The 207,311-nt window shown below is 58.7% G+C and carries 190 protein-coding genes, 5 tRNA genes, 2 pseudogenes and 1 riboswitch (1 of these 198 only partly in view); of the genes and pseudogenes, 84 read left to right on the plus strand and 113 right to left on the minus strand.

All coding sequences use genetic code 11. The features are described 5' to 3' along the window. The 22 genes from flhF to WA928_RS05645 all read right to left on the minus strand — a co-directional run. On the minus strand, positions 1 to 601 hold the 5' end (the start) of the coding sequence (flhF, locus tag WA928_RS05540) for a flagellar biosynthesis protein FlhF (RefSeq protein WP_424300595.1). It extends 1,733 nt beyond the left edge of the window; only the first 601 of its 2,334 coding nucleotides appear in the window; it begins with the start codon at positions 599 to 601; the stop codon falls past the left edge of the window. Beyond that, positions 598 to 2,712, minus strand: a complete 2,115-nt coding sequence (flhA, locus tag WA928_RS05545; RefSeq protein WP_424300598.1) for a flagellar biosynthesis protein FlhA — start codon at positions 2,710 to 2,712, stop codon at positions 598 to 600. Before flhA ends, flhF begins: the two co-directional genes overlap by 4 nt. Continuing rightward, positions 2,709 to 3,872: a flagellar biosynthesis protein FlhB gene (flhB, locus tag WA928_RS05550; protein WP_424300601.1), complete on the minus strand. Its 1,164-nt coding sequence runs from the start codon at positions 3,870 to 3,872 to the stop codon at positions 2,709 to 2,711. The genes flhA and flhB overlap by 4 nt, the downstream gene beginning before the upstream one ends. A 94-nt stretch (positions 3,873 to 3,966) precedes the next feature. Further along, the gene (locus tag WA928_RS05555) at positions 3,967 to 5,520 is read right to left on the minus strand and encodes a methyl-accepting chemotaxis protein (RefSeq protein WP_424300604.1); all 1,554 of its coding nucleotides are present in this window, start codon (positions 5,518 to 5,520) and stop codon (positions 3,967 to 3,969) included. Between the two features lie 112 nt (positions 5,521 to 5,632). Further along, a complete protein-coding gene (gene cheZ, locus WA928_RS05560; RefSeq protein ID WP_424300607.1) occupies positions 5,633 to 6,280 on the minus strand; it encodes a protein phosphatase CheZ in 648 nt (215 codons plus the stop codon). Between the two features lie 10 nt (positions 6,281 to 6,290). Continuing rightward, entirely contained in the window at positions 6,291 to 6,674 is a 384-nt protein-coding gene (gene cheY, locus WA928_RS05565; protein WP_424300610.1) for a chemotaxis response regulator CheY, read from the minus strand. 53 nt (positions 6,675 to 6,727) lie between these two features. Continuing rightward, complete coding sequence (locus tag WA928_RS05570) at positions 6,728 to 7,795, minus strand: protein-glutamate methylesterase/protein-glutamine glutaminase (RefSeq protein WP_424301163.1); 1,068 nt, start codon at positions 7,793 to 7,795, stop codon at positions 6,728 to 6,730. Between the two features lie 19 nt (positions 7,796 to 7,814). Continuing rightward, positions 7,815 to 8,660: a CheR family methyltransferase gene (locus WA928_RS05575; RefSeq protein WP_424300613.1), complete on the minus strand. Its 846-nt coding sequence runs from the start codon at positions 8,658 to 8,660 to the stop codon at positions 7,815 to 7,817. A gap of 15 nt (positions 8,661 to 8,675) precedes the next feature. Next, positions 8,676 to 10,400, minus strand: a complete 1,725-nt coding sequence (locus WA928_RS05580) for a methyl-accepting chemotaxis protein (protein WP_424300616.1) — start codon at positions 10,398 to 10,400, stop codon at positions 8,676 to 8,678. A gap of 42 nt (positions 10,401 to 10,442) precedes the next feature. Continuing rightward, the gene (locus WA928_RS05585; RefSeq protein ID WP_424300619.1) at positions 10,443 to 10,940 is read right to left on the minus strand and encodes a chemotaxis protein CheW; all 498 of its coding nucleotides are present in this window, start codon (positions 10,938 to 10,940) and stop codon (positions 10,443 to 10,445) included. A 27-nt stretch (positions 10,941 to 10,967) separates the two neighbouring features. Further along, positions 10,968 to 13,043, minus strand: coding sequence for a chemotaxis protein CheA (gene cheA, locus WA928_RS05590; protein WP_424300622.1), 2,076 nt, complete (start codon positions 13,041 to 13,043; stop codon positions 10,968 to 10,970). A gap of 14 nt (positions 13,044 to 13,057) precedes the next feature. Continuing rightward, on the minus strand, positions 13,058 to 14,176 hold the full coding sequence (gene motB / locus WA928_RS05595) for a flagellar motor protein MotB (RefSeq protein WP_424300625.1): 1,119 nt from the start codon (positions 14,174 to 14,176) through the stop codon (positions 13,058 to 13,060). A gap of 15 nt (positions 14,177 to 14,191) precedes the next feature. Continuing rightward, positions 14,192 to 15,061: a flagellar motor stator protein MotA gene (gene motA, locus WA928_RS05600; protein WP_424300628.1), complete on the minus strand. Its 870-nt coding sequence runs from the start codon at positions 15,059 to 15,061 to the stop codon at positions 14,192 to 14,194. Between the two features lie 94 nt (positions 15,062 to 15,155). Beyond that, positions 15,156 to 15,740 (minus strand): flagellar transcriptional regulator FlhC, encoded by a 585-nt coding sequence (gene flhC / locus WA928_RS05605; protein ID WP_424300631.1) that lies wholly within the window; start codon positions 15,738 to 15,740, stop codon positions 15,156 to 15,158. 3 nt (positions 15,741 to 15,743) lie between these two features. Next, complete coding sequence (flhD, locus tag WA928_RS05610) at positions 15,744 to 16,064, minus strand: flagellar transcriptional regulator FlhD (RefSeq protein WP_424300634.1); 321 nt, start codon at positions 16,062 to 16,064, stop codon at positions 15,744 to 15,746. Between the two features lie 264 nt (positions 16,065 to 16,328). Next, on the minus strand, positions 16,329 to 17,939 hold the full coding sequence (locus WA928_RS05615; protein WP_424300637.1) for an FAD-dependent oxidoreductase: 1,611 nt from the start codon (positions 17,937 to 17,939) through the stop codon (positions 16,329 to 16,331). A 13-nt stretch (positions 17,940 to 17,952) separates the two neighbouring features. Further along, on the minus strand, positions 17,953 to 19,686 hold the full coding sequence (locus WA928_RS05620) for an ABC transporter substrate-binding protein (protein WP_424300640.1): 1,734 nt from the start codon (positions 19,684 to 19,686) through the stop codon (positions 17,953 to 17,955). A gap of 119 nt (positions 19,687 to 19,805) precedes the next feature. Beyond that, complete coding sequence (locus WA928_RS05625) at positions 19,806 to 20,114, minus strand: DUF2160 domain-containing protein (protein WP_350383347.1); 309 nt, start codon at positions 20,112 to 20,114, stop codon at positions 19,806 to 19,808. 11 nt (positions 20,115 to 20,125) lie between these two features. Beyond that, positions 20,126 to 20,944 (minus strand): carbohydrate ABC transporter permease, encoded by an 819-nt coding sequence (locus tag WA928_RS05630; RefSeq protein ID WP_424300645.1) that lies wholly within the window; start codon positions 20,942 to 20,944, stop codon positions 20,126 to 20,128. Further along, a complete protein-coding gene (locus tag WA928_RS05635) occupies positions 20,937 to 21,830 on the minus strand; it encodes a carbohydrate ABC transporter permease (protein WP_424300648.1) in 894 nt (297 codons plus the stop codon). The genes WA928_RS05630 and WA928_RS05635 overlap by 8 nt, the downstream gene beginning before the upstream one ends. Further along, positions 21,827 to 22,906: an ABC transporter ATP-binding protein gene (locus WA928_RS05640; protein ID WP_424300651.1), complete on the minus strand. Its 1,080-nt coding sequence runs from the start codon at positions 22,904 to 22,906 to the stop codon at positions 21,827 to 21,829. The genes WA928_RS05635 and WA928_RS05640 overlap by 4 nt, the downstream gene beginning before the upstream one ends. Continuing rightward, positions 22,893 to 23,972, minus strand: coding sequence for an ABC transporter ATP-binding protein (locus WA928_RS05645; protein ID WP_424300654.1), 1,080 nt, complete (start codon positions 23,970 to 23,972; stop codon positions 22,893 to 22,895). Before WA928_RS05645 ends, WA928_RS05640 begins: the two co-directional genes overlap by 14 nt. A gap of 133 nt (positions 23,973 to 24,105) precedes the next feature. Here WA928_RS05645 and WA928_RS05650 point away from each other — a divergent pair, with 133 nt between their 5' ends. From WA928_RS05650 to WA928_RS05670, 5 genes are all read left to right on the plus strand, one after another. Continuing rightward, positions 24,106 to 24,882 carry a DeoR/GlpR family DNA-binding transcription regulator gene (locus WA928_RS05650; protein WP_424300657.1) on the plus strand — a complete coding sequence of 259 codons (777 nt, stop codon included), beginning with the start codon at positions 24,106 to 24,108 and terminating at the stop codon, positions 24,880 to 24,882. Continuing rightward, complete coding sequence (gene glpK, locus WA928_RS05655) at positions 24,879 to 26,372, plus strand: glycerol kinase GlpK (RefSeq protein WP_424300660.1); 1,494 nt, start codon at positions 24,879 to 24,881, stop codon at positions 26,370 to 26,372. Before WA928_RS05650 ends, glpK begins: the two co-directional genes overlap by 4 nt. 73 nt (positions 26,373 to 26,445) lie before the next feature. Continuing rightward, positions 26,446 to 26,919: a TM2 domain-containing protein gene (locus WA928_RS05660; RefSeq protein ID WP_424300663.1), complete on the plus strand. Its 474-nt coding sequence runs from the start codon at positions 26,446 to 26,448 to the stop codon at positions 26,917 to 26,919. Positions 26,920 to 26,976: 57 nt separating this feature from the next. Continuing rightward, entirely contained in the window at positions 26,977 to 27,759 is a 783-nt protein-coding gene (locus tag WA928_RS05665; RefSeq protein ID WP_424300666.1) for a lipoyl protein ligase domain-containing protein, read from the plus strand. A 90-nt stretch (positions 27,760 to 27,849) separates the two neighbouring features. Further along, positions 27,850 to 27,942: riboswitch (TPP riboswitch) on the plus strand. A gap of 54 nt (positions 27,943 to 27,996) precedes the next feature. Continuing rightward, on the plus strand, positions 27,997 to 29,310 hold the full coding sequence (locus tag WA928_RS05670; protein WP_424300669.1) for a purine-cytosine permease family protein: 1,314 nt from the start codon (positions 27,997 to 27,999) through the stop codon (positions 29,308 to 29,310). An 88-nt stretch (positions 29,311 to 29,398) separates the two neighbouring features. Here the strand turns inward: WA928_RS05670 and WA928_RS05675 are convergent, their stop codons facing one another. Beyond that, positions 29,399 to 31,675, minus strand: coding sequence for a nitric-oxide reductase large subunit (locus tag WA928_RS05675; RefSeq protein ID WP_424300672.1), 2,277 nt, complete (start codon positions 31,673 to 31,675; stop codon positions 29,399 to 29,401). A 193-nt stretch (positions 31,676 to 31,868) separates the two neighbouring features. Between WA928_RS05675 and norR the strand changes: the two genes are divergently transcribed. The 3 genes from norR to WA928_RS05690 all read left to right on the plus strand — a co-directional run bounded on the left by norR (position 31,869) and on the right by WA928_RS05690 (position 35,844). Beyond that, complete coding sequence (norR, locus tag WA928_RS05680; RefSeq protein WP_424300675.1) at positions 31,869 to 33,455, plus strand: nitric oxide reductase transcriptional regulator NorR; 1,587 nt, start codon at positions 31,869 to 31,871, stop codon at positions 33,453 to 33,455. 149 nt (positions 33,456 to 33,604) lie between these two features. Then, positions 33,605 to 35,392: an ABC transporter ATP-binding protein/permease gene (locus WA928_RS05685; protein WP_424300678.1), complete on the plus strand. Its 1,788-nt coding sequence runs from the start codon at positions 33,605 to 33,607 to the stop codon at positions 35,390 to 35,392. Between the two features lie 65 nt (positions 35,393 to 35,457). Beyond that, positions 35,458 to 35,844: a SirB2 family protein gene (locus WA928_RS05690; protein ID WP_424300681.1), complete on the plus strand. Its 387-nt coding sequence runs from the start codon at positions 35,458 to 35,460 to the stop codon at positions 35,842 to 35,844. A gap of 35 nt (positions 35,845 to 35,879) precedes the next feature. Here WA928_RS05690 and WA928_RS05695 read toward each other — a convergent pair whose 3' ends face one another. Continuing rightward, complete coding sequence (locus WA928_RS05695; RefSeq protein ID WP_424300684.1) at positions 35,880 to 36,947, minus strand: YeiH family protein; 1,068 nt, start codon at positions 36,945 to 36,947, stop codon at positions 35,880 to 35,882. A 133-nt stretch (positions 36,948 to 37,080) separates the two neighbouring features. Here WA928_RS05695 and WA928_RS05700 point away from each other — a divergent pair, with 133 nt between their 5' ends. Together WA928_RS05700 and WA928_RS05705 are read left to right on the plus strand one after the other, a co-directional pair. Continuing rightward, positions 37,081 to 37,974 carry a LysR family transcriptional regulator gene (locus tag WA928_RS05700; RefSeq protein ID WP_424300687.1) on the plus strand — a complete coding sequence of 298 codons (894 nt, stop codon included), beginning with the start codon at positions 37,081 to 37,083 and terminating at the stop codon, positions 37,972 to 37,974. Further along, positions 37,967 to 39,163 carry a DUF3734 domain-containing protein gene (locus WA928_RS05705; protein ID WP_424300690.1) on the plus strand — a complete coding sequence of 399 codons (1,197 nt, stop codon included), beginning with the start codon at positions 37,967 to 37,969 and terminating at the stop codon, positions 39,161 to 39,163. Before WA928_RS05700 ends, WA928_RS05705 begins: the two co-directional genes overlap by 8 nt. Positions 39,164 to 39,200: 37 nt before the next feature. Here WA928_RS05705 and WA928_RS05710 read toward each other — a convergent pair whose 3' ends face one another. Next, on the minus strand, positions 39,201 to 40,154 hold the full coding sequence (locus WA928_RS05710) for a DMT family transporter (protein ID WP_424300693.1): 954 nt from the start codon (positions 40,152 to 40,154) through the stop codon (positions 39,201 to 39,203). Between the two features lie 43 nt (positions 40,155 to 40,197). On the opposite strand from WA928_RS05710, the gene WA928_RS05715 reads away from it, so the two are divergent. From WA928_RS05715 to WA928_RS05730, 4 genes are all read left to right on the plus strand, one after another. Next, on the plus strand, positions 40,198 to 40,746 hold the full coding sequence (locus WA928_RS05715) for a MarR family winged helix-turn-helix transcriptional regulator (RefSeq protein WP_424300696.1): 549 nt from the start codon (positions 40,198 to 40,200) through the stop codon (positions 40,744 to 40,746). Between the two features lie 93 nt (positions 40,747 to 40,839). Further along, positions 40,840 to 42,285, plus strand: a complete 1,446-nt coding sequence (locus WA928_RS05720) for an efflux transporter outer membrane subunit (RefSeq protein WP_424300699.1) — start codon at positions 40,840 to 40,842, stop codon at positions 42,283 to 42,285. 12 nt (positions 42,286 to 42,297) lie between these two features. Then, positions 42,298 to 43,515: an HlyD family efflux transporter periplasmic adaptor subunit gene (locus WA928_RS05725; protein WP_424300702.1), complete on the plus strand. Its 1,218-nt coding sequence runs from the start codon at positions 42,298 to 42,300 to the stop codon at positions 43,513 to 43,515. Then, positions 43,512 to 45,116 carry a DHA2 family efflux MFS transporter permease subunit gene (locus tag WA928_RS05730; protein WP_424300705.1) on the plus strand — a complete coding sequence of 535 codons (1,605 nt, stop codon included), beginning with the start codon at positions 43,512 to 43,514 and terminating at the stop codon, positions 45,114 to 45,116. Before WA928_RS05725 ends, WA928_RS05730 begins: the two co-directional genes overlap by 4 nt. Before the next feature lie 14 nt (positions 45,117 to 45,130). Here WA928_RS05730 and WA928_RS05735 read toward each other — a convergent pair whose 3' ends face one another. Both WA928_RS05735 and WA928_RS05740 read right to left on the minus strand, forming a co-directional pair. Next, positions 45,131 to 45,955, minus strand: a complete 825-nt coding sequence (locus WA928_RS05735; protein ID WP_424300708.1) for a thioesterase family protein — start codon at positions 45,953 to 45,955, stop codon at positions 45,131 to 45,133. Positions 45,956 to 46,085: 130 nt separating this feature from the next. Beyond that, a tRNA-Thr gene (locus WA928_RS05740) sits at positions 46,086 to 46,161 on the minus strand. A 92-nt stretch (positions 46,162 to 46,253) separates the two neighbouring features. Here WA928_RS05740 and WA928_RS05745 point away from each other — a divergent pair. Further along, a complete protein-coding gene (locus WA928_RS05745; protein ID WP_424301166.1) occupies positions 46,254 to 46,622 on the plus strand; it encodes an MAPEG family protein in 369 nt (122 codons plus the stop codon). On the opposite strand, the gene WA928_RS05750 is transcribed toward WA928_RS05745, so the two are convergent. From WA928_RS05750 to WA928_RS05760, 3 genes are all read right to left on the minus strand, one after another. After that, on the minus strand, positions 46,563 to 47,717 hold the full coding sequence (locus WA928_RS05750; RefSeq protein WP_424300711.1) for an AI-2E family transporter: 1,155 nt from the start codon (positions 47,715 to 47,717) through the stop codon (positions 46,563 to 46,565). The genes WA928_RS05745 and WA928_RS05750 overlap by 60 nt on opposite strands. A 77-nt stretch (positions 47,718 to 47,794) precedes the next feature. Then, a complete protein-coding gene (locus WA928_RS05755; protein ID WP_424300714.1) occupies positions 47,795 to 49,024 on the minus strand; it encodes a DUF3422 domain-containing protein in 1,230 nt (409 codons plus the stop codon). Between the two features lie 57 nt (positions 49,025 to 49,081). Then, complete coding sequence (locus tag WA928_RS05760) at positions 49,082 to 49,627, minus strand: DUF488 family protein (RefSeq protein WP_424300717.1); 546 nt, start codon at positions 49,625 to 49,627, stop codon at positions 49,082 to 49,084. Positions 49,628 to 49,755: 128 nt separating this feature from the next. On the opposite strand from WA928_RS05760, the gene WA928_RS05765 reads away from it, so the two are divergent. Next, positions 49,756 to 50,139: an RNA-binding S4 domain-containing protein gene (locus WA928_RS05765; protein WP_424300720.1), complete on the plus strand. Its 384-nt coding sequence runs from the start codon at positions 49,756 to 49,758 to the stop codon at positions 50,137 to 50,139. An 86-nt stretch (positions 50,140 to 50,225) separates the two neighbouring features. Next, positions 50,226 to 50,301, plus strand: a tRNA-Asn gene (locus tag WA928_RS05770). Positions 50,302 to 50,823: 522 nt separating this feature from the next. Here WA928_RS05770 and WA928_RS05775 read toward each other — a convergent pair. Next, positions 50,824 to 51,732 carry a LysR substrate-binding domain-containing protein gene (locus tag WA928_RS05775; protein WP_424301169.1) on the minus strand — a complete coding sequence of 303 codons (909 nt, stop codon included), beginning with the start codon at positions 51,730 to 51,732 and terminating at the stop codon, positions 50,824 to 50,826. Between the two features lie 122 nt (positions 51,733 to 51,854). Here WA928_RS05775 and WA928_RS05780 point away from each other — a divergent pair, with 122 nt between their 5' ends. Then, complete coding sequence (locus tag WA928_RS05780; RefSeq protein WP_424301172.1) at positions 51,855 to 51,995, plus strand: heme-binding protein; 141 nt, start codon at positions 51,855 to 51,857, stop codon at positions 51,993 to 51,995. Here the strand turns inward: WA928_RS05780 and WA928_RS05785 are convergent. The 3 genes from WA928_RS05785 to WA928_RS05795 all read right to left on the minus strand — a co-directional run bounded on the left by WA928_RS05785 (position 51,992) and on the right by WA928_RS05795 (position 54,440). After that, a complete protein-coding gene (locus tag WA928_RS05785; RefSeq protein WP_424300723.1) occupies positions 51,992 to 52,687 on the minus strand; it encodes a glutathione S-transferase N-terminal domain-containing protein in 696 nt (231 codons plus the stop codon). The genes WA928_RS05780 and WA928_RS05785 overlap by 4 nt on opposite strands. A gap of 25 nt (positions 52,688 to 52,712) precedes the next feature. Next, positions 52,713 to 53,219 (minus strand): YkgB family protein, encoded by a 507-nt coding sequence (locus WA928_RS05790; RefSeq protein ID WP_424300726.1) that lies wholly within the window; start codon positions 53,217 to 53,219, stop codon positions 52,713 to 52,715. 264 nt (positions 53,220 to 53,483) lie between these two features. Continuing rightward, positions 53,484 to 54,440 (minus strand): cupin domain-containing protein, encoded by a 957-nt coding sequence (locus WA928_RS05795; protein WP_424300729.1) that lies wholly within the window; start codon positions 54,438 to 54,440, stop codon positions 53,484 to 53,486. Positions 54,441 to 55,105: 665 nt separating this feature from the next. Between WA928_RS05795 and WA928_RS05800 the strand changes: the two genes are divergently transcribed. Continuing rightward, positions 55,106 to 55,660 (plus strand): cytochrome b, encoded by a 555-nt coding sequence (locus tag WA928_RS05800; protein ID WP_424300732.1) that lies wholly within the window; start codon positions 55,106 to 55,108, stop codon positions 55,658 to 55,660. Between the two features lie 251 nt (positions 55,661 to 55,911). Here WA928_RS05800 and WA928_RS05805 read toward each other — a convergent pair whose 3' ends face one another. From WA928_RS05805 to WA928_RS05845, 9 genes are all read right to left on the minus strand, one after another. Next, on the minus strand, positions 55,912 to 56,997 hold the full coding sequence (locus WA928_RS05805) for a YeeE/YedE thiosulfate transporter family protein (RefSeq protein ID WP_424300735.1): 1,086 nt from the start codon (positions 56,995 to 56,997) through the stop codon (positions 55,912 to 55,914). Between the two features lie 15 nt (positions 56,998 to 57,012). Further along, complete coding sequence (locus WA928_RS05810; RefSeq protein WP_424300738.1) at positions 57,013 to 57,954, minus strand: sulfurtransferase; 942 nt, start codon at positions 57,952 to 57,954, stop codon at positions 57,013 to 57,015. 85 nt (positions 57,955 to 58,039) lie between these two features. Next, the gene (locus WA928_RS05815; protein ID WP_424300741.1) at positions 58,040 to 58,942 is read right to left on the minus strand and encodes a carbohydrate kinase family protein; all 903 of its coding nucleotides are present in this window, start codon (positions 58,940 to 58,942) and stop codon (positions 58,040 to 58,042) included. A gap of 71 nt (positions 58,943 to 59,013) precedes the next feature. Beyond that, positions 59,014 to 59,856 carry a glutathione-dependent disulfide-bond oxidoreductase gene (gene yghU / locus WA928_RS05820; protein WP_424300744.1) on the minus strand — a complete coding sequence of 281 codons (843 nt, stop codon included), beginning with the start codon at positions 59,854 to 59,856 and terminating at the stop codon, positions 59,014 to 59,016. A 44-nt stretch (positions 59,857 to 59,900) separates the two neighbouring features. Further along, positions 59,901 to 60,119: a SlyX family protein gene (locus tag WA928_RS05825; RefSeq protein ID WP_424300747.1), complete on the minus strand. Its 219-nt coding sequence runs from the start codon at positions 60,117 to 60,119 to the stop codon at positions 59,901 to 59,903. Positions 60,120 to 60,137: 18 nt separating this feature from the next. Then, positions 60,138 to 61,412 (minus strand): M20/M25/M40 family metallo-hydrolase, encoded by a 1,275-nt coding sequence (locus WA928_RS05830; protein ID WP_424300750.1) that lies wholly within the window; start codon positions 61,410 to 61,412, stop codon positions 60,138 to 60,140. A gap of 13 nt (positions 61,413 to 61,425) precedes the next feature. Further along, positions 61,426 to 62,466: an allantoicase gene (alc, locus tag WA928_RS05835; protein WP_424300753.1), complete on the minus strand. Its 1,041-nt coding sequence runs from the start codon at positions 62,464 to 62,466 to the stop codon at positions 61,426 to 61,428. 86 nt (positions 62,467 to 62,552) lie between these two features. Beyond that, positions 62,553 to 63,482, minus strand: a complete 930-nt coding sequence (puuE, locus tag WA928_RS05840; RefSeq protein WP_424300756.1) for an allantoinase PuuE — start codon at positions 63,480 to 63,482, stop codon at positions 62,553 to 62,555. 49 nt (positions 63,483 to 63,531) lie between these two features. After that, positions 63,532 to 64,290 carry a GntR family transcriptional regulator gene (locus WA928_RS05845; protein WP_424300759.1) on the minus strand — a complete coding sequence of 253 codons (759 nt, stop codon included), beginning with the start codon at positions 64,288 to 64,290 and terminating at the stop codon, positions 63,532 to 63,534. 278 nt (positions 64,291 to 64,568) lie between these two features. On the opposite strand from WA928_RS05845, the gene uraH reads away from it, so the two are divergent. Continuing rightward, positions 64,569 to 64,922 (plus strand): hydroxyisourate hydrolase, encoded by a 354-nt coding sequence (uraH, locus tag WA928_RS05850; RefSeq protein ID WP_424300762.1) that lies wholly within the window; start codon positions 64,569 to 64,571, stop codon positions 64,920 to 64,922. Between the two features lie 54 nt (positions 64,923 to 64,976). Continuing rightward, positions 64,977 to 66,227, plus strand: a complete 1,251-nt coding sequence (locus WA928_RS05855; protein ID WP_424300765.1) for a urate hydroxylase PuuD — start codon at positions 64,977 to 64,979, stop codon at positions 66,225 to 66,227. An 81-nt stretch (positions 66,228 to 66,308) separates the two neighbouring features. Here the strand turns inward: WA928_RS05855 and WA928_RS05860 are convergent, their stop codons facing one another. The 13 genes from WA928_RS05860 to WA928_RS05920 form a co-directional block, all read right to left on the minus strand. Then, the gene (locus WA928_RS05860) at positions 66,309 to 67,385 is read right to left on the minus strand and encodes a hypothetical protein (RefSeq protein ID WP_424300768.1); all 1,077 of its coding nucleotides are present in this window, start codon (positions 67,383 to 67,385) and stop codon (positions 66,309 to 66,311) included. Between the two features lie 61 nt (positions 67,386 to 67,446). Next, the gene (locus WA928_RS05865; RefSeq protein ID WP_424300771.1) at positions 67,447 to 68,034 is read right to left on the minus strand and encodes a type 4 pilus major pilin; all 588 of its coding nucleotides are present in this window, start codon (positions 68,032 to 68,034) and stop codon (positions 67,447 to 67,449) included. 40 nt (positions 68,035 to 68,074) lie between these two features. Further along, positions 68,075 to 69,199, minus strand: a complete 1,125-nt coding sequence (locus WA928_RS05870) for a hypothetical protein (RefSeq protein WP_424300775.1) — start codon at positions 69,197 to 69,199, stop codon at positions 68,075 to 68,077. Next, positions 69,187 to 70,887 (minus strand): ATPase, T2SS/T4P/T4SS family, encoded by a 1,701-nt coding sequence (locus WA928_RS05875; protein ID WP_424300778.1) that lies wholly within the window; start codon positions 70,885 to 70,887, stop codon positions 69,187 to 69,189. Before WA928_RS05875 ends, WA928_RS05870 begins: the two co-directional genes overlap by 13 nt. Then, positions 70,884 to 71,393 (minus strand): hypothetical protein, encoded by a 510-nt coding sequence (locus tag WA928_RS05880; protein WP_424300781.1) that lies wholly within the window; start codon positions 71,391 to 71,393, stop codon positions 70,884 to 70,886. Before WA928_RS05880 ends, WA928_RS05875 begins: the two co-directional genes overlap by 4 nt. After that, positions 71,377 to 72,630 (minus strand): hypothetical protein, encoded by a 1,254-nt coding sequence (locus WA928_RS05885; RefSeq protein WP_424300784.1) that lies wholly within the window; start codon positions 72,628 to 72,630, stop codon positions 71,377 to 71,379. The genes WA928_RS05880 and WA928_RS05885 overlap by 17 nt, the downstream gene beginning before the upstream one ends. A 3-nt stretch (positions 72,631 to 72,633) precedes the next feature. Next, positions 72,634 to 74,220, minus strand: a complete 1,587-nt coding sequence (locus WA928_RS05890; RefSeq protein WP_424300787.1) for a hypothetical protein — start codon at positions 74,218 to 74,220, stop codon at positions 72,634 to 72,636. After that, positions 74,220 to 75,152, minus strand: a complete 933-nt coding sequence (locus WA928_RS05895) for a TcpQ domain-containing protein (protein WP_424300790.1) — start codon at positions 75,150 to 75,152, stop codon at positions 74,220 to 74,222. Before WA928_RS05895 ends, WA928_RS05890 begins: the two co-directional genes overlap by 1 nt. Positions 75,153 to 75,288: 136 nt before the next feature. After that, positions 75,289 to 76,602 (minus strand): extracellular solute-binding protein, encoded by a 1,314-nt coding sequence (locus WA928_RS05900; RefSeq protein ID WP_424300793.1) that lies wholly within the window; start codon positions 76,600 to 76,602, stop codon positions 75,289 to 75,291. Positions 76,603 to 76,608: 6 nt separating this feature from the next. Next, complete coding sequence (locus WA928_RS05905; protein WP_424300796.1) at positions 76,609 to 77,862, minus strand: D-amino acid dehydrogenase; 1,254 nt, start codon at positions 77,860 to 77,862, stop codon at positions 76,609 to 76,611. After that, positions 77,859 to 78,902, minus strand: coding sequence for a CDP-6-deoxy-delta-3,4-glucoseen reductase (locus WA928_RS05910; protein WP_424300799.1), 1,044 nt, complete (start codon positions 78,900 to 78,902; stop codon positions 77,859 to 77,861). Before WA928_RS05910 ends, WA928_RS05905 begins: the two co-directional genes overlap by 4 nt. 54 nt (positions 78,903 to 78,956) lie before the next feature. Then, positions 78,957 to 81,266 (minus strand): DNA topoisomerase IV subunit A, encoded by a 2,310-nt coding sequence (gene parC / locus WA928_RS05915; protein WP_424300802.1) that lies wholly within the window; start codon positions 81,264 to 81,266, stop codon positions 78,957 to 78,959. Between the two features lie 9 nt (positions 81,267 to 81,275). After that, entirely contained in the window at positions 81,276 to 83,237 is a 1,962-nt protein-coding gene (locus tag WA928_RS05920) for a DNA topoisomerase IV subunit B (RefSeq protein WP_424300805.1), read from the minus strand. A gap of 156 nt (positions 83,238 to 83,393) precedes the next feature. Here WA928_RS05920 and trxA point away from each other — a divergent pair, with 156 nt between their 5' ends. The 3 genes from trxA to gdhA all read left to right on the plus strand — a co-directional run bounded on the left by trxA (position 83,394) and on the right by gdhA (position 86,427). Next, the gene (gene trxA / locus WA928_RS05925) at positions 83,394 to 83,720 is read left to right on the plus strand and encodes a thioredoxin TrxA (RefSeq protein WP_424301174.1); all 327 of its coding nucleotides are present in this window, start codon (positions 83,394 to 83,396) and stop codon (positions 83,718 to 83,720) included. 96 nt (positions 83,721 to 83,816) lie between these two features. Next, positions 83,817 to 85,073: a transcription termination factor Rho gene (gene rho, locus WA928_RS05930; protein ID WP_424300808.1), complete on the plus strand. Its 1,257-nt coding sequence runs from the start codon at positions 83,817 to 83,819 to the stop codon at positions 85,071 to 85,073. A 13-nt stretch (positions 85,074 to 85,086) separates the two neighbouring features. Then, entirely contained in the window at positions 85,087 to 86,427 is a 1,341-nt protein-coding gene (gdhA, locus tag WA928_RS05935) for an NADP-specific glutamate dehydrogenase (RefSeq protein ID WP_424300811.1), read from the plus strand. Positions 86,428 to 86,532: 105 nt separating this feature from the next. Here the strand turns inward: gdhA and rocF are convergent, their stop codons facing one another. Next, entirely contained in the window at positions 86,533 to 87,456 is a 924-nt protein-coding gene (gene rocF / locus WA928_RS05940) for an arginase (protein WP_424300814.1), read from the minus strand. 63 nt (positions 87,457 to 87,519) lie between these two features. After that, positions 87,520 to 88,605, minus strand: coding sequence for an ornithine cyclodeaminase (locus tag WA928_RS05945; protein WP_424300817.1), 1,086 nt, complete (start codon positions 88,603 to 88,605; stop codon positions 87,520 to 87,522). A 155-nt stretch (positions 88,606 to 88,760) separates the two neighbouring features. Between WA928_RS05945 and WA928_RS05950 the strand changes: the two genes are divergently transcribed. Then, positions 88,761 to 89,186: an Lrp/AsnC family transcriptional regulator gene (locus WA928_RS05950; RefSeq protein ID WP_424300819.1), complete on the plus strand. Its 426-nt coding sequence runs from the start codon at positions 88,761 to 88,763 to the stop codon at positions 89,184 to 89,186. On the opposite strand, the gene WA928_RS05955 is transcribed toward WA928_RS05950, so the two are convergent. After that, positions 89,128 to 92,760 (minus strand): YhdP family protein, encoded by a 3,633-nt coding sequence (locus tag WA928_RS05955; RefSeq protein ID WP_424300822.1) that lies wholly within the window; start codon positions 92,758 to 92,760, stop codon positions 89,128 to 89,130. The genes WA928_RS05950 and WA928_RS05955 overlap by 59 nt on opposite strands. Positions 92,761 to 92,839: 79 nt before the next feature. Here WA928_RS05955 and glnE point away from each other — a divergent pair, with 79 nt between their 5' ends. Beyond that, complete coding sequence (gene glnE, locus WA928_RS05960) at positions 92,840 to 95,593, plus strand: bifunctional [glutamate--ammonia ligase]-adenylyl-L-tyrosine phosphorylase/[glutamate--ammonia-ligase] adenylyltransferase (protein WP_424300825.1); 2,754 nt, start codon at positions 92,840 to 92,842, stop codon at positions 95,591 to 95,593. A 280-nt stretch (positions 95,594 to 95,873) separates the two neighbouring features. Here the strand turns inward: glnE and clpB are convergent, their stop codons facing one another. Further along, positions 95,874 to 98,465 (minus strand): ATP-dependent chaperone ClpB, encoded by a 2,592-nt coding sequence (gene clpB / locus WA928_RS05965; RefSeq protein WP_424300828.1) that lies wholly within the window; start codon positions 98,463 to 98,465, stop codon positions 95,874 to 95,876. Between the two features lie 304 nt (positions 98,466 to 98,769). On the opposite strand from clpB, the gene WA928_RS05970 reads away from it, so the two are divergent. The 4 genes from WA928_RS05970 (at position 98,770) to WA928_RS05985 (ending at position 100,709) form a co-directional block, all read left to right on the plus strand. Further along, positions 98,770 to 99,924 (plus strand): cytochrome P450, encoded by a 1,155-nt coding sequence (locus tag WA928_RS05970; RefSeq protein ID WP_350381607.1) that lies wholly within the window; start codon positions 98,770 to 98,772, stop codon positions 99,922 to 99,924. Between the two features lie 17 nt (positions 99,925 to 99,941). Then, entirely contained in the window at positions 99,942 to 100,145 is a 204-nt protein-coding gene (locus WA928_RS05975; protein WP_350381605.1) for an oxidoreductase-like domain-containing protein, read from the plus strand. A 99-nt stretch (positions 100,146 to 100,244) separates the two neighbouring features. Further along, positions 100,245 to 100,484, plus strand: coding sequence for a DUF2249 domain-containing protein (locus WA928_RS05980; protein ID WP_350381751.1), 240 nt, complete (start codon positions 100,245 to 100,247; stop codon positions 100,482 to 100,484). 69 nt (positions 100,485 to 100,553) lie between these two features. Then, positions 100,554 to 100,709: a hypothetical protein gene (locus WA928_RS05985; protein WP_424300833.1), complete on the plus strand. Its 156-nt coding sequence runs from the start codon at positions 100,554 to 100,556 to the stop codon at positions 100,707 to 100,709. A gap of 140 nt (positions 100,710 to 100,849) precedes the next feature. Here WA928_RS05985 and WA928_RS05990 read toward each other — a convergent pair whose 3' ends face one another. From WA928_RS05990 to WA928_RS06010, 5 genes are all read right to left on the minus strand, one after another. Further along, complete coding sequence (locus WA928_RS05990) at positions 100,850 to 101,443, minus strand: sarcosine oxidase subunit gamma (RefSeq protein WP_417277020.1); 594 nt, start codon at positions 101,441 to 101,443, stop codon at positions 100,850 to 100,852. Continuing rightward, positions 101,433 to 104,432: a sarcosine oxidase subunit alpha family protein gene (locus WA928_RS05995; protein ID WP_417277021.1), complete on the minus strand. Its 3,000-nt coding sequence runs from the start codon at positions 104,430 to 104,432 to the stop codon at positions 101,433 to 101,435. Before WA928_RS05995 ends, WA928_RS05990 begins: the two co-directional genes overlap by 11 nt. Next, a complete protein-coding gene (locus WA928_RS06000; RefSeq protein WP_417277022.1) occupies positions 104,429 to 104,728 on the minus strand; it encodes a sarcosine oxidase subunit delta in 300 nt (99 codons plus the stop codon). The genes WA928_RS05995 and WA928_RS06000 overlap by 4 nt, the downstream gene beginning before the upstream one ends. Before the next feature lie 10 nt (positions 104,729 to 104,738). Beyond that, positions 104,739 to 105,986, minus strand: coding sequence for a sarcosine oxidase subunit beta family protein (locus tag WA928_RS06005; RefSeq protein WP_417277023.1), 1,248 nt, complete (start codon positions 105,984 to 105,986; stop codon positions 104,739 to 104,741). A gap of 115 nt (positions 105,987 to 106,101) precedes the next feature. Then, a complete protein-coding gene (locus WA928_RS06010; RefSeq protein ID WP_417251841.1) occupies positions 106,102 to 107,154 on the minus strand; it encodes a GlxA family transcriptional regulator in 1,053 nt (350 codons plus the stop codon). A gap of 141 nt (positions 107,155 to 107,295) precedes the next feature. Here WA928_RS06010 and purU point away from each other — a divergent pair, with 141 nt between their 5' ends. After that, positions 107,296 to 108,183 carry a formyltetrahydrofolate deformylase gene (purU, locus tag WA928_RS06015; protein ID WP_424300838.1) on the plus strand — a complete coding sequence of 296 codons (888 nt, stop codon included), beginning with the start codon at positions 107,296 to 107,298 and terminating at the stop codon, positions 108,181 to 108,183. A gap of 59 nt (positions 108,184 to 108,242) precedes the next feature. Here the strand turns inward: purU and WA928_RS06020 are convergent, their stop codons facing one another. The 11 genes from WA928_RS06020 to WA928_RS06070 form a co-directional block, all read right to left on the minus strand. Continuing rightward, the gene (locus WA928_RS06020; RefSeq protein WP_424300841.1) at positions 108,243 to 109,010 is read right to left on the minus strand and encodes a creatininase; all 768 of its coding nucleotides are present in this window, start codon (positions 109,008 to 109,010) and stop codon (positions 108,243 to 108,245) included. Between the two features lie 11 nt (positions 109,011 to 109,021). Beyond that, on the minus strand, positions 109,022 to 110,392 hold the full coding sequence (locus WA928_RS06025) for a cytosine permease (protein ID WP_424300844.1): 1,371 nt from the start codon (positions 110,390 to 110,392) through the stop codon (positions 109,022 to 109,024). A 185-nt stretch (positions 110,393 to 110,577) separates the two neighbouring features. Beyond that, positions 110,578 to 111,669: an ABC transporter ATP-binding protein gene (locus tag WA928_RS06030; RefSeq protein ID WP_424300847.1), complete on the minus strand. Its 1,092-nt coding sequence runs from the start codon at positions 111,667 to 111,669 to the stop codon at positions 110,578 to 110,580. Positions 111,670 to 111,673: 4 nt separating this feature from the next. Then, entirely contained in the window at positions 111,674 to 112,498 is an 825-nt protein-coding gene (locus WA928_RS06035; RefSeq protein WP_345798363.1) for an ABC transporter permease, read from the minus strand. Next, positions 112,495 to 113,403, minus strand: a complete 909-nt coding sequence (locus WA928_RS06040; protein ID WP_424300851.1) for an ABC transporter permease — start codon at positions 113,401 to 113,403, stop codon at positions 112,495 to 112,497. The genes WA928_RS06035 and WA928_RS06040 overlap by 4 nt, the downstream gene beginning before the upstream one ends. 170 nt (positions 113,404 to 113,573) lie before the next feature. Continuing rightward, positions 113,574 to 114,710: a polyamine ABC transporter substrate-binding protein gene (locus WA928_RS06045; protein WP_424300854.1), complete on the minus strand. Its 1,137-nt coding sequence runs from the start codon at positions 114,708 to 114,710 to the stop codon at positions 113,574 to 113,576. Positions 114,711 to 114,956: 246 nt separating this feature from the next. Next, a complete protein-coding gene (gene alr, locus WA928_RS06050; RefSeq protein WP_424300857.1) occupies positions 114,957 to 116,069 on the minus strand; it encodes an alanine racemase in 1,113 nt (370 codons plus the stop codon). Continuing rightward, entirely contained in the window at positions 116,041 to 117,372 is a 1,332-nt protein-coding gene (locus WA928_RS06055) for a D-serine ammonia-lyase (protein WP_424300860.1), read from the minus strand. The genes alr and WA928_RS06055 overlap by 29 nt, the downstream gene beginning before the upstream one ends. Next, complete coding sequence (folE2, locus tag WA928_RS06060) at positions 117,369 to 118,190, minus strand: GTP cyclohydrolase FolE2 (protein WP_424300863.1); 822 nt, start codon at positions 118,188 to 118,190, stop codon at positions 117,369 to 117,371. The genes WA928_RS06055 and folE2 overlap by 4 nt, the downstream gene beginning before the upstream one ends. A gap of 39 nt (positions 118,191 to 118,229) precedes the next feature. Continuing rightward, on the minus strand, positions 118,230 to 119,543 hold the full coding sequence (locus tag WA928_RS06065; RefSeq protein WP_424300866.1) for an MFS transporter: 1,314 nt from the start codon (positions 119,541 to 119,543) through the stop codon (positions 118,230 to 118,232). A gap of 157 nt (positions 119,544 to 119,700) precedes the next feature. Beyond that, positions 119,701 to 120,909: a M24 family metallopeptidase gene (locus tag WA928_RS06070; protein ID WP_424301177.1), complete on the minus strand. Its 1,209-nt coding sequence runs from the start codon at positions 120,907 to 120,909 to the stop codon at positions 119,701 to 119,703. 261 nt (positions 120,910 to 121,170) lie between these two features. On the opposite strand from WA928_RS06070, the gene WA928_RS06075 reads away from it, so the two are divergent. The 5 genes from WA928_RS06075 (at position 121,171) to WA928_RS06095 (ending at position 126,671) form a co-directional block, all read left to right on the plus strand. After that, positions 121,171 to 122,214, plus strand: coding sequence for a GlxA family transcriptional regulator (locus WA928_RS06075; protein ID WP_424300869.1), 1,044 nt, complete (start codon positions 121,171 to 121,173; stop codon positions 122,212 to 122,214). A 202-nt stretch (positions 122,215 to 122,416) separates the two neighbouring features. Next, positions 122,417 to 123,691 carry a serine hydroxymethyltransferase gene (gene glyA / locus WA928_RS06080; RefSeq protein ID WP_424300872.1) on the plus strand — a complete coding sequence of 425 codons (1,275 nt, stop codon included), beginning with the start codon at positions 122,417 to 122,419 and terminating at the stop codon, positions 123,689 to 123,691. Positions 123,692 to 123,698: 7 nt separating this feature from the next. Continuing rightward, positions 123,699 to 124,958, plus strand: coding sequence for an MFS transporter (locus tag WA928_RS06085; protein WP_424300875.1), 1,260 nt, complete (start codon positions 123,699 to 123,701; stop codon positions 124,956 to 124,958). 154 nt (positions 124,959 to 125,112) lie between these two features. After that, positions 125,113 to 125,334 (plus strand): DUF2249 domain-containing protein, encoded by a 222-nt coding sequence (locus tag WA928_RS06090; RefSeq protein WP_424300878.1) that lies wholly within the window; start codon positions 125,113 to 125,115, stop codon positions 125,332 to 125,334. A gap of 2 nt (positions 125,335 to 125,336) precedes the next feature. Further along, positions 125,337 to 126,671 (plus strand): hypothetical protein, encoded by a 1,335-nt coding sequence (locus tag WA928_RS06095; RefSeq protein ID WP_424300881.1) that lies wholly within the window; start codon positions 125,337 to 125,339, stop codon positions 126,669 to 126,671. Here the strand turns inward: WA928_RS06095 and WA928_RS06100 are convergent. Beyond that, on the minus strand, positions 126,659 to 127,309 hold the full coding sequence (locus tag WA928_RS06100) for a Crp/Fnr family transcriptional regulator (RefSeq protein ID WP_424300884.1): 651 nt from the start codon (positions 127,307 to 127,309) through the stop codon (positions 126,659 to 126,661). The genes WA928_RS06095 and WA928_RS06100 overlap by 13 nt on opposite strands. A gap of 69 nt (positions 127,310 to 127,378) precedes the next feature. Between WA928_RS06100 and WA928_RS06105 the strand changes: the two genes are divergently transcribed. Further along, a complete protein-coding gene (locus WA928_RS06105; protein WP_424300887.1) occupies positions 127,379 to 127,744 on the plus strand; it encodes a YbaN family protein in 366 nt (121 codons plus the stop codon). Here WA928_RS06105 and hemN read toward each other — a convergent pair. After that, entirely contained in the window at positions 127,736 to 129,196 is a 1,461-nt protein-coding gene (gene hemN / locus WA928_RS06110) for an oxygen-independent coproporphyrinogen III oxidase (RefSeq protein ID WP_424300890.1), read from the minus strand. The two genes, WA928_RS06105 and hemN, sit on opposite strands and share 9 nt — an antisense overlap. A 174-nt stretch (positions 129,197 to 129,370) precedes the next feature. Here hemN and WA928_RS06115 point away from each other — a divergent pair, with 174 nt between their 5' ends. From WA928_RS06115 to WA928_RS06145, 7 genes are all read left to right on the plus strand, one after another. Then, on the plus strand, positions 129,371 to 132,277 hold the full coding sequence (locus WA928_RS06115; RefSeq protein ID WP_424300893.1) for a monovalent cation/H+ antiporter subunit A: 2,907 nt from the start codon (positions 129,371 to 129,373) through the stop codon (positions 132,275 to 132,277). A gap of 2 nt (positions 132,278 to 132,279) precedes the next feature. After that, a complete protein-coding gene (locus WA928_RS06120; RefSeq protein WP_424300896.1) occupies positions 132,280 to 132,621 on the plus strand; it encodes a Na+/H+ antiporter subunit C in 342 nt (113 codons plus the stop codon). Then, a complete protein-coding gene (locus WA928_RS06125) occupies positions 132,618 to 134,243 on the plus strand; it encodes a monovalent cation/H+ antiporter subunit D (RefSeq protein WP_424300898.1) in 1,626 nt (541 codons plus the stop codon). The genes WA928_RS06120 and WA928_RS06125 overlap by 4 nt, the downstream gene beginning before the upstream one ends. Further along, positions 134,240 to 134,731 (plus strand): Na+/H+ antiporter subunit E, encoded by a 492-nt coding sequence (locus WA928_RS06130; protein ID WP_424300901.1) that lies wholly within the window; start codon positions 134,240 to 134,242, stop codon positions 134,729 to 134,731. The genes WA928_RS06125 and WA928_RS06130 overlap by 4 nt, the downstream gene beginning before the upstream one ends. Beyond that, positions 134,728 to 135,012 (plus strand): K+/H+ antiporter subunit F, encoded by a 285-nt coding sequence (locus WA928_RS06135; protein WP_350381553.1) that lies wholly within the window; start codon positions 134,728 to 134,730, stop codon positions 135,010 to 135,012. Before WA928_RS06130 ends, WA928_RS06135 begins: the two co-directional genes overlap by 4 nt. Further along, positions 135,009 to 135,350, plus strand: coding sequence for a monovalent cation/H(+) antiporter subunit G (gene mnhG, locus WA928_RS06140; RefSeq protein ID WP_424300904.1), 342 nt, complete (start codon positions 135,009 to 135,011; stop codon positions 135,348 to 135,350). The genes WA928_RS06135 and mnhG overlap by 4 nt, the downstream gene beginning before the upstream one ends. A gap of 104 nt (positions 135,351 to 135,454) precedes the next feature. Then, entirely contained in the window at positions 135,455 to 135,916 is a 462-nt protein-coding gene (locus WA928_RS06145) for a hypothetical protein (protein WP_424300907.1), read from the plus strand. A gap of 69 nt (positions 135,917 to 135,985) precedes the next feature. Here the strand turns inward: WA928_RS06145 and WA928_RS06150 are convergent, their stop codons facing one another. The 11 genes from WA928_RS06150 to rnr form a co-directional block, all read right to left on the minus strand. Next, on the minus strand, positions 135,986 to 137,875 hold the full coding sequence (locus tag WA928_RS06150) for a potassium transporter Kup (RefSeq protein WP_424300910.1): 1,890 nt from the start codon (positions 137,873 to 137,875) through the stop codon (positions 135,986 to 135,988). 2 nt (positions 137,876 to 137,877) lie between these two features. Next, positions 137,878 to 138,936, minus strand: coding sequence for a sensor histidine kinase (locus WA928_RS06155; RefSeq protein WP_424301180.1), 1,059 nt, complete (start codon positions 138,934 to 138,936; stop codon positions 137,878 to 137,880). 61 nt (positions 138,937 to 138,997) lie between these two features. Next, a complete protein-coding gene (locus tag WA928_RS06160) occupies positions 138,998 to 139,672 on the minus strand; it encodes a response regulator (RefSeq protein WP_424300913.1) in 675 nt (224 codons plus the stop codon). A gap of 93 nt (positions 139,673 to 139,765) precedes the next feature. Further along, positions 139,766 to 140,224 (minus strand): ExbD/TolR family protein, encoded by a 459-nt coding sequence (locus WA928_RS06165; protein ID WP_424300916.1) that lies wholly within the window; start codon positions 140,222 to 140,224, stop codon positions 139,766 to 139,768. A gap of 2 nt (positions 140,225 to 140,226) precedes the next feature. Next, positions 140,227 to 141,102, minus strand: a complete 876-nt coding sequence (locus tag WA928_RS06170; protein WP_424301183.1) for a MotA/TolQ/ExbB proton channel family protein — start codon at positions 141,100 to 141,102, stop codon at positions 140,227 to 140,229. A gap of 46 nt (positions 141,103 to 141,148) precedes the next feature. Next, positions 141,149 to 142,069, minus strand: coding sequence for an energy transducer TonB (locus tag WA928_RS06175; protein ID WP_424300919.1), 921 nt, complete (start codon positions 142,067 to 142,069; stop codon positions 141,149 to 141,151). Between the two features lie 210 nt (positions 142,070 to 142,279). Continuing rightward, positions 142,280 to 142,355 (minus strand) — tRNA-Val (locus tag WA928_RS06180). Positions 142,356 to 142,488: 133 nt separating this feature from the next. Continuing rightward, the gene (locus WA928_RS06185; protein ID WP_269495036.1) at positions 142,489 to 142,761 is read right to left on the minus strand and encodes an HU family DNA-binding protein; all 273 of its coding nucleotides are present in this window, start codon (positions 142,759 to 142,761) and stop codon (positions 142,489 to 142,491) included. A gap of 257 nt (positions 142,762 to 143,018) precedes the next feature. Then, entirely contained in the window at positions 143,019 to 144,263 is a 1,245-nt protein-coding gene (locus WA928_RS06190) for a cystathionine gamma-synthase family protein (protein ID WP_424300922.1), read from the minus strand. 31 nt (positions 144,264 to 144,294) lie between these two features. Beyond that, the gene (gene rlmB / locus WA928_RS06195) at positions 144,295 to 145,044 is read right to left on the minus strand and encodes a 23S rRNA (guanosine(2251)-2'-O)-methyltransferase RlmB (RefSeq protein WP_424300925.1); all 750 of its coding nucleotides are present in this window, start codon (positions 145,042 to 145,044) and stop codon (positions 144,295 to 144,297) included. Positions 145,045 to 145,094: 50 nt separating this feature from the next. After that, complete coding sequence (gene rnr, locus WA928_RS06200; protein ID WP_424300928.1) at positions 145,095 to 147,539, minus strand: ribonuclease R; 2,445 nt, start codon at positions 147,537 to 147,539, stop codon at positions 145,095 to 145,097. Positions 147,540 to 147,650: 111 nt separating this feature from the next. Between rnr and WA928_RS06205 the strand changes: the two genes are divergently transcribed. The 7 genes from WA928_RS06205 (at position 147,651) to WA928_RS06235 (ending at position 152,770) form a co-directional block, all read left to right on the plus strand. After that, a tRNA-Leu gene (locus tag WA928_RS06205) sits at positions 147,651 to 147,735 on the plus strand. Between the two features lie 122 nt (positions 147,736 to 147,857). Continuing rightward, positions 147,858 to 148,964, plus strand: coding sequence for a tRNA 2-selenouridine(34) synthase MnmH (gene mnmH, locus WA928_RS06210; protein ID WP_424300931.1), 1,107 nt, complete (start codon positions 147,858 to 147,860; stop codon positions 148,962 to 148,964). Between the two features lie 30 nt (positions 148,965 to 148,994). Beyond that, positions 148,995 to 150,056, plus strand: coding sequence for a selenide, water dikinase SelD (selD, locus tag WA928_RS06215; protein ID WP_424300934.1), 1,062 nt, complete (start codon positions 148,995 to 148,997; stop codon positions 150,054 to 150,056). 28 nt (positions 150,057 to 150,084) lie between these two features. Then, positions 150,085 to 151,596 carry a helicase HerA-like domain-containing protein gene (locus WA928_RS06220; RefSeq protein ID WP_424300937.1) on the plus strand — a complete coding sequence of 504 codons (1,512 nt, stop codon included), beginning with the start codon at positions 150,085 to 150,087 and terminating at the stop codon, positions 151,594 to 151,596. 60 nt (positions 151,597 to 151,656) lie between these two features. Then, the gene (locus WA928_RS06225; RefSeq protein ID WP_424300940.1) at positions 151,657 to 152,232 is read left to right on the plus strand and encodes a DNA-3-methyladenine glycosylase I; all 576 of its coding nucleotides are present in this window, start codon (positions 151,657 to 151,659) and stop codon (positions 152,230 to 152,232) included. Further along, on the plus strand, positions 152,229 to 152,639 hold the full coding sequence (locus WA928_RS06230; protein ID WP_424300943.1) for a DUF3293 domain-containing protein: 411 nt from the start codon (positions 152,229 to 152,231) through the stop codon (positions 152,637 to 152,639). The genes WA928_RS06225 and WA928_RS06230 overlap by 4 nt, the downstream gene beginning before the upstream one ends. A 54-nt stretch (positions 152,640 to 152,693) precedes the next feature. Continuing rightward, positions 152,694 to 152,770 (plus strand) — tRNA-Met (locus WA928_RS06235). Between the two features lie 46 nt (positions 152,771 to 152,816). Here WA928_RS06235 and WA928_RS06240 read toward each other — a convergent pair. Together WA928_RS06240 and msrP are read right to left on the minus strand one after the other, a co-directional pair. After that, positions 152,817 to 153,455, minus strand: a complete 639-nt coding sequence (locus WA928_RS06240; RefSeq protein WP_424300946.1) for a sulfite oxidase heme-binding subunit YedZ — start codon at positions 153,453 to 153,455, stop codon at positions 152,817 to 152,819. Between the two features lie 25 nt (positions 153,456 to 153,480). Then, positions 153,481 to 154,446 carry a protein-methionine-sulfoxide reductase catalytic subunit MsrP gene (gene msrP, locus WA928_RS06245; protein ID WP_424300949.1) on the minus strand — a complete coding sequence of 322 codons (966 nt, stop codon included), beginning with the start codon at positions 154,444 to 154,446 and terminating at the stop codon, positions 153,481 to 153,483. Between the two features lie 181 nt (positions 154,447 to 154,627). Here msrP and WA928_RS06250 point away from each other — a divergent pair, with 181 nt between their 5' ends. Further along, positions 154,628 to 156,199 (plus strand): sensor domain-containing diguanylate cyclase, encoded by a 1,572-nt coding sequence (locus WA928_RS06250; protein ID WP_424300952.1) that lies wholly within the window; start codon positions 154,628 to 154,630, stop codon positions 156,197 to 156,199. Between the two features lie 209 nt (positions 156,200 to 156,408). Here WA928_RS06250 and WA928_RS06255 read toward each other — a convergent pair whose 3' ends face one another. Next, a complete protein-coding gene (locus WA928_RS06255; RefSeq protein WP_424300955.1) occupies positions 156,409 to 157,326 on the minus strand; it encodes a M14 family metallopeptidase in 918 nt (305 codons plus the stop codon). 228 nt (positions 157,327 to 157,554) lie between these two features. Between WA928_RS06255 and WA928_RS06260 the strand changes: the two genes are divergently transcribed. The 3 genes from WA928_RS06260 (at position 157,555) to WA928_RS06270 (ending at position 161,295) form a co-directional block, all read left to right on the plus strand. Continuing rightward, on the plus strand, positions 157,555 to 157,806 hold the full coding sequence (locus tag WA928_RS06260) for a hypothetical protein (protein WP_350381425.1): 252 nt from the start codon (positions 157,555 to 157,557) through the stop codon (positions 157,804 to 157,806). Positions 157,807 to 157,912: 106 nt separating this feature from the next. Next, entirely contained in the window at positions 157,913 to 159,553 is a 1,641-nt protein-coding gene (locus tag WA928_RS06265) for an FMN-binding glutamate synthase family protein (RefSeq protein ID WP_424300959.1), read from the plus strand. Positions 159,554 to 159,666: 113 nt separating this feature from the next. Then, a complete protein-coding gene (locus WA928_RS06270) occupies positions 159,667 to 161,295 on the plus strand; it encodes a phospholipase D family protein (protein WP_424300962.1) in 1,629 nt (542 codons plus the stop codon). Between the two features lie 53 nt (positions 161,296 to 161,348). Here the strand turns inward: WA928_RS06270 and WA928_RS06275 are convergent, their stop codons facing one another. Continuing rightward, positions 161,349 to 162,401 (minus strand): NAD(P)-dependent alcohol dehydrogenase, encoded by a 1,053-nt coding sequence (locus tag WA928_RS06275; protein WP_424300965.1) that lies wholly within the window; start codon positions 162,399 to 162,401, stop codon positions 161,349 to 161,351. A 150-nt stretch (positions 162,402 to 162,551) separates the two neighbouring features. On the opposite strand from WA928_RS06275, the gene WA928_RS06280 reads away from it, so the two are divergent. The 6 genes from WA928_RS06280 to fhuB all read left to right on the plus strand — a co-directional run bounded on the left by WA928_RS06280 (position 162,552) and on the right by fhuB (position 170,096). Further along, a complete protein-coding gene (locus WA928_RS06280) occupies positions 162,552 to 163,505 on the plus strand; it encodes a helix-turn-helix transcriptional regulator (RefSeq protein WP_424300968.1) in 954 nt (317 codons plus the stop codon). A 112-nt stretch (positions 163,506 to 163,617) separates the two neighbouring features. Next, positions 163,618 to 165,759: a TonB-dependent siderophore receptor gene (locus WA928_RS06285; protein ID WP_424300971.1), complete on the plus strand. Its 2,142-nt coding sequence runs from the start codon at positions 163,618 to 163,620 to the stop codon at positions 165,757 to 165,759. Then, positions 165,759 to 166,499: a siderophore-iron reductase FhuF gene (fhuF, locus tag WA928_RS06290; protein ID WP_350381411.1), complete on the plus strand. Its 741-nt coding sequence runs from the start codon at positions 165,759 to 165,761 to the stop codon at positions 166,497 to 166,499. Before WA928_RS06285 ends, fhuF begins: the two co-directional genes overlap by 1 nt. Then, a complete protein-coding gene (locus tag WA928_RS06295; protein WP_350381409.1) occupies positions 166,492 to 167,259 on the plus strand; it encodes an ABC transporter ATP-binding protein in 768 nt (255 codons plus the stop codon). The genes fhuF and WA928_RS06295 overlap by 8 nt, the downstream gene beginning before the upstream one ends. Before the next feature lie 3 nt (positions 167,260 to 167,262). After that, the gene (locus WA928_RS06300) at positions 167,263 to 168,123 is read left to right on the plus strand and encodes an ABC transporter substrate-binding protein (protein ID WP_424300975.1); all 861 of its coding nucleotides are present in this window, start codon (positions 167,263 to 167,265) and stop codon (positions 168,121 to 168,123) included. Then, a complete protein-coding gene (gene fhuB, locus WA928_RS06305) occupies positions 168,120 to 170,096 on the plus strand; it encodes a Fe(3+)-hydroxamate ABC transporter permease FhuB (RefSeq protein WP_424300978.1) in 1,977 nt (658 codons plus the stop codon). The genes WA928_RS06300 and fhuB overlap by 4 nt, the downstream gene beginning before the upstream one ends. Positions 170,097 to 170,168: 72 nt before the next feature. Here the strand turns inward: fhuB and WA928_RS06310 are convergent, their stop codons facing one another. Then, positions 170,169 to 171,314: a mandelate racemase/muconate lactonizing enzyme family protein gene (locus WA928_RS06310; protein ID WP_424300981.1), complete on the minus strand. Its 1,146-nt coding sequence runs from the start codon at positions 171,312 to 171,314 to the stop codon at positions 170,169 to 170,171. Between the two features lie 62 nt (positions 171,315 to 171,376). After that, positions 171,377 to 172,090, minus strand: a complete 714-nt coding sequence (locus WA928_RS06315) for a GntR family transcriptional regulator (RefSeq protein ID WP_424300984.1) — start codon at positions 172,088 to 172,090, stop codon at positions 171,377 to 171,379. Positions 172,091 to 172,240: 150 nt separating this feature from the next. On the opposite strand from WA928_RS06315, the gene WA928_RS06320 reads away from it, so the two are divergent. After that, positions 172,241 to 173,686, plus strand: coding sequence for an NAD-dependent succinate-semialdehyde dehydrogenase (locus tag WA928_RS06320; RefSeq protein ID WP_424300987.1), 1,446 nt, complete (start codon positions 172,241 to 172,243; stop codon positions 173,684 to 173,686). A 5-nt stretch (positions 173,687 to 173,691) separates the two neighbouring features. Here WA928_RS06320 and WA928_RS06325 read toward each other — a convergent pair whose 3' ends face one another. Together WA928_RS06325 and WA928_RS06330 are read right to left on the minus strand one after the other, a co-directional pair. Beyond that, positions 173,692 to 174,633 carry an N-carbamoyl-D-amino-acid hydrolase gene (locus tag WA928_RS06325; RefSeq protein ID WP_424300990.1) on the minus strand — a complete coding sequence of 314 codons (942 nt, stop codon included), beginning with the start codon at positions 174,631 to 174,633 and terminating at the stop codon, positions 173,692 to 173,694. 109 nt (positions 174,634 to 174,742) lie between these two features. Further along, entirely contained in the window at positions 174,743 to 175,417 is a 675-nt protein-coding gene (locus tag WA928_RS06330) for an aspartate/glutamate racemase family protein (RefSeq protein WP_424300993.1), read from the minus strand. Positions 175,418 to 175,521: 104 nt separating this feature from the next. On the opposite strand from WA928_RS06330, the gene WA928_RS06335 reads away from it, so the two are divergent. After that, the gene (locus tag WA928_RS06335) at positions 175,522 to 176,412 is read left to right on the plus strand and encodes a LysR family transcriptional regulator (RefSeq protein ID WP_424300996.1); all 891 of its coding nucleotides are present in this window, start codon (positions 175,522 to 175,524) and stop codon (positions 176,410 to 176,412) included. Here WA928_RS06335 and WA928_RS06340 read toward each other — a convergent pair whose 3' ends face one another. Genes WA928_RS06340 through hydA form a run of 5 tightly spaced genes read right to left on the minus strand, consistent with a single transcriptional unit; the run spans position 176,413 to position 180,923 of the window. Next, complete coding sequence (locus tag WA928_RS06340) at positions 176,413 to 177,093, minus strand: amino acid ABC transporter permease (protein ID WP_350381391.1); 681 nt, start codon at positions 177,091 to 177,093, stop codon at positions 176,413 to 176,415. It abuts the gene before it with no gap. 11 nt (positions 177,094 to 177,104) lie between these two features. Then, positions 177,105 to 177,782: an amino acid ABC transporter permease gene (locus WA928_RS06345; RefSeq protein ID WP_350381389.1), complete on the minus strand. Its 678-nt coding sequence runs from the start codon at positions 177,780 to 177,782 to the stop codon at positions 177,105 to 177,107. Positions 177,783 to 177,791: 9 nt separating this feature from the next. Continuing rightward, positions 177,792 to 178,577 (minus strand): amino acid ABC transporter ATP-binding protein, encoded by a 786-nt coding sequence (locus WA928_RS06350; RefSeq protein ID WP_424301000.1) that lies wholly within the window; start codon positions 178,575 to 178,577, stop codon positions 177,792 to 177,794. Between the two features lie 10 nt (positions 178,578 to 178,587). Further along, the gene (locus tag WA928_RS06355; RefSeq protein ID WP_424301003.1) at positions 178,588 to 179,442 is read right to left on the minus strand and encodes a transporter substrate-binding domain-containing protein; all 855 of its coding nucleotides are present in this window, start codon (positions 179,440 to 179,442) and stop codon (positions 178,588 to 178,590) included. Between the two features lie 26 nt (positions 179,443 to 179,468). After that, the gene (hydA, locus tag WA928_RS06360; RefSeq protein ID WP_424301006.1) at positions 179,469 to 180,923 is read right to left on the minus strand and encodes a dihydropyrimidinase; all 1,455 of its coding nucleotides are present in this window, start codon (positions 180,921 to 180,923) and stop codon (positions 179,469 to 179,471) included. 152 nt (positions 180,924 to 181,075) lie between these two features. Here hydA and WA928_RS06365 point away from each other — a divergent pair, with 152 nt between their 5' ends. Further along, positions 181,076 to 181,396, plus strand: a complete 321-nt coding sequence (locus WA928_RS06365) for a type II toxin-antitoxin system PrlF family antitoxin (RefSeq protein ID WP_424301186.1) — start codon at positions 181,076 to 181,078, stop codon at positions 181,394 to 181,396. Next, positions 181,393 to 181,818, plus strand: coding sequence for a type II toxin-antitoxin system YhaV family toxin (locus WA928_RS06370; RefSeq protein ID WP_424301009.1), 426 nt, complete (start codon positions 181,393 to 181,395; stop codon positions 181,816 to 181,818). Before WA928_RS06365 ends, WA928_RS06370 begins: the two co-directional genes overlap by 4 nt. Here the strand turns inward: WA928_RS06370 and WA928_RS06375 are convergent. Continuing rightward, entirely contained in the window at positions 181,756 to 182,052 is a 297-nt protein-coding gene (locus WA928_RS06375; RefSeq protein ID WP_350381375.1) for an ArsR/SmtB family transcription factor, read from the minus strand. The two genes, WA928_RS06370 and WA928_RS06375, sit on opposite strands and share 63 nt — an antisense overlap. 98 nt (positions 182,053 to 182,150) lie before the next feature. Here WA928_RS06375 and WA928_RS06380 point away from each other — a divergent pair, with 98 nt between their 5' ends. Next, positions 182,151 to 183,239 (plus strand): NADH:flavin oxidoreductase/NADH oxidase, encoded by a 1,089-nt coding sequence (locus tag WA928_RS06380; protein WP_424301014.1) that lies wholly within the window; start codon positions 182,151 to 182,153, stop codon positions 183,237 to 183,239. A gap of 62 nt (positions 183,240 to 183,301) precedes the next feature. On the opposite strand, the gene WA928_RS06385 is transcribed toward WA928_RS06380, so the two are convergent. Further along, positions 183,302 to 183,619 (minus strand): DUF4148 domain-containing protein, encoded by a 318-nt coding sequence (locus WA928_RS06385; protein ID WP_424301017.1) that lies wholly within the window; start codon positions 183,617 to 183,619, stop codon positions 183,302 to 183,304. Between the two features lie 394 nt (positions 183,620 to 184,013). Between WA928_RS06385 and WA928_RS06390 the strand changes: the two genes are divergently transcribed. Then, complete coding sequence (locus WA928_RS06390) at positions 184,014 to 186,206, plus strand: OsmC domain/YcaO domain-containing protein (RefSeq protein WP_424301020.1); 2,193 nt, start codon at positions 184,014 to 184,016, stop codon at positions 186,204 to 186,206. 90 nt (positions 186,207 to 186,296) lie between these two features. Here the strand turns inward: WA928_RS06390 and WA928_RS06395 are convergent, their stop codons facing one another. From WA928_RS06395 to WA928_RS06420, 6 genes are all read right to left on the minus strand, one after another. Then, positions 186,297 to 187,664, minus strand: coding sequence for a four-carbon acid sugar kinase family protein (locus tag WA928_RS06395; RefSeq protein WP_424301023.1), 1,368 nt, complete (start codon positions 187,662 to 187,664; stop codon positions 186,297 to 186,299). After that, positions 187,654 to 188,919 carry a ribulose-bisphosphate carboxylase large subunit family protein gene (locus tag WA928_RS06400; protein ID WP_424301026.1) on the minus strand — a complete coding sequence of 422 codons (1,266 nt, stop codon included), beginning with the start codon at positions 188,917 to 188,919 and terminating at the stop codon, positions 187,654 to 187,656. The genes WA928_RS06395 and WA928_RS06400 overlap by 11 nt, the downstream gene beginning before the upstream one ends. A gap of 7 nt (positions 188,920 to 188,926) precedes the next feature. Continuing rightward, positions 188,927 to 189,466, minus strand: coding sequence for a VOC family protein (locus WA928_RS06405; RefSeq protein WP_424301029.1), 540 nt, complete (start codon positions 189,464 to 189,466; stop codon positions 188,927 to 188,929). Positions 189,467 to 189,510: 44 nt separating this feature from the next. Next, the gene (locus WA928_RS06410) at positions 189,511 to 190,791 is read right to left on the minus strand and encodes a TRAP transporter large permease (protein WP_424301032.1); all 1,281 of its coding nucleotides are present in this window, start codon (positions 190,789 to 190,791) and stop codon (positions 189,511 to 189,513) included. Beyond that, positions 190,788 to 191,330 carry a TRAP transporter small permease gene (locus WA928_RS06415; protein ID WP_424301035.1) on the minus strand — a complete coding sequence of 181 codons (543 nt, stop codon included), beginning with the start codon at positions 191,328 to 191,330 and terminating at the stop codon, positions 190,788 to 190,790. The genes WA928_RS06410 and WA928_RS06415 overlap by 4 nt, the downstream gene beginning before the upstream one ends. Before the next feature lie 72 nt (positions 191,331 to 191,402). Then, the gene (locus WA928_RS06420; protein ID WP_424301037.1) at positions 191,403 to 192,416 is read right to left on the minus strand and encodes a TRAP transporter substrate-binding protein; all 1,014 of its coding nucleotides are present in this window, start codon (positions 192,414 to 192,416) and stop codon (positions 191,403 to 191,405) included. Positions 192,417 to 192,533: 117 nt separating this feature from the next. On the opposite strand from WA928_RS06420, the gene WA928_RS06425 reads away from it, so the two are divergent. Further along, a complete protein-coding gene (locus WA928_RS06425; protein ID WP_424301040.1) occupies positions 192,534 to 193,580 on the plus strand; it encodes a LacI family DNA-binding transcriptional regulator in 1,047 nt (348 codons plus the stop codon). Between the two features lie 46 nt (positions 193,581 to 193,626). Here WA928_RS06425 and WA928_RS06430 read toward each other — a convergent pair whose 3' ends face one another. After that, complete coding sequence (locus tag WA928_RS06430; protein WP_424301043.1) at positions 193,627 to 194,085, minus strand: YaiI/YqxD family protein; 459 nt, start codon at positions 194,083 to 194,085, stop codon at positions 193,627 to 193,629. A 3-nt stretch (positions 194,086 to 194,088) separates the two neighbouring features. Beyond that, positions 194,089 to 194,355 (minus strand): hypothetical protein, encoded by a 267-nt coding sequence (locus tag WA928_RS06435; RefSeq protein ID WP_417251916.1) that lies wholly within the window; start codon positions 194,353 to 194,355, stop codon positions 194,089 to 194,091. Between the two features lie 268 nt (positions 194,356 to 194,623). Here WA928_RS06435 and WA928_RS06440 point away from each other — a divergent pair, with 268 nt between their 5' ends. The 9 genes from WA928_RS06440 (at position 194,624) to WA928_RS06480 (ending at position 201,572) form a co-directional block, all read left to right on the plus strand. Then, complete coding sequence (locus WA928_RS06440; protein ID WP_424301046.1) at positions 194,624 to 195,478, plus strand: M23 family metallopeptidase; 855 nt, start codon at positions 194,624 to 194,626, stop codon at positions 195,476 to 195,478. A 72-nt stretch (positions 195,479 to 195,550) separates the two neighbouring features. Continuing rightward, positions 195,551 to 196,228, plus strand: a complete 678-nt coding sequence (locus tag WA928_RS06445; RefSeq protein ID WP_424301049.1) for a type 1 glutamine amidotransferase domain-containing protein — start codon at positions 195,551 to 195,553, stop codon at positions 196,226 to 196,228. Positions 196,229 to 196,527: 299 nt separating this feature from the next. After that, on the plus strand, positions 196,528 to 196,923 hold the full coding sequence (locus WA928_RS06450) for a type IV secretion system DNA-binding domain-containing protein (RefSeq protein WP_424301052.1): 396 nt from the start codon (positions 196,528 to 196,530) through the stop codon (positions 196,921 to 196,923). 40 nt (positions 196,924 to 196,963) lie between these two features. Further along, complete coding sequence (locus WA928_RS06455; RefSeq protein ID WP_424301055.1) at positions 196,964 to 198,256, plus strand: hypothetical protein; 1,293 nt, start codon at positions 196,964 to 196,966, stop codon at positions 198,254 to 198,256. A 122-nt stretch (positions 198,257 to 198,378) separates the two neighbouring features. Then, positions 198,379 to 199,005 (plus strand): tyrosine-type recombinase/integrase, encoded by a 627-nt coding sequence (locus tag WA928_RS06460; RefSeq protein WP_424301058.1) that lies wholly within the window; start codon positions 198,379 to 198,381, stop codon positions 199,003 to 199,005. 175 nt (positions 199,006 to 199,180) lie between these two features. Continuing rightward, a complete protein-coding gene (locus WA928_RS06465; RefSeq protein ID WP_424301061.1) occupies positions 199,181 to 199,738 on the plus strand; it encodes a hypothetical protein in 558 nt (185 codons plus the stop codon). Further along, positions 199,725 to 200,264, plus strand: a complete 540-nt coding sequence (locus WA928_RS06470; protein WP_424301064.1) for a hypothetical protein — start codon at positions 199,725 to 199,727, stop codon at positions 200,262 to 200,264. The genes WA928_RS06465 and WA928_RS06470 overlap by 14 nt, the downstream gene beginning before the upstream one ends. Before the next feature lie 322 nt (positions 200,265 to 200,586). Beyond that, positions 200,587 to 201,231 carry a hypothetical protein gene (locus WA928_RS06475; protein WP_424301067.1) on the plus strand — a complete coding sequence of 215 codons (645 nt, stop codon included), beginning with the start codon at positions 200,587 to 200,589 and terminating at the stop codon, positions 201,229 to 201,231. Further along, the gene (locus tag WA928_RS06480; protein WP_424301070.1) at positions 201,228 to 201,572 is read left to right on the plus strand and encodes a GrlR family regulatory protein; all 345 of its coding nucleotides are present in this window, start codon (positions 201,228 to 201,230) and stop codon (positions 201,570 to 201,572) included. The genes WA928_RS06475 and WA928_RS06480 overlap by 4 nt, the downstream gene beginning before the upstream one ends. Positions 201,573 to 201,809: 237 nt before the next feature. Here WA928_RS06480 and WA928_RS06485 read toward each other — a convergent pair whose 3' ends face one another. Next, positions 201,810 to 202,841: a hypothetical protein gene (locus WA928_RS06485; RefSeq protein ID WP_424301073.1), complete on the minus strand. Its 1,032-nt coding sequence runs from the start codon at positions 202,839 to 202,841 to the stop codon at positions 201,810 to 201,812. Positions 202,842 to 203,493: 652 nt separating this feature from the next. Between WA928_RS06485 and WA928_RS06490 the strand changes: the two genes are divergently transcribed. The 7 genes and pseudogenes from WA928_RS06490 to WA928_RS06520 form a co-directional block, all read left to right on the plus strand. Next, positions 203,494 to 204,129, plus strand: coding sequence for a relaxase domain-containing protein (locus WA928_RS06490; RefSeq protein ID WP_424301189.1), 636 nt, complete (start codon positions 203,494 to 203,496; stop codon positions 204,127 to 204,129). 80 nt (positions 204,130 to 204,209) lie between these two features. Further along, on the plus strand, positions 204,210 to 204,806 hold the full coding sequence (locus WA928_RS06495) for a DUF6088 family protein (protein ID WP_424301076.1): 597 nt from the start codon (positions 204,210 to 204,212) through the stop codon (positions 204,804 to 204,806). Continuing rightward, entirely contained in the window at positions 204,799 to 205,395 is a 597-nt protein-coding gene (locus tag WA928_RS06500) for a nucleotidyl transferase AbiEii/AbiGii toxin family protein (protein ID WP_424301079.1), read from the plus strand. Before WA928_RS06495 ends, WA928_RS06500 begins: the two co-directional genes overlap by 8 nt. 53 nt (positions 205,396 to 205,448) lie before the next feature. Next, complete coding sequence (locus WA928_RS06505) at positions 205,449 to 206,123, plus strand: hypothetical protein (protein ID WP_424301082.1); 675 nt, start codon at positions 205,449 to 205,451, stop codon at positions 206,121 to 206,123. A 60-nt stretch (positions 206,124 to 206,183) separates the two neighbouring features. Further along, a pseudogene (locus WA928_RS06510) lies at positions 206,184 to 206,386 on the plus strand (type II toxin-antitoxin system RelE/ParE family toxin). Continuing rightward, complete coding sequence (locus tag WA928_RS06515) at positions 206,370 to 206,672, plus strand: helix-turn-helix domain-containing protein (protein WP_424301085.1); 303 nt, start codon at positions 206,370 to 206,372, stop codon at positions 206,670 to 206,672. Before WA928_RS06510 ends, WA928_RS06515 begins: the two are co-directional and overlap by 17 nt. 308 nt (positions 206,673 to 206,980) lie before the next feature. Beyond that, positions 206,981 to 207,199, plus strand: a pseudogene (locus tag WA928_RS06520) (integrase); the annotation flags it as partial. Positions 207,200 to 207,311 lie beyond the last annotated feature (112 nt).

Here is a 207,311-nt window from a genome sequence, read left to right on the forward strand (position 1 = left end):
TGCGACGGACACAGCGCGCAGCCAGTTTGGCGATCGTGGTTGTCTTGCCCACGCCGGTAGGCCCTACCAGCGCCAGCGCCAGGCCTGGCTTCCATAGCTGATCTTCAGACGCCAGCACCGGCAGATGCTTGATGAGCTCGGCGCGTGCCCACTGCACAGCGGCACGCACGCCCGAGAACTCGGGCATGGTTTTCAGCATTGCGCGTAAAAGCGTGGTGCTAAAGCCAAACCTCAGCAAATTTTGAAACAATGTGACGGCATGGGGCGAGCGCCGTAGCTGATTGCCCCACAGCAACTCATCAAAGCGGCTTTCGAGTGAACTTTTAAGCTCATCGATGGCCCCGCTGAGAGGCATGGCAGGATCCTGAGATGCAGGCCCTGGCACCGGGGATGCTGGTGTCGGTGTTTGCGGCGCAGATGCAGAAGGTGCCGGTATCGCTGCCTGATCATCTTCAGCCAGCAAGGTTTGGTCGGTGGCAAGAATCTCAACACCGCCATTGACACGCTTATTGGAAATGATCAGGGCTTCAGAACCCAGGGCAAGCCGAACCTGACGCATGGCCTCTCGGTTGGTTGCCCCAAAGAAGCGGCTGATGTTCACGTCGCAGTCCCTCCGATAACGGCCGTGACCCGAATCATACGCTCTTCAGGGATCTCGGCACTGGAGAGCACCGCCATATGCGGCAGGTGATGGCGCAAGAACCGCGACAGGGACGCACGCAACATGGGCGGGACAACCAATACCGGTGCATCACCACGGTCTTCCTGTTCGTGCACCAGGCGTTGGGTTTCGACCAACAGGTTTTCTGCCAGGCCGGGCTCGAGTGCGCCACTGCTGCCGATAGCCTGCGTCAGCACCCGCTCAAGCCGCGCATCCAGCCCCATCACCCGGAGTTCTTCTTCCCCCGAGAACCAATGCTGCACGATAGCGCGGCCCAGGCCTACTCGAACTTGCGCCAGGAGCTCGTCCAGGTTTGGCCCGGTACCCGCAGGATTGGCAGATGCCAGCCGCGGCGCGTGCTCGGTGACCACTTCGAGAATGGTGCGCATATCGCGGATAGGCACGTCTTCGTCCAGAAGGCTGCGCAGCAGATTTTGCAGCTGCGGCAGCGTAATGGTTTTGGGCACGAGATCTTCGACCAGCTTGGGTACCTCGCGCGCCACGTGATCAAGCAATTGCTGGGTTTCCTGCCGCCCCAGCAGCTTGGCCCCATAGCGATGCATCAGATGATTTAGATGCGTGGCCACCACTGTAGCTGCATCTACCACAGTATATCCATGCACCTGGGCTTCATCGCGCAGGGACGCATCAATCCAGACTGCCGGCAGCCCAAAGGCAGGATCTTTGGTGGCCGTGCCTGCCACCGTGCCCGTGACACCACCGGGGTCGATGGCCAACCACTGTCCCAACTGGGCAACCCCCCGGCCGATTTCGACGCCGAAGAGCAGAATCCGGTAGTCGGTTGGCTTGATCTCGAGATTGTCACGGATATGCACGACGGGCGGCAAAAAGCCCATCTCGCCGGCAAATTTTTTGCGCAGGCTACGAATACGGTGCAGAAGCTCGCCACTTTGCTGATGATCCACCAGCGAAATCAAACGGTAGCCTACTTCAAGCCCCAATGGATCTACCGGCGAGACATCATCCCAACTGGCCTCGGACGCAGCAGCCACCGCGGCAGCCTGCTCGCGATCAGGTTGACTGGCAGAAGCCGCCAGCGCCTTTTGCTGTCGCTGATAAATGGCCCAGCCGCCCCCCGCCATAATGGCTGCCAGCAGCAAAAAGGCCACATGCGGCATATTGGGAATCAAGCCCATCAGGGTGAGGATCGCAGCGGTGATAAACAGGACATTGGGATTGGCAAACAGCTGACCCAGCATCTGCTGGCCGACGTCCTGGTCGGTGGCAACCCGCGACACCACCACACCGGCTGCGGTTGAAATCACCAGCGCCGGAATCTGGGCCACCAGGCCATCACCAATGGTAAGCAGCGTATAAACACTGCCCGCATCCGACACAGACATATCGTGCTGGGCAACACCCACGATAAGGCCGCCGATGATGTTGATGACCATGATCAACAAACCCGCCACCGCATCGCCGCGCACAAATTTGCTGGCACCATCCATGGCGCCATAGAACTCGGCCTCCTGGGAGACTTCGGCCCGTCGGGCACGCGCATCATCTTCGCCAATCAGCCCTGCATTCAGATCGGCATCGATGGCCATTTGCTTGCCCGGCATGGCATCCAGGGTAAACCGGGCGCCCACCTCAGCGATACGGCCGGCACCTTTGGTGATCACAATGAAATTGATGATCACCAGAATGATGAATACGATGATCCCCACGGCAAAATTGCCGCCCACCAGAAAGTGGCCAAAGGCTTCGATGACGTGCCCCGCCGCTGCTGGGCCCTGATGGCCGTTGAGCAGCACCACGCGCGTGGACGCCACATTGAGGGACAGCCTGAGCAGCGTGGCAAACAGCAAAACCGATGGAAACGCTGCAAAATCAAGCGGCTTGCGAGTAAACATCGCCACCAGCAAGATCATCACAGACAAGGAAATATTGAAAGTGAACAATAGATCAAGGATGAACGGCGGCAACGGCAAAATCATCATGGCCAGAACCATGAGGATCAGAATCGGGCCGGCCAGCAGTCGGGCTTGCCCAAAGCCTTGGGTTTTCAGGAAATCCAGGAAGTTGTTCATGAAGCGAATGCGTGTGCCGCGTTAGAAGAGTGCTGCGGATCGAGGTCAGGTGGAACCGGCAGACTTTGAGGAGCTTCAGGGAGTGTACCCGAGCCATGTTGCCAAGTGCGCACCTGATAGACCCATGCGAGAACCTCGGCCACCGCTGCATACAGCGCTGCCGGAATTTCCCGATCGAGATCGACGTGATGATACAGGGCTCGGGCCAAGGGGGGGGCCTCCAGAAGTGCAACGTTGTTTTCTTGGGCCAGTTGCCGGATCTGGGCGGCAATCAGACCGGCCCCTTTGGCCACGACCGTTGGCGCACCACCCTGGCCTTCGCTGTAGCGCAAAGCAACCGCGTAATGTGTCGGATTGGTAACCACCACGTCCGCCTCGGGTACGGCAGTCATCATGCGCCGCCGCGCCATCGAGCGTTGCTGCTGACGGATGCGGCCTTTGACATGTGGATCCCCCTCGCTTTCCTTGTTCTCTTGTTTGACATCATCACGAGACATACGCAGCTGTTTGGCGTGGTTCCAGAGCTGCCATGGGACGTCAATCAGCACCAGAATCACCAAGGACGAGGCCACCCAGAGACACGTCAACGCCACTAGCGACAGGCCCTGGGCCAGTGCATCACTGACCGACATATGGGTGAGTGCCAGCATGTCCGGCAAATACGCCCAGATCACCTTGATGGCAACGATGCCGATCAACGCCGCCTTGGCCAATGTTTTCAGGAGCTCAACTGCGGTTTGCGCCTCAACAAACCGCTTCAGGCCCTTTAGGGGATTCATCCGCTCGAACTTGGGCTCGAGCGCCTTGGGCGAGAGCAAAAAGCCCCCCAGGGCAACCGATGAAAATATCCCAACCACCATCAACAAAACAAAAACCGGCAAGAGAATCAGCAAGGCCTGCCAGGCGGAGGTCGCCGCCACATTTAACATGACCTGCGGATCCCGGACGACTCCCGGATCAAACCAGAGCCCGTTGTGCAAGACACCTTGCAAGACACGAAAATAGGTGTCGCCCAGGAACCATAGGGTGCCAATCCCTGCCACCAGCGCCAAAAAAGTACCCAGCTCTCGCGAACGCGCAACCTGCCCTTCCTCGCGCGCCTTTTCAAGGCGCCGGGGAGAGGCGGGTTCGGTTTTTTCGAGATCGCTATCCTCAGCCATGCGGGCGGGTGTCCGGCGATATTAAGTGAGCCTGAATTGTACTGGACGGGCAAACCCGCAAAATCGCAAAGCTAGATGCAATAGCCGTGGCAATTCAAAGGCTTGCCAGTTGTTGTGTTTCGGTGGCCGGCTGAGTAAGCGCCTGCAGCTGTTGTTCGAAGCGCTGATAATCCAGGCCGATACGCACCGCCCCCCAGCGTGTCCCAGCAAGTTCGACCGGCAAGGAGACATCGGTGATGATCTCGCCCGTATCGCGCATATATGTTTGGCACAACACCCCTGCGCGGTTGCGGATTGCCCCCTGGCTGATCTGATCATCAAACAGGCGCTTGTCCCGGCAATGGGCAGTATCGTGCTCGACATTACCAGTTGGGGGTTGGGCGTAGCGGCGATTATGCGTGGGCGCATAACCATTCATGTCGATCAGAATGGCGTATGAGCCATGTGGAATCTGCTGCAGGATATCGTCCAGAATTTCTTGCAGTGCACGGTCGATCTTGCCGTCGTAGGCCACACGGTAACGTGGCGGCTGGCTACCGGGGATCTGTTGATACGCCTTATCAAACACATCCACGCCCTCGCCCCGCGAGCGGCGCAGCAGTGCCAATGAGCGGTTGCGCAGCTGGCCCAGGATAGCCTCAAGCTGATCAAAAGGCGTGCCACCGGTACGCCATGCCGCCAGCATCTCCTGGAGGTTTTCTGTCTGATTGCGCACCCCGTGCACCTGCTCGCGCATAGACTGCATCCGTTGGCGCAGTACAGCGCTGTGATCGGCGATGAGCTCAATCGAGGCACTCATGGACTGATTGGTATCGTTTACCTGAGACACTTGGTGTGTCACATCCTCGAGTTGCGAGCCGACCTGGCCAAGCTCACGCACAAGACTGGTAAATTGTCCGGCAAAATCACCCACAAGCTGGTCGGATGCCTGCATATCGGCGTAAATCACCTTGCTTTGCTTTTCGGAGTCGGACACCAGGCCAAGGATCTCACCCGTTTGCTGAACGATCTCGCCAGTGGCGGAATTGACGCGCTCGGCCAGCTTGCCGACTTCGGTAGCAACCACGGCAAATCCCTGCCCTGCCTTACCCGCCCGGGCGGCCTCTACCCCGGCGTTTAATGCCAGCAGATGGGTTTGCAAAGCGATATCTTTGATGAGGCGGCTTGTGTCTTCGACAGAACGCGCCCGTTGACTGAGCTGGACAACCACTTGGGAAAACACCTGCATGCGTTCGGTCACCCGTGTGACGCGCTGCTGCAGGTCAGACAACTGTTGCTGCGTGGTTTGCAGGCTCCCAAGTTGCGTGCGGAACACCCCGGCGGCCTGGGAGACCGTATCGGCGGTTTGTTGAGACAGCCCGGAAATCTGCACACCTTGCGCAGAAAGATTTTCGGCCTCGGAGGCTTGCGCCTGTGCCATGGTTTCGCAGGCCTGGGTATGGGCCTGCAGGCGTGCCGCATTGATGGCAATACGGATGCTGGATTGCCGCATGGTGATCAGGCGCTCGCGCAGCCTGGATAGAAACCGGCTGACAGGCCATGCGAGAGGATTGAGCGTCCAGGCGCGGTCGTCCAGAGTTGCCCGCCCGCGGCGCAACTGCCTTAATAAACGACCTAAACCCAGAAACCGCGTGCGTTGTGTAATCATGTCTACCCCCAAAAGCAGCCTGTTGATCGGCTGTCAGTGATAAGGTGTCCATACTCTGGGCCATCTGGGGCACGGACACCGTAACGATACCAAGCGGAACCCCTGCAATCCCCTAAAAGCCCAGGCTGGATAAAAGGTCATCCACCTGATCTTGATTGGTGACGACATCGGCCTTGCCCTGCGCGTTGACCACGGGCCCGTTGAGCAGGTTTTGGGTTTCTTCGCGCCTCTCGAGCGGTGCGTTATCGATCAGAACCTGTACAAGCTCTGTTTCGATGGCGCCAATGACTCCCAGCATTTTCATGATCACCTGGCCGGTGAGATCCTGAAAATCCTGGGCCATGATGATTTCCAGCAGATTGTTTTGCGAGGCCTGGGTTTTCTCGGGCACCAACTTCAGAAACGTCCGGGTGTCATCCACCAGCACACGCGCCTGGTCGAGTTCGACAGGGTGATCAAACCAGTCTTGCCAACGCACATCCAGCGCTTTGGCATCGCTGCCCATGGACTCCTGCCATGGCTGCGTCTGCTCGGCGGCATTGAGCACACGATTGGCGGCCTGCTCGGTCATCTGGGCAACATAGTGCAAACGGTCGCGCGCATCAGGAATGGCATGCGCCGCATCCTTGATCGCCTGATCCAGGCCCAGCTCCCGCATGTTCTCACGCAACGATCGGGTAAGCTGCGCAATCCGGTGAATGAGGTCAGACTGAACTGCCTGTGGATCCAATGCTTCGGGGGATGTTTGTTCTTCTGCCATGATGCCCCCCTTACAGCTTCTCGAAGATTTTGTTGAGTTTTTCTTCTAGAGTGGCAGCAGTAAATGGCTTGACCACATAGCCGCTGGCACCGGCCTGTGCCGCCGCAATGATGTTTTCTTTTTTGGCCTCGGCCGTCACCATCAGCACGGGTAAGCTGGCCAGATTGGGGTCAGCACGAACATTTTGCAGCATGGTCAGACCGTCCATGTTGGGCATGTTCCAGTCGGAGACCACAAACTCGAAGCCCCCATTTCGCAGCTTCTCAAGCCCCTGCACACCATCTTCGGCTTCATCAACATTTTCGTATCCCAGATCCTTGAGGAGGTTCTTGATGATGCGGCGCATCGTCGGAAAGTCGTCAACGATCAGGATTTTTAGGGTTTTTTGGACCACGGATGGTTCTCCAATCAATCAGGCAGAAAACAAGGGCGGACAACCGCCAATTTTTATACGCGGTTTCCATAGGAACCGGCACTCTTCAAAATCAGCTCGCTGATACTGTCCAGAGGCACAGCCTCCTCGGCGGCACCAATCAGCAAAGCCTCTCGGGGCATTCCAAACACAATACAACTGGCTTCATCCTGAGCAAACGTACGGGCACCAGCCTGGCGCATCGCCAACAAGCCCTGGGCGCCGTCTTTTCCCATACCGGTGAGGATAACGCCGACTGCATTTTTGCCGGCCACCTGGGCACCCGAATGAAACAGGACATCCACCGAGGGGCGGTGACGGTTCACCGGCTCGGAGAATTCGAGCTCGATCACATAATTGGCGCCACTGCGGGCAAGTTTCATGTGGGCGATGCCGCCCGGGGCTAAATAGACATGCCCGGGCAGCACGCGCTGGCCGTCTTCAGCTTCGTGGACATGCACGGCACAAAGGCCATCCAGGCGCTGCACAAACGACTTGGTAAAACCGGCCGGCATGTGCTGGGTGATCAAGATGGCGGGGCTATTGGCAGGCAAGGGCTCCAGCACGCGCCGAATGGCTTCCGTGCCACCTGTGGATGAGCCAATCAGGATCAGCTTCTCGGTGGTGGCAAAATGGGCGGACAATCGGGGGCGTGGCGTGCGCGCACCCGACTGAAGCGCATGCGGCCGTATACGCGCGTGCGCAGCCGCCCGGATTTTATCGGCAATCAGATCGCCGTATTCCATCAAGCCATCACGCAAACCCAGCTTTGGCTTGGTGACAAAATCGACAGCCCCCAGCTCGAGTGCACGCAGGGTGACTTCGGAGTTGCGCTCGGTGAGCGACGACACCATCACCACGGGCATCGGGCGCAAACGCATCAGGCGCTCGAGGAAATCGAGCCCGTCCATGCGCGGCATTTCGACGTCCAGGGTCAGGACATCCGGATTATGCTGTTTGATCAGTTCTCGCGCAATGAGCGGATCAGGCGCAGTGGCCACGACTTCGAGGTCTGGCTGCGCATTGATGATCTCTGTCATCAGGCTGCGCACCAGTGCCGAGTCGTCGACACACAAGACACGGATTTTTTTGGATTCTGCCATGGCAACAATAAAACGAAAATCAGGCAAGTGCGTAGACTGTTTGACCCTGCAAACGCCAGATATCCGTGAGATAGGTAAAGTTTTCGGAGTGCCCTGCAAACATCAGGCCACCTGGCTTCACCAGACGGGCAAAGCGCTCAAGGATACGGGCTTGTGTCGCCTTATCAAAGTAAATCATCGTATTGCGACAAAAAATAGCGTCAAATTTTTGACTGACCGGCCAACTTGGGGACACCAGGTTGAGCTCCTCAAAAGTAACCATGTTACGGATCACCGGCTTGACCATCGCCATACCCGACTGCCGGCCTGTCCCACGCAAGAAATAGCGCCGGAGAAACTCGGGCGGTACGGGCTTGATACGATCCAGGGTGTAAACACCCTTTTTTGCCTGGGAAAGAATCTGGGTATCAATATCGGTGGCCAGCACCGAAATGCCAGTGTCGTTCTGGCCACAGGCATCGTGCAGCGTCATGGCCAGAGTATAGGGCTCTTCGCCGCTGGATGATGCACAGCACCAGACATTGATCGGCTTGCGCCGCTTACGAACAAACTCGGCCAGAATCTGAAAATGATGCTGTTCGCGAAAGAATGCCGTGTGATTGATGGTGAACGCATTAACGAAATGACCCCACTCATCGGCCTGGGGATTGTGCTCAAGGAAGTTCAGGTAGTCGCGAACCGATCCCAGACCCGCATGATGCGCGCGCAAACCCAGGGTACGGGTAGCCATGTCCCTTTTGTGCTCACCCAGCACAATACCGGCCCGATGGTGCAACAGATCCACTGCGCGCGTCAGATCCTGCCCGTCTGCTTTAGGTAATGCGGGCGAGGAAAAATAACCGACGGACGAAGAGTCGTGGATCATATTATTGGCAAACCATCAACTCTGTTGCAGTGCAAGAGACGGGCGTAGCTGCGGCGTATAGCCCAACTGGCCGCCGTGGACATCGATCACATCACCGCCTTTGGAGATCTGGAAAACCGATACGGCTGCCCCCAGGTTCTCGGCTTGTTCCTGCAGCGAACCCGCTGCACTGGCGGCCTCTTGGACCAGGGCAGCATTTTGCTGCACCACCTGATCCATATCAGTGACTGCAGTATTGATCTGGCCGATCCCTTCGGACTGCTCGCGAGATGCCGCCGAGATCTCGTTCATGATGGCAGTGACGCCCTGCACAGAGCGCACGACTTCTTCCATGATGCGCCCGGCATCCTGGGCGCGTTCTGAACCCTGGCGCACGCGAACCACTGAATCGTCAATCAGGCCTTTGATTTCTTTGGCTGCCTGAGCGCTGCGTTGTGCCAAAGATCGCACCTCGCCTGCCACCACGGCAAAGCCCTTGCCCTGCTCTCCGGCCCGGGCGGCTTCGACAGCCGCGTTAAGTGCCAGAATATTGGTTTGAAATGCAATACCGTCAATTACGCTAACAATATCTGCCATTTTGCTGGAACTATCTGTAATCCCCGCCATCGTCTCTGCCACACTACTAACAGCCTCGCCTCCGCGCAGGGCCACGTCCGCCGCACTTTTGGCCAACTGGTCGGCCTGTGCCGCATTGTCGGCGTTCTGCCGGACGGTACTGGCCAACTGCTCCATACTGGCAGCGGTTTCCTGCAAGGATGCTGCCTGTTGCTCGGTACGGCTGCTGAGGTCGGTGTTACCGGCAAAGATTTCTTGTGAACCAACACGGATTTCGCCCACGCCACTGCGCACCTGTGCCACCATGCGCGCCAGGCCTTCCTGCATCCTTTGCATGGCCAGGTACAGCACCCCAATCTCGTTGCGCGAAGGCACATCAATGGGCGCAGTCAGGTCTCCAGCGGCGATGCGATCAAAGTGCTGGCCCGCCAAATGTAAGGGACGAAGCACCACGCGCACCAAAAATACGTAGGCCAGGAACGCTGCAAGCAGTGCCACCACCATCGACACCCCGACAACGATCATGACCCACTGCAGGTGCTGGTCTTCGGTTTGAAGCGCCCGATTGGCCTCGGCAGCCTGATTTTGCTTTAAAGCCGTGTATGTCTCATCCAGCTTCTGGGCAAGAGGGTCGATCTGGTTTTTTTGCAGCTGGGCGTACTCATCCACACTACCCGCTTTCAGTTTTGCCATGGCTGCCGGCACAGCAACCTCGATCAATTGCTTGAAAGTCTGGCTAACTTTCTGATACCCGCTGCCTTGCCCCAGATACAGCTGGGCTGATCCATCAAACAGGCCCAAGGTTTCAGCAGCACGGTTAAGCGCCGCCTCAGACAGGCTCAGAAATCGACGGGTTTCGTCACTGAACGTAGATGCGCTGTCCTGATCGCCGGCATTCCAGTTGGACAGAATCGCATTATTGGTGAGATCGCTGTTGACAACCACACTGGCCAGCGTCCGTCCCATCAGAACCTGGGCCTGTTGATACTGCCCATAGGCATCATCAAGAATGGAGATGGTTTCCTGACCACGGGTAATCGATTTAAGGGCGTCGTTGTTCATTTTTAATGACAGCACCCCCAGCAAGGCGCCCGACACCAGCATGACAAAGAAAAAGACGAGCACCAGAACCAGGCTGGTGCGAACTTTGAGTGCGCTTACGCGGCGCTTTTTATCGGACAACATGGAATTGAGACCCCTGGGGCATAAGCAATAACAGAATGTGAATCAAGCGACTGCGCTCTCGACCAGCGCCATTTCTTCGCTGGACATGAGTTTTTCGATATCAACCAAAATCAGCATGCGATCACCCACCGTGCCGATACCGGTAAGGTGCTCGGTGGAAAAAGCAGAACCAAACTGGGGCGCCGCACTGATCTGGGAGGACTGCAAGATCAGCACATCAGACACGCCGTCCACCACCACACCAACCACACGCGACCCAATATTGAGAATCACCACCACTGTTTGTGCGGTGTACTGGACATCTTCCATATTGAATTTCATGCGCAGATCGACGATGGGAACGATGACACCGCGCAGATTGGTAACCCCCTTGATGAAGGACGGCACATTGGCGATGCGCGTGACCGTTTGGCTATCGTAGCCACGAATCTCTTGTACCCTCAGGATATCGATTCCATATTCTTGCTGTGCCAGCGTAAAAATGAGGAATTCTTTCCCTTGGGTTTCAGCTGCGTCTGGCTTAGTGTCTGTCAGGTTCATAAGGCCTCCGTTGCAGAGAGTTTGGAGTTAGACGGTGGCAGCCGAACGCATGGTGCTGGCTGCCCGACGCAAGGCAAAAACATCCACAATCAGGGCGACGCTGCCGTCACCCAGAATAGTAGCGGCCGAAATCCCCGGCACCTTGCGATAGTTTGTTTCGAGATTCTTGACCACCACCTGATGCTGCCCAATGAGATGATCCACCATCAAGGCAAACCGCTGATCTTCGGCCTGGAGGATGACCGCAATGGCCTTGGTGAGATCCGTCTCGGCATTGGCCACATTAAAGGTCTCGTGCAGGGCCACAACCGGCAGGTATTCGCCACGCACATGAAGCATTTGCTCGGTGTCAGAGATGCGGTGAATCTGCTCTTCACTGGCTTGCATGGATTCTGTGACATGCGAAAGAGGCAATATGAAGGTTTCTTCGCCCACCTTGACCGACATGCCGTCCAAAATCGCCAAGGTAAGTGGCAACACGATACGAGTGGTGGTGCCCTGTCCCTTGCGTGAAGACAGCTGTACGTGGCCACCCATGCTCTGGATATTACGACGCACTACATCCATGCCTACGCCGCGTCCGGAAATATCGGTCACTTTGTCTGCTGTTGAAAACCCTGGTGCGAAAATCAGTTGCCAGAGGTCGTCATCGGGCGTGGCATCCGACACCGGGAAGCCCTGGGCAATGGCTTTCTTGAGAATTCTTTCGCGGCTCAGCCCGGCACCGTCATCAATTACATCGATGATGATCTGGCCGCCGTTGTGCTGTGCAGACAATATCAGCGTGCCTTCAGGATCCTTATCTTGGGCCATACGGGCCTCAGGTGTCTCGATACCATGATCCAGACTGTTGCGCACCAGATGCGTAAGGGGATCAATAATGCGTTCGATCAGGCTCTTGTCGAGCTCGGTGGCCTGACCCTTGGTGACCAGCTTGATCTGCTTGCCCAGCTTATGCGCGTTTTCGCGCACAACCCGAGGAAACCGGCTGAATACATAGTCCATGGGCATCATGCGGATCGACATGACGGATTCCTGGAGGTCACGGGCGTTACGCTCGAGCTGCTCGATACCATTAAGCAGGCGATCGTGTAGAACCGGATCGAGCGACTGGGATGTTTGCACCAGCATGGCCTGAGTGATCACGAGCTCGCCCACCAGGTTGATGATCTGATCGACTTTTTCGACGCCGACCCGAATGGTGCCGCTTTCTTTTTTGGCCTTGTGCGTCGCAGATTTTCCGGAGCCAACCGGCTGGTCGAGGTGGTGGTCTGCAGGGCTGGAATCGTCGGCTGTCTCGGTATCGGCGGGCGGCTCTGCCGCACTTGCCGATGCATCAGATGCCTGCATCGGCGCTGCCGGCGGCGTGGTGACGCCAGGCAGTGCCTCGTGTGCCACATCCACTTGATCCGCGTTGACAATGAAGCAGCACACGGCTTCGAGGTCGGAGGCAGCTGTCGTGGTTTGGAGCCACAGGGCAAGATGACCATCCTGCTGCTCGCGGTGCAAGATGGTGCCCATCAAGGCCATCTCGTTACACAGGGGTTCGATATCCTTATCCTGAATCTGATGGATGCGTACCCGTACGGGCAGGTTGCCCTGCGTACCTGCAGATGCCGGTGCTGGTTTGGCCGGCACAGGGGCAACGGCAGCCGCAACTGGCGCGGCAGCGGCAGCTGCAGCCGCAGGTGCACTGCCTTGTTCGTGCTCAAGCGCCAACTGGCGCAATTGTGCACAAATCCGCTCGTAAGCCTGCTGGTCAGGTTTTTCAGAACCGCGATACGCAGCCACTTGATCGGTCAGCACGTCTTTGGTCTCCAAAAACAAATCAATCATGTCCTGACGCAGCGCGAGCTCACCATGGCGGATGAGGTCTAGAAGATTTTCAAGCAGGTGTGTCGTTTTGGCGAGCTCTTCGAAACAGCCAAACGTACCTGCCCCGCCCTTGATGGAATGCGCCGCCCGGAAGATACCGTTCAGGTCGTCAGAATCGGGGGCGCTGAGGTCCAGCCTCAGCAGCAGTTGCTCCATGTTGGCCAGCAACTCATCGGCTTCGTCAAAAAACGTGTCATAGAATTCGCTGAGATCCACGCCTGTACCCATGTCTATCTCCAAGCTTATTGACTGGCAGCCGGGGCGGATGTCGCCGCCGGCTGGCCGGAAGGTTGGCTCAAGCCAGGCACATCGGCGCCCGGCTGAGATGGTGCATTATCAGTGCCGACACTGGCTGCGCCTGCCGCCGGTGGTGCCACGTTACCCGGTACCACTGCGGGTGCCTGCGTGGCAGGTTCTGTGGCCACCCCAGGCTGACTGCCGGCACCGGAGGGCTGGCTGTCATTGGTGCTTGGGTGGCTAAGCTCTTCGAGCATGGCCCGAATCCGGGCGCCGCTGGCACCAGCGGTATTTTGGCGATCGATGCGGCGCTCTGCACTGCGATTGAGCACCAGGATGCTGATGCGGCGATTGACTGCCGCCATCGGATCGTCTTCGATCAGATTGACGGTGTCACTGAGACCCAGGATCCGCTTAACCTTTTTTTCGACCAGTCCGCCAGCCACGAGCTCCCGCCGGGCGGCATTGGCCCGATCGGCGGAAAGCTCCCAGTTGCTGTAGCTACGATCACCAGAGGCATACTGCATGGCATCGGTATGCCCGGACAAGGAGATCGAATTGGGGAGCTGATTGATGGGCGGCGCCAGTTCGCGCAGGATATCGCGCATGTACGGCTGCACCCGGGCACTGCCTGTGGCAAACATTGGACGATTTTGCTGGTCGAGGATCTGGATGCGCAAACCATCGGGCGTCATGTCCAGCAACAGTTGCGGGCGAAACTGCTTTAGCACCGGGTTGTTTTCGATCAGATTCTCGAGTTGCTGCTTGAGGTTTTCGAGGTTTTCGAGATCAGCCAGATCACCCGCATCCTGATCGGCCGTGGCAGCGGGGGGCTTGGGACTGACATTGGGAATCACACTGGGCTGCCCACCCGGGATTGCCGATTTGCTGGTATCCAGGTTGGGGCCTCCGGTGACTGCCGTCATCAGAGGCATACGGAAATATTCGGCAATGCCTTGAAGCTCAGTTTTCGGGATCAGCAACAACAGCCACATCACCAAGAAAAACGCCATCATGGCCGTCATGAAATCAGCATATGCGATTTTCCAACTGCCCCCATGATGACTTTCGCCGTAAGCACGCTTACGGCGAACGACAACCCGTCCGGTGTCCTGTTTGGCCATTCTCCCGCCCCTCGCCTACTTGGCGGCCTGGCTCTTGGCCTGGCGCACGTGAGCTTCGAGTTCAGTAAAGGTAGGACGCACCGTGGAGAACAGGATCTTGCGGCCGAACTCAACAGCCAGGGGTGGTGGATAACCGTTCATGCTGGCCAGCAACGTGACCTTGATGCATTCAAGCACCTTGATGGCCGCCACTGACTGACGCTCGACGGCAGCTGCGAAAGGCGCTGCAAAACCGTAAGACAGCAAAATCCCCAAAAAGGTACCCACCATCGCCTTGGCGATGAGGTCTGCCAGCACAGCAGGTGGTTGGTCGACAGAAGCCAGCGCGTGCACCACACCCAAAACGGCCGCCACGATGCCGAACGCCGGCAGGCTGTCAGCCACAGCACGTACGGCATTGATGGGTGTGTTGTGTTCGCTGTGCAAGGCTTCGATTTCCTGATCCATCAGGGTTTCGATCTCGAAGGGGTTCATGTTGCCGCTAATCATGATCCGCAGATAGTCAGTGAGAAACTCCATCAGCTTGGCGTCTTTCTGGATCTGGGGAAACTGCGCGAACACCGCACTGGATTTCGGATCTTCAATGTCCGATTCGATGGACATCAGGCCATCGCGCCGGGCCTTGTTGAGCAGGGTATACAGCAGTGCCAGCAGCTCCATGTAGAGCGTCTTGCCATAGGGATTGCGTTTGAGTGCCTTGGGGATCGCTTCGATCAGCAGCTTGATGGAGGCGCCATTGCTGCCACCCACGTAGGCACCCAGTGCGCAGCCGCCTATGAGAAGGAACTCGAATGGCTGGTAGAGTGCGCCCAGATGACCGCCCACGCCGATGAAGCTGGCAAATACCCCAACCAGGACAATCAGATACCCTAGAACAATAAACACGTGCGCGCGCCTTGAAAGTCGTCAGAATTTTGTTAATGTTCGCCTGATTTCAGGCATTCAAAAGCATGGTTCAACAGGCCTTTTTGTCTGTAAATCACTCGTCTGACTGCAAAGATGCCGCTGCACGTCGTGCCGCTTTGCGTCGTGCGCTGGTTTTACCCGCCCTTGGAGGCGGCTTGCACACGGCACACACGAAGCCAGCTTCGGGGTCGTGCGCATGGGCTACAAACTGCCCACGGCACTGCTGACAGCAGGACAACTGCACCAGACCGCTTTCGAAAAAACGCACCAGCATCCAGGCCCGGGTAAAACTCAATACAGGCTCGTCTGGCAGGGGCTCGCCAGGCTGCAGGCCTGCCGAGGATTGCTCTAGGTAGAGCCGGTATGCCTGCACCAGCGCATACGCCTTGCGTGCCGGCGTAAAGGCGTCGAGATAACGATAGGTGTTGTAGAACAGGCTGGAATGGATATTGGGCAGCCAGGTCATGAACCAGTCGACGGAAAAAGGCAGCATCCCCTTAGGAGGCGAGGCCCCTTTGACTTCGCGATACAGCCGGGCCAGGCGGTCGTAGCTGAGCGAGGTTTCCGCCTGCAACACCTGAAGCCGTGCTCCAAGACGAATCATGTCGGTAGCCAACAGAATGTCGTCGGCCTCGCGAGAAACGCTTTTACTGCTCATGGATCAGGCGGAGATGGGTTCCTGACGGCTCATCAGGATAGTTGAATGTGCCTGCTGCAACACGCCACCAAGCACCTCGTGGGTAAGCGAATTAAGGAGTTGGGCATCATTGAGGCGAAACGCGCACAGCACTGAGTTGGACCCTGCCAGTTTGACGATTTGCGCAGGAGAGAGGCTTAGCACGATTTCTGCAACATCTTGATCGAAGCCAAGCCGAAACATCCCTGCTGCGAGGTTATCGCGCAAAAGACGCTGGGCCAGCATCAGGTAGGACAGATTGACCTCACGAATGTCGTTAAGCAGCGCAGAATCAAGATCGGACATGTTATCCCTTAGATGTAACTTAATGTCTGGAAACCCCTGCAGCAATGGATGCAGCGGGTGCAGAAGTTGAGATTTGTCACATGTTATCAAGTTACAAAGATCAAATTAAGACATAAAAGAAACAATTTCATGCACTTTTTACATGGACAGACAGAGTATACCGTTAAATGAGCGTATTTTTGGCGCTAATTTTCTACTTAGAAATACTAATGTTGACTTTTAATTATTTCTTTTATTAACAAAAGTTGACAGATACATTTGGATTTAAGTAGGAACCCGCTTATATTGCGCCGCAAGCGCAAGAAAAGCATCCAAATTACCATCCGAGCGAATTTCTTGCTGCAGAATTGCTGAAACCCGAGGCGCCACCTGAGCCGCTAATGTGGCGTCAAGAAACAACATCCTGTGGCGCCGAGCCAACACATCCGCAACCGTCTGCGCGTACTCATAGCGCGCAGCATAACGCACCATGGCCTCGGTTAAGCCCAGGCCCAGCTCGATATCGGCCCCTGGCAAGGCCTGCACAGCTGCAGCCTCGGTGCCATAGCACTGCAGGCCCGGAGATGCCCCCAACGACGGCCAGGGCTGCTGCCTGTCGGGTGCACCCAACAGCGCAAACCGCGCAGTCTGGCATTTGGGCAATGGGTTGAGCAGGCCTGCTTGCACACAGTGCTGCAAGACATCCTCAGCCATAGCACGGTAGGTTGTCCACTTGCCACCGGTGACTGTAACCAGCCCCGAAGGACTGACGCGAACGGTGTGTTCTCTACTGATTGATTTGGTGCTTCCGGCATCGGCATCCGGACGCACCAGTGGGCGCAAGCCCACCCAGACGCTGCGCACATCCGCCGCCTGCGGTGCACGGGCCAGCACATGGGCGGATTCTCTAAGAATAAAGGCAGCTTCTTCTGCCAGCGCATGCGGTTCGCGCTCGACATGATCCCGAGGTGTATCGGTGGTACCTAATATGACATGACCCAGCCAGGGCACGGCAAACAGCACCCGGCCATCCCGCGTGTGCGGTACCAGCAAGGCATGATCAGAAGGTAAAAACGAACGATCGACCACCAAGTGGACACCCTGGCTGGGTGCCACCATAGGCCGCACCCGCTGGCCGCGTGCTGCGTCGTCCAGTTGCCGGAGGGCATCTACCCAGACACCCGTGGCATTAATGACGCAGCGTGCGCGCACCTGCCCTTCGAGGGGCTGATCAGAGGCCGCCAACCCGTCTTTCCAGCGTACGCCACAGATACGCCCGTCCTCGTGGAGAATATCCACAGCCGGACAATAATTGACCAGCAAGGCGCCTTGCGCAGCGGCGGTGCGGGCCAGTGTGAGCGCCAGACGCGCATCATCAAACTGGCCGTCCCAATATTTGACGCCGCCGTACAGATGCTGTGCATTGACCCCCGGCAATTGCGCCAGGGTGCTGGATTTACCCAACCAGCGGGTCTTGCCCAGGCTCGCAGCACCTGCCAGGGCGTCGTACATTTTTAGCCCGATACCATAAAACGGCACTTCCCAGGGGCGATAGGCAGGCATGATGAACGCCAGCGGCTGAGCCAGGTGAGGTGCATTGTTGAGTAGCGCACGGCGCTCGTGCAATGCCTCGCGCACCAACCCGATATTGCCCTGAGCCAGGTAGCGCACGCCCCCATGCACCAATTTGGTGGCGCGCGAAGACGTGCCGCCTGCAAAATCGTGCGACTCGAGCAGCAACACGGACAGCCCGCGCAAGCGGGCGTCCAGTGCCACCCCCAGCCCACTGGCCCCGCCGCCAATGACAACCAGATCAACTGCCTCGAGGGAGACAAGCTCGGCTAGCAGTTGAGCCCGGTTGGTGACAGCCGGCGACGGGACAGTGGTTTGAGACATGACATCCATACCCTTAACGGACGCGACCTTCCTTCCAGGCCTGCAACAATGAATCGTAGGAAACCGTTTCAGGTTTCGGGCTTTCATTGGCCAACTTCTTCCAGGGGGCGTGATCGTCGCTGAGCCACTTGGACGGATCGCTCTTGGGATTGAGCTTGGGGGTGCAACGTTTCATCCCGGCACGCTCGAGACGGGCCATGACCTTGTCCATATCAGTGGCGAGGTTATCCATAGCCTGCTGAGGCGTTTTCTCGCCGGCAATGGCCTGCGAGATGTTGCGCCACCACAACTGGGCCAGCTTGGGGTAATCCGGCACGTTGGTGCCCGTGGGTGTCCAGGCCACCCGCGCAGGGCTGCGATAGAACTCAATCAGGCCGCCATAACGGTTGGCGTTCTTGGTGAAGAAATCGCTACGGATATCGCTGTCGCGAATAAATGTCAGGCCCTTGATGGATTTTTTGAGCGAGGTGGTTTTGGCCGTCACAAACTGCGCATACAGCCAGGCAGCTGCCACCTTATCGGGATCATGATCCTTGAAGAACGTCCAGGAACCCACATCCTGATAGCCGTTTTGCATCCCCTCTTTCCAGTAAGGGCCATGCGGCGCAGGTGCCATTCGCCACTTGGGCGAACCGTCTTCGTTGACAACCGGCAAGCCCTTTTTGGTCATGTCGGCAGTAAAGGCTGTGTACCAGAAGATCTGCTGGGCGATTTCACCCTGGGCAGGCACCGGGCCCGACTCGGAGAACGTCATGCCCATGGCTTCTTTGGGCGCGTAGCTTTTCATCCAGTCGATGTACTTGGTCAGTGCGTATACAGCGGCCGGCGAGTTGGTGGCCCCGCCACGCGCCACGGATGCGCCAACCGGGGTGCAGTTATCGTCCGCGACACGGATACCCCATTCGTCAACCGGCAAGCCGTTGGGCGTGCCTTTGTCGGCCGAGCCCGCCATCGACAACCAGGCGTCTGTGAAGCGCCAGCCCAGGGAAGGGTCTTTCTTGCCGTAATCCATATGGCCATAAATAGGCTTGCCATCAATGGTTTTCACATCATCAGTAAAGAACTTGGCAATGTCTTCGTATGCCGACCAGGTGATGGGCACGCCGAGATCGTATCCATATTTGGCCTTGAATTTCTCTTTGAGGTCAGGCCGGTTGAAGAGGTCGTAGCGGAACCAGTACAGATTAGCAAACTGCTGGTCGGGCAGCTGATACATATTGCCGTCCGGCGCCGTGGTGAACGACGTACCAATGAAATCCTTGAGATCAAGCCCGGGGTTGGTGAACTCTTTGCCCGCACCTTTCATATAGTCGGTCAGCGACAGCACTTCACCATAGCGATAGTGCATCCCGATGAGGTCGGAGTCGGAGATCCAGCCATCGTAAATGGATTTGCCAGACAACATCGACGTTTGCAGCTTTTCGACCACATCCCCTTCTTGGATGAGGTCGTGGTTGACCTTGATGCCGGTGATTTCCTCGAAGGCCTTGGCAAGCACCTTGGACTCGTATTCGTGGGTGGTCAGGGTTTCGGAGACCACGTTGATCTCGTTGACCCCTTTGGCTTTGAGTTTGGCAGCCGCATCAATAAACCACTGCATCTCTGCTTTTTGCTGGTCTTTATTCAGCGTCGATGGCTGAAACTCGGTGTTGATCCACTTCTCGGCTTCGGCCATGCCGGCCCATGCGGCCTGGCTGCCCAGGGCGCAGGCCATAGCCAGCGCCACTGCAGTGTAGCGAAATCTCATATTGCTCTCCTCAGGTTTTATCGTGTCTGCCCCGATACTTTGATCCGGTGCCGCTGCGGGGCACAGCAAGACACCAGGCAACAGCCGGGACACTACCCGACTGCCCTTTGGTTTTTGATTTATCCCTTGCGCATGATGAATACCAGCACCACCATGGAGATGACGAAACTGATCCATACGGAAGGCTCGGCCTGCAAGGAGAACCAGTTTTCCCATTGTTCGCCCAAGCCCAAAAAGCCCAGATTGATGTATGCGGCAACCAGCAAACCGATGAACAAACGATCACCGCGTGTGGTAGCCATGGGCAAAAAGCCCTTGCGCAATACATTGGGTGACTTGATCTCCCAAATTGTCATGCCCGTCAGCAGCAGTACCACGCAAATAAAAAACACGGCAGTGGGCACTGTCCAGACCATCCAGTCAAGCATCTTGCACCCCCTTAAACGCGACCCATTGCGAAGCCTTTCGCAATGTAATGACGAACAAACCAGATCACGATGGCGCCCGGCACAATGGTGAGCGTGCCGGCAGCTGCCAGCGTCGCCCAGTCCATCCCGGACGCTGACACCGTGCGCGTCATAATCGCGGCAATCGGCTTGGCATCCACGCTGGTGAGTGTCCGTGCCAGCAAAAGCTCGACCCAGCTGAACATGAAACAGAAAAATGCCGCCACGCCGACACCCGATTTAATGAGCGGCAGGAAAATCGTGATGAAAAATCGTGGAAAGCTGTAGCCATCGATATATGCTGTTTCATCGATCTCGCGCGGAATGCCGCTCATGAAGCCCTCCAGGATCCACACAGCCAGCGGCACGTTGAACAGGAGATGCGCCAGGGCAACTGCCCAATAGGTATCCAGCAGCCCCAGCGTTGCATACAGCTGGAAAAAGGGCAGTAGAAACACTGCTGGCGGCGTCATGCGATTGGTGAGCAGCCAGAAGAACACGTGCTTGTCGCCCAAAAATGAGTATCGGGAGAACGCGTACGCGGCAGGCAAGGCCACCGAAATGGCCATCACCATATTAAGCAGGACATAAGCCAGGCTATTGACGTAGCCCATATACCAGGAGGGATCTGTGAGTATGGTGCGGTAGTTGGCCAAGGTGAATTCTCGTGGAAAGATCGAGAACTCGGCCAGGATGCCCTGGTTGGTTTTGAAGCTCATGACTACCATCCAGTAGACAGGAACCAGAGCAAACAACAGATACAGCAGCAAAAACACCGTGCGCTTGCGCGGCAACCAAACGGGTTTAGTCATGATGAACCTCGCGGCTGCCGGTGCCCACGCGCAGCATCCAGTTATACAGAACAAAGCAGAACAGCAGAATAATCAGGAAGTAAATCAGCGAGAACGCCGCTGCCGGCCCCATATCAAACTGACCAATCGCTTTTTGCGTAAGGTACTGGCTTAAAAAAGTAGTGGAGTTGCCCGGGCCACCGCCCGTCAGGACAAAAGGCTCGGTGTAGATCATGAAGCTGTCCATAAAACGCAGCAGCACGGCAATCATCAGCACCCCGCGCAGCTTGGGCAGCTGGATGTACCGAAACACCGCCCACTTGCTTGCGCCATCAATACTGGCCGCCTGATAGTAGGCCTCGGGGATGGATTGCAAACCGGCATATGCCAGCAGCGCCACCAGGGGTGTCCAGTGCCAGACATCCATCAGCAACACGGTCAGCCAGGCCTGAACCGGGTTGCCCACATAGCTATAGTCGATGCCCAATTGCGTCAATGCCCAGCCAAACAGGCCAATATCGGTGCGCCCGAAAATCTGCCAGATGGTCCCCACGACGTTCCAGGGGATGAGCAGCGACAAAGAGATAATGACCAGCACAGCCGAGGCCCGCCACCCCTTGGCCGGCATGGACAGGGCCAGCATCACACCCAGTGGCAGCTCGATCGCCAGCACAGCCCCTGAAAACATCAGCTGGCGCCAGAGCGCAGCGTGCAGGTCTTCGTCGCGCATGATGCTGGCAAACCATTCGGTACCCACAAACACCGCCTGATTTGGGCCCAGGATATCCTGCACCGAATAATTGACAACGGTCATCAGGGGGATGATGGCCGAAAACGACACACAGACAATCACAGGCAGAATCAGCCACCAGGCCTTTTGATTGACAGGTTTTGTGATGGTACTCATGGGATGAGTTCCTCGTTTTGGTAGAAACACGTGTGCGCATCCAGCAGCGCCACATGAATGTCGGAGCCTGCAGCGGGTACTGGCGCGTCTACAGGCAAATGAGCCTTGATGTCGAGGCCCTGTACTTGAGCGCTGAGCAACTGGCTGGTACCCAGATGGCGCACCCACTGCACAGTGGCAGGCACGGTATCTGCCGCAGGCTGTGCATGCACCTGCAGGTACTCGGGCCGGATACCCAGCGTGAGTGGCCCTTCTGGCAACGACAAGGCCTGAGCGCCCTGAAGGGCCTGCTGACCAAGCCACAGAGAGCGGTCTGCCCGGCACTGCACGGGCAGAAGATTCATGCCAGGTGAGCCAATGAAATGTCCTACAAACGTGTGCCGCGGGCGCTCGAAGAGATCTGCCGGCGTACCCTGCTGAACGACACGGCCGCGAGCCATGACCAAAACCTGGTCGGCAAATGTCATGGCCTCTACTTGGTCGTGGGTGACATAAATGAGTGTGAGGCCAAGCTCGTGGTGAATCTCTTTTAGCTTGCGGCGCAGCTCCCATTTGAGGTGGGGATCGATCACGGTGAGAGGCTCGTCGAACAGGACAGCCGACACATCCGGCCGAACCAGACCACGCCCCAAAGAGATTTTTTGCTTGGCATCTGCAGCCAGATTGGCGGCACGTTGATCCAGAAACGCAGACAGGTCGAGCATTTCGGCGACCTGCCCCACCCGCTGCTTGATTTGCTGTGCAGGCACCCTGCGATTGCGCAAAGGAAACGCGAGGTTTTCACCTACCGTCATAGTGTCGTAGATCACGGGAAACTGAAACACCTGAGCGATATTGCGTTGCTGGGGCGTATCCCGGGTACGATCGACACCATCAAACTGAACCGTGCCATGCGAGGCGGTAACCAAGCCGGAAATAATATTGAGCATGGTGGTTTTGCCGCAACCCGAGGGGCCCAGCAAAGCATAGGCGCCACCATTCTCAAAACAGATTTTCAGCGGCAACAGCGCGTAGTCGGCATCAGAGTGCACGACCTTCTGGTAGCTATGCGCCAGGTCGAGATCAATGCGAGCCATGATTAACCTCCGGTGCGCGCAGCAGGGATCCGTCCTGGGCAAACAAAAATACGCGCCGACTGGAAAAATGCAGGGTCAGCATGTCGCCCAAGTGGTAATGACTGACCCCCGGCACCTGGGCAATCATGGCTCCGACGGGCGTATCGACATGGACGTAGGTGGCCGAGCCGGAAATTTCGGCTAGCTGCACTTGACCTTGCAGCTGGCAATCAGCCCCTTGCGAATGAAAGGACAGATCGGCTGCACGCAGGCCCAGCGTAACTGGGCCTGGTGCCACTGGCGCATCCAGCGCAACTGACAAGGCGGTATCGCCCACTACCCGGACAACCCCGGCTTCGGTCTGTGCAGACAGGAAGTTCATGGGAGGATCACTGAAGGCGCGGGCGGCCCGAATGGACACCGGATGGTTAAAGACATCAATGGTGGGGCCATACTGCAAAACCTCGCCCTCATCCAAAATGGCGGTATACCCCCCAAGCAGCAGCGCCTCGCCGGGCTCGGTGGTGGCGTACACCACGGTAGAGCGTCCCTGCGTAAACATCACCCCAAGCTCTTCGCGCAAATCCTCGCGCAACTTGTAATCCAGATTGACCAGTGGCTCGTCGAGCAACATCAGAGGCGCATCTTTGGCTAAGGCTCGGGCCAAGGCCACCCGCTGCTGCTGGCCACCAGAGAGCTCGGCCGGCAGGCGTTGGAGGAATTCTTCGATGTGCAGCGTGCGTGCGATCTCCTGGACGCGGGCCTGAATATCGTGCTGTCCACGCAAGCGCATAGGCGAGGCGATATTGCCCGCGACTGTCATGGAGGGGTAATTGATGAACTGCTGATACACCATGGCAATATTTCGGTGGCGCACCGGCACGCCGGTGACGTCGGCACCATCCACTTTTATCTGACCCGACGAGGGTTCATCAAGCCCCGCCATGATGCGCATCAGACTGGTTTTACCAGCACGGGTAGACCCCAACAACACGGTCAGGGCGGATTCCTGCAAGGTGAAATCCAGGGGATACAACCAGGTTTCTGCACCCACCTGCTTGCTCACCCCAGCCAGTTCTAGCTGCATGAAAACCCTCTCTGTATGTTTCTATTTTGAGCATTATTGTTCGTTTCTTATTCGTATGCCGCTAGTAAAAACCCTAGGGTCGGTTCTTTTTTTTTCGTTGTACATTCGTTCTGTTCATATTTCGGCGAACACCATGAGTCTTAATCCGCGGCAGATCCGGCTGCTCAAGCAACTGCACCTCAATGGCGCCTGCAGTCTAGAAGATCTCGCCCGGCATCTGCAGGTAACGGTACAAACTGTCCGGCGGGATGTGCAGCGGCTGGCAGAAACCAACCAATTGGTCAGGTTTCATGGTGGCGCACGCTTGCCTGCCTCTACCACCGAAAACATCGCCTACCGGCAACGGGCGCAATTGCATGCAAACGAAAAACAACGCATCGCGCAGGCCATTGCACGCGAAATCCCCAACGACTGTTCATTGATGATCAACATCGGCACCACCACCGAGGCGATCGCCCAGGCACTCAGCGGCCATACGGGGCTGCGCATCATCACCAACAATGTCAATGTGGTGCACACTCTGGGACATCAGCCTGGCTGTGAGGTTCTTCTGGCTGGCGGCACCGTACGGCCGCGTGATCTGGCCATCGTGGGAGAAGCCACGGTAGAGTTCATCCGCCAGTTTCGGGTGGATATCGCTCTGATGGGCATTTCAGGCATCGAAGACGACGGCACCCTGCGCGACTACGATTATCGTGAAGTCAAAGTATCCCAAGCCATCATGCAGTCGGCCCACGAAGTCTGGATGGCCTGCGACACCAGCAAGTTCAATCGTCCGGCCATGGTGCGGCTGGGCAATCTATCCCAGATTGACCGTCTGTTTACTGGTGCAACACCACCTGAGCCCTTTCCGGCCCTGCTGAAAGAAGCGCACGTCGACTGTGTCATTGCACCCGAGGACCAAGCATGACTTACCTGATTGCCCTGGATCAGGGCACCTCCAGTACCCGCAGCATTGTGTTCGATCACAAGGGTCGCATCGTGGGCCTTGCCCAACGCGAATTTACCCAACACTATCCCCAGCCGGGATGGGTGGAGCACGATGCCATGGAAATCTGGCACACGCAGCGCGACACCCTGCGCGAGGCGGTAAACCGGGCGGGTATTTCGGCCCGCGAGATTCATGCCATCGGCATTACCAATCAACGCGAAACCACGGTGGTCTGGGACAAAAAAACCGGGCAACCGATTCACCACGCCATTGTCTGGCAAGACCGGCGGGCAGAACCCACTTGTGTCCAGTTGCGCAGCCAGGGCCTTGAGCCCACCATCCTGCAGCGCACAGGCCTGCGTATCGACGCCTATTTTTCAGCCACCAAACTGAAGTGGATTCTGGATAATGTGCCAGGTGCCCGCCAGCGCGCAGAAGCCGGCGAGCTATTGTTTGGCACCGTGGACAGCTGGCTGATCTGGCAGCTTACCAGCGGCCAGCACCATCTCACCGACGTCAGCAACGCGGCACGCACGATGCTGATGGACATCCACCGCAATGCCTGGGATACCGAGCTGCTGGACGCCCTGGAGATTCCAGCGGCAATGATGCCGCATATCCTGCCGTCTTCGGCTGACTTCGGCACTATCGACACAAACATTCTGGATCATCCAGTCCCTATCTGCGGGGTCGCGGGCGACCAGCAAAGCGCGCTGTTTGGCCAGGCCTGCTTTAAACCTGGCATGGTTAAAAACACTTATGGCACAGGATGCTTCATGTTGATGCACACAGGCACGCAGTTTCAGGTGTCCGAAAACGGCCTGGTAACCACCAGCGCAGCACAGCCCGACTCCCAGGCAGCCTATGCCCTGGAGGGCAGCGTATTTGTAGGCGGCGCAGTCGTGCAATGGCTGCGCGACGGCCTGCGGGCATTTAGCCGCAGCAGCGACATCGAAGCCATGGCGGGCAGTGTCAGCGACTCTGGTGGCGTCATGCTGGTGCCCGCGTTTACCGGGCTGGGCGCCCCCTGGTGGGATCCCGACGCACGCGGCACAATCACAGGCCTGACGCGTGGCACAACGATGGCACACATTGCCCGGGCGGCTCTGGAAAGCATCGCCTATCAAAGCGCTGCCCTGCTGCATGCCATGAGCCGCGACGCACAACAGGCCGGTGTGGGCACCTTGCAGGCGCTAAGGGTGGATGGCGGCGCCTGCGTCAACGACCTGCTGATGCAGTTCCAGGCAGATCTCCTGGGGATCCCCGTACAACGCCCCACCATGGTAGAAACCACAGCACTGGGTTCCGCCTTTTTGGCCGGGCTGCAATCGGGCCTGTACGCCAATCTGGACGAACTCGAATCCCTGTGGCGGATCGAGCGCCAGTTTGACCCAATCATGCCACGCGACGAAGCACAAGAGCGGCTGGCCCAATGGGATCATGCGATCCGCCAGACCATGGCCCGCTAAGCAACCGGTATCCCTTAGAATGGCAGCATAGCCGGTGGCCGCTGCCATCCTCCTCCAGGACACTATCGGTCTCATGTTTAAAAAAATCACCCTGATCATCGCCATTTTTGTGGTGATTCTGCTGGCCCTCAGCTTTGGCGAAGCAGCCTTTGGCCAAGTCTTTGCCTGGATCTCCCGGCTGACAGGCCTATTGATCCACAACTTTGGCGATCTCTTTGCCGCGATCGGCACCTATCTGCGGGCGCACACGGGCAAGGTGCTACTGGCGCTGCTGCTCACGATTCCCGTAAGCCTCTGGATCCTGCGATCGCATCGCGACACGCTCGGGCGCCCCACCTCGCAACGGCGCATTGCGATTTTCCTGGCCATCTTTTTGGGCTGGCTGGGGGCACACCGATTTTTTCTCGGGCAAGTGGGCTGGGGGATCGGCTTTCTGTTTATCACCTGGATTTTCATCCCGCTGGCTGCTGTCCTGGGGCTGATTGACGCCGCGCGCTATTTGTTCATGGACGACGAGACCTTCGCAGCCACCCAGTTGCACGCCTGATGTTCTCGGGCGCGCTGTCTTTTTTGCAGCAACCCTTTTTGCCGACAGCCTGTGCTGATGCCCTCACCTGACACACTCCCCTATCAGTTGATGGATCTGGGGGCCTGCCCGCACGGCGGGCCGCTGGCCGACGCACATCTGCTGCAAGCAGCTGCGCAGCACCCCGTGGCCTGTCTCTGGAGCGCACCACAGTGCTTGGTAGTACCCCGCACTTATGCGGCAAAACCCGGCTTTGCCCAGGCGCAACAAACCATGAATGCGCAGGGATGGCCGGTCTATGTCCGCCAATCGGGCGGCGGTGTCGTCCCGCAAGGAGCGGGTATCCTGAACCTGAGTCTGGCCCGATTATTTTCTGGCCGCCCCCTGGATCACTCGGAAGATTTTTATCAGCAATTGTGCAGCATCATTGCCAGTGCCCTGCTGTTTTTTGGCATCGAAGCCCGTGCGCAGGCGGTAGAAGGCTCGTTTTGTGACGGCCGTTTTAATCTGGCCGTAGGTAACCCGGCAAAGAAAATAGCGGGTACCGCGCAGTGGTGGCGCCGCCAGACCCCTGCCAGTGGCGCGCCTGTCGCCGGCACGACGCCATCAGAGCAACATATCGGGCTGGTGCATGCACTGATCCTGCTGGATTGCGACACCGACACCGCCACCCGCCAGGCCAACGCCCTCGAAGAAGCGCTGGGCAGCACACGACGCTACCGGGCTGACCGCATTGTGTCCCTGGATACGCTGATTCCCCCCGAGAATCGCGCGCAATTTCAAGACCGGTTTCGCACCCGCTTGATACAGTGCATTCCCGGTGGCGGCATACGCCTATCCCAGGAATCCCCCATCAGCTGACGCAGGCGGCCTGTAGCGCCCACCAATCGGCGGCAACCCTTGCCGCAGGCAGGCTGCGCACCTACAATCAATATCGTTTTACCCATTTTCGAGCCTCGCTAGGGGTGCCGCTTTGGCGGCTGAGACAGTCCCTTCGAACCTGATTGAGATCATCCTCGCGCAGGAAAGCAGCTCGCCATGGCGATGGCCTGCCGTCGCACGCGCCTGCTACCTGCATATTGCATGTACAGGCACACCATGAATCCACATCCAGCCGCTTCAGCCCCTACCCCCACACACAAACCGGCCCCTACCGAGCCAGAGTTCAGTGCATCACCACAACGCGTATTTGGCTGGCACGATCACCTGGCCCTTTGGTTCAGCCTGGGCGTCGGTTTGCTGGTGATCCAGGTAGGTGCCTACCTGGTGCCGGCACTGGGTCTGCAGGCAGCACTGATTGCCGTGATTACCGGCTCCATCCTGGGTGCTGGGCTGCTGGCCTGGGTCGCCCGCCTGGGCTGCGACAGCGGACTATCCAGTGCCGGTCTGATTCAGTCGGTGTACGGCAACCGGTTTGCGCGCCTGCCCATTTTGCTGAATGTCGTGCAACTGTTGGGCTGGGCAACATTCGAGCTGGTGATCATGCGCGACGGCACCCGGGCGATCGGCCAGGATGCCTTGGGCATTGATCTGGGCCTGGTCTGGCCCACCCTGTTCTGGGGCATCCTGATCCTGCTGCTCTTGCGCGGCTCGATGTTGACCCTGGTTCGCCGTGTAGTCAGCCGCATCGGCCTACCGCTGGTCATCTTGTCTCTTATCTGGCTCACCATCCAGTTTTCACTGAAGCTGGACAGCGCGACCCTACAGGCATGGTGGCATCGTGGAGGAGACGGCAGCATGAACGGCTTCCAGGCACTGGATCTTGTGATTGCCATGCCGGTATCCTGGCTGCCGCTGGTGGCCGACTACGCGCGGCACGGGCGCAGCAATCGCGGTACTGTGGCCGGCACCTGGCTGGGCTACACCGTGGCAAACATCTGGTGCTACATGCTGGGGGTTCTGGTCATCACCATCACCGGGCCGGATACCGACATGGTCAGTGCCCTGCTGATGGCCCAGGGCGGCCTGCTGGCACTGGCCCTGATTTTGGTGGACGAGCTCGACAATACTTATGGCGACCTTTATTCGGGCTCAGTGTCCAGCCAGAGCCTGGTTCCGGCGCTTAGCGTAAAAACCTGGGGCAGCGTGCTGGCAATTGCGGCCATGGTGTTGGCCATGGTGCTGCCTATGCACTCACTCGAGCCGTTTTTACTGACACTCAGCTCTGTGTTTGTGCCTCTTTTTGGCACCATCCTGGGCTGCCGGGGGCTTTGGACTTACCCAGCCGCAGGCAGTCATACGGGCCATCCCGTGGCCCCAGCGCTGATCTGGCTGTTGGGAATTGCCTGCTTTCATGCGCTGGCCCAATGGGCCCCGGATTACGGCAGCGCGCTACCTACACTGTTTCTGACGTTTACCCTGGGCGCGATATCAGCCTGGCGTGGCGCACAACCCTCCCCGGCCATTCGCTGATTCTGATCCGTCCATAAAAAAGCCCGCCCCTTTCGGGGCGGGCTGCACCAGGCTCCGTTTCGGACACCCAGTGCTGCAAGGACAATAATCAGGTGCGTTGCGCGGCCAGCGAACCGTCAGCAGCGGGTGCAGCACGGGTACCCCACAAGGCGGTAACCACCTGCCACATCACACCCAGGCCCCCAACGATGAAGACCACGTCACCAAACGTACGAGCCCAACGCAGGGTTTGCATAATGTCTTGCTGCATGAAGGTTTCGCTGCGAGCCCACCAGGTGCCCACGCTGACGCTGGCATAGAACTGCATCAGGCCAATCGGCAGCAGGCTCAGGGTGATCATCATCACCAGGCCGATGTTCATGCACCAGAAAGCGGTGTTCATCAGGCTGTCATTGAACTGCATGGTTGGGCGCACATAGCGCAACACGAACAGCGTGAAGCCCAGGGCGAGGAAGCCATATACCCCGAACAGTGCGGCATGCGCATGCACGGCTGTGGTGTTCAGGCCCTGGATGTAGTAGAGCGCAACCGGCGGATTGACCATGAAGCCAAAGACACCCGCGCCAAACATGTTCCAGAAGGCCACGCAGACAAAGAACTTGAGCGGCCAGCGAAGGTTTTCCATCCAGGGCGCACGAGCCTTGAGGCGCCAGTTCTCCCAGGCTTCGTAACCCAACACCACCAGCGGTACGACTTCGAGCGCACTGAAGGCGGCACCAATGGCCATGATGGGGGTGGTGGTACCCGAGAAATACAGGTGGTGCATGGTGCCCGGTGTACCGCCCAGCATGAACAGAATGGCGGAAGCCAGGCTGGCCGTGGTGGCGCTGCGCTTGGAGACCAGCCCCATGGTGGAGAAGATAAAGGCAAGTGCAGCCGTGGCGAACACTTCGAAGAAGCCTTCGACCCACAGGTGAACCACCCACCAGCGCCAGTACTCCATGATAGTGATGTGCGTTCTTTCGCCATAGGCCAGGCCCGCACCGTAGAACAGACCGATACACACCACAGATGCACTGAACAGCGCCAGCAGGTTTTTATCGCCCTTTTGGCGCAGCGCAGGGATGATGCCACGCAGCATCAGGACCAGCCAGAACACAATACCCAGGAACTTGCCAATCTGCCACAAGCGGCCGAGCTCGACGTACTCGTAGCCTTGGTGCCCCAGCCAGAAATTCAGGTTTTGCGGCAAAAGATGGGCAATGGCAGCAAAATTACCGGTAAACGACCCGACCACAACCAGAATCAAGGCCCAAAAGAGGATATCGACACCGAGTTTCTGATACTTGGGATCTTTACCACCATTGAGGATCGGAGCCAAAAACAGGCCGGCGGCCAGGAACCCCGTGGCGATCCAGAACAAGGCTGCCTGAATGTGCCAGGTACGTACCAGCGAGTACGGCAGCCATTCGGAAACATTGATGCCATAGAAGGTTTGGCCTTCGACGGTGTAGTGCGCCGTGAAACCACCGATGAAAATCTGCGTGACAAACAGGGCAACCACCAGGAAGAGATACTTGCCCAATGCACGCTGAGACGGGGTCAGTGCCATCTGGGCAATGGGGTCGCGTGCCGGTGCGGGGGTTTCCTCTTCTTCCTTGCGGGTAAACGCCCACGTCCAGACCAGCAAGCCCACACCCGCGATCAGAATGATCACGCTCAGGATCGACCAGATGATGTTCTCCGGTGTCGGAACGTTATCGATCAGGGGTTCGTGCGGCCAGTTGTTGGTATAAGTGGCAGTACTATCGGGGCGATCCGTGGATGCCGCCCAGGCTGTCCAGAAAAAGAAATTTGCCAGCCGCGCCCGCGCTTCAGGCGAGGGCAACGTGGCTTCTTTCATGGCGAAGTGCACCCGGCTTTCTCTTAGGGCAGGATCATCACCAAACAGCTTGTCGTAGTAGGCTGCTGTTTGCTCGATGGCCTGAATCCGGCGATTGGACAACGTCACGGCGCCACTGGCTGCATCGTAAGTATTTTTACGATATTCCGCCTTCAAATGACGCTCAAGCACCGCCTGGCGGTCGGCATCCAGCTGCTGATACCCCAAACCAAATTGATCCTTGGCAGCCAGATCCAGCCAGGCAGTCAACTCGCGGTGCAACCAGTCGGCCGTCCAGTCGGGTGCCTGATAGGCGCCATGGCCCAAAATAGATCCGACAGTCATGCCCCCGGCACTTTGCCAGGCCACCTGACCGTCCAGGATTTGCTCTTCAGTCATGATGACCCGGCCGTCAGCACTGACAACCTGAGCAGGAATGGGAGGCGCCTGATTGTAGACTTCTTTACCCATCCATCCAAGGACACCGAAGGCCACGACCAGCACGCCGATCAATGACCACCATAGTTTTTTATACTCACGCATCCTGCGCTCCTTCTGCAGCTGTGAGGGACTTAAAAATTACGCCGGATGGCGCTCCCGTTTCACTTCATTTGTCATCAAGCAATAAGCGTGCCAAGTCTTAAACCTAGGGAAAACACTGATCCACATCAAATGCGGTGAAATTGACCCTATTAATCAGGGTGGAAATCACCCTAAAATGGTTAAAATGACCCTCATGGAACACCAACTACTGAAAGACCTTAGCCAGGAACTCCCTGACGGCGTCCGTCTGGAGCGTGCCGCCAGTGCCATCCGCCAGGCGTTTGTGTGCGATGCCGTAGGGCTGCTGTCACTGGATCAGCACGACACCCTGCATATGGTGGCGGCGTCCGGCCTGGCCCATGAAGCACTTGGGCGCCGGTTTGTCGTGGGGCAGCATCCCCGCTTTGCCGCCATCCTGTCACGCCACGAACCCACCTGGTTTGAACCAGGCAGCCTGCTGCCCGACCCCTACGACGGCTTATTGGACGACCGCAAGGGCTCGCCGCTGCCCGTACATGATTGTCTTGGGGTGCCGCTATACCGGGACCCCGATCGCGCCTGGGGCATCCTGACCCTGGATGCACTGACCACTGGGACTTTCGACGAGGCCGCCCGGGCCCGCCTGCAGCAGTTGGTGCTGACCTTACAGGCGGCCATCCGCGTCACCGAGATGGAGCGTGAAAATCGGCGCCTGCGCCAATTAGGTACCTCACAACAAGGGATCGAGCGCATCGGAGAAACCACCGAGATCCTGGGACACAGCGAGGCGATCCAGTCTTTGTTGCACGAATTGGATCTGGTGGCAGACTCGGATCTGCCTATCCTGCTGCTGGGCGAAACAGGGGTAGGCAAAGAGCTGTTTGCACGCCGGCTGCATCGGCACTCCCGGCGCAGTCGCCAGCCGATGGTGCAGGTGAATTGCGCAGCGCTGCCGGAATCTCTGGCTGAAAGCGAGCTGTTTGGCCACGTGAAGGGGGCGTTTTCGGGTGCGACCTCTGACCGCCCCGGCCGCTTTGAAGCCGCCCAGGGAGGCACCCTGTTTCTGGACGAAGTGGGTGAGCTGCCGCTGAGCCTGCAGGCCAAGCTGTTGCGGGTATTGCAAAACGGGGAGATCCAGCGGCTGGGCACAGACCAAACCATCAAAACCGATGTCCGCGTCATCGCAGCCACCAACCGCAATTTAAAAGCCAATACCCAGGCCGGGCTGTTTCGGGCGGATCTCTATCACCGGCTGTCGGTATACCCGATCCCCATCCCCCCTCTGCGAGATCGCGACCGCGACATCCTGATATTGGCAGGACATTTTCTCGAATTCAATCGCGCACGGCTGGGATTGCGTGGTGTCCGACTGTCCTTCGGTGCCGAACGCGCCTTGCAGCAATACCCTTGGCCGGGCAACGTCCGGGAGCTGGAGCACGTCATCAGCCGCGCTGCCCTGAAGATGCTCAGCCGTGGGGCCTCACGTGATCAGGTGCTCACCATCGAGGCGGAACTGCTGGATCTGGATATCCCAGCGGAGGACAACACACCGGATGACACGCAAACACCGGGCATATCGTCCAGTGCCGCTGACCAAACAAGCACGGCCGCCCCGCGATCACTCGCCGAGATACCACCCTTAAAGCAGACAGTGGAGGCATGCGAGCGTCACGCAATCCACGAAGCACTGGGCGTGGCTGGACAGAACTGGGCGCAGGCGGCCAAGGCACTGGGTTTGGATGCCAGCAACCTGCATAAACGTGCCAAGCGCCTGGGCCTTAAAAAAGGTTTGGGAGAGTAAAACCACAAGCCCTCCCTCTTTTTAAGCACAATAAGCGCGAGAGACTGAATCAGCGGAAACCTTTTTGCTTACTGGGGCTCCAACTTCATTAAAATGCCTCCACCCCGTGCATGCCGCGCGGACTCCATTTCTCCGAGGATTGCCCACTCATGACATGGCAACAAACGCTGCTGGAAAGCGGCATATGGCTAGCCAAAGCCTATGTACTCACCATTCTGGCAGGCGCGGCGGGAATCTGGTGCCTGCGACGCTTTACCCGTTGGGGCGAGCAATTCTGGCAACTGAGTGCAGATTTCTTCTCGCCCCGGCGCAACTGGCGACCATTGGCGGGGGTTGCGCTGATTTTGCTGCTTACCCTGGGTGCCGTGAGGGTGGATGTACTGTTTTCCAACTGGTACAACACGATGTACAGTGCCCTGCAGGCCCTGGATCAACCGGCTTTCTGGGCGGCCATGCTGCTGTTTGCCTTGCTGGCGGCCGTGCACGTGGTGCGCTCATTGGTGGATTTTTATGTCCAGCAGGCATTTGTGGTTCACTGGCGGGAATGGCTCAACGAGCGCCTGCTGAGCCGCTGGCTTGACCAGCAAGCCTATTACCGGTCGCAATCACTCAGCCATCTGGCCGACAACCCGGATCAGCGGATCCAGCAAGACATCACGGCCTTTGCCAACACCTCCATGACACTGGCGGTTGGCCTCATTAACGCCACGGTATCCACCATCGCCTTTACCCTGATTCTCTGGAACCTCTCTGGCCCCATGACGGTGCTGGGCTACGAGATTCCGCGAGCCATGGTGTTTTTGGTTTTTATCTATGTATTTTTGGCTACCGTGCTGGCCATCTGGATCGGCAAGCCGCTCATCCGGCTTAATTTCTTGAACGAGAAACTGAACGCCGACTACCGTTACGCACTGGTGCGCGTACGTGAATACGCCGAGAGCATCGCGTTTTATCGCGGCGAGCGTGTCGAGGGGCGCACCCTGAGACACTGGTTTGCTGAAGTCATCGGCAACGCCTGGGACATTATTTATCGGTCGTTGAAATTTTTAGGGTTTAACTTTGTTGTGACCCAAACCGCCGTCGTGTTTCCTTTCATCATCCAGGCAACGCGGTTTTTTACCAAGCAGATCAGCCTGGGCGACCTCATCCAGACCGCACAGGCGTTTGGCCAACTACAAACCAATCTATCGTTTTTCCGCAATGTGTATGACAGCTTTGCGACGTACCGCGCCACGCTGGATCGTCTGACCGGTTTTGATGCCACCATCGATGCCGCCCGCCAGATGCATCTGCCAGACACCCGCGAAGACGGCAGCCGTCTGGCCTTGCACCAGCTTACCGTGCGTCGGCCTGACGGCTACGCCCTGCTCAAGGATCTCAACCTTGATGTTCAGCCCGAGAAGCCCATCCTGATTCGCGGACCGTCCGGCTCCGGCAAAACCACCTTGCTGCGCACCATTGCAGGCATCTGGCCATATGGCTCCGGGGAAATCACCCGGCCGCAGGCGTCTGCATTGTTCTTGGCGCAGAAACCGTATCTGCCGCTAGGCACGCTGCGGGCTGCCCTGCACTACCCAACTCCGGTTGATCAGGTACCGGCAGGCCAGGACGAAGCCGTACTGGATCTGGTGCAATTAGGACACTTGCGCGATCAACTGGACGTCGAAGACGACTGGACTCGGATTTTGTCGCTAGGTGAGCAGCAGCGCCTGGCCTTTGGCCGCCTGCTGATTGCACGCCCGGACGCTGCATTTCTGGACGAGGCCACCTCGGCCATGGACGAGGGACTGGAAGACGCCATGTATCGTCTGCTGCGCGAACAATTGCCCCATACCCGCCTGCTTAGCGTTGGGCACCGAAGCACCTTGCGCCGGCACCACGGGATGGAACTTGTACTGCAAGGCAAGGACGGCGGCTGGCAGCTGACCCCGATCTGATCCGCGGGCCTGCTACCATGCCTGCTGTTATCCAGGTTCACTTCACCCTTTAGACGCATCTGACTATGTACGACTACTATTTCCCCATCAAGCACCTGCATGTCACTGCAGTCACTCTCAGCATCATCCTGTTTGTGGTGCGCGCGTATTGGTCAGTGACCGAATCGGCGCTGCTGCAGCTGCGCTGGGTACGCATCCTGCCCCATATCGTAGACTCCGTCCTGCTTGTCTGCGGGGTTATCCTTGCGGCCATGATCGGCCCCAATCAACCCTGGATCCTGACCAAGATCGTGCTGTTGATTGCTTATATTGGCGTCGGCACCATCGCCATCAAACGCGGCAAAACACCGCACAAACGTGGCCAGGCAGCCTTGATTGCAATTGCCATCTTTGCCTATATCGTGGGGGTGGCTCTCACAAAAGACTCGGCCTCATGGTTCTCGATGCTGTAAGGAGCCGATAGCAGAACCCCAGCGTGGTGCAGGCCTCAAAGCGCCTGCATCAGCCACTGCACCGCCAGACTGCTGGCGGCAACGGCCATCCACACGCCCAGCCCCAGCAGCAACGGCCGCAGCCCCGCCAATGCCATCTGACGCAAGTCGGACAACAGCCCGATCGCGGTGAGGGCCATGATGATCAGGAACTGCGAGGCCAGGTGCAGGGGCTCGATCAGCCAGGCAGGCACCCACCCCAGGGTGCGCACGCCGGCAGCCACCAGAAACCACACGATAAACCACGGAAAAATCCGCACAATCGACACCTGCGTCTGCGTATGATGCGCGCGCCAGGCTGTCCAGACCGCCAGCACAATACACACCGGAATAATCAGGGTGGCCCGCGTGAGCTTGACGATGGTGGCCATATCGCCAGCCGAGGTGCTGTAACTGTACCCGGCGGCCACCACAGACGAAGTGTCGTTGATTGCCGTGCCTGCCCACAGGCCAAAGCCGGCATCCGAGAGGCCCATCCAGTGCCCCAAAGGCGGAAACACCAGCACAGCCAGAATATTGAACAGAAAAATGGTGGAAATCGACAGCGCTGTGTCTTTTTGATCAGACTGGATAATCGGCGCCACCGCAGCGATGGCCGAGCCCCCACAGATGGCGGTGCCCACACCAATCAAAACTTTGAGGTGGCTGCCCAGGCCCAACCAGCTACCCAGACTCCAGGCAGCCAGGAAAGCCACGCTGAGGGTGATCAGCGTGACGGCCAAAGATGACGCGCCGGTGGCCAGCACCTGACCAAGGCTGAGGCCAAATCCCAGGCCGATAATCGACCATTTGAGAATCTGCCGGCTGCTGTACCCGATGCCTGGCAGGCACAAGGGAGACACCCCTACCATATTGCGCCACGCAATGCCCAGCAAGATCCCCATCACCGGCCCACCAATCAGCGGAAACCACTTGCCCAGTTGCCAGGCCAGCAAGCCCAGGGCACCCGACAGCGCAATACCGTACCAGAGCGAGGGTACGCGCGGCCGGCCCTCGGTGGCTTTAGCTGCGGCGCTGGCACCCACGACGGGAAGCGGACAAGGAACAGCGGAGATTGGCAACATACCAGGCACACATCCAGGCAAAGTCTGATGGGAGCCATTCTAAATACATCCAAGCTATAAATAAATTAAGTATTGGTGACTATACCAATCAATAAAATTGATGTAATAAGCAAAACGCCGTACACTTTTGAACATGATTGGACTCAGTCTTCGCCAGCTGGAAGTCTTTGACGCAGTGGCCACCCTGGGCAGCGTGCGGCGGGCTGCCGAAACCCTGCACCTGACGCAACCTGCCGTCAGTATGGCGCTGGCCGAACTCGAGCGCCAACTGGGCAACACCCTGTTCGACCGCGAGCGTGGCCGCCTGCATCTGAACGCACAGGGGGCAGAACAATTGCCCCTGGCCCGGGAAATTCTTGAGCGCCTGCACGACATGTTGCGCCGCCACCCGGATACCCAGGGCGCCTTGCACGGCACCTTGCGCGTGGGGGCCAGCAACACAGTGGGCAACTATCTGGTCGGGGAACTTCTCGGCCCGATTGTTGCCCAACATCCCATGGTTTCCCTGCATCTCACAGTAGACAATACCCGTACCATCACCCGCCAACTTCTGGAGCATCATCTGGACGTTGCCTGCGTGGAGGGCCCTGTGCACCATGCGCAACTGGAGACCTTTCGCTGGCGCAGTGATGCACTGGTGGTGTGTGCCGCGCCGTCGCATCCACTGGCGCAGCGGCGCCGGCTGCACCCCACTGATTTTGCGGGCGTACACTGGATTTTGCGCGAACGTGGCTCTGCCACCCGCAGCCTCACCGAGCAGGCACTCACTGCCCTGCCCCCGGGCCGCATCCTGCTGGAGCTCGGCCAGATCGAGGCCATCAAACAAGCGGTGATCGCAGGCCTGGGGGTAGCCTGTCTGCCACAGGCAGCCACCCAGGATGCCGCAGACACGGGGCGGCTGAAAATTCTGCCCACGCCGTTTCTCAGTCTCGACCGGCAGCTGTCACTGGTGTTGCATAAAAGCCGTTACCGCGGCTCTTTGATCGACGCATTCATGAATTCTCTAGAGGGATCACCCCATGGCTGAAACCAAACCCAACAACCTGTCCAAATCACTGGAAGCCTATAAGGTCAGGGCGCTGGTTCTGCAAGGCGGTGGCGCGCTGGGAGCCTATCAGGCAGGCGTTTTTGAAGGTCTGAACGAAGCCGGGATGGATCTGACGGATCTGGCCGGAATCTCCATCGGAGCGCTCAATATCGCCATCATCGCCGGCAACCCGCCCGAAAAGCGGGTAGAGCGACTACACGAGTTTTGGGACACAATTTGCCAGCCCTATCTGGGCCCTGGCGCCAATCCGCTGGTAGAACAAAGCCTTTTTGGCGTCAACGATATGGCCCGCCAGTTTTTAGGTGCCCTGCACGCAGGCAGCGCCCTGGTGCTGGGCCAAAAAGGGTTTTTTCATCCACGGTTTCCGCCCGCAGCCTTGTCAGCCAGCCTGGATCCTTCATGCGTAGGACACTACGACACACGCCCCCTGAAAAGCACCTTGGAAACCTTGTGTGATTTTGACCGCATCAACGACACCGGCCTGCATGTCTCAGTGGGTGCCGTCAATGTCCGCACCGGCAACTTTGCGTTTTTTGACAACCGCAAGATACGGTTGCAGGCCGAGCATTTCATGGCGTCCGGTGCACTCCCCCCGGCATTTCCAGCCATCGAGATCGACGGCGAATACTACTGGGATGGCGGCCTGGTCTCCAACACCCCGCTGGCCCAGGTACTAAAACAAAGACCCGAGCGCGACTCTCTGGTGTTTCAGGTGGATCTGTGGTCTGCCCGCGGGCCGGTGCCACGCAATATCAGCGAAATCAGCGACCGGGTGCAGGACATCCGGTACTCCAGCCGCACCCGGATGGTGACGGACGAGATGCGGGCGCACCGCAAAATGCAACGGCTGCTGCGCAGCGTACTTGAACAAGTACCTGCGAAAACCCGTGAAAAGGATGCTGCCTGCCGCCAGGCTGCCGAGCTGGCCTGCGGGGCACGCAGCAATATTATTCACCTGATCTACCGCGACAAATCATACGAACAGCATTTTCGGGATTTTCAGTTTGGCCCCGCCACCATGCGTGAACACTGGGCCAGCGGTCTACTGGATATTCGCAACACATTGGCGCATCCACAGTACCTGGCCATGCCCGACAACGCCGCAGGGTTTATCACGCACGACATCCACCGCACCGAGATCGAAGAAGCCATGGCCGCAAAACAATAAGCATCGCGGCGGCAGGGAGCCGCCCGCCGAGCCTCGCTTAGGCGCCTTTGACGCTGCGCGTGGCGCCCTGCCCAGCCACAGTTGCCGGGCGGCGGCCCAGCACCACGGCCGCGGCTGCCACCAGCACAGTACCCGCCACCTGCAGCGTCGTAATGGGCTCTCCCAGGAAAGCCCACGCCAGAAACAAAATGGACACCGGGCCCAGCAAACCCAATTGTGCCGTGAGAGGTGCACCAATCCGGGCCACCGACCACATGATCATGAAGGTGGGAATCACGGTATTGACGGTGGCGTGAATCAGGGACAAACCATACACAGGCCACGGCTGATCAAGGCCTTCGAGCCCTTTGACACCAAAGAAATGCACCATAGTGACGCCGGCAGAAACGGTCATCGCATAGGCAACCAGGCGTGTGGCCGTAACGCGCTCGATGAGCTCTCCGGAACCGATCAGATACATGGCATACGAGAACGCGGCGCCCAGCACACAGGCCGAGCCCAAAATGACGTGCTCGCCCGCGATTGAAAGATCTGCCCAAAACACCAGGGCGACCCCCGCGTAGGCCAGTGCCATGGCCAACCATTGCCGCTGAGAAATAGGCTTCTTGAGAAAAGCCGCCGAGATCAGGAGCACAAACGTCGGGGCCAGAAACAGAATCAGGCGCTCAAGCCCGGCTGAAATATACTGCAGGCCCAGAAAATCCAGGAAACTGGACAGATAGTAGCCAATAAAACCCAACACAAAAATACGCCAGACATCTCGTGCGCCGAGACGGGCAATCTGGCCCTGCCGCGCTTTTTTTGCCTGAAACCATGCAACAAGCGCAAAAAACGGCAAGGCCAGCAGCATCCGAAAGCCAATCACGTCCAGCGCGTCTACCCCGTGGAGATACAGCAGCTTGGCAACAATTGCCTTGGCAGAAAATAAGACAGCACCCAGACCGGCCAGCACAAAGCCAACCCAAAACATGCGGCGCGACAGCTCGGGCATAATTTAATTGCCTAGTCAGATATTGATGAGGTAAAATTCTAGCATGTCAGTGCCTTCCAATTCGCCCACACCATCCACCAACCCGATGGCCCAGGGCACCTCCAGCTGCTTTTACTCCGACCGGTTTGGCGACCTCAACGCCGACCGCAACGTGGGTCTGCTGATTCGGCAACTGCATATTCTGTTTCACCGCATCATCGATCTACGCACCGCGCCGCTTGGCCTCACAGCCAACCAATGGCGCCCTTTGCTGCTGATCGAGCACAAGGGGATGGATACCCCGGCCGAGCTTGCCCGCGCCATGAATGTTGATTCGGGTGCCATCACCCGGATGCTGGACCGTCTGGAAGCCAAGAAATTTGTACGGCGAGAGCGCTGCGACACAGACCGCCGGGTGGTTAAAATCAGCGTCACCGACGAAGGCCTGGCATTATCCAAGCAAGTGACTCCCATCATTGCCGATGTGCTGAACCTGCACCTGCAAGGCTTCTCAGAGGACGAAATCCGCATGCTGCTGGCATTGCTCAAGCGCATGATCACCAACGGCGAGCAAGCGCTGCTGCCGGCAGATACACCCCCTTCCGCTAAATAATACCTATCACTTTTGACCAGTTTCCGGTCTTTTTCCGATATAATTGCCTAGTCAGATAATGATCCTATCAACTACTTTAAGCTTGCTGTCAGCATGAAGCCGTTTATCTCCCTTATTCTGGTGTTGTCCCTGGCGGCCTGCGCGCCGATGACGCCCCAACCGCCAGAGATTCAGGCACTTACCGCCGAACACCTCGACCTGCGGGCCAGCCCCGCCCTCCAGTGGCCCACCGAACACTGGTGGTCGCGCTACAAAGACCCTCAGCTCGACCACCTGATCGATCAGGCGTTGTCGGCCAATCCATCACTGCAGCAAGCCGCCGCCCGCGTGCGCAGCGCCCAGGCCGCCGCACGCGGCGCACGAGCAGTGCAATGGCCACAAGTCAACGCAGCCTACCACCTGACGCGCGAACGCCTGAGTGAACACTACATTTATCCCCCTCCATTGGCCGGCTCATATCAGTCGGATACGGCGCTGACATTGCAGCTGGACTTCGACCTGGATCTGTGGGGCAAGCAAAAGGCATTGGCCACTGCTGCCCGGCAGCGCGCCGATGCAGCTGAGGCATCCCGCCAGCAGGCGCACACCATACTGATATCGGCAGTCGCCCAGGGGTATTTTCAGCTGCAGGATGCACGTGCCCAGGCCGAGACCATCGAGTCCATCGTCACCAAGCTGAAAGACGCCCTGCATATCACGCAAGACCGTTACAAAAACGGTCTGGGCACCCAGGTGGATGTCGATCAGGCGGATTCTGCTGTTTCATCCGCCCAGGTGCAGCTAAGCCAGGCGCGCAACAACGTCGAGCTGCTGCATCACCAGCTGGCTGCCCTGCTGGGGCTGTCGCCCAGGCAACTGCCGGCACTCTCGGCACAAACCTATGCCCCACTACCCCAGACAACACTGGATGATATGCCCCTGGCTCTGCTGGGGCGCAGGGCTGATGTCGTGGCTGCACGTCTGCAGGCAGAAGCCGCAGGCGCAGAAGTCTCTGCCGCAAAGGCGGATTTCCTGCCCAACATCAGTTTGTCTGCCGCAGCAGGCTACTTGTCTTTGGGCATGGATAAGCTGTTTCTTGGCGGCAGCAAAAACTATAGTGCCGGCCCCGTCATCACGCTGCCAGTGTTCCATGCGGGTGCACTCAACGCCCAACTGCAGGGCCAACGAGCAGCACGCGATGCCGCCATCGCCCAGTACAACCAGACCGTACTGAACGCCATCCGTGAAGTAGCCGATGCCAGCAGCTCGATTCGCTCGTTGCGTGAGCAGATTGGCCACCAAGAGGCCAGTTTAAAGGCCATCACATCCGCCTACGATGTTGCACTGGAACGCTATCGCGGTGGTTTGGGCAATTTTGTACAGGTGCTGACCGCACAAAGCGAAGCCCTGAAGCAGGCCGTGCAAACCACTGACCTGCACGCCCGCGCCTATCTCCTCGATGTCCAGCTGGCCACCGCCCTGGGCGGTGGATACCAGCAGCCAGAGGCTGCCTCTGACAGCAACACCGCAACCCCTTCCCAGCCCCATTCCCGCGATTAATTCTTGGCTATCATGACTGCACAAAGCTCCCAATCCAGGCCAACACGCCAGCGCCTGTTGCTCATCGCCACCGTCGTCTTTATTGTTGTTGCACTGCTATACGGCGCCTGGTGGATGATTTTTGCATCGCACTACGAATCCACCGACGATGCCTACGTACACGGCAATCTGGTGCCTATCAGCACCCAGATCCCGGGCACGGTTGTCTCCATCGACGCCGACGACACCCAAACCATCCAGCAAGGAAAACCATTGCTTGTGCTGGACGACAGTGACACCCGGATTGCGTTAGCTCAGGCGCAGGCCGCTCTGGCCCAGACGGTACGCCACACGCAAACCTTGTTTGTCCAAAACGACGCACTGGCCGCCAATGTAGATGTGGGCGAAGCCAATGTGGAGCAGGCGCAAACCCTGCTGCACAAGGCACAAAATGATTTGAAGCGGCGCAGCGCACTGCGTCAGTCGGGCGGGGTAAGCGGCGAAGAAATCCTGCACGCCCAAGTGGCCGTCAAATCTGCCCAGGCCAGTGTTGCACAAGCGCGGGCCGGGCTGGCAGCGTCCAAAGCCAAGCTTGCCACCAACCAGGCGCTGACGCGTGGCAGCAGTGTCGCCACCCATCCAGATGTGCAGCAGGCCGCCGATCAGGTGCGCCAGGCATGGCTGGCCCAGCAGCGCACACACATATTCGCCCCCGTGGGCGGCATGGTTGCGCAGCGCTCGGTGCAACTGGGACAACGGGTACAGCCTGGAGCCACACTGATGACCATTGTGCCACTTGACCGCCTGTGGGTAGAAGCCAACTTCAAGGAAAATCAGCTGCACGGGATGCAGCCTGGTCAACGTGTCACTCTGGTGTCCGATTTGTACGGCAGCGACGTCACCTACCACGGCACCATCGAGGGGGTATCTGCCGGTAGCGGTGGCGCCTTTGCATTGCTGCCCGCCCAAAATGCCAGCGGCAACTGGATCAAAGTTATCCAGCGCCTGCCGGTGCGTATTCAGCTCGATCCCGAGGAACTTGAAAAGCATCCTCTGCGTGTAGGCTTGTCGATGACCGCCGAGGTGGATCTCACTCCGGTCAAGACCGCGCAAGATTCAGAGACCCGCCCGGCATCCACCACACAGGCCCGGCCAGCAGCAACACGGCTAAGCACGCAGATCTACGACCATGATCCTGCTGAAGTCGACGCCCTCATCCAGAAGATCATTCAGGAAAATCTGGCCTCATGAGCAACGCCACCACGGCCAACTCGGCCGCAACACCACCGGCCAAGCCTACACCTGCCCCCCCGGACGCTGGCTACGCGCCACTGGAAGGCAGCGCCCGCACGTTTGGCACCATCGCAGTATCCGCTGCAGTGTTCATGAACGTGCTGGACTCTTCCATCGCCAATGTATCCATCCCGACCATTGCCGGCAATCTGGGGGTGAGCACCACCCAGGGCACCTGGGTGATTACCTCGTTTGCTGTCGCAAACGCCATCACCGTTCCACTGACAGGCTGGCTGACCCAGTACTTTGGTCAAGTGCGCCTGTTCGTCATCTCCACGCTGTTGTTTGTCTTGAGCTCCTGGCTATGCGGCTTTGCCTGGTCGTTTGAATCTCTGGTTTTTTTCCGCGTGCTGCAAGGCGCAGTGGCGGGGCCCATGATTCCGCTGTCGCAATCCCTGATGCTGGCCAGTTACCCACGGGCCAAGGCCGGCATGGCACTGGCCTTATGGTCGATGACCATATTGGTGGGGCCCATTGCCGGCCCCTTGCTGGGCGGCTGGATATCCGACAATTATTCATGGTCCTGGATCTTTTATATCAATGTGCCCGTAGGCCTGCTGGCTGCATGGGGCTCCTGGCAGGTGTACAAAACACGTGAATCCAAGCGCATCCGCCTGCCCATCGACCGCATGGGCCTGTGCCTGCTGGTGGTCTGGGTGGGGGCCCTGCAGATCATGCTGGACAAGGGCAAGGATCTGGACTGGTTTGCCAGCCCGTTGATCGGCATTTTGGCCGTGATCTCGGTGGTGGCGTTTGTCTATTTTGTGATCTGGGAACTGACCGCCGCCCACCCGGTGGTGGATCTGACCCTGTTTGCAGAACGCAACTTTACCTCTGGCACGATTGCGCTTTCCATTGCCTATGGCCTGTTCTTTGGCACAGTGGTGTTGCTGCCCCTGTGGCTGCAAAACACCATGGGATACACAGCCACCTGGGCAGGTGTAGCGGCCGCACCTGTGGGGATACTGGCGATCATCTTCTCACCCATTGTCGGCAAACTGCTGGCCCGCCACGACCCTCGCATCATCGCTACGGTAGCCTTTTTGATTTTCTCGCTGATCAGCTACATGAGAGCGCAGTACAACACCAATGTTGATCTCTTTGGCGTCATGCTGCCGACCTTTATCCAGGGCGCTGCGATGGCAACGTTCTTTATCCCGCTGACCACCATCTCACTCTCGGGGTTGCGGCCAGACCGCATCCCGGCAGCGGCAGGCCTGACCAATTTTGTACGGCTGGTGTGTGGTGCCTTCGGGACCTCCATCACCACCACGCTTTGGGACAATCGGGCGATCATGCACCATGCCCACATGACCGAAGTGGCCAGGCCGGGAGAACCTGCGTTTGACCACATAATGAACGGGCTGAACAACATGGGCATAGACACCCAGCATGGGGCAGCCCTGCTGGATCAAGTGATCAACCAGCAGGCGTATACGATGTCGGCCACCGATTTCTTCTATATATCGACATTTATTTTCTTGCTACTGATCGGCCTGATCTGGCTGGCCAGACCCAAGACATCCGACCACGGGACAGCGGCAGGCGGCGCCCACTAGGTCACAGCAAACCGCTAGGGTGCGCCGGTACCCTGGCGCCGCACCGTAAGACTTTGTGCCGCCGTGCCCACCGGGCCATGGATGTCGCTAAGCACCGAGAAGGTCTCGCCCAAGCCTGAGGGCCCAAATGCCACACGGGTGTCAAACCCAACCCAACCCGCCTGAGGTGGGCGCACAAAGTGGATGGTGAGATCGACATTGGCAAAAAACACCTGTCGCGGATCCTGGCGAACGGCCAGGCCATTGGCAGTGTCGATCAGCTTGACGAAGCCGGCCACAGGAGGATCTGATTCTCCGGCCACCAGCGGAAAGGGCGTGCGCAGCCAGGTGCTTGCCCGACCTGCCCGAGCATCCGCAGCCTGCCGTGCCTCGAGCGAGGCAATATAGCCCCCATCCCAAATGGACGAAAACGCCAATGCAGGCATTGCATCGGGAGGGGGCAGGCTGGCCCATTCGGTGCCCTGCACGGCCTGGGTATCCGAAGCGCACAGGCGCCACACCCGGGCATGGATGCTGGTTTGGCCGCCATGCATCATCCGCGCCTCGATAAGCTCGATGGAACGCCCCGGACGCACCATGTTCACGTCGATGGTGAATGGGCCCGAATGGATCACACCCAGCACATCAAACGACACCCGGGAGATGAGCTTGTCACTGGGCAGTTGACGCTCAATCTCTGCCAACACCAGGCCCGAGGCCGGTGACAGATGTTGCTCTCCGGGCTGCCAGGCCCCCTGGGCGTGCAGCGTAGACACCAGTTGATCGCCATCGCGGACGTAGAAAGCGTCGGGATATGGCGTGTTGTCGTGACCAAGATGTCGATTGATGGCGTTAGGCATGCCGGGAGTATAGAGGCATTAGGAGGGCTGCTGCCACCGGTTCAGAGCCAAATATGAATCACCAACGCCTGCAATATCTGTAAAAACAAAAACGCCAACCGCAAGGGCTGGCGTAAATGCTTGAGTTAATTGGTGCCGGCTAGAGGAGTCGAACCCCCGACCTTCTCATTACGAATGAGCTGCTCTACCAACTGAGCTAAGCCGGCCGTGGTGCCAACAGGCAAACCACTAAAGGTGGGCACTAACCCACCAAAGCCAGCTATTATACATGGAATTTTCTGAGCAAATGGGTGGCGTAATGGGGTTGATTCCGGGTCTGATGATTGTAGCGGCGGCGCTGCCATATGCGGCTGCAATGGCTGCCAAAGCGGGTGGCCGGCAGTTTGACAACAACAACCCGCGCCCCTGGCTGGCAGCCCAGCAAGGGTGGCGCGCCAGGGCCAATGCTGCACAAACTAATCTGTTTGAAGGCCTGCCGTTTTTTTACGCGGCTGTCTTGTATGCCCTGTACGTACAAGTGCCCGCCACACACATTGCCACCTTGATGGGCGTCTGGATATTTTTGCGGATTTTGTTCATCCTGGCCTATATCCTGGGACGAGGCACCTTAAGATCCATCCTCTGGGGCGCTTCGCTGCTGGTCAATATCGCGATCGTACTGTCCTGAATCGCCAAAGGGTGTATCCGTACCGGCACCACGATCTTGCTGGATCATGGCCACCTCCTCGGGAAACAGCCCCCAGCATGACATGAACAGGGCTGCAAACAGAGGCCCGATGACAAAGCCGTTTAGCCCAAACACCGACAAGCCGCCCAGGGTGGAGATCAACACGACATAATCCGGCAGCTTGGTATCTTTGCCCACCAGGACAGGGCGCAACAGATTATCGATCAGGCCGATCACCACCACGCCAAAGAGCGTGAGGATCACGCCCTCCCACCAGGCGCCGGTAACCAGAAAATAAATCGCCACTGGAGCCCAGATAAGCGAGGCGCCCACTGCCGGCAGCAAGGACAGAAACGCCATCAGCACACCCCAGAACAAAGACCCCTGGATGCCCAAAAACGTAAACATCAAGCCGCCCAGCAAACCTTGGGTGGCGGCAATCACGATATTGCCTTTGACGGTGGCACGCACCACCGTGGCAAATTTCTGAAACAGCTTATGGCGATGCTCATCCTGCAGCGGAATAAGCCGTTTGAGCGCCGGCACCATCGAAGGGCCGTCACGCAACAAGAAAAACAGCAAGTAAAGCATGACACCCAGGCCCACCACAAACTGGAAGGTGTTCTGGCCTATGTTGACTGCCTGCTTGGCCAGAAATTGGCTGCCCTGCAGCGCCCCGGCAGAGAGTTTCTCGCGAATGCTGAAAAGGTCGCCCAAACCAAAGGAATCCAGCCAGCCATGCACCCACGGCGGCAAGGAGGTGACGATCTGTTCGTAGTAATGCCCCAGATTGAGCTGGCCGGAGTTGATACGGGTGTACAAGCCGGCCACTTCGTTGGCCAGCGCTCCGGCAATGAATATCAACGGCAAAATGACAATCAAGGTGATGCAAAGCACGGTGATGAAAGAGGCCAGCCCGGGGCGTTTACCGCCCAGGCGCCGCAGCAGCCAGCGATGCAAGGGATTGAAAATGACCGCCAGCACGCCTCCCCAGAAAATCGCTGCATAAAACGGCAGCAAAATACTGATGAAAGCGACGCTGACCGTAACCAGCAAAAGCAAAAAACTGCGGAAGTGAAGCGTATTGGTGTGCATGGATATCCTGAGCGGATGAGTCTGGTGGGTGACCCAAGACAGGCGGATAAATCAGTGCGCCGGTGCGTGAAGACTGATCAGTGCCGTCTGGCGTTGCGAATTCGGTAGGCAATTGCACCAATGATCACCGTACCAACCGGGATGCCGGTAATCAGTGCCATGCGGGGCGACCATTCCAGGCCCAGCGTCAGCAAGCCCTGGTACAGCAGCTTAAACAAGCTGAACAGATAATAGCTGATTGCGATGATCGACAGCCCTTCGACCGCCTTCTGAATCTTGATCTGGGTGTCGGCACGGGTGCTGAGACTTTGCAGAATCTGGCTGTTTTGTTCTTCCATCTCTACTTGCACGCGCGCCTGCAGCAGATTGCCCAGATGGGCCACATCCTGCCCAATACGCGTCAGACGTTGGTCGGTGGAGTGACAGTACCGCACGGTGGGCCGAAACCGTTGCTCGATGAAGGTACCCAATTGCTGGCAATCGCCTGTGCGGCTCTCGTGCAGCTCCGCGATGCGGTCGAAAACCAACTGCGAATATGCCTGGGTGGCACTGAAGCGCAGACGGGTACGCGACTGGGTTTGCGTAACACGCGCCGACAGCTGGGTAATGCGTTTAAGCAGAGGACGGATATCATGCGCCTCAGCCGTGGCATTATCGTCGGATAAGGCGACAAGCTCGGTTTCGTAGTGCCTGAGCTCGGTGCTGAGTGATCGCGCCAGAGGTAGGGTCAGCGAAGCCATCAGACGGTAGGTTTCCACTTCCAGCAGGCGGCGCACCATGCGGCCCAAGCGCCGGCCATCCAACTGGCGGTTAAGCACCAGCATGCGGTTGAGCCCATTGCCATTTAAACGCAGATCGCTCCAGACCGTCGCCTTGCCCTCATCCAGCAAAGAGCCCACCGGATCATGAAAACCGTAGGCGTCAAGATCGCCACTCCAGGAGTCTTCTGATTCTACACAAACCTGATCGGCGTTTATGAGTAAGCTAGCATGTGCTTCGGCTACCTCAGCCAGTGCCGCAGGCAAGGCGGGCCAGGCGCTGGCATGTACACCTGGGCTTACCAGGGTAAGCGTCAGAAACTCGGTGTGCTGCTCCCACTTGAGGACAGCATCACCCACGGGAAACTCGCCTTGTGGCTGGGAGGGGTCGGCCAGTGCCACATGCCGATCGCACAGCGTGCGGATAATGGCTTGCGTGGAGTCATTTTCATCCAGAAACGCCAGATGAAAGACCTGTGCCGGGGCCTCGAAATACATCGAAGGCCGGGCGTGCAGTTCATTGTGCAGGGCGTTACGGTGCAGATGCATGCGTCCTCGTTCTGGGAGCGGGGCTGAAAAAGAGATTTAGTGTATCCAAAAAATGCGTCAATCCGTGGTGGATTCTGTGGGTGGATAGACGACGTTACCGTTTTGTTGCACCTTGACACCCTGGGTGAGCGTGGCTTTGTCGACATGACCCGCCCCCATGATGTGCCACACGCTTACCTGGCGAGCGATCAGGTAATCGCTGACAATCCGCCGGTGACAACGCCACCACACGGCTTCCGAGCACATGATCGCGCAGCGCTGGGCACCGGCCCGCGCCAGCAGCATCTCCAGCCCCTGATGAAAGTCAGGGGTAAGGGCGTAGTCGGCATAGTGATGAAAACTGTCGTTTTCCCAAAAACCGTTCACTTCGCTGGCAACGGTTTTTGATTTTCCACGCAGGCCGCCTAAGGCCTCCAGATGTTCATAATCGATACCATAGGGGGCCAGGGACGCTGGCAAGGTGTCGCGGTTAAACTGGGGGTTGGTGCGCGAGCGCGGTACTGTCCGGATATCCACCAGACGCTCTATCCCGCTGGCCTGCAGCAGCGCTATAAACGCCGGCAGCGGATGCGTCGAGTGGCCGATGGTGTAAATCGTCGTCATGGATCCTGTCCAGTGCTCCAATGACTTCATGGTAGCGCTGATCATAGGGCAGTTGGTTTGCCAGAATGTGACGCCGTGGCGCAGGCTGGGGTCACCCGTCGTTCACACACCACTACCCAGGAAAACAGATGGATAAAATCCGACTCGACAAATGGCTGTGGGCTGCCAGGTTTTATAAAACCCGCAGCTTGGCTGCCCACGAAATCGCAGCTGGCCGCATCCAGGTAAATGGCCAGATCATTGCCAAGCCTGCGCGCGAGGTGGCGGCCGGAGACCGAATCCTGATACGCAAGGTAAGCCAGCGCATCGAGGTTGAGGTACTGGCCGTGAGCGGTGTGCGCGGCCCCGCACCCCAGGCAGCCCTTTTGTACCAGGAAACCCCCGATAGCGCTCTAGCCCGCGAGCGTGCCGCCGAGCAACGGCGCCTGGCGCCAGAGCCTGCGCATGACCTCACAGCCGGGCGTCCCACCAAGCGGGATCGCCGCTTGATCGACCTGGCGCGGGGACGATAGGCGCCTGCGGCGCAAGGCCCATTTTTAACGTTGCTTGCGTTTGTGTCGCAGACAAAATTTGTGCTATAGTTTCGCTTCTTCGCAGTTCCCCGATAGCTCAGTCGGTAGAGCGACGGACTGTTAATCCGCAGGTCCCAGGTTCGAGCCCTGGTCGGGGAGCCAAGAAACACAAGGGTTTCGAATGATTTCGAAGCCCTTTGTTTTTATCGATATGTGCCGGTTTATGTGCCGTTGACGCATATCCAGTAGTTTTGTGCCCGCCTTAGCGCGGGCTTTTTGCTTCAGAAAACCATACATAGGCCTTCACCACCTTATCAGTATGCTCGCGGCGATATCCGCTGGAATACTTCGTTTCCCGCCTGTGGTGTCGCATCGCGCTTCTCCGGCGTGGCCGAAACCGATGTGGCAACATCACCGTTCCTGAGTGACGTGGCGGATCACACAAGCAAACCCGGCCGCTCAGCTTGGCGTCGGGTTCCGATACGCAATCTCACGCAACGCTGCCGTTAGCCTAGATGCCGCAGTGACATACGTCGGTGGATTCCGAACCGGCGACACGAAAACCGGAAATCTGGGAGTGACAGACATCACTCCGTACGAGATCAACGACGTGTGGCGCACGCGCCTGGCCGTGCCGGTGGCCGCGGCCAACTCACCACCCAAGTCGCTATGCAGGTCAGAACCTCATGAGGGATCGGCCAATAATGTGGTGCAACGCTCCTTCAGAAAGGCATGCATTGCGTTGATTGCCGGCGTTAGCTGCGAACGGTGAGCGCAGATCAGGTGCAAGGGCGCGGGCTCGCAACGCGCCGACGGAAACAGCTCCACCAGCCGCCCTGCTTTCAGATCGTTGATAAGATCAAGCCGTGATTTGTAGACTATCCCCTCACCAGCGACGGCCCAGCGCCGAACGACGTCAGCATCGTCACTGACGCGATTTCCTGTAACGGCCACTGTACGTTCGCCTCCCGGCAGGGTAAAGCGCCAGCGTTCATGGATCTGCTCGCTCCATACATATCGAAGGCAATTGTGCTGCCGTAAGTCATCGGGCTTGACGGGTGCTCCATGCCGCGCGATGTAGGACGGTGCAGCACACAATGCGCGCCGGTTTTCTCTCGCCAGAGTCAAGGCCAGCAGTGACGAATCCGGTAGTTCTCCGTAGCGCACGACAGCATCGAGCGGTGCGCGGATGAGGTCGGCTGAGCGGTCACTTATTTTCAGGTGCAGCGACAGGCCAGGGTACAAGTGCTGGAATTCATCCAGCCACGGCAGCAGAAGATTACGCCCAAAGTCGGACGGAGCCGACAGCCGAAGCGGGCCGGACAGTCCGTGTCGTGCGTTTGCCAAGGCATATTCGCCCTGTATCTGAGCGTCCACCAAGAGCCGTGCATGCGGCAGGTAGCGTTCACCGGCTTCTGATAGCTGCATGCTGCGCGTGGAACGCGTAAACAGCCGGGTGTGCAGCGCTTTTTCGAGCCGTTGTACCGAAGCGCTGGCTTGCCCGGGCGCGATGTTTAGCTGGCGTGCCGCTTCCGAAAAGCTTCCGGCATCCGCTGCGCGTACAAAAATCTGAACATCATCAAGCCGGATCATTTTCGTCGATTCGCAGAAAGTATTTTGGTTTTTATGTAGTTTATCTGTGAATCCAGAAAAAATATCATGGAGTCCTCGTATCTCCAAGGCCGTGCTCTTCTGACAGCCTGTCAACTTCCGCCATCACCGATGCAGGAGGCCATCTGCGCGTTTTCGAACGTGCAGACGCTGCCCCCTTTCTGACTGTAGACGTTGCGACCGACAAGGCCCGGACTGCCACCTCGTTTGGCACACCCACACTAACGTTGCAAACCGTACGCTAGGCCGCTGTTACTTCCAGCCCGCGCTGCACCGCTGGACGCGCAAGGCCACGATCAAGCCACGCCTGCACATGAGAAAAGCGGTCGAAGCCGACGAGCTCACGCGCTTCGTAGAAGCCGATGAGGTTGCGTACCCAGCCGAGCAGCGAAATATCGGCGATGCTGTAGTCTGTACCCATCACCCAGTCGCGGCCCGTAAGCCGCTCGTCGAGAACACCGAGCAGCCGCGCTGATTCAGTTACGTAGCGGTTGAGTGGACGCTTGTCTTCGTAGGATTTGCCGGCAAATTTATTGAAAAAGCCTACCTGGCCAAACATCGGCCCAACACCGCCCATCTGCCACATCAACCACTGAATCGTTTCATAGCGCGTGTTGGGATCGGTAGAAAGGAGCTGCCCGGTCTTGTCAGCGAGATAGATCAGAATCGCTCCCGACTCGAACAACACCAGCGGCCGGCCACTTGGTCCATCGGGATCGTAGATCGCTGGAATCTTGCCATTGGGGTTGGCCGCTAGGAAAGCTGGATCATGGCTTTCGTTGGCCATGATGTCGATGCGATGCGGCTCATAGACGAGACCCGTCTCCTCCAGCATGATACCGACCTTCACCCCGTTGGGCGTAGGTAAGGAGAAGAGCTGAAGCCGATCAGGGTACTGTGCTGGCCAGCGCGTAAAAATTGGATGATTGAGCGTCATTTGCTTCCTTTTTGACTGGTCCACCTCATCGCTCCTGAGCGTCGGGCCACGAACCCTTGACAGACGCCAGAAGAAGAGAAAGCGATGCAGCCAGCAGAACAAGATCTTTAAGAAGAAACTGGCCAGGCATGGCTGAAATGGCCGGAAATCCACCAGCCGTCGCTTCCGCTACACCGGGCGTGCTCAGGAAGAAGGTGAGCGTGATCAGGTAGGTTGCAGCCGACATCGCTGCTCCCAATGCGGAAAAAACAGGTTGGAAAGCGCCAAGAATCAGCGCTCCTGCGGTCGACAGTTCAAGCACACCGATCACGTAACTTGCCCCCTGAACCCCAAATAAGGCGTGCAACCAGCTCATGATGGGGCTGTTGGCAATGAACGGAGCGATACCGTTGGCTTCGTAGACAGTGAATTTCATTCCGCCAAACCAAAGAAAGATAATAACCAGAGCCCATCTAAGCAGGGCAAGACTAGTGAGTGATCCAACACTTTTTTCAGCAATTTGTAGACAAAATTGATTTGCACGAGCGGTCATTTTGCGTGTCCCATTCAAGTTGGAGGTGTCTTTTCTTACTCGACGGGAGGAATGTCGACGTTGGCACCGCTGCCGCAGTTGAAGGTATCAGCGGTGGTGCTAGTGGCGGACTTGATGGTGGGTATAGTGATACGGCTCATGATGCAGCTCCTTCATCGGGTAGTTAAGAGCCTGTACTTTATGCCCATCAAACGCCAACTTCGAGACCAGATTTACTCAATAAAATGCTTAAAAGGATCAAAACGGCACGACGGCTTACCGCTGCTACTGATCCTCATGCACCAGGCGGCGCCACTGCCCCGGCGTCATCCCCATTCTGTCGGCAAACACGCGCCGAAATGCCGACACAGATTGATACCCGACAGATTCGGCGACCGCCTCGGTGGTCATCGTTGGCTTTTTTAGCTTGTTGGCGGCCAGGCCCATCCGAATGTCGGTCAACAGTTCGACGGCTGAGCGCCCCAGCTTATCTTGAAAATGCCGCATGAAGGTCGCGCGCGACATACTGCACAAATCAGCCAGATCAAGCAGGTTCCAGGATCGTGCCGGATCGGCAAACATGGCTGAAATAGCCGGAGCCAGTCGGGGATGGCCGGCCAGCGCCAACAAGCCCGCGGGAGCCTGCTCGGATTCGCTTGCCGCTCGCAGTACCAGTGTGAACAGCGCCGAGGAAAGCGCATCAAGGATGGCGCGTCCGCCCACGTTGTCGCCAACAGACTCCATACGCATCAGCCCCACAAGATTGGCCAGATGGCTGGAAGCAGAACGGATGCCGTCTTCATCCTGGTTGTCCGTAGACCGCACCACCAGATCCGTGGGCAGGTAATCGCGAAGCAGCCGATCATGAGGCGACCCGATGAAAAACCGGCCGCACAACATGTCCAGATGCTCGCCCTGGCTGTCGTTCTCGCTGAGTATCCACCCAGCAGAACCTTGTCGATTTTGGGTAAGCCCCGGCGTCTGGCCGCTACCATCGTGCAGCACGTGCGCTGCCCCGTCAGGCAGCAACACGATATCACCGCCGACCAGTTCTCTGGTCTTCCCGGTTTCCGGATCCTCGAGAATAGCCCGGCCCTTGAGCACGACATGGTAAGGAATCTCGTGCGTTGCTGACTTACCCCAGGCCACACGCCATGGCACACCGTAGACGCAACGGGCCTCCAACTGTCCAGTGACAGTGATTATTTTCAGAAGCTGGCTCAGCCAATCGACTTGGGGCATAGGAGGCCAGGCCTTACCGGCCCCGCGCCGAGCCCCTGCCCGTAGGCATGCGGCTATGAACTGACTTCGAGTTTTTGGCCCCTGAATGGCCGCCCATGCCAGGCCAGCGCGCTGGCTTCATTGGGGCTTTGGGGCCTGCCGGCTTCTCAGCCTCGGGTTTGATGTCAACTTGCGCACCGCCTTTCTTTTCCATGGTAATTCATCCTGATCACTGTACAGCTGCATTTTGCGGCCAACGTGACAGCATAGGACAGATATCAAAATAAAGCTTCTTATCTCTTTGACTTGGCCAACAACCCGCTGTCGGGCACGGTTACGTGCTGTAGCGCCTTGCTCAGCAACCTGAGGCAAAATAGCCACGTCCTAAATGAGGCTGTCATGAAAAGAATACTTTCGGTTTGCGCACTGGTCGCCCTGCTTTCCGCCTGTGCGGTGTACACCCCTCGCGGGTCTGTCGTGGTTGATCCCGACCCAGGCTACGGACATGGGGGTTTCTGCCCCCCAGGCCAGGCCATGAAAGGCAATTGCTAAACATTAAAAAGGGCTGGTGGCACTGGCCGCCCAGCACGCCAACAGCCCGCCACACCCCCGGCAGCATGCATTCATCGCAGGTTCATGATTCCGCGCCTATGATGACATCCATCCTATGACACCAAGGCCACAGAATGAGCACGCCGGACTCCCGATACCATCCTTTAATGATGACGATGCATTGGCTGACGCTGGTGCTGCTGATCGCCGTATATGCCCTGATCGAGTTGCGCGGCTGGGTACCCAAAGCCGACCCCTTGCACGACGCCATGAAATCCTGGCACAACATCCTTGGCCTGACCGTGTTTTGCCTGGTGTTCGTGCGCTTGGCTGTACGCAACCTTACCCATACGCCACCTATTCAGCCGCCCATGCCTGTGTGGCAAGATCGGCTGGCGCACGTCATGCATATTGCCCTGTATGTATTTTTGATTGCCATGCCCATACTGGGCTGGTTGACGCTGAGCGCCAAGGGGCGGCCCATCCCCTTTTACGGCTGGGAATGGCCGGCCCTGATCAGTGCCGACAAGCCTCTGGCCCGCACCTTGCAGGATATCCATGAGGTGATCGGCAATATCGGCTACTTTCTGATCGGTCTGCATGCAGTGGCCGCCATCGTGCACCACACGATAATGCACGACAACACCCTGGCCAGAATGCTGCCAGGACGCCGCCGCGCAATATCCTAATCTGGCCTAAAAGGTAGATGCGCAGTGCCCGCCACTGGGCGCCACACCAGAGCCCATCGCAATCAGCGGGGGTTCGGCGTACACATTCACCGGAGCACTGTGCGCCCAGTCCCAAGCAAAAAAGCCCACCATAACAGCCCAAAAGGCCAAAGCCAGAAAGCGGTTATTCATGTGCAGCCTTTTTTTCAGATTGCCCTGCGGCCAGATGACGCACGGGCAAGAGGTAATGAGTAATCATGCGTGGCCCCGGTTTAACTGGTAAACCACCGGCGGCGTACCCGTACGCCGATCAAAGAACCCATAAACGCCATGGGCACCCAAATCCAGCCATGCAGGCTGCCTGTAGAAATACCACTGACCATCGCACCGATATTGCAACCAAACGCCAGACGGGAGCTATATCCCAACAGCAGGCCGGCCACCAGACCAATCATCCATTGGGCTGAGGTCATGGGGCGGCTGTTGGGGCGCGGTTTTCCTGCTGCAATCCATAAGGCACCGGCCAAAATACCTATATTGGTGATGGATGTGACATCCAGAAAGACCGACTGTGTGAGTGTTGCCGTATTGACGGGCTCACTCCAGAAGGCATTGGTGGCGGGATCAAAAAGCTGTGCTGCCGTGGCAATCTTGGCTGCCCACAGACCAAATCCATAGACAATGCCCCAGGGCTGGCCCGCAATAATCAGGTTAAGTACCGCCAGAATGGCCAGCAGCAAGGCACCAATCAGCAGCTTACGATCCCACCAGCGGGTGGTGCGGCCAGTCCAGCGGGTTACCGCTAAACCAACCAGGGCCAAGCCAACCAAGGTAAGCAACAAGGCAGTAGGCGCCCCAAAATGCGCCACCAATCCGTAAGGTGGCAAAGCCCCCAGGGACAGCCATTGCTCGAGTGTGGCAGAGCCCAGGAAACTGCCCAGTGCAAACAAGGGCAAGATAGCCATGTTCATGGGAATGCCCAAACCGGCCTTGTATAAAGTGCCCGAGCCGCAGCCGTCAGCCACCTGCATGCAGCCGCCAAACACAAAGGCGCCTACGATGAGGCTGATGCTGGGTGGCCCCAGAGCAGCCCCCAAGTCAGTGGGAAACGCCGCCAGCAGAGGCATGGAAACGGCCGCCGCGATAGCCAGCAGCACCAGCTGGGCCAGTACACCAGAGGGGTCGCGTTGCTCGATAAGCTTGCGCCAGCCCGTGGTGAAGCCAAACCGCGCGCCGGCCAAAACCGCACCCAGGCCAATACCAACCATAAACAGCAAGGCCTGGCGCAATGCCACCGACCAGGCCAGGAATACCAAAAAGGCGGTGATCGCCACCGCCAAAGGAATACGTTTTGTCATGTGAAAAAAGCCTGCTTAGCTGAAGATCCCTTTGAGCTTGTTCAGGATCTGCTGGCTGCGTCCAGGGACGTTCTCCATGGGGAGGTCGGCATTGTGTGACCATTCTGCCAGAGACTCTGGATACAATCGGACATTTTTTACACCAACAACCTCGGACAGTGCAAACCAGTCTGTGGCCGCCCAGTGGCCGGTATTGCAAAACGAGATGGTTTCGCTAGCCTTGGATTCGGGCAATAGCTGAGCAGCAATCTGACGGGCTTGGTCGGGGGCTACAAAGATGGAGGTGCCTGGTTTGAACCAGCGGCCGTTTTCGACATTGACCGCACCTTTAATAGTGCCTGGCACCTGGGCGGTAGGCGCCTTGACCTTGCCCAGATAAAAATCCAGAGGCCGGGCATCTACCAGCGTGGTGCTGGGATTACCGACCTGTGCAGCCACCTGATCGGTGGTTGCGAGAATGGCGGCATCGGGATGTGCCTGGAAAGTACTGGCTGTAACAGCCGGCACAGATTTGTCTTGCGGCAAACCCGCATCCACCCAAGCTTTCTCGCCGCCATTCAAAATCGACAAATCGGTAAGTCCCAGATATTTGAGCGTCCAGTACACCCGGGCCGAAGCACCAAAATCAGTGCTGTCTGCCCCTGAAGACACCACTATTGCATGCGTATCCTGATCCACGCCCAACGCCTGCACTTGCTTGGTGAACTCATCAACCGAGCGCAACTGACCAGGGTTATTGGCCGGGCCACGCCACTGAGCATAAGGAGCAGAGACCGCGCCCGGGATATGGCCAGCCGCATAGGCATCCGGTGGCCGGATATCGATAACCCGAACATCCGCTTGCTGATGCAGGGAGTTGAGTTCGGTGGGGGTCAGCAAAGGCTGGACAGCCCAGGCACTGGACACCGATGCCAAGGCAAGCGCGGCACCACCAAAGACAGCAGACAGGATATTCATGAGAACACCACGAAAAATGAGATTAGGGAGCTATTGTCCCAGATTTGTTCGGTCAGACAGCGATACCTATAAAACCAGAAGTTATTTAGGCACGTAAAAGCCCGCCCATGTTGGCAGGCACGTGCTGGATGATGGCAGCCGCGCTCTCGGTGGCGGTTGCCAAGGCATCCTGCGCCGCAGCACCCTCTGCCCAGGCATGCACAAACGCCGAGGCAAATGCATCGCCCGCCCCAATGGTAGACACCGCCTCCACCGGCCGGGCAGCATGGAAATGGCTTGCCTCGCCATCAAAGAAAACAGCCCCCGCAGCGCCAAGCGTCAGGAGAATTGCTTGCCCCGGATGCCGCACCAGACGGCGTGCCAGTGCCTGGGCAATCTGTGGCGACGGCGCATCTGTGCGAATAGTGTCGTCGGCCAGCAACTTGGCTGCCTCGTGCGCGTTGACACACAGAAGATCCGCCTGATCCCACAAGCCATGCAGGGCCTGGGGATCGGACAGCTGACGGGCGCCCGGTGTGACGACCAGCCGAAACGGCCGGCGGCTGATGGCCGACAAGGCATTTTGCAGCCAGACCTGTGACTTCAGCGAGAGCCCCGTGACATACACCACGTCGGCCTGATCCAGGCCCGCAAAGCCATGCTCACCCACCCATGCACTGGCCCCACGCTGGGCATACGCACGTGCTGCCCCGGTGTCATCAATCATGACCACCGCCTTGCCTGTGGGCAGATGATGCGGCGGAATGGCTGCACGAATCCCGTGTCGCTGGAGCAGGTCGCGGATCAGGCCGCCTTCAAGATCTTGTCCCACACACGCGTGCACGGTAACCCGTGCACCACGGGAAGCCACGTTAAGCGCCGCATTGACCGCCCCACCCCCGGCATACAGGCCGATATGCTCGACATCCTGCTTGGCACCCAGCATCGGATGCACGCGCGACACGACGATATCGACAATCGCCGCCCCGATGGTGATGAATTGCAGCATGAGGGTCCTGGTGAGTGCAAAAAGCAGCCCCGGCATGCGCAGCAAAGCAACGCCTGCCGGGGTGCAGATATTTACAGCAAGCCGTCGAAATCGCCGGCGGCGTGGCGTTCGCGCAAGCAGCCCTCGGAGGTGCGGTTAACGAGACGACCGCGTTGCACGGCCGGGCGTTGGGCAATTTGATCCGCCCAGCGCCGGACATGCTGGTAGTCTTGCACCGAGAGGAATTCGCCTGCACCATAGACATCACCTTGCACCAGGCTGCCGTACCAGGGCCAGATCGCAATGTCCGCAATGGTGTAGTCATCGCCCGCGATATAGGCCTGCTGGGCCAGACGTTGATCTAGCACATCCAGCTGGCGCTTGGTTTCCATGGCAAAGCGGTTGATGGCGTATTCAATCTTGAATGGTGCATACGCATAAAAGTGGCCAAAGCCACCTCCCAGATAGGGGGCGCTGCCCACCTGCCAAAAGAGCCAGGACAGACACCGAGCCCGGGCTGCTGGCGCGGTAGGCAAAAGCACTGAGAATTTCTCGGCCAGGTATTGCAGGATGGCACCAGATTCAAACACCGGGATGGGCTCATCGCCACTGTGATCCACCAGCGCCGGGATCTTGGAGTTTGGATTGATCGCGACAAAGCCGCTGCCAAATTGGTCGCCCTCGCCAATACGAATCAGCCAGGCATCGTACTCGGCCCCCGCATGGCCCGCCGCCAGCAGCTCTTCGAGCATGATGGTGACCTTGATGCCATTGGGTGTGCCCTGCGAATACAGCTGCAAAGGGTGTTTACCAAGGGGCAGCGGCTGGTCATGCGTGGGCCCCGACACCGGGCGATTGATGCTGGCGAAACGCCCACCACTAGGTTGATCCCAGGTCCAGACTTTGGGGGGGACGTACTCGGACAACTGACTCATGAACAGACTCCTGTGTGATCATCGATATCAGGCATTATCTTGCCTCAATAATGCGGCGGGCGCTCTTCTTGCAGATTGCGCACGCCCGAGCCACCATCGGTACCCTGCTGCTGTCGCAGCATCACCAGCTCTTGCGCCAGAACCTCGATTTGCTGCTGTTGGCGAAACACCGTAGTGTTCAGTTGATCGAGAAGATCATCGGCCTCAATGGCTTTCAGTTCGAGTTCGATCAAGCGTTTTTCCAACGCCGACGGGTCTGTCATGGTGTGCTTCCTTGAGAATCAATATTCGGCCTCTGCTGCTTCAGCCACCAGAAAATCAGCCAGCAAGCCGGCCATCACCTGGGTAGCGCCTTTAAGGTCGCTGAGCATCACGTGCTCGTCGGCCTGTTTGGCACCCGACTCAAGCACGGTGCGGGGCCCCGCACCATACATGACGGTGGGAATCCCATGCTCGGCATACAGACGTGCATCGGCATACAAAGGCGTGCCGACAGCGGCAATGGCTTCATTAAACACCGTTTGCGCATGAGCCTGCAGGCTGGCCACCAGTTTCTCGTGTCCCGGCAAGGGGCGCAAGGCCCGCGCCAGCAGCAGGCGCCGGATGGACACCGTGATGCCTGGCAGGCCTGCAACCGCCTGTTGTACAAAATCGCGCACCTGGGCTTCTACCTGTGTGGGATCTTCTTCGGGGATCATCCGGCGATCCATTTTCAACACCACGCGCCCAGGCACCACATTGGTATTGGTGCCGCCGTCGATTTTTCCGATGATCAGCGTGGGATGGCTAATACCGTCAATGGAGGAATGCACGGCCTCCAGTGCCTGCGCCTGCTGATAGGTTTCCATCAGGATGCGGCTTGCCGCCTGCAAGGCATCATGCCCGGTTTTGGGGGCAGAACCATGGGTTGCCTTGCCATTGACGGTAATTTCAAACTGCAGGCAACCATTGTGTGCCGTCACCACGGCATGGCTGAAACTGGCACAGATCGCATAATCGGGCCGGCTCAGGCCCTGCGCCAGCAACCAGCCGGGGCCTTTGAGCCCACCAAACTCTTCGTCGTAGGTAAAGTGCAGCTCTACTGCACCCCGTAGCGGCAAGCCGCTGGCCTCGAGCGCGCGAACCGCGTGGAGATAGGTGGTGAAATCGCTTTTGGACACAGCGGATGCGCGTCCATACAGGCGCCCGTCCACCACGGCGCCACCATAGGGGTCGTGCGTCCAGCCATCCCCCGGAGGCACCACATCGCCATGAGCGTTCAGGGCAATCACCGGGCCACCGGATGCATACTGGCGGCGGATGACCAGGTTGGTAATGGAGCGCATGCCATAGGCCTGCACTTCATCAGCCGGCACGCTGTGGCGCTCTGCCTGCCAGCCCCAAGCCGCCACCACATCGGCCACCGCCTCTGCGTGGCGCGCCGTGTCGCCCGGCGGCGTATCCGTCGGGATGGCCACCAGGCGCTGCAGCAAGGAGACCTGCTCATCAAAATGTTCATCCACCCAGTTGCGCAAACGCGCATCAAAGGCCCGGGGAGCGTTGGTGAGGGGTCTCATCCTTCTGCCTTCCTCAGCGAGCCAAACGGCCCCAGATGCGCACGCGGCTGATGCCGCCGTCCGGGAACATATTGACGCGCACATGGGAGACCGGCCCAACGGGATTCAGGGCGCCGGCCTCGTAGAAATGCTGCTTGTCCATCTCGGTTTTCTGCTCGCCCAGGATCTCCGGCCAGAACATGGCCTGAGTAATCAGCGACTGGTCGGTAGACTCTTGCACCAATGCGCCCTGCACCGAGACGCGGTCGGGGTAATTGCCCTTGAAGTGAGCCGTATCGATTTCGATCTTCTCGACAGCCACCGGATGGCCGAGCTCGATAATGACCCAATCATTGCCTGGTTCACGACGACGGCGGGTTTCCCAGCCATCACCCATGTTCGCGCCGCGTCCCGGTGTGAGCAAGGGCATGGGCGAGCCAAAGTGCGAGTCGTTGTAGGCCACGATGCGCCCGCCATTGGCCAGTGCCGATACTTCGTAAAGCTGCGAAGGATCCTTTTTATCCCAGTTGCAGGCTGGTTGGCCGTAGACACGCAAGCGGGCCACGCCGCCGTCCGGAAAGATGTTCAGGCGAAGATGTGTCCAGACACCGTCGTTGTCGATCTCGACGAAATGATGGGAGTTTCCTTGCAGCGATTTGGCCGGCACAATTTCAACCCATTGGGTTTGTTCGGTGGGCTCGCCCTCGCAGTGGGCCACCTGGATGGAGGCTGCCGGCGGGAAATTGCCCGTGAAATGGCTGGTGTTGATATCCAGCCCCTTGATGGTGCCGGGCAGCCCCAGTTTCACGATGGCGGTGTCGTGGCCACCATTGCGGCGGCGACGGGTTTCCCAACCGTCCATCCATTTGCCATGGTCGTCGAACTTGCCAACGATGAACACCGGCTCGGCATCCTGCAGCATACGCGGGGCGCCGGCAAAAAACTCATCAGTGCACGACAGCACCTTGGCACCCAGTTGCTCGCTGAGCAAATTGGGATAGCGGGACGCAAAAACGGGCAGATCAGCAGCAGGGGCGTCGATTACAGTACCGACGGGCAGATTGGAAGATGCCATGGAAATACGCTCCAGATTCAGAAAAAAACCGTCCGGAGCAGCCTCCGGGCGGTTGGGCGCCGGGCAACAAACGCCCGGCGGAAAACTTACTTTTGGGTGTAAGGGTGCGTCTTGACCCAATGACGGGCAACGTCCGCCCGGGTGGCAACCCAGACACGATCATGCTGCTGGATGTGATCCAGGAAACGCTGCAGGCCGGCAAAACGCGCCGGGCGGCCGGTAAGACGGCAATGCAGGCCCACGGACATCATCTTGGGCGAGGTTTCCCCTTCGGCATACAGCACGTCAAAAGCATCGCGCAAATAATGGAAGAAGTGGTCGCCTGTATTAAAGCCTTGTGGCGACGCAAACCGCATGTCGTTGGTGTCCAGGGTGTAAGGCACCATCAACTGCGGATGCGTGCGGCCATTGCCCAGATCCACTTCCGTCCAGAAAGGCAGATCATCACCGTAGTAGTCGGCGTCGTACAGAAACTTGCCTTCTTCAGCCACAAGCCTGAGGGTATTGGGGCTGTCACGTCCGGTATACCAACCGTCGGGGTGGCGCCCCAGCAGCCGGGTAACCACCTCGATGCAGCGCTGCATATGCTCGCGCTCGACATCCTCGGACACGTCCTGGTAATGAATCCACCGGTACCCGTGACAGGCCACTTCATGCCCCAACTCGACAAACGCGCGGGCAACCTCGGGGTTGCGCTCAAGCGCCATCCCCACGCCAAACACGGTCAGTGGCAGGCCGCGCCGCTCGAATTCGCGCAGGATGCGCCATACGCCAGCACGTGAGCCGTACTCGTAGATCGATTCCATCGACAGATGGCGCGCCGGGTAGGCCGCTGCCCCGATGATTTCGGACAAAAACTGCTCGGAGGCCGCATCGCCATTGAGCACACAGTTTTCGCCACCCTCTTCGTAGTTCATGACAAACTGCACGGCAACACGCGCCTGCCCCGGCCAATTGGCCTGGGGTGGCGTACGGCCGTAGCCAATCAGATCGCGTGGATAATGAAGGTCTGTCATCAAAGGTCTCCAGAAAATAAGGATCGGTGCGATATCCGGCCAAACGGTATCAGCGCCGCACACTAAAGGCGGACCACGGATCAGCCGCCTCATCCGAGGGGGCTTCCATCCGGTGTTCGCAATCCTGCAAATGGTGATCCATAGCTGCACGCGCACTGCTCGCGTCGCGCTGGCGGATGTGATTCAGGATGTCACGGTGCTCGACATACGAGCACGCGCTGCCCTCGGGCCCATCGCCCAGGGCAATGATGAGCGTGGTCCGGGCACACAGGCCGGACAGCATCTCGGTAAGCACCTGGTTATCCAGCACCCGGGCCAGCTCGACGTGAAAGGCATTGGACAGACGCAACCAGCTGATGCGGTCGCCATGCTCGTAGGCTTGCTGCTCGCGCGCCACCATGTCATCCAGCGCCTGCAAACGGGTATCCAGATCCTCCAGCACCACCAGTTGGTCGATGGTCAGGCGTTCGAGGGCCCGGCGCATGGCAAACACATCGCGGACTTCTTTGGGGGCCGCCTGCCACACATAAGCCCCGCGATTGGGCTCGATCATCACGATCTTGTCATGCGCCAACTGTGCCAGGGCCGCCCGCACTGTGCCGCGTGAACAATCAAAAATCGAACACAAGGTGGCTTCTGTGAGCTTGGCGCCAGGCAAGAGGCGCCGATCCATCGCCGCATCGAAAATCTCATCGTAGACACGCTGTGTCTCTGACGGGTTGCTGGTTGCCTTGGGCGCACGCAATGACGACGCCCGAGGGGCCTGCAGATCGGCGGAGCCATGAAGAAGAGGTTTCAACTGAAGCATGAACGTGCGGTTAAAGTAGGGATGATCAACACAACATGATCAACAAAAATTGTTGACAATTGTGGCGGATCACGCGAGAATCGTCAACACAAATTGTTGACAATGTGTCGGGTGCTGCGTTTTGCCGTATGACAAGGCCAGTCCGACGTAAACCGTCCTGTTCCGTCCGGCCTCTGGCCGGGCGCGCACTGACAGGCTCTACCGCCGCACATGGCAAGGGTTGTCAGGATGGCCATACCGGGGGCCCACTGACAGGACACTGACCGGGGATCAATCTCATGGGAAAACTTTCCACCCATGTCCTGGACACCGTGCACGGTGTACCGGCTCAGGGCGTCGCCCTGGAACTCTATCGCCTCGAGGGCGAAAAACGCACCTTACTGACTCAGACAGCCACCAACCATGACGGACGCTGCGACGCGCCGTTGCTAAGCGGTGACGCCCTTGTCAAAGGCACCTATGAGCTTGTCTTCCATGCGGGAGACTACTTTGCGGGCAAAGGCATTGCATTGCCGGAACCGCGCTTCGTGGACGTGGTGGTGCTTCGGTTTGGTATTGCCAAACCAGAGCAAAACTATCACGTCCCGCTGGTGGTGACGCCTTGGACATGGTCCACCTACCGCGGCAGTTAAACACCTCCGCGCGCACACATCAAAACCCAATATAAAAATAGAGGAGACCTCGTCATGGAAGGTTTTTTTCTGGAATACGGCAATTTGCTGCTGCGCTGGCTGCACGTCATCGCAGCAATCGCCTGGATTGGCGAATCGATTTACTTTGTGATGCTGGACCTAAGCCTGCACGCCCCAAAGGGCGAACACAGCAAGAAGCTGGGTGTCTACGGAGAACTTTGGGCCGTGCACGGTGGCGGCTTCTATCACAATCAGAAATACCTCACCAACCCGGCCGAGCTCCCCGACGACCTGCATTGGTCGTTCTGGAAGGCGTACACCACCTGGCTGTCCGGCTTCGGGCTGTTCATGCTGTTGTATCTGTTGAAAGCCGATATCTATCTGGTAAACCCCGCCAGTCCCTGGGAATGGGCCCGCAACATGAGCGGCTTTGAGGCCGGCATCCTGGCTGTGCTGTTTTTGGTGATTGGCTACAACGTGTATTCGCGCTTGTGCCGCATCATCAGCCCCACTGTTAACCACGATGGGTGGCTGAGTGCCGCTGTGGGCGTGATGATGGTAATTGTTGCCTGGCTGACCTCGCAGATTTTCCCGGGCCGGGCTGCGTTTTTGATTACCGGCGCCCTAATGGCCACCTGCATGTCGGCCAACGTATTTTTCTGGATCATCCCCGGGCAGCGGCGTATGGTCAAAGCCTTGAAAACGGGCGGAAAACCCAACCCGCTGGACGGGGCCTGGGGTAAACAGCGCTCGGTGCACAACACGTACTTCACCCTGCCGGTGATTTTCCTGATGCTCAGCAACCACTATTCGTTTACTTACTCAAACGAATACGCCTGGGTCATCATGACGCTGTTCATTTTTGCCGGCGCGGTGATCCGCCAGTACTTTGTGCTGCGCCACCTGGGCAAAAACGACCTGCGCTATCCGGCTGTTGGCATCGTGTTGCTGGCACTGATTGGCTGGATTGCAGCACCCTCGCCCGCACCGGCACCCATACCGCTGGCCGCCGCCACAAGCCAGGCGGGCAGCACGACAGCCAGCGCGGCAAGCACTACAGGCGTATCCATCGAACAAGTACACGGGATCATCCAGGCGCGTTGTGTTGAATGCCACTCGGCCAAACCCACGCAGCCTGGTTTTGCTGCAGCACCCGCCGGCATCATGCTGGACACCAACGCAGAGACCTTGCAACACGCTGCGCAGATCAAGCAGGTGGTGGCCAACAAATACATGCCACTGGCCAACCTCACCAAAATGACGGACGAAGAACGCGCCGTGATTGCGGCCTGGAGCGGTCAATAAGCAAGGCCTGGCTTTAAGCAGCCAGGCGGCATCACAACAGGGCGGCTTGTTTAAGCTGCCCTGCTTTTTGGTGCTTTGGTTTTAACCCGGATGGCATACCACACCCTGGCTCAAGCCCTCGGGCGCCATGACTGAGCCGGTTTCGGCCACCAGCACAGGCTGGTAGCCAATCCCGCAGTTGCAAGCACCTGTGTTTGGGTTGACCGTACTGGCACCTGTCTGGCTGACGCAGCCTCTGCGGCTGTTAAACAGATAGCCGCCACCAGCAGGCCGGGCCAGCGGCTGCCACTGGCCCTGCAAACAGATCAAGAGCCCCGGGTACATGCCGTTGCGACCGATCAGGTTCTCTGTGCCACAACCACCATATCGAATCCACCCCTGATCAAGCCGCAGGCCTTGCGCGGCCTGCAAGGTGGTATTGCTGCGTACCCTGCCCTGCACCGTGACATCACCCTGAAAATCGGGATCACGCTCATCCCGTACGCGCAAAAAATCGTCTGTGTTGACGGGAGAATCTATATCGGGAGGGGTTTCAGCCACAGCACTGCCGGCTTGTGCAGACAATAAGGCCACCGTACCCGGCTGCCATCCTGCCCCGACAGGCACAGGCACGCGCACCCCGGACCCGCTCAGCCAATCGCCGGCATGCGGCCAGACCACCAGGCCACGGCCACGAGCAGCCAGCAGCCACTCGGCCACCAAGGAGCGATCCACCTGCCCGTGCTTGTCCTGCAAGGCGGGCTGAGCCACCACCAGGGCCTGCAAAGTGCACGGAGCCAATGGGCAACTGCCTGTGCGACTTGCTTGCCAGACCAGCTGTTGGCGCAGGGGCCCAGCCGATTGCCAATGCGCGGGCAGCAAACCGGCTGCCTGCAGCTCTGGCACACTGGGTGCCTGCCAGTTGGCAAACCCTTCCGAGGCCATGACAGCCTCTACATCCGCCTGCTTGAGCGAATGCTGGTAGCGCTGCAGATAGCCGTCGGCCGCTACCCGGGCGGTTTCCATCCACACCGCCAGTGCCTGCGCCTGCAAGGCACGGGAGCGCTGCACCCACTCGTGCGTTGCCCAGATGCTGAGCACCAGGGCGATGGCGGCCACCACCATGAATTCGAGCAACAGTGAACCCTGCTGGTGCCTGCCAGCAATAGACGCCGTCATACGCAAGGCTACCCGCCAACGGGCTGCTAAAGGCCAGGACAGCTTGCCGCCGCAACTTAAATCAGCGCGCATAAAACACAAACTGATTGGTGTCCCCACGACTGCAGTGAGACTCGGCGGTGAGCGCACTGTATGGTGTGGTGGCATCCTTGACGGTAATGGCCGCGCCTCCCTGGTTGCTGACTGTGATGCGATCAGCGACACGCTGCAGCACCGATGCAATCGAAGGGCACGCCACATGATTGACCGCCTGCAGACGCAACAGAAACCCGGCACCCGCTTCATCGGGCTCGACCTCGATCGCCCCTGTGCCCAGACCGTGCAGCACGGCACCATCGCTGGCCCGTGTGAGCACGCTGGAATCTGCCACCATCGAAACCAGATTGGCGTTGCTGATCTGACTATAGGGCGGGTCTCCAGCCGTGCTGGCATTGATGCGGGTCTGCATCATGAAACGGGCCAGCTCCTGGCCAACCTTGGGCACCTTGTTCTCCAGCACATAGCTGCCGATCGCCGGAATGCCAATGACTGCAATCAGGAGCACGATGGCAGTCACAATCGAGACTTCGATCAGGGAAAAGCCCTGCTGTGAATGCCGCGTGTCTTTGCCTGCAGAAAATCGACGAAGATGAAGAAAATGATTACGCATGGTGTCTCCTTTGCCGGTAGCCGGCCCAATTTGCCCGCCCTTATTGGCTGGCCTGAAACATCATCCAGCCGCGGCGCAGATCATCGATGGCCGCGTAATGCCACAGGCCCAATGCCAGCACGCTGGCAACACCCGCCAGCAGCACCAACCAGCGCAAGACCTGTGCCTGCAGCTGAATCCTTTGAAACCAGACCTGGGCCATGCGCTGGTGCACAATCTGCAGACCTTCCTGCAAGCCGCGCGCGGCAACCATGTCCTCCAGATACCAATACACATCACGATCCAGCAAACCGGTGTCAAACGCGTCAGCCCCTGTCTCACCCTGGTCGATCTTGGCCACCATCCTGCGCAAATGGGCAGCAAGCCAGGGCGAGGCTGTCTCAAACAGCAGGACAATCACGGGGCGTAACTGCGTGGAATGGCCTGTGCCGGGTTGCAGGAGAATGGTGACTAGTGCCAGCAGGCGCAAGGCCTGCACATTGCGATACAGACGCCATGGGCCAAACCGATCGAACAGACGGCGTCCATGGCCGGAGGTACGCGGCAAACTGAACAGCCCGCCTGACAGCAGGGCTACCGTGAGGATCGGTATTCCACCCCCCCATATGCGCAGATAGCCGGCAAAAGCAAACAGGCTTTGTGCCCAGGTGCCGTGATAGGCAGGAGGCAAGCCCTGAAAGGCCTGCTGCAAGGCAGGGACGGTCCAGGCGGGCAGTGCCAGCATCAGCAAACTGACCACCGCCAGAGCCAGGGCAGCTGAACCCAGCGTCGCCCAAAGCATCCGCCTGGCCTGGATCAGCAAGCCCAGATGTCGGGCAAGGGCCTGAAAGCAGGCCATGAGCCGCGCATTGCCAAATGCCTGAGCAAGCTGCAGCAAGGCGCGCTCATCATCTGGAAAACAACCCTTCCAGGTGGCATGCAGATCACCGCCACTGGCCTCGCACACCAGTGACCACTGCCGCGACAGCCGTCCACGAACCGTACGCCGGCCGTATCGTCTGGCATCCCGGTCAAATAGCTCACGCAGTGTCAGGTGCCCTTGCGCCCCATAAAGCACCGCATGCAAATAATCCAGATAATCTGCCCGGTGAGCCGAGAAACGCCAGGCATCCAGCCTGTGCTGCCATAGGCCGACCTGGCCCGGCCAGAGGCTCAGACGCCGCATCGGGCCACCTGCCGAAATGCTGATTGAGGTGCACGGGACTGACGGCGCAATGCCAGTGTTTCAAATGCCATGAAGCGCATCTCGATATCGTGCGGATCTACCTCACCGGCCACCATTTTTTGCACGGCGTGTGCCATCGCGCTATAGGTGGAATCAGGAAGATAGGGATCCGCAGCCCCGTGCTGCATTGGAGACAGGCCTGGTTCGAGGAGCTCTGCCGCCACCGTACGGCCAGCATAGCCGGCCAGTGCGGGTAGCTGAGGCAGCCGGCAATGCGGGCATCCCTCGGGGTTACGCACACGCAGCTGCCGGGGCGATACCTGCCAGAGTTGCTCGATACGATCCAGCCAGGCTGCCGTTTCTGGCGACCCCGACACGCCACGGACATCCTCTGTACGCACAGGCCTGACCGGCAGCGCACAATGTGAGCACAGCCTGGGCAACAGCACCTGAAACACCAATAGCTTCAGCACCCCGGCCGTATGCAGGAAGTCGGCTGGAATACCGATAAACCGGGAACTCAAGCGATCAATGATGGCGGCGGCTGAGGGCGCATGCACCGTGGTATACAGATTGACGCCAGAGCTGGCTAGATCCATAAAAGCCAGGGCACTGTCTTGGTCGCGAATTTCACCCAGCAGCACATCTGTCATGGCCGAGCGCTTCAAGGTGCGCAGTTTGGCTGCATACGGTGCGGATGCCTGCTGATCCAGATTGCGGGTGATGCTGTTTTGAATTGCACGTTCGATGCGGTATTCAACCGGCTCTTCAAGAGTGATGATCTTGCGCTCATCTGGCAGACGGCCTATCAAACTGGTGAGCGTCGTTGATTTGCCGGAACCCACGGTTCCGGCCAACACAATCGCACCCCCCTCCGAGCGCAGCACGCGATCGAAACACTGAATGTGATCGGCGCGATAGCCAAGGTCTTGGAGGCTGGCCTGCACCAGGCTGTGATCCTGCGCCAAGTAGCGCAGACAGACGCTTGGGCCGCGATCCGCCGCCAGCGAGGCCCAGCGCAACACGCAGGCGCGCCCCTGAACCTGGCGGCGCAAAGTGCCCTGCTGCTCTTGTTGAGGGTCAAACACCGCGCCATTGCCGCCCTGAATATCCATCCAGGCCACGGCCAGCACATCCAGCAGCAAATCGGTGGGCATCAAGCGAAAGCGCTCGGGGGCAATATACCGGCCCGCAACGGTAAACCGCACATCGGATGCGGCGGCATCCTGATGAACATTGAGGTGCAAGTCGCTGGCCCGATGCGCCACGCCCCATTCGATCAGGTCCTGAAATACACCCGCCAGCGCTGTGGGTGTCCGGCTGGCGGGCGCGGGGCTGGCCAACACACCGGCATCTCGCGACAGGGCCAGCAACAAAGCCGCTGGCAGCACATAGCGGGCCGGATCGGACAGCACAAATCCTGCCGCCTGCATGCGCCGCTCCAACGCATCTGCCTGATCACTGCCGACGTATTCCGCCCGCGCAAGCAACGTCATACTGCCGTCTGTCCGCTCAACCGGACAGATCCGGTCGGCCAAAGAATCAACTTCAAATTGCCGGGCAGCCAGGCGCCTCACAGGCGGCTGCAGCTGCGCCAGTTGGCCGGCGTGCTCGATGGTGGCCGCCGCAGCTAAACAAAAGGGTGCCGAGGGCTCCGCTATTGCCAAAGGAGAAGACCAGATCTTCATGGTTGCGCCTCGCCCAGCAACATGCGTAAGCACAAGGAGTGGCGGTCTTCTCCGCGTTCGAGTTGTATGCAGGCGCCGTTCATCCCCCTGAGTTGATAGACACCAGAGTCACCCGTGTGACCCGCCGGAAAAGGCTGGCCACGTACGTACAGATAGGCTCTTTGCCCTACTTGAACTTCGGCCATCAGCGCCCGGCCCACCCCGTAAAGGGCCACCAGGCGTGGCGCCATCACCGGCCGTACAGAGGGTTTGACCCCCGAGATAGCCACACCTGGATTTGGGGCGGATGCTTGCCGGGCGTCTTGCAGATCCTGCTGCAACAACTCGCGTACGGACTGAGTTTCCCATGATTCCTCGGGAGTCGACGACACCGGCGCATCGGCCCCTGGTGGCGTGGCTGCCAACCCGCAGGACCACAAGAGCATGGCCAAGCCAACCCAAAAATGACGGCACATTGCCTTGAAGCGCACGGGTTGAGGCTGAACACGGTTAGTGACGGATTTCATACACGGCCCCTTCGAGATGCAAGATAAGACGGCTGTTTTTGAGGCTGGGGCGGACACCTGGCGCGTGGCTGAGCACCAATTTTTGCCATGACACCGCCTGAGCCAGAGGTGCCAGCAAATCTGCGGATCTCAGCGGCCCCCGGACACTGAGTGGCCGCACTCTTACCACGGGCAGATCGGCGGGCTGGGGGATCAACTGCCCCTGGACATCACGCGGGGCAAGCAAGGCCAAAGGTTGCGGAGGCTTGAGCTGCACCGATGTAAAGGCCGGCAAGACCGCCTGCAAGCCACTGGCCCAACGGCGCGCAAGCAACTGAGCGGCCGGCAGATCCTGCGGCGCAGGCACCTGGCTGCTGACCATTGGAGACCACTGAGCACGAGCCGTGTCCAGCGACGGAAAATCCAGACGCCAACCGGTGGGGGCTTCTTGCATCAAGCCCTGATTGTTAGCCTGCGGCGCAACTCGCCGGTAGTCGCTGGCACACTGCCAGTGCTGCGAGCCCAGTTGGCAGCGCATGGTTTCGAGGACCCACCCGGCCACACGCACCGGCTGAGCCTGTACTGCTGCCAGTAAGTGGCGGGTACCCTGTTTGCCATGCACCGGGCGGGCAGCCATGGCCCGCTGAAGCGCCGCTTGCCAGGCGTGCCGGGCATCCGCGCGCGGCACGGGCGTTGCCCGTGATGTGGCCCAATATTGCCCACCCAAGATAGTAAGCAACAGAAGCCCGGCCACTGACACCAGCCACTTTGAACGGCAAGCAGGGACACGCCCCAGGGGTGGCGCCCCCGCCGCAGCAAGAGCCAGCTTCTGCAGGAGCGCCTCTGTCTGGCTAGCCGCCGGCGGTATCTGCAATTTTGGATACGCACCACGCAAGGCATCCAGCGCCTGCAAGGCCAGGCTTTCGGTGGGGTAGCGGCGGTCGGCCCGGGCCAAGGCCACACCTTCGTGGCATCCCAGCAGGTGCCAATGCTGCGCGCCAAGAGGCAGCACACAGGCCCACGACCCCTGGGGATGCAGGCGCGCCAGAAGATCGGCAGCCGACCAGCACGGCTCGGTGACAGGCAAGCGAGTGGCCAGCCCCAAGGCAGCGGGCGGATTTCCTGACAGTATTTGATGGCGTGCACCTTCGCGACGGGCCAGGCGTTGTGCACGCGCGGAGTCTCCAAGCACCGGCACCCAGCTCAGGCCAAACACCAGCGGGATACTGGCCACACGAACAAGATGGACGAGCGTCATGGTTCAAAGCCCTTCTTCGACCTGGGCGGTGATGATGAGCACGGTGGCCAGCCGTTGGGATTGCAGGTGGTTGCCGCCCCCAAAAATAGCTGGCAAGCCTGGATTCAGGCGCCGTTCGGTGGATTCAGACTGCTGGCGGTCAAACCCCGAGACCACCAGTGGCTGCCCTGGCTGCAAAGCCAATTGCTGCACGGTGCCATTGCCTTCGATGGTGAGCTGCTGCAATTGCAGAGGATTGGCCTTGTCGCCGAATGTGACTGTTTTTAAGGGTTGCGCGACCGTGTTGTCGTACGCCAGCGACAGTAAAATTTGCCCGTTTTCCTGGGCATCTGGTACCAGCGTCAGCAAAGATCCCACGGTTTCTTCTTTTTGATTCACAGAAACCGCAGGCACGGCCAAACCGTTGGTACCGGATAGGGGCGTGGTTTGAACGCGATCGATATAAGAGAAGGTGGTGCGCACTGCATGGGTAACCGGCCGACGATTCAGTGTAAGCATGGGTACGCTGCTGCGACGCACCAGATGTACGGATTCTCCCAGTGCCCGGATCACCGCCTCACTGCCGCTCATCGAGCCCGTGCCCAGCCCTGCTCCTAACCTGCCCGCTGGCCCACTGGCCAGGGCAGGCACCGTCAGGCTGGCGGCCAGCTGTGCCCCGGAAAACACCAGATTCCAGTCGAGGCTGGCCTGGGCCTGCTCGTTGAGTGCCACGGTGAGTTCTTCAAACACCAGCCTGACTCGGCGCGTGAGCGCACGGTTTTCCTTGTCCAGGTAGCCTGCAATGCGATCAAGCACCTCAGGCAAATCCGTGACCACCACGGTGGCGCCCGCACCGGGCTCGGCCACCAGGACACCTGCTCGCGACAAAAATGGCTCTATCCGCGCACGCACCGTCTTGAGCACATTCTGATCGCTACTGTGCAACTGTGTGCTGGACGTACTGATAAAGCCGCCCTCTCCCTGCCTACCCGCCAGGCCCAGGCTGGCCTGCGCCTTGGCATCCAGGGTAAGCGCACGGACATTGAACACCCGTGTCTCGGTACGGAAAAACTCGATACGGCCCTGGGCATAGCGCCAGCGAATACCCAGGTGGGCACACAAACGATCCAGGATCAGAGGCAATGCCGCGGGCTGGGCTGCCAGATCGAAGGGTTGCTCGGGATCTTGCGCAGGCATGGGCACAGCAGCTTGCGCAAGGCGCGGCAAAAAGTGGGCAGCCGGCAACATGGCGTCTGGGCGCACATGAACAGGAATACCGGTAACCGCGGAGATGCGTCGGGCAATACGTCGCAGATTGTCCGTACCACCAGCAAACAGCAAGGTGGTGCGAACCTGCGCACGTAGCGCCGGTGGCAGGGAAAGCTCTCGGGCCAGGGGCTGCGCAGGCCCTGCAACCCAAGGCTTATCGACCTCCTGGGCGGCCTGACGGTGCTGGAGATTTTCGACGCTGCGACCAAAACGCTGATGTCCCTGCACCACGGACTTATCCAGTTGTCGATAATCCTGTGCAGCTTGTTGCAATTTTTCTTGCAGAGCACAGGCGGGCAGTAGCAACAACACTGCAAGGCTGATCAGCCAACGCCCCTTCATCAGGATTCTCCACCAAGCTGCGTACGATCACAGCGCTGGGCCAAGGGCACTACACGCATCACCTGATTAGCATAAAAACACGGCTGAACCGGCCGGTCGCCGAGTTCGGTGGCGGCCAGAAGACTGCGTACTGCGTTACGGAAAGGTTCGTCGAATTCGGCTGAGCCGGCCAGCGGAATATCCACATCTACCGCCCAGTGCTCAGGCTCGAAGGTCCAGCCGGCTTGCCGCGCCCAGCGCCCCAATGCACGGCGTACATTGCCATCTCCTGGTGTCACCTCGAAGGACTGCTTTTTGCCAACCAATGGCAGCCCTGCTGCCTGTGCGATGGGGGCACTGGCAGGTGCAAGACGCGCACCAGGCGCAGTGCCAGGAGAAGCAGCCTGGACAACCTGACTGGCACCGGACGGGCGGCTGGGCATCAAGGCGGGAACAGACCTAGGAACGGGCGCCGCCACCGGTTTAGGTGCGGCAACGGAAGCCGCCACCGGGGCAGCCGTGGCCACAGGCAACACCACCGGTGCAGGGGTAGGTGCAGGCGCTGCCAACGCCCCCACGGAACCAAGCCCTACCCCCTGGCGCCGGGCCTCGGCCATGGACAAGCCACCGCGCATCAGCAGATGGCTCTGTACACCTCGTACACGCAAATAATCACCATCACGCTGTACCCTCAGCAAGGTGTCACCGGCGGGCGTGCGGGCAAATACGGCAGGTACTGCCTGCCCGGCCGGATACTGCAGCCAGGTGTCCGTGCCGTCATCAAACACCTGCAAGGGGGCAAGATCAGGATCGCCAGAGAGTTGCCAGCCAAAATGGTACTGAGCAATACGCGGTGACAAACCGGCGAACTCCCGCCACCAGGCCTCGCTTTGCGGCGTGGCACACCCTGCCAGCGCCAGGCTGAAACACACCGCACCCAAGATCTTGATCATGCCTCTCTCCAGGTAAGCCCCCGGATCCGGCAAAAAAACAGGCACCAGATATCGGGTATCGGGTGCCTATGGTGGTCTGGTGGCGAACCCGCCACCAGACTGGGATATACGAACGGATAAAAAAATCTGGGATGTTTTAGCGCTGGCGAACCATGCGATTACCCTCGGCGCTTGCTGCATTGAGCGCCGTGACAGCCGGCTGCTTACCGTCCAGGGCAGAATTGATGATCTGCTGGAACTTGGTGCGGATCTCAGGGTAGTTATTGATCCGGAACCCCTGGCCCGTGACTGCCGAGCGCCCGGCATACACAGCGACCAGGTTGCGCCACTGTCCCAGGTTGGCATAGTAACTGGCAGGTGTCTTATTGAAAGCAGCTTTTGTTAGTGGCAGATAACCGGTTTCCTGGTACCACTGCGCGGCGTGATCGGGCTGGGCCAGCCAGCCAAGAAACGCTGCTGTGGCATCGGTCACGGGTTTGCTGGATTTCATTACCCACAACCCGGAACCGCTGATAAAGGGATTACCGGGCACCTTGGTGACCTCTGGGTAGTACGGCAAGCCCGATACGGCGTAGTGCAACTTGCGTTGTTGGTTGAACTGCCCGATATGCCCGGAGCTGGACATCATGACGGCGCACTCGCCATTGGCAAACCGGCTGATGGAACGCATTCCGGCATCCGGGCGCACCATGATCTCCGAGCGCACCCAGCTGATCATCAGCGACAGATGGCGCACATAGGTGACATCAAACGAAAAACTGGGCAGGCCCTTGGCCTTGAGGCCGTTATCGGCACTGGCATACAGCTGATTATTGACGGCCGCCAGGTTTTCGAGGTTGATGGATACCGGCAGATTGGATGTGAGCGGGCATTTGCGCGAGCCCTTGTTGGCCATGCTGACCAGCTGTCCCTGGAGACTCATCCAGGTACGCTGCGGGATGGCCGGCACAATGCCTGCCCTTTTGAAGGCATCCTCGTTGTAATACATCACGGGGACTTCGAGCATGGCCGGAAACGCCATCAGGCGGCCCTTGGCATCATGGATGAAGGCGTTGTCCGAGGACACGAACCAATCCACTTTTTTAAGCGGTGCGGATTTTTGCAGCGTATAAAAAGGCTGGACATACGACCGTTGCGAGATGTCCTCGAGCGTATGGCTATCGCCGATCTGGGCCAGCGCCGGCAGCGACTTGCTTTTGGCTGCCGCATCCAGTGCCTGGCTGAGTTCCTCGGGCGTGTCAAACGAGCGCACCTTTACCTGAACATCCGACTGGCTGCGGTTATAGGCCTTGACCAGCGATTCAAACGCATCCGTGTTGTGGCTATCCAGGCTGAGCCAGACTGGCACATCCGTAGCGGCCCAAGCCGAGCCTGAAGCAACCAGCGCGGCCAAAGTCCAGGCCGTACACAAGCCCGGGCGACGCACGCCGGAAGCCATGGGAAAACTCATGATGATTTAATCCAAAAAAGGAAAGTCGATATCTGGCCGGCGCCCGGAAATCAGATCGGCCAAAACCCTGCCTGAGCCAGCTCCCATAGTCCATCCCAGGCTGCCATGACCTGTATTGACATACAGGTTGCGTAACCGGGAGCGCCCGATCATCGGGACATTTGAAGGGGTAAGGGGCCGCAGTCCAGACCAGAACTGAACATTATCAAAATCGAGCGCACTTGGGAACAAGGAACGTGCATGTTCGGCCAATTGATTGCAACGGCCCGTATCCAAGGCGCGTGAATATCCACCAATCTCCGCCGTCCCGGCCATCCGCAGCTGATTGCCCAGGCGTGATGTGACAATTTTCATTTCCTGATCAACCAAACTGACCATGGGGGCGGCGGCGGGATCTCGCAGGTTGAAGGTGGCCGAATAGCCTTTGGCCGGATACACCGGGCAGGCCAGCCCTAAAGGGGCCAGCAGCATCGGGCTGAAGCTGCCCAGCGCCACCACATAGGCATCCGCATGCAAAGACCTGAAAAAACCATCGGGCTCGACGATCTCGGCAACCGACACCTTGCCATCCACGGCATGCAGACGATTGACCCGGGTATTGAAACGAAAGCGCACGCCAGCCGCTTGTGCATGGCCGGCCAGCGCACGGGTAAATAGATGTATATCGCCAGACTCATCATCTGCGGTGAAATCTCCACCGATGATAGGATCACGGGCCGCGGCCAATGCGGGCTCGATGCGCAGCACCTCAGCGGCGTCCACCACCTGGCGATCCACACCCAACTCCCGCATCAGCGCCGCACTGGCCTGGGCATGCTCGAACTCCCGCGGATGGCGGTAAAACGCCAGGATGCCGCGCTCGAGATGGTTGTAATCAATGTTCAGATCTGTACGCAGCTCGCGAAGGGTTGCGCGGCTGTATTGGGCCAGCGCCACCATGGCACGCACATTGCGTGCAAATCGTGGCGGGCGGCACTCATTCAGGTAGCGTGCGCACCACATCCACTGGCGCAGGCTCAGGCGTGGGCTGAAACGCAGCGGCGCATCGGCACGCCCCACCCAGCGCAACACCTTCTTTAGCGTATGGACGCTGGCCCAGGGCTCGGCGTAGCACACGGATATCTGTCCGCCATTGGCCCGGCTGGTTTCCAGGGCTGCGCCGGGTTGGCGATCGATGACTTCAACTTCGTGTCCTGCGCGGGCCAGCCACCACGCACTGGACACACCAATAATACCGGCACCCAACACCGCAATTTTCATGCCTGGGCCTCGGCCCGATCGGCCTCGGTGGTGAAGGCATCAGCGTAGAACATGTCTGGCGCCAACTGGCATTTTCGGGTGAAATCGTGGCGGGCGGCCTCGACCATTGCCGGCGCGCCGCAGGCATACACCTGATGTCCGGACAAATCCGGGAAATCGGCCATCACCGCCTGATGTACCCAGCCCGCGCGGCCTCTCCAGGCATCTTCGGGTTGTGTATCGGACAGCACCGGCACAAAGCGAAACCCCGGCCACTGCGCTGCCCATGCCCGAGGGAGATCCATCTGATAAAGATCAGCCGGCCGGCGCCCGCCCCAGTACAGCACAGCAGGACGGACATCGCCTTGCACCAGCATGGCCTCGATCATGGCCTTGATGGGCGCAAACCCGGTACCGCTGGCCAAAAAGACAATGGGTTGCGGTTGATCGCGCAGGAAAAACGAACCCAGCGGGCCTTCGATACGCAAGATATCACGCAGCTTGACGGGCGACTCGCCGACGCCAAAGACGCGGTCGGTGAAAAAACCGCCCGGTGTATGCCTCAGGTGTAATTGCACCCGGTGGTCTTGGGCCTGGGCGCAGGCCATCGAATAGCTGCGGCGCTGGCCATCTTTAAAGAGGAAATCCAGGTATTGCCCCGGCTGAAAATTAAACGCTTCGGCTGAGGGCAGCTGCAGGGTGAGCTCGGTGACATCGGTGGCCAAAGGTGTCAATGCATGCACGCGCACCGGCATCTTGCGCACCACGATATCGCCCCTCATCCGCACTTCTTCAGCCTCGATGGTGACGTCAGAGGTGGGACACGCCTGGCACAGCAGCGTGTAGCCCTGTGCGAGATCGGCCGCATCCAGAACGCGGCCGGGGGCAGGCCCGGCCTCATAATCACCTGTCACCACCCGTCCGCGGCAAGTAGAGCATGTTCCGTTGCGGCAGCTGTAAGGCAGCACGATGCCTGCCTCCAGAGCAGCATCCAGTATGGTTTGCCCAGGCTTGGCCACAAACGCCTGGCCAGCCGGCTGCACCGACACCTTGAAGCTCATTTCAGATTCCGAAAAAACCAACGCCAATCCGTTATTTTAGACCTCTCGGCATTGTTAACCAGCCGTACCCGACCACAGGCTGGGCTGCTTGATTTTGACATCCAGCAACTTGCCCTTGCGTGCGCGCCGCCCGGCATAGGCGGCCAGGTCGTCGGGCGTCAGGCACAACTCGGTGTCGCGGGCTCGATACAGACCGCGCAGTACGACGCCAGCCGGCCCCACAGCCGCCCATTGCGCCAGATGATCATCATCATCCAGACCCATCAGAATGGTGCCGCGTCCGCCACCCGACAAGGTCTTGAGCTCATCGAGCGCCACCACCAAAAAGCGTCCCTTTTGGCTCAGCAAGGCCAGCGCCTGATCCCCGGGGCCGAGCAACAGGGGTTTAAGCAAGGTTTCGCCCTTATCTACCGTGATGAACTGCTTGCCGGCATGCTGACGGGTACTGAGGTCTCCCGCCGTGGCCCTGAAGCCATAGCCAGACACCACGCCGAGCATCAGGGATTGATCGGCCGCCGCCACCAGCATGTGCACGATCCGGCTGCCGGGCTCAAGCGACACCATCGAGGAAATGGGCTGGCCGTCTCCGCGGGCCGAAGGCAGGCCGGCCACTGGCACGCTGTAGGTGCGGCCGGTGCTGGAGATGGCCAGCAGCTCTTGCGTGCTGCGGCATTCCACCGTGTCGTACAGCGAATCGCCCGCCTTGAAGCCAAACTGGCCGGCATCATGCCCATGGCCCTGACGCACACGTAACCAGCCCTTTTGCGACATCACCACTGTGACAGGCTCATCCAGCACGGCGGTCTCCATCACGGCACGATCGGCCGCCTCGATGAGGGTTCGACGATCGTCCCCATACTGTTTGGCATCGGCTTCGATTTCACGGATGATCAGACGCCGAAAGGCGTCGGGATTGTCCAGCAAATGCTCAAGCCCCTCTTGATCCTTGCGCTTTTGTTCAAGCTCCTGCTCGATACGGATACCCTCGAGACGGGCCAGCTGGCGCAGGCGCATTTCGAGAATATCGTCGGCTTGGCGCTCGCTGAGATTAAAGCGCTGCATCAGGGCATCACGCGGATCATCCGCCTCACGAATTGTGCGGATCACCTCATCCACGTTGAGGTACACAATGCTGCGGCCCTCCAGGATATGGATACGATCCAGCACTTTATCCAGGCGGTGGCGCGTACGCCGGGTAACCGTTTGCGCCCGAAACGCCAGCCAGGATTCAAGCACTTGGCGCAGGCTGCGCTGCCCCGGCCGGCCATCGGTGTCGATACACACCAGATTCAGCGAGACATTACCCTCAAGCCCGGTGCGTACGAGCAGCAAGTTGACAAACTCATCACGGTCGATGGTTCTGGACTTGGGCTCAAACACCAGCCGCACCGGGGCTTGCTTGCCGGACTCATCCCGCACAGTATCCAGCAGCCCCAGAACCAGTGCCTTGGTTTGCTGCTGCTCGGAAGACAGGGATTTTTTTCCTGCTCGTGGCTTGGGGTTGGTGAGGTCTTCGATGGTTTCGAGAATTTTCTGGGATGAGGTGCCGGGGGGCAGCTCAGTGACCACCAGTTGCCACTGGCCGCGCGCCAGATCCTCGAAGTGCCAGCGGGCACGCGCCTTGATTGACCCACGCCCACTGGCATAAATGTGCGCCACATCGGCTGGCGACGAAATGATTTGTCCGCCCCCCGGAAAATCCGGCCCTGGCACCAGGGCGTAAAGCTCCTCGTCAGCCAGGTTGGGCTTGCGCAGCAAAGCCACGCAGGCACGGGCAATTTCGCGCAAATTGTGCGAGGGGATCTCGGTGGCCATCCCCACGGCAATGCCCGAGGCCCCGTTAAGCAGCATTACGGGCAGGCGCGCCGGCAGGCACACGGGCTCTTGCTGGCTGCCATCGTAATTGGGGATGAAATCAACAGTGCCCTCATCCAGCTCATCAAGCAACAGGCGCGAGAAGGGCGTCAGGCGTGCCTCGGTGTAGCGCATGGCAGCGGCGTTGTCGCCATCCCGCGAGCCAAAATTGCCGTGGCCGTCGATCAGCGGATAACGCAGGACAAAATCCTGTGCCATGCGCACCATGGCGTCGTAGGCCGCCTGATCTCCGTGGGGATGATACTTGCCCAGCACATCACCCACCACCCGGGCGGATTTCACCGGACGCGACTGGCCTCCCAGCCCCATCGCATCCATGGCGTAGAGTATCCGCCGCTGTACAGGCTTCTGGCCGTCCGAGACTTCCGGCAAGGCCCGGCCGCGCACCACCGAAACGGCGTAATCCAGATAAGCCTGCTCGGCGTAGCGGGCCAGCACCAGGCCGTCATCCCCGTCTGCAGTCAATAAATCTGCGGTATTGGCATCCATTTTTATTCCTTAAACATCCACTTCGGCCAGATTGCCTTTGTCTTCGAGCCAGCTGCGCCGCTGCCCCGATTCGCCCCGCGCCATCAACATTTCAAACAACTGCATCGACGCCTTCACCCCTTCATCGCCATGCCGCACTTGAGCCAACCGGCGGGTGTCGGGGTTGAGCGTGGTATCCCAAAGCTGCTCAGCATTCATTTCGCCCAGGCCCTTGAATCGGCTGATGCGCCAGCTGCCCTCGCGCAGGTTTTCACCCCGCAGCTTTTCCTGCACCGCATCCAGTTCCTCCTGATCCAGACAATACAGCTTGCGCGCCGGCCGCTTGCCGGCCGCGGGCACATCCACGCGAAACAGGGGCGGGCGCGCAATATACACATGTCCGGTGTCGATCAGCTGCGGGAAATGGCGCAAAAACAGGGTCAGTAAAAGCACCTGGATGTGCGAACCATCGACGTCTGCATCAGACAAAATACAGATGCGGCCATAGCGCAGGCCCGACAGATCGATATCCTGCCCAGGCGCATGCGGATCCACTCCGATGGCCACGGAAATATCGTGGATTTCGTTGTTGGCAAACAGGCGGTCACGCTCAACTTCCCAGGCATTGAGGATCTTGCCACGCAACGGCAAAATCGCCTGAAACTCTTTGTCGCGCCCCATCTTGGCAGAACCGCCGGCCGAATCACCCTCAACCAGAAAAACCTCGGTGCGTGATGCATCCGAGGATTCGCAGTCGGTAAGTTTTCCCGGCAACACCGCCACCCCCGACCCCTTGCGCTTTTCTACCTTGCGGGCTGCCCGCGTGCGGGCCTGCGCCTGGCCAATGGCCAACTCGGCCAGACGTTTGCCGTGCTCGACATTGGCGTGCAGCCAAAGCTCTAGCGCATTTCGCAGATACGTGCCCACCAGGCGCACCGCGTCACGGCTGTTCAGCCGCTCTTTGATCTGGCCCTGGAATTGGGGATCAAGCACCTTGGCCGACAAAATAAAACTGGCACGGGCAAAGACGTCCTCGGGCAAAAGGCGAATGCCTTTGGGCAAGAGGTTATGCAGTTCGGCAAAGGATTTGACCGCATTGAACAAGCCTTCACGCAGGCCAGATTCGTGGGTTCCGCCTGCCGTGGTGGCAATCAGGTTGACATAGGATTCACGGACCACCGGCCCTTCTTCTGTCCAGGCCACCACCCATTGGGCGCCCTCGCCGCGGGCAAAATGCTCATCATCAGCCCCCGCGTATTGTTGACCCAGAAACATGGGGATCAGCACAGGCGTACCCGCCAGCGCCTCGGCAAGATAGCCCTGCAAACCAGACTCGTAATGCCACTCGCGTTGCTGGGCATTTTTTTCGATGTTCAGGGTGACGCGGGTACCGGGCAGCAGCACCGCTTTGCTGCGCAAGGCATGCTCAAGATCCGCCAGTGGTACCTGCGCGTGATCAAAATACCGGGGATCAGGCCAGGCCCGCACCCGCGTGCCCGTGCGCCGCTTGCCCACACTGCCTGTCTTGCTCAGCGACTCTATCACTGCCCCATCAGCAAACACGATGCGGTACTCACCACCATCCCGCCAGACCGTGACCTCAAGGCGCGTCGACAAGGCATTGGTAACTGACACACCCACCCCATGCAGACCGCCGGAAAACGCGTATGCACCGCCGTCAGCCTTGTTGAATTTGCCCCCGGCGTGCAGCCGCGTGAACACCAGTTCAACCACCGGCGCGTGCTCTTCTGGATGCTCGCCCACCGGTATTCCCCGGCCATCGTCCTCCACCGAGAGGCTGCCATCGGCATGCAAGCTGACCGCAATGTGCTGGCCGAAACCAGCTAGGGCTTCATCTGCTGCGTTATCAATCACCTCCTGGATGATGTGCAAGGGATTGTCGGTTCGGGTGTACATGCCGGGGCGCTGACGCACCGGCTCCAGACCCTTCAAGACTCGAATCGAAGATTCGTCATAGCGTGCTGTGCTCAATGTACTGTCCGTGGTTAGGCATCAAAAAGGTCACCATTTTACGAAGATAATGGTATGCTTAGTGATATCGGGCTTGTCGCGCCCTTCTTCAAGCGCCGGCACAACGTCCTGCCCGGTTTATTCCCTTATCTAGCAACTGCGACACTACCGCACACCATGAGCGACTCCATCCAGCACGTAAGCGATGCGTCATTCCAGGCTGACGTGCTCCAATCCGAACTTCCCGTCCTGGTCGATTACTGGGCAGAATGGTGCGGCCCCTGCAAAATGGTGGCCCCCCTGCTCGACGAAGCCGCGGCCCAATACCAAGGCCGGCTAAAGATAGCCAAGCTTAATGTCGACGAAAATCCCAACAGTGCAGCCCAATACGGCATCCGTGGTATTCCCACACTGATGCTGTTCAAAGACGGCAAGGTTGCCACCACCAAGGTGGGCGCGCTGTCACGCACTCAGTTGCAGGCTTTTCTCGACGAATCTCTCTAACCCTTTTTCACCCCGACCCATCCCGCACGCCAGTGCCTGCGAGCTCATTTCCGGGCTCGTAACGGGTCCAACGACTCTACCTTCCCCTTCTTCCCCATGCATCTGAACGAACTCAAAGCGCTGCACGTTTCGCAGTTGCTCGACATGGCCGCCGGTCTCGAGATCGACAACGCCAGCCGACTGCGCAAACAGGAACTGATGTTCGCCATCATGAAACGGCGCGCCAAACAAGGCGAGCAAATTTTTGGTGATGGCGTGCTAGAAGTGCTGCCCGACGGGTTCGGCTTCCTGCGCTCACCCGACACCTCGTATCTGGCCAGCACCGACGATATTTACATCTCACCGTCTCAGATCCGCCGATTCAACCTGCATACGGGCGACTCCATCGAAGGCGAAGTCCGCACACCCAAAGACGGCGAGCGCTACTTTGCCCTAGTCAAGGTGGACAAGGTCAATGGCATGCAACCCGAGGCCATCAAGCACCGGATCATGTTCGAGAACCTGACGCCGCTGCACCCCGATGAGCCCATGGTGCTCGAGCGCGACATCAAGAGCAAAGAGAACATCACCGGGCGCATCATGGATATCTTTGCCCCGATCGGCAAAGGTCAGCGCGCCCTGATCGTTGCCAGCCCCAAATCCGGCAAAACGGTGATGATGCAGCATATCGCCCACGCCATCACCACCAACTATCCGGAAGCGGTGATGATCGTGATGCTGGTCGACGAGCGTCCCGAAGAAGTCACCGAAATGCAACGCACCGTGCGCGGTGAAGTGGTGGCCTCCACCTTCGACGAGCCCGCCACCCGGCACGTACAAGTGGCCGAGATGGTGATCGAAAAAGCCAAGCGGCTGGTCGAACTCAAAAAAGACGTAGTCATTTTGCTGGATTCGATTACGCGCCTGGCCCGTGCCTACAACACAGTTGTCCCTGCCTCAGGCAAGGTACTTACCGGTGGTGTCGATGCCAACGCTTTGCAGCGGCCCAAGCGCTTCTTTGGCGCGGCCCGCAATCTCGAAGAAGGCGGCTCCCTCACCATCATCGGCACTGCCCTGATTGAAACCGGCAGCCGCATGGACGAAGTGATTTACGAAGAATTCAAGGGCACCGGCAACTCCGAAGTGCACCTCGAACGCCGATTGGCCGAGAAGCGTATTTATCCGGCCATCAACCTGAACAAATCCGGCACACGTCGTGAAGAGCTCCTGATCAAGCCTGACCTTTTACAAAAGGTTTGGGTATTGCGCAAATTCATCCACGACATGGATGAAGTGGACGCCATGGAATTCATCCTGGACAAAATCCGGGCCACCAAAAACAACGCCGAATTTTTTGACATGATGAAGAAATAAGCGAGCATCTTTCATGAGTCTTCCTTCCGTCGAACAGTTTCTTTCACAACTACAGGCGCGCGACCCTCACCAGCCAGAATTCATGCAGGCTGTCAAAGAGGTCATGCACAGTTTGTGGCCGTTCATCGAAAAAAATCCACGCTACGCCAGCCAGGCCTTGCTTGAACGCATCGTCGAACCCGAACGCGCCATTCAGTTCCGGATTTGCTGGATGGATGACACTGGTCACACCCGCGTCAATCGCGGCTTTCGTATTCAGCACAGCTCTGCCATCGGCCCCTACAAGGGTGGGATGCGGTTCCACCCTTCGGTCAACCTCTCCATCCTCAAGTTCCTGGCATTCGAGCAAACCTTTAAAAATGCCCTCACCACTCTGCCCATGGGCAGCGGGAAAGGCGGATCCGACTTTGACCCCAAATGCAAGTCCGACGCCGAAGTGATGCGTTTTTGTCAGGCACTGATGATTGAACTCTATCGTCACCTGGGCCCTGATACCGATGTGCCGGCGGGCGACATCGGCGTGGGCGGCCGCGAAGTCGGGTTCATGGCCGGCATGATGAAAAAGCTCTCCAACCAAACCGGCAGCGTCTTCACCGGCAAGGGCCTGTCGTTTGGCGGCAGCCTGATTCGCCCCGAAGCCACCGGCTACGGTGTGGTGTACTTCGCCGAAGAAATGCTCAAGCACGTAGGCCAATCGCTCGAAGGCTATACAGTAGCCGTGTCGGGTTCTGGCAACGTGGCACAATACGCCATCGAAAAATGCATGCAACTGGGCGCCCGTGTCATCACGGTGTCCGACTCCCACGGCTGCGTAGTGGATCCTGCTGGCTTCACCCCCGAAAAGCTCGCTGCCCTGATCAGACTCAAAAACGAGCAACGTGGCTGCATCGAAGAATACGCCAAACAATTTGGTCTCACCTACGAAGACGGCAAACGACCCTGGCATGTACCGGTCGACGTGGCCCTGCCCTGCGCGACCCAAAACGAGCTAGAGATCGATGACGCCCGCACCCTGATCGCCAATGGCGTGAAATGCGTGGCTGAAGGTGCCAACATGCCCTCATCCATCGAAGCGGCAGAAGCCTTCATCGCCGCAGGGGTGCTGTATGCGCCAGGCAAAGCCAGCAATGCAGGTGGCGTGGCCGTATCCGGCCTCGAGATGAGCCAAAACGCGCAACGGTTGCACTGGACCCGCGAGCAAGTGGACACCAAGCTGCACGACATCATGCGCGACATCCATCGCAACTGCGTGCACTATGGCACCGACAACGGTACAACCAATTACCTCAATGGCGCCAACATTGCCGGTTTCGTCAAAGTGGCCGACGCGATGCTCTGCCAAGGAGTGTATTAATGTATTTGCCACAGATGTCATTGCATCCGTGAAAAAAGCTCCCTCGGGAGCTTTTTTCTTTCTGGCACAGCCTTTTGATCGGGCTACCGGTGTTGCCCCAGACCATCAGCGAGCCCCACGCACCAGCGTACTTTTGCCAAACAGACTTTCAACCATTTGCACCGCCACTTTGGCGGTGCTGTTGCACACATCCAGGGCCGGATTAAGCTCGACAATATCCAGCGAGCCCACCCGCCCGGTATCGGCCAGCATTTCCATGCACAGCTGGGCCTCACGCCAGGTGGGCCCACCCTGCACCGTGGTGCCAACCCCCGGCGCATCGCGAGGATCCAGAAAATCCACATCAAAGCTGACATGGATATGTGCGTCGTCTGGCAAATCGGCCAAGGCCGCCTGCATCACCGCCCGCATGCCCAGTTCGTCGATGGTGCGCATGTCGTAGACATCGAGCTTTTGTTCATGCACAAACAACCGCTCTTGATGATCCACGCTGCGGATACCAATCATGCGCAAGTCTGCCACACCCAACGCAGCGCCACTGCCCCCCAGATTAACGAGGGCATCGGGGCCAAAACCGCATAGACAAGCTACGGGCATGCCATGCACGTTACCGCTGGGCGTCAGTGTTGCCGTATTGAAATCGGTATGGGCATCCAGCCAGAACACGCGCAACGGACGCCCTTGTTGACGGCAATACCGCGCAACCGCCCCGACAGACCCCACCCCCAGGCTGTGGTCACCGCCCAACATCAGGGGCAGCCGCTGGGCGCGCAATTGGATCGACACTGCATCAAACAGGGTTTGGTTCCATTGAACAACCTCAGGCAGATGACGATAGCCTTGCACGGGGGCCTGCCAGGGATTAACCGGGCCGGCCAGGTTACCGGTATCCAGCACGTCCAGCCCCTGGCGGGACAATGCCCGGGCAAGGCCCGCCACGCGCAGGGCCTCCGGCCCCATCGAGGCGCCCCGCACCCCAGCCCCCACATCCGTGGGGACACCAATCAAGGCAACTGTTTTTTTTGTCATGGCCTGTCCTTTTGTGCGTGCCGCCACGCGACGCACTGCGACATAAAACACCTGCAACGCAGTTTAAACATACTGCGTGTCCTGGCGCGAGCGCGTGGTTTTCTGTCCAACGCCCGTGGCACCATCCGCCGCACCCAGGCGCCGCATCGCACCAAACAGATTTTTAGGATCACCCTCGGGGACAAGCTCCAGTGCCTGGCCAATGTGCAGCGCACGTGATTGATCCCAAAGAAAACGCAGGGCAGAAAAATCCTCAAGTGCAAACCCTACTGAATCAAACACGGTGATTTCGTCGTTGGCCTGGCGGCCTGGCCGATGGCCAGCCAGGACTTCCCAGAGGGGAATCACGCCATAATCAGCAGGCATCTGCTGGATTTCACCCTCGATACGGGACTGCGGTTCAAACTCGATAAAGGTGCTGGCCCCCTGGAGAATATCGGGGTGAAGCTCTGTCTTACCCGGACAATCGCCGCCCACGGCATTCAGGTGCACGCCCGGACGTACCATCCCGGGGGTCAGAATCAGGGCATTGGTCTTATCCGCCGTAACCGTGGTGATGATGTCGGCTCTGGCGGTGGCCTGGGCCACGCTGGTGGCCAGATGCACCTCCAGGCCCGGACAAACCGATAGGTTCTTGATCAGCTTCTGGCTGGCGCGCGGGTCTATGTCGTAGACAAATAACGTGTCGATACCCAGCATATGGTGAAACGCCAGCGCCTGAAACTCGCTTTGCGCGCCGTTGCCGATCAGGGCCATGGTGTGCGCCCCCGGGCGCGCCAATACGCGCGCCGCCACCACCGAGGTGGCGGCAGTACGCAAAGCCGTGGTTAAGGTCAGTTCACTCAGCAGCAACGGCATGCCCGTGCTGACGTCCGCCAAGGCGCCAAAAGCCATCACGGTGGGCAAGCCCTGGCGTGGGTTGGCGGGGTGTCCGTTGACGAACTTAAATGAATAGCGTTCAGTGTCTGTGGTGGGCATGAGTTCGATCACGCCAACCGCCGAATGGCTGGACAACCGTGGCGTTTTTTCGAACGACTCCCAACGTAGAAAATCATCCTGAACATATTGGGCCAAGACCGCCAGGGCCTTGGCAATCCCCATGCGGTTGACCAGCATGGCGACATCGGTGGTGGTCAGCATCCATGTCATGGTGTGTCTCCTGATGAACTATAACGATCCTGTCTAGACTGTCTTTATTATTCTCAATCGTCTGATCAATTCATAGTGTCAAAAATCAATAATAATGGCTAATATTTTGTACAATTTACACATCCAGATTAGCGAAACATCAGGAAACCGTCCATATGGATTCTCTCGACCACGAAATTCTTGCCTACCTGCGCGCCGATGCCCGCATCTCTGCCGCCACTCTGGCTAAAAAACTCAAGGTATCGCGCGGCACGGTCTGCAACCGCATCAAACGCATGGAAAGCAACCACCAGATCCTGGGCTACACCGTCAGGGTGCAGGCCGAACCCCAGGGGCAGGAAGTCACCGCCTGGATGAGCATCGCCATCGAGGGCCACGAAACTTCCCGCATCGTGCATGCGCTATCGGGCGAGCCCGCCGTATGGGCATTGCATGACACCAATGGCCGCTGGGATATGCTGGCCGAGTTACGCGTCAGTAATTTTGCCCATTTGTCAGATGCGCTGGAGCGCATCCGCCTGATCAAGGGGATTTCGGCGACGGAGACGAGCCTGCATCTGAAGACTGTGCAGTTGCGTTGACAGGCGTTTCTTTAATAACAAGATCATCCCAGGTACCCGTGACGTGATAGCGCACGGTCATGGCTTTGGCCAGCGGAGCCTTAAGCAGCCATTGCGTAATAAACGCCCCCAGCCCCACCAAGGGGTTGATGGCAATCCCCGCCGCCAGGGCAGCACCACTGACATCCAGGTTGGGCACCACAACGGCTTGAAGATCAAGCGACTCGTTGATGATGTTGGTATGGCCATCCAGCAAGGCAGTACCGACAGGCCCTATCACCTTGTAATCCTGTATCCGGGCCACCCCACCGTCCAGGCGCAGCGTGCCGCGCAGACTGTCGAACGGAAAGCCATCCTTGGGCAAGCCGGTAAGCCCCTGATCCAGTCGGTTCAGGCGCATGATCGATTGCAAGGATAAAAGCTCCAGCAACTTGGCTGATTTGGAGCCGACGCTGAGCAAACGGCCCTTATCGAGGGACACCTGAACAACCCCTTGCAGGTCGGCCTTGTCCTTGCGCCAGGGCAAGTTGCGCCAGAAGAACTGGCCGTCCAGGGTTCCCTGCCCACCCGCCAGCAAGCCAGTCCAGCCAGCGGCATCAAGCCAGGCGCCCAAATCCTGCGTTTTTACCAAAGCCTTCAGGTGCAGACCCCGATCGGCACCACGCAAGCGCCACATGCCGGTGCCCTTGAGTTGTGCGTTCTTATTGCCAATCTGCAAGCGCTTCAGGCGCCAGGCCTTGCCTGCTTCCTCGCGCACACCATCCATCTGCAGCGCACCAAGGCTGCGACCATACAGCAAGAAATCGTCCGCCTGCAAAACCAGCCCCGGGATTTCGAGATTATCGTCCAGCGGCTGGTCTTCCGTGTCTTGCACATCCGGCAGCAACGAGCTTTTGTCACGGGCATCATCGCCAAGGCTCAGGCGCGCAAACCGGGCAGACACGGCACCCTGTACGCGGCCATCGAGTTCACGCCATTTAACTGTGCCCACGGTTTGTTTAGAGCGCAGGTTCGTCGACCACTGGTCTTCGGGCGTGCGCGTGACACGCAAGACAGCCTGATCCAGGCGTGTGGAAAAAAGCCGCAGCTGTTCTGCCTGAACGGCCAAAAGGGAGAGGTCGGGCCACAAGGGTCTGGGCCCGGCATGTACCGTTGAATGGCCACGGCGGGGAATAGAAAACTCATCGACGATACGATTCCAGAGATCGAGATCCAGCAAAGGATGTTTGAAGGCAATGCGCAATCCCGGCATCTGGTCATCTGCGGCTTCTCCAACGCCCACCAACACCTGCTGGAAATACGGACCCTGGCGTTGTTTGCGCCGGTGCCGCATCTGTACCCGCACCGCATCACCCAGGCGCACCTCGAGCATATCGTCTTGGGGGTCGGCATCTGTCCAGCGCACATGCAGGCTGCGGGGCTGCGCGGCAGGTTTGGCCAACGGGGCTGGAAAATCAAGCGCCAGACCCTGGGTATCAGAATCCAGCTGCAGGGTGTAGTCGCTTTTTTCGCGGCGCAATTGCGCACGATATGCCAGCTTGCCAGATAGCCGCTGCATACCGGGCACACCCACAAATTCTGCCAGGGCGCTGGCGGTCATGTGCCCCTGGAAACGCAAGCCATCCTGGGCTTCGTGGCCGCCTTGCAAGGTACCTTGTACTGTCAGGGCGCCCCCCAGCAGCCGGCCTTTCAGCGGCTGGGCCAATTGCACACCGTGCTCGTTGAAGTGGATCTGGCCTGACAGATGCTCGAATACCGGCGCCTGTGGCAAAAACTGCAAGCTGGCCTGATCGACATCGATACGCCCCTGCACCTGACTGTCATCGACATGCAGCAGCGGTATTTTCAGGGACAAGGGCATTTTCCACTCGCCAGTGGCGGTGGCCTCGTCAAAGACCTCATCCAGCATCCTGGACAATGGCGAATGCTGAATCAGATCCATATAGACGTCGCCATCCGCTTCGGTGTGTCCAGAAACAGTGAGTGTGGCATCGTGTTCGAGATTCGGAATCCGGGCTCGCAGGCCGCTCAGATGGATGGTTTTGTCTGGCTCCGGCTGCATCGTGGCCGTACTTGCCTGGAGCTGCAGATCCATGCGCCGAAGATCCACGGCGCCCTCTGCCAGATGCAACAAAGGCCAGGCATGATCTTTGGGCGCGTCCGGCACAAACTCGATCTGGGCACCCTGAAAATTGCCCGCCACCTGAAAATCCCCTGCATCGGGTTGGTCGCCAAAGGGAAACCGGGAGAGATCGCCTTTCAGCAGCCAGTGCCCTTGCTTGAGCACGCCAGCCTGCAAGCCCCGAGCCAGCCAGGTGCGAGCATCTTCATTGACTTCACGCGGCAAATACCGGTGAATCGCATTGAGCTTGGCCTGCTGGATGGTGCCCGTGAAATCTGCCAGGCCGGCCAATCCCTGCTGCGCCCAGCTGCCTGCCGCCTGCATGGTGATGTCGTTGTTTTGCCAGTTGAGCTGATCGATCTGAACCGACCAGGCAGTGTCGTGGCGCACAGAGCCGCGGGCCGCCAATACGCCCAGGGCAAGCGGTACATCAAACCAGTCGGGTTGAACCAGATAGGTACCCTGCGAACGGACATCAAAGGCCAGGCCTGCCGGCCCAGCGTTTTGCCCACGTGAGAGCGCCTGCCACTGGCCAAGGTGGCCTTGCAACCAGGCCTGGGCCTGGGGCACGTTGAAGGTATCCCGAGCACCCGCCTGCCAGCGGAACCCCTGCACGCCCAGCAGCGCCGTCACACGCGGACCACCGGGGGCAGACTGCACCCAGATTTGCGCATCCATTTGCCCCTGCTGCATGGCCGCGGGGATCTCAAGCCACTGGCGCCAGCGATCTACCGAAACACCGGATAATTGCAGCCATGACCGCCATTTCGACCCCACATGTCCCTGGACAAGGGCCTGCACTTCGGCCAGTTGAGCTCGAAGGGCCAATTGACCCTCACCGACTTCAGGCGCTTTGGCCGACAGCGAAATCCCCAGGCCACCTTCTTGTTGGCGCAGCAGTGCATGCACGCCAGAGAGGTGAAGATCAGGTGCTGCACGCAGTTGGTCGCGCCAAGTGATGCCCAGATCGCGAAACTCGATCAGCGGTTGCGCCAACACCCAGCCTAGCCAGGTGGGTACCTGGCCGGTTTGCCCGGTAGAATCAAGCGAAAAAGACTGGCCAAGCACCTGCAGCTGGCCGGCGTGCGTGCGTGCAACGTCAAGATTCATGCCTTGCACCAGAAGCCGCAGGGCACCCGCATGCCCGGGCAGCAGCGCTGTCCAATCCAGCTGCGCATCCACGCGGGGCACGGACATCAGCAGGCGTCCGTCTTGCGCCAGAATCTGGATATCGCGCAAATTGAACTGAGGGCGCCAGCCCTGCCAGGAGATCTGGACGGAGCCCAGCGTGACGGTTTCGCCCAGCATATGCGACAACTGCTGGGCAATTTGCGGGCGCCAGTTATCGACGTGGGGCGCTATCCAGTAGCGGCCCGCCAGAAGCAACAAGCCCAGCACAAAGTACAAACCAACCAGCAGCGTGATCAGCCATCGGTGGGTATGCCAGGTAAGCTTTGATATGAATTGGCGCATGCCAGATTTTGCAGTATGTTAAAGCCCCCTGTGGGCCTGGCCCTGTCAGGGCCCGCCCACCCAAACCGCGATGGACCCGATGTCTGAAGCCATTATATTAAAGCCCGCCCTACTGTGGTCTGGCGCCTTGCGCCGCCACCTGATGGCGCATCCGGACGCCGAGACTCGATTGCTGCAGGATTGCTCAGGCGCCGTTGGCCGCAAAACACTGCAGGCATGGTTCGAAGAAGAGCTTGGTGCGCAGTCTGCGCCGGATCGTCCAGCTTTGCAGCGCATTCTCAGACATGTCCGCCAGCGGGTGTTCTACGCCCTGATGGTACGCGATATTGCAGGCACAGCCCCTTTACATGAAGTAGTTGCGGCCATGTCAGCCCTGGCCGACCTGTCGATCGGGCAAGCGTACGCCTGTGCCATGCGTACCCTGATGGACGCACACGGCATGCCGCGCCACCCCGAGACAGGTGCGCCACAAGACATGTTGATTTTGGGGATGGGCAAACTGGGGGGCAAGGAGCTCAACGTCTCCTCGGATATCGACCTCATCATGCTGTACGACGAGGAAGGTGAAACCGACGGACGCCGTCCTATCAGCCACCACGAGTTTTATGCCAAGGTGTGCCGCTTAATGATGCCGATCCTCTCCGAGCAGGATGCCGATGGCTATGTGTTTCGCACCGATTTACGCCTGCGGCCCGATGGGGACGCAGGCCCTCTGGCCTGGAGCTTTGCGGCGCTGGAAACCTACCTGGTGGCGCAAGGGCGCGAGTGGGAGCGCTACGCCTGGCTTAAGGCACGTGCTATTCCCTGCCCTATTTTTGATGAAGTCAACTGGACAAGCCACACACAGACCCTGGAGTCACTGCGCCGCCCGTTTGTATATCGCAAGTATTTTGATTTCGATGCCCTGGCATCCCTGCGCAAATTGCGCGAGCGCATCCGCACGGATTGGCAGCGCCGCGCACAGGCACGTCATGGCGTGGACACACAGCACAATATTAAGCTGGGCGAAGGCGGCATCCGCGAGATCGAGTTCGTGGTGCAGCTCAACCAACTGATTCGCGGTGGGCGGCAGCCCTCCTTGCAGCAGCGCAATCTGCTGGCTGCCTTGCATAAGCAATATCGTGCCGGTATTTTGGACGACCATCAGGCAAAAGGCCTCGAAGCCGCGTATGTCTATCTGCGCCGGCTCGAGCACGTGCTGCAGTACCGCGAGGATGAACAGACCCATCTGCTGCCACATCACACGGACCAGCTGGCAGCACTGGCAACTGCATTGGGGCATCCCGATGTAACGCACTTTCAGGCCACGCTGGGTGCGCACCGGCAGATGGTATCGGAGTGCTTCCAGAACGCGTTTCGCATCGCCGGCATGGGAGACGAAGCGGCACCGGAAGAAGTACCTGTGGACCCCCCGGGCACGTCACCCACAGGGCTTAGCGAAGCTCAGGCAGACGAGATGCAAAAGCAGATCGACGCTCTGCTGGACAGCCACCGCATCCAGAGCCTGCCACGTACCAGCTTGCAGCGCTTGCACGCGCTATTGCCGGGTCTAAGCAAGGCAGCCGCCACCACGCAAGATCCCCCCTCCACTTTATTGCGCCTGCTGAGCCTGGTAGAGCAGATCGCACAACGCAGCGCCTATCTGGCACTGCTGGCCGAATACCCCGAAACGCTGGCACGTGTGGCGCGTCTTATCGGTGCCAGCCCCTGGGCGTCTCAGTTCCTCAGCCGCTATCCGCTGCTGCTGGATGGCCTGATCGAATGGCACAGCCTGATGGAAGCTCCGGATTTCCCGGCACTGGCACAACAGTTGCGCAGTGATCTGGATGCCTGCCGGCTGCCCGACGGGCAGCCTGATATCGAGCAGCAGATGAATCTTATGCGGGACGTTCAGCATCAGGTGACTTTCCAGCTGCTGGCGCAGGATCTGGAAAACGTAGTAAGTGTGGAAAGCCTGGCAGATCATTTATCCGCACTGGCTGATCTGATGCTGGCAGAGGCAATCCACCGGGTATGGCCACAGGTGTTGCCGCGAGAACGCCGGGCAGATCCAGGTACACCACATTTTGCGATCATCGCGTATGGCAAGCTGGGAGGCAAGGAAATTGGCTATGCCTCGGATCTGGATCTTGTTTTTCTGTACGACGATCCAGATCAGGAGGCAAGCGAGCGATATGCGAAGCTGGGACGGCGGATTGCCTCGTGGTTATCGACGCTGACGTCTTCGGGCCGACTGTACGAGATTGATCTGCGCCTGCGCCCGGACGGAGACGCCGGTCTGCTGGCTTTGCCGATTGATGCGTTTGAGCATTATCAGCTGAACCAGGCGTGGCCCTGGGAGCATCAGGCGCTGACGCGGGCCCGTTTTGTGGCAGGCGATGCAGCTATCGGGCAGCGTTTTGATGATATCCGGCAGCGGATCTTGTTGTTGCCCCGGGATCCGGAGGCTTTGCGCCGGGATGTGCTGGCGATGCGGGAGAAGATTTCTCAGGGGCATCCGAACCGCAGTGGAGAGTTCGATCTGAAGCACGACCGGGGGGGGATGGTGGACATTGAGTTCATCACCCAGTTCCTGGTGCTGAGCCAGGCGGGCGCGCATCCTGAGCTTCTGGGCAATTTGGGAAATATTGCGCTGTTGGGGTTGGCGGCGCAGGCAGGGTTGATTTCGGGGTTGCTGGCGGCGGATGTGGCGGATGCGTACCGGGTGTTTCGGCGGCGGCAGCATGCGTTGCGGTTGCAGGGGGCGGAGAAGGCGCGGGTGCCGATGACAGAGTTTGTGCGGGAACGGGAAGCGGTTCGGGAGCTTTGGGGGGCTGTGCTGGGGGAGGTTTAAAACTCGGCGCTCATCGCGGAGCAAGGGGCTTGGGGGGCGCAGGTCGCAATTTGGCGGCTTCGCCATGGAGGTGAGGATGGGCTCCAACAGCGCCCCCCAAGCCCCCTGCTCCACGATTGACGGCATGCGACGATCGGATGGCGAGAGGCTGATTTCCCGTAGGGCGGGTACCGGGCTGGGTTGAACTGGGCCGACGTTAAAAGGGGCTTCGCGCAAGGATTGTGCGAAGCCCCTTTTGTTCGATTGCGAGTGTTGAGTGGCGTGTTGGTGCCACTATGGCCTATTGAAGAGTGCGTTCGAAGACGAACTTCTCGCCATCCCAGTCGACGGGGACGACGTCGCGGGGGCCGAAGGTGCCTTCCAGGATCAGACGGGCCACAGGGTTTTCGATGTATTGCTGGATGGCCCGTTTGAGCGGGCGGGCACCGAAGACGGGATCGTAGCCGACGCGAGCGAGTTCCTTGATGGCATCGTCGCTGATTTCCAGGCGCATTTCGTGCTGAGCAAGGCGTTCGGCCAGGCGTTTGATCTGGATGCGGGCGATGGGCTCGATGTGGGAGGCATCCAGGCCATGGAAGACGACGATTTCGTCAATGCGGTTCAGGAACTCGGGGCGGAAAGCGGTTTTGAGTTCGTCGCGGATGACTTCTTTAACGACGTCATAGGGTTGGTCGGCCATGTTCTGGATGTGCTGGGAGCCGATGTTGGAGGTCATGATGATGACGGTGTTTCGAAAGTCGACGGTGCGTCCCTGGCCGTCTGTGAGGCGGCCATCATCCAGTACCTGGAGCAGGATGTTGAAGACGTCGGGGTGGGCTTTCTCGACTTCGTCGAGCAAGATGACGCTATAGGGTTTGCGGCGTACGGCTTCGGTGAGGTAGCCGCCTTCTTCGTAACCGACGTACCCCGGGGGGGCACCGATCAGGCGCGCAACCGAGTGTTTTTCCATGAATTCACTCATGTCGATGCGTACAAGGTGGTTGTCGGAATCAAAGAGGAAACGCGCGAGTGCTTTGGTGAGCTCGGTTTTGCCCACGCCGGTGGGGCCCAGAAACAAAAACGAGCCGTAGGGGCGACTGGGGTCGGAGAGGCCAGCGCGCGAGCGGCGGATAGCTTCGGACACCAGCCGGACGGCTTCGTCCTGGCCCACGACGCGCTCGTGCAGGACGGCTTCCATGCCCAGCAGTTTGGCACGCTCGCCTTGCATCATGCGCGATACGGGGATGCCCGTGGCGCGCGAGACAACTTCTGCGATTTCTTCGGCGCCTACCTGGGTGCGCAGGAGCCGGGGTTTGCTGGCTTCGGCATCTTTTGGAGAGGATTCGGCAGCCCGCAGGCGGGCTTCAAGCTCTGGCAGGCGGCCGTATTGCAGCTCTGCGAGTTTGTCGTATTGGCCTTTGCGCTGCAGTTCGGCCATTTCGGCGCGGACTTGTTCGATTTCTTCTTTGACGGCTTGTGATCCCTGGACTGCGGCTTTCTCGGCTTTCCAGACTTCTTCGTAGTCGTTGTATTCGCGCTGCAGGGTTTCGAGTTCTTCCTCGATGGCTTTCAGGCGCCGTTCGGAGGCTTCGTCAGTGTCCTTGCGCACGGCTTCGCGCTCGATCTTGAGCTGGATGATCCTGCGATCCAGCCTGTCCATGACTTCGGGCTTGGAATCGATCTCCATGCGGATGCGGGCAGCAGCCTCGTCAATGAGGTCGATGGCCTTGTCGGGCAGGAAACGGTCGGTGATGTAGCGGTGCGAGAGCTCTGCTGCAGCGACAATGGCGGGGTCGGTGATCTGCACACCATGGTGCAGTTCGTAGCGTTCTTGCAGGCCGCGCAGGATGGCAATGGTGGATTCGACGTTGGGCTCGTCGACCAGCACCTTCTGGAACCGGCGCTCGAGAGCTGCGTCTTTTTCGATGTACTGGCGGTATTCGTCCAGGGTAGTTGCGCCCACGCAATGGAGTTCGCCACGCGAGAGCGCCGGTTTCAGCATATTGCCGGCATCCATGGCACCTTCGGCTTTGCCAGCGCCCACCATGGTGTGCAGCTCGTCGATGAAGACGATGGTTTGTCCGGAGTCTTGTGCCAGTTCTTTAAGCACTGCCTTGAGGCGCTCTTCGAATTCGCCCCGATACTTGGCACCGGCCAGCAAGCCGGCAAGATCCAGCGCCAGGATGCGCTTGCCCTTGAGGGTTTCAGGCACTTCGCCGTTGACGATACGTTGGGCCAGGCCTTCGACGATGGCCGTCTTGCCCACACCGGGCTCGCCGATAAGGACGGGGTTGTTTTTGGTGCGGCGCTGCAAGATCTGAATGGTGCGACGGATTTCATCATCGCGCCCAATGACGGGGTCGAGCTTGCCCTCACGCGCACGGGCGGTGAGATCCAGTGTGTATTTCTTAAGTGCCTGGCGGTTGTCTTCATCGTCGGCACCCGTCACATTGGCGCCCCCCCGCACGGCATCGATGGCGGCCTCAAGGGCCTTGCGCTGCAGTCCAGCCTCGTGCAGTGCACGGCCAACCTCGCCCTTATCGTCGGCCATGGCCAACAGATAGAGCTCGCTGGCAATGTAGGTATCGCCGCGCCGGCCGGCCTCTTTATCGGTACGCGCCAGGGCGGATTGCAGATCTCGGCTGGCTTGCACATTGGCCTCGGCACCTTCGACGGTGGGCATGGCCTTGATCTGGCGCTCAAGCTCGGACTGCAGCCGCGGCACGGCTACGCCGGCGCGCGCCAGCAAACTGGCGGTACCACTGTCTTGGTCGGCCAGCAGGGCCGACAACAGGTGGGCGTTTTCGATATAAGGATGGTCGCTGCGCACTGCCAGGCTTTGGGCATCGGCAAGCGCTTGCTGAAACTTCGTGGTGAGTTTGTCGAATCGCATGAGTGGAACCCTGTATTGGGAGGGGGCCTACGCCCCAATATCCAATATATGCGGCTGATTAGCGGATTTTCAAGACTTTCGCAAGGCCTGCTTGATGCCCGCGAGCCCCCCTTTAAACCCGGGAAATTTGCGGCAGATCTACCACAGCATATCGCAGAGATGAACCACAAAATTGAGCTAGATCAAAGACTTCAAGAAAAAATTGGATCACCATGCACGCTCTTCTTGATTCAGGGTTTACCCTTGATCCATCACCATTTGAAACAGATCTCACGGCCCGGCTGCCGGGCCCACAAGGGTCATCATGAGCTCACACCAAGACTGGGATCCCCGTTCTCCAGAAGTGCTGGCTGATCCCATTGCCGCATACGACCACATGCGCCAGCGCTGCCCGGTGGCGCACAGCGATTACCTGCATCACTCGGTGTTTCGCCACGCCGATGTGATGCGTATCGTGATGGATCACGATACATTCAGCAGCCAGGCCTCGCGCCATGTGTCGGTGCCCAACAGCATGGATCCACCCGAGCACACAGCCTGGCGGGCCCTGATCGAGCCATACTTCGGGCCAGATCGCATGGCCGAGTTTGCTCCGGTGTGCCAGGCAATCTGTGATGACCTGGTGGGGGCGCTGCCGCACAACAGCAGTGTAGAAATCATGTTTGGCCTGGCCCATCCCTTTGCCCTGCGGATGCAATGCGCGTTTCTGGGCTGGCCAGACAGCCTGCACGAGCCCCTGCGCCAGTGGATACACAAGAAAAACGTGGCTACCCTGTCTGGTGACACCCATGCCATTGCCGCCGTCGCCACCGAGTTTGACCAAACCATCCGCGACCTGCTCAAAGAGCGCCGCCAGGCGGGCGACCAGGTACCGGACGACGCCACCTCACGCCTGATGCAGGCCACCATCCACGGCCGTCATCCCACCGAAGACGAGATCGTCAGCATCTTGCGCAACTGGACCGTGGGCGAGCTGGGCACCATGGCCTCCAGCGTGGGCATCATCGCCTACTATCTGGCCACCCACCCCGCCTTGCAAGACACCTTGCGCCAGGACCCAGGCCTGATCCGTGCCGCCAACGACGAGATCCTGCGCATCCACGCGCCGCTGATTGCCAACCGGCGCACCCCACGCTGCCCGGTGCAGGTGGCGGGCAAACAGCTGCAAGCCGGAGACCGTGTCACCCTGATCTGGGCGTCAGCCAATCGCGACGAGGCGGTCTTTGGCGACCCGGACGAGTTTCGGCTGGATCGCGACCCATCCCTTAACCTGCTGTATGGAGCTGGTATCCACGTGTGCCCTGGGGCACCCCTGGCACGTCTGGAGCTTGAGCACATGATCAAGACTTTGCTGTCTGCCACCACCAGGCTGCAACCCAGTGACGAGCATCCGCCCATACCGGCCGTCTATCCCGCCAGCGGCTACCGGCAGGCGATCCTGCAGCTAAGGATGGCGTGAAGGCATAAAATGGGGGCATGACCTCCATCCCCACAGACGCAGACCCCCGCCCGGCCGAGCCGATCGAGCCCGACCTGAACGAATGCTGCGGCAATGGCTGCTGCCCTTGCGTGTTTGACACCTACGCCGAAGAAAAACGCGCGTGGCGCGACGCAGTCAAAGAATGGGATGAGCGCCACCGGGAAACCTCCCCACAAACGTCCGGGGATCCCGCGCAGTGAATAGGGTTCCTGCCCGTTTGAAGAACCGCCTGTTTTTATAATCTGACTCTCCCATATATCTTTGCAGGAAAACGCACCGTGGCCTCTGACGCTATCCCTATGTTTGCCGAAAACACCTATCCCCTGGACGCCCGTGGCATCGCCAAGCGTTTTCGCCATGCCGCCATTTTTGGCGCACTGTCGGCCCTGCAGCCCGGCGAAACCATGCGCTTTTGCAACGACCACGACCCCCTGCCCTTGCTGCAGCAACTCAAAGGCCACTTTGGCGAAAACATCGAGTTTGAATACCTGGCACGCAATCCGGGCGAGATCGTGATCGATTTCCATATCGTGCCCTGACCGGAAGCACCCACCCAGAAGCCACTCTGCCGGTGGCTTTTTTCATTTCATGCCGAACCGTAATCGTCGATGCGAAACGTCAGGCGCGGCACCCTGGTATCGAAAGCGCACTTCCAGAAGGTCAGCCCTTACCTGGAAGCAACCCAGGCGGAAAAAGTCCTGATGGGCGGCAAGAACGCGTCCGAAGGCTCCGTCAAAGCCACCATCGTCGACACCTGGCGCTGAGCCAGACACTGGCGCAATACAGGGTGCGCCGACGAGGCCCTGAACGCACACACAGCGTTGTTTCCAGCATTCGAGCTGCGGCGCGGGTAGGCGCCGCGATCGCCCCCATGGGCGGCCCGTGCCGCCATGTAGGTTGGCGGTCAACTCTCCATCGCATCGAGCAGCATGCGCACGGCATAATCGGCGAAGCTGCGACGCACGATCAGTTCCCAGCCATCGCCCGCCTCATCCAATGGGTGCAACAGTACGCTGGTCTTGAAGAAATGTGACTGAGCACAACAGCCAAACGGCAAGGCACGCGGGTGCAGATCCAGCGGGCAGCCGGCATTCAGCACATCGCGCACCCCAGGTCCGTGAAGCCGAACGACGGAATAGCCGCTGCTCTGGTCCGTAACCGCGAACCAATGACCTGCCAGTGAATGTTCGACCCGGGACGCCAGACTGTCCGCGCCGTCGGCCGGGGCGCACAGCAGCCACTCATCGGGTGCCAGCCACAAGGCGGTGATATCCCTCCCGCGGGTAACGGTATTGGGCATCAGGGGCAACTCCAACCCCAGGCAAGCGTGAACGGCTTCCAACATAGTCGAATCGGAAGGATCCACCCGCAGATTGGCCAGACTGATCTGAGGCTGTTCGCTCAGACGCACCTGGTCGGGGGCGCCGTGTTGCAACGGCAGGCCAAATTCCACATGCAGACTCGTCAACGGGGTCTGCTGTTTGCTTTCAGTCAACATTTTGACGGGCTCCTTCAGGATCGTAGAACACCGGGCTGCAGACACGCGCCGGCATGAATCGGCCATCAGCCGTGGCTACTGTTACTTCATGGCCCATCCGCGCATGGCCGTCCTTGAGCAGGGCCAAGGCAATGGACCGTCCCAGGATCGGGCTCATATAGCTGGATGTCACGTGGCCAAACATCGGGGCAATGGCTGCTTGGGTGGGCCCCTGCAGGATCTGACCGCCTTCTGGCAGCACGCAGGTGGGGTCATTGGCCAGCAGGCCAACAAACTGCTTGCGCCCATCACTGCTGGTGTGGCTGCGCGCGAGCGAACGCTTGCCCAGGCAGTCTTTGGTCTTGGCCACCATGCCGCCCATGCCCAGATCCACCGGGGTCACCGACCCGTCCGTGTCCTGCCCAACGATGATGTACCCCTTCTCGCCGCGCAGCACGTGCATGGTTTCGGTGCCATAGGGCGTGATTTCGTAGGGTTGTCCGGCCTCCATCAGCCGCTCGGCGATGTGGCGACCCATATTGGCCGGCACATAGACCTCGAAGGATAGCTCGCCCGAGAAGCTTACCCGCAAGACACGGGCAAACACACCATCGATGGTGCCTTCCCGGAAACTCATGAAGGGGAAGGCCTCACCGCTGAAATCGATGTCCTTGCAGACGGCGGCCAGCACCTTGCGGGCATTGGGGCCTGCGACAGTAGTCACCGCGAACTGGTCAGTCACCGAGGTCAGATAGACCTGCAGATTCGGCCATTCGGTCTGCAGCCAGCGCTCCATCCAGCTCATGATGCGGGCGGCACCGCCAGTAGTGGTGGTCAGCAGGAAATGATCCTCGGCCAGGCGGATGCTTACGCCGTCGTCCATGACCATGCCGTTTTCGTCGAGCAGTAGGCCATAGCGGCAGCGGCCGGACTGCAGCTTGGTCCAGGAATTGATATACAGGCGATTGAGGAATTCGACCGCATCCGGGCCCCGTACATCGATCTTGCCCAAAGTACTGTAATCCAGGATGCCGACGCTGTTGCGTACGGCCAGACATTCACGCCGCACGGCTGCATGCATGTCCTCGCCCGGCTTCGGATAATAATGGGCGCGCTTCCAGTTGCCCACGTCCTCGAAGACCGCGCCTTGCTCCAGATTCCAGTCATGCAGGCAGGTTCGGCGGATTGGGTCGAACCAGTCGCCCAGCTCTCGTCCGGCAAGGGCGCCAAAGCTGACCGGCGTGTAATTGGGACGGAACGTGGTGGTTCCTGTCGCCGGGATGCTCTGCTTCAGGGCTTCCGCCAATACGCCCATGCCATTGATGTTGCCCAGCTTGCCCTGGTCAGTGCCAAAGCCCATCGCCGTGTAGCGCTTGACGTGCTCGACCGAATGATAGCCCTCGCTGACCGCCAGCAGGATATCCGATACAGAGACATCGTTTTGGTAATCGATGAACTGCTTTGGGCCCCGCGTAGCATCCTTGCCCTTGCCGACCGACCATAACGGTAACAGCGGCGTGACCTCGATGGGGCGAGCAGACCAAGCAGGCAAATCAGCGGGTCGCGTCCCCGGGGCACCCTCGGCCGCCCGCAGGCCCGCACGCACGCCGCCATCCAGAGCCGCCTGCAAATCGAAGTCGCCATTGGCGGCACCGGCACTGCCAAGCGGCTGTGCCGCCCCTTCTGGCACGAAGCAGGCACGTTCCTCGCACCAGCGCGGTTTGCTGCGCGACTGAGCGTACAGATGTACGACGGGATTCCAGCCGCCCGAGATGACCAGCAGGTCGCAAGCCAGCGCATCAATCCCGTCGCGCAAACTCACGCCATGGCCACGTAGGCGCACACCAGTCACATGCTTGCCACCGTGCGCCTCGGCCACCACCGTCTGATGGATGATCCGAATCCCCAGGCGTTCAGCCTCGGCCGGGACGGTTCCATGGCTGAGCACGCGCGGATCCACAACCGTGACATCGGCGCCGTGGCGTTTCAGGTCGATTGCGGTTTGATAGGCACTGTCGTTATTGGTAAACACGACAGCACGACGGCCCGGCAGCACGCCATAGTGGTGGATATAGGTGGAGACGGCACCCGCCAGCATCACACCCGGGATATCGTTGTTGCCGAATACCAGCGGCCGCTCGTGGGCGCCAGTCGCCAGCACCACATGTCGCGCCCGGATCTTCCAGATGCGCTCCCGCACGCCACTGCGCTGGGCGATTGGCAAGTGATCGTGCAGCCGCTCGCAGGCGGTAATCAGATTGTGATCCTGGTAGCCAAAGGCGGTGGTGCGCTGCAGCACCCTCGTGTCTGGCTGGGCAGACAGCTCGGCCATGCGCTCGGCCACCCAATCCAGCGCCGGCTTGCCGTCGATGATTTCCTGAGTGCGCAACAGGCTGCCCCCCGCCTCGCCGCCGTCATCCACCAGAAGAACCCGCGCTCCGGTACGGCCGGCCGCGCAGGCTGCAGCCAGCCCCGCCGGCCCAGCCCCCACCACCAGTACATCACAGTGCGCATAGCGCTTCTCGTAGCGGTCAGGATCCCGAGTGTCGGGCACTGAACCCAGCCCTGCGGCGTCACGGATCCGTTCCTCGTATTTGCCCCACCAGCTGCGCGGCCACATGAAGGTCTTGTAGTAGAAACCCGCCGGAATGAAACGCGCAAAGCGCTGCATGATCGCCATGCGGTCATGCTCGATGTCCGGTTTGGCGTTGACGCTGGTCGCGCGCAAGCCTTCATAGAGCTCGACCTCGGTCGCACGCGCATTGGGTATGGTATAGGCACCGCTTTCCAGCTGCACCAGGGCATTGGGTTCTTCGACTCCAGCAGTCATGATGCCACGCGGACGGTGATACTTGAAGCTGCGCGCCACGAAATGCACGCCATTGGCCAGCAGCGCCGAGGCCAGCGTGTCACCCTGCAGGCCGGTATAGGCCTTGCCATTGAAGGAGAAATGCACAGGCACACCGCGCTGCACGCGGCCACCCTGAGGCAGACGGCTGTTCTGATTCATACGGCCTCCTGAATCGGTTCGGCGGTATCGCGGCCCTGGCCATCGAAGGTCTCGTAGCCCTGGACGTCATAGGTTCTGGTGTCGCGCTCGGCGATGAACCAACGACGGCAACCATGGGTGTGAACCCACTGCTCGCGAAACAGCCCGAAAGTATTGCGGCGCATGAATACATAATCGCCCCACTGCCGGTCGTCCATCGTTGAGTTGTCTACGGGGCGCACGATGCCGGCTTCCCCCCCATAACTGAATTCGCTTTCGGCACGATCCCCGCACCAGGGGCATTTGATCTGCAGCATGATGTCTCCTTCAATGAGCTACGGCGGCGGCGCCGTGCTCGTCGATCAGATGGCCGCTATAAAAGCGGTCGACGGAGAAGGCCTGGTTGAGTGGATGCGGTTCGTCATGCGCCACCGTGTGCGCAAAGACCCAGCCCGAACCCGGCGTGGCCTTGAATCCCCCGGTTCCCCACCCGCAGTTGAAATAAAGCCCTTTAATCTCAGTCTTGGTGATGATTGGGCACGCATCAGGCGACACATCCACGATGCCCCCCCACTGGCGGTTCATACGCACGCGGCTCAGGGAAGGAAACATCTCAACGATGGCCTGCAGCGTGTGTTCGATACTTTGGAAGCTGCCGCGCTGACCGTAGCCCAAATACTGATCGATTCCCGCCCCGATCACCAGATCGCCCTTGTCCGACTGGCTGATGTAGGCGTGCACGGCATTGGACATAATGACGGTATGAATGCAGGGTTTGACGGGCTCAGAGACCAGCGCCTGCAGGGGATGGCTCTCAATGGGCAGACGAATACCCGCCATGTCGGCCAATACGCTGGAATGGCCGGCCACCACGACGGCGACTTTCTTGGCCTTGATAAATCCCTTGCCCGTATCCACGCCTTCGATGGCGCCATTTTTCTTCCGGATATTGGTCACCGGGCAGTTCTGGATAATGTGCACACCCAGCTGATCCGCAGCGCGCGCAAACCCCCAGGCCACAGCATCATGGCGGGCTACACCGCCGCGCCGCTGAAACGACCCCCCCAGCACAGGATAGCGGCTGTCCAGATTGATGTTGGGCACGATCTCCTGGATCTGCGCCGGCGTCAGCCATTCGCCATCAACCCCGTTGTAGCGATTGGCATTGATGCGCCGCTGAGTGTCACGCACTTCCTGTAGATTGTGAGCCAGATTCATGACGCCACGCTGGCTGAACATGACGTTGTAGTTCAGGTCCTGCGACAGGCCTTCCCAGAGCTGCATCGCCTTTTCGTAGAGCTGAGCTGATTCGTCCCAGAGGTAGTTCGAACGCACGATCGTGGTATTGCGCGCCGTGTTGCCGCCGCCCAGCCAACCTTTTTCCAGCACGGCGACATTGTGGATGCCATGCACCTTGGCCAGGTAATAGGCGGTGGCCAGGCCATGCCCGCCCGCGCCGATCACCACGACATCGTATTCGCGCTTGGGCTCGGGGCTGTGCCACGCACGGCCCCAGTTTTCATTGTGATTCAGCCCGTTACGAATCAGGCTGAAGATTGAGTAACGATTACTCATGGTCTCCTCGCTCATATGATGGTGCACCTCAGTTGGCGTTGTGGGTGCAGTACATCAAAGGCGGGCGAAACCCGATAGAACTAATTCGCCGTACCCGTGGAAGATTCTGGCTACATCAGAAGAACTCATTGCGCCTGGGGAATACCTCGCTGACATAATCGACCAAAGGATCAGGCGGCGACAGCAGAGTATCGGGCAGCTGGGCATGGCTGCGCCAAGCACTGGGCGGCATTTTGAAGGCCGAGCGGAACTCGCGCCCAAAATGGGACGCATCGGCAAACCCGCATTCCGATGCGATCACAGCAATAGTTTTCGTCGTATGAGTCAGCATCCAGGCCGCCAACCGCAGGCGCATGCCGCGCGCATAGGCCTGAGGCCCCTGTCCGGTTGCCTCCTTGAAGAGCCGTTCCAGGTGGCGCACGGAAATACCTAGTTTGCTACCTAGCTCGTCCAGACTCAGGGCCCGGCCCACATGCTGTTCCATCAGCAGAACCGCACGCCGCACCACGGGATGGGTCGTCGGCTGGATTCCCGGCGGCAGTGGCTGAGCAGCGCTGGCCCGGCCCGTATCCTCGACCTGCAAAATGCGCAGGGCTTTTTGCACAATGGACTGGTCGATATGGCGACGCAGGATCTCAGCTGCGACATCGATCGAGGCCCGGCCGCCCGAGCATGTGATACGGCGCCGGTCGAAAACATACAGACGGTCGGCCACCACTTGCGCTGGATCGATCCTGGGAAAGCGTTCGAGGAAATCCCAGTAATGGAACCAGCTGATGCAGATGCGGTGCTGATCCAGCACACCGGCCTGCATCAGGGTGAATACCCCTGTACACAGGCCCACGAGATGCACGTCCTGATTCGCCGCTTCGCGGATAAATTCGAGCACCCGGGAACTGACAGGTGGGCGCTGCAGCAAACCCCCAACGACAACCACATAATCGAAACGGGCAGGATCACCCAGCGGTTCTGAGGGCACCACCTGAATCCCACTGCTGGAGCGAACCGGCACCAGGGATTCATCGACCACCTGCCAGGCACAACGCACCGGGCGGCTTTGGTCGCCTTCATCACCGGCCAGGCGCAACACATCCAGCATGCCCGAAAAGGCAGTCAGGGTGAAACTTGGCAGCAAAATGAAGCCAAAACGAACGGGCCCCTTATTCATATGATTTAGTCTCTCCATGCCAATTCATTCAGGCGCCATGACGTTTTCATTCTAGGCGGACATACCGCCCCATGATGTAGTAAGTCTGGATACGGCACTGGCGCACAGTGCCAACCATCCCACCAAGACCGGAGACGTATCATGCAGACTTCACCATCCCAAACGCCATCGGCCGAGCACACGCTGTTTTGCCTGACGGTATCGTGCCCCAGCAAGGCTGGACAAGTCGCAGCTATCGTGTCGATTCTGGAGCAGCGGCAAGGCTACATCGACGAGTTCACCGTCTTCGATGAAAAAAACACCCAACAATTTTTTGTCCGTTGTGTCTTTCATACTGAACACCCCAAAACGCTGGACAGCCACTCGCTGAACCACGATTTCGCCAAACTGGCAAAGCGCTTTTCGATGCGCTGGGCCATCCACGATATGTCAAAGCGACCGAAGGTACTGATCCTGGTCTCAAAGCTGGAGCACTGCCTGGCCGATTTGCTCTTTCGCACCCGCATGGGCGAGTTACCCATGGAGATCGCCGCCATCGCCTCGAACCACGATACTCTGCGCCATCATGCCGAGGCCGCCGGGATCAACTTTCACCATCTGCCCGTGACCGGCGACAACCGGCCGCAACAGGAAGCCGCCATCCTGAACCTGGCACACACGACCGATGCCGAATTGGTCATCCTGGCCCGCTACATGCAGATTCTGCGCCCCGAGACCAGCAAGGTACTGGCGGGCCGCGCCATCAATATCCATCATTCCTTCCTGCCCGGATTCAAGGGCGCCCGCCCTTATCACCAGGCCTACGAGCGCGGTGTCAAAGTAATTGGCGCGACTGCTCATTTCGTGACTGACGATCTGGACGAAGGCCCGATCATCACCCAGGCCGTCGAACCAGTTGATCACACACAAACCCCCGACCAGTTGCTGGCCACCGGCCGCAATCTGGAATGCCGTGCACTGGCTCAGGCCGTACGCAACTATCTGGAACATCGGATCTTCATCAGTGGGCACCGGACAGTGGTGCTTTAAGGTCAGCCTGACGAGAGCCGGACGCCCTCCAGCAGGCCGCCCGACTCTGGCACGATCTCTCAGTCGAAAGCTGTCCGTAGCGCATCTGTAATGCCCTGCACACACACTGCCAAGATCAGCTTGCCATGTTCCGCGCTGGCTCGGCTGGCAGATGACAGACAACCTGACTCCGGTGTCCATTCCGGCCTGATCGGGAAGAAGTCGTAGGGCGGGAACGCGGCTGGCGGATGATCCCGCACCTGACTCATGTCAACCAGATCGGCATGCAGATGCAGCATCAAAGAAGTTTCCAACACTCCACCATGTTCCACAGCCCAGCCTGGAAAATCCCCCTGATAGATTTGATCAATCGTCTTCTGATCGATGAAATCCCAATACGACAGGATAATGCAGCGAAAATCCCGAATGCTGTCCCAGCGCAGCTCTCGCAATGCCAGATCGACACCCTCGGTGATAAACGCGGAGTTCTCATAATGACCATTGACGAGCACGACTTTGCGCACGCCGTGGCGTGCCAATTCCTTCAGCACATCACGGATGATGCTCGTGACAGTCAGCCCGTCCAGGCTGGTTGTCCCCGGCATATGATTGCCGCCGCCGCTTTTTTGCTGCGATTTATAGCCATATGCAATGGCCGGTGCCACCAGAGCACCCACCTGTGCAGCCACACGTTCTGAGATGGCGGTCGGCAGCAGAACATCCGGATTCATACTCATGTGGGGGCCATGTTGCTCGAGTGCTCCGATAGGCAACAGCACGGCCGCCCCATTCTTAACTTTGGCCGCGTAAGTCGGCCAGGCCAACTCCGCAATACGTACTTGATTCATGTTTTACCCAATCAGATCAGACGCATACGTCCCATTTTGAAGCCTAAGGTCAGCACCAAATAACTGACCGCCGTTATGCCAATCGCCGGAAAAGATGCTGTCCAGATCGCAGCCGCATCCACCAGGATGTAATGCAGCAGGTAGAACGTCCCCAGGCCCAGCGCCATCGAGATCCAACCCGTCGCGTTCCAATCGCCTAGCCGGCTCTTGGTGGAACCATCGGGAAAACTCTCGGCAAACAGATCCTCGTCCTTGACCCGACATTTGCGTACGATGAAATAGTCAACCACTACCAAGGTCCACAACGGTATGAAAATCCCTCCGACAATTCCGAGGAAAAACTCGAAATACTCAATAAATTTGTCAAAGGCTAGCGGCAAAAAGCACATTCCAAACTGCAGGAGCGCAATAAGCAGCATATAACGCTTGGGAGATTCGCTGCGCGTAGCACCGACAAGCCCCATACCCGCCCCATAGAGAACAGTGACGTTGGTGCTGACGGTGGCAAAAAACACGACCAGAAAGGCGACGGTACCCAGCCCCAGAGAAGCAATGGTAGAACTGGGATCTGAGTTGTTAGGGTCAAAAACGCCTGTTTCCAGAACAACACCAATCACGCCGATGGCACCGACGATCATGAACCAGCCTTGACCCAAATTAACGCCCAGCCAGCTGCCTGCCGTGGCGGCGCCCGGCCCTTTGGCAAAGCGGCCAAAGTCGCCAATCATCGCCCAGCCCCAGCAAAACCCGAAGGCCAGATCAAAATAGAATGCTGGCGTATGCTGAGCTTGTGGCAAGGTCAGACTGGCTATCTTGGCGTAGTCCCAGTGCTGCAGGACAACAAAGGTCTCCCAAACGCCTAGCACGACCAGCAACACCACAGAAACCCATTCGAGGTATTTGATGGCGCGATGTCCCACCACTACGATCACGCCCTGCACAATGGCCGTCACCAGAATCCCTAAAATCAGCGGCGTCGTGGAACCAGGCTGCCCATAGGTTGGACTACCCCACATTTCGTGGAACACATAGGTCAATGAGATGGCCGCGATGAAGGTGTTGATGCTGGGCCAGCCAATCATGCCAAAGAACTCACCAATGCCGGCCCAACGTGATCCACGAACGCCCAGGGCGGGAACTGTGCAGGTCACAGTAGAAGCCCCATGTTTCCAGGAAATCCAGCCAATCATGGCCCAGGGAATCATCATCAACGGCAAATAGATGAAGGCATATTGCCAAACGAAGCTCATGCCGATGGCCGCAGCCATTCCACCAAAATACCAAGATCCGGTATTGACTCCAGATCCGAACCAGGTCACAACCTGGTCAAAAAACCCATACTCACGTTTGTCATGCGGAATTCTGGCTGTACCGTATTCCATGGCGTTGTCTCCTCGAAGGTCTCTACCAACCCCGTTATGTTTCGGGAGTGTACCGGCTCTTATGATCAGGTGGCGACGCCACTTTCAGCGTCGACCGAATTCATCTTAGAGAATGCGCGCCCATGGGCTTTTTTCAGAAGCGACCCTTACTTGTCAGAATGCGAAGTCGGGATCCCTACCGCGATTCAAATCCTGGCCCCCAAGACGTGGGTAGCCTGCGTATCCCAACTCACACGAACCCATCGACCATCCTCCATTGGCAACGCTGCACGGCCGGCATATGGAATCTGTGCCTGAAGTTCCAAGCCCGTTTCAGTCTGAAGATAAATCGTCATCATCGCACCAACGAATTCTTCCCCGATCACGCGACAGCGTTGTCGATTGCGCCCCTCTTCGCAAGATGCAGTCAAGCGGATATCCTCAGCACCGACATACAACGTCACCGGATCACCTGCGAACACCCGCTCGCCAGCCACCCGGGAAGTTTCAAACATGCCATGATCTGACTTGACCAAGATGATGTCGTTAGCGATCTCCACTACCTTTCCTTCGATGATGTTCTTGCCGCCAATGAATTCCGCCACGAACCGATTGCATGGGGTCGAATAAATTTCCTGTGGTGTGCCGACCTGCTCTATTCGGCCCTCGCTCATGATCACTACTCGGTCCGCCATGGCAAAGGCTTCAGAATGGCTATGGGTGACATATACAAATGTGATGCCGATCTCCTTTTGCAGTTCGGTCAGCACACCTTGCATGCGCACCTTCAGGTTTGCATCCAAAGCACTCAATGGCTCATCCAGCAACAGGATAGGAGGTTCGGTCACCAAGGATCTGGCCAGTGCCACACGCTGACGCTGGCCTCCCGACAATTGCCCGATATCCCGATTCACAAACTCGGCGAGCCCCATGCGATCCAGCCACTGGCCCGCTCGCTGTCGCCGCTCTGCCTTCGGGACGCCACGCATCCGGAGCCCGAACTCGACATTTTCGGTGACGCTCAGAAAGGGAAACAATGCGAGGTTTTGCCACACCAAAGGTGTGTCACGAGCCCAGGTACTGAGCTCATTGATACGTTCTCCGTTCAGGCGAATTTCACCTTGTGTCGGCTGATCCAGACCAGCCAGCATTCGTAGGGTCGTTGTCTTGCCGCAGCCGCTCGAGCCCATGATTGCCAGGAATTCGCCTTCACTGATGTTCAGGTTGATCGATTCGACAGCGGTAAAGCCCCCAAAGGACTTGCTGACATTATCCATTTCCACCAAAGGACGATTCATGTTTTCATTCCCCTTTGGCCGTGGCCAAAATTTTTCGAGTCTTGTTTTTCCCATGCCGCAGCAACAGAATCTGCGCCAGGACAACCAGCATGATGGTGACTGTGAATACGATGGAACCGATCGCGTTGATCGTCGGGCTGACGCGTCCCTGCAAGGTCGTGAGGATGCTGACCGGAACCGTGGGATCCAGCCCCGACACAAACCAGGCAACGGCATACTCATCAAACGACACAGCCATGGTCACAAACAGCGCCGCACCGATACTGGGCAGGGAAAAAGGCAGAATCACGTGCCATAACGCACGCCACTGGCTGGCGCCGAGGTTCCAGGCCGCCGCCTCCATGTCGGCGGGCATCAGTGCCAGGCGCATCCGGATCACCGCCATCGCAAACGGAGCGCACATGACGATGTGGCTGATCATGACCGCCTGGATATTGCCCGACAGACTGACGCGCGACAGAAACGCCAGCATCGCCAGTCCCATGATGACCACGGGAATGGTCGGCGGCAGCAGCGCCAGCGTCAGATAGACCGATTTGCCGAAGAACCGATAGCGATGATCGGTATATGCGGCACAAAACCCAAGCACGGTGGACACCACCGCAACGGTGAAGCCGACTTTTGCGCTGTTTCCAAACGCCAGCCAGATATCGGCGTCGGAGATGATGTCCCGATACCACTGAAAGCTGAAATCGCCCAGGGGCAAGGTCGGAAAGCGATCCGCGTTGAATGAAAAGACAAAGCTGGCCGCGATGGGGGTAAAGATGAATACGAATATCCCAAAGGCATAGCAATAAAGCGTCAGATTAATCCATCGGTTTTCGTTCATTTCGGCCTCCGGTAGGCGAACCAGATTGCGGCCAGGGCAACCGCCAGCAAAGTTACGACCATCGTCACCGCCACCACGGCCGCCTGTGGCCATTGCTGGCCGGACTTGACGGTGTCGATGATCACGGTGCTCAGTACGGTTCTCAGGCCCCCTCCCAAATACAAAGGACTGACAAAATCGCCAAACGTCAGGATGAAACAGAACAGCGCCGCGATCATGATGCCGATTCTGGCGGACGGGATGATGACATGCCAGATCGTGCCAAGACGGCCACACCCCAGGTTATGGGACGCTTCCACCAGATTACGGTCCACGTAGATCAGGCTGAGCAACTGCAGCAAGGTCACCAGCGGCAGGCACAGGGTGGCATATCCGATCAAGGTGCCCCCCAGGGTATTGAGCATCGCTACCGGCGGCAGAGATAGCCATTTCAGGAGCATATTGACAATCCCTGAATCCGCCAGGACGACTTGCCAGGCATAAACACGCACTAGGTAACTGGTGAAAAACGGGATGATCAACAACAGCAGTGCGAGCTGCCGTGCGGAACTCCGAAATTTGAAAGCGATTGCGTAGGCGCATGGAAAAGCAATCGCACTGATGGCGACTGCGGTGAGAATCGCCATTCCGAAGGTCAGAGCGTATGCGTCGTAAAAATAGCCGCGCGTATAGATGAATGCCCAATTGGCGAACGTAAAATCTGGTTTCAGTCGGAAGAACTCGACCGACCAGAAGGTAATGACCAGCAGGAACACCACCGGGAAGACCAGAAAGAGCAGTTGCCACACGAGCGGCGGCAGGCTCAGGGAAAAGGCATATAGCCTCTGTTTTTGAACGAAATGCCCGGCACGCGGCGACTTCCGTCGCAACTTGCGCACGTCCGCCGCGGCGCCAGGGGATCGCATTGAACTCTGATGCGGGATTATCACCGAAACCTCCTGTGCCACGAGGCTCAATCAGGCCCTTTGCGGGCTTTCTGTTTTTGAGCTAGGCGCCAACTCTGAAATCGCAAGCCGCTGACCAGGCTCGTGCCTACCACAGTGCTGCATTGGGCACGAGTCTGGTCAGGGATTGCTCAAGCGTTCTTGTACTTCTGCCAGAAATTATTCCAGTCCTGCAGCGATTGCTGGACCGGAAGCTGCCGATCGTGGATGCGGCCTTCTCGGATGATGTTCATCACGTTGTACTCATCCATCAGCATGCCCCCACGTTCAGCTGCCACGTGATTGACCTTTGCCAGGAGTTTCCATCCCTCTTGATTCGGGATCACGGCCGGGTAAGCCTTCATGGTCGCCGCCTTGACCTGCCCCTCCGGGGTGGACATATATTGCAGGAACTTGGTGGCCAATCCGACCTTCTGGCTGCCCTTGCCGATACACAGGCATTCGTCCCATTGCAGACCGCCTTCCTTGGGCACGACAGTCTTGAACGGACCGCCATCCCGCGCCAGCAGGCCGGTAATCCAGTCACCGATGCCCAGCATGGCGTGGACCTGCTCTGTTTTCAACGCTGAAAGCGTGCCGCCATAGCCGAAGAACCCAGCGATCTGCGGACGCAGGCTCATGGTTTTGTCCTGCACCTTTTGCCAGGCGGCGGCATCGATATCGTAAGGCTTGGAATTTCCGTTCAGCAGACTCATCTGACCGAGATTGGGCAGATGCCAGTCGAAATGCGCAACCTTGCCTTTGAGCTTTTTGTCCCAGAACATCTCGTAGGAGCTTGCCTGCTCGTCGGTAATATATTTGGTATTGAACGACACCCCCAGAAATCCGAAACGCATCAGCAACGCATACATGTCGTTCTCATGCCATAGCATGGGAAATCTACGGAATTCCGGAAAATAATCATTAAAGGGATAGTCCGCCGGATTCAGCTTTTCGATATAACCAGCGGTTCGCAATTGCTGTACATATTCACCGTCAGCAAGAATGACATCGTACGTGCCGGGGGGCGACTGGGAGATCAGCGCCAGCATCTCGTCACCGCCGGTATAGTATTTGGCGCGGATCTTGACGCCATGCTTGTCCACAAAGTCCCCGACCACCTCGCGCTCAGCGAAGCCGTTCCAGGTCAGCATCGTCAACTGTTCCAGAGCCCAGGCGCTGCGTAGTGGAAGCGCACTGGCCACAGCCGCAGCACCTGCCAGGCCCCCGAGCCTTGTGACAAAACGCCGACGAGCTGCAAAATCACTGCGTTTCATGGGAAGTTTCATGTTCCTTTTCTCCTTGGTTGTACCTAGCCATATCCAGCGCTAAATTGGACGTCGATTAATGCTATTGGAAACAACGAAAGGGACAGCAGCCCCTTTCAGGACCTACTTCCATACTTGATGGCAGGCAATGCTTTGTCTCTGTCTTATGTCATCGTTTCAGCTTGCCTGCAACGCTGATCCTACGGGTTCCTGCCGCCTGACTCGTTGCCGGAAACGACATCAAATTGTCTGGAAGCGAACCAGTACCTATCGAGTGCAACGTGGGACGCGATGCGTCAACCCTGCCAGCAGATCATTGGCAATCGTGCTGGATGACCAGGCAACCTCATCCACCGAAGGCCCGCCATCCCCCCACAAAACGACGGGCGACCCGACGTCCGCAGCAGGCACGGGATTCAAGTCCACGGACAGCATGTCCATGGAAACCCGGCCCACCAGCCGGGTTCGCACGCCAGCCACCACCACCGGAGTACCGGTGATGGCGTGGCGGGGATAGCCATCCGCATAGCCGCAGGCAACGATCCCCACCCGCATGTCGTGATCCGTGCGGAATGCGTGGCCGTAGCCGATCGCCTCGCCCGCCGGCAGCACATGGACACTGATCAGTTCGGAGCCCAGCGTCATGGCCGGACGCAGCCCCAGGGATTCGGCATCCCGGCCCATATAAGGGGACGCTCCATACAGGCAAATCCCCGGCCGTGTCCATTGCTCATCCCCCGGGATCCGGGCAGCCAGGCCGGGGGCTAGAACCGCGGCCGAGTTGCAGACGCTGACTGGGCCAGGAAGCCCCGCCGTGACGCGGCTGAAGCATTCCAGCTGCTCCCGCGTCACGGCCAGATCGTCATCAGCTCGGGCGAAATGCGTCATCTTGCCGACGGCCCCCAGAACACCGGCATTTTGCAACACCCGTGCGCGGTCGAATGCGGCGCGGTATTCCCCTGGCTGAAATCCCAGCCGATGCATGCCGGAATTGAGCATGATGTGAACATCGACACCGACGCGGCCGGAATGCGCTGCCAGCATGTCCATTTGCGCATGGCTGTGCACCACCGTACTGATCGAGTGATGAGCCAGCACATTCAGATCCTGCGGCTTGAAGAATCCTTCCAGAAGCAGGATGGGCCGCCGCCAGCCCAGGTCGCGGCATCGCACCGCCTCGTCGAGATCGAGCAGGGCCAGACCATCAGCCGCAGCAAAGCCGCGCACAGCGGCTTCCAGGCCATGGCCGTAGGCGTTGGCCTTGACCACAGCCCAGATGCGAGCCGGCGCAGCCGTATCGTCCGCCAGACGGCGGGCCACACGGCTTAGATTGAGCGCCAGGGCCCCCGCATCAATCGTTGCCAGAATGGGACGCGACACGACACCCTCTCTCGCGAAATTCCTGGCGGATGGCTTCTGGAACCAGCGACCCGCCGGTACTCCAGATAACATGGCTTGCCTGATCCATGACAGATTCCAGGCCATGGCGCTGAAGATAAGCCCGGCCCTGTGGCGAATCCAGGACCCACGCGGGCCCACGCAAGCCGGTCGCCGCGGAAGGCTCCACATAGATATTCTCCGCGTTTTCCAGGCGCCAGGCGTCGCCATAGAAAATTGGCTCATCAGCCGTGAACACCCCCGACAGCAGGGGCTCGATCAACGGCGCAACCAGCGGCGAGGCCAGCCCCACCGCAAGGCCATCGGCCTCGGTGCGATTGTCCAGCCCGACGTCGTAGACGGACACAGGGTGCCGTACGCCGCACGCCAGCTGCACCAGCATGCAGGGGGATGCCGTCGGCTCGACGAAGAAGCCATGCACATGTCGGCCAAACAAACGTTTCAGGCCAAACAGGATGCCGCCCGGTGCTCCACCCACCCCGCACGGCAGATAGACGAACAGCGGATGATCAGCGTCGACCAACCGACCGGCCGCCCACAACTGTGTTTGCAACTCGCGCGCTGCCGCGGCATATCCCAGAAATAGGGCCTCGGAATGCTCGTCATCGACGAAATGCATCATGGGGTCGGCCTGTGCAATCGCCCGGCCGGCGGCCACTGCGGCCGCATAGTCGCCAGAGTGTTCCACGACATCGATCCCGTGCTTGCGCAAGCGTTGCTTCTTCCATTCCTTGGCATCTGCGGACATATGCACCACTGCGCGCAGACTCAGGCCCGCCCCGATCAGGCCGATGCCCAGGCCCAGATTGCCAGTACTGCCAACCGCCAGAGTGTGGCGGCCCAGGATAGCCCGTCCTTGTGGACTGGCTAGTACACGGCGATCCGTATCGTCACGCAACAACCCCTCTTCGGTGCCGATCCGTTCGGCCAATGACAGCACTTCGTGAAAACCGCCTCGTGCTTTGACGGATCCCGCCACGGGCAAGGCATCATCCCGCTTGAGTAACCAGGCCCCGGCTGATTCGCCATGGAATATCAAATCCCTGAAGCGAGGAATCGGCGTCAGGGGTGAATCCAGCTGGCCCGCATTGGCCCGCAATTCGGGGAATACTTGCTCTAACAGACCTGCGCAGCGAGCGAATCGCGCTTCGGCCACAGCTGGATCCAAGGCAACGGCTGTCCCGTCGGATCCGGCATCGTAGCCCGGGTTAAGCCACAGCAAGGGCTGCCTCTGCATCACGCCCGCTGGCAGACTGGAATATCGGCTTGCTAGACTCTCGTTCATCGTTCGTTCCTATTGTTCACCATGGCATAGGCCGAATGATTATGAATCGACTCGAAATTCTCGGCCTCTACTTGATAGGATGCCACGCCGGGCAGCCGCCGCAACAGGACAGCCACATCACGCACCAGGTCTTCGACGAATTTTGGATTCTCGTATGCCTGCTCGGTGACGAACTTTTCATCCTCTCGCTTGAGCAGACCCCATAACTGCGAAGAGGCCTGCGCCTCCACACCGCGGATCAACACATCCAGATCCGCCGCCACGGGCGTTTCATAGTCGAGGGAGACCTGGACATGCGAGCGCTGGTTGTGTGCCCCGTACTCGGAAATCGCTTTAGAACAGGGGCACAGGCTGGTCACAGGCACTTGGACCTGCTGCGAGAACCGGGTTGGCGCACCCTGCGAGGCGTGGGCCACCCAGCTGACCTGGTAATCCATGAGACTGCGCAGGCCGGACACCGGAGCCGCCTTTTCCAGGAAATAAGGAAAACTGGCGGTCAAGTCGGCGCTCTCCACTCCCAGTCGGTCGCACACAGCCCGCGCCATGCGGCAAAAGCCATCCGGGGACATTGGCGTCTCACGCCAGGCTTCCAGCACCTCGATGAAGCGCGACATGTGAGTGCCCTTGTCCTTGGCGGGCAAGGCCACGGTCATTTCCCAATGCGCAACGATTTGCTGCGGCTGGCCGGCCGACATGGCCAGCCGCAGCGGATAACATACCCCTCTGACACCGACCCTTTGAATAGGGACCCCACGAGTATCCGGACCGCCCTGTACGTCTGGCATCGAAACCGCAACGGGATCGAAAAGAGTATTCATCTGCTTTCTGCTCAGTCCACGAATTTTCGAAACGAATCCCTAATGCGCGAGCGGGTCACGCGAGGTCTCCTTGCTCAGCGCCATTGCGACCAGCGCAATGCCCGCCGCCGCCACGAGATACCAGGCGGGGGCCAGCTTGTTGCCCGTCAGATGGATCAGCCAGGTTGCAATGAACGGCGCGGTCCCGCCAAAAATCGCATTGGCCAAATTGAAGCTAAGTGCAAAGCCGCTGTAGCGCACCCGGGTCGGAAAGATCTCTGACAAAAAGCACGGCAAAGTCCCGTCGTTCATGGTCAACATGGCGCCAAACACGATCTGGATCAGGACCATGCCCAGAAAGCCCACGGACGCCAGACTACTAAACAGCGGCACCGTCAACCCGATGAAGGCGATCGACGCCAGAATGAGCATCGTCTTGCGGCCCCAGCGATCGGACAGGATGCCCATCAGGAAAATGAAACCGATATAGGAAATCAATGCGATCGTCGTCGCCATGAAAGATTCTGTTTCGCCAACCCCCAACTCAACAGCCAAATACGTGGGCATGTAGCTCAAAATGATGTAAAAGCCCACGGCATTGAGCATGGTGACGCCGATCGCGATCACCAAGGCGCGGCGATGCCGGGACAACAGCAGGCTGACCGGCGCATGGGACACTTCACGCGATTCTTCCATTTCACGGAACTTGGGCGAATCTTCGAGATGAATCCGGATATAGCGGCCGATGTAGCCCAGAGGCGCCGCCAGCAGAAACGGCAGGCGCCAGCCATAGGACTGCATCTGTTCCGGGGTCAGAAACAAATGCATGCTAGAGACCATCAGCGATCCCAACAGCAAACCAGCGGCCGTACTGGCTGGCACGATGCTGGCGTACAGGCCGCGCTTGTGAGCGGGCGCGTATTCGACCAGAAACGCCGAGGCGCCCGCATACTCACCCGAGGCGGAAAATCCCTGCACCAGACGCAAACCCAGCAACAGAACTGGCGCCCAGACGCCGATCTGATTGAAATCCGGTAAAAGCGCAATGGCGAAGGTTGCCAGAGACATAATGATGATCGACAGCGACAGCGCATGTTTGCGGCCGATCTTGTCGCCATAATGGCCCCAGAACACGCCACCGATAGGCCGAACGATGAAGGACAGTGCAAATACACCGAACGTCGCCATCAGGCCGGCGGTCGGTGAGACATCGGGAAAAAAAACGGCTGCGATAATCGTTGCCAGATAGGCATAAGACGCGTAATCAAACCATTCGACAAAGTTACCGATGAAGCCTGCAGCGGCAACCTTGCTAATGACGCGGCGTTCACCAACGCCAGGCATGACGCCTGCGCGGACGGTGGTAGAAGTCATTGCTGTCTCCATGGGCCGTCCTTCCAGCCGATCCTTTCCGGACCGTCCCGATTGGACGTGCTCCTTTATTGGTATAGCGGAAAATCATGCAAATCCGTTGGGGGCATGAAGTGCCAACCCCGAACAAACCGGGATCGGCACTTCAGGCGACAGCGGATCAGCGCTTCACGATATTGTGCTCTGGACCATACGGGAACTTGGTAATATTCTCGGCCCCGTCAGCTGTCACGACCAGGATGTCATGTTCGCGATAGCCACCAGCGCCCGGCTGTCCTTCAGGCAGCATTAGCATCGGTTCCATCGAGACCACCATGTTGGGCGTCAGCACGGTATCGATATCCTCGCGCAGTTCCAGCCCAGCCTCGCGCCCATAATAGTGGGACAGGACACCAAACGAATGGCCGTAGCCGAAGGTACGATACTTCAGCACGTCATGGCGATGGAAGATCTCGTTCAGCTCGGCCGCGATATCGCAGCATCGGGCACCCGGGCGGATCAGCTTCTGACCAGCCTCATGCACCTCGACGTTAATTTCCCAGATACGGCGGTGGGCATCCGAGCATTCCTCGGCAAACAGCGTGCGCTCCAGCGCCGTGTAGTAGCCGGAGATCATAGGAAAGCAATTCAGGCTCAGGATGTCGCCGCGCTGGATCCGGCGCGACGTAACCGGATTGTGGGCACCGTCGGTGTTGAGTCCGGACTGAAACCATGTCCATGTGTCCATCAGCTCGGCATCCGGATAGGTACGGGCGATCTCACGCACCATCGCCTGCGTAGACGCCAGCGCCACTTCGTGCTCAGGCACGCCCACAGCGATGGCATCATGGCAGGCGGCCCCGCCGATGTCCGCGATCCGGGCACCCTGTTTGATCAGGGCGATTTCCTCATCAGACTTGACCATCCGCAGCCGCATGCAGGCCTTGCCGATATCCACCAGCTCGCTGCCCGGGAGGGCGGCACGCAGCTTATCGAGGTTTTCTGCCGTGATGTGATCAAGTTCCACCCCGACCCGCTTCTTGCCCTTCAGCAGGGTCTGAACCGCGTGGAAATAGTTATCTCGCTGCCAATCCGTGTAGACGATGTTATCGCCGAAGCTGCGGCGTGCCGGCTGGCCGGCATCAATATTGGCGCTGATGGTGGTGTGCTTGTCCTGTGTAAGCGCCAACCCATAAAAGCGTCCGAAGTGGCAAAATAGAAAATCGGCGTAGTAATTGATGTTGTGGTATGAAGTGAACAGAATGCCATCGATATCATTGCCAGCCATGTGTGCACGCACCGCATCGATGCGCCGCTGCATTTCAGCGGCCGAAAAGGTTGGTTTGGCATGCGTGCCGTTGGGAATCTGCAGCAGGCGCGTCTCGCGCATCTGCTGAGCTGCTGTGGCGGCATTTGAAAATTGCAGGCTGCTCATGGGGATATCTCCTGTGATTGGCATTGACTTTTGAAATGACCACTCGGTCATCCTTGTTCGTGCAGACCATCTTAGAGACCCGATACACCCCACCTTTTTTCAGAAGCGACCTTTAATTGCCTGGAAACGAAGATTCTCACCAAGCAAGACAAATCTATAGCAAACTCGGCACCACAGTTTGAAAGCAGAAGTACTCTTCAGACGGAGACAAGCAGGATGGATATCCTTTCGATTCAGGATGCCTTGCATGGGCATCCGATCCCTGCCACACAACACTACGGCTTTTTGCTCGTTCCGGGATTTAGCCTGATCGGCTTTTCCTCTGCCCTTGAACCCTTGCGCATGGCCAACCTTGCCAGCGACAACAGGCTGTTTCAGTGGTCCACGATCAGCCTGGACGGCGCACCCGCCCAGGCAAGCAACGGCATCGCCATCCAGCCAGATTACGCGATGGATGGGGCACCGGCATTCGATACCCTGTTCGTCTGCGGATCCAACCCCATCCCGCCCCGCATCGAACCGCGCTACCTGAACTGGCTGCGCCACCTGGCACGACAGAAAACCGTTCTGGGCGGCATCTGCACAGGCAGCTACTGGTTGGCACGCGCGGGTTTGCTGAACGGCTACCGCTGCACCCTACACTGGGAAGACACCGAGCGGCTTCTGACAGACTTCCCCGACATCATTGTCTCCAAGCATATCTATGAAATCGACCGGGACCGCTACACCTGCAGTGGCGGAATCGCGCCCGTGGATCTCATGGTTGCGCTCATCAGTCTGAGAACTGGGAGCAACGAGATCGCTGCTAAAGTCTCCGAACTAATGGTCTGCGAACGGATCAGATCCACCCAGGACTCCCAGCGGATACCACTGCGCCAGCAATTGGGAACGAGCCAGCCGAAACTGACCGAGGTCGTGACGTTGATGGAAAACAACCTTGAAGAGCCTTTAACCAAAGAAGAACTAGCGCAATTTATCCAAGTTTCCGTACGCCAGCTCGAGCGCCTGTTCCAGGAGCATCTGAGATGTACGCCCAATACCTATTACCTCGAATTACGGCTACGCAGGGCACGGCAATTACTTCTGAGCTCGAATCAATCCATCATTGATGTAGCGGCCGCCTGTGGTTTCGTATCAGTGACCCATTTCACGCACCGCTATCGGGCTTACTTCAGCACCACACCCGGCCGCGAACGCCGCGTCGGCCAGCCACCCAACGCGCGATCGGCTGTCGGTAGACCTCCCGTGCGGATATCCTGAGCGGCGGCCGGTGGACGTCTGCGGCCAGAACGCCCGCAACGGCACTCGCGTCCCAGTATTATGGCGCGAACATACCTGCGAAAGACGTGGCTTTCCCTAGAATGGTCAGCAAGCGAGCCTGGCAGATCGCACCGACCTTAACCAGCGTCGCACGCGCATCGAACGCGCGCACAGCGATGCCTGACTCATTACGGGAGACACCATGTTTTCAGAAAACGAACAGATCCAGGGTTTCGACGATGCGTTGTGGTCAGCCATCGAAGCAGAGCATCAGCGCCAGGAGCAGCACATCGAGCTGATTGCCTCGGAGAACTACACCAGCCCCCGCGTCATGCAGGCTCAGGGAACCAGACTGACCAACAAATACGCCGAGGGTTATCCAGGCAAACGCTATTATGGCGGCTGCGAATACGTCGATGTGGTGGAGCAGTTGGCGATCGATCGAACCTGCAAACTGTTCGGTGCCGATTGGGCCAATGTGCAGCCCCACTCGGGCTCCCAGGCAAATGCTGCGGTCTATCTGGCCCTGCTACAGCCGGGCGACACGCTGCTGGGCATGAGCCTGGCCCACGGTGGTCACCTGACTCATGGCGCCAAGGTCAGTTCCTCGGGCCGCCTGTACAACGCCGTGCAATACGGCCTGAGCGAGGACGACCGGATCGACTACGACGAGGTCGAGCGCCTGGCCCTGGAGCACAAGCCGAAGATGATCGTGGCGGGCTTTTCCGCCTACTCGCAGATCCTCGACTTTCCCCGTTTTCGTCAGATTGCCGATCAGGTCGGCGCGCTGTTCATGGTAGATATGGCGCACTTTGCGGGGCTGGTTGCCGCGGGCCTGTACCCCAACCCCGTGCTCCATGCCGATATTGTCACGACCACGACACACAAAACCCTGCGCGGTCCGCGGGGTGGCCTCATCATGGGCCGAGCCAATCCGGACATTCAGAAAAAGATCCAGTCAGCAGTGTTCCCTGGCGCTCAGGGAGGTCCCCTGATGCATGTCATCGCCGCCAAGGCGGTTGCCCTGAAGGAAGCCATGCAGCCAGAATTCCGCCAGTATCAGCAACAGGTGCTGGATAACGCCAAGGCGATGGCAGAGGTTTTCGTCGCCCACGGCTTGCGCATCGTGTCAGGCGGCACCCACGACCACCTATTTCTGGTGGATCTGTCGTCCAAGGGGATCACCGGCAAGGCTGCGGACGCCGCACTGGGGGCAGCCCACATCACCGTCAACAAGAACGCAGTCCCCAACGACCCGCAACCGCCGTTTGTCACCAGCGGCATCCGGGTTGGATCCCCGGCAATCACGACCCGCGGCTTTCATGTCGAACAGGCGCGTCAGTTGGCCGGCTGGATGTGCGAAATCCTGGATGACCTGGACAACCAGGAAACCATTGCCCGAATCCGCAAACAGGTCATCGAACTGTGCCAACGATTCCCGGTGTACCGCACATCTCCCAAGCCTGTTATGGCATGATATTTTCATGACTCCCGACGCGGTCGACACAGCCGGCCAGTCCTGCAGCGCCAGCCAGCAGACGCGGTTGTGCCTGGCTTTGTTCGCGGCAGCATACACGGCGCAGACAGTCTCCCCGGTGATGCTTTTCTACACCATCGATCTACGCCTGTCGACCACTGACCTGACACTGTTCTTCACTGTTTATGCCGTCGGTCTGATGCTGGCCTTCCTGATCGGGGGGCCTCAATCGGATCGACGAGGCCGCAAGGCGGTGATCCTGCCATCGGCTGGCCTGCTGCTGCTGGCTGTTCTGGCCCTGATGGGCTCGGCGGTCTGGGGCAAGCCAATGATTCTGGCTGCGCGATTCCTCCAAGGCGTCGCCAGCGGCGCCCTCTTCACTGTTGGCACGGTCTGGCTGCGTGAAATGGCGGGCACCCGCAACGCCGCTCGCGCGTCGATGTTGGCCAGTGGCGTCATGGCGTTCGGCTTCGCCATCGGGCCCTTCGTCTCTGGCGTACTAGTGCAATGGCTGCCCTGGCCCAGGCTGCTGTCATTCATGATCGCTCTGGCCATGGTGGTGGGCGCCATCCTGATTATCCGCACCTTGCCCGAAACATGGGCCGTAGGCCAGACTTCCCGGATCCAGATAGGCCTGCCACCAGGAACCGCCGCGGGGTTCTTTTGCTATCTCATTCCCTGCGGCTTGCTGGTCTACACTTTCACGATGCTGTCGCTGATCGCCTTCCCGATTCAATTGGGCAAAGCTGGATTCGCGCAGATCTATTTCATCCTGGGGCTCAGCGCCCTGATCGTGCAGGGGTTCGCGGCATCAGCCACATTCTGGGCGATGCGGCTGGGGCCGGCACGTGCCGGCTGGATTGCCGGCCTGTGCGGTGCGGCCGGCTGCGCCCTGGGCTATCTGTCAGTTCAACCCGGCGGCTGGCTCTGGGTACTCCCTGCGTCGGCCGCCATAGGGCTGGCTAACGGCCTATCGATGGCCTCTGGCGTGGCGGTATCGGATCGCCTGGCCCCCCAAGGCCAGCGAGGGGCATTGATTTCGATGTTCTACGTGATCGTCTACCTGGGCTATTCCAGCCCGACGATCCTATCGCTGATTTGGGGGAAGCAGACGATGGAACGGGGCGACACCTTGATGATCCTGGGCATATGTGCCCTGGCGATGACAACCGTCATTGCCACGGCTGGCCGGCTGGCGATACGAAGCCGCCCGGTCGGTATGCCCGCTGGCGCCCCGGCAACCGGAGCAAGGCCGTCAGACGCCTGAGGGATGCCGCCACCTCATCGCGCATAGTGGCTCTAGGGTGAAACTGCCGTTTCGACGGAATCCAACTCAACCGAGAAACGTCACTTGACACACGGTTTCCCGCAGACTGAGGCGACAGATCGTGTAAGGTACCGGCTTCAGCCACGAGGTAATCATGAACCACCCCGACATCACCCTGGACGTACGCACCCTGCCCCCACCCGAGCCACTGGAACAGTGCCTTGAGGCACTGGCCGACCTGCAACCCGGCCAGCATCTGATCCTGCTGATCGATCGTGAACCCTACCCACTGTATACGATGCTGGATCGCGACGGCTTTCAGCACAGCTGTGTGCTGCTGGAAACCTATTTTCAGGTCACCATCTGGGCTGACTAAGCATGCAGCGTGCACTGGATTTTGATAAAACTCCTGCGCTGAGTGTGCCGCTGCCGTTTTTTCTCAATGTCCCCGCGTTTGGGATACTGGCGGGTCTGTTGGCAATATGGGCCGGCCCGGCCGTCTTCACCTCGCGCTGGAGCCCGGCTGCTCTGGCCCTTACCCATCTCTGGACACTCGGTATATTGGGTAGTGCCATGCTGGGCGCCCTACTGCAGATTCTGGCTGTTGCGTGCAATGTCGCGGTGCGGCCGCCACAGGCCGTTGCCGGCAGCGTCTGGGTATTGTTCACCACCGGCACAGCGTGCCTGGTGGCTGGATTCCTCTGGTGGGCGCCCTGGGCATGGATCAGCGCCGTCATTCTGCTGGGTGTGGCCTTTAGTGTGTACCTGAGCACCATGGCCTGGGCGCTGTGGCAAGACCGTGGCCAGGTGTACAAGGGCGCACGCGAAATCCTGGTGCCCATCCGCGGGGCCCTGGTGGCGCTGGCCATCACAGTACTGATCGGGATGGCCATGGCTGGGGGCCTTGCCGCAGGCCAGGGGCCATCCGCCTGGGTGGGCAGCCACCTTGTGTGGGGTTTGCTGGGCTGGGGCGGGCTGCTTCTAATGGGGATGTCGTTTCAGCTGCTGCCGATTTTCCAGCTCACCGAGCTCTATCCCAAACCGCTTGTGCGCTGGCTGCCGTTGCTGATACCGGGCCTGCTGGCCGCCTGGACGGCACTGGACGCATCCACCGGGCTGCCCTCACTGATGCGCGAAACACTTGAGCTGTTACTGGCGGGGGCCTGGACCATCTGGGTGGCCGTCTCTTTGCAGCGCCTCTGGACACGCAAACGCCCGACGCCCGAGCCCACGTCTCTTTTTTGGATCACCGGACTGGTGTGCCTCTTGCTGTGCGCACCCGTCTGGATCTGGATGCGGCACGGCCAGGCGCCTGAGGCCGCCCGAGTGCTGGTTGTTCTGATCGTGGTGGGCGGGCTGGGATCCGTGGTGCAGGGCATGCTGTACAAGATCATGCCGTTTTTACTGTGGAAGCACGCCCAGGATGCACGGGTGATCCCCAGCCACAATCCTGCCCTGGCCCGGGTTTACCTAAAGATATTACCCAAGATGGCCAGCTACATACCGGCAAACCCCGCCCGCTGGCAATGGGGGCTGCATGTGCTGGTCATCATCAGCTATGTGCTGGCCACCACCGGCCTGGTATGGGCGGGCTACGCAGCCGGCCCCCTGATGTTGGCAGCCAGCCTGATGCTGGCTATCAATATGGGGCGTGCACTGCACCTATACTGGCGCACCGGGCAGGCCATGCGGGCGATGGCTCAGGCGCGGTAATTTTTCAGGCCATCTGCATCCAGCACCGTAAACTCGCGCCCGCGCACCCGGATCAGATCCCGCTCGCTGAGCTCGCGTAATACCCGGGAGAAGTGCTCAGGAGTGAGATTCAGGCGCGACGCAATCACTGATTTGCTGATTTCGATGCGAAATGGCTCTCCGACCTGCCCGGGCCACTGATGCAGCAAAAAGGACACCAGGCGCTGGGCACCGGTTTGCAGCGTATAGGCCTCAACGTCCCCCATCAGCGTATACAAGCGCCGGCTGAGCCCTGCCAACATCTTGCGGGCAATTTCGGGATGGCGGTCGATCTCGGTGAACAGTGCATCGCGCCCCACATGCAGCAGGCGGCTGTCCTGTAGAGCTTGGGCGGTGACGATATAGTGCTGGCCCATAAACATGAGCGCCTCGCCAAACCCATCCCCCGGGCCGATCAGACGCACCACGCGCTCGACCCCTGAGGCAGATACAAAGACCAGCTTCACCTGTCCTTCGACCACCACATGGAACCCGACACAGGGATCACCGCGCCTGAAAATGATGTCTCCACGGCCAGCGATGACTTCGTTGGTGCCCCGGGCAATGGGTTCGAGGTCTGCGGTAGGCAGCTCGTTGAACAACGGCACGCGCCCCAGCATATAGGCAATCCGCTGAGTGCGGTCTTTTGGTACTGCCCGTGCGGGATGGTCTTTATAATCGGGATTATTATGATCCGCGCCCTGTTTACCGTCGTTGGCATGCTCTCCCTGGCTCTGGGCGTGCTGGGGATTTTCTTGCCCCTTTTGCCCACTACGCCCTTTTTGCTGTTGGCGGCCTTCTGCTTTTTGCACGGTTCGCAACGCATGCACCACTGGCTGATGTCCCATCGTATTCTGGGTCCTTATATCCGCGATTTTCAGTCGGGGCGCGGCATACCCTTGCGCAGCAAATGCATAGCACTGGCACTGATGTGGCCTTCACTGGCCCTCTCGGCATGGCTGATGCCAGTGCCGTGGGCACGCTGGTTGCTGCTGATCCCGGGGATCGGCGTCACCATCTACCTGTGGCGCCTGCCCACCCGACCCTCAGATTAGTTTCGAATACGTGGCCACCCGTGGGCGGCGTACATACTGATCAAACACCATAGCAAAGGCGCGTACAAACACGCGCCCACGGGGCAGCACCCGCAACCCGGTGGCGTCGCGCGCCAGCAGGCCGGCCTCGACATACGGCTGCAAGCGCTCGAGCTCGGGGCCAAAGCAGGCTTCGAAAGACTGCCCGTGACGCTGTTCGAAAGCTTCGAAATCAAGTGGCATGCTGCACATCAGCGCCATGATGACTTCGCGGCGGATGACGTCTTCGACGCCCAGATCGAAGCCTTTTGCCGTGGGCAGCTCGTTACGTGCCAGGACGTCGGTATAGGCATTGAGCGAATGATGGTTCTGCACATAGGCGTTGTCGATCTTGCCAATGGCCGAGATGCCAAAGCCGATGAGATCGCACTCGGCGCGTGTGGTGTAGCCCTGAAAATTGCGATGCAGGCTTTGATGAAGCCGGGCCTGATTGAGCTCGTCGTCGGGCTTGGCGAAGTGATCCAACCCAATATAAAGATAGCCTGCTGCCAGCAGGCGGCGCACGGACATCAGAAAAATCTGCAGGCGGGTATCGGCCGAGGGAAGGTCTTCGGCACGGATCAGCCGCTGGGACTTGAAGCGATCAGGCAGGTGGGCGTAGTTGTACAGCGCAATGCGATCGGGGGAGAGCTCGATGAGCTGATCCAGCGTACGGCTGAAGCTGTCGAGCGTTTGCAAAGGCAAGCCGTAGATGAGATCGGCATTGATGGATTGAAACCCGTTATCGCGGCTGGCCTGCAAGGCCTCGCGCACCATTTCGTAGGGCTGAATTCGATTGACGGCCGCCTGCACCTGGGGATCAAAATCCTGCACACCAAAGCTGGTGCGATTAAAGCCCAGGCCGGCCAGCATGGCCAGGGTATCGGGATTGACCGTGCGTGGGTCGATCTCGACCCCGAGCTCGGCATCCGGCGTAAATTGAAAATGGCCGCGGATGTGATCCATCAAGGAGGTGAGCTCCGCGGCACTGAGAAACGTGGGCGTACCCCCGCCCAGATGCAGCTGCACGGTTTGACGCGCGTCTCCGAGATACCCGCCGACCAGATCCATTTCGTGGAAAAGAATATCGAGGTATTCGGCCGAGCGGCTGTGGTCTTTGGTGATGATCTTGTTGCAGCCACAAAAATAACAGAGTGACTCACAGAACGGTAGGTGAACATATACCGACAGCGGAGCCGGCCGGGCGGCGGCCGCACGGCGCGCCAGATGCTGGCGATAGGAATCTGCCGGATAATCGCGCAAAAAGCGATCGGCCGTGGGGTATGAGGTGTAACGTGGCCCCGACTGATCAAAGCGCCGGATCAGGGCTTCGGAAAGTTCGAGGTCGGGAAACGCGATGGCCTGATCATCAGACAGCGACTCAGGCTGGCCAGGTTTTCCGGCGGGGGCAAGCGCTTGGGTGGGGTGGGTCATGCTTTAATCTCCGGGACGCCGGCCAGTACCTTTTGGCGGTGGCCGATACGGCGTCATTGTCGTGCATCCGATGGCATTGTCGAACGAAAAGTCGACATCCTGCTTGATCCAGGTCAAGTGTGAAAGATCGCGTATCATACTGACATCCCCCTGACACCCGCTTCTTGGCCTTCGATGTTGTTAATCCTGATCCTGGCGATCCCGTTCGTCGGCAGCTTGTGTACTGCACTGCTGCCGTCCAATGCGCGCCGGGCAGGTGCCTGGATTGCGGGCGGCTGTGCCCTGGCCAGCCTGCTGCTGACGCTTTGGCTGACACCCGAGATCGCCAGCCAACATATTCTCAAAATTACGGTTCCCTGGATACCCTCGCAAGGGGTCGACATCACCTTGCGTATGGACGGCTACGCCTGGCTGTTTGCAATTATCGTCTCGGCCATGGGCGCACTCATTGCCCTCTATGCCCATTACTATCTCTCCAGCCAGGATCCCGTCCCCCGATTCTTTACCTTTTTGCTCAGCTTCATGGGGGCCATGCTGGGCGTAGTGCTGGCGGGCAACCTCATTCAGTTGCTGGTGTTCTGGGAGCTCACCAGCCTGTCTTCCTTTATGTTGATCGGCTATTGGCAACACCGTGCCGATGCCCGGCGCGGGGCGCGCATGGCCCTGCTGGTCACGGGTGGTGGCGGGTTCTGCCTGCTGGCCAGCATGCTCATCATCGGCCACATTGTCGGCAGCTACGATCTCGACGCCGTGCTGGCAGCCGCCACCGAGATCCGCACCCACCGCTGGTACCCGATTCTGCTGGTGCTGCTGGCATTGGGAGCACTCACCAAAAGCGCACAATTTCCGTTTCACTTCTGGTTACCCAACGCCATGGCGGCCCCGACACCTGTCTCGGCATATCTGCACTCGGCCACGATGGTCAAGGCCGGGGTGTTTTTACTGGCTCGTTTCTGGCCGATTTTTTCGGGCACCGACTGGTGGACATGGACAATCGGCGGCGCAGGCTTATGCTCATTGGTACTAGGGGCCTATGCAGCAATTTTTCAGCGCGACATCAAAAGCGTACTGGCGTATTCCACCATCAGCCACCTGGGGCTGATCACCCTGCTGCTGGGCATGAACAGCCGCTTGGCACTGGTGGCTGCGGTGTTTCACATGATCAACCACGCCACCTTCAAGGCGTCCCTGTTCATGGCGGCCGGGATCGTCGATCACGAAAGCGGCACACGAGACCTCACCCGCCTCTCAGGCCTGCGTCACCTGATGCCGCTGACGGCAACGCTGGCCATGGTGTCGGCAGCCGCAATGGCCGGGGTGCCCCTGCTCAACGGCTTTATCTCCAAAGAAATGTTTTTTGCCGAAACCATCTTCGCCACCGGGCATGGCATTACCCGCTGGGGATTGCCGGCAGTGGCCGTCATTGCCGGCGCATTCAGCGTCACGTATTCGCTGCGGCTGGTGATGCAGGTCTTTTTTGGCCCTGTGGCCACAGACTTACCCCGCACACCACACGATCCCGCCCGCATGATGCTCATCCCCTGCGCCGTGCTGGTACTGATCTGCCTGGGCGTCGGGATTTTCCCGTCCTTCACGCTAGGCCCCACCCTGACACTGGTGATGCACGGGCTGCTGGGCGAAGACGTGCCGATCTACAACTTGCAACTCTGGCACGGCATCAACCTGCCGCTGGTCATGAGCCTGATTGCTCTGGCGGCTGGTGTTGCCCTGTACGCCGCCCTGCGCCGGCGCGACACCCTGGCGCCCGGCCGGGTTCCCCTGATCTACCGCCTCGACGGACGCCAAAGCTTTGAGTGGCTACTGGAAGCCACAGATACTGCCTCGGCGATCTTGCTGCGCTACCTGCACAGTGCACGCCTGCAGCCGCAGGTATTGCTGCTGGTTGTCTGTACATTGGGGGTGGCCTGCCTGCCCTTGCTTAGCGGCGGATGGTGGTCGCAGATAGAACTCACCAATACTCCGCTGCAGTGGTCGTTTGGCCTGATGTGGCTGGCTGGTGGCGCCTGCGCCATCGCTGCCGCCTACCAGGCCAAATACCACCGCATGGCCTCATTGATGCTAGCCGGCGCCACCGGCCTGATCACCTGCGTCACATTTGCCTGGCTGTCCGCTCCCGATCTGGCGCTCACACAGTTGTCGGTTGAGGTGGTGACCACAGTTTTGATTTTGCTGGGGCTGCGCTGGCTGCCACCGCGCATCGAGGAGTTTCCCGCCGCCACCTGGCAGCGTGCCCAATGGCGGCGCATCCGCGACCTCGTCGTAGCCATCGCCGGCGGCACAGGCCTGGCCATCCTGGCCTATGTGATGATGACACGCCCGGACGTGCAACCGCGCATCTCCGAATTTTTTGTCGAACAAGCCTTGCCCCTGGGTGGCGGCGCCAATGTTGTCAATGTCATTTTGGTTGACTTCCGAGCCTTTGATACCTTCGGCGAAATCACCGTGCTGGCCATTGTGGCCCTAAGTGTGTACGCTCTGCTGCGCCGCTTCAGGCCCCCGGCAGAAGCCCTGATCGTGTCATCCAGGCAGCAGGCCCTGCGCGCACAACCCAACGAGCACGAACCCAACCTGAATGCACCGCTGCCCGATGGCCTGATGCGCATCCCCGCCGTACTGGTGCGCCTGATGCTGCCGGTCTCCACCTTGATCTCCGTGTATTTTCTGTTGCGCGGCCATAACTTGCCGGGCGGCGGATTTGTGGGCGGCTTGGTGATGGCCACCGGGATCATCCTGCAATACATGGTGGGCGGCACCCTTTGGGTCGAGGCCCGCCCCCTGATCCGCCCGCAAGCCTGGATTGCCCTGGGGCTTCTGGTGGCGGGTGGCGCCGCCATGGCCGTCTGGTGGGCCGGCCAGCCACTGCTATCCGCCTATACCGCCGATATCACATTGCCGCTGGTGGGCACGGTTCATCTGTCCAGCGTGCTGGCGTTTGATCTGGGCGTCTATATGCTGGTGGTGGGCGCCACAATCTTATTTTTGGTGGCACTGGCTCACCAGTCATTACGCTTCCATCGCAAGCTCACAGAGCCCACCGACAGCGTACTGAAGGAGGCTTGACGATGGAATGGATATTGGCACTGGCGATTGGCGTACTGGCAGGATCAGGGATCTGGCTGCTGCTGCGCCCACGCACCTTCCAGTTCATTATGGGCCTGGCCCTGATGGCCTATGCCGTCAACCTGTTTATCTTTGCCATGGGGCAGTTGCGGCTGGATGCCCCCCCGGTCATCGACCTGCACTGGGCAGACCCCGCCAGCTACACAGACCCCTTGCCCCAGGCCCTGGTGCTCACGGCCATCGTCATCGGGTTTGCCACTACCGCCCTCTTTTTGGTGGTGCTGCTGGTGGCACGCGGGATGAATGATACCGATCACGTCGACGGCGAGGAAAGCCGGCCATGAGCTTCTGGATGCAGCACCTACCGGTTCTGCCAGTACTGATTCCGCTGTTGTCAGGCGCCTTGATGCTACTGACGCGCGACAGCCAGCGCACCTTGCGTCTGGCGCTTGCCGTACTGTCGCTAAGTCTGCTGGCCTTTAGTGCCCTGGCCCTGATCCGCGCCACACAAGGTATTGGGGGTTCCGTCTGGCCACAAGATATCGGTGTCTATCGGCTGGGCAACTGGCCAGCGCCGTTTGGCATCGTTCTGGTGGCCGACCGTCTGTCGGCCCTGATGCTGGGCCTGACTGCTGTACTGGGCAGTTGCACCTGGGTATATGCCACCGCACGCTGGGATCGCGTGGGCAGCCATTTTCATCCCCTGTTTCAGCTACAGCTGATGGGCCTGAACGGCGCCTTCCTGGCGGGCGACCTCTTCAACTTATTTGTTTTCTTCGAGATCCTGCTGACTGCCTCGTATGGTCTGATGCTGCACGGCTCGGGCAAATATCGGGTGGGCGCGGGCCTGCACTATATCGGCATCAACCTGATCGCCTCCTTTTTGTTGCTGATCGCCATCGCCCTGATTTACCGGCTGACCGGCACCCTGAACCTTGCCGATATTTCCGTACGTGCACAGGCGCTTGGCGGCGCAGACCGCCAGCTCTTTGACAGTGCCGCCGCCATTTTGGGTATCGCTTTTCTGATCAAAGCCGCCGCCTGGCCGCTTAATTTCTGGTTGCCCAACACCTACTCGCAAGCCTGCGCACCGGTGGCCGCCCTGTTTGCTCTCATGACCAAAGTGGGCATCTATGCCTTGCTCAGAATCGGCTCTTTGCTGGTACCCGCAGGCGCACCCGCAGCCTTCGGCGGCGCCTGGATGTTTCCGGCTGGCATCGCCACACTGGTATTTGGCGCCCTGGGCATGCTGGCCAATAGCGAGCCACGCCGGATTGCCGCCTATGCAATCATCACATCCTCAGGCACGCTCTTTGCAGCCCTGGGAATGCCAGGTGTCACCCTGACCGGGCCAGCACTCTATTACCTTCTCAGCTCGGTCCTGGGGTTGGGCGCCTTATTCTTGTTGCTCGAACTCACCGAGCGCAGTCAATCGTTTGGCGCCAATATCCTGGCCATCACCCAGGAGGCCTTCGAAGCCGACGCACCCGACGAAGCCAGCCTATCAGAACAGGTAGTGGGCACACCGCTGCCTGCCACTATGGCCTTTCTGGGCCTCAGCTTTTTTGCCTGCTCGCTGCTGGTCATCGGCCTGCCGCCGCTGTCGGGGTTTGTGGCCAAGTTTTCGCTGCTGTCGGCAGCCCTGCGTACGGCCGAATTCGGCGCACCCACCCTTAACGTCTGGCTACTGGTGACAGCCATGCTGGGCTCGGGGTTTGCCTGCCTGATGGCGCTGGGCCGGTGCGGCGTACGGCTCTTTTGGGTGCCGGATGATCTGCACGTGCCCACGCTCAAGCTCAGCGAAGTCGCGCCCATCCTGTTTTTGCTGGGTGCCTGTGCCGCACTGACCATAGAAGCCGGGCCGGTGATGAACTATCTTGAGTCCACGGCACAGTATCTGGATCAACCTGGCCTGTATGTCCAGAACGTGCTGGATTCTGCCCGCTACGCCGGAGCCCGGCCATGATCAAACGTGCGCGTGCCTACTTACCCATGATCGTCCTGCTGCTGGTGCTTTGGCTGGTGCTGAACGATTCTTTGTCCAATGGGCAGATGGTGCTGGGGCTGCTGATTGCCCTCGCGCTCAGCCTGTTGGCGCCTATCCTCAGGCCCGTACGCTCGCGCCCGCGTCATCCTTTGATTGCACTGCGCCTGATCGGCCACGTGGCCACCGATATCCTGTACTCCAATTATCAGGTCAGCCGCCGTATTTTGCAGGGTGCTGCTACCAGCGCCCAACCCGGCTTCCTGGATATCCCCCTGCGCATTCGCGACCCCCACGGCCTGGCCGCCCTGGCCTGCATTGTCACCTTTACGCCCGGCACGGTCTGGGCAGGCCACAACCCCGAGCGTAATCTGCTCACATTGCATGTGCTTGATCTGAGCGATCCAGCAGGTTTAACCCGGATCATCCAGAATCGCTATGAAAGCCCCCTGATGGAGATTTTCCAATGAGCGCCCTGATCGTCTCCTGGGCAGGCAGCTTTGCCCTGCTATGTTTTACGCTGGGGCTGGCCTGCGCCGTCCTGCGCCTGATCCGCGGCCCACGCGCCGAAGACCGCATCCTGGCGCTCGACACCCTATATATCAATGGCATGCTGATTTTGTTGGTGCTGGGCCTACGCTTCGAAGCAGGCCTCTACTTTGATATCGCCCTGCTCATCGCCCTGTTCGGATTTGTAGGCTCAGCAGCCTTGTCCAAATTTTTGCTGCACGGTGAGGTCATCGAACCATGAACGCACTGCCGCTTTGGGCCGCCATCCTGATGGCGTTATTGATGGTGCTGGCAGGGGTGGTAACCCTGATTGGCTCGATCGGTCTGTTGCGTCTGCCCAGTTTCAACGAACGCATGCACGCCCCTACCCTGGGCACTACCTTGGGCACTTTCTGCATGGTATTGGCGTCTACTTTAGTGGCCAGCTTGCTGCACGGCCGGCCTATTTTTCACGAATGGCTGATCAGCCTGTTTTTGTTCATAACGGCACCGGTAACAGCCATTTTACTGATGCAAAGCGCCACACAACGCCACCCGGCCAAGCGCTCCCAGCCTCCAACTGACCCCCCCACCCCCTAAGCCAGAACAAATTTGTAACATCGACATAGGGGCAAACCCGTACACTATACGAGTCCCTGAACCGGGCCGGGACAGCGCCCGGAGTTCAAAAAGGAGTGCTCATTATGCGTCAAGCACTGAAAATTTCTTTACGCGCCAGCATGCTGGCGGCAGGGTTGGGTTATGCCACGCTTTTTGCGCCAGGCGCTCAGGCGGCCAGCCAATATCAGCAGGATGTACAACGCTGCAACACCACGCCAGGCATCGACAAGCAAGCTTGCCTGCAAGAAGCAGGGGCCGCTGCGCAAGCTGCCGAGCAAGGCAAGCTGACTACGCCTTCAATGCAAGCCGAAAGCCAGAATCGTACCCGACGCTGCAGCAATTTGCCGGCCGACAAACGCCAGGATTGCATGATCCTGATGGAAGACACCCACGCACAAACGCAGGGTTCGGTGCAATCAGGTGGTGTCATCCGTGAAACCACGATCACCATCCCGGCACCGGTAACATCGGCGCCCACAAGCACCACGCCTGCAACACCGGCACCAACCACCACCACACCCGTGATGCCGTCTTCAAGCTACTGATGGTTTCGGTATAAGCGGCGCCCCGCCAACAAAGAGGATCCTTGGTCAGGAACCCCACTGATCAAGGATCTAAAGCTCCATCTGCATGCCCATCTCCACCACCCGATTGGGGGGGATCTTGTAGAACCGGGTGGTTCTACTGGCATTACGGGCCATAAGGGCAAACAAATGACGCCGCCAGCTCTGGTACCAGGGCAGGCGGCGTATCACAATGACGGTCTGGCGAGACAGGAAATACGAGGTTTGCATCGGCTCGAGATTCAGCTCGGGCACTTCCTGACCAATTTGCTCAACCACTTGCGGCACGTTGGGCTCTTGTTTAAAGCCCCATCGCGCCACGGCCTGCCAGCTGCTGCGGCTGACGCGTTCAACCTTCACCCGCTCATTAAAAGGCACATAGGGCACATCCGCCACCTCGATGGTGAGAAACAGCGCCTGCTCGTGCAGTATCTTATTGTGTTTCAAGTTGTGTAAGAGCGCCGGTGGCACCGTGCCCACAATCATGCTCATAAACACAGCCGTCCCCGGTACCCGGGTGGGCGGATAGGCCTCCAGGGACTCCATAAAATTGACCAGCGGCTGGTGATCACCCAGCAGCGTGTCATGGATACGCTGGCGCCCCTGCTTCCAGGTCATCATCAGCGTCAGCAGCACAATGCCCACCAGCAATGGCAGCCACCCGCCCTCGTGGATCTTGAGCGTGTTGGACGTAAACAGCAGGATATCAATGATCAGAAACACGGTGATCAGAACCAACCACGCCACCCGGCGCACCCCACGGGCCGCTCGCGGCAGCACGGCAAAAGCCAGCAGCGACGTCATCAGCATGGTGCCTGTGACCGCAAAACCGTATGCATGGGCCAGCCGATCAGAAGAACCAAACGCCAAGATCAGCACCATCACCGCCGCCATCAGCAACCAGTTGACGCGTGGCAGATAGATCTGGCCTTCTTCGCGCGCAGAGGTGTGCTGGATGACCATACGCGGCCAATAGCCCAGTTGCACTGCCTGGCGCGTCATGGAAAATGCCCCCGAGATCACCGACTGCGATGCAATCACCGTAGCCACGGTAGCCAGGGCCACCAGCGGGATCACCGCCCACTCGGGCGCGAGCAGAAAAAACGGATTACTGATGGCTGACGGATCGGCCAGCAGCAGTGCACCCTGGCCAAAGTAGCAAAGCAGCAACGCCGGCAATACCAATGCAAACCACGCCCGGCGAATAATCGTACGGCCAAAGTGGCCCATATCGGCATAAAGCGCCTCGGCTCCGGTCAGTGCAAGCACCAACGCGCCCAGCGCCAAAAAGGTTTCCCAGGGCGCATCACCAATAAACCGGATGGCCCACAAGGGGTTGATGGCCTGCAGCACATGCGGCTGCTGCAACACACGCCAGCCACCCAGCACACCCAGCGTGAGAAACCACAGCAACATAACCGGGCCAAACAGCTTGCCCACGGTACCTGTGCCGCGCGACTGCACCATGAATAACGCCACCAGCACCACCACGGCTATGGGCACCACCCAGGCATCCAGACGATGCGACACCACACCGATGCCTTCCACAGCCGACAGCACAGAGATGGCCGGGGTGATCATGCTGTCGCCGTAAAAGAGGGCTGCACCAATCAGGCCCAGGATCGCCAGCCGCCAGCGGGTGCGATTGGGCCGCCCGCGCATGGCAAGCTCCATCAGGGCCAATGTGCCACCCTCGCCCCGGTTATCGGCGCGCAACACGCAGATTACATATTTGACAGATGCCACCAGCACCAGCATCCAAAAGAGGATGGACAGCATCCCCAGCACGTGCTCGACATCCGGCTGAGCAGAACCTGACAACGCCACCTTGATGGTATACAGCGGGCTGGTGCCGATATCCCCATAAACCACCCCCAGGGCGCCCACCAGCAAGGCAGTGCGGCTTGTGCCGGTGTCCGGCTCTTTTGCATGTATGTTCATGGTTACTCAACCCGCGTCAGACAGGCACCCCGGCGGGGTCCGGGAAAGCTCAAGGTGACGCGTGTCCCCGAAAACGCTGGCCGGCTGGTGATTTTCCACCAGGCGCCATGCGCCCGGGCAATCTCACGGACAATCGCCAGGCCCAGGCCGGCCCCGCCCGCACGCGCATCCGCGGCGCGATAAAACGCTTCAAAAACGCGCTCGATATCCTCGGTATCAATGCCAGGCCCATCGTCCTCCACCGAAAACGAAGGGGGGTTGGCCATGACCCTAAGGTGAACACCCGCAGACCCACAGCCGTAACGCAAGGCATTGTCAATCAGATTGCCCAGCAACTCACCCAGAAGAATGGGATCCCCATCCACCCAGACGGGTTCATCGGGGGCAGACAGCTGAATGGCCACACCCCGTTCGCGGGCGCGATCCAGCCAGTTGGCGCCGGTCTGGCGCATCCACTCGCATAAATCGAGGCGCTCAAAACTGTCCTGCGGCCGTGTAGCATGATCAGCCCGGGCCAGCACCAGCAGCTGCTGGCCCATGCGGATCATGTGGTCAGACACGGTCTTGATGCGCATGGCCCGCACACGGATATCATCAGGCAGTGTTTGTGCCAGCATCAGTTCAGACTCAAGTTTCAGGCCCGCAAGGGGTGTGCGCAGCTGGTGGGCCGCATGGCCAATGAAGCGGCGCTGCGCCTGCACGGAGTCGTCCAGGCGCAGCAGCAAATCGTTAAAGTGCAAGACAAGCGGCGCAATCTCGCTGGGCAAGCCGGCCAGATCCAGTGGTTGCAGATCTTCAATCGAACGCTGCCGGATCTGATCAGCAAGCTGATTGACTGAGGTCAGCTCGTGGCGGATGCCGGAAATCAGCACCCACACAAACAACACCACCAGCAAGCCCTGGGTCAGCAACATCACCCAGAACAAATCCCGAAGCAGCCAGGGTTGTGGCCGGATGACGCCTGTCATGAACCAGGTGGCCAGCAAATCGATGGCTACGAGGATAAAAAATGCCGGTAACAGCCGGCGCACCAGCCGGCGTGCGAGGGAGTCCTGCGGCATCAGCCGCTCGAACAGGCCCAGGGCCTGGTGATCGGCTTCTTGCGAGTGGGTACCTACAGGCTTATTGCGCACTTTCGATATCAAGCAGATAGCCAAATCCGCGTACTGTCTGGATGCTTGCACCCGAGCCGTCCAGCCGCTTGCGCAACCGGTAGACGTAGACCTCGACTGCGTTCTCGCTAAAGTCGGCATCCCAGGCAGAAAGCGAATTGACGATCTGCTGTTTGGTAACGACGCGGCCAGGGCGTGCCATCAGCATCTCGAGAACAGAGAGTTCGCGCACGGACAAGGCCAGCCGCTTGCCATCCACCCGTACCTGACGCCCGACGGTATCAAACGCCAGCGGCCCGCACTCGAGGATGGTTTGTGCTTGCCCCGAATGACGCCGGGCCAGTGCCCGCACCCGTGCGGCGAGCTCGGGGAGTTCGAAGGGCTTGGTGACGTAATCGTCAGCGCCCGCATCCAGGCCTGCTACCCGGTTATCCAGGCCGTCCCGGGCCGTAAGGATCAGGACAGGGATCTGCACACCACTGGCGCGCAAATTTTGTAAAACCTCAAGGCCACTTAAGCCAGGCAGGTTGAGATCCAGCAAAAGCAGGTCGTAGGCCTGGGCAACCAGCGTCCCATTGACGTGGTCGCCGGACTGCAGCCAATCGACGGCATAACCTTGACCGGAGAGAAACTCTTGCAGCGCATGGCCCAGAGTGGTGTCGTCTTCGATGACTAAAACTCGCATGGGGTGATTCTAGCCCGAAGAAGACACGACACGTCACCAGAATCCCGGTGTGGTTACATAGTTGACACGCACTTGAACATACTTGAAGAAAAACTAGGGTGTCGGCTGTACTGCCGGCAGACCGGGCGCCGGCGGATTGCTGGCCGGCCGGGTAACAAAACCCAGGCGCTGCATGCCTGCGCGACGCGCTGCACCCATGATGCTGGCCAACTGACCGTAAGGTGTGCTGGCATCGGCCCGGATGCGCACCTCGGGCTGGGGATCAGCACCTGCTTCTGCGGCAAAACGGGCTTCGAGATCCGCCATCGCCACAAGCCGCTCATCCCAGTACACAACACCTGCAGCATCGATGGCCAGATCAATCACCTGCGGCTTTTGCTCGACTGGTTGCGCCGACACCTGCGGCACCTGTATCTGGATCGAATGGCTGAGCAGCGGTGCCGTGATGATAAAAATCACCAACAGCACCAGCATGACGTCGATCAGCGGCACCATATTGATTTCGGACAATGTGGTGCTTGACGTCTTGGAATCGAAACTGCCAAACGCCATGATCAGGCCTCCCGGGCCAGGCTGATGTGCCGGCCATGACGCTCAGGCGCGTTATCGGCCACTGGCTGCCCGGTGCTTAGAAACGTAAAGAGATCATGTGCAAAGGCATCCAGCTGTGCAAGATAGACGCGATTCAGGCGCACAAAGGCGTTGTATGCCAGTACTGCGGGTATGGCAACGGCCAAGCCCAGGCCCGTCATGATCAAGGCCTCACCGACTGGCCCGGCAATGCGATTGATGGTGACACCATCGGCCATACTGATGCTGAGCAAGGCGTGATACACACCCCATACCGTACCAAACAGCCCTACAAACGGCGCAGTAGAGCCTACCGAAGCCAGCACCGTGAGGCCGTTTTCCAGTCGGGCGGTTTCTTCATCAATCACCTTTCGGATCGTGCGCGTCACAAAAGAGGCCGTGGTGCCGCTTTCTTCGAGCTTGAGGGCACCATATTTGGCATGATGCTTTTGTGCATGGATCGCATGGCTGGCCAAATGCGCAAAGGGTTCTTCCGCCCCGTGTGTGGCGATTTCATTTTCAACCTGCTCCAGAGAGCTGGCAGCCCAGAACTCTGCCAGAAACTTGCGCGAGCGCCGGCGGATGCGCAACTGCGTCAGGCCCTTGGCCAAAATCAGGTACCAGGAAGCCAGCGACATCAGCAACAAAAATCCAAACAAGGATTTTCCCACTGCATCGCTTTGACCAATAAAGTGCAAAACCCCCTGGCCACCGTCAGCCATCGCAGCTGCCGGCTGCACGACGCCCTGAGCAACAGCACCGGCCAGCGGCAAGCCCGCCGCCTGGGCACCTGCAGCGGCCACCTCAGGCGCCGTCGCCTGTGCCAACACAAGCACAGCATGATTCATCAGATCAAACATCATGGTTGCAAACTCCTGTCAGGCGGCATATCGGGCCGCCGGCCTGCTACAAAACAAAATCAAAAGGGATATCGACCAGCGCTTTATAAGCCACGCCATTTTCGGTGTACGGCCGAAAGCGGGCGGACGCCATTGCTTCAACCGCTGCGTCATCCAGACGGGGATGGCCCGACGAGCGCTGCACATATACCTTGGCAACATGCCCCTGAGGTGAGATCAGAACCCGCAACACCACCCTGCCCTGTTCTCCCCGTCGCTGCGAGACACGCGGATAGACAGGCCGAGGCCGCTTGCCCAGATAATCCACCTTGCCAACCGTGCGCGGCCGCGCCAGATCTTCGGCACGGGCTTTGCCTTGGGCGACAGCGCCTGCGTTGGCCTGCTGATCAGCGCGCGCCACCTGAATGGCCGGTGCGGATGGCTGCGGGCGACGCTGCTGCGTGTTCGGTTGCGAATGCTTTTGCTTGCTTGTCTGTACAGGCCGAGGTTTGGCTACTTGCTTGGGCGGCGGCTTGACCTCCGGCTTGAGGCGAGGCTTGGGCGGAGGGGTAATCGCCGGTTCAGGGGGCGGCTCAGGCGCCGGCTCGGACACGGCCTCGGGCTCAGGGACAGGCTCGGGAATTGGTTCTGGCTCCGGGATAGGCTCGGGCTCAGGTGCCGGCTCTGGCTCGGCCACCGCCTCGGGCTGTGGCAGTGGCTCAGGCTCGGGCGCGACGTCTGGCTCAAAGGTAGGCTCCGGCGCTGCTACCGGCTCAGCCGGCTGGCTTGCCATCGTGGGTGCGGGTACTGCATCATCCGCGGATCCCAGCTCGACAAACATTACATTCATGGCGTCCGGCTGCCCTGGTGACACCGACGTCACGGGCGCAGCCAACACCATTGTCAGCACAAGGGCATGCAAGCCCACCGCCAACGCCGCTGCCAGCCACCTCACACCCGAGGATCGCGGGGATAAGCCAAAATCCATGAATTGAAACCACTTCAGTAAAAGCGGGATATTATCAGTAATGAAAACTATTCTCAATATCAAATGAGAATATCAAGACACCGATTATTCATGCTGGCGTCACATCAGATGCTAAATCATCCGCAGCACATAGCAAACAGACAACAGTAGCCAAGCGTCAGAGAAACTGTCGTTTAAATTGGATGGAGGGAGAAACGGAGAAATCCGGGATGGTGGGTGCTGAGGGGTTCGAACCCCCGACCTACGCCGTGTAAAGGCGCCGCTCTACCAACTGAGCTAAGCACCCGGAAGACAGCCACTGCGAGACACAGATGACCAGCGCCGCATTATAGCAGCAAGTAAAAAGCCATCGCGAACGATGGCTTTTTACTGCCGCAACGGCTCAAACAGGCCACTGCGAGATCAGTTAAGCGCGCTGATCAGTTGACAGCGTCTTTGAGAGCCTTGCCCGGACGGAACTTGGGCACCCGTGCCTTTTTGATCTTGATGGCTTCGCCGGTGCGAGGATTGCGGCCGGTACGGGCAGCGCGCTCGGAGACGGCAAAGGTGCCGAAGCCCACCAGCGTGACCGAGCCCTTTTTCTTGAGGGTGGTCTTGACAGCACCGACAAAGGCTTCCAACGCACGACCGACGTCGGCTTTGGACAGATCGGTCTTGGAAGAAATATGCTCGATCAGCTCGGTCTTATTCATTAAAAATTACCCCTGAGGTTTATTGTCGCCCGATGACTAACCATCGGTGCATTTGATGGATGTGTCTGGCCATCTTGCCGGCTGGTGCTACACAGGCCGCCCGGATAGGAAGCGGAACCCCGCCGAATTTGGTGGCTAAGGCGTATTAAGCCTGCGATTGCCCTTCCATGTCAAGCGGAAATCGCTGGAGACCCGCGTGTTTCCTGACGTTTATACGAAAAACTCCTTCAATTTCGGGTTTTTCCTAGGTAGCCTGTTTACACTTGAGATTGATCCAAGGCGCTGGAAAAATCAGTGATCAGATCGGCTTCCTCTTCGATTCCCACGGAGATTCGCAGGAAACCGTCGGGAATGCCCATCAAGGCACGACGCTCGGGCCCCATCTCAAAATAAATAGTGTGTGCTGCCGGCAACACCAGCGTCCGGTTGTCACCCAGATGGGTGGCCAAGGCAGCTACCCGAAGGTAGTTGAGGCACTCGAAGACATCCACCTGATCTTTAAGCACCACACCCATCAAGCCACCGTAACGCGGCCCAAAGAACTCTGTGGCACGTGCGTGCTGCGGGTGGCTGGACAAGCCTGGATACTGCACACGCTGCACCAGCGGATGCGCCTCGAGGGCCTTGGCCAAAGCCAGGGCATTGCCGCAGATGCGATCCATCCGCAGCCCCAAGGTTTCTGCGCCTGCAGCAAGCCGGTGCGCGACATCCGAGGACAGCGTGCCGCCCATATCGCGCAAACCTTTCTTCTTGATCTGGAGCAGCCCCCAGGTGTGCGAACCATCGCGCTGGTATTGCGGGTAGATGTGGGGGTAATCGGCCCAATCGTACAGGCCGGTTTGCGTCACGGCACCGCCCAGTGCATTGCCATGGCCGCCCAAATGCTTGGACAGCGAATTGATCACCAGGGACGCGCCAAAATCACGCGAGGCCCGCAGATAGGGCGAGGACAGCGTACTGTCGACCACATACACCAGTTTGTGCACCTGACAGAGATCACCAATGGCCTTGAGGTCGGCGATCTGTGTACCGGGATTGGCAATGGTTTCGACAAAGACCATCCGGGTGTTGGGCCGCAGCGCAGCTGCTACCTGGCCAGCATCCGTGGCATCCACCAGCGTCAGCTCTACGCCAAACTGCTCCAGCGTCATCAGCAGGCTGTTGGTGTTGCCAAAAATATATTTGCTGGCCACCAGGTGGTCGCCCTGGCGCAACAAAGAAAAGAAAATGGCGCTCAACGCCGCCATCCCAGTGGCAAAGCATACCGTGCCGTTGCCGCGCTCCATTGTGGTCACCTGCGCCTCAAGCGCCGCCGTGGTGGGCGTGCCGGTGCGTGCGTAGGTGTAGCCCTTCTGGCGGTTCTGAAACACGGCCGCCAGATCACGGGAATCGTGATAGGTGTACTCGGTGGAGGGGTGGACAGCGGCGTGGACGGACCCGTGCAGAGAATCTGCCCGATGACCAAAATGCACGATTTGAGTCGTAAAACCGGGGGTGGACATGGTGCTTACCAGAGAAAGAACAGTAAAGGGATCAGGGCTGCAGGCGCTGGCGAACAGTTTCGTAGAGACACACCGCACTGGCCACGCTGACGTTCAGGCTTTCGACAGAGCCCCGCATGGGGATGGAGACCCGTTCGTCGCAGATTTCGCGTGTCAGCCGGCGCATCCCTTCGCCCTCGGCGCCCATCACCCAGGCAACGGCGCGGCGCGCATCCACCTGATGCAGGCTATGGTCTGCACCGTCGTCGGTGCCTACCAGCCAGATATCCCGCTCGCGCAGTGCCCGCAGTGTGCGAGCCAAATTGGTGACCATCAAATACGGCACCGTATCGGCCGCCCCGCACGCCACGCGCTGCACGGTGGTGTTCAGGCCAACCGCGCGGTCTTTGGGGGCAATCACAGCATGCACGCCGGCCGCATCCGCGGTGCGCAGGCAGGCACCAAGATTATGCGGATCGGTGACCCCATCGAGCACCAGCAAAAAAGCAGGTTCGGCACGGTCTTCGAGAAGGTCGAGGACCTCGTCGATGGAGATGGCCAGCGGCCGGGCCGTGGCCAGCGCGACGATGCCCTGATGGCGCACACCGTGCACCAGGCCTTCCAGGCGTTGCGCGTCGGCGGCATGCCAGCGCACGCCGGCAGACTCGAGTTGCTGGATGCATCGCTGCATGCGGGCGTCCTGGCGGGAGGTGTCCAGGTACACATCCCGGATGGAGTCGGGAGCGTGGCGCAAACGCGCCTGCACGGCATGAAAGCCGGCCAGAATTTGTTGGGATGACATGTCAGTGAGGTGGTTGGCGTCGTGCCTGAGCAGGCATTGTAGTGCTCAGTTTAACGTCGCCGCTTGCGCGAAGGGGTCTCCTGACGAGTGGCGCGCTTGGCTTCGGCACGGCGCTGATGGGCAGTGGTGCCCCGCAGCGCAGCCGGCTTGGCGCCCGCAGCTTTTTTGCGTGGCCGCGGTGTTGCCGGTGCAGCATCGCCTTCGATGCCGGCCTGCAGCGATTTGAAGTCTTCGCCTCGCACTGGCCGGAAATCAATCCGGCGGGCTTCAAGATCCACGCGGGCCACCTGAACCTGCAACGCATCGCCCAGGCGGTAACGCAGCCCCGTCCGCTCGCCACGCAATTCATTTAGCGCTTCGTTGTATTGGAAATAATCACCACCAAGCTCGGAGATATGCACCAGGCCATCTACATACAAGGTGTCAAGCGTGACGAACACCCCAAAGCTGGTGACGCTGCTGATGTGGCCGGCAAACACCTCGCCCACATGCTCGCGCACAAACCAGCACTTCAACCAGGCCTGCACATCCCGCGAGGCGTCATCAGCGCGGCGCTCGCGCGCCGACAACATCGCACCCAGGTCGTCCCAGGCGTCAAGCTCGCGCGCCTTGGCCGGCAGGCTGGGATCGGTGGGCGCACCAGGCACCACGGGCGGCTGGTAGCGGCGCTTGTGCACAATACTGCGGATCACGCGGTGCACCAGCAAATCGGGATAACGCCGAATGGGCGAGGTGAAATGCGCGTAATGCTCGTACGCCAAGCCAAAGTGACCGGTTTGCTCGGGGCTGTAAATAGCCTGTTGCATCGACCGCAGGCAAAGGGTCTGGATGATGTCGAAATCAGGCCGCCCACGGGCTTCCTGGATCAGTTTGGCGTAATCGCTGGTTTGCGGGTCATCCCCGCCACCCAGGGCAAGGCCCAGCAAGCGCAAAGACTCGCGCAAGGCCTGCAGCTTCTCGGGTGTGGGGCCGTCATGCACCCGAAACAAGGCCTGGCGTTTGTTGCGCACAATAAAATCCGCCGCGCAGGTATTGGCCGCCAGCATGCATTCTTCGATCAGGCGATGGGCATCATTGCGAACGTAAGGCTCGATTTTTTCGATACGGCCCAGAGGGTTGCAGACAATGCGGGTTTCGACAGTGTCGAAATCAATTGCCCCACGTGCGCGGCGGGCTTGCTGGAAGGTCTGAAAAAGTTCGTACGCCGTTTGCACATGCGGATAGAGATCACCCAGCGCCTGGGCGGCAGGCCCAGTGGGCTGCTGCAGGGCGGCCCAGATATCGGTATAGGTGGTGCGGGCATGCGAATGGATCACCGCCTCGTAAAACTGATAGGCACTCACCTGCCCTGCCTTGGCTCCACCGGCCGGGATCATCATGTCGCACACCATCACCAGGCGATCGACCGCGGGATTCAGCGAACAAATCCCGTTGGACAGGGCCTCGGGCAACATGGGAATGACTCGCCGGGGGAAATACACGCTGGTGCCCCGGTTCAGGGCATCATCATCCAGCGCAGAACCGGGCTGCACATAATGGCTGACATCCGCAATGGCCACCAGCAAGCGCCAGCCTGGCCGCGCACGGCTGGCCGTACCCAGATCGGCCGGCATGCAAAACACGGCATCATCAAAATCACGGGCATCCTCACCATCGATGGTGATGAATGGCACGTCACGCAAGTCGATACGCCCGGCGTATTCGGTGTCCCGGACGTGATCAGGAATCTTGCCCAGTTGCTTGAGCGTGGCGGCAGAAAACTCAACAGGCACATCAAATTTGCGCACTGCGATTTCGATTTCCATGCCGGGGTCGTCGATCTCGCCCAGCACCTCGATGATGCGACCCAGCGGCTGCATATGGCTGGCCGGTTGCCGCAGGATCTGTACCGTTACCACCTGCCCCGGCTCTGCGCCTGCCGTCTCTTGCGGGGAGATCAGGATGTCGTGCTTGATGCGCTGGTCTTCGGGGGCCACCACAAAGGCCCCATGTTCTTTAAGAAAGCGGCCCACCAGTTTAAGGGTGCGGCGCTCGAGAACCTCTACGATGGCGCCTTCAGGGCGGCCACGGTATTCGCCCGAGGCCCGTACACGCACACGGTCGCCGTGCAGTACCTTGGCCATCTCGTGCGGCGATAAAAAGAGATCCTGGCTGCCGTCATCGGGCAAAAGAAACCCGAAACCGTCGCGATGTCCCTGAACGGTACCGGTAATAAAAGTTGTGTTGTTGCAAATCTGCAACCTTCCCTGGGCATTAAATTGCACCTGCCCATCACGTTCCATCGCTTTTACCCGGCGGATAAAACCATTGGACAGAGGGATGGTCGATTGTGTGGCGTCGGCCAGTGCTTCAAGAGAAAAGGGTTTGCCTGCTTCGCGCAGGGCCTCAAGGATGATCTCCCGACTGGGTACCTGAGGGTCGAAATCGGGAGGCAGATCGGTGGTTTTTACCGGGTAAGCGTCGCGGTTATTGTCGTTGTTCGTTCGCTTTTTCAAAGGCTATTTGCATCCAAAAAAATTGTGCTGTATAGTTTCGTCTTTGCTGAAACGGCCCCTAAAAAAGGGGCTTACAGTTTAGCAAAAGCAATAGCATACACGTTATGCCGTGCCCAGGTGGCGGAATTGGTAGACGCGCATGGTTCAGGTCCATGTGCCGCAAGGTGTGGAGGTTCGAGTCCTCTCCTGGGCACCACTTCTTTACAGAAGTCCAATTCTCTGATGTCTTGTACATCAACATGCAAACCCGCAAACCCCACAGGTCTGCGGGTTTTTTGCTTTGCGCAGGCTGCCCGCCGCCGAACTACAATCCGATTCATGAACCGTCCTGCCCATTCTCCCAGCTCAATGCGCTGCGGCCTGGAGTCTCTCGACCAATTTGATGAGATCATCGATGTGCGCACGCCGGCGGAATTTGCCGATGACCATATCCCGGGCGCCATCAACACCCCTGTACTCAGCAACGAAGAACGCGTGCTGATCGGTACCATGTACGCACAGGAATCCCCCTTCAAGGCCACACGGCTGGGGGCTGCTCTGGTGGCCCGCCACATTGCCGAATACCTCGAGACCTGTTTTGCCGACCGTCCACAAAGCTGGCGGCCCCTGATCTATTGCTGGCGCGGCGGCAAACGCTCGGGCGCGATGACCACGTGGTTCAACCTGATTGGCTGGCGGGCCCGGCAACTGGAAGGTGGCTACAAAACGTGGCGCCGCCATGTGCTGACATCGCTCGAATCCCTCCCTGAGCCTTTGCGCTGCATCGTGCTCACCGGCCCCACCGGCTCGGGCAAAACCCGCTTGCTGCAAGCACTGGGGCGAGCCGGCGCGCAGGTGCTCGACCTTGAAGATTTGGCCAGCCATCGGGGCTCTTTGCTGGGGCAGTTGCCCAACCAGGCACAGCCCAGCCAGCGCTACTTTGAAACCCGGCTGCAGCAGGCCATCGAAGCACTTGACCCAAACCAGCCGGTGTTTGTCGAGGCGGAAAGCCGCCGTATCGGGCGCGTCAGCCTGCCCGACGCTCTACTGCAAAAGATGTACACCGGGCAATGTGTGCAGGTGAAAGTCGCAATGCCACAGCGTATCGCGTTTTTGCTGCAGGATTACCGCCATCTGTTTGATCGGCCCGAGGCATTCAAGGCAACTCTTGATCGTCTGCTCGGGCTGCACAGCCACGAGACTCTCAAGCACTGGCATCACCTGATCGACACCGATCAGCGTGCCGAGCTGTTTCAGTGCCTGGTGTCCGAACACTACGACCCCGCCTACCGGCGCAGCAGCCATGGCCACTATGCACAGCTGGAGCATGCGCCCCAATTTGGCTACGATCCAACAGACGCAGAGGAATCCCACCAGGCCCACGCCCTGCTGCAAGCGCTGGCCGGCCTTGGCCGGCCCGAGGCGATTTCATCCACTGCACCCTAAGTGCCTGCAGCCAAATTTTTAGAGATTTTCATGACCCAAGCACCTGTCATCACCGATATTCCACGTTTGACCTCGCTTTCGCACGGCGGAGGCTGCGGCTGCAAGATTGCGCCAGACGTCCTGGCCAAACTGATGCAGAAAGGGATACCCACAGGTGTTTTTCCCAACCTGCTGGTGGGGACGCAATCTTCGGATGACGCCGCCGTTTATCGCTTGAACGACGAGCAGGCCCTGATTGCCACCACCGACTTTTTCATGCCGATTGTGGACGACCCCCACGATTTTGGTCGTATCGCAGCTACCAATGCCTTGTCGGATGTTTATGCCATGGGCGGCACACCCATCATGGCGTTGGCGCTGGTGGGCATGCCCCTGAAATCCCTGCCACACGAGACAATTTCGGCCATCCTGGCGGGTGGCGCATCGGTCTGCCAGCAAGCCGGCATCCCGATTGCCGGCGGGCATTCCATCGATTCTGTCGAGCCCATCTATGGGCTGGCGGTGATGGGGCTGGGGCACCCCGCACACATCAAGCGCAATGATCAGGCCAAGCCCGGCGACGCGCTGATCCTCAGCAAACCATTGGGGGTTGGGATTTTGTCGGCTGCCCTTAAAAAGGATCAGCTTGCACCTGAAAGCTACCAGGCCATGATTGCCAGCACTACCCAACTGAATACCCCGGGCGGCCAACTAGGCCGCATGGACGCCGTGCATGCCCTGACAGACGTTACCGGGTTTGGTTTGCTGGGGCACACGCTGGAGATGTGCAAGGGCTCGGGCCTGCAAGCCACGCTTGATTACCAGGCGCTGCCATGGCTGGATGCTGCCCAGGCGCTTGCCCAGGCAGGCATCCACACTGGTGCTTCGGGGCGCAACTGGCAAGCCTGCCAGCAACACATCACGCTTGACACCACCTTGCCCGCCGAAGCGCAGGCACTGCTTACCGACCCCCAAACCTCTGGCGGGCTTTTGGTGGCCTGCGACCCAGCTGCCGTCGACGAAGTTCTGGCCCTGTTGCGCGCTGACGGCTTTGCCCAGGCCGCACACATTGGCCAACTGGCTTCCGGCACCCCTCACATTCGGGTATTCTGAAAACTGCCTTTTGCACACAGGAGCCTCTATGGCCGCCCCTTTGATTATTGCCAAAAACAGTCAATTTGAAGCTGCTATCCTGCCCCCCCTGGCCAACCGGCATGGTTGCATCACTGGCGCCACCGGCACAGGCAAAACCGTTACGTTGCAAGTGCTGGCAGAGTCCTTCTCAAGAATTGGCACGCCGGTATTTGTGGCAGACGTCAAGGGCGATCTCAGTGGTATCTCGCAAACGGGCATAGCCTCCGAGAAGCTTTCGGGGCGGCTGAAAAAACTGGGCCTACCCGAGCCCCAATGGGGCGCAAGCCCCGTCACTTTCTGGGACATCTTTGGCGAGCAAGGCCACCCAATCCGGGCAACGGTCTCCGATCTTGGCCCCCTGCTGCTGGCCCGCATGCTCGATCTCAACGACACCCAAGAAGGCGTCCTCAACGTCGCCTTCCGTGTCGCCGACGATCAGGGCCTCTTGGTACTCGACCTCAAAGATCTGCGCGTCATGCTGCAATATGTGGCCGACCATGCAGCCGAGATCCGCACCACCTATGGCCAAGTGTCCTCGGCCTCCATTGGTGCCATCCAGCGCAGTCTCCTGAGGCTCGACTCCGAAGGCGCCGAACAATTTTTCGGCGAGCCCATGCTGGATGTGTTCGACTGGATGCGCACCAACGCGCAAGGCCTGGGCATGGTCAATGTGCTGGCGGCCAATCGCCTGATGCAGTCCCCCCGGCTGTATGGTGTGTTTTTGCTGTGGATGCTGGCTGATCTCTACGAGCGCATGCCCGAAGTTGGCGACCTCGAACAACCCAAGCTGGTGTTCTTCTTCGACGAAGCCCACCTGCTGTTCAAGGACGCACCCGAGGCCCTGCTCGAGAAAATCGAACAAGTCGTACGCCTGATCCGCTCCAAAGGCGTGGGCGTGTATTTTGTCACGCAAAACCCGGCCGACATCCCGGATACCGTACTGGGGCAATTGGGGCACCGCATCCAGCATGCACTGCGTGCCTACACACCGCGCGACCAAAAAGCCGTGCGCACCGCGGCACAAACCATGCGCCCCAACCCGCCCCTGGATATCGAGGCAGCCATCACCGAGCTTGCCGTGGGCGAAGCCCTGGTGTCCATGCTCGACCAAAAAGGGCAACCCGTCCAGACACAACGCGTCTGGATGATGGCGCCGGGCAGCCGGATCGGCCCGGCCACAGACGCCGAGCGCCAGTCAGTGCGTAGTGCTTCTCTGCTGGGCGGCAAATACGACCAGACAATGGATCGCGAATCTGCCTATGAGATTCTGCAAAAACGCGCCGAGACCACCAGCAACAACCTCGCAGAAGCCACCGCAGAGGCCAAGCCCGCCACGGCACAGGCCGAACCCGCCGAAGATGGCGCACTCGGACTCGTCAGCGATTTTCTGTTTGGCTCTACCGGCCCCCGGGGCGGGCGGCGCGAAGGAGCGGTGCAGTCGATAGCCAAGAGCATGATGCGCAACGCCGCCAATCGGCTGGTGCGCGGCTTGTTGGGCTCTTTGGTGGGCCGGCGCTAAGGCCTTGCCTGGCACATATCTGCAAATACCCACTTACCAACCAAACAGGCTCCTTTACCCATGGCCGACACCACCCCACGCTGTACCTGGTGCTCCGATGACCCGCTCTACATGCACTACCACGACCACGAGTGGGGCGTGCCGTCATACGACGCCGACCATCTGTTCGAAATGCTGCTTCTCGAAGGCTTCCAGGCGGGTCTGTCCTGGCTCACCATTTTGCGCAGACGCGAGGGCTTTCGTAAGGCACTGGCATCGTTCGACCCGCACACCCTGGCGGCCACCACGCCGGAGTGGGTAGAACAACAAATGCAAAACCCGGCCATCATCCGCAATCGCCTCAAACTGCAAGGCGTGGGTAAAAACGCCCGAGCTTGGCTGGCACTGGAAAACCCTGTCGAGCTGGTGTGGTCGGTGGTGGATGGCAAGCCCAAAGTGCACCATTACGCACAGCCCGCCGAGATCCCCACCGCTGGCCCCGAGGCCCAGGCACTTAGCAAGCTGCTGAAGCACCGCGGGTTTACCTTTGTGGGCCCCACCATTTGTCAGGCGTATCTTCAGGCCATCGGTGCCTTGATGGATCACACCACCGACTGTTTTCGACATGCCATGCTGGATACCTCACGCCTGGAATGACATACCTGCCCCAGGCGTATCAGGCGGCACGTTATTACATCGACACGCCCTCGCCTACCCTCATCATCATCGGCCGGCCTCAATCCGGCCTGCAGGCCCTGCATCAGCAGTACCACTGTACCCACAGCCATATCCTTACCCCATGCAACCCCCGCAGCCGGCGCCTGCGGCCTGCCGCCAATCTCAGACGGCTAGCCGCCCTGCACCGCAGGCTGAGTATCTTGGGCGTCTCCGTTTTACCCGCCCGCAACACAGACCCCACCGGCCAATGGCCCGAAGAGCCAGGCTTCTGGATTACCGGCCTGCCACCACACACGATACGGATGCTGGCCAAAAGCTTTGGGCAAAACGCCTGGGTTTTATGCCCGGCAGACACCATCGCCCGACTGCAGTGGGCTGCTGGGTAAGCAACCCACCCATCGCTTGCACAGCAAAAATTTATTGCTATAATTGCGTGCTTTGGCGCATTAGCTCAGTTGGTTAGAGCGACGGAATCATAATCCGCAGGTCCGGGGTTCGAGTCCCTGATGCGCCACCAAAGATATCAAACAAAACGCCAGCCCTTGTAGGTTGGCGTTTTGCGTTTATGCCGGCCGGCGGCGTTGCGCCACTTGCTGCCGCTTGCGCCAGAACCAATAGATCCGCATGGCCAGCAACGCCGCCAAGGCCCAGGCTGATACGCGTGGCTCGAAGAAATCATGTTTGCCAGCCCGCATCAGCACAAAGTGCCAGACCGAAAGAATGGCCGACGGATAGATCAGCCAATGCAGCTGCGACCATCTGCGCCCCAGGCGCCGCATCCAGCCGCGTGTGGATGTCAGCGCCAGCGGGATCAGGCACAGCACAGCCAGCGTGCCGATGCCGATAAACGTACGTTGCCAGATATCCTGCCACATGGACAGCCATACACCACCACGATCCCAAAGCCCCCACGCCACCACGTGCACCACGGTATAAAAAAACGCATACAGGCCCAACTTGCGCCGGTGCACCATCACGCCGGCCCAGCCGGTAAGCCGGCGCACGGGCGTCACCATCAGCACAATCAACAGCATGATCAGCGCCCAATCGCCCGTGGACTGCGTCAGAAACAAGGGAGGATTGGCCGTCAGTTGGCCCTGCCAACCCAGCCACAGCCAGCGCAACAAGGGAAACAGACCCAGCAGATGCATCAGGCCCGTCAGCAGCCAGCGCATCTGGCGTTGCGGCAAAGGGGCTGTCATCGACGAATGCAAACCGGCGAGACCATCAGAAGTTACGTCGGAGGTCCATGCCTTTGTACAGGCTGGCAACCTCGGAGGCATAACCGTTAAACGGTTGCGTGGGGATCCGCGACGCAAAGAACCCGCTGCCTATCCGGCGTTCGGTTTCCTGGCTCCAGCGCGGGTGTGGCACCGCCGGATTGACGTTGGCATAGAAGCCATATTCTTGCGGGGCCGCCTGCATCCATGCCGTAAGCGGCGGAGTGGATTGCAGATGAATCCGCACCAGTGACTTGGCCGATTTAAAGCCGTATTTCCAGGGGATGATGACACGCATTGGCGCGCCATTTTGGGCAGGCAGCTCGCGGCCATAGACGCCGAACGTCAGCAAGGTAAGTGGATGCATGGCTTCGTCCATGCGCAGGCCCTCGGTGTAGGGCCAGTTAAGGATGCCCTGGCGCACGCCCGGCATCACATCAGGCTGCAAGACAGTGGTAAACACCACGTAGCGGGCTTCTTCGGTGGGCTCGGCTTTCTTCAACAGATGCGACAGCGAATACCCGATCCAGGGGATCACCATCGACCAGGCCTCGACGCAGCGCAACCGGTAAATGCGCTCTTCCATCGGCGCCAGGTGGCGAAGCGCATCAATATCCAGCGTCAGTGGCTTTCTGACTGCGCCATCCACCTGAACCGCCCAAGGGGTCAGCTGCATGCGCCCTGCGTTCTCGGCGGGATCTCCCTTGCCGGTACCAAACTCATAAAAATTATTGTAAGTGGTGATGTCGCTCCAGCGATTGACGGTTTCGTCGGTAGACCAGCGCTGCGATGGCGTCGCTGCCAATTTTGGCCCGAAGGGCTCGGTGTCCGGGGCAGCCTTGGCCGACGCCGCACCTGCAGCCAGCAAGGCTGGCGCACTGACGGCAGCACGCAACCACTGCCGCCTGGATTGCCAGACAGACTCGGGGGTAATCTCTGACGCCACTGGGTAATTTTTCCTGAAACCGTGCATGGTGAGCCTCCTGGGGCATACCGCACAAGCGCCTGTAAACCAGCCAACAAACCAAAAACCTGCAACTGTTACGCGCTTAAATGCTTTAACCCTTTACATTCTAGCGACACAGGTTCTGCAACCCAAGCACTTTGGTGTAGCCTAGCGTAGGTTTTTGTTATCTCATCAAGGAAATTACCAGATGCCTGCACTGGCCATTTCTCGCATCACGCTTCGTCGGCTGATCCTGAGTTTGTCCATGGGTAGCGTACTGATCATGCTGATTTTGGGTGGCACGGGAATTTATGGCATCCAGCGCACCCAGTTGATGGACGACACACTGGCGTCCAATCAGGCGTTTGCACAAAAGCTGGCCGCCTCCGCCTCCGATTTCCTGACGCAGGCTCAGAACGATCTGGCCTATTCTGCCAAACAGATTGCCCAATTCGGGACGAACCCCGCCGTGATGCAGATGGAAGCCAATCATCTGCACCTGCAGGGCGCAAAATTTCACTCCGTGTCGATCACCAGTGCACAAGGCATCATTCTGGCCATTTCACCCGAGACACTGCAGATATCCGGCCGTAAAGTACCAGCTGTCGACCCGCAAACCGCGGTCCTGAGAAAAAAGACACCCACCATCAGCAAACCCTTTACGACGATACTGGGCAATCTGGCCATCCTGCTGACACACCCCTTGTATTCACCCCAGAACGAGTACTTGGGCTATCTGGCAGGTACGGTGTATTTGAAGGCTGACGGGGGCCTGTCCCGTCTGATCAAGCAGCATTATTTTCGTAACGACACCTATGTGTATCTGGTGGATAGTTCCCGGCGCCTGCTTTACCACCCCGACCCCAATCGCCTGGGCACCATCGTGGGTACCAACCCGGTAGTCACAGCCGTCCTGAGCGGGCAAACCGGTGCTGAACGCATCACCAACAGCCAGGGGGTCGACATGCTGGCAGGCTATGCCTACATCCCAGGTGCCAAGTGGGGAGTGGTGGTGCAGCGCCCTACAGAGGTCACCCTGGAAAAACTCAGCACGCTGATGCAAAGGGTCATGTGGCTATCCCTGCTGCCAGTGCTCTTGCTGCTGGCGGCACTCTGGTTTCTGTCCACCTGGATCTCCCGGCCGTTGCGGGCACTGTCTCATATCATGCAAACAGGATACGACGGCAATGCGGCCGAGCGCATTCGATCGGTACGCTGCTGGTACTCAGAAGCACAGCACCTGCAAAAGGCTTTGCTGGCAGGCACAGATACCGTTATCTCGCGCCTGAGCCAACTGCGTGAGGAAGCCTACCAGGATCCGCTCACCGGCCTGGGCAACCGAAGAGGCCTGGATATCGCCTTGCAGGCGCTCGAAAGCACCGGGCAGACGTTTTCTGTGCTAGCCCTGGATATCGACTTTTTCAAGCGCATCAACGACCACTACGGGCATGACGTGGGCGACCAGGTGATCAGACAAATGGGTGAGCTGATGCGCTCACAGGCCCGCAATGGAGACTCTTTGTTTCGGATGGGCGGAGAAGAATTCTTAACCTTGCTGCCAGGCACGCCGGTAGACAATGCGCTCACCATCGCAGAGCGATTACGCGCAGCCGTCGAAGCATCTCCCCTGCTGCCCCAGGAACGAGTGACCATATCCATTGGCATCGCAGCCTGGGGGCCAGACAGCGCCCGCCGCGTGGCAGACACCCTAAAAGAAGCTGATCTGGCCTTGTATCAGGCCAAGCAAAATGGCCGCAACCGGGTGGAGAGGTCAGCGTAAAAAGATGAGCCACAATCGGAGTGGACTACACATGAAGTAGCCACAAACGTAAAGGCCCCGCCTTTTGGCGGGGCCTTACTGCCACTGGGGCAGTTGCACTGCACGGGGGCAGTGCGTTGTCTTCGCTTTGAGGCGAAGAGTCGCTACCTACTGGGGTAACGGTTTCAGTATAGGCACCTCAATCCAGGAAGGCAAGATCAGTATTTACCCTAGGGCACTTGGTGCGCCAGTACGTAGTCAAGCGCCGCGCACACTGCCGCCATTTGTGCGGCATTACAGATCTCGGGCGTGGCCCGGGGGCTGTCCGGATAGACCTCGGTGGTGGTTTTATACAGAGCTGGCGTAACGCCGGCACACAGCCCCAAAGACCCTAAGGCGTAACGGATCACACCGGGCGCCACCGCGACGGAACCAATGATCTCACCCCGGTGATCGGCAGGCGCGATGTGAGTGATCTGTGCCACCGCATCAATGATGGCCTGCTGAAATGCCGGCTGCGGGGCCGTTTCATCATCCACCAGATAAAAGCCGTCCGGAATGCTGCCGGGTTTCCAGGCAAGCCCGTCCCGGGCCGCCAACGCTGGCCGGAACTCGGTTTCGTCAGAATCGGTGGTTTCGTGCAGGTCGATGTGCATGCACACCCGATGCGCCAGGGGCGCCACCAGGCGCATCACCGCTGCGGCCTCGGCAGAGGGGCTATTTGCCCTGAACGAGCGGTTGGGGTCAATCGCATCCGGGTTCCAGCGATGAATCCGCTCGAAGCCCCACGGGCTGACACACGGGAGGATCAGGAGATCCACTTGCCCCTGATAAGCCTGGGCCCGCTGTGCGGCAAACTGCAATGCCCCCATGACGCCGCTGGTTTCATAGCCATGCACACCACCTGTCACCAGCGCGAGAGGCCGCGTATCCTGCCAGCCCTTGCTGCGCAATGCCATCAGGGGGTAAAGATCGGGTGGGTAATCCAGCTGCCCATACTGTTCTACATCAAACGCGGGGCGCAATGCATCAACAGCCGCCAGCACCTGGCTGGCATAGTTGCGCTGGCGATGCTGGCACGCACGCCACGCCTCACGTTCTGTCTGGCCCCACGCTTGCCCGGGGGTACCTATCGGATAAGAGGACATCAACATCACTTATAGTGTGAACAAGAGAAACAGTGTAATCCGCCAGCGGGCGCGCCGGATGCGCCTGCCCCCCCCGGAAGATGTGAGACGATGTTGCCGTACCCACCGGCAGGTGAAGCGCTGTACAGCCGCGCCAGCTGTGCTCAGGAACGTAACCACTGGACACCTTGTGCGCGCGCCAATTTGCTATAAACCAAGGTGTCTCGCCCTTGTTTGCCGGATCCCACCATGACTGTCCAAACCCTTGGCCGCTGCGGCCTGCTCTTAACCGTACTGCTGCTTTCCGCGTGCTCGTCAACCTCATCGTCACAGTGGATGTCCCCTGAAGAGGCAAGCCAGGCCAATACCAGCACACGCTGCTCGTGGCTGTTTGGCAGCTGCGGCTACGAAGGCTCCTACGAGCCCGGTGAAGCGGTGTATGCAGAACAGGAAGCCGCCCGCCTGAACCGTGCGCAGCTTTCGCGTCTTAAAGGGTTTTAGGTATTCGTCAGGCGCGGCCCTCTACACTCATCATTAAACAGACGCTGGCCGCCCCGCTTATCAGACAATAAAAATGGATCGGGCCGCCAGCCAAAAAGGAGGCCAGATGCCAGATAGAATCATCCGCAACATTGTTCCTCTGCTTGCCCTGCTGCTGACACTGCTTTGCTTTGTCCTGGGCCTCACGCTTAGTGCAGCCTGGTTTTGGCCGCTTGTCATTTTTGTGCCTGTGCTGCTTCTGGGCATCTACGATCATTTCCAGCGCGGCTGGACAATTACCCGCAATTACCCGGTGGCCGCACGGATACGCTGGCTTTTTTACACGCTGCGGCCGTTTCTGCGGGCCTACCTGGTAGAAGACGACATCCACGGCACACCGTTTTCTTTCAAGGCACGCAATCTGGTGCACGAACGTGCCCGCGGCCGTACGGACACTCAGCCGTTTGGCACCGAACTTGATACGGATTCGGCCAAATACGAATGGTTTGCGCATTCGATTGCGCCCGAACCCAACCCGGATCAATCCCCCCGGGTACAGGTAGGCACCGAACAAGCGTCCAAACCGTACTCGGCTTCTTTGTTCAATATCTCTGCCATGAGCTTTGGCGCACTATCGGCCAACGCGGTTCGAGCCCTGAATCTGGGTGCCAGAGAAGGCAATTTCTATCACGACACGGGCGAAGGCGGCCTTAGCCAATATCACCTTGAGCACGGGGGTGATCTAGTGTGGGAACTGGGCTCTGGATACTTTGGCGCACGAGACAAGGCAGGACGCTTCAGCCCTGATGCGTTTGCCGATAACGCTATCCACGAAGCCGTGAAAATGACGGAAATCAAACTTAGCCAAGGAGCCAAGCCCGGACATGGCGGCTTGCTGCCTGCGGCCAAGGTCAGCGAAGAAATTGCTCGCGTGCGCCAGGTGCCGGCGCACCAGGATTGCCTCAGCCCCGCGGGGCATTCTGCGTTTTCGACGCCCATCGAGCTGATGGAGTTTGCCGCCCGAATGCGTGATCTATCAGGAGGCAAGCCGGTGGGAATCAAGTTGTGCGTTGGCCAGATGCATGAACCCTTTGCTTTGATGAAGGCCATCCTCGAAACAGAAATTCTGCCCGACTTTATCGTGGTGGACGGCGGCGAAGGCGGCACCGGTGCTGCACCACAAGAGCTCTCTGATTGGGTGGGCATGCCCTTGATGGAGGGCCTGGTGGTGATGCGCAATGCCCTGGTGGGCTGTGGCTTGAAAGACAAGATCCGGCTGGTGGCCAGCGGCAAGATTTACTCTGGCATGGGCATGGCCAACACACTTGCCCAAGGTGCCGACTGGTGCAACGCGGCACGTGCCTTTATGTTTTCAATTGGCTGCATCCAGGCCCAGCGCTGCCATCTGGGCACCTGCCCCACCGGCATCACCACGCAAGATCCCCACCGCCAGCGTGGGCTGATCCCCGAGGTTCAGGGCAAGCGGGCAGCACGGTTTCATGCCGAAACACTGAAATCTCTGGCCCATATCATGTCGGCCGTTGGCGTCCAGCATCCGCGCGACTTGCGCCCTCATATGTTGATGCATCGGGTAGGCCCCGGCAAGGCTTTGCCAATCGACGAAATCAAGGTGTTCCTGCCGCCCAAGGCATTGCTTGAAGCACCTGACGACACTATTTATGCCGACTGGTGGCACGCCGCCAGCGCCAGCACGTTTCGGCCAGTGCGCGAGGTGCGGATCAAGCCCACACAGGCGCACAGCCTGTAAGCATGGCTCCGCAAGCTGCGGCTGCTTCTGTCTGAAACCGTGACAGGCCACGCAACAAGGATCGGCTATGCTGGGCCAGCAGCATCACTCTTTATAAACATACTCCCTGCCTTATGGCCCAACCCTCGGTACACATCCATTGCACAACTCGGGGCAAAGGCCACTACCCCACCAGAGCATGGGTGCTGGCCACAGTGCTAATGCTGGCAGGTTGTGCCAGCCTGCCAGCACACGTCAAACGCCCGGTCTCGCACGCACTCGAAAACCCCACCGACACAACACTGGGGCAACTGGCCAACCAAAAGCGGCCAAGCCAAGCCAATAACGCCCGATCAGGGTTTGCATTGTTAGCCTCACCCAACGCCGCATTTGCGGGCCGCTTGGCCTTGACGCAAGACGCCAGCAAAACACTGGATGTTCAGTACTACTCCATCCACCTCGACCCCACCGTCATCAGCCTGCTGGCGGCCATCCGGCAAGCGGCGCAACGCGGTGTCCGCGTGCGCATCCTGCTGGACGATTTCAACAGTGTTGGTCACGACGCCCAAGTCATGCAGATGGCCGGCGTGCCAGGCATCGAGATGCGAATGTTCAATCCCTTGCCGGGTAACCGCGGTTCAGGCCTGATACGGGCGTTGACGTCTTTGCACGACTTCAAGCGGATTCAGCACCGCATGCACAACAAGGTCTATATCGCAGATAACGCCTGGGGGATTATCGGCGGCCGCAATCTGGGTGACAGCTACTTTGGTACTGCCGAGGGTGAGGACTTCATCGATATGGATGTGCTGGCAGCAGGCCCGGTGGTGCGCGGCCTGTCAGCCAGCTTCGACCGCTACTGGAATAACCCCCTCGCCTACCCCGTTGAGTCGCTGATTACGCCCAAAGAGCTTAAACAGCTGCGCAACACCAAACAGCCGGACAACCCCACTTCTGCACTCTCTGTCGCAGGGGGGGATGCCATACCTATGGAGACGGACGCCAGTCAGCCTCCACCCTTGCCTGCCGCGCTGGATCTGAAAAAACTACCCCTGACATGGGCCGTAGCCGGCCTGTTGGTAGACAGCCCGCTAAAACTGGTGCCTGATGACGATCAGGACACCCCCGAGGACACCGTCATTGACGGCTTGCTGTCATTATTAGGTACTGCGCAGCATGATGTACTGATCGTCTCGCCCTATTTTGTGCCAGGCGAAGAAATGATGACCGTATTTGCAAACCTCAAAATGCGGGGCGTGCGTGTCCGGGTACTCACTAACTCGCTGGCCTCCACCGATGCCCTATTGGCGCAGATCGGCTACGCCCGCCATCGCAAGGCGCTGCTCAAGAGCGGGCTTGAGCTTTACGAAGTGAAAGCCCATGAACGCGCCCAGGTACGCGACACCATGCTTGGTTCACAGAGCTCGGGCTCGCGCGCATCCTTGCACGCCAAGCTGGTGATCGTGGATGACCGGGTGATCGGCATCGGATCCATGAACCTGGATCTGCGATCCAAGCTGCAAAACACCGAGATTGCCCTGGTGATCCGCAGTCCCGCTTTGGCGCGGCAAGCGGCCAAACAGGTCCACGACGTCATCCATGCCGGCGCGTGGAAGCTGTCGCTGACACCCGATGGCCGCGTGCAATGGCACGCGTTACCCCAAGACCAGCAGCCGGTGCTTGATCATGACCCCGACACCAGTGCCTGGCTACGCTTTCTGGCCAAGCTGCTAAGCCCGCTGACACCCGACGAGATGCTGTAGTCAGCCCCGGCACAACCTTGGGGCAAACCCAAGCCAGCAAGGGCCATACGGCTTTAGTTTTCTGCCAGCGACGCGCAGTCGATCACGAAGCGGTATTTCACATCGCCACGTAGCATGCGCTCGTAAGCCTCATTGATTTGATCCGCACGAATCATTTCGATGTCGGCGACGATGTGATGCTTGGCACAGAAGTCCAGCATCTCCTGGGTTTCCGGGATGCCGCCAATCAGCGAGCCCGCCAAGCTACGGCGCCGGGCAATCAGGCTGAACACCGCCGGCGAGGGATGCGGCGAGGCTGGCGCCCCCACCAGCGTCATCGTGCCATCACGCTTGAGCAGCGCAAAAAACGGATCCAGCGAATGCGGGGCCGCCACCGTATTGAGGATGAAATCCAGACTCGCCGCGTGGGCCGCCATTTCGTCCGGATTGCGAGAGACCACCACCTCGTGGGCGCCCAGTTTCTTAGCCGCCTCACGTTTGGATTCTGAGGTGGTGAAGGCCACCACATGAGCACCCATGGCATTGGCCAGCTTGATGCCCATATGACCCAGGCCACCGATCCCGACCACGCCCACTTTTTGGCCCGGCCCGACTTTCCAGTGCCGCAGCGGTGAATACGTGGTGATACCGGCGCACAGCAGCGGGGCGACCGCTGCCAGCTGATCCTCGGGGTGATGCACTTTAAGCACATAGCGCTGGTGCACCACAATCTGCTGCGAGTAGCCGCCCAGCGTATGGCCGGGAGCATCCGCGGTGGGGCCGTTATAGGTGCCCACCATGTGATCACAGTAGTTTTCCAGGCCGTCATCGCACTCGGCACAATGCTGGCAGCTATCGACAATACAGCCCACGCCAACAAGGTCGCCCGGCTTGTGGTTGGTGACATGTGCGCCCACCGCCAATACACGGCCCACGATCTCGTGGCCAGGCACACAGGGATACTGCGTACCGGCCCACTCTGAGCGCACCTGATGCAAGTCGGAATGGCAAACGCCACAATAAGCAATCTCAATTTGTACATCGTGTTCACCCGGTGCACGGCGGGTGATAGCCAGGGGCTCCAGGGAAAGGTTCTTGGCGCGAGCGCCATATGCATGAATCGTCATGATTGGGTTCCTTCGAGACCGCGGGATGTAAAGATCTGCGCAGATGCAGCCGGGTGCGGCCAGGATATCCAGTATAGCCAGCATGGATTCAATAATAGGAAAGAGACGCATTACCGGTTATGATAGGCACGACCCAACCCCACTGCCCTAATGGATACCCACACGCCCCATACACCCCCCCAGCAGTTGTCCGTCTCCGATCTACGCAGTTTCGGCGACCGCTTTGGCATCGACTATCATTTCTCCCTCCCCTTTGCGGCGCACACCGACCTCCCGGTTTTGCGCGGCAAGGTCGAAGAATTACCGCTGCCTTCAGGCCTGCATCTCACCCACTCTTCCCTGGATGTATTGCAACCCTATGAAACTTTGTCTACACGGGGCACTGCGATTTTTCTTTTGATCGTTCTGGAAGGTTGCGTACGACTGACGATTGCGGGTCAGCAGTACGTGGCCGAGGCGGGTATGGCCATCACTACTCACCTCGACAAACAAAGCACCTTGCAGGCCACCCACGCGCCCAAACAGCACCTGAGAACACTCACGGTCGCACTGGACATCAGCCCGGCGACCCAGACCAAGCCAGCCTGGTTGCCAGAGGATTTTCTCGCATCAACCAAGCCAGCCACCAAACTGTGGCATGTCCCAGGCCATCTGCATCAATCCTTGCAGCACTGGCAAGCTTTGCAACCGGCTGGGGCTTTACAGCAGCGGCTACTGCTTGAGGGGCTGGCCCTGCAACTGCTTGCCTACGGCCTGGATAGCAAACCGGCGCCCCGGCCACCCGCGATTTCTCCAGGAGAACGCAAGCGCCTTGAAGCCGTGCGCCAGCGCCTGGATCTTGCTCCCGATCTGGATTACTCGGTAGATCAGCTCGCCGCACAAGCTGCGATGAGCACCAGCAGCTTTCGCAGCAAGTTTCGCCTGATGTTTGGCGTACCGGTACTCAGCTATTTACGCAACCAGCGCCTGGAACTGGCCCGCCAATACTTATTGCAAGGCCATTCGGTACAGCAGGCTGCGCACCTCAGCGGCTACCGCTACACCACCAATTTCGCCACAGCATTTCGCAAACACTACGGCGTGTCACCTAACCGCCTCAGCTAAAACCCATTTTGTTGTCGCGCATACGACACTCAACATCCTGCATATCTCCCAGAATTGATAAATGATAATAATAATAGTTCTTAATCAATATATATTTCTGGAAGTCCGTGTTATGACTATGCCTCGCAGAACCCAGCTCTCGCTGGTCGTCGCACTTTTGGCAACCGGCCTGGGCAACGTGTCGCAGGCTCAGCAAGCGGTTGGCGAATCCGTGCAGGCAACCGCCACACCATCCGATAGCGACGTCCAATCCGCGCAAGAGATGGGCGCCATTACCGTGAATGCCCAACAGGGCGCAACCAAACTATTGACGCCGATTGTTGAAACGCCGCAGTCGGTTTCCGTGATCACACAAGAGCAGGTACGGGAACAAGGCGCCACCAGCGTACAACGCGCCACAGCCTATACCGCCGGGGTGTTCAGCAACCAGGTCGGCGCATCCAACCGCTTCGATTACCTGGTGATGCGCGGGTTTTCTGACGGCAGCCTGGGCAATACCTATTTGAACGGCCTGAAGATCCTGGGGGACACCAATTCGCACAGTTCATTGGTGATTGACCCCTGGTTTCTAGACACGATTGAAGTGGTGCGTGGCCCGGCATCCGTGCTGTACGGGCAGTCTTCGCCTGGCGGAATCGTGGCCTTGCAGACGCGCCGGCCCGAATTTGCGTCTTTTGGCGAAATCGAACTGGGTATCGGCACCGACCACCAGGCATATGGCGCCTTTGACCTTAACGACACACTTGCCGACGGCAAAATCGCCTGGCGGCTGGACGGCAAGGTACGCCGTGCCGATGCACAGGTGGATAAGGTGAAGGAAGAGCGCTATGCACTGATGCCTTCTCTTACCTGGAAAATCACCCCGGACACTACCCTGGACTTGATGGCGTATATCCAGCGTGAACCTGAAGGCGGCTACCACTCGGGCCTGCCGTACGAAGGCACGGTAGTGCCGCATGATGGCAACATGGTGTCACGGTCTTTCTACGAAGGCGAACCGGGTCACGAGAAATACGAACGCAACCAGACACTGCTGGCCTACGGCCTGACGCATCATTTCAACGACGCCGTCACGTTTCGCCAGAACGCGCAATACCTGAAATCGAAAGTGACGCTTGAGCAGGTGTACGCCTTTGGCTGGGCCTCCCCCACCGAGCTGTACCGCTACTACTCAGGCAGTAATGAAGACCTCAGCGCCTTTGCCATCGACAATCAGCTGGAGTTTCGCTTTGATACGGGCACCGTGGGACACCGCGTACTGACGGGGATGGATTATCAATGGCGAGAGAACGATGTCAGTTGGCCCTCTGGTGCGTTTCCCAACATCGATGCGTTCAATCCCGTGTACGGTGCATCACCCACCGCCATGTACGACCCATTGCAAGAGCGGCATGTACTTAAGCAGACCGGTTTTTATGCACAGGACCTGATGAGCTGGAAACAATGGCACCTGACGCTGGGCGGCCGTTACGACCGTGTGGATATCCGCAGTACCAATCTGGACAGCCAGGCCCAAAGCACCCTGGAGGACGGCCAGTTCAGTGGCCGTGCCGCCTTGATGTACTCGTTTGATAACGGCTTTGCACCGTATGTCAGCTACTCCACCGCTTTTACGCCCACAAGCTTTACGGATGTACAGGGCAATTTGCTTAAACCCATGGAAGGCACGCAATGGGAAACAGGCCTCAAGTACCAGCCCGTGGGTAGCCGCGACCTCTACACCATCGCGCTATATGACATCCGGCAGAAAAATGTGGCCACCAAAGAGCAACCCACGGATCCCTACCGTGCAGTGGGCGAGATCCATTCTCGCGGGATAGAACTGGAGGCCAACACCTGGCTCAGCCAGCAGTTGCGCCTGCAGGCCAGCTACAGCTACAACGATATCCGCTACGCCAAGAGCGACGATGGCCACGAGGGCAACCGTGCCATCTACGCGCCCAGGCACATGGCAAGCCTGTGGGCCACGTACGAGCATAGCGGCAGCTTGCGCGGCCTCAGCACCGCTGCCGGGGTGCGCCATGTGGCGGGGGTTCAGTCTGATCGTGCCAACACACATACCCTGCCCGCTTACACACTGCTTGATCTGGCCCTGGGCTACGATTTTAAAACCCTGGGGGCCGACGGCTTGAGTGCAAGGCTTAATGTGCTGAACGTGCTGGACAAGAAATACGTGGCAAGCTGCAACTCGCTTGAGTTTTGCTACTTTGGTGCAGGCCGTAGCGTGACACTTAATATGAACTATCAGTTCTGATGCAGGCAACGCTGTTGATCCAGAAGCTGCAGGAAGATGCAGCGCTTGCCCCCCTATTGCCGCTGCTGGTGAGCGGCCAACAGGACGGGCTCTGGTTGACAGCGCGCGAACTCCAGCACCCCGAAACGCTGGCGCCCCTGCTAAAGGATTTTTCTACGGAAGAAGGCTGGCCTGGCGGAGACGGCCGCGCCATCGCATCGTTGTGGTCGCGGTGGCATTTCGCTGCCGTGCTGTCGCCATGGGTGGCCGCCTTGCTGCTGCATCGGCACACCCCTGTATTGCAGGCGATTCAGCTTTCGCCCCAGCACAAAACCTGCGGCGTGGCCTGGGAGCCGGTTGTCCCGGCACTTGAGCCCGCCTCTGCACAAACAGCGTGCGAACAGATCGTGCAACAGATGCAGCCGCTGATTGAATCGCTGCACAAAGTTTCCCGGACATCTCCCAGGGTATTCTGGAGCAATCTGGGCAACCTGCTTGAATACCTGGTGCAGCAACTGCGTGAGCACCCAGGGGCCAGCCCAAAAGTGCTGCAGGCATTTGAGAACCTTTTAACGTCGCCCTCACTGAGCGATGGCAAGCCAAACCCGCTGCAACAGCCCGTACGTGACGTGCCTGCACCTGCGGCCGACACGGGCTGCACGTGCCGTGTGCGCAAAATTTGCTGCCTTTACTACCTGCTGCCGGGCACCAGCCTGTGTGAAAACTGCCCTCGTCCAGCCCCCGCACACCAACATGTTTGAACTTCAACACGCCGGCTTTCGTCTGCCGGAAAAAACACTGCTGCACGCCACCAGCCTGCGATTTGATTCTGCCGGTATCCATGGCCTGATCGGACACAATGGCTCGGGCAAATCGACACTGATCAAACTGCTGGCGGGACAATTGACGCCAACAACCGGCAGCGCATGTTTTGACGGCCGGCCCATCCGGCAATGGAACAAGCGGCTGTTTGCCCGCCAGGTGGCTTACCTGCCGCAGCAACTGCCACCCTCAGAGCACCTGACGGCACAGGATCTGATCCGCTTTGGGCGCTACCCCTGGCTGGGTTTCTTAGGGCGTGCGGGTGCGCAGGACAAGGCCGAAGTTGAGCGCGCCATGGCACTGACACAGACCTCGGCTTACCGGCATCAGCGGGTTGACACCTTGTCCGGGGGCGAGCGGCAGCGCGTGTGGCTGGCCATGCTGCTGGCCCAGAACAGCCGCTTTTTGCTGCTGGATGAACCCCTGGCGGCACTGGATATTGCTCACCAGATCGAAGTACTGGAACTGATCCGCACGCTAAGCCGGGAACTAGGCCTGGGCATCATGCTGGTATTGCATGACATCAACCTGGCAGCACGCTATTGCGACCACCTGATTGCCCTGCGCGGCGGCCAGGTGATTGCCTCCGGGACCCCGCGGGACATCATGACCCCGACGTGTCTGCACGGCATCTATGGGGTAGACGTGAGTATGGTGGCCCATCCGGTGTTGGGCACGCCGGTGGCTTTGGTGAACTAAGCCATGCGCATGTGGATCTCCCTGCTGGTGCTATGCCTGGGCCTGCTGCCTGCTCTTGCCGCCACACAGCAGACGTCGCCGGACACGCCCGCAATCATCACGCTGGACTGGACACTGGCCGAAACCTTGACGGCAATCGGGCACCCACCTGCCGGAGTGGCCCAGATCGCCGATTACCACAGCTGGGTCGGCAAACCCATATTGCCCGCCGACACCATAGACCTGGGCTTGCGCAGCCAGCCGTCGATGGAGCTTATGGCCGCGATGAATCCTGATCTGCTGCTGATCACGCCGATGTTTGCCAATATGGCAAATCAGCTGAAAGCCATCGCCCCCGTGGTGACCGTACCACTGTATGATCCGCAGGCCGACACCTGGCAAACCCTGGTGGACATGACCCGGACGCTCGGCCACATGACGCATCGTGAGGCCGCCGCGCAGGCCCTGATCCGTGACACGACCACGATGCTGGATGCCGGGCGGGCCCGGCTGCGGGGATGCGGCCCCTTGCTGGTGATTCAGTTTGCGGACGACCGCCACCTGCGCGTCTATGGTGGCAACAGCCTGTACCAGCATGTACTGGATCGGCTGGGCATCCGCAATGCCTGGACTGGCGCCGTAAACAGATGGGGATACCGCCTGCTTGCGCTGCACGAGCTGGCCAAGCTGGACGGGCGTGTCGTCATCATAGAACCCGTGCCACTGGGCACGCTGGCGCGCCTGCAAAACAATGCACTGTGGCGAGGCTTGCCTGTCGTCAAGCAGCAGCCGCTCCGTGTATTGCCGCCCGTCTGGAGCGTTGGGGGGCTACCATCCGCCCAACGTTTTGCGCAGTTGCTTGAGCAAACAGTGTGCAAACCATGAAGGTTTCTGCGCGCGCTGCACTGCTGATCTGCCTGTTATCCATGGTGCTGCTGGTTACGCTGGCGGGGATGAATCTGCAGTCGCAAGGCGGTATCCAGGCAGCGGTGCACGCCTTGCATGTGGATCTCTCCAACGCATCAATAACGGAGCTGCTGCTTTCACAAAGCTGGTGGCCCCGCCTGACACTGGCCCTGCTGGCAGGCGGCGGCCTGGCATTGGCCGGCGAGTTGCTGCAACTGCTGTTGCGCAACCCGCTGGCCTCGGCCACCACGTTGGGCATCTCCAGCGGCGCCAGCCTGATGCTGATGCTGACCACGCTGTTGGCACCCGGGCTGCTGGCGCTGGGCCAGGAATGGGTTGCCATGCTGGGGGCGGGCCTGTCACTGGCACTGGTCTTTGGGCTCGGTTGGCGCTCCGGCCTCAATCCCGTGGTGCTGATCGTGATCGGCATGACACTGAACCTGCTGCTGGGCGGGCTATCCATGGTGTGCCTGTTGTTCAACCAGGAAGCCCTTTCCGGGCTGCTGATCTGGGGAGCGGGTTCTTTGGCACAGCAGGGATGGGATGGCGTGCAGTTTTTTCTGCCACGGCTGCTGGTGGCGATGCTGTGTGTACTGCTTTTGCTGCGTCACCTGCGGCTGATGGCGCTGAACGATGCCACCTTGCGCAGTCTGGGCATCTCGGTGCGCGCAGTGCGGCTATACGGCTTGGGCGTTGCCGTTTTTCTCACAGGCAGCCTGGTCAGCTGCGTAGGCATTATCGGCTTTGTGGGGCTTGTGGCACCCAACATCATGCGGCTCGCAGGCGCCATCCGCCTGGAGGCAAGGCTGCCGCTCTCCATGTTGTTTGGCGCCTTGCTGCTTGCCGCCGCCGATCAACTGGTGCAGGCAAGCAGCGCCTGGCAAACCACTTTTGTACCCACAGGTGCCATCACCGCCGTCCTGGGCGTACCCCTTTTATTGTGGCTGCTGAGCCGCCTGCACCTTGGCAGCTGGGACATGCCGGCCCTGGGTGGCAACGCGTCCCAAGGCAAACCTGCTTTCAGCCTGATCTGGCCCGCCCTTGCCCTGATATTGGCCACACTGCTTGCCCTGGCGTTTGGACAAGCGCTTGACGGCTGGACCTGGCAATCTCCGTTAAGCCCCGAGAGCCTGACATGGCGGCTGCCGCGTGTGGTTGCCGCCAGTTGCGGCGGCCTGCTGTTGGCACTGGCGGGCAGCATTCTTCAGCGCCTTACCGGCAACCCCATGGCCAGCCCGGAGCTGCTAGGCGTCAGTAGCAGCAGCGCCATCGTGCTGGTACTGGGCATGTTTCTGCTGGATCAGCCCAGCTACCTGACGCTTGCCGGCATGGCGCTGCTGGGCGCCAGTGTTGCATTGCTGCTGATTGTGCTGCTAAACCGGCGCAGCCATTTTTCGGCCCAAGGCGTATTGCTGACGGGCGTTGCCCTGGGCGCGCTGTATGAAGCACTTAGAAACCTGCTGTTGGCCGATGGCGACCCGCGTGGCCAACAGGTAACCGCCTGGCTGTCGGGCTCTACCTATTACGCCACACCATCCGGCAGCACCTTTTTGATGGCTCTGTCATTGCTGTTGCTGCCGCTGGTATTTATTTTTAGCCGCTGGCTGGATATCTTGCCCCTGGGCGCAGCCGCCGCCCAGGCGCTGGGGGTACCGCTAAAACAGGCGCGGCTACTGCTTTTGCTGCTGACCGCCCTGCTGAGTGCACTGGCCACACTGGTGGTGGGCCCTCTGGCCTTTGTAGGCCTGATTGCCCCTCATTTGGCCTACCTACTGGGGTTTCGCCGCGCCTCCAGCCAGTTGCTTGCCGCCGCACTGATCGGCACCCTGATCATGGTGCTGGCAGACTGGGCGGGCAGGCAAGTGCTGTTTCCCCAGGAGATCCCCGCAGGCTTGATGGCGTCACTGCTGGGCGGCAGCTATTTCTTGTGGCAGATACGGCGCGGGCGATGAGGGGGATTACCCCCACCCCCGCAGAAAGCGTATGTTGGCTATCGTTCTGGCGGCTGTTGCTGAATCAGATGATCAATAGTCATGAGGAACAAGAAAATCGCGGGCCAGGCTAAGATCAGGCTCGATCCCCAGCCCCGGAACCTGCGGAAAACCAACCCAGCCCTCCTCTGGCCTAAGTAGTGGCGCCGCAAATAATTCACGCAAAGGATTTGGATTGGAGTCGACTTCGACATAGCCGTCGTGCCCAACGATGGCCTTTAATTGCATGGCCGCGGCCAAGCCAATGCCACCCCCCAGCCAGTGCGGGCAAAACAGCCGTTGCTGCTGCACAACCTGCCGCCCCACAGAAATACAGCCACTCAACCCGCCCCATTTCCCTGGGTCTGGTTGCATGACAGAAAAGGCTCCCGAGGCGGTGGCCTCGGCAAACTGCCGGCGGCCACGCATGTTCTCTCCTGCTGCCAGCGGGATACGGCTTTCTTTTGCAAGGTCTTGCCACGCTTGCAAAGGTGTATCAGCACGCATGGGTTCTTCTGCCCACACCGGATTGAATTCTGACAAACGCTGGCACATGCGGGTGGCAGTTGCGAGATCCCAGGCCTGATTGGCATCGATCATCAGAGGCACTTGATCGCCAAACTGTTGGCGCAGGCTACTAAGATTCTGCACATCACGCTCAGGCTCAAAACCTACCTTCAGCTTAAACGCACGATAGCCCTCCCGGTGCTTTACGGCAGCCAAGCGGCAAGGGTCTGTCGGGCTTAGACCCGACGCATACACCTGCACTCGAGACTGCCCGCCAAACAACTGCCAGAGGGGCTGCTCCAGCCGACGCGCGGCCAAATCCCACAAAGCCATATCAGCACCGGCAACAATCTGTGCCACGGTGCCCGGCTCGCCAGCCTGGATGGCCAGCACCTCGAGCTGTGCACTAAGGGCGCTAAAAGCCTGAGCAGGGCCTTCCCAGTCCTGCTGCAACAGGAGCGGCGCCACACAGGATTGAAACATTCGCGCCCGATGTTCAGCCCCGACCCCAGGGAAATTGCACCAGATCTCACCCCATCCAACGGCCCCCGTCCGATCTTCCAACCGCACCACAACAGAGGGACGGTCATGCATGATGCCAAAAGACGTCTGTACGGGCTTGTCCACGGGCGCACGATAGACAAACACACGGGCCGTGGCCAACCGGATAGTTGGTGTTTCTGGAAATTGCATGAGGCAACCCTGGTACCAATGGAAAGAAGGCAGTTGAACCAGATGCGCACCATGCGCACTGTTCATTGTGGTGGAGCCGCCCGCATGAGATCCATCTCGATCTGAATCATCTGGCTTGGATATCGGATATGGGCGTAATAAATAATCTTGCCGGCGGCATCGACAAGCGTGCGGCAGACATCTGCAATAGGGTCTCCTACCCCGATATGCAGATGTGAAGCTGTCTCTTCATCCGCCACGACAATTCGCACAACCTGTTTGGCGCCGGCAATATGGATATCTTCACGTGCTGCCAAGAGCTTGACCACAGGCGCCCCAGCAAAGCCTTGTGGATCAGAATCGAACAAGGCCTTATCCAGATAGATATCAATCAGGCAATAAGGCTCGCCCTCGTGGTAGTGCACGCGCTTAAATGAGCGATATGCTTTGCCCACCACGCCAAAAGAAAAAGCAGGCTTGGGGGGGCGCTCTGATTGCTCGATCTGCAAAAGCCGGACATTCAGGCTGGATACTTTATTGGCAAGCTCATCGAAAGTATTGGCGAGCTTGTACCAGCGTTCTTCGGATAGGTCTTTGGTGACAAACGTGCCCTGGCCACGCGTACGCCGGACAATGCCCATTTCCTCCAGGTAATTCAGCGCACCCCGTAGAGTGACACGCGAGACTTCATATTCTTTTTCAAGCGCATCAAGCGTTGGAATTTGCCCTCCAAAGGCCCACTCCTGGTGCTCGATCCTTTGACGCATCAACTTAGCCAGCTGCAAATACAGCGGCATGCGGCTTCGGTTTCGGTTTCGGGTATCAGAAAGCTTTATTGTCACAATGCATCAGCCAAGATCGGGTAGTTGGTTTTATAAGTCTTATAGTTATAATAATAAGCACTTTAAGGAAATGCAATCCTTTAAATGACAAGCACGAGGCCAGAGATGACTGAATCGCACTACCCGGACACTCAACTGCTGATCGCCAACACTTGGATCGATGCCCAGGATGGCAGCACACAAGAGGTTCTTAATCCAGCCAACGGCCGCGTGATTGGGCATGTGGCATACGCCAGCATTCACGACCTGGATCGAGCCCTGGCAGCGGCACAGTCCGGCTTTAACGATTGGCGCGCCTTACCCGCCTACAAGCGTGCTGAAATCATGCGCAATGCTGCCGCCCTGCTGCGAGAACGAGCCGCGCACATCGCCCGACTCATGACCCTGGAGCAAGGCAAACCCCTGCAAGAATCTCAGGCTGAAGTGCTGGCTGGTGCCTCGATTCTTGAATGGTTTGCCGATGAAGGCCTCAGGATTTATGGGCGCCTGGTACCCGCACGCCACCCAAACATGCAGCAATATGTGCTGAAAGAGCCGGTGGGGCCTGTGGCAGCCTTTACCCCATGGAATTTCCCAATCAATCAGGTTGTCCGGAAACTGGGCGCAGCATTGGCTGCAGGTTGCTCATTCTTATGCAAAGCGTCAGAAGAGACGCCCGCCTCGCCGGCCGCGTTGATGCAAACATTTATCGATGCGGGTGCACCGGCCGGCGCTGTCGGCTTGGTTTACGGAGATCCGGAACAGATTTCCTCTTATCTGATCCCGCATCCTGTCATTCGTAAAGTCACCTTTACAGGCTCGACTGTCGTCGGCAAGCGCCTGGCTGCGCTGGCGGGCCTGCACATGAAAAGAACCACTATGGAACTGGGCGGCCATGCCCCTGTGATCATTGCCCGTGATGCAAATCTTGAGCAAGCCATCCACGCCATGGCCCGCGCCAAATTTCGCAATGCCGGACAAGTGTGCATCTCACCTACCCGCTTTCTTGTCCATCGCAGCCTGCTGGACGATGTTGCTCAAGGCCTGGTGCATTACGCAGAGAACTTGCAGCTTGGCAATGGCCTGGATGCACAAACAAGCCTGGGGCCATTGGCCAACCCGCGTCGCATTTCCGCCATGGAACGTCTGGTAGAAGACGCTCACAGCCAAGGCGCCCGCATTTTGACGGGTGGCGAGCGTCTGGACACAGAAGGCAATTTCTTTACACCCACAGTGATCAGCCATCTGAGCACACACTCGGCTCTGTTCAACCAAGAACCCTTTGGTCCGGTTGCTGGCTTATGGGCCTTCGATGAACTGGATGAAGCAATTATCGAAGCCAACCGCCTACCCTATGGACTGGCAGCCTATGCCTTTACCCGTTCCTACGAAAACGTACATCAGCTATTGACGCGACTGGAGACTGGCATGCTCTGGGTGAACCAAGCTGCAACCCCTTCTCCAGAATTGCCATTTGGCGGCGTCAAAGAGTCTGGCTACGGTTCCGAAGGCGGCCCCGAAGCCCTCGAGGCCTACCTGAATACCAAGGCTGCCTCCGTGACGGCCTCCTGAGCGCTTTACAGCGGTTCGCCCGCCCCCACGCGATCAACAATCAGATGGTAGTGTTCAGGACGCCGGTGGCGCGCAAAATCAAAGATGTTCTTACGGAAATTCTCACCCATCGCCAGATCAATATTGGCTGTGATCACCTCGTCTTCTTCGGTAGCGGCCTGCGCCACGATCTCGCCCGCCGGCGACACGATGACAGAGCCACCAATCAAGTGGAAACCATCTTCAAAGCCGGTTTTGCCGGCGGCCGCCGCCCATACGCAGTTCTGGTAGGCACCGGATTGCATGGACAACAGGTGCGATTGCATGCGCAGGTGCACGGGCTCGGGCCAGTGGATATTGTGCGCCGGGGTGTTGTAGCCCAGCACGATCAACTCGGCGCTTTGCAAGCCCATGACACGCCAGGTTTCCGGCCAGCGGCGATCATTGCACAGGCACATGCCCGTGCGGATGCCGTCCACATTCGACACCGTCCAGGTGTCTTCACCGACGTCAAAATATTTTTTCTCCAGGTGCTGGAAAGGTGCACCCACCTTGTGATCATCATGGCCAGGCAAGTGGATCTTGCGGTACTTGCCCACGATCTCTCCCGCCTGATTCACCAGAATCGACGTGTTGTAGCGCCGGCCTTCAGGGGTGAGCTCGGCATAGCCCAGGTAAAAGCCCACACCCATGCGTCGGGCCTCGTCAAACAGCGGCTGCACGTCGGCATTAGGCATCGTTTTTTCAAAATAGCGGGCCTCCACCTCTTCCATCGGCGTCCAGTAACGCGGGAAAAAAGTAGTGAGTGTGAGCTCGGGAAACACCACAAATCGCGCGCCCCGGCTGTGCGCTTCGCGCAACATCTCGAGTAAGCGTTTGACCACGCTGGCTCGTGTATCCGCCAGATCAATGCCACCCACCTGGGCGACAGCCAGGCCAAACTTGCGGGATGATGTGCTCTTGCTCATAAAAACTCCAGAATCAGATAAAGATGTTCGATAAAGCGATCTGCAAAGCCCTTGCAGGCGCCACCGGGTAGTGCCCCTGGCGTGTGCCTGCAAATGGGCTCGATGCGGTTTATTGCCGGGCTGAGGCCACTCGCCCCAGTGCCATGGCTACTGCTGCCATGGTGGGATCAACGACCGGTACGCCCAAGGAGTCCTCCAGCCAGGTGCGGTAATGCGACATACCCGCGCAGCCCAGCACCAGTACGTCGGCGTGGTTCTCTTGCACCAGGCGACGCCCCACGGCCAGCATGCGTGCACGCGTGGCTTCTGCATCCTGCAACTGAGCCACAGACAGATCCAATGGATACTCGCCCGCAATACGCGAGCTGATGCCCGCTGCTGCGTAGCCTCGCGCATGGCGGCCCATGAGGGTGGGCAAGATGGCAATCACGCCCACGCGCTGGCCAAGGGCCAAGGCGGTAAGCAGGCCACATTCATTAATCCCCAGCACGGGCTGCTCCACCAGACTGCGGGCCAGATACAAGCCAGGATCGCTGAAGCAAGCAATAACAAATGCCGCTGCCGGCTTATCTGCTTGCTGGGCCAATGTGGCCACACGCTGGCCCACCAGTACGGCACACGCAGCCACATCTTGTTCGCTCTGAATACCAGCCGGGCCCTCATGCAAAGTGAGGCATTCAATCGCACACCCACCCGCCTGCTGAAACAACGCCAAACTGTCCTGCAGGCCACGTGTGACGGCCTCGAGACTATTGGGATTAATGACGTAAATGGTTGGGTTCATGCCGACCTCCTATCGCTTGAATCCATTCTATCTGTGAAGCTTCACCACCTTGATATACTGATTCGTCCCCTGGTATTAACCTTTTGTTATGGGCATCGCTGCCGATGAATCTCAAACAGATCCATACCTTCCGGGCCATCATGATCACCGGTTCGGTCAGTTCGGCAGCCAAGTTGCTGTTCGTCTCGCAACCTGCCGTCAGCCGCCTGCTGGCCCATACCGAACAACAACTCGGTTACCCGCTGTTCGAGCGTATCAAGGGCCGCCTGTATCCAACCGCTGAAGCACGCCTGCTGTTTGATGAAGTGCAGTCGGTGTATCAGGGCATCACGCGTATCTCCACACTGGCAACGCAACTGGGCGAAAAAAAGCAGGGCCTCCTGGGCATTGTCAGCAGCCCCAGCCTGGGCCACGGCCTGATGCCACAGTGCATCCAACGCTTCACCGCCCAGCACCCCGAGATCCACATTCGTCTGCGCTCGCTTACTTACGATGCGCTGGTACGCAGCATTCTCGATGGCGAGTGCGAAGTCGGCCTGCTGTTCATGCCTGTTACCCATCCCAACCTGACAGCTACGCGGGTTGGCTCTATTCCTCTGGTGTGTGTGCTGCCCAGCCAGCATCCGCTGGCCATCCAGCCGGTCATCGATCTGTCCCAGCTGCAAGACCAGCCTCTGGTGGCCTACCGCAGTGGCTCGCCGCTGGCCAAAGTACTAACACGCATGTTTGGCGACGATCACGCCCCTGAACACATCCTGATCGAAGTCGACACCCAGCAAAATGTCTGCGATCTGGTGGCGCAAGGCATCGGGGCCGGTATCGTGGATCAGGCGGTGGCCATGGCGGCTGCCCGCCGAAATGATCAACTACTGGTACGCCCCTTGAAGCAGCGCCATACGCTAGAGCTGTATCTGGCCAGCTCACGCTACGAGCCGCTCTCCTTGTTGGCGCGTGCCTTCGGCGACATCATTACGCAGGAAGCCAGCCAGCTTTAGTCAGTGGCTCATGGCCGCCAGCTTGCGCTGCTCGAGCCTGCCCAGGTAACGCACGATGGGCAGCAAAATAATCAGGTAGAAAATTGCGGCCAGCACCAGCGGTGAAGGGTTGTACAGCAGCGATTGTGCATTGCGGGCCAGATACAGCATCTCTGGCAGCGAAACTGCACTGGCCAGGGTAGTCAGTTTCACCACTTCCAGGGCATTACTGATGAGATCGGGCATCACCGCGCGCGTGGCCTGAGGTATTTGCACATGGATCAGCGTTTGCAGGCGCGACAGGCCGGTTGACCGTGCAGCCTCCATTTGGCCTTTAGGCACGCTCTCAAAGCCGGCCCGAAATACTTCGCCAAAGTAGGCGCTGGTGTTTAGCGTGAAGCACAGCGCCACAGCCAGCAGCTTGGGTATATCCAGATTGAGAAACGGCAAGCCAAAATAAATGAAGATCAGCAGCACCAACGGTGGCAAGGAGCGGAAAATATCGATGTACACCATCAACGCCACCCGCAAGCTGCGGCAACGCATCTCCTGGTGCAGAACAGCTGCGACCAAACCAAAAAACATGCCCAAGGGGATCACCAGCGCTGAGAGCAGCACCGTCATCCACAGGCCTTCGAGCAGGTAAGGAGTAACTTCCTGGTAGATTTCCAGGTTGAAGAAATTATGAATAATTTCCTGCATGGCGGGCCTCGTCAGTTCTTCCAGCGGAATCGGTGCTCAAGCAAGCGGCTGCCCACCACGATGGGCACGAAAATCACCAGGCAACCAATCGCCCCCAAGGTAAGTGGTGTGGCGTTGCCCAAGGTGCTGCTGGCAGTTTGCGCGTTATTGAGCACTTCACTCAGGCCCACAATAGCGCCCAGCGCAGTGGCCTTGGTGATGGCAATCACCCGGTTGGTAAGCGGCGGCACAGCCAGCTTGCAAGCCTGGGGCACCACGACATAAATCATGGACTGAAACCAGCTCATACCCGTAGAACGGGCGGCCTCGGCCTGCCCCTTGGGAATGGACTGTATGCCCGCCCAGAAAATTTCTTCGGCAAAGGCGGTGAGCACCAGAGAGAGCGCAAGCCAGGTGGCAAAAAAGGCAGACATCGCCAGGCCAACGTAGGGAAAGGCAAAGAACAGCACCATCAGCACCACCAATGGTGGCAGCGCACGCATCACATCAGCAAAGGCAATAATAAAAACGTTGAGGGCGCGCAGGTGCAATGCACGGATAAAGGCCAGCACCAAACCCGCAGCCAGCCCTGTCAGGGTAATCAGCACCCCCAGCTGGACGGTAATCCACATGCCCTGCAGCACAGGATCGATGGCCTGACGCGCCACATCCGGGTTAAAGAAAGCAAAGCGCAGTGCAGAGAGATCCATGGCGCAACCTCAGTAGTTGTGGGACACACTGGACAAAAAGGCCTTGGTGCGTTCGTGCTTGGGGTTGCCAAAGACTTCGCTGGGTGACCCCTGCTCGATGATGTTGCCGCCATCCATGAAGACCACACGATCGGCCGCCGCCATGGCAAAGCTCATTTCGTGCGAGACCACCACCATCGTCATGCCGCCTGCCTTGAGATCTTTCATGACCTTCAGCACACTGCCCACCAGCTCGGGATCAAGCGCACTGGTGGGCTCGTCAAACAGCACAATCTTGGGATTCAAGGCCAGAGCGCGGGCAATGCCCACACGCTGCTGCTGCCCACCAGAGAGCTGATCTGGGTAAAAATCCGCGCGCTGCTCCAGGCCCACACGCTGAAGGGCGTGGTGGGCCTGCTTTTCGGCCTCGGCCTTGGGCAACTTTTGTACCTTGCGCAGGGCCAGCGTGATGTTGGACAACACACTCATGTGCCGGTACAGGTTGAAGTGCTGAAACACCATACCGATTTTCTGTCGGATGCGGTTCAGATCGGCACGCGGCGCAGTGATGTCTTCACCATCGACCAGAATCGAACCCGAGGAGGTTTCCTCCAGGCGGTTGCAACAGCGCAGCAGGCTGCTCTTGCCTGAACCCGACGGGCCGATGATGAAAACCATCTCGCCCGCATGCACATCCAGATCAACCCCCTTGAGCACCTCATTGTGGCCGTACTGCTTGTACAAGCCCTTGAGTTGCAGGATGGGCGCTGCGGCAGCGGTGGTTTGCGTAGCGATGGTATCAGTGGCCTGAATCATTGTGTTGTCCTCAGGATTTGCAGCTGTACTTCGCTGGGGTGGGATCATAGCCCGGCAGGCCTTGAACACCCTGGCCGGTTTCGATAACCACAGAGGCAGCATCCGGCGCTGGATCGGTACCCAGCCATTTCTTCACCAACCCTGCCACAACGCCCTGCTTCTTCAGGCACTTGAGCGCATTGCTCAGGCGATCACGCCCCTTCACATCATCTTTACGGAAAACCAAGGCAAAGACCTTGCCCGAGCGGATGGTGTAGCTGGTTTGCAGCATGGGGTTTTTCTTGGCTGCCCATGGGCCAGAGATGTTGTCGATCAAGGCCGCATCGGCCAGACCGGAGAGCACCGCCTGAATGGCATCAGCGGTGGTGCTGAACACCTGATACTTGAAACCGTACTGAGCTTCGTTTGCCTTGGCCCAGGCCTCGTAGGCAGACCCACTGTTTACCGTAATCGTCTTGCCCTTCAGCTGGGCCAAATCGGTAACGGGCGCTGCACTCTTTTTTTGTACGAAGGTGTAATCCGTATTGAAATACCCCTCGGAGAACAGCAACGACTGCGCACGCTGTTCAGTTGCCGTGGTGGGCGCCAACACAAAATCGTACTTGCCGGCGTTTAACGCAGGGATAATGGCCGAGAACTGTGAGGGTTCGATCTTTATCGTGATCCCCATTTCTTTGGCCAGAGCATGGCCAAGATCCACATTAAAGCCTTCGAGCCCGCCCTTGAGGTTTTGCATGGCCATAGGCGAAAACGTGGGATCCACGCCCGTGGTGAGGGTCTCGGCCAGGGCGGGCGCCGCTTGCAAGGCCAGGGCGCAGCCAGTGGCTGCGGCGATAAAGGAAAGCTTCTTGCTGAAATAATGCATGGCTTGTCTCCGGGTGGATGAGGGGCTCAGCGTGCAAAGAGTTTTTTGACGATGACGCCTTGTTCGATGGCTTTCTTGTTGCGAGTAATAGGAGCGGGTTCACCGCAAGGCAGGTACTGGCCGTCACCGGCACGCGCCAGCAGGGTGTCGTTTTCGACCACCGCGCGGCCACGGCTGAACACAGCCACTGGCCAGCCGGTCACTTCGCGGCCTTCGTAGGGTGTGTAGCCCACGTTATCGTGCAGCATGTCCCAGGTGACGGTTTTTTTCAGATCCGGATCCCAGATCGCGAAATCGGCATCGCTGCCCAGCCGGATGACACCCTTGCGCGGATACAAACCATACATGCGGGCATGATTGGTTGCAGTGAGTGCAGCAAATTGTGCAAGGCTCAGGCGGCCAGTGCGCACGCCCTCTGAATACAGCAGCGGCAAGCGCAGTTCGATACCCGGCAAGCCGTTGGCCATCTGCTTGAAGGTAGTGGCCTCGCCATTAGGCAATTTTCCGGTTTCATCAAATCGATAAGGCGCATGGTCGGATGAAAAAACCTGCAAGGTATCGTTCAGCAGGCCTTCCCAGACAGCCTCCTGCGATTGCGGATCGCGCGGTGGCGGGCTGCAGCAAAACTTGGCGCCTTCTACGCCAGGCTTGTCGATATCCTCGGCCGTCAGAAACAGGTACTGCGGGCAGCTTTCCGCATAAATGGGCGCCCCCATGGCTTGCGCGGCATGAATCACGCGCACAGCCTCCAGCCCCGCCACGTGCACGATAAGAATCGGTACACTCATGAGCCGCGACAACGCGATCGCACGATTGGTGGCCTCGCTTTCGGCCAGTGGGTCATGCGCCACAGCGTGGTATTTGGGGTGGACATGGCCCTCACTCAGCAAGCGGCGCGTGATCCAGCGAATGATGTCATTGTTTTCGCAGTGCACCATCACCATGGCGCCGTAGCGATCAGCGGCATGCAGCACATCCAGCAACTGGAAGTCATCAAGTTTCCAGGACTCGTATGTCATGTACACCTTGAACGAGGTGATGCCCTCGGCAATCACTTGAGGCAGATGTTCGACCAGTGTCTTTTCCGAGGGGTCGGACAAAATCAGATGGAAAGCATAATCAATGACGGATTTTTCCCGGGCCAGGCGCGAGTAATCCTTGACTACCTCGAGCAGATCATCCCCCTGGCGCTGAGCGGCAAAGGGGATGATGGTGGTGGTGCCGCCAAAGGCCGCCGAACGCGAGGCTGTGTAGAAATCATCTGCCGTCATCACCCCCATGCCAGAAAGCTGCTCGATATGGCAATGGCTGTCGATGCCGCCGGGCAGCACCGTATGGCCCCGAGCGTCCACATCCTTGTGCCCAGCCGGCAAGCCGGCCTGGAGTGAAGTGATGATTCCGTCCTTGACCCCGATATCCAGCGCTTGGGGGCCCGCTTCAGTGCAGACCAGCCCATGGCGTATCGTCAGATCAAATTCCATACAGCATTCTCCTGGTTGTCGGCCAAGGCCCAGATGCAGGACCACAGGCCGATGGCAAAATACTAAGCGTGATTCCAGCCAGGGACGAGTACCGTTTTATGAGCCCACCATAAGGCATTGTTATATTAGAGAAAACCCTAGCCAGGGTTTTTATCTGCAAGAGTGGCACGCATCAAAACGACCGCTACCAAACCACCGTACCAGAAACCGTGCGTCGCGCCCTTCAGTTGGGCAAGCGCGACAAGATCCATTACACCATCTGCCCCGACGGTCAAGTGGTACTGACACGCGCCAGTACGCCGGCTGACGCCGACCCGGTACTTGGCAAATTTTTAGATTTTCTGGCTTGCGATATCAGCAACCACCCAGACCGCTTGCAAGCAATCGATCACAGTCTCGTACAGCACCTGCAAGCTCTCACCGAAGGTGCAAATATCGAGCTTGACATGCCCCTATCGGCGGGCGATGAATGAGCACGGGCAAACGCACTCCTCTGCTTATCCACGGATGGACGGTTTTTGCACACCCACTATTTCTTGCGCAACTTGACACACTCACCCAGCAGGTTGAAGCACTCAAAAAAAGAGATCCTGCTGGATATATAAAGAAAAATGCCACCAAACGGCTGGCAGCGATCACAAAACTGGCATTCGATATCATCCCGCAAGACCCCGCGAAGCCAGAATACCGGCAAGGCCGCACCCTGGGCGACCATTACAAGCACTGGTTCTGGGCTAAATTTTTTCAGCAGTACCGTCTATTTTTTCGCGATCACGCTCCCAGCAAAGTGATCGTGCTGGCCTGGGTTAACGACAGCCAGCCCCCTAGCCGCTTACTGCGCCAATACCGCTGCCAACAAGCCGGGAAATCGGCTTTCAATATCGGCACGTCGTAATGTGTTTATGTGCACCGTGCCATTGTTTTCTGTAAACACCAACCCCGCCTCACGCAGCACCTTGAAATGATGAGAGACGGTAGACTTGGGACGCCCACCATCCAGCTCGCCGCAGGTGGCTGCATCAACACGGGCAAGTTGCCGCACGATATCGAGGCGAATGGAGTCGCTTAACGCGTAGAGCACGCGTTCGAGGGATAACTCACTGGTAGCGGGATGCTTGAAAGGACGCATGAGCAGCATCATACCCTTTGGATTACAATAATTCTATTGTTCGTATGCATTCGAACAAACGAATAAAATTCAGCCTTTCCTCTCCCCAAAGGGCCACCATGTCTGCTCTGTTTCAACCCTTCAAACTTAAAGATGTCTCTCTGCGTAATCGTATCGCTGTCCCCCCGATGTGCCAATACATGGCGGTTGACGGGCTTGCCAACGATTGGCATCTGTCACACTACGCGGGAATGGCGCGCGGCGGTGCCGGGCTTGTGATCGTCGAGGCCACAGCCGTTTCACCTGAGGGGCGCATCACACCTGGCTGCACAGGGATCTGGAAGGATCAACAGGCACAGGCGTTTGCGCCAGTGGCCCGGGCAATCAAGGCTGCAGGGGCGGTGCCGGGCATCCAAATTGCCCATGCCGGCAGAAAGGCCAGTGCAAATCGCCCATGGGAGGGCGACGACCACATCCCCGAAAACGACCCACGCGGCTGGCAGACGATTGCTCCCTCGGCCATTGCGTACGGTAAGGGCTTGCCCAAGCAGCCGCGGGCGATGACCCTGGACGACATCGCACGCGTCCGCCAGGATTTTGTGGATGCGGCAAAACGGGCCAGAGAGGCTGGCTTTGAATGGCTGGAGCTGCATTTTGCACACGGTTATCTGGCACAGACTTTCTTTTCCGCACACTCCAATCACCGCAATGACATCTATGGTGGAAGCGTTCAGAACCGTGGACGGTTTCTGCTTGAAACCCTAAAGGCCGTCCGCGAAGTGTGGCCAGAAAACCTCCCGCTGACGGTGCGCTTTGGCGTCATCGAGTACGACGGGCGCGACGAACAAACGCTCATCGAGTCGATCGGGCTTGTGCGTGATTTCAAAGCGGCCGGCATGGACATGATCAATGTCAGCATCGGCTTTACCATTGCCGACGTCTCCATCCCCTGGGCGCCTGGGTTCCTGGGGCCTATTGCAAAGCGGGTGCGCCAGGAAGCAAATAGTCCTGTCTCTGCCGCCTGGGGCTTTGGCACTCCAGATGTTGCGGAGCACGCCATCAAGGAAGAGCAGCTTGATTTGGCGATGGTGGGGAAAAGCCACCTGGCAAACCCCCATTGGGCGTATTACGCGGCAAAGACGCTTGGCATCGAGCACGCCTCGTGGACATTACCGGCGCCCTATGCCCACTGGCTTGCACGTTACTAAATCAAAAAAGCCTGCCACGCAATCAGCGCGGCAGGCTTGAAAGTGAAACGGCAAGGTGCTGATTACAGCACTTGCGGATAGTGAGCGCTCTCACCCACGGTCAGCAGACCAGCGCTCTTGGCCTGATCCAGTTCGTGCACCACTTCAGCGCGGCTCAAGGCCTGCGTATCGCTTTGCAGCTTCGGGTAGTCAGACTGTTCACCCATGACAACCTGCCCTTGTGATTGTGCCAAGCGCAGCGCTTGGACAACTTCTGCACGGGTTTCCGTGCTGGGGGTCGAGGTTTGGGGATAATAAAGCGCTTGGTCAGCCTGTGCGATACCGGCAGAGGCGAGACCTAGGGACAAGAGGGCGATAGAGGCGGCGGTGGTGACTTTCATGATGGTTTCCTTCATTTGGAGTATGAGTCAGTACAGGATTCACGGGCTTTCCGCTTGGTGAGTCATGTCCTGTGCTGTTGGAAACAGTGTGCGCTTTTGCTGCGCCGCAATAAATAGGGCTATGATCAATTCAATATTCCGTTTTCGTGAATAATTACGGACTGATCACTCACACCTTCTGCAGTAGCCTATCCAGCACGATGGTTTAATCGAGCAGACACGCGACTCGGCTGCCGGCCAAAGTCGTCGTATCACGCTTACCAGGGCCGCGCGGGCGCGCATGCCCAAGGCGATGGCAGGATTCACGCCCGCAGAAACCGTGCAACTGACTAACCTCTTTACACGACCGAACGATAATTTCGATTCACTTTGAGCAAACTTTTAGAGCACCCCCATGGAAATCAAAGTCAATTTCCTCGATAAGCTACGGCTCGAGGCCAAGTTCGACGACTTCACGGTCGTGGCCGATCAGCCTATCCGCTACAAGGGCGACGGTTCCGCTCCCGGCCCATTTGATTATTTTCTGGCTTCGTCGGCTTTATGTGCTGCCTATTTTGTGAAGCTATATTGCGTGACGCGCAACATCCCCACCGAAAACATCCATCTATCGCAGAATAATATTGTTGATCCCGAAAACCGGTATCAGCAGATTTTCAAGATCCAGGTCGAGTTGCCATCGGATATTTCAGAACTGGACCGCCGGGGCATCTTGCGCTCGATCGAGCGTTGTACCGTAAAAAGGGTGGTGCAGGCTGGCCCCGATTTTGTCATCGAAGAGGTAGAGAATTTAGATGCTGATGCCCAGTCGTTGCTGACGCTGAAACCAGCCGCCGATGCCAGTACTTATATTGCGGGCAAGGATCTTCCGTTAGAGCAGACAATCGCCAATATGTCAGGGTTCTTGGCGGGCCTGGGTATCAAAATTGAAATTGCCTCGTGGCGCAATCTCGTCCCCAATGTGTGGTCGCTGCACATCCGCGATGCGCACTCGCCGATGTGCTACACCAATGGCAAGGGAGCAACCAAAGAAAGCGCTTTGGCATCGGCATTGGGAGAATTCATCGAACGCCTGAATTGCAATTACTTCAATAGCGACGCATTCTGGGGTGAAGATATTGCCGATGCAGCATTCGTACATTACCCGGATGAACGCTGGTTCAAGCCCGGACCCAAAGACTCACTGCCAACTGAGATTCTGGATGCGTACTGTCTGAAAATTTACGATCTGGATGGCGAGCTTCGCAGCTCGCACCTGCATGACACCAACTCTGGCAATGTACAGCGTGGTATATGTTCTTTGCCATATGTACGGCAGTCTGACGGCGAGGTCGTATATTTCCCGTCCAATCTGATCGATAATTTATTCGTCAGCAACGGAATGAGTGCCGGTAATACCCTGGCCGAGGCACAGGTGCAATCTCTTTCCGAAATCTTCGAGCGGGCTGTAAAACGTGAAATCCTGGAAGGCGAACTTGCATTGCCTAACGTGCCGCCCGAAGTGCTCGCAAAATACCCCGGCATCCTGGCTGGGATTCAGGGGCTGGAAGAACAGGGTTTTCCGGTGCTGGTCATGGACGCGTCACTGGGTGGAACCTACCCTGTGATGTGCGTAACCTTGATGAACCCAAGGACAGGCGGCGTGTTTGCTTCGTTCGGCGCACACCCGAGCTTCGGGGTGGCACTGGAACGTAGCCTTACTGAATTGCTGCAGGGGCGCAGTATCGAAGGCCTGAACGATTTCCCTCAGCCCACCTTTGTCAGTGATGCTGTGACTGAACCAAATAACTTTGTCGAGCACTTTATTGATTCCAGCGGCGTTGTGTCGTGGCGTTTTTTCAGTGCCAAAGCCGATTTTGATTTTGTCGAATGGGATTTTTCTGGTCTGGGTGAGAATTCTAATGTCCAGGAAGCAGCAACACTATTCGATATTCTCAAAGGCATGGGCAAAGAGGTATATATGGCAGTGTATGACCAACTGGGTGCCACCGCCTGCCGGATCTTGGTGCCCGGCTATTCGGAGATCTACCCGATAGAGGATCTGATCTGGGACAACACAAACAAGGCGCTGCTATTTCGCACTGACATTTTAAACGTGCACCACTTGGATGATGACGGCCTGGCAGCGCTGCTGGATCGACTGGAGAGCAATGACCTGGATGAGTACTCCAAGGTTTCCTCATTGATCGGTATTGAATTCGACGAAAACACAGCCTGGGGGCAACTGACGGTTCTCGAGTTGAAGCTGCTGATTCAGCTTGCCTTGCAGCGATTCGAGGCGGCGCAAGAGCTGACAGGCGCCTTCCTGCAGTACAACGACAATACGGTCGAACGTGGACTGTTTTACCAGGCATTGAATGTGGTTCTGGAAGTGCTACTCGATGATGACTTGGCGCTGGACGATTACATCGTCAACTTCCGCCGGATGTTTGGCGACGCTCGGATGGATGCCGTCATGGATGCTGTAGACGGCCGCACACGCTTCTACGGGTTGACGCCGACGAGTATGAAACTAGAGGGCCTCGATAGACACCATCGATTGATCGACAGCTACAAAAAAACGCATCAGGCACGGGCCAAGCTGGTTTGAGCTTTACCGTCTCGGCCCCTTGACGCTTTCCAATCGCATCGTCATGGGGCCTTCGACCCGTAGCCGCATGGATGCGGACAACTAGGCCGCTTAGCGCAGCAAGCGCTCGAAAATGTCGTCTGTCCCCATCTGACCACCCTTGAGCATGACCTCCAGCCCGTCAAGATGCGGGACATCGGCATGCACGCGGCACAACGCCACACCGGGTGCCAGTAGCCGTCGATAGGTCAGTCCCCAGGCGTCCAGCGCCTGCATGCAATGGCTGGACGTATCCCCTCCCGACAAGCCCAGACGCGCAGGACGTACAGTTCGCAGGATATCCGCCACCAGGCTGGCGCCGGCTCGGGCCAAACGGGCAGGATCCAGGCGCGGCGCAGCCGCAGCGGCGGAAGCATCCACCCAGTGGACCAGAACATGCCGGCCAGCGGCCAGCGCTTGCGCAATACGAGCCTGAAGCGCAAATCGCTGCGCTGCCGAGCCATCCAGCATATCCCCCACCGGCACCGGCACGCGGACATAAGACCGCGCCATCTGGATCTGCTGCGCCGTGCGCGGCGACAAGCTGCCGGAAAACACCAGCACAGGGCCACCCGGTGGGTAGCCATCCGCGTCCGGACCCGACAGCACCGGGGCATGCGCCGCAGTGGCCTGCCCGGCATCCTGCCACTGGGTTAACAGGGCTTGTTCGACGCTGCTGGGGCCAACGGCCAGCAACGGCTGGCGCAGCGCCCGCTGCCACAACAGCTGCCCGACCACCACCAGATGTTCTGGCGTGGCAATATCCAGCAGCACTCCGTCGGGGCCACTTTCCAGCGCTGACTGCAGCTGTGCGTCCAAAGATTCCTGTCCCTCGCCATAGGCGGGATAGACAATGCCGGCTACAGATTTCAGCCCCTGACGGGCCAGATGGCGGCGCAGATCGGCCTCGTCCATCGGCGTCACCGGGTGGCGGCTCATGGTCGGGTGCCGATCCAGGCGAAAGACCTCGCCGCCCACCTGAAACGCGGCAAACAGTGTCCCGAACACGCAATATCGTCCCAGATTGGGCTGCCCACCAACGATGGGCACGAACGGCCCCACCGGCAGGCGTTCGCGCAACACCCTGACGGCCAGACCGATACTGCCCACCGACGGGCTGCTATCGAATGTAGAGCAGGTCTTGTAATGCACCACAGGTGGGCACCAGGACGCGATACAGTCCGCCACCCGGCCCAGTTCCGCCTGCAACTGCCGGCAGCTCATCGACCGCGATGCCCCCGCAATGCCCAGGCAATCCTGAGGGCCCAGCGCCGCCCGCTGCGCTTCAGTGGGCAGACGCAAAAACAAGGTCGCCCGCAGCCCTGCCTGCGCCACCGTAGCCAGGGTGTCAGTTGCCCCGGTGAAATCATCGGCATAGAACACCAGCTTCAGATCCGGGGCAGTACCCACACTCAACCCTGTCTGCAGTTCATCGGCCACCAAAAAACTCCAACGCCCGGCGCAATTCGGGTGCCTGACGGGCAAAATCTGCCAAGGCAACGCCATTGCGGGATGCCTCCCAGGCTTGGCGCAAGCTGGCGACTCCGGCAACCGGACCATCAGGGTGCGCCAGAATGCCGCCCCCGGACATAAACAGCAGATCCTCGCCAGCTGCCTGATAGGTAACCGGCACAGTTCCAGCCCACTGCCCGGAGGAGAACGCCGGCATGACCACATCATCTTGCCCCGGCGCCAGCGGCGTCAGGCAGGCCCGCGCGGATTCAACGACTTCATCATCGGTCTGGGCGAATTTCCCCTGCAAGCCGTGCACATGCATATGGTCGACCCCGGCCAGACGCCACAGCGTCTGGTAGGCCTGAAACGAAATGCCCAGCAGTGAATGGCGCGACATCGCGCCAAAGCCATTGCGGTGGCCATGGATGGCCAGCGGCGTAGAGCGGCGCAGGCTTTGTACGGCGGAAAACCCACAACTATTGAGGCTGACCATGACGCAAGACCCACCCTCGCGATGCACCAGATCAGCATGGCGGCGCATGGCATCCAGCTCGTCACTGATATTGAAGGCCATCATGACATTGCGGCCACTGCGTTCGCGGTAACTGCGCACCGCTGCCATCACGGCCGGGATGCGCTGCGCCAACGGCGCATGTACAGGATCAGTGCTGATTTCATCATCCTTGATGAAATCCACCCCCGCCTCACACAAAGTTGTCACCAGCGCCGCCGTCTCTTGTACCGACAACCCCACATTCGGCTTAATGATGGTGCCAATCAGTGCCCCATGGGTTACGCCCGTAGCGGCCCGCGTACCGCGCACCCCATGAGAAGGAAAATCAAATTGCGCCCGATAGGCGGCCGGTACCTGCAAGGTATCAAGCCGCATGCCGGTGACTTCGCCCAAGTCGTACAGATTGCCAGCAACCGTCGCCGCCAGCGTCGGCAGGTTGGCCCCAACATTGGCCACCGGAAACTGAATCCGCACTCTGGCCCGCGTCCAGGGGCCCGCTACCTGCTTGCGCGTCAAAAAGGCATTGGGCAAAGCCGGCTGCGATGCCTGGTCGATCACCTGCACATCCAGGACTTCGGCCCGTGCACGACTGCGCAGCTCGTCGGTTTCGCCCGCCACCCGAGCAAAGGTACCGCAGGATTGCTCGCCCGCCATGACCTGCGCCACCTGTTCGACATCCAGCGGAGTCTCGATCAGGTACTCCGCCTGGTAATGATCATCACTCATGGCAGGCTCACAGCGTGTTCAGATCTGGAAACGGCCTGACCGGATCACTGCCGTCCCAACCATCGGCCGCCTGGCGGATCAGATCGAACAGCGTGCCCTTGGGCCCCAGAACCTCGGACAGCTCAATGACCGTGCCCGGATGATATTCCGTATCGAAATAGATAAAGCGCCCGTTCTCACCGACTTCGCCGCCCATCACCGGCTTGAAGCCTTGGCCCAGCAGGCGTGCCAGATCCGCATCGTACTGGCGCGTCCAGTAGGCAACATGCTGCAGGCCCTCGTTTCCCGCCTGCTGGAAATCCCGGTACATGGACGGCACCTCGTTGCGCGTCTGGATCAGCTCGACCTGGACATCACCGGAATTGGCCAAGGCCACCGAATTATGAGGCTCATACGACTGCCCTCGATACTGGTAGTTCCGGATTGGCACCTTGGGGTTGTAGTACCAGGGCCCTACGCCCAGGGTGCGGCTCCAGTAGTCCATGGCCGCCTTGATGTCCTTGACGACATAACCCAGTTGGCGGATCTCTCCAAAAAAGCGACTCATTACTCATACTCCTATTCATCTATGCATCTATTCATGCATTCCGTTCAACGAATGAACAGACTCGGAAACCAGGTAGATACCGCCGGCACCAGCGTGACAACCAGCAGCGACAACACCAGCGGAATGAAAAACGGCAAGGCCCCCGCAATCACGCGATGCAAAGGCAGGCGTGCCATGATGCTGACCATGTAGAGGCTCATGCCCACGGGCGGGGTCAACAGGCCGATCATCAGGTTCAGCACCACAACCACCCCCAGTTGGACGGGGTCAACCCCGGCAGCCAGCAGCGCCGGCGTCAGGATCGGCGCCAGAATCAGGATGGCGGCGATGGATTCCATGAACATGCCCACCACCAACAGCAGCACATTGACGATCATCAGCAGCACAAAGGGACTGCTGGACAGGCTCAGGAAAAATTCCGTCGCCAGCATGGGTACCTGATCGATCGTCAGCACCCAGGCAAACAGGGCAGCCGCGCCAACAATAAACAGCACACTGGCCGTCGCCCGGACTGTCTCCCGGGCGGCATTCCAGACCCCGCGCGGCGTCAACTCTCGATAGACGACAAAGCCCAGGAACAAGGCGTAAAACACCGTTACGCCTGCAACCTCGGTTGGCCCAAACAAGCCACTGACCAGCCCACCGATCAGCACCAGCGGCGCGCACAGCGCAGGGAATGCCACCAGCGCCTGGCGCAGCAGCGCACGCGCATTGACGACAATGGTGTCGCGCGGCAAGTTCTGGCGTTTGGCCATCACTGCGATCTGCACCATCAGCAGAGCCGTGATGATCAGCCCCGGCACAACCCCGGCCAGCAGCAGTTTTACGGCGGATACCTCGGCTGCCGAGGCGAAAATGATCAGCGGAATACTGGGTGGGAATATCGGCCCAATCGTGGCTGCCGCCATGGTGATGCCCGCCGCGAACTCGGGCTTGTAGCCCTGTTCGCGCATCAGGCGCATCTGCGTGCCGCCCAACGCCCCGATATCGGCCAGCGCAGCCCCCGACATGCCTGAAAAGATCAGGCTGGTCAGCACCGACACGTGCCCCAGACCACCCCGGATACGCCCGACCAGCATGCGCACCAATGTGAACAGGCGATCTGTAATACCAGAGGCATTGAACAGGCAGGCCGCGAAAATGAACATCGGCACCGCCAGCAAAGGCGTGGAATCCAGCGCATTGACCATGCGCTGCGCCAGCACAGACAGCGGCAGATCAAACCACCACAGCACAATGCCGGCCGACATCCCCATGGCCACGGCAATGGGCACCCCCATCAACATGATCACCAAAAAAAGAATCAGAATGGTCAAGCTCATCATGACGGCTGCTCCGATTGATCGGCAGTGCTCTCAGCAGGCCAGATGATGTGGATCAGACGCTGGATGGCCACCAGGGTGAACAACAACATCCCGACCACCACCGGCAGATAGAACAACAGGTTGGGCATGCGCAAGGCCGGCGTCGAAAACTTGCCTGCCTTCATCAAAAACATATAACTGCCATACAGAAACAAACCGCAAAATCCCAGCACGATGATCTCGTTGATCACGGCCAGCGCCCTGCCTGCCCGCCCATGCAGCCGCGCACTGATGATGTCCACGGCAATATGGCCGTTTTGCAGCAACAACAGCGGTATGGCCAGATAGACCACGCCCAGGCCCCCGTACCTGGCCAGCTCATCGGCCCATGGCAGGCCCACCTGCCAGACATTGCGGGCCACAACCTGCAACACAACCAGGGATGTGGTCAGCAACAGCATCACAATGGCCAGCCGCTCAAATCCTCGGCAAAGGCACGGCAGCAGCGATACAAGACGGCCCGGCGGCGGGCCGCCTGGGTTGATCGGGGTGGAAGACATGATGGGGGCACTCCTGCCACACCCTGAGAACGGGTGTGGCGTCAAAGAACTGGGAGACGGTAAACGCCAGACTTACTTGATGGCAGCAATCTGCTGATAGAGCTCGCCAAATTTCTTGCCGAACCGTTCTTGCACCAGTGCATGTGCCCGATCCTGAAACGCCTTCAGATCCAGGCCGTCTTCCGGGCCAATCACCTTCATGCCCAGTTCTTTCAGCTTTTCAAGCTGTGTGGTTTCCTGAGACAGCACCATTTCAGTGGCCTTGGCGCGCGTTTCTTCCGCTGCGCGGCTAAAGGCATCGCGCTGCGCATCACTGAGCTTTTTCCAGGTACGGTCGTTCATGATGATGAGTTCGGGGTTGGTGATATGCCCGGTGCGGATCAGGTACGACTGAGACTCATAGAGCTTGTTGGACAACACCACGTCCACCGGGTTTTCCTGGCCGGATACCTGTCCGGTGGCCAGTGCGGTCGGCACCTCCGACCAATCCACCGGTACCGGCACAGCCCCCAAGGCTTCGACAGCCGTCATGTAAATGGGAAACGGCAAAGACCGGATCTTGACACCCGCCAGATCCGCCGGCCCGTAAACAGCCTTATTGGTGGTCAGCTCACGCGTCCCGAAATCGTAGGCGTACAAGACACGCACACCCGCTGAATCCATCAAGCCTTGGTTCAGGCTCTTCATCACGGGCGAATTAATGTCTGTCACCTTCATCAGGTGATCGACATTTCGATACAGATAAGGGGTATCCAGGGCAGCCACCGGCTCGTACAAAGCGCCGATACCACCCGCCGTATTGTGCGACAAGGCAATCACCCCGGTTGAGGTGGCCTCGGCCAATTCCTGCAATTTGCCCAACTGAGAAGACGGGTACACCTGAATGGCGACCTCGCCATGGGTGTATTCCTTGACCTTATCGGCAAACATTTGCGCCTGCAGGCCGGCCACACTGCTGGGGGAATTCATGTGCCCGTAGCGCAGGGTCAGGGGTGCTGCCGAGGCAGGGCCAGCGGCCAGGCCGAGGCTGGACAAAAGGATTGCCCCGATCAGACCCCGGCGCAGCAAAAGAGAAGCTGGTTTCATATGATGTCTCCGTGATTGAATTTGATGTGAAGATTCTTTTGCCTTCTTGTAAGGCTTAAGTGTTCAATATATGATGTCCAGGGTCAATCACAATATTTGATTGCTTTTGATGTAAATATGGATCAACCATCATCTTCCAGCCGGCGCCCCGGCATCCGCGACATCGCCCAGGCGGCCGGGGTCTCCACCGCCACGGTAGACCGTGTACTGAACCAGCGTCCCGGCGTGCGGGCCGCCACTGTGCAGGCCGTTTTCAAGGCCGCCGCCGATCTGCGCTACCTGCCGCAGGCGGATGTGTACCGGGCGCTGCAGCCCCAGCCCATGCGCCTGCTGTTTTTGCTGCCGGCCGGCACCAACCGCTATCTGAATATGCTGGGAGATTACGCCGGCGCTGCGCACGACCACACCGACCCGTTCAACGTGCATTGCCGCAGCCGTTTCGTCGAGGGTTTCGACCCCCATATTCTGGCCGAAGCCCTGCTGCGGGAAGGCAAACGCGCCGACGGCATCGCCTTCATGGCCCTGGAGCACCCCGTGGTGCGCGAAGCCGTCAATCAGCTGGCCGACCGAGGCGTGCGCACCATCACGCTGATCTCCGATCTGTCCAGATCCGCCCGCGCAGCCTACGTGGGGCTGGACAATCGGGCAGCGGGCCGCAGCGCAGGCCTGCTGATGGGGCGCTTCATCGGCCCGCGCCCGGGGCGCGTCGCCATGATTGCCGGCAGCCGCCACTATCGTGGCCACGAAGAACGCGAAATGGGCTTCCAAGATGTGCTGTACGAGAAATTTCCCTCTCTGCAGGTGGTTGGCCTGAAAGAAGGCCACGACGACGCGGCCACCAACTACCGCCAGACCCGCCAGCTGCTGGATCAATATTCAGATCTGGCCGGTATCTACAACATCGGCGGCGCGTCCGACGGTGTGGGCAAAGCTCTGAAAGACGCCCGCAGAGACCAGGACATCGTCTTCATCGGCCACGGCCTGACCCCCGACACCCGCAGCCTGCTGATTGACGGCACCATGGATGCCCTGCTGAACCAGAACCTGCAATCCACCATCCTGTCGGCCGTGCGCATCTTTGCCAATACCCGCGCGGGGCGCGAACCCATGGCGGGCATCGAGCCCATGCAAATCAGCGTAGTGTTTAGCGAAAACCTGCCCTAGATCTCCCGGCTGGCTCCCACCGTCAATCCCCCAGACTGCAATTCCATCACTGGCGCAACCGCAGCACCTTCTGCAACAATTGGTCCAGCACGCTGGCAAAGGCGCGCCTGTCTGCCTGGCTGAAAGCCGCCGGCCCGCCTGTATCGACGCCTGCGCTGCGCAACTCCTCCATCATGTCGCGCATCGTCAGCCGCTCGCTGATGGTATCGGCGGTATAGCGCTCGCCGCGGGGACTAAGCACCAGCGCCCCCTTGCACAGGGCCTCGCTGGCCAAAGGGATATCCGCGGTAATGACCAGATCGCCGGTGCAGGCATGTTCGACGATATAGTTGTCTGCCACATCGAACCCTTTTGGCACCTGGATAGCCCGGATAAAAGGCGACGGCGGCGTGCGCAGCATCTGGTTGGCCACCAATGTAAGTGGTTGCTGCACGCGCTGCGCCGCCCGATACAGGATGTCTTTGATCACCATCGGGCACGCATCGGCATCCACCCATATATGCATGGGCTAATCCTTCAGCGCATCGGCCAGCAAGGTATTGACCAACTCGCTGACGCTGACGCCATCGGCCTGTGCCTTGGCCTGCAAGGCCGCAATCAGCGGCTGGTGCAGCTTGACGGGAAAGGACACCAGACCCGCTGCCTGATCCAGGCGCCGCTGCTCGCGACGATCCACAGCGGGTGCAGCGCCCGCATAGCGGCTGGGCGGGATGGCAGCATTGAGCTTGCCCATCAGTTTCAGGGCTTGTTGCTTGTCTAGATCAGTCTTTTTCATGGAGCGCTCGGTGCTGAGTCTGTTGGTGGCAATCTCGCCAGGCCGCATGTTAGTGGATATTGGAGTAGGCGGCCTATTTTAGGCTTGGACTTGCTTATTATTCTGCGTTATCAGGGCCCACTGGACGGACGATCCAGCACGGCAACTGCCGCTCAGAGCAATGGTGAGGCATTACAATTGAGTGCTTACCCGAACTGATCATTGCGACGCTGGACTCAAAAGAGCGGCTGCCAGTTGGGTTTCTATCAGACTGATGGGGTTAGCCTGTATGCCAGAAATCAGAGCGGTATGGGCCAGGTATCCGGCGCTGGTTTTCTGGTGCCTGACACTATTGTTACTTGCACCCGCGGATAGCATCCGCGCGGCAGCCAACGATGTGGTCTTCCCGGCGCAGGTGCAGCAGGGGGCGATGGTGATCGGCAAGGTGCCCCCAAAAAGCCAGGTAAGCTACGAGGGGCGCACGCTCGCCGTCACCAACTATGGCACCGTCGTGTTCGGTGTTGCGGCCGATGCATCCGGCCCTCTCCACCTGCGCGTGAGCCCACCCGGCGGTGCTGCCCTGTCCGTGGATCTGTCTGTACAGCCGCGCGACTGGCCGGTCGAGCGGGTTAGCGGGCTGCCACCCAAGACTGTCTCGCCGCCACCGAAGATTGCGGCCCGGATTCGCCGGGAGCAAGCCAGGGTGGCCGAGGCACGTACGACCAGCGATTCCGGGACAGGTTTTGCCGAGGCCTTCATCTGGCCAGTGCACGGCCGTGTTTCAGGGCGCTTCGGTAGCCGGCGTATCTATAACGGGATTCCTGGTGCCCCACATTCGGGCATGGACATTGCCGTTCCGACCGGCACGCCAGTCAAGGCACCCGCCAGCGGCCGGGTGGTATTTGCCGATCCCAATCTGTATCTTACCGGCGGCACGGTGCTGATTGACCACGGTTATGGCATCGGCTCAAACTTCCTGCACCTGTCCCGCCTGGACGTCCACGTGGGTGACACAGTGAGCCAAGGCCAGGTGATTGGGCTGGCTGGCGCAACCGGGCGTGCATCCGGGCCACATCTGCACTGGGGCATGACCTGGTTTCAGACGCGTATCGATCCCCTGCTGGTGCTGGAGCGCACACAGTGACTTTCTGCGTCTACCGGATTTAGGCTGATAAGACCCCTCGCTTTCCCATCCCCCATTCAAAGAGGACAATTCATGAAAATTCTGATGATTCTCACTTCGCACGATCAACTGGGTGACACCGGCAAGAAGACGGGTTTCTGGCTGGAAGAATTCGTCGCGCCTTACTACGTGTTCAAGGACGCTGGCGCGCAGATCACAGTGGCCTCGCCGCAAGGCGGGCAGCCGCCGCTGGATCCGAAGAGCGACGATCCGTCGGCGCAGACCGATGCCACTCGCCGTTTCAAGGATGACCCGGCGGCTCAGACCGTACTGACCAGCACGCAGAAACTCAAGGATGTCTCGGCTGCCGGCTTCGATGCAGTGTTCTATCCGGGCGGCCACGGCCCGCTGTGGGATCTGGCCGAAGACGCCACATCGATCGCGCTGATCGAAGCCACGTTGGCCGCCGGCAAGCCAGTCGCTGCCGTATGCCACGCACCCGGCGTGCTGCGCCACGTTAAGTTGGCCGATGGTAAACCGCTGGTCCAAGGCAAGTCGGTCACCGGTTTCACCAATACCGAGGAAGACGCCGTCGGCCTGACCAAAGTGGTGCCGTTTCTGGTGGAAGACATGCTGAAAAAGAACGGCGGCAATTACAGCAAAGAGGGTGACTGGCAGCCATACGTGGTCAGCGACGGCCTGCTGATCACCGGTCAGAATCCAGCATCATCCGAGCCCGCCGCCAAGGCGTTGCTGAAGATGCTGGGCTGAGCAAACCTCGCCAACGATACGATGCTGTCTGCAGCATCGTTGACGCAGATGTTCTCTCTGCTTCGTCGTGTGTATAGGTGGTAAGCGATGGTTCAACGCTTCCCGAACGTCAGTTCTAGGGACTGTATTTGGCCGCAACCAGCCCGTCCTATACATCACAAAGGAGCTCCTACTAGTTAATAAAAACCAAAAAATCCCAACCGAAACCGGTTGGGATTCTAAAGACTGGTGAGAGCCGGGGAAATTGAACCCCCGGCCTACCTAGTTTTTATGAGGGTTTCCAGAGCCATCGTGGCGGCATGGCCTGGCAGGACTGGAATGGTCGCACAGCCTGGTATTTCGTGAAACTGACGCCGGGCGGATCGCGCACCGATCCGCAGACGGCCCACGACATAAGCGAAAGCCTGGGCAAACATGAGGTCGAGCGCCCAAAATTCAGTGTTAGCCGCAGTGTCGATCACCGTAACACCTCGGATAATATGGATCGAGCGACCGAGGAGGTGGTGACGGCGGCGCAGATTCAGGCTCTGCCGGTGCTGGAGGGGTATGTGGCGTTGGCGGGAGATTTGCCTGTAGCTAGGGTGAAAATGCCGTATCGACGATTTGAAGGGCGGACAGAGTCATTTTTAGAAGCTTGGTCAGAAGCAGCCATCCGCCACCACTCAGTCTTGCGACTTACAATTACCTCGCCGTAGCAGTGGGCTTCGGAGCAGCTTACGACTCTTAGGGATGAAGATGAACTCCAATATGACACTCGTTTGCAATGTGTGCGAAGGAGAGACTGACTGTCGATTTGGGTATTCCAACCGAGTCCATCAACCGTTCAGCTTCGCTTGTCCGCACTGCGCCTCCCTGATGCTAGTTACCATGGACACGTCGAGTCCACCTCAGACAAAATTTGAGTTCAAAGGCTGTGAACCATCTGAAGGTCAGCATCGACTATTCTCGGATCACAAAAACCCTTTTGTCGATCTGCACCTCGACTTCCCTGTACGCTTTGGAAAGTACATCATAGGCAATACGCCGTATATGATGGCTGCACAGGAACTTAACGGCACGAGCGAGTCAGTTGCGGAAGGGCAAGCCAAGATGGCGTTCCACAACCAGCGGCTTGATCAGCTCAATTACTTCTCTGACCGTACTGACGAGATCAAAGTCATCATTCGTTTGTACAGTGGAAAGAACAAGCAGCTATTCAAGAAGAGAGTCAGCGATTTCCTTAATAAAGACCTCGGTCCGTCGCTGCAGCCTCAAGATATCAATGCCGCGTTATATCAATTCCTCACATTTATATTTCTGCCCTTTTTTCATCTTGGTGAAGTTAAGTCTTTAGTAGATTGGATTACAGAAATAACAATGAATCTTGCAGGGAAGCCGCTTGATGATTTCGTGAGAAATATTATCGATACAGGCTTTCTAAGCACTCTGCAGAAGGACTGCCTCAAGCTGTATTCTGACATATATTCAGCTGAGCTTCCCCTGCGCCCAGCTCTTTACCTTGATCTCATTCATGGATACGAGAAGGCGAAGATCGCTGCTCGTGTCTCGACGAAGGACTTTCAATCGTACAAGGATTTGTATAAAGACATTATTGAGGTCTTCAGTCGGCAGCTCATACTCGTCGCGGGAATCAACAATCTTATTCACAGGGGGGATATCAATGCATTCCCTACCATCAACGGTGGCACATTGAGTTCGATCACAAAGTTCTCTGAAAAGACGCTATCGGAAAGATTCAAATATCTCGACGACTGCTGGTATGATATCGACCGCGAGGTTATAGACACAGAAGTGCGAAATTCTATTGCGCATAACAACGTTAGTTACAACGATGTGACACAAATTATTGAATACTTCCCTGACGGTGGTAGAATCGAGCCAACTCCCGCCCAACAGATTTATTTCCTTGATTTCATGCGGATGATCCTCGTCGCCTTTCGGGAGATTAATAACCTTCATCACCTCGTGAAGTGTTTGTTCTATTATGAGTACCTCATTCTGCAGAATCCAGAACGCAAAAATAAATAACAATAATGAGCACCTTTCATTCGAATACAGTAATCTGATCACACTGAAATTCAGCTGTCCAAGTCGATAGTGCCCCTCCGTAGGAGCACACTGAATCTCCCTTTACTCGAAAGGAGATTGTCATGGAATCTGAGAATGCCACCATTAGCCGTCGTGTGCCATGGAACAAGGGCAAACTCACCGGGCAGAAGCCGCCGCTGAAGCTTCGAGAAATTTGGGCAATCCGAACGAGACTTCAGATGGCTTCGAACATTCGGAAACTAGCGATGTTCAATCTCGCAATCGATAGCAAGCTTCGAGCGTGCGATCTCACGCGATTGCAGGTGCAGGACGTCTGTCACGGAAGCCATGTGGCCGCAAGAGTCACCGTTATGCAGCAAAAAATCCAGAGGCCGGTTCAATTCGAGATCACGGAACAGACCCGTGAGAGCCTCGAAGCCTGGATCGAAGCTCGAGGACTGAAGGCGGCAGATTTTCTGTTTCCGAGCCGGTTGCATACGTCACCGCATCTATCGACGCGGCAGTACGCCCGGATGGTGCATCGCTGGGTCGCATCGATTGGTCTTGACGATACCGCATATGGTACCCACACTATGCGCCGCACAAAAGCTTCGCTGATCTACCGACGAACAAAGTACCTTCGGGCCGTACAGTTGCTGCTTGGGCATACAAAGCTGGAAAGCACGGTTCGCTATCTCGGCATCGAGGTCGACGATGCCCTTGAGATGGCAGAGCAAACCGAGGTTTAATGTACCTTGGCCGGTGAGCGGTCGCTTGCCGGCCAGGAGCAATCGGTCATGGGCGATCTATAATTAAAAAAGCTGCTCCGATCACTTCACCGATGCTAGACATAGGCGCTCTGAGGGACTTATCGCACATGCTACAAACTGCTAATCTAGCGCTCTCTCAACGAGAGGCTAAATCATGACTAAAAGGTTCGACGAATTCATTAAAAGTCAGGCAAAAAATACTGAGAAAAATAGTACCGCCCAGATAACCCCTGAGCAAGAGAAAAAGTTATGGCTGGAGAAGCTTGCTGAGCTGCACAATCTCGTAGATGAAAGCCTCAACGCGTACGTGAAAAGCGGAGACGTAAAGATCACTCGCGTTCCAGTTGTCCTTCACGAAGAACAACTGGGTTTATATGAGGCAAATCAGCTCGAGATTCTTCTTGGGCGACAGTTAATTCGCCTTAAACCGATCGGTACATTCCTAATCGGAGCCCGCGGTCGTGTCGACATGACCGGGCCACGAGGGATAGTACGCTTTGTTATCGTACCGCCTGCATTGGAAAAACCGAGCTTCAGAGTTACTGTTTCTATTGGGGGGAAGGAGAATACCCCTACCCCCGAACCCAAGTATGTCCCACCTGAGGAATGGGTATGGAAGATTTCAACACTTCCACCACGAATCATGTACCTTGAGCTAACTTCGGAGTCATTTCGAGAAGCCTTAATTGAGGTCGTAAATGGCGATGTCTAACAAGGTGAAATTTTCAGGCCAGCACCAAAGCCTTGAATACGTTGCCTTGCACTATCTAGATGTCCGTACCGCTCTAATCGACTTCTTTGCTGGCACCTCACCTGACCTTCAGGTGAGGTATGCGGGAGCGAAAATAGATGATGCTCGTGAGACGTCTCTAAGGGAGCTTGATTTAAATAGTTCTTTGGCCGTACTGTCCTCCGTTGAGGCGGCCGTTCGAATCGACTATCTGAGTCGATCGTATGCTCGGAAAAAGGATCCACTATCAAAGGCAATGCGTGCAATCTACACGCGGCGAGGAAATGCCGCTAAACTTGAAGATGACTTGCTGCAGGCATGGTGTGACGATGGAGTCGTGCCGAAGGCCTTGACCGGCGAACTAATTGGCGCTTTCAAGTACAGACACTGGCTAGCTCACGGCCGATATTGGACACCGAAGTTGGGCCGCATCTACGATTATGTTACTGTCTATGGTATTGCGGAAGAATTTCTCGATGCTGTAGAACGGTATAAGCAATTTCGCTAAGTTTTCTGATCAAGCTAACTGATACATTCTGAGGAAGGGAGTGCACGTAGCACGTGAAGACTTGAAATAAAATACCTGATCCACTGATCAATGTCCGCTCACCCATAGCGTGTCTGCTCTTTTAGGGAACAAATTTTCCAAACCAAAAGGCATCGATGGGTTGGAGACGGTCGCTGAGCAGAGGTTACCCTGTAAGCAAGTCGGTGAAGCGTTGAAAATAGCAGAGCGGACAGAAATGTGATAATTATCTACGATCGAGCAGGGCCGTAGTCCGTTTTGTTACTATCCAGCCACACTGCACGGTTCTTTAGAGTACGTCACAATGCCACTCGAAAATTCTGTTACGAAAGTAAAAAACCCACTGACGATGGTGTCGGTCTTTGCTACCATTTCAGAAATCGCGATGGCATACGTAATCACGACGCTACCAGATAAATTGCAAGAGATTTTCATCTGGTTCGTGATGGGGTTTCCAACCGTTCTCGTCTTTATCTTCTTCTTCATACTTTATCGGAAGCCGGCAGTGTTCTTCTCTCCTGGCGATTACAGGAGGGAGGAGCTGTATGTTAGTTCTATTGGGCTAGGTGGGTTTAATGACTCCACTCGAATTAAAAAACTCGAGGACTCTGTAGCAATCCTTGATGTCTTTCTTGAAAAGACAAAGCCGGGGGTAGCCGAACAAGTAGAGTACACGAAAATCCGAAAAACCATTCAGAAACAACAGGATTTACAAACCAATCCTCTGTACGCATTTATTACCCGTGATCTCGGGGTTGCTCACGATGTCGCGCAACGTTGGATAGCAACAGCGAACGACGTATGGGAGCTTCCGAAGTTCCTTGAGGCGGATCTCGATGATCAGCGTAGAACTGTACGCCTCACTGATCTACTTCAGTCGTTTCCGAGCGCTGAGATGGATTTTCAGAAACTGAAGCCATTTGTCCAATTCATTGGAGAAACCAATTGACATCAGGTATTTTTTTTATAGAGTTTTCTGTAGGCCCTAAGAATCTGGGCGCTGGCCTCGCAGTCATCTCCGATGGCGATATTAACGGGGGTGACGAGACTTACCTCTATCGGGGCCGTCTAGACGCCTATGGCAGTCAGGCTAAAGCAACAATTGAAGTCGGGCACTATCGCGGTGCATTGAACTCTGTATTTGGACCACTGCGAAATTTCACACTAGATCTCGCAGGGACTATAGAAGAGCAAGCATTTGACGTTCAGGGAACAATCAAAGGCACCTCGAGTCCGATGATTCGGATCTCTGGACGAAAGGTCGCACAACTCTATGAACGCGGTGCCTAACCTTAATAGTGCTGATGGCTTCCTGTTAACCTTGCTGTCTGAATCTCCCCGGATTTTATGTCAGCCCCTCAGAAGCGTGACTGACTGCTTTGGGTCGGAAGCAGTCATCTGCGACCGTCAGCTTTCGTCCCAAAGCGGTAGTTGGCAGCTCGGAGAAGCGTACCTTCAGGAACGTCTGAATTCACTGATCTGCGCGGCTTCTCGCGCAGGTCTGGCGGAATGACGAGTTGGCAATCGTCATAGCTGGATGTCTTTACCTGTCTTGAGAATGAGCTCTTCTGAAATGCGACGAAGAAGCGGTGCCTCATTCACGAGAATTTTCTCCTGACCTGAGAATGGTATAAATCTGGAGACCTCGCCTTCTTTATTATGCACTAATGCGTTTCGAATGTGATAAATCCGGGCTCCAATGGTCGGAAATATCTGATTCTCAGAGGTGTCAACTTTGCTTGGCTCACCGAAGAGATCACGCTCGGTTCTGAAGTAGTCAGAGTTCTCTTTGTCGAACTCATCAATCCACAAGCGCAACGCTTCTTTATCGATATGTTGGTCGAAAACAGTTTGCAGCATCCGCCTTTCATCCATCCTCTGATCGAATTTACGAATTACCTTCGCCAATTCCCTTAGCTTTCCCACTTTTGTGTGTGAGAAGTCAGGTGCGACCAATTGATCCACAATCTTTTCATGTAGCAAGTGCTCGGATGCAGCTGTGAAGAAGTACTCCAATATCTTGTAGAGAGCGAGGTAGGAAAGAATTAAGCTCTCTCCCCCAAGAGCCATTTGATAGTAGGCAACCAAATCATGGTTATAAGTACGGAGTGGAAACTGGACGGTCTCTTTCCGCTTCCCATCGAGGAAGTGAAGAGATCGCTCCCATGACTTAATTGGAATCAAGCCGACACCATAGCCGTAGGAAACGTTGTAGATGCTTGCTTCTGCGATTGCCTTCAATTGCTTAGCGTTGTTGTGAAATGGATGTGTTGCTGGCGCAAAGATCTTTACGGAAAGGATTCTTGCGAATAAATCCGTCAGCGTGACTTCTGCTCTTCCCCGAAGCATAGGGCGCCTCATCATAGAAAGGCGCCGAAAATCACGATGCATAGTGTCAGTGTCTGTTAGGAACATGATGAATTTGGAGGAGATTGGGCTGATCTCCACAACAAATCCCGTTTGTTCATGCTTGAGAGAGATCTCGTCGCTATCACGAAATAGCCGGTAGGCGTTTGGTCCTCGTCCTTGAAGTTCTATCGCATGTTCAAAGTAACCCACGACATATAGGCTAGTGTCAGTACTCTGGTTTGGTGCAGACCTAACTTGGAGGTACTCATCGAAATCAGAGGCAACAATGGAAATCCTGACTCCCCCGATGTCGCATCTGACAGTGCCAACGGTAATTTCGATGTTGCTGGGGTTTAGTGCTCTGAGAATCGATTGGACTTGCTCGGCAGTGATCATGTGATTGTTAATAGTTATGCAGGCACAGAAATGTCATCGTTATTGTTGATAACACGGAAACGACTGCGTCGCCTGTAAGCTTATGAATGACATCGAGATTATCCGATGCCGTCGTCCTTATCAATCAAAAATCGTACGGACAGAGCCAATGTCTGCTATGTGGTGTTTTGCTAAGAGGCCGCTCTTGGCCGCAAGTAGCCATCCACAATTATTGTGGACAACCCTGTGTAATCTCGCCCCTCCTTCTCCCAACAGCCAGCATTGACGCGCCTTTCACGTCCACTGGCTGATCTTTAACCATCCCCCACCCCGGAGTCTCCATGATCTCGCATAGCCAGATCTATCGGGTCCGTGCGGCCCTCGCTACCCACTACTATGCCGACCAGGCCGATGACCACTACAGCCGCGATGGCAGCGCCGCGAGCTGGCAGGGCAAAGGGCCCGCCGCCTGGGCGCGGTCGGTGCCATTGACCCGGCCCGCTTCAAAGCCATGCTCCAGGGCGATTTTGGGCATGGCATCACAGCGGTCCAGTCGGTGCGCAAGGACGCCAAGGCCCGTGCCGCGCGGGATTTGACCTTTGGTGCCCCCAAAAGCATCACCTTGCAGGTGCCGATCGGCGGTGACGACCGCCTGATCCAGGCCAATGACGATGCAGTTGCCACGGCGCTGGCCTATGTGGAAAAGCATCTGGCGATGGGCCGGCGCAAGGAAGGCGGCAAATCCCGCGTGGAACACACCGGCAATCTGATCGTGGCCAAATTCCGCCATGAAACCGCACGGCCCAAAATGGTGCTGCTCTATGCCTACACCACGACGGCGCATAGCACCCAGGGCCTGACCTGCGACCGCGTGCTGTACAACGCGGAAAGCTTCAGCCGCACCACGGCCCAGGACACCTATTACGTCAGTATTTCACGCGAACGGCACGAGGTCGTAGTGTTCACGGATGATGCCGACGAACTGCCGGAGCGGGTGGATCGGCTGGGATACAAGGGGTTGGCGCATGACCTGCAGCCGGTGACAGTCCAAAACCTGGAGTCAAGCCGAAGCCATCACGCCGATACTCCGTCGCAGTTGGAGCCTGAGCTGGAAGTCGAGTAGCTTCCATCCACGACAGACGTACGATTCATTGCCAATATGTCAGAAACTGATGTATAGTTTCTCTGTACATGAGGTGCCCTATGAACTCGCTGCCAAAAGCCATCCTGCAACACGCTCGGTCCTTGCCCGAAGGCGGCGTGCTGTCGCCCAAAGAATTTCTCCATCTGGGCAGCCGCTCTGCAGTGGATCAGGCATTCTCACGCTTCGCCAAACAGGGCAAGCTGCTGCGGGTCGCGCGCGGCGCATACACCGCGCCGGTCAACAGCCGATTCGGCTCGCGCGCCCCAGCCCCAGAAAAAATCATCCAATCACTGGCAGAACACAACGGTGAAGTCGTCGTGCCGCACGGCGCCAGTGCAGCCAACACGCTTGGCCTGACACAACAGGTCCCCATCCGCGAGGTCTACCTGACGTCCGGGCGCACACGCAAGCTGCAAATCGATCACTCAGAAATCCTGGTAAAGCATGCGCCTCGCTGGATGCTCGCCTTGGGCGAGCGGCAGGCAGGCACCGCCGTCCGGGCGCTGGCCTGGATAGGCCCGGCGTTTGCCCAGCAATCATTGGCATCGCTGCGCCGTACCCTACCCGCTGCCGAATGGCAGGCACTAGCTTTAGCTCGGGCAGCGCTTCCGGGCTGGATGGCGCAAGCCATCGGCAAGGAAGCAGCCCGTGGCTGAGTTCTTCTTCGGCCTGACCCAACAAGACCAACGCGAGGCCCTGGAGTTCGGCCGTGCCAAAACGGGGCGCCCGGCCCACTTGTTGGAAAAGGACATCTGGGTTGTATGGATGTTGGGCGCTTTGTTCGACTCGCCGATCGCAACCGACCTGACCTTCAAGGGTGGCACATCATTGTCAAAGGTCTACAAGGTGATCGATCGATTCTCCGAAGACATCGACTTGACCTATGACATTCGCAAGTTGATTCCCGACCTGACTGGCGAGCAAAGCGATCTGCCAGCCAGTAGAAGCCAGGCCAGCAAATGGACCCAGGCCGTGCGGCATAGGCTGCCAGGCTGGATCACACAAAATATACAGCCCGTCATAATGGCAGCCCTGGAACACGCCCAACTGGACGCCCATGCCGAATTGAGCGGACCCGGCAACGACAAGCTGACGCTGCGGTACCCGGCGTTAGCGCACGGCACGGGCTATGTCGCCCCCGTCATCACCCTGGAGTTCGGTGCACGCGCTACCGGTGAACCGCACCGGGTACTGCATCCTTCGATGACCTTATGGGCGCATGTGCAGACCTCGAAGCCAAAGTAAACGGCGCCGTCTGATAGCAATATCAGCGCAAACCAGAATCCGGTGGACGGGTGGTGTTTCCCGATAGGATTGCCGGTGTCATCTTGGTGTATGGCCGGTGTCCGGCCCATTACTCCGGCCCGTCTACATCGTATTCGGCTACAGGTGTGGCAAGCACGCCACGGCACGACCGCATCACGGTCGAAGCGATCAACCAAGCCCAGGCCCAGCAAGCCGCCATCGAAATCATCCCTCGGACCATGAGCAAGCTCTCGGTTTATCACCTGAATGAGTCCGAACTGTCCGTGGGCAACCAGGTACGCATCACCCGCAACGATGCCCAGCATGACCTGGTCAACGGGCAACTTGCCCAGATCGTCGGCATCGAGGCCGATACCGTCACCTTCGAAACCGGCAACCGACAAATCATCCTGCCCACCGACCAGCCGCTGCACCTGGACTATGCCTACACCACGACGGCACACCGCGCCCAGGGCCTGACCTGCGACCGGGTACTGTACAACGCGGAAAGCTTCAGCCGTACCACTGCCCAGGACACCCACTATGTCAGCATTTCACGCGAACGGCACGAGGTCATGGTATTCACCGATGATGCCAACAAGCTGCCCGAGCGGGCGGATCGATTGAGATACAAGGGACTGGCTCATGACATCGCTGGCTCCGCTCACGTAATGACAGGAATGACAATGGATGCATACGAAGCCGCACTGGAGCTGCAGGCCCCTTAAACTACAGCCACTCTGCAAGAGGAAAATATACCCGTATCGGGTATACTTGAAGGAAGCTTGATGAGCCTGATTCTGAAGAGAAAAGACTTCGCACGTTGGCAGTCAGCAGAAAAATTGCCAGATTCTGCACTATGCAAAGCCGTCGAAGAAATGGAAAGCGGTCTGATCGACGCTGACTTTTCCTGGAGCTACCAGCACACGCCTTGTCCAAGGCGCTGGAATCTGGGGTATTACTAGAGGTGCATTGTGAGCAAAATCATTGAATCCCTGCGCAGCGATCTCGCCACGCTTCACAACGTCAGGGCGATTGATAAAGTGACGATGCGTGAATTCGACGCAGTCTGCCCGCCGCCCGTGCGAGATCTTAAACCCAGCGACATCAAAAGCCTGCGTGAAAAGTTGAAGTTCAGCCAACCGGTGTTCGCCCACCATCTGCACACCACGGCATCGACTGTCCGAAAATGGGAGCAAGGGGATACCCGCCCAACAGGCCCCGCACTGAAGCTGCTGAACATCATCGCAGACAAGGGGCTACAGGCCATCTTGTAGTCCATCCTGAAAACCCGGCCAGAAGTGCAGCACAACCTGAAACTCAGTGCAAAACTAGTGTCAGTCAGGTGTGCAGGTGGTGTTCCCTCGTAGGATTGCCGGTGTCATCTTGGTGTACTACCGGTGTCCGGCCAATTGCCCCGGCCTGTCTACATCGCATTCGGCCACACTCGTGGCCGAACTTCCTTCCGCCCGATCAATGGCTTGCGCAATTCCAGCGCCCTATTTGTCCCACAAGCCGAAAATCGGCAGCAGCCGCGCAATCCATTGATCCACAAAGCCTTTCAGTGATGCCATGATGGATTCTCCTATGGGAGCCGCTATGTCGCCGCGCAGGGGTGCGCTACCGAAATCCGTACCAGATCCGCCATACCTATGCCAGCACTCTGCCGACCGCCGGGGCTAATCCGTTCCGGCTGGCCCTCCAGATGGGGCACAAGGATGTAGAGATGATTTTCAAAGTCTATGGTAAATGGATTGACGCGAATTACCAGAAGGCCAAGGCCGCATCTGGCTCTCCATCATGAACGGGGGACACCGACATTCATTAGACTTGTTTTTACGAAGAACACGTTTAATGGAGTCAATGCCGATGTCCCCAATAGATTCTATCCTAGGCATCCACGGTTTGGTGGTGCA

Origin of the sequence: Castellaniella sp. (assembly GCF_049651205.1) — a bacterium.
Lineage (GTDB): Bacteria > Pseudomonadota > Gammaproteobacteria > Burkholderiales > Burkholderiaceae_B > Castellaniella.

Excerpts from the sequence above, each read along its gene's own strand:
- WA928_RS05645 (WP_424300654.1), bottom strand. The coding sequence starts at position 23,972 with ATGCAGCTAGAACTGGCTGGGGTGAGCAAGCAGGTGGGTGCAGAAACC.
- uraH (WP_424300762.1), top strand. The coding sequence starts at position 64,569 with ATGGGAAAACTTTCCACCCATGTCCTGGACACCGTGCACGGTGTACCG.
- WA928_RS06125 (WP_424300898.1), top strand. The coding sequence starts at position 132,618 with ATGAGCTTCTGGATGCAGCACCTACCGGTTCTGCCAGTACTGATTCCG.
- mnmH (WP_424300931.1), top strand. The coding sequence starts at position 147,858 with ATGAACCGTCCTGCCCATTCTCCCAGCTCAATGCGCTGCGGCCTGGAG.
- selD (WP_424300934.1), top strand. The coding sequence starts at position 148,995 with ATGACCCAAGCACCTGTCATCACCGATATTCCACGTTTGACCTCGCTT.
- WA928_RS05805 (WP_424300735.1), bottom strand. The coding sequence starts at position 56,997 with ATGACAAAACGTATTCCTTTGGCGGTGGCGATCACCGCCTTTTTGGTA.
- WA928_RS06405 (WP_424301029.1), bottom strand. The coding sequence starts at position 189,466 with ATGAGTCGCTTTTTTGGAGAGATCCGCCAACTGGGTTATGTCGTCAAG.
- WA928_RS06160 (WP_424300913.1), bottom strand. The coding sequence starts at position 139,672 with ATGCGAGTTTTAGTCATCGAAGACGACACCACTCTGGGCCATGCGCTG.
- WA928_RS05750 (WP_424300711.1), bottom strand. The coding sequence starts at position 47,717 with ATGCACACCAATACGCTTCACTTCCGCAGTTTTTTGCTTTTGCTGGTT.
- WA928_RS06230 (WP_424300943.1), top strand. The coding sequence starts at position 152,229 with ATGACATACCTGCCCCAGGCGTATCAGGCGGCACGTTATTACATCGAC.
- WA928_RS05690 (WP_424300681.1), top strand. The coding sequence starts at position 35,458 with ATGTACGACTACTATTTCCCCATCAAGCACCTGCATGTCACTGCAGTC.
- gdhA (WP_424300811.1), top strand. The coding sequence starts at position 85,087 with ATGAGTCTTCCTTCCGTCGAACAGTTTCTTTCACAACTACAGGCGCGC.
- WA928_RS06435 (WP_417251916.1), bottom strand. The coding sequence starts at position 194,355 with ATGAAAAAGACTGATCTAGACAAGCAACAAGCCCTGAAACTGATGGGC.
- fhuF (WP_350381411.1), top strand. The coding sequence starts at position 165,759 with ATGCAGGCAACGCTGTTGATCCAGAAGCTGCAGGAAGATGCAGCGCTT.
- WA928_RS06440 (WP_424301046.1), top strand. The coding sequence starts at position 194,624 with ATGCCAGAAATCAGAGCGGTATGGGCCAGGTATCCGGCGCTGGTTTTC.
- WA928_RS06390 (WP_424301020.1), top strand. The coding sequence starts at position 184,014 with ATGGAAATCAAAGTCAATTTCCTCGATAAGCTACGGCTCGAGGCCAAG.
- rho (WP_424300808.1), top strand. The coding sequence starts at position 83,817 with ATGCATCTGAACGAACTCAAAGCGCTGCACGTTTCGCAGTTGCTCGAC.
- WA928_RS06065 (WP_424300866.1), bottom strand. The coding sequence starts at position 119,543 with ATGACTTCTACCACCGTCCGCGCAGGCGTCATGCCTGGCGTTGGTGAA.
- WA928_RS05720 (WP_424300699.1), top strand. The coding sequence starts at position 40,840 with ATGAAGCCGTTTATCTCCCTTATTCTGGTGTTGTCCCTGGCGGCCTGC.
- fhuB (WP_424300978.1), top strand. The coding sequence starts at position 168,120 with ATGAAGGTTTCTGCGCGCGCTGCACTGCTGATCTGCCTGTTATCCATG.
- yghU (WP_424300744.1), bottom strand. The coding sequence starts at position 59,856 with ATGAGTCAGTTGTCCGAGTACGTCCCCCCCAAAGTCTGGACCTGGGAT.
- WA928_RS06400 (WP_424301026.1), bottom strand. The coding sequence starts at position 188,919 with ATGAGTGATGATCATTACCAGGCGGAGTACCTGATCGAGACTCCGCTG.
- WA928_RS05895 (WP_424300790.1), bottom strand. The coding sequence starts at position 75,152 with ATGATCAAGATCTTGGGTGCGGTGTGTTTCAGCCTGGCGCTGGCAGGG.
- WA928_RS06095 (WP_424300881.1), top strand. The coding sequence starts at position 125,337 with ATGCAGCGTGCACTGGATTTTGATAAAACTCCTGCGCTGAGTGTGCCG.
- WA928_RS06445 (WP_424301049.1), top strand. The coding sequence starts at position 195,551 with ATGAAAATTCTGATGATTCTCACTTCGCACGATCAACTGGGTGACACC.
- motB (WP_424300625.1), bottom strand. The coding sequence starts at position 14,176 with ATGGCCAAACAGGACACCGGACGGGTTGTCGTTCGCCGTAAGCGTGCT.
- WA928_RS06350 (WP_424301000.1), bottom strand. The coding sequence starts at position 178,577 with ATGATTCAGGCCACTGATACCATCGCTACGCAAACCACCGCTGCCGCA.
- WA928_RS05865 (WP_424300771.1), bottom strand. The coding sequence starts at position 68,034 with ATGCGTAATCATTTTCTTCATCTTCGTCGATTTTCTGCAGGCAAAGAC.
- flhB (WP_424300601.1), bottom strand. The coding sequence starts at position 3,872 with ATGGCTGAGGATAGCGATCTCGAAAAAACCGAACCCGCCTCTCCCCGG.
- WA928_RS06430 (WP_424301043.1), bottom strand. The coding sequence starts at position 194,085 with ATGCATATATGGGTGGATGCCGATGCGTGCCCGATGGTGATCAAAGAC.
- WA928_RS06130 (WP_424300901.1), top strand. The coding sequence starts at position 134,240 with ATGATCAAACGTGCGCGTGCCTACTTACCCATGATCGTCCTGCTGCTG.
- WA928_RS05845 (WP_424300759.1), bottom strand. The coding sequence starts at position 64,290 with ATGCTTCAGTTGAAACCTCTTCTTCATGGCTCCGCCGATCTGCAGGCC.
- WA928_RS06010 (WP_417251841.1), bottom strand. The coding sequence starts at position 107,154 with ATGAATAAGGGGCCCGTTCGTTTTGGCTTCATTTTGCTGCCAAGTTTC.
- alc (WP_424300753.1), bottom strand. The coding sequence starts at position 62,466 with ATGGCATCTTCCAATCTGCCCGTCGGTACTGTAATCGACGCCCCTGCT.
- WA928_RS05830 (WP_424300750.1), bottom strand. The coding sequence starts at position 61,412 with ATGAGACCCCTCACCAACGCTCCCCGGGCCTTTGATGCGCGTTTGCGC.
- WA928_RS05885 (WP_424300784.1), bottom strand. The coding sequence starts at position 72,630 with ATGACGCTCGTCCATCTTGTTCGTGTGGCCAGTATCCCGCTGGTGTTT.
- WA928_RS06000 (WP_417277022.1), bottom strand. The coding sequence starts at position 104,728 with ATGCTGCAGATCAAATGCCCCTGGTGCGGGGATCGTGCCGAAAGCGAA.
- WA928_RS06165 (WP_424300916.1), bottom strand. The coding sequence starts at position 140,224 with ATGGCGTTTGGCAGTTTCGATTCCAAGACGTCAAGCACCACATTGTCC.
- WA928_RS06275 (WP_424300965.1), bottom strand. The coding sequence starts at position 162,401 with ATGACGATTCATGCATATGGCGCTCGCGCCAAGAACCTTTCCCTGGAG.
- WA928_RS05800 (WP_424300732.1), top strand. The coding sequence starts at position 55,106 with ATGAGCACGCCGGACTCCCGATACCATCCTTTAATGATGACGATGCAT.
- WA928_RS06320 (WP_424300987.1), top strand. The coding sequence starts at position 172,241 with ATGACTGAATCGCACTACCCGGACACTCAACTGCTGATCGCCAACACT.
- WA928_RS05615 (WP_424300637.1), bottom strand. The coding sequence starts at position 17,939 with ATGTCTCAAACCACTGTCCCGTCGCCGGCTGTCACCAACCGGGCTCAA.
- WA928_RS05905 (WP_424300796.1), bottom strand. The coding sequence starts at position 77,862 with ATGAAAATTGCGGTGTTGGGTGCCGGTATTATTGGTGTGTCCAGTGCG.
- mnhG (WP_424300904.1), top strand. The coding sequence starts at position 135,009 with ATGAACGCACTGCCGCTTTGGGCCGCCATCCTGATGGCGTTATTGATG.
- WA928_RS05575 (WP_424300613.1), bottom strand. The coding sequence starts at position 8,660 with ATGATCCACGACTCTTCGTCCGTCGGTTATTTTTCCTCGCCCGCATTA.
- WA928_RS05900 (WP_424300793.1), bottom strand. The coding sequence starts at position 76,602 with ATGAGTTTTCCCATGGCTTCCGGCGTGCGTCGCCCGGGCTTGTGTACG.
- folE2 (WP_424300863.1), bottom strand. The coding sequence starts at position 118,190 with ATGAATACTCTTTTCGATCCCGTTGCGGTTTCGATGCCAGACGTACAG.
- WA928_RS05880 (WP_424300781.1), bottom strand. The coding sequence starts at position 71,393 with ATGAAATCCGTCACTAACCGTGTTCAGCCTCAACCCGTGCGCTTCAAG.
- WA928_RS06070 (WP_424301177.1), bottom strand. The coding sequence starts at position 120,909 with ATGCGCGAGACGCGCCTGCTGCAGATTCCCAACGGCACGCATGCCAAA.
- WA928_RS06100 (WP_424300884.1), bottom strand. The coding sequence starts at position 127,309 with ATGCTGGGGCGCGTGCCGTTGTTCAACGAGCTGCCTACCGCAGACCTC.
- WA928_RS06385 (WP_424301017.1), bottom strand. The coding sequence starts at position 183,619 with ATGAAAGTCACCACCGCCGCCTCTATCGCCCTCTTGTCCCTAGGTCTC.
- WA928_RS05570 (WP_424301163.1), bottom strand. The coding sequence starts at position 7,795 with ATGGCAGAATCCAAAAAAATCCGTGTCTTGTGTGTCGACGACTCGGCA.
- WA928_RS05815 (WP_424300741.1), bottom strand. The coding sequence starts at position 58,942 with ATGCTGCAATTCATCACCATCGGGGCGGCGATTGTCGATATCGTCGTG.
- WA928_RS06225 (WP_424300940.1), top strand. The coding sequence starts at position 151,657 with ATGGCCGACACCACCCCACGCTGTACCTGGTGCTCCGATGACCCGCTC.
- WA928_RS05890 (WP_424300787.1), bottom strand. The coding sequence starts at position 74,220 with ATGAAGGGGCGTTGGCTGATCAGCCTTGCAGTGTTGTTGCTACTGCCC.
- WA928_RS06425 (WP_424301040.1), top strand. The coding sequence starts at position 192,534 with ATGGATCAACCATCATCTTCCAGCCGGCGCCCCGGCATCCGCGACATC.
- WA928_RS06175 (WP_424300919.1), bottom strand. The coding sequence starts at position 142,069 with ATGGATTTTGGCTTATCCCCGCGATCCTCGGGTGTGAGGTGGCTGGCA.
- WA928_RS05710 (WP_424300693.1), bottom strand. The coding sequence starts at position 40,154 with ATGCCCGAGCTGTCGCGCCGCATGTTTTGGGTTGGCTTTGTGCTGGCC.
- WA928_RS05695 (WP_424300684.1), bottom strand. The coding sequence starts at position 36,947 with ATGTTGCCAATCTCCGCTGTTCCTTGTCCGCTTCCCGTCGTGGGTGCC.
- WA928_RS05665 (WP_424300666.1), top strand. The coding sequence starts at position 26,977 with ATGCCCTCACCTGACACACTCCCCTATCAGTTGATGGATCTGGGGGCC.
- WA928_RS06045 (WP_424300854.1), bottom strand. The coding sequence starts at position 114,710 with ATGAAACTTCCCATGAAACGCAGTGATTTTGCAGCTCGTCGGCGTTTT.
- WA928_RS06310 (WP_424300981.1), bottom strand. The coding sequence starts at position 171,314 with ATGCAATTTCCAGAAACACCAACTATCCGGTTGGCCACGGCCCGTGTG.
- glyA (WP_424300872.1), top strand. The coding sequence starts at position 122,417 with ATGTTTTCAGAAAACGAACAGATCCAGGGTTTCGACGATGCGTTGTGG.
- WA928_RS06420 (WP_424301037.1), bottom strand. The coding sequence starts at position 192,416 with ATGAAACCAGCTTCTCTTTTGCTGCGCCGGGGTCTGATCGGGGCAATC.
- WA928_RS06255 (WP_424300955.1), bottom strand. The coding sequence starts at position 157,326 with ATGTCCTCTTATCCGATAGGTACCCCCGGGCAAGCGTGGGGCCAGACA.
- WA928_RS06330 (WP_424300993.1), bottom strand. The coding sequence starts at position 175,417 with ATGAACCCAACCATTTACGTCATTAATCCCAATAGTCTCGAGGCCGTC.
- WA928_RS06280 (WP_424300968.1), top strand. The coding sequence starts at position 162,552 with ATGGATACCCACACGCCCCATACACCCCCCCAGCAGTTGTCCGTCTCC.
- WA928_RS05950 (WP_424300819.1), top strand. The coding sequence starts at position 88,761 with ATGGATTCTCTCGACCACGAAATTCTTGCCTACCTGCGCGCCGATGCC.
- WA928_RS06240 (WP_424300946.1), bottom strand. The coding sequence starts at position 153,455 with ATGACAGCCCCTTTGCCGCAACGCCAGATGCGCTGGCTGCTGACGGGC.
- WA928_RS06450 (WP_424301052.1), top strand. The coding sequence starts at position 196,528 with ATGGCCTGGCAGGACTGGAATGGTCGCACAGCCTGGTATTTCGTGAAA.
- WA928_RS05995 (WP_417277021.1), bottom strand. The coding sequence starts at position 104,432 with ATGAATCAGAACAGCCGTCTGCCTCAGGGTGGCCGCGTGCAGCGCGGT.
- WA928_RS06040 (WP_424300851.1), bottom strand. The coding sequence starts at position 113,403 with ATGCGATCCCCTGGCGCCGCGGCGGACGTGCGCAAGTTGCGACGGAAG.
- WA928_RS05970 (WP_350381607.1), top strand. The coding sequence starts at position 98,770 with ATGAGCTCACACCAAGACTGGGATCCCCGTTCTCCAGAAGTGCTGGCT.
- clpB (WP_424300828.1), bottom strand. The coding sequence starts at position 98,465 with ATGCGATTCGACAAACTCACCACGAAGTTTCAGCAAGCGCTTGCCGAT.
- parC (WP_424300802.1), bottom strand. The coding sequence starts at position 81,266 with ATGGATGCCAATACCGCAGATTTATTGACTGCAGACGGGGATGACGGC.
- WA928_RS06090 (WP_424300878.1), top strand. The coding sequence starts at position 125,113 with ATGAACCACCCCGACATCACCCTGGACGTACGCACCCTGCCCCCACCC.
- flhA (WP_424300598.1), bottom strand. The coding sequence starts at position 2,712 with ATGAACAACTTCCTGGATTTCCTGAAAACCCAAGGCTTTGGGCAAGCC.
- WA928_RS05855 (WP_424300765.1), top strand. The coding sequence starts at position 64,977 with ATGGAAGGTTTTTTTCTGGAATACGGCAATTTGCTGCTGCGCTGGCTG.
- WA928_RS05625 (WP_350383347.1), bottom strand. The coding sequence starts at position 20,114 with ATGCTTGACTGGATGGTCTGGACAGTGCCCACTGCCGTGTTTTTTATT.
- WA928_RS06030 (WP_424300847.1), bottom strand. The coding sequence starts at position 111,669 with ATGAATCGTCCTTTGGTGGAAATGGATAATGTCAGCAAGTCCTTTGGG.
- WA928_RS05580 (WP_424300616.1), bottom strand. The coding sequence starts at position 10,400 with ATGTTGTCCGATAAAAAGCGCCGCGTAAGCGCACTCAAAGTTCGCACC.
- WA928_RS05980 (WP_350381751.1), top strand. The coding sequence starts at position 100,245 with ATGTTTGCCGAAAACACCTATCCCCTGGACGCCCGTGGCATCGCCAAG.
- WA928_RS06345 (WP_350381389.1), bottom strand. The coding sequence starts at position 177,782 with ATGGATCTCTCTGCACTGCGCTTTGCTTTCTTTAACCCGGATGTGGCG.
- WA928_RS05660 (WP_424300663.1), top strand. The coding sequence starts at position 26,446 with ATGTTTAAAAAAATCACCCTGATCATCGCCATTTTTGTGGTGATTCTG.
- WA928_RS06300 (WP_424300975.1), top strand. The coding sequence starts at position 167,263 with ATGCGCATGTGGATCTCCCTGCTGGTGCTATGCCTGGGCCTGCTGCCT.
- WA928_RS06135 (WP_350381553.1), top strand. The coding sequence starts at position 134,728 with ATGAGCGCCCTGATCGTCTCCTGGGCAGGCAGCTTTGCCCTGCTATGT.
- glpK (WP_424300660.1), top strand. The coding sequence starts at position 24,879 with ATGACTTACCTGATTGCCCTGGATCAGGGCACCTCCAGTACCCGCAGC.
- WA928_RS06495 (WP_424301076.1), top strand. The coding sequence starts at position 204,210 with ATGAACTCGCTGCCAAAAGCCATCCTGCAACACGCTCGGTCCTTGCCC.
- WA928_RS05975 (WP_350381605.1), top strand. The coding sequence starts at position 99,942 with ATGACCTCCATCCCCACAGACGCAGACCCCCGCCCGGCCGAGCCGATC.
- WA928_RS06115 (WP_424300893.1), top strand. The coding sequence starts at position 129,371 with ATGTTGTTAATCCTGATCCTGGCGATCCCGTTCGTCGGCAGCTTGTGT.
- WA928_RS05585 (WP_424300619.1), bottom strand. The coding sequence starts at position 10,940 with ATGAACCTGACAGACACTAAGCCAGACGCAGCTGAAACCCAAGGGAAA.
- WA928_RS06380 (WP_424301014.1), top strand. The coding sequence starts at position 182,151 with ATGTCTGCTCTGTTTCAACCCTTCAAACTTAAAGATGTCTCTCTGCGT.
- WA928_RS06150 (WP_424300910.1), bottom strand. The coding sequence starts at position 137,875 with ATGAACATACATGCAAAAGAGCCGGACACCGGCACAAGCCGCACTGCC.
- WA928_RS06265 (WP_424300959.1), top strand. The coding sequence starts at position 157,913 with ATGCCAGATAGAATCATCCGCAACATTGTTCCTCTGCTTGCCCTGCTG.
- WA928_RS06460 (WP_424301058.1), top strand. The coding sequence starts at position 198,379 with ATGGAATCTGAGAATGCCACCATTAGCCGTCGTGTGCCATGGAACAAG.
- WA928_RS06025 (WP_424300844.1), bottom strand. The coding sequence starts at position 110,392 with ATGGAATACGGTACAGCCAGAATTCCGCATGACAAACGTGAGTATGGG.
- WA928_RS06120 (WP_424300896.1), top strand. The coding sequence starts at position 132,280 with ATGGAATGGATATTGGCACTGGCGATTGGCGTACTGGCAGGATCAGGG.
- WA928_RS06375 (WP_350381375.1), bottom strand. The coding sequence starts at position 182,052 with ATGCGTCCTTTCAAGCATCCCGCTACCAGTGAGTTATCCCTCGAACGC.
- WA928_RS05810 (WP_424300738.1), bottom strand. The coding sequence starts at position 57,954 with ATGAATATCCTGTCTGCTGTCTTTGGTGGTGCCGCGCTTGCCTTGGCA.
- WA928_RS05730 (WP_424300705.1), top strand. The coding sequence starts at position 43,512 with ATGAGCAACGCCACCACGGCCAACTCGGCCGCAACACCACCGGCCAAG.
- WA928_RS05870 (WP_424300775.1), bottom strand. The coding sequence starts at position 69,199 with ATGCGGCGTCTGAGCCTCTGGCCGGGCCAGGTCGGCCTATGGCAGCAC.
- WA928_RS06465 (WP_424301061.1), top strand. The coding sequence starts at position 199,181 with ATGACTAAAAGGTTCGACGAATTCATTAAAAGTCAGGCAAAAAATACT.
- WA928_RS06190 (WP_424300922.1), bottom strand. The coding sequence starts at position 144,263 with ATGTCCACCCCCGGTTTTACGACTCAAATCGTGCATTTTGGTCATCGG.
- WA928_RS05765 (WP_424300720.1), top strand. The coding sequence starts at position 49,756 with ATGGATAAAATCCGACTCGACAAATGGCTGTGGGCTGCCAGGTTTTAT.
- WA928_RS05755 (WP_424300714.1), bottom strand. The coding sequence starts at position 49,024 with ATGCATCTGCACCGTAACGCCCTGCACAATGAACTGCACGCCCGGCCT.
- WA928_RS06415 (WP_424301035.1), bottom strand. The coding sequence starts at position 191,330 with ATGTCTTCCACCCCGATCAACCCAGGCGGCCCGCCGCCGGGCCGTCTT.
- flhC (WP_424300631.1), bottom strand. The coding sequence starts at position 15,740 with ATGAGCAGTAAAAGCGTTTCTCGCGAGGCCGACGACATTCTGTTGGCT.
- WA928_RS05650 (WP_424300657.1), top strand. The coding sequence starts at position 24,106 with ATGAGTCTTAATCCGCGGCAGATCCGGCTGCTCAAGCAACTGCACCTC.
- WA928_RS05945 (WP_424300817.1), bottom strand. The coding sequence starts at position 88,605 with ATGACATGGATGCTGACCACCACCGATGTCGCCATGCTGGTCAACCGC.
- WA928_RS06335 (WP_424300996.1), top strand. The coding sequence starts at position 175,522 with ATGAATCTCAAACAGATCCATACCTTCCGGGCCATCATGATCACCGGT.
- WA928_RS05760 (WP_424300717.1), bottom strand. The coding sequence starts at position 49,627 with ATGACGACGATTTACACCATCGGCCACTCGACGCATCCGCTGCCGGCG.
- cheA (WP_424300622.1), bottom strand. The coding sequence starts at position 13,043 with ATGGGTACAGGCGTGGATCTCAGCGAATTCTATGACACGTTTTTTGAC.
- WA928_RS05725 (WP_424300702.1), top strand. The coding sequence starts at position 42,298 with ATGACTGCACAAAGCTCCCAATCCAGGCCAACACGCCAGCGCCTGTTG.
- WA928_RS06055 (WP_424300860.1), bottom strand. The coding sequence starts at position 117,372 with ATGAACGAGAGTCTAGCAAGCCGATATTCCAGTCTGCCAGCGGGCGTG.
- glnE (WP_424300825.1), top strand. The coding sequence starts at position 92,840 with ATGTCTGAAGCCATTATATTAAAGCCCGCCCTACTGTGGTCTGGCGCC.
- WA928_RS06005 (WP_417277023.1), bottom strand. The coding sequence starts at position 105,986 with ATGAGTAATCGTTACTCAATCTTCAGCCTGATTCGTAACGGGCTGAAT.
- WA928_RS05910 (WP_424300799.1), bottom strand. The coding sequence starts at position 78,902 with ATGAGCTTCAAGGTGTCGGTGCAGCCGGCTGGCCAGGCGTTTGTGGCC.
- WA928_RS05685 (WP_424300678.1), top strand. The coding sequence starts at position 33,605 with ATGACATGGCAACAAACGCTGCTGGAAAGCGGCATATGGCTAGCCAAA.
- hydA (WP_424301006.1), bottom strand. The coding sequence starts at position 180,923 with ATGGAATTTGATCTGACGATACGCCATGGGCTGGTCTGCACTGAAGCG.
- rlmB (WP_424300925.1), bottom strand. The coding sequence starts at position 145,044 with ATGTCATCCCAACAAATTCTGGCCGGCTTTCATGCCGTGCAGGCGCGT.
- flhD (WP_424300634.1), bottom strand. The coding sequence starts at position 16,064 with ATGTCCGATCTTGATTCTGCGCTGCTTAACGACATTCGTGAGGTCAAT.
- WA928_RS05775 (WP_424301169.1), bottom strand. The coding sequence starts at position 51,732 with ATGATCCGGCTTGATGATGTTCAGATTTTTGTACGCGCAGCGGATGCC.
- WA928_RS05555 (WP_424300604.1), bottom strand. The coding sequence starts at position 5,520 with ATGATTACACAACGCACGCGGTTTCTGGGTTTAGGTCGTTTATTAAGG.
- WA928_RS05860 (WP_424300768.1), bottom strand. The coding sequence starts at position 67,385 with ATGACGGCGTCTATTGCTGGCAGGCACCAGCAGGGTTCACTGTTGCTC.
- WA928_RS06475 (WP_424301067.1), top strand. The coding sequence starts at position 200,587 with ATGCCACTCGAAAATTCTGTTACGAAAGTAAAAAACCCACTGACGATG.
- WA928_RS06270 (WP_424300962.1), top strand. The coding sequence starts at position 159,667 with ATGGCCCAACCCTCGGTACACATCCATTGCACAACTCGGGGCAAAGGC.
- WA928_RS06105 (WP_424300887.1), top strand. The coding sequence starts at position 127,379 with ATGATCCGCGCCCTGTTTACCGTCGTTGGCATGCTCTCCCTGGCTCTG.
- WA928_RS05705 (WP_424300690.1), top strand. The coding sequence starts at position 37,967 with ATGGCTGAAACCAAACCCAACAACCTGTCCAAATCACTGGAAGCCTAT.
- WA928_RS05825 (WP_424300747.1), bottom strand. The coding sequence starts at position 60,119 with ATGACAGACCCGTCGGCGTTGGAAAAACGCTTGATCGAACTCGAACTG.
- WA928_RS06250 (WP_424300952.1), top strand. The coding sequence starts at position 154,628 with ATGCCTGCACTGGCCATTTCTCGCATCACGCTTCGTCGGCTGATCCTG.
- WA928_RS05875 (WP_424300778.1), bottom strand. The coding sequence starts at position 70,887 with ATGAAGATCTGGTCTTCTCCTTTGGCAATAGCGGAGCCCTCGGCACCC.
- WA928_RS05955 (WP_424300822.1), bottom strand. The coding sequence starts at position 92,760 with ATGCGCCAATTCATATCAAAGCTTACCTGGCATACCCACCGATGGCTG.
- cheZ (WP_424300607.1), bottom strand. The coding sequence starts at position 6,280 with ATGGCAGAAGAACAAACATCCCCCGAAGCATTGGATCCACAGGCAGTT.
- WA928_RS06075 (WP_424300869.1), top strand. The coding sequence starts at position 121,171 with ATGGATATCCTTTCGATTCAGGATGCCTTGCATGGGCATCCGATCCCT.
- norR (WP_424300675.1), top strand. The coding sequence starts at position 31,869 with ATGGAACACCAACTACTGAAAGACCTTAGCCAGGAACTCCCTGACGGC.
- WA928_RS05670 (WP_424300669.1), top strand. The coding sequence starts at position 27,997 with ATGAATCCACATCCAGCCGCTTCAGCCCCTACCCCCACACACAAACCG.
- WA928_RS06155 (WP_424301180.1), bottom strand. The coding sequence starts at position 138,936 with ATGCCGCAGGACTCCCTCGCACGCCGGCTGGTGCGCCGGCTGTTACCG.
- WA928_RS06295 (WP_350381409.1), top strand. The coding sequence starts at position 166,492 with ATGTTTGAACTTCAACACGCCGGCTTTCGTCTGCCGGAAAAAACACTG.
- WA928_RS05675 (WP_424300672.1), bottom strand. The coding sequence starts at position 31,675 with ATGCGTGAGTATAAAAAACTATGGTGGTCATTGATCGGCGTGCTGGTC.
- WA928_RS06185 (WP_269495036.1), bottom strand. The coding sequence starts at position 142,761 with ATGAATAAGACCGAGCTGATCGAGCATATTTCTTCCAAGACCGATCTG.
- msrP (WP_424300949.1), bottom strand. The coding sequence starts at position 154,446 with ATGCACGGTTTCAGGAAAAATTACCCAGTGGCGTCAGAGATTACCCCC.
- rocF (WP_424300814.1), bottom strand. The coding sequence starts at position 87,456 with ATGACAAAAAAAACAGTTGCCTTGATTGGTGTCCCCACGGATGTGGGG.
- WA928_RS06220 (WP_424300937.1), top strand. The coding sequence starts at position 150,085 with ATGGCCGCCCCTTTGATTATTGCCAAAAACAGTCAATTTGAAGCTGCT.
- WA928_RS06315 (WP_424300984.1), bottom strand. The coding sequence starts at position 172,090 with ATGCCGCTGTATTTGCAGCTGGCTAAGTTGATGCGTCAAAGGATCGAG.
- WA928_RS06455 (WP_424301055.1), top strand. The coding sequence starts at position 196,964 with ATGAACTCCAATATGACACTCGTTTGCAATGTGTGCGAAGGAGAGACT.
- WA928_RS05735 (WP_424300708.1), bottom strand. The coding sequence starts at position 45,955 with ATGCCTAACGCCATCAATCGACATCTTGGTCACGACAACACGCCATAT.
- WA928_RS06085 (WP_424300875.1), top strand. The coding sequence starts at position 123,699 with ATGACTCCCGACGCGGTCGACACAGCCGGCCAGTCCTGCAGCGCCAGC.
- WA928_RS05630 (WP_424300645.1), bottom strand. The coding sequence starts at position 20,944 with ATGACTAAACCCGTTTGGTTGCCGCGCAAGCGCACGGTGTTTTTGCTG.
- WA928_RS05785 (WP_424300723.1), bottom strand. The coding sequence starts at position 52,687 with ATGACGCTCAATCATCCAATTTTTACGCGCTGGCCAGCACAGTACCCT.
- WA928_RS05990 (WP_417277020.1), bottom strand. The coding sequence starts at position 101,443 with ATGTTGACTGAAAGCAAACAGCAGACCCCGTTGACGAGTCTGCATGTG.
- WA928_RS05795 (WP_424300729.1), bottom strand. The coding sequence starts at position 54,440 with ATGCCCCAAGTCGATTGGCTGAGCCAGCTTCTGAAAATAATCACTGTC.
- WA928_RS05620 (WP_424300640.1), bottom strand. The coding sequence starts at position 19,686 with ATGAGATTTCGCTACACTGCAGTGGCGCTGGCTATGGCCTGCGCCCTG.
- WA928_RS06340 (WP_350381391.1), bottom strand. The coding sequence starts at position 177,093 with ATGCAGGAAATTATTCATAATTTCTTCAACCTGGAAATCTACCAGGAA.
- WA928_RS06355 (WP_424301003.1), bottom strand. The coding sequence starts at position 179,442 with ATGCATTATTTCAGCAAGAAGCTTTCCTTTATCGCCGCAGCCACTGGC.
- WA928_RS06325 (WP_424300990.1), bottom strand. The coding sequence starts at position 174,633 with ATGAGCAAGAGCACATCATCCCGCAAGTTTGGCCTGGCTGTCGCCCAG.
- WA928_RS05700 (WP_424300687.1), top strand. The coding sequence starts at position 37,081 with ATGATTGGACTCAGTCTTCGCCAGCTGGAAGTCTTTGACGCAGTGGCC.
- WA928_RS05790 (WP_424300726.1), bottom strand. The coding sequence starts at position 53,219 with ATGACCGCTCGTGCAAATCAATTTTGTCTACAAATTGCTGAAAAAAGT.
- WA928_RS06260 (WP_350381425.1), top strand. The coding sequence starts at position 157,555 with ATGACTGTCCAAACCCTTGGCCGCTGCGGCCTGCTCTTAACCGTACTG.
- WA928_RS06285 (WP_424300971.1), top strand. The coding sequence starts at position 163,618 with ATGACTATGCCTCGCAGAACCCAGCTCTCGCTGGTCGTCGCACTTTTG.
- hemN (WP_424300890.1), bottom strand. The coding sequence starts at position 129,196 with ATGACCCACCCCACCCAAGCGCTTGCCCCCGCCGGAAAACCTGGCCAG.
- WA928_RS06410 (WP_424301032.1), bottom strand. The coding sequence starts at position 190,791 with ATGATGAGCTTGACCATTCTGATTCTTTTTTTGGTGATCATGTTGATG.
- WA928_RS05985 (WP_424300833.1), top strand. The coding sequence starts at position 100,554 with ATGCGAAACGTCAGGCGCGGCACCCTGGTATCGAAAGCGCACTTCCAG.
- trxA (WP_424301174.1), top strand. The coding sequence starts at position 83,394 with ATGAGCGACTCCATCCAGCACGTAAGCGATGCGTCATTCCAGGCTGAC.
- purU (WP_424300838.1), top strand. The coding sequence starts at position 107,296 with ATGCAGACTTCACCATCCCAAACGCCATCGGCCGAGCACACGCTGTTT.
- WA928_RS06145 (WP_424300907.1), top strand. The coding sequence starts at position 135,455 with ATGCGTCAAGCACTGAAAATTTCTTTACGCGCCAGCATGCTGGCGGCA.
- WA928_RS06370 (WP_424301009.1), top strand. The coding sequence starts at position 181,393 with ATGAGCACGGGCAAACGCACTCCTCTGCTTATCCACGGATGGACGGTT.
- WA928_RS05635 (WP_424300648.1), bottom strand. The coding sequence starts at position 21,830 with ATGAGTACCATCACAAAACCTGTCAATCAAAAGGCCTGGTGGCTGATT.
- WA928_RS06035 (WP_345798363.1), bottom strand. The coding sequence starts at position 112,498 with ATGAACGAAAACCGATGGATTAATCTGACGCTTTATTGCTATGCCTTT.
- WA928_RS06020 (WP_424300841.1), bottom strand. The coding sequence starts at position 109,010 with ATGAATCAAGTACGTATTGCGGAGTTGGCCTGGCCGACTTACGCGGCC.
- WA928_RS06170 (WP_424301183.1), bottom strand. The coding sequence starts at position 141,102 with ATGTTTGATCTGATGAATCATGCTGTGCTTGTGTTGGCACAGGCGACG.
- WA928_RS06470 (WP_424301064.1), top strand. The coding sequence starts at position 199,725 with ATGGCGATGTCTAACAAGGTGAAATTTTCAGGCCAGCACCAAAGCCTT.
- WA928_RS05715 (WP_424300696.1), top strand. The coding sequence starts at position 40,198 with ATGTCAGTGCCTTCCAATTCGCCCACACCATCCACCAACCCGATGGCC.
- WA928_RS05640 (WP_424300651.1), bottom strand. The coding sequence starts at position 22,906 with ATGGCTCGCATTGATCTCGACCTGGCGCATAGCTACCAGAAGGTCGTG.
- puuE (WP_424300756.1), bottom strand. The coding sequence starts at position 63,482 with ATGACAGACCTTCATTATCCACGCGATCTGATTGGCTACGGCCGTACG.
- WA928_RS05745 (WP_424301166.1), top strand. The coding sequence starts at position 46,254 with ATGGGGTTGATTCCGGGTCTGATGATTGTAGCGGCGGCGCTGCCATAT.